Origin of the sequence: Pelotomaculum propionicicum (assembly GCF_048984525.1) — a bacterium.
GTDB classification, from domain to species: Bacteria; Bacillota; Desulfotomaculia; order Desulfotomaculales; family Pelotomaculaceae; genus Syntrophopropionicum; species Syntrophopropionicum propionicicum_A.
Window position 1 is genome coordinate 1 of sequence record NZ_JBMGJC010000008.1, and the last position, 222,747, is coordinate 222,747.

Below are 222,747 nucleotides of genomic sequence, written 5' to 3' on the forward strand. Positions count from 1 at the left end.
CTTCTTCCCGGAGGACCTCCAGAACCACCTGGGTTTTAAAGCCGGCTGAATAATGATTACGTTTGTTCATGCTCCCATTGTAACTTATTTTTCTAGTCCTGTGTCTCACTCCTTGGGAGCATTATAGACCCGAGGACTCTTGGCAACCTATTTTATCTGTGCTGTGACGAACTTAAGGATATAAGTTTCGCCCAGGCATTTCAACTGATATTAACAATGCTGAAAAAAACATTGCGAAAGTATCTTACGATAGCTGACAGTGCCTTGCAGGGGCTTATCGACGATTTTATATCCAGTCTACCGGCATTTTTAAAGGGGCGGCTTCAACTTTCGTCCTGCGAAAGTTGAGTATTTAATAATTCATCACGCATTTTATCTATATTAAATGATTCTTCCAAATAGGCTTTCATATTTGATGGTTTGTTCATATGCAAAAAAGTTTCATTATACGTTCTGTAAGAAAAGTCGCGGAGCGTATGAACATCATCCAAAATACATTTCCTAAATGTGATTTCCATTCCTCTAAAATCCTTCATTTTTTGCACCCCAATTAATAGCTGCCTTAGCTTAAACTTAAACTACTAATTTCTTATTATTACATTTTTTGTTCTATTTCGATAACACATTCAGTTTTTATTTTTCCTACCAGGAATTGCAAGGCTTCGATAACATGCGGCCTAATATCGCCGCCTATCAGTACATACATTATGTCATCGCCAAGCTCCAGCCGGCCTTCATTCAGCCAAACTCTAACATGGAAGATACCGTCCATTTTATAGGTCTCAGCGACCGCCGCATCAACTTTTTCTGCATTATAAGAAAATTCCAATCCTTTTACCAGCGAACCGTCATCAATCCCCTGGCGGACCTTGGGCGTTTGGCGCACAACGCCGTTATTGTTTTCCTGTGTTTTTAAGAAGATATATCATAGGAATCAGAGCAAATATAAACTCCATACTAAAGGCAACAACTAACCATAGCTGTAAGCTTGACGGCCATGGCCAAATGAGCTGTATTATAATTCTAGATAACCATACAAGAGTAAAGAATGCATAAAATATTCTTAATTCCTTTGAACCATCAAATAATTTCTTTTGCACTATTATTAACAGTAAACTAATTCCTGCTAACAAAAAGGAAAAGCAAAAATTTATGTAGTTTATTGATTGGATTATTTCGGTGGGAGCGTCTGGTATATATGAAAACCATTCAGAGGAATACGGTACAAAAAAGTGCCATACGGCAACTATACTACCGATAATACAAGCAATATAAAATGATATTTTTGTAATTCTTACCATTTCTATACCTCACTCACAAACAAGCAACCAAATACAGCGCAGTAAATAACAAAGAAATAAGCGTCGTCCGGGCAGAATACCAGATATGACAACGACTGAATATATATATCTATCCCGCTCACACAACCCCAGCATAATCCGACATATCCAAGGTAGCATAACGGCTTTTATACGTTCTCGGAAACAAGTCAGTGTGTAGTACAGGTTTAAGTCCTGTCATCTCCGTTGCATAGGTACCATTCACCCTCAGCTTCTCAAAACCTTCTCCATTGGCTTTCCTTTAGCCAATTCGTCCACCAGTTTGTCAAGCCACCTGATTTTCTGCATGAGCGGGTCTTTGATTTCCTCGACGCGATGCCCGCAAATCACGCCTGTAATTTTGTCGGCGTTCGGGTTTATCTGCGGGGCTTCGCTAAAAAAAGTTTCGTAATCGATATTCTTCACAATTTGCGCTTGCAAGCCAGAATCGTCATACCCCGTCAGCCAACAAATCACAGCATCAACCTCGGATTTGGTGCGCCCTTTGCGCTCCGCCTTTTGGACGAGTAGCGGGTAGACTCTTGAAAACGCCATCTTATACACGCGCTCGTTTGTCATAATGTGTCACTCCCTTTCGCTTGCTGCTTTACTCTCCACGTCACGATGTCGGTGATGAGTCCATAATCTATCGGCTTGCCAAGCGGCAGCTGAATTGCTCCTTTACTGGTCTTATATCCTGTGAGCCGCTCCGCGAACTCAGATGTGGCTTCACCGCCTGGGTACAGCCCGATGTGCTTCTTGAACGCCGCGAAATGAATAAGGTTCTCGCCTTGCCAGAACGTCGGCATCCGCCACGAGATTTTCTCTGTGGCTTCCGGCGCGGCTGTGCGGATGGTTTCGCGGATACTTTGCAACAGCGGCCTCAAATCTTCCGGTTGTGCGGCGATGTATTCGTCAATACTGTTTGGTTTTACACAAGAGTGGTCTTGTTCCGTGTTTTTGAACTCACGGCCGCATTTTGGACATTTCCACATTTCACCCACGCTCCTTAATCGTTGCTGTTACGCTGTCACCTGTTTATTTCCGATATTGGCACAGGCACATCACCTATTTGATACGCACCCATCGGTGACTTATCAATAGCAAAGCGACAAGTAATAATGCCAAAATGGTGAATACCGCGGCAAGTACATTGATAACCTTATTTGTCCTGCCTTTCAGAACCCTGGACAGCAAGGCATAAATGCCAATCCCGATTATCCCTCCGAGCGTGTTACCAAGCACGTCAGTGATGTCAGCTCTGCCGATTGCGAAAATAAATTGTATTATTTCAAAGGTCAAAGTTAAGCCAACAATTGTAAGAATCTTTTTCACAAAAGACCACGGGGCTTTAAGCATGCAAATATAGATTCCCAAAGGTATGAAAGCGAGAATGTTAACTCTGATCTCGCTGAAGCGAATAACGCCGTTGTAATCGAAAGACCCCAGAAGCGGGATAAGGTTGATGATTCGTCCTTCATCCATTACCGCGATAGAAAACTGCAGTTTGAAGAGAATCAACCAAGTTAATGCCAGTAAATAAATTGCAAATAACACGAGTGTAAGCGTGTTTCGTTTTTCCGATTTTATATCTGCCACATCACATACGTTCCTTTATGATTTGCTTGCCATGATATCTTGTTCCAATATTGAACATAATTCTGTACTGTTGACAACTATTAGAATATAACGGAGAATAATTGTCAAAATTGCGTCCCGCTGCAAGCTTCATAACTTCCAGCAACGCAAAGAATTATTGTAATTCTTATATTGGTTTTCGAGTGGTCACATATCCTTTACTTACCGGTTCTCAGTACAGGCATATCGGAGTTGTGCAAAACGCCCTTGGACAGCGCGAAGCAGCCTATCGCAGCCAGCAATTCCCATAAGGCCAGCACCCCCAGTCCGATCAGCACACCGGTCCCCTCAACCATACTGCCAAGGACAATGGCGGCAATCAGGCCGGGCAGCATAATGACGATCACCGCAATGGTGTAAATGAAAATCAGGAGTCCGGCGCTAATGTCCGCGCCTGTCCAGCGCAGGGAAAGATAGTTTATGCCCAACAATAAAAAAGAAAACAGGGTGTAAACAGCAATGGCCGCAGCAACCAGCCAAAAAGGCTCTTCCATGATCAGGCCTGCGATGCCGAAAACAGCCAGGCTTTCCACCAGTACCTTAAACACTATTTCCAGGTTGCTCCAAACGATTTTCTGAAAAGAGCTTTCGGGAATCAGGTAGAGATAATGTATATAAAGCTCTTTGAGACCGCGCCCTGTTCCAATCAAGAAGATCTGCATCCACATCAGGATTTGCAGCAGAACAAGGATCCCGCCGTCCCCGCCGCGCTGGAACAAAGAAAACAAGGCCGCTCCTAATACCAAGATTACGGACGACACTCCCCAAAGACCAAGCTGGTTGGCGCGAAAGGATTCCCGCAGGTGCTTATAAAAAATGGCGCTGGGTCCCAGACCGCCGATACCGGTTTTGACAACCTTCACTTTTTTCGCCGATGAGGCTTCCGGGTTGATCTGCCCTTCGGCCATGACGCGCTTTCTCTCAAACGCAGTTTCCGTAGCGACCAGCACGTCTTCATAATAATCGGGATTGCTTAAGGCAATATAGAGGAGAAGCAGCGCTCCGGACAGTACAAGCAACCCGAAAAACAAGAACCCGCTGCCCGTATCACCGGAAATCAGGGAAACGGCGCCTGCCGACGCCCAGCCGGCCACAGGCGTCCAAGCGGCAAGCGGCGAACGCAGCGTATTTTCCAGCGCCGGAAGAAGATTACCTGTTCCTGCAAGCTGCACGCCGGTATAAACAAGAAGCGGGAGAAAGGCCGCAACGGCCAGTATTCGGACAACCAGTTTCCGCCCGGGTTTTCCGTTGGTCAGGCTGTAGATCAGAAGTGACAGGATTTGAAGCACACCGACGGCCAGCATAAAGCCGAGCAGTACCAGGAGCACCGCGTCAAACCCTACCCCAAAAACCGTGCTGAAGGAATTGCTTTGAAACAGGATAAAAAAGCCCGCCAGGAAAGCCGTTTTCGCCATGCGCACGATGCCGTACATCAGGATCAAGCGGGAACTGACCGGTGAAACAAACAGTAAATTGACATCGTTCATGTCGAAAATAACGTCTCCTTTGGCCAGGCCCTTTTGGATGGCGATCACAACAAACAGCAGGATTAATAGGAACAGGATACCCTTGAGCCAGACGAGATCAAGGGAACCGGCCGCGTTTTGGCGTGTAAACAGGGAAAGGAGAAAAATCCCGCCAATCCCTACAATCACAAGCACCCATAACGCCAGCTTCGCCGGTTTCCGCCGAAGCTCCAGTAGAGTATTTTTGGCGCTTTTGACCAGCAGAAAAACCAGGCTGTTCATGGCATGTCCTCCTGGCTTTTTCCTTCCGTGATGGTGAAATACACGTCTTCAAGGCTTTGGCCGGGCGCGAGGTCCGTACGGCGGCAAACGCGAGCGATCCTGCCCTTGACCATGATGTAGGTTACATCCCAGTCTTCCTCCACACTTTCGATCATATGGGTGCTGACAAGCAGGGCGCAGCCGCTGTCCCGCAGTTTAGCAATGACCACTTTCAGTTCGCGGATCCCATGCGGGTCAAGGCCGACCAGCGGTTCATCCATAATGACAGCTTTGGGCTGGGGCAGGAGTGCACAACAGACACTGACCTTTTGCTGCATTCCCTTGGAGAGCTCTTTACCAAGCTTCATTTTTTTATCGTCCAGCTCAAAGCGGCGAAGCAACGCCTCCCCTTTTTCCTCCCAGGCTTCCAACCGGTACGCTTTAGCAATGAACTCCAGGTGCTCCGCCACTGTTAACATCGGGTACAGCACGGGAAACTCCGGCACGTACCCCAAAAGCCGCTTCGCCTCAACCGTATGATTCTCATGCCCGTCGATGGTAATGGCGCCTTGGAAACGCAGGAGGCCGCAAACTGACTTGATCAGTGTTGATTTGCCCGCGCCGTTGGGGCCTAGCAGTACGGCCAGCTCACCGCGGCCCACGGACAGGTTGATGTTGTCATTGGCCGCCAGCTTGCCGTATTTTTTGGTCATGTTCCGGACGTCAATCATATTAAAATCTCCTTACCGCGATAGAAATACTATTACCAAAATCTTTATTATTTAGGGGCTATGGTCGTCCATCCCCGCTTTATATTTTGCCCGGCCGGCAGCATCTTCACCCTCCCCCAAGGATATGATAATAATTAGGCTGATTATTAAACATCGTTAAACTGCGGGATGTCCACCGTATACCTCAAGCTGTGCTCTTTCCTGCTTTATCCACCTTTTTGGGCCTGTACGGGAGCCATAAATATTATATCACTAGTTTCTACTCATACCGGCTTATTTGTCGGCCAGTTAAACAGTTAAATAGAATATGTATCTTTGCGCTTTATGATGCTATGATTAAGGGGTGTTGAATCTAGAGGCGCGGAGATGTGCGACAATGATCCGTCAGAAAAATCAAGAATGCAACCCGGTGGCGGTAATAAAATACACGGGAGCCTTTATGGCCTGGGTGATCGGTTCCGGGTTCGCTACCGGGCAGGAAATACTGCAGTTTTTTTCGGGCTACGGGTATGCCAGTTATGGTGTGGTGATATTAAACCTGGCCGGTTTCCTGATCCTGGGCCGGATTATTATCACGACCGGTTATGATCATAAAGGCGCGGCAAATTTCAGCCACTTTGTGTACTTCTGCGGAAACAAGCTGGGAACACTGTACGCGTGGCTGATTCCGGTAACGCTGGTGTTGCTTATGTCGGTACTTACTTCCGGCGCCGGCGCCACCCTTTTTGAATATTACGGCATCAACCCCTATATCGGGTCGGCATTGCTGGCGGCGCTGGTTTTAGGCGTGTACCTGATCGGGTTTGAGAAAATGGTTAAAATTGTGTCGGTGACCAGTCCGGTGATCATCATTTTTACGTTGCTCGTGGGGACGATAACGGTAGTAAGGGATATTGGTAATATTTCAGAAATTACAAGGTATGAGCCGGTTTTGCAGAACATCCAGGCTTCTCCGAACTGGATTTTAAGCGCTGCATCGTATTTATCATTGAATTTTTTTTGCGGCAGCACCTATTATACGGCGTTGGGCGCCAAAGCGGCAGACAGGCAATCTGCCAGACTGGGGGCACTATTTGGCGCGCTGGCTCTGTTTGCAACAATTGCAATCATGAATACGGCCATTTTGCTGGACGCCGGGAATACGTCCGCCCTGGCGGTTCCCACATTGTACCTAGCAAGGAAAATATCGTCCGTGATTGGGGCCGCATTTTCGGTGATCCTGATCCTGGGTATTTTTTCTTCCTGTTCGACCATGATGTGGACTGTCTGCAGCAAATTTTTTGCCGGCGATCTCAAAAAAAACAGGATATTTGCAGTCATAGTGTCCGCCGGCACTTTTATGATCGGCCTATTTCCATTTACCAAACTAGTCGGCGTGTTTTATCCCCTGGTGGGGTATATAGGGTTATTATTCATTGGCTGTGTGCTCTACAAGGGGATTAAAGGGACAGAGGGACAGGTCCCTTGTCCCTAAATTCTGTCGATCACATTTTTCGATATCCCGATGGTCCTGGATAGCTGTATAATTGTTACACCCTTTCCGGCCATTCCGGAGTGCCTTGATACCCAGTCATCTAATCATCTGCAATCTGCAGCGTACCCTCACTCAATTTAACGTTTCGATCCAGTTTAAAGGAATTTTGCTTAATCCTAAATACACTCCCAAAATATTACCGGTTATATCAGATAATTTTTGCAGCTTGGTTCTCCTCTACAGGATAAACATAAAATAAGTAAATATTTCAAGCCTGACCCTTATCTAGACACTGCCGATCCCTGCCGTTCGGTATCTTTATGAACTATTCGAAGTAATTAGTAATCGTCAGGCATCCTTAAAAATACAGACTATGCCTCCACTTTTGAAGCACTTATTACAAGAAACGCACTTTGCCGGAGCAGTATCTTTTTCCCAGCGGTTGATTAAGTCGCTTTCACAAATCAATGGTCTGCAAAGAGAAATGTACTCAATAGGGGTATTATTTAAAATTTCTGTCATGACTTTGACGTCCCGATTACCGCCGACTAATATAACCGGTGTTTTAATTTCTTGTGCGATTTCTGCGGCATATTTTTTGTAGTAGGATTCTTGTTCAGGGGGAATCTTGCGGGCGAAGCCCTCGTTCGGGCGGGAGGAACCGCTGCCGCCGCTGATTTCAATCGCGTCTATTCCCAAGTCTGCCAGTTTGCGGCATACATACCTGCAATCTGAAAAAGTCATTCCCTGCTCAAAAAAATCCTCACTGTTGATTTTTATAAACACTGGATAGTCCGAACCAACCCTGTCCCTTATTGCTTTAAAAGTTTCCAGCACCATTCTGGAACGCTTTTCATAATCGCCGCCATATTGATCCGTTCTGCGGTTATAATAAGGCGTCAAAAATTTACTTAATAAATAGCCATGTGCCGCGTGCATCTGGACACCATCAAACCCGGCTTTCTTAGCCCTTTCCGCCGCATCAGCGAACGCTTTTTGCACAAAGATAATTTCCTCCTTTGTCATTTCCTGCGGCGTATTTTTATAAGCCAGGTCTTCCACCGCGCTTGGCCCCCACACTGCCTTGCCACTATCCGGGTGAACAGGAGTTTGCGAACCGTTGCAGGCAAGCTGCATGATAATATTGGCACTATACCGGTGAACCATCCCGGTCAAATTCTGATACTCATCGATAAATGTATCATCATAAATCCCTGTCTGTCCGGGATAAACATTCTCCAAATCACTTGCAAAAGTAAGCCCCGTGATAATTGTGCCTACTCCACCCTTTGCTAAATCTTCATAGATTTCGTACAGCTTTTTTGTCATATGACCATTTTTACCAGCAAATCTTTCAAAGGTTGCTGAGCGGATGAACCTGTTCTTCAGCCTCATACCCGCCAGTTCCGTTTTGTCAAATAAAGATTTCATTTAAATTTCGCTCCTTTTTTCATAAGGGGGTCAGGCTTGAATTATTCACTTATTCTTCCCATCTTCGAATAATTTCTTTAGCATAAACTGTAACCTTTGATTCCTTGACTTAATTCTTGATATCATTGATGGTGGCAAATTGAGTTTTGGGCTAATGCCGTACTTGTTATTTTACTACGCTTTTCACTTATCAAAACTATGGCTTTTCTAATATCAGATAATTTTTACAGCTTGGTTCTCCTCTACAAGATCAACATAAAATAAGTAAATATTTCAAGCCTGACCCTGATAATTTACTTCCGCACCCTAAATACTAACCCATTATTAATTTCTATTAGCTCCCGGCTCGTAATCCGCACTAAAGAATACTCTGAACCTCCACCGGTATAGACAAATTCCTTCTCCATCACCTTCGGGTCAATGATAAAAGTAGCCTTATACCCAAAGGAAGGAACCCCGCCACAAGGATACCCAGTCTTTTCTAATATTTCTTTTTCTGTGGCAGTTCTTGGCCTTTCGATCTTCAAAGCCTTACCGACTCTTGATGTACTTGCCCTATCTTCTCCTTTTACAATTGCCACAATCAAATCCCCTTCGTTATTAACCATACAGATGTTTTTAACAAGATCGTCTGGGTTTGCTCCGGCGGCATTTGCTGCTTCTTGAACAGAATGGCATATTTGGTCGAAGTGTAAATGTTCTGCATTCATGTTCTTACCCATCATATAACCTTTAAGCTTTTCCTCATACTCTTCCATAGTTTTCCCTCCTATTTTAAACGCCGAACATGACATGCCTTTAGCGTAACAAGTACGCAGTCACCAGGCTGTTTGCCGATTTTTGCACGAAGGTCCTTACGCAAACCTGTGAATGCCGGGACATAGAAGGATAGATTTTACAGAGGCTTATTTTTGAACAGCGTTAAACTGCGGGGTGTCCGCCATGTGGTGGACTTTGGCCCAGAACTCCGCGGGCACCGGCATCACCGACAGGCGCGGCAAACGAACCAGCTCCCAGTTCGCAAAAGCGGGGTCACTCTTGATCCGGGCCAGCGAAACCGGACGGTTCAGGCGATAACCAGCGGTTAAGTCTACCATGTAAAGGCCTTCCTGCCGCGGGTCGGGATAGGGACCGGAAGCGACAAGGGCCACGCCGGTAACAGATTTCTCCTTGCCGGTGTGGTAAATGAACGCCAGGTCCCCGGGCTGCATATTCTTGATGTTTTTAAGAGCGGCAAAATTCTTTACGCCGTCCCAGACGTCCCGGCCGGCTTGTTCCAGGTCAGAATAACTGTATTCTCCCGGCTCGGTTTTCATCAGCCAGTAAGTTATGCCGGGCACCTCGCTTTCCTTCTTATGTCAAGAGTGTGTCAGGGGGACGGGGTTGTTGACACACCCGGGTGTGTCAACAACCCCGTCCCCCTGACACACTAACCACTACTAAGGTCTAAGGAAGCTCTGCATAAAGCTTGATCTCTTTTACAATTCCCTTTTCCACTTCAAAAATCATATACTTATATTCTTCCCGTACGCTGAACTCATATGCGCAGTTATTGTCGTCGGTCCTGCCGTCCGGGAATATCTTGATACCTTTGTATGCCTCTTTCAGCTGGGCCAGGGTGGATCCGACGGTAATCCCCCCGGGCGTCTGCAGTTTTGAACTTGTTAGATCCACGCTCATGAGCCAGAACTCTTTCCCGTTATCTTTCGGTGAAAATAACTGTATAACAATGCCCACATATTTAAGCGTTTTTATATGCGAGCCTGAATATGTGTCAGCTGTGCTTCCCAGCACCTCATTGTTCTCCGAAACCAGTTTGCCAAGAAGAACGGTTAGGTCCGCTTCTTTATACCAGCTTTTCAAAGATATCGGCCGGTTGCCAGCCATCAAAGAATATTCGTCGGTCTCGTTTTGCGGTTTTTGCTGCCCGGCTGCGCTTGCTTCTTCCCCGCCATCAGCTTTCTTTATCGTAAAGCTGCCGATAACCGCATCGAAATCTTTTTCCAAGGCCCTGAATCCCTGTATGGTTTTTTCGGAGGCGTCCGGCGGGACCTGGACATCAGTGGCGTGGGCCCAGCCGAAATGATAACTGCCGGATTCCCCCAGGTACCTGAGACCATACATGTCCTCCAGCTCTTTTAAGTTATCCCGCGAGAATTCTTTTTTGTCATAAGTTTCGATCCTTCCGACCACGCCGAAGACCTGTTCCGGATGCTTTGCCTGCACCTCTTTATCAACAAAATAAATTAAGTTCCCTTCTTCCTTTATATCAACCTTCTGTGCAAAATCACCGGGCAGGTTTAAAGAAAAACCATACTTTTCATTTTCATAGACAAAATCTTGGTTGGGTTTGCTGTTGCACGCGCTTAGCAAAACCGCACACGCTATTACCGTTGTTAACAACATAATTAACCTTATAATACGGGGTTTTTTCTTGCCAAACCTCATAGCTACGCCAGCCTTTCTTTAATAAATTTTTTATTATTCCACAATGTATAAATATCTGCGTGCCAGGCCCTTTTCGTACAGTTCCTTGCCGCTTTTGCCTTCTCTCAATTTAGCCTCGTACAAATCTATATTCCCCTCGCGTTCAAAGTCATTCTTATACTTGGGCAGTGCTTTCACGGCATTTTCATAAAGCGAATGCTCATTTTCGCTGTAATCCACCGTTTTATACAGCATCCCGTTCTGTCGTAGAACACGGGCAATCCTGGTGTTGTCACGATGCAGGGAAATCTCGTTTTTTCTCGTCTCGTCGAATATATATTGCGAGCTGTATAAATACAACCGGTTGTTTTCAATGCTTTTTAATTGCCTAATCAGCCCGTCCAAATCATTGCTGAAATAAAGGCTGTCGATTGACAGTGTGATACTTGGCTTTAAATCATAAGAAGCCAGCATATCAATATCCCCGTTTATATATGAGATCACTTTGCCGCATTTTTTTACAATAGAGTGTTCTATCTGGTCAATACCAATGCCGTGGCAGCCATATTTACTGGCCAGGCAGTCAAGGATACTCCCCGGGCCGCAGCCGAGGTCCAAAACCGTATCGCTCTTTAAAACCGCTACTGAACTAAAAAGATAATCCAGTTGGGATTTGTCCATCATGTTGAAAAGGTACATTCGGTAGCCGTAAATTTCTTCGCAATAATCCAAATAGGCGGCACTGTCCGTGGAACGGTCCATCAGGCGGTTATAATCGTCCTTCGCCCTAATCTTGTTTATCTTAAAAGATTCATTTCTCCCCATTTTTGTCAGTTTAAATTCGTTTTCACCTTGGCTGGTCAGGAATCCGTCCATTGCCAGCCGCTCAATACTTTCTTCAATGACGAATCCCTGGCCCTGCATCCACTCCAATTGCCGCCTGATTGCATCGACTGTAACAGCCTGGTCCTGGTTTTCAAGATTATAAGCAATATATAGTAATATCTCCAAAATATCTTCCATTGGTACAGTCCTTTTTCTTTAAACTTAAAACACCCAATATGCAACTCTATAAGTACCGGGTTGTAGTCAAAGTCTCTATTTTTTAAATCCGCTTGGCTCCTTTTCAATGGTCCGTGACAAGAGTACGGTTATACAGACATACTTGTTCTCAGACCGTGTCAAGAGGACAGTTCTCCTGACACGATTTTATCTCCGGATATAAAACTCGAAATCGTGTCACGAAAACCGTCCCCTGGACACGCTCCCCTGTCACTTTATCTAACTGGATATACTCTCTTGATGTATTACCCGTGAGCCTGTCATGATTTCATCACCATAGATTATGCAAAATGATTTTGTCGATACTCCGATGTACCCGCCCCTCTGTCAATGTAGCCTTTCCCTATCTCAACCCTCCACCAGGCTCAGCCACATTTCCATGTGGTCGTTGAGCTGTGAGCGGGCTTCCTCGAGCTCGCCCTGCCGCTTCTGGCAGGCCAGGTAATCCTGGTAGACTTCAGGCAGAAAAAGCTCAGCCTCGAGGCGGGAAATTGTTGCTTCAAGTTCCGCGATAGACTGCTCCAGTTCTGCAATCCGGCGGCGGTGCATGCGTTTTTGCCGCTCCTCTTCCTTCTTCTGCAGGTAGTTTTTCTTTTCCGTGCTTTCCGCCCGGACCGGCTCAGCGTCGGCCGTCCTAACCGGCTGCTGTTCCCGTTCAGCTTTTTTTAGAAAATAATAATCGTAGTTCCCCAGGTAGCTGGAAATCCCGCCAGTCGAGAGTTCAAGCACCCTGGTCGCCACTTTGTTAATGAAGTAACGGTCGTGCGATACAAACAGGATTGTGCCCGGATAGCCGTCCAGGGCCTCCTCCAGCACCTCCTTGCCGGGCAGGTCCAGGTGGTTGGTGGGCTCGTCCAGGATTAAGAGATTAGCTTTTTGCAGCATCAACGCGGCCAGGGCCAGGCGGGATTTTTCGCCGCCGCTCAGGTCTGCCACACTTTTTTTTACCTCGTCGCCCCGGAATAAAAACCTGCCCAGCACTGTCCGGATATCCACCTCGTCCAGGTTGGGGTAGCGGTCCCAGAGCTCGTGCAATACCTGCTTGTCCCCGTTTAATCCCTGCTGTTCCTGGTCGTAATAGCCAATCTGGACATGATTGCCCGGCCTGATCCTTCCTGCCAGCGGTTTAAGCTGGCCTGCTATAGTTTTCAGGAGGGTGGACTTGCCGATCCCGTTGGGGCCGACCAAGGCCACCCGCTCGCCCCTGTTGATTTGGAAGTCCAGGCCTTGGGCCAGGGCCTGGCCCGCGTAACCGATGCCCAGGCCTTCGGCCTGCAGCACATCCACGCCGCTGGGACGTGTAACGTTGAAAGAAAGAGCCACCCGGCGCTCCCTGCCGGGGCGTTCCAGGCGTTCCATCTTTTCCAGCGCCTTGAGGCGGCTTTGCGCCCGTTTGGTGGTGTCCTTGGCGGCGATATTGCGCCGCACGAATTCCTCCTGGCGGGAAATTTCGGCCTGCTGCCGGTTGTAGTCTTTCAGCTGCTGCTCGAGCAGAACAGCTTTTTGTTGGATAAACGAGCTGTAGTTGCCGGTGTAACGGGAAAGGCCGGCGGGGGTTAATTCATATATGATCTTAACCAGGGCGTCAAGGAAATACCGGTCGTGAGATACCACCAGCACAGCCCCGCGGTATGTCTTCAGGTACTGTTCAAGCCAGGCCAGGTTGTCCATATCCAGATAGTTGGTGGGCTCGTCCAGGATTAACAGGTCCGGTTCCCCGAGCAGGCAGCGGGCCAGGGCCAGGCGGGTTTTCTGGCCTCCGCTGAGGGTGTCGACCGGTGTAGAGAGGTCGGTATCGGCAAATTTCAGCCCGCTCAGCACCATGCGGATGCTGGTCTCATAGTCGAAACCTCCCCGGCTCTTAAACAGGGCGTAAAGGTTGTCGTAGTCCTCCAGCAATTGGCGGCTTGCGCCCTCGTCCGCGGAGGCTTCGGACATCTGCCGTTCCATAGCCCTCAGTTTTTTTTCCATATCAATAAGCGGGGTAAACACCGCAAGCATCTCGTCCCAGATGCCGCGTCCGGATTCCAGGCCGCCGTCCTGGGCCAGGTAGGACAGAGAAAGGCCCCTGGACCTTGTTACTTCTCCCGCGTCAGGCGCCAAGCCGCCGGTTAATATTTTTAACAGGGTGGATTTGCCCGCCCCATTGACGCCGACAATACCAGCTTTTTCCCCGTCCTGGACGGTGAGGCTAATGCCGGTGAAAACCCTGTGAGAGCCGAAAGATTTTGATATTTGCGCCGCCTGCAGCAGGACCAAGGCTGACCTCCCCTTTCAACTATCAAGTTTACAATAGTTGCCTGGATTCGACAAGCGTGAGACAGAATCAGGAGGAGGTTCCAGCGATTCGCTGAGGCTTTTATTGAAAAAGACTTTTGTTACTCATAAGCCGCGTCTGATTAATCTTCCTTTCATTGGTTTAATGTTATGACGTCGCAAAGAACAGGCAGGTTCATTTAACAGTACAAAGAAAACAGCCTGTTTGAACGTCAACATAATATAAAGGCCAGCCGCTCCAATAACTTCGCGTAGATTATACTTACGAGAGTACTTAGGAGGAACTGGCCTATTATAGGGAACGTACCACATTAGCATTCTGAAAGCGTGTCAAGAGAACCGTCCCCTTGACACGTTATTTATTGATTGAATATGTTGTATTAATTTCAACGTTATTCTTTAACATTGCCCAAACCGGACAATAGGTCTGTTCGGATAATTGAATCGCCTTTTGCATATAAGTTCCATCAATATCACTGGATTGAACAATAAAATCAAGGTTTATTGTCTTAAAACCAAGGGGGTGTTCGTCCCTTCTTTCTCCCCTTGCGGTTACTTTGAGACCTGATACGTCTTTACACATTTTTCTTAATAAAGACACAACGGTTGACCCACTGCAGCTTGCCAGGCTGATTAATAACAAATGCAGCGGCATGTAGCCTTCTCCGTCTCCGAGGGGCGGTATATAATCTATAATTATAGACGGGTGGTCCGCTGCTTTACCCTCAAACTTAAGTTTTTGATTGATTAAAGTTGCACTTGCTTCAATATTACTCATAATACAAATCCTCCCCGTATTTATTGTGTAACGCATATCACTGAAGTTAATGCCGCACTACATCATTTTTTTCTACCCCCTTCATAATTTATAAAGCCTTTTATTTATCGTTCGATAGATAAAAAAGCAAAAAAAATATTATTTAACAGCGCTTTTTTCAGCTAAAATTGCTCCGTATTCAAAAATCATATAGATTTCAGATCTTATTTGTTCCTCTGGAATGTCCTCATTAATCAGCACCAGCTTATCGACCATATTTTCAAGCAGCCTTATAAATATACTAACCAGCAGCTCACAGGCATGAGACTGTCCCCAATGTTTTCCGAGCAAGCTCCTGCTGTACTCTATCCTAGATTCTTCCCACTGTTTCAGCTTAATTTGTATTTCAGTATTCCCCTCGGTCCGCATCCAGGCCTTCAGGGCTAATTTGTACACAGACTTTTCGTATTCTGATAAATTTTTTCTTTGTAAAACATATTGAGTGTATATTTCCTTAATGTGTTCCTGCTTTGGCAGCTCCGACCTGAGCCTGTCATTTATTCTAATAAATTCCACATAGGCAATTTCTTCATATAAGTCATTCTTATTTTTAAAATAGTAATATAGCATTGGCAATGAGCATTCAACCGCATTGGCTATTTCCCTGATCGAAGTCCCGTAATACCCTTTTTCACTAAACAGCTCGACGGCCTTAATCATTATTTTTTCTTTCAGCGTGTTTTCTCTCATTGAATACCCTCGTGCTTATCTATCGTTCGTTAGGTATATTTTAGGACTATCCTTTTTAATTGTCAAGTATTTTTTGCGCAGGATCACGGGGGTGAATTCCCTGGTCTTACATGTCTGATTTGCTTTTTTTTAAAAATATCCTTATAAACAGGCTGTATATAAAAAAAGCGATTGCCGCTCCGATCAGTCCGATCAAGGCAAACATAACGGAATAAAATAGAATCCCGTATAATTCCCCTCTCGCCCCACTCCAAACCAGCCAGAGCATAAGGAAGGTATACAGAAATGATATCGCGGGCGCCATGCGAAACGCCAGGTTGTTCCTGTAAAGCCCGTAAACCAGCGCTCCCAGAAATAAAACCAGAGGGGGGTTAACGGTAAAGCTCTTGACCTCACTGGTAATAATACTGTTGCCCCAGCTGTAGGTAACAGTTCCTTTCATCGGCTCAAACCCATTAGCAATTGCTATCGCCACCGGTACAAGCAGTATGACAATCAAAAGAATATTCTTACCCTTCATCAACCTTACCATTCTTGCCCCCAATGTTTCCTTGCTGTCTTTACCTGCAACCACATCTAAGCATTTTACAGGTAAAGCATCTAAAAATCGTACTCCATAATATAACGCATCTTCAGGGTGTCAACAACCCCATTCCCCTGACACCCCCTAGAAACTAAACTCGGGTTTCAGCATATCTTTCAATGCCGAATATTCAACCGGGAACTCCTGTATCCCGGCGGCATAGGGCCAATGTTCGTACTGCTGGAAGTAGACCACAACCCCATTATTGGAAAGGTAAAAACCATGGTCGTCCCTGATGGTATTGAAGGGTGCAATCGAATAATCAGGCAATATTCCTTCCTCCACCCTCTCAACTATCATATTCCTGACGGTATCGCTAATAAGAGCAACATAGTCCGCGTCAACCTTCATCAGGTCCTTGAGCTTGTATTCCCCGCCAGTTTTAAGGTCAAGGGTACGGGAACTTTGCACCGTCAGGCCATGCGCCCCCCCGGTGTACTGGTAATTCCTGAATACAACACTCAGCAGTCCGTTTTGATTGTATTTAAGACTGTAGTCGAAATAGGTCTCATACTTGTTTGGACTGCCATAACCTGACGCGTTGGCTTTTTCCTTTTCATCAGCATTTTTCAGTCCTTCATTCCTGGCCTCCATGGCTGATTCTTTTAAGATTGAGTTTATACTGTCCTGTACGGTTTTGTCAGTTAAACCTTCAACCTGCGGATACTGCAGGGTTATCTTGATTATATCGGTCTCGGAAGCCTCTTTTATTGTTTTTATGGAAATTGAGTTCTCTGTTACTCTTTCAAGTTGAACCATTCCGTTTTGCCTGTCCCAGCGGACTTCAAGCCCAAAGTTGGCGGAGAAGAAGTCTGCCCCCATGTATGTGCTGTCTTTGATGTTTGTGTAATCTCCTCCCATGTAACTAACATGATCATTTGCGGTTATTTTATTATTGTTCAAATCGATCACTATGTTTTCCCCGGGACCGGTAACGGAAATCGTGTTATCTTTACCCCACCACTGTATTTCATATCCAAGGGCTTCACCGACCGCCCGCAGCGGCAGGTAAACATTTCCCCTGTCGATATAGGCTGCGGCTTCAATTTTTGCACCGTCCAGCGCGATAGCAGGCTGGCTGTCAGCTGCCGCAAAACCGTAACCGGGTATTGACAGAATCAATGAAATAATGGTCCCTGCCAAAAACAACCTTCTCATCATGACATCGACACTCCTTCCTGGTATTAAGCGTTTTGACTCGCAGTCAAGGGGACGCACCTCACGATTCCCACAGATTTATATGTCTGAATTTTTTCACTAGACATTGTCAGCCTTAGGGTAGCGGAAATGGTATGTCAAAGGGGAAGACCAGGTCAGAAGGCCATTGTCTTCCCTGGTACGGGGACCGGCGTTGTGGATCAGGAGGGGGACCCCGTCCGCCCGCCTCTTGTCCGATACTACTCCTACGTGGTCATAGGGCGGCCCAAATACAACTATGTCACCGCCCTGCCACAGCTTCAGGTTCTCCGGATCCCATGGTTTGATCTCGGTAGTAAGTCTGTCGGCGTATTCTTTGAAAAACGCCTCCTGGTTCGGCACCCGCCGAAAGTCAATATTGGGCTCCGGTGCGCCGTTAACACGGGGATAATCACCGGTGTTCTCCAGAATATCCCGGTCCATCATGCCCTTCAGGTCATAACCGGCATTTTGCAGCGCCCGCCAGACCACATCGGTGCAGACACCCTCGTTATCAGGCGGATACCCACCGGCGTAATAAGCGTCCTTGTATAAAGGCTTCGCCTCCAGGTCCTTGCGCGCCCCCTGGACAATATCGTCCAGGTCGTAAATTCCGTCACCGTCCTTGTCGCTTTCCAGCACAACTTTTTCAACAACGCAGCGTTGTCCGGCAAACTCGTGCAAACTTAGAGGGGACCTGTTATAGCTATTGTCCCACCACTTATACAATACAAATAATGATGCCACTGCGGCAAAGATGACCAGTGTTTTTATTAAAGTGTTAAGCGTTTTATTATTAACCATATCGACCTCTGGGCGCCGGCAAAATTTTAATCAATGCAGGACTATACCTGTTATCGCTAGCTGGACAACCTGATATTTACTAATTTTCTGGAACGGCCTCTGCATATTCAAAACATAACTCATCTTCAAAAGCAGGTATCACAACCTCGCTTTTTTCCTGTGCTTCTACTGAAATGCCACATTCATTCAGATAATCAGCCAGGCCCCCTTTAAGCTCCAGCCTCCCCTTAAGGACGGAGGCTTCGCCGATGGCGGCGATATGGTAAGGAGGGGAAATGGGGTCGCCGTTAACGTTGATATGGCTGCCGGCCAACCGCACCTCGCTGACGGCCGTAATCCGCTGTCCGTTTACGGCTACGGCTTCCGCACCTGCGCAACACAATTCGTTAACTATTTTTAGAAGATGCTGGTCGGAGATATTTTGAGGAGCGTGGTCTGCAGGTGGTCCGGCCTGCCCGGGTTGAGTTTGCACAATAAACTCCACGCCAGGCCCGGAAACCTGTGATAATCCGGCAAACCGTTTTATTTTGGCAAGTTCTGTTCTGAGTGCGTCTTCGGCCTCTTTCTGACCTGTCCCTGCCTGATCCAGTTTGGTTGAAAGGTCGTTAATTTCCATCTGCATTGCATGCAAATCATTCACCAGACTTTCTTTCTCCAGGGCTAACTCCCTCTGTTTGTCAACGGAGGCAAAGCCATTACCTGCGCTGGTGGTCCGGAACTGGAAACCCAGCATCACCCCCAGCATAATGGTTACCAGGGTAAAAGAATAGAAAAAAGACCTGTTCAAATTAAGCCCCCGCTTATATCGTTATTTTTCTCATTCGATGTGTAATCCAATTTAATACTGCCGCTATAAGCCGGTATTGTAATCTTCTCCAGCTTTTTAACCGAAACCTCGATGCCGCAGAATTGCAAAAACTCTGCCACCCCGCCTCTCATATTCAAAGCGCCGGCCATGGTATCAGGGCTGCCGACGGCAGTTATGACAAAAGGAGGAACAAGCGCTGTATTATTTATACTAATGACAGGCCCGCTGCAGCTAATCCCGCTGGTGGCTGTAAGGCGCTGTTCGTTTACAGCGATAGCCTCGGCCCCCGCTGCCTTTAGTTCGTTAACCACCTTTAAAATGTCTTCATTATGTACAATATAGAAGTTGGGGTTTTGGGCCGTTCCGTGTAAAGCGCTGCTGTCCTGCAAGGTCACTTCCACACCGCTGCCGGTCACTCCGGATACCCCCGCAAAAACAATTGCGGGTTCAATGCCTTCTTTAATTTCAGGCGCGAGGGGTCCGGTCGGCAAATCGTCCAACTGCCCGCGCATCCTTGTCAATTGCGCCTGAAGGACATCACGTTCCTTTTTCATCTGCTCAATCCGGGCTGTTAATTCCTGAGCTCCCAGGGCCGGCTCGTTGTACTGTATGTCCCTGGCAATCCGGTATTGCACAGAGACAATAATTCCAAGAATGATACTGACCAGGGCAATCGACCAGTAATATTTTTTCAGCTTATTGAGTAATATCATACCCGACCCTTTCATTTTTCTGCCCATTGATAAACCTGGCGCAATCCAACTCTGGTTCCGGAACCGTCCACCTTAACAGTCTTAATCTCCGATGAACCGATTATTACATATTCTCTCTTTATATATGACGATGTGAGAAACCGGCAGGTTCATTAAAAACGACATAATGCAGCAATTCATGCAATGTTTCCCACGGCAAATATGCAGGTAATTTTCAGGTTTTGTCAGCCATGAAAAATTGGGGAGGAATGAGGTAGCGGCCCGGTAGGAGGCAAAGGGTTTATCCTTAAAAGATGGTGCTTTGGAACGGAAGATACCTGAGCAGGCTATTTAATAGGCGCTCTTTTTCTATTTTTTATAATGTGCCGGACTGCATCAAGCGGGTGATAAAAGATCATTCTCGGCCCCGCATATCTCATTATCTTTTTAACTTTATCCCGCATGTCAGGTTTATAACAATGCACAGGGCATCTTTCACAGGTGGGCTTATCACCCTTGAACCTGCACATATCGAGGCGTTTACCGGCGTAGTTAATTAGGATCCGGCAATCTTCACAAGGGACTGTATTGCACCTGTGCTTATCTCTGCAATAAAGGTTGATCATTTTTTTAAGGGTATTTTTTTCCCTCTCAACGTATGGTAAATTCATGGCTTTACCTCTTAATACGAAAAAAGTAACGCGAATGAAGGGGGGATCGGGGGAACGGATGTGTCAGGGTACGGGGTTGTTGACACATTTTATCTTGCTTTAACGATTAGAACTTATTCATATGATTTGCTTTTCTGAAAAGCGGTATTCCATATGGAAAAACAATTATGTGAAAATTTATTTAGAAATGTCCAGCCGGCCCGACCCCATTTTGCACAATACAGCCTTAATGGCAAAGTAATCCACCCCGGCCGGCAGAGATTCCTTGATTGGCTTTAATTTGTGGGCGCCGACTTCTTCAATTTTCCGCCGGATCAGGGCTTCATATTGGGATGGAATAAAATCGTCCCAGTCGACGTGGCACCCCTCCATACCGCACCGGACGAGGTGATCCTGAATAGTCACCACACTCAAATTCCTCTGCCGGGCGATTTCCTGAAGCGTACCGCCTGCCCGGTACAGGTCCAGGGTAACCAGATGACTCGGCGTCTCATTTACCGGTGCTTTCTCCCCGGCCGGCTTCCCCGTCCGGAGGATAATTCCGTTGGCGGCCGCGTATTCGCGGATCAGTTCCAGAAACGTTTCGCCGTACTGCTCAAACTTCCTTTGCCCCACTCCCTTGACGGCAAGCATGGCGAGTTGATCCGCAGGGAGTTGGCGTGACATATCCCGCAAGGTGCTGTCGGCGAAAACGATGTAAGGGGGTATGCCGTTCCTTTGCGCAATTTCCTTGCGCAGTCCGCGCAGTTGATCAAAAAGGGAGTCATCTCCGGTGGCAGCCGTCTCTTTTTGCCGTACCTTGATAAGGACTTTACCCTGTCCTTTCAGTACGGAATAGGCACGGGGACTCAACCCGGCCACGGGATACCGGCCTTCCGTCAGCAGGATGTACCCTTCAGCGACCAGGATATTGGCAAAGTCGCTGATTTGCTTTAAGGTGCGGTCCTTCATCAGACCGTAAGTGGACAGGTTGTTGAACCCGTATCGCAGCACTTTTTTGTTCCGGGAACCTTTTAATACCTCCGCCACCAGGGAGATGCCGAACTGCTCCCGCATGCGCAGGATACAGGAAAAGATCATCTGGGCGTCAACCGTTTTGTCTTCCAGTTCGTTGTAGTCATTGCAGTTGCCGCAGTTCCCACATTCTTCCGGGATATCCTCCTCCCCGAAATACTGCAATATATATTTTCTCAAGCAATGCGGGGTATGGCAATAGTCCACCATCGCCCGCAACTTCTTATACTCGTTGGATTTTCTTTCCGGGGAAACCAGCGTTTGTTCGATCAGGAACTTTTGGATCTGGATATCCTGCGCCCCAAAAAGCAGGATGCACTCCCCGTTCTCGTCGTCCCGCCCGGCGCGGCCTGCTTCCTGGTAGTAAGCCTCCATGTTTTTGGGAAGGTTGTAATGGATTATATAGCGGACGTTGGATTTATCGATGCCCATGCCGAAGGCGTTCGTCGCCACCATAATCCGGATGTCGTCATATAGGAACTGGTCCTGGGATCTGGCCCTCTCCTCGTCACTAAGCCCGGCGTGGTATTTTCCAGCCGCGTATCCCTTCTTTAACAGGAACTCAAAAATGGTGTCCACTTCTTTCCGGGTTGCCGCATAGATAATACCGGCTTGTTCCTTCCTGCCGGCCAGGTACGCCAGTAAAAACTCTTTTTTGTTTTCGCCCCGGAATACCGAAAAAGACAGGTTCTCCCGGTTGAAACCCGTCACGACATGTTTCGGATTCCTCAAACCGAGCATGTTGATGATATCCTGTTGCACCTCAGCCGTGGCAGTCGCTGTAAAAGCAGACACCACCGGCCGGTGCGGCATTTCCTTGATAAATGGCTCGATCGCCCGGTAACTGGGCCGGAAGTCATGGCCCCACTGTGAGACACAGTGAGCCTCGTCCACTGCCAGCAAAGCAACCGGCAGTGAGCGGATACAAGCCAGGAACCGGTCTGATTCCAGCCTTTCAGGCGCCACGTAGAGCAGTTTGAATTGTCCCCGGGCGGCCCGGCTGATCCTCTCCTCCACCTCGTCAAAGCTTAAGCTGCTGTTGATAAAAGTGCCCGGTATCCCAAGGCTGTCCAGGGCATCCACCTGGTCCTTCATCAGAGAAATTAAGGGGGAGAAAACCAGGGTCAGCCCGGGAAACAGCAGCGCCGGTATTTGATAACAGGCGGACTTGCCACCGCCCGTGGGCATAATCCCCAGAGTGTCGCTGCCCTGCAGAATACTGTCGATAATCTGCTCCTGCCCTTTTTTAAAGGAGGAGAAACCAAAATGTTCTTTTAATATTGCCCGTGCCCTTTGCAACATTTTTTCCGTGCTCCCTAAAATGAACAGCCGGTGCTCATACAACGTTTTTCATCCATATATTATTGTTCTCTGCAAATTCTTTGCTTCCTTCCCAAACACAGGAAATCCCCGCTGAAACAGTTTAAACAATCTTTAAAGCCCAAACAGGCCGGCAGGGTTTACAACCTCGCCGGGCAGAATCCTGCCCGCCTGCCATCAGGTGTTCCGCAGAAAGAAAGGATGTGATTTGCGGTAACTGTAAATAATAGAGCTGGAGATGTTAGATTTTTGCGTTAGGGTAAATACCGCCTTATTTTTCATCCACCCGAAGTGCAAAATATGATCTGGACAGCAAATCAAGCAAACCGGAGGGAATCAAATGGAAGAAGACAGTACTTTCAGACACCAGGAGAATAGTATTAGATCAAAAAAGATTGTGTATTATATACTCGGTGTCCTTGAAGTCCTTTTTGCCTTCAGGCTTATTTTTAAGCTCCTTGGGGCTAACCCCGGCAGCGCCTTCGTTTCATTCATCTACACTGTTTCAGGCGTCTTCGCAGCTCCCTTCAATGGTATTTTTAGATCTGCTGTAACCGAAGGGATCGAAACCAAGTCGGTTCTGGAGCCTACCACCATTATAGCCATGATTGTTTATGCGCTCATTGCATATGGAGTAGCAAGGCTGATTGAAATCTACCGAACTCCCAGGGATGAAGGAATACGATGAGTACAAGGGACATGGCCATTTATACCAAAGCCGGGGCTGAAAACAGCCCCGGCTTTTATAAGTTAGTTGCTTTTTAACATCCTGACCAGCGTCTGTGCAGCCTCGCCCCTGGTGACCACCTCTTTAGGACCAAAACGCCCGTCAACCGGTTCCATGAGGCCAAGCCCCGCTGCCAGCGCCACATGCCCCCTCAGGTGACCGGCTATATCACCGGCGTCGCTGAAATTCAAAAGGTAGATGTCGCTCAGCCTGGCTACTCTGTACAAATCCATAGTGTGGATGGTCAGGCGGGCGAGGACCTCGCGTGTGACCGGGAGGTCGGGATCCGGGTTTTCACCGGCCTGGATGATGCCCAGGCGTGCCGCCGTTTCGTAATACTGCTGATACCACGGCTCTTTTACCGCTGCGCCAGCCCCGTACCACGGCACAGGACTATGCGCGCTGCTTTTAACCAGCATCGTGATCAGTTCAGCCTGAGTAACAGCGTCATCGGGGCGGAAATTACCGCCGGGGGTGACAATTCCGGACTGGGCCAGCAGTTCCGCCGCTTCACGGGAGGGATGGCCGTCCAGGTCGTCAAACTTTTGATTTTTATAAGCAGGAGTGACAGCGTTTCCACTGTAATCAAGCAGTTGGCCGCTAAAGGCGTCCAGCATGGTAAAGTTCTGCCTGGCTGTATGATAGACCAGGTGGACTTCGCCCTCCTCACGTGCCTTGGTGTAAAGGGGCCCCAGCCACAGCCGCAGGTATGCCGTGTTTAACGGCGCTTCTTTAAGATATATGTCCGCAGCCTGCTCCCGGCTCATTACACCCTGCTGGGCGGGAAACTCAACGTTCCACCAGGTCATCCGGTAACCGGTGATTTCACCCGTGGCGCTGTCCACCATCACGTTGAACCCGTTATCCGGGAACTGCACTCCCTGGGCCAGGCGGACCCAGTTAAAGTTGTACGAGCTGGGCTGCGGTATCCCTCCCTTGTCAATTAAGGGATAGTACTCCGGTCTGGCGTTAATATATACTACCTCGCCCCACCTGGCGGGCTGGACTTTTTTGATATAATTCGAGGCGATTTTAAGGGCTTCTTCCTCGCTGAATTTTATTTCCGGTGATTTTGACGGTTCGTAATAAGTACGGTAGGAGCCGGTATTAAAAGAAATCAGCTCGCCGCTGGCGGCGTTCACCGCGATGTCCATCATCTTGCGCTCCGCGCCGCTGCCGGCTTCCCAGCTGAAATGCCAGGTTTTTATGTCGTTGAACATATAATCCTGCTCCAGCCTGCTGTTGACAAGGGCATATTCCCCGGGCACCTGCACAGCGCCCTTGGCAAACTCCAGGGCTTTGTCTCTGGGAAGCAGGCTCCTGGCCTCTTCAACTGCAATTTCCTCCATAGGTGAGAGGGGGATGGCCGCTTTGCTGTTGGCCATCTTCATATCACCGCCGCCGCCCGCGCCCATGTCATAATACGCGTAGAACTCTTCCTCCCTGCTGAGGACATTGCCGGTGAGGGCGTCTATTACCGCCCGGTCCTGCTGGCCCGGCAGCCTGTACACCAGCTTCAGGGGTACTTTTTTGCCGCCCGGAACGCGTTCCCGGAAGTAATATAATTGGGGGCCTGCTTCACTCCGGAAGATCTGTTCGGCCTGCTGCTGGCTGATCATGCCGGCAGTGGCGGGAAATCCCCTGGTGTCATCCCAGCGCAAATCAAACCTGATAACCTGGCCGGTGTCACCGCTGACTGAAATACTAATTCCATTCTCTGTGAAAGGAAAGCCGTTAATTATCCTGGCGTATTCATACTGGTACTCCAGCGGGCCACGCTTGACCAGGGGGAGCGGCTGGTATTCATAATCCCTGGCCGGCTGCAGCCTGGTTGACTTAAATCGTTCCGGCTGGAGCTTTGCCGCCAGCGCTGCCGCGGCGCTTTCAAGCTGCTCCCTGGTATATTTGGGCAAGCCCTGGTACTCCTGGCCGGGGACGGTAGGTATCCACTGCCCCATACTCCAGATATCTCCCGTTTCACTGTTTACCCGCACATACATCTCACCGCCCGGCTCGCCGGAACGGTACCAGCGCAGGTTCCAGAACGACCCGCTGTCACTCTGGTCAAACCCAGTTGAAAATTCGTTGAAACCTTCCGGCACGACAAATGTTTCCCTGGCGATCCCGATCGCCTGCTCCAGGCTGACTGCCGCTTGCTGCTCTCCTGTATTAGCCGGAGCAGGATTTTCCGAGGCGGCATTTTGAATCAATTTCAGCGCCGGCAAATCCATGGGAGATTCCGCAAGCGCCGCCGCGGGCTGCAAAGTGAAGACGCTCAAAACCAGCCAGGCCAGAAACGCTTTGGTCTTAATCCTCGGAAACAAACCCATTTCCACCTCTCCTTGTTCATTAAATTTTGATCAGCAAATCCGCTTTAAATATCAGACGGCTGCCGCCAAAAATTGGTTCACCAACTTTTAGGAAATTTGATACAAAATCTTCCGTGTCAAGCGTGTCAAGAGAACCGTCCCCTTGACACGCTATGTAAAAGTTCTTGACTTGCGTAGAAATTGCTGTGATAATGTTTTAAGATGATAAAGATCAAAGGGGAGTAGCCACCGGGTTATACCCGGAGCAGGAGCCGTCATCACGGTAGCGATACCCGGTTTCTGCAAACCCGAAACGGTTAGGCAAGACCTTCGTATTTTCGCTTTAGAAAGATGCGGGGGTCTTTTCATTTATATCAATTTGGACAAGGGGTTGTTTTTAGAATGGGAACCACTAGTATCCTGGTGCTCGCCGCGGGGCTGCTTACGATCCTGGCCGGCGCAAAAATATTCACTAACGGAATAGAGTGGATGGGCAAGAAGCTGAACCTCTCCGAGGGAGCCGTCGGCAGTGTCCTGGCCGCAGTTGGGACAGCGCTTCCGGAGACTATGGTCCCTCTCATCGCCATCCTCTTCGCTCCCGCCGGGACAGCGACTGAAGTGGGGATTGGAGCGATCCTGGGCGCACCCTTTATGCTGAGCACACTGGCTTTTGGCGTGGTGGGCGTCTCCAAGATGGTATTCTGCCGCGGCAGCAGCTGTATTGACGTTAAGCGGTCGATCGTGATGAGGGACCTGAAATATTTTATCTGCTTTTATTCCCTGGCCGCAGCGGCAGCCTTTATCCCCTACATGATGATCAAGATACCTATTGCCCTGGTTCTGGTTACAGGATACGGTTATTACGTAATCAAAACCCTGGGGGACGGGGACACCCTGTCCGAACTGGATATACCACCGCTGTACCTGTGGAAAAAAGGCGAAGAGCCGCCCCTGTCGGCAATAATCATACAGGTGATTATAAGCCTCGGTTTGATTGCCGGCGGCGCAAATTATTTTGTGGACGCGCTCGGCAACCTGGCCACCACTGTTATGATGCCGGCTTTGATCCTGTCCATCATCATCACGCCCATCGCCACCGAGCTGCCGGAGAAATTCAACAGTATCATCTGGGTTAAGGGGGGCAAGGACACCCTGGCCATGGGGAATATCACCGGGGCGATGGTTTTTCAGGGTTCCATCATCCCGACCATCGGCATATTGCTGACACCGTGGTCGATTTCGACCCTGGCCGCTATAAGCGCGGCCCTGGCTCTGCTTTCCAGCATAATAATCTACCTGATTACCAGTAAAAAAGAGCTCAGGGCCAGCCACATGATTTACCCTGTCGCAATATACGGCATATTCCTGCTGCTGATTTTCACCATGATGTAACAATAGAAAACCAAAACCAAAGGAGCCCGTAAATGAAGTGCACCCCAAATGTTAGACACAACTAACATTTGGAGGTGCACTTTTTAATATGATACTATATTTTGTTTAGCGCATCCTGGCACTGCTTTATGCAAGCGTCAATAGACGAATAAGCTTGATCCAGGGATTGCTTCGCCGGGTTCTGGGCGTCCGCGGCCATGGTCCTGATATCGCCGGCCGTAGTTTGGCAGTGTTGTATGCATGACTGTAGTTTTTCTTTTGATAACATTATGTATCACCTCCTTAAAAGCTATTATCTGCATAGATAAAATTTATATGTGTCAGGGGGACGGGGTTGTTTACACACCTTTTGGGTGTGTCAACAACCCCGTTCCCCTGACACCCCCTAAACGCAGCTTTGACTTTTTTCAGATTTAAAAGACCAGCCGGCCATGGCTGGTCTTTTGATCCTGCAGTTATTATATTTTATGCCACCGGTTTAAAACGGCGCAGCCTGAGGGCGTTGCTCACGACCGAGACAGAGCTGAAGGCCATGGCCGCGCCGGCCAGCACCGGATTGAGCAGGCCCAGGGCCGCCACCGGGATGCCCACCGTGTTGTAGAACAGCGCCCAGAACAGGTTCTGCTTGATGTTCCTGATCGTGGCCCGGGATAGGCTGATGGCCGCTGGGACCCCCCTCAAGTCACCCCTCATCAGAGTAATATCCGCGGCCTCGATGGCCACGTCGGTACCAGTGCCGATGGCAAATCCGATGTCGGCGGTAACCAGCGCCGGGGCATCGTTGATGCCGTCGCCCACCATCCCGACGACTTTGCCCTGGCGGCGCAGTTTCTCCACCTGGCCCGCTTTGTCCTCCGGCAGCACTTCCGCCAGCACATTATCATTATCAATACCCACCTGCCTGGCGATAGCGAAAGCGGTGCGCCTGTTGTCACCGGTAAGCATCCATACTTCAATACCCATTTTCCTGAGCCGGGCTATGGCCTCCTGCGAGCTCTCCTTAATTGTGTCCGCCACGCCGATTACAGCCGCCAAATTTCCGTCCAGGGCCATAAACATGGCGGTCTTGCCCTCTTCTTCCAGCCTTTCGATATCCCCGGCCAGCGCGCTGGTGTCGACATCGTTGTCTTTCATCATTTTCCTGGTGCCCAGCAATATCCTGCGCCCGTCAATATCCGCGTCCACCCCGTGTCCCGGTACAGCCGTGAACCGCTGCGGGTCATCCAGTCTGGCGCCTCTTTCCCTGGCGTAACTGACAATAGCCCGGGCCAGGGGGTGCTCGGAATTTTTCTCCGCCCGTCCGGCGATCTCCAGCAGCTCGTCCTCCCGTCCTTTATATTCGGGCGCGGGGACCAGGTCCGTGAAAGAAGGTTCCCCCCTGGTAATGGTCCCGGTTTTATCCAGCACGACGGCGGTAAGCTGGTGGGTTCTTTCCAGGTATTCGCCGCCCTTGATCAGGATACCGTATTCAGCGCCCCTGCCGGTGCCCACCATTATTGAAGTGGGTGTGGCCAGGCCGAGGGCGCAGGGGCAGGCAATAACCAGGACGGCGGTGAAATTCAACATGGCTCTGGTGAAATCACCGGGGGCTCCGTAGTAAAACCAAGATAAAAAGGTAAGCAGGGCAACGCCTATCACCGCCGGGACGAAATAAGCGGATATAATGTCGGCCATGCGCTGGATCGGCGCTTTCGACCCCTGGGCTTCCTCCACGATCCTGATGATCTGGGCCAGGGCGGTATCTTTCCCCACCCTGGTCGCCTCGAACTTGAATGTGCCAAGCTTGTTGATAGTGGCGCCGGTCACTTCGTCCCCGGCTTTCTTGTCTGCCGGCACGCTTTCCCCGGTGAGCATGGACTCGTCCACCGCGGAATATCCTTCCCTGACCACGCCGTCCACGGGGACCCTTTCTCCGGGGCGAACCACGACCAGGTCTCCAGTCTCCACTTCTTCCACCGGTATTTCAATTTCCTGTCCGTCCCTGATCACACGGGCGTTCTTCGGCTGCAGCCCGACCAGCTTTTTTATCGCCTCGGAGGTCCTGCCTTTGGCGATAGCTTCCAGTGTCCTGCCCAGCAGGATCAGGGTAATGATAATCGCGCTGGTCTCGTAATAGACCTCGTGGATCCCGATCATGTGGCCGAAAAAAGTGGCGGCGACGCTGTAAAGGTAGGCGGCCGAGGTACCCAGCACCACCAGCACCGACATATTGGCGCTCCGGCCCCGCAGCGCTATGTACGCGTCCCTGTAAAAGCCTGCTCCCGCCACAAACTGGATCGGGGTGGCCAGGGCGAACTGAAAGTAATTGCTCATAAAAAACTCAGGCACATAATGGTGCAGGTTAAAAACCATCACCAGCATATTAAACAGCAGGGGCGCGGATAAAATGCCCGAAAAAATCACCAGGGACCTCTGCCGCCTGATCTCCCGCTCCCTTTCTTCCCGCTCGGAATCGACTGCTCCGCGGTCATCCGCCGGGGCAGCACCGTATCCTAATTTTTCTACCGCTTTTGTAATTCCCGTCATACTGATCTCGGCAGGGATGAACTCCACCACCGCCTTTTCCGTGGCCAGGTTAACCGCTGCCCGGATCACACCCGGCAGTTTATTAAGCCCCTTTTCAACCCTGGCGGAGCAGGCGGCGCAGCTCATGCCGGAAATCTTCAGCTCAGCCCGTTCCACCACCGGTTGGTAGCCGGTTTCTGTGATCTTCCCCAGAATCATCTCAGGCGTAACCTTGGCGGGAGAGTATTCCACGGTGGCGGTCTCAACAGCCAGGTTGACGACGGCGGCATGGACACCGGGCATTTTGGCAAGAGCTCTTTCAACACGGCTGGAGCAGGCCGCGCAGGTCATACCCTTAATTTTAACCGTAATTTTCTTCAGTTCTTCCGGCCTGACCGCACTCAGTTCAACAGCTGCCAATGGCGCCAACTCCCCCTGTGCAAGGTTTAATTTAATTAGTTTTTATTTTGCCTTTTATTGCTATTATTCGACACTTCTTTATTATATAAACAAAGTGTTTCTTTTTTATTAACATGGTCTTACAAAATTATTAATATTATTTCTCATTTATATAAAGAAAACCTGCAGCTGTTTTGATGTACCGGTTGGTTCCTTCATGCTGCAGGTTTATTCATGAAATGCAATTTAACATACTTCTATATTATTACGTTCTATTTATTCTCCCTGTCCAAAACAAACAGGCACCCTTCCCCGCACTGGATCTCCCCGTCCTGGCATACCGTTTCTACCGGCAAGCTGTTTTCCTCCATCTGCATGATCCGTTTTTCGAGCTTGTCGATTTTTTTCTGCAGGCAGAGGATCATTTCCGCCACAGGGTCCGGCAGCAGGTCGTGGCGCAGGTCTATTTCATAATCCTTCCGCTCTTCGACCTTCCGGCCGTTCCTGGCCACCACTTTTCCGGGCACCCCCACCACCGTGCTGTCGGGCGGGACCGCTTTCAATACCACCGACCCCGCTCCGATTTTGGAGTTGTCCCCGACGGTAAATGACCCCAGCACCTTGGCGCCCACGCTGACCACCACATTATTCCCGATGGTCGGGTGTCTCTTTTCTTTCTCCTTGCCTGTACCGCCCAGGGTAACACCCTGGTAAACGGTGACGTTATCGCCTAATTCGGCGGTCTCACCGATAACAACACCGGAGCCGTGGTCGATAAACAGCCCTTCCCCGATTTTAGCGCCGGGGTGGATCTCAATGCCAGTCAGAAAGCGGGAGATGTGGGATATCAGCCGTGCCGTGACAAACCAGCGGCGCCTGTAGAAACGGTGGGCCAGCCTGTGCATAATAATGGCGTGGAATCCTGGATAGCAGAGAATTACTTCCAATACTGATTTGGCGGCGGGATCCCTTTCCATAACCACACGGATATTTTTACGCAGCCCGCTGAACATTATTTAACCTCCTCATATTTAACATTGAAGGCATATATATCATATTATAACCTATACGGTCTTTGACACTTCCCCCGGGTTAAAAGACTCAACAACCTTAATATAAATCCGTTAAAAAAGTTCAGCCCCCGTTGTCAGGGGCTGTTTGCAGGTCATCCTTATTGTATAAATCCGGCCGCGGGCGCCGGTTTTAAACAACATCCAGCATCCTCTCCAGGCATACAATTGACTGCTCCCTGATCTCGTCTGATACTGTTACCCTGGGCTCAAGGGTCACCAGCGCCTGGTAAACCTTGTCCAGGGTGGTTTTCTTCATATTCGGGCAAACCAGCCTTTCCGACGCCATATAAAATTTCTTATCGGGACATCGCTTGTTAAGGGGATGGAGTATGCCCTTTTCAGTGCCGACGATAAATTCGGTGGCTTCGCTCTCACAGGCGAAGTTGATCATCCCGGCGGTGCTGGATACCTTGTCGGCCAGGGCCACGACCTCGGGGCGGCATTCCGGGTGCACCATCACCAGGGCTTCCGGGTGTTCTTCTTTGGCTTTGAGGATATCTTCGGTGGTCAGCCGGTCGTGGGTATTGCAGCAGCCTTCCCACAGGATCATGTCCCGGCCGGTTTTGGAGGCAATGTAGTGGCCCAGGTTTTTGTCGGGGACAAAGAGGATCGGCCTGTCCTCCGGCAGTGAGGCTACGACATTGACGGCGTTGGCCGAGGTGCAGGCGATGTCACATTCTGCCTTTACATCGGCGGAGGTGTTTACGTAGCACACCACCGTGGCGCCGGGTATCTCCTGTTTTTTACGCGCCAGCCGCACCGCGTCGACCATGTCGGCCATGGGACAGCCGGCGTTTTCGTCAGGCAGGACAACGGTCTTGCCGGGAGACAGGATGGAGGCGCTCTCGGCCATGAAGTGGACGCCGCAGAAGACAATCACGTCGGCGTCGGTACTGGCGGCCTGCTGGGACAGGGCCAGTGAGTCGCCGATAAAATCAGCCACGTCCTGCACTTCCGGGCGCTGGTAAAAATGCGCCAGGATTACTGCGTTGCGCTCTTTTTTTAGTTTGGTTATTTTTTCCGATAGTTCCTGGATTGTTTTTTGGTCCATTATTCCTCAATCCTTTAGCGGTGACATGTCCCGCAGTTTTTCTACTATTGGTTTCATTACCTGGAGGAAGTAATCGACGTCTTCTTCGGTATTATCTTTGCCCAGGGTTATGCGCAGCGAGCCGTGGGCTTCCTCATGGGGCACTCCCATCGCCAGCAGCACGTGTGAAGGTTCGAGTGAGCCGGATGTGCAGGCTGAGCCGGTGGATGCGGCGATGCCTTTCATGTCAAGGCTCAAAAGCATTGATTCGCCTTCGATGTATTTAAAGAGGAAACTGGCATGGTTCGGCAGGCGCTTATCCGGGTGCCCGGTCAGCCTGACGTCTTCTATGCCGGTAAGCCCCCTGATCAGTTTATCCCGCAGGACCCTCAGCCTGGCACTTTCGGTCTCTCTGTTCTCCATGGCCAGCTCGATGGCCTTGGCCAGCCCCATGATGCCGGGGATGTTCTCGGTGCCGGCCCGGCGCAGCCGTTCCTGGGCGCCGCCGTGAAAGAGGGTCTGCCGCCAGTTTGTCCGCTTGCGGATATATAGCAAGCCGGTCCCTTTTGGCCCGTAGATCTTGTGCCCTGATAGGGAAAGCAGATTTACTCCCAGGTCGTCTACATTGACCGGTATTTTGCCGAAACTCTGCACCGCGTCCACGTGAAATATTATATTCCGCTCCCGGGCCAGCTTTCCGATTTCTGCTACCGGCATGATTGTGCCGACCTCGTTGTTGGCGTGCATGATGGTGATTAGAATTGTTTTATCGGTAATGGCGGCGGCCACGTCGTCGACGCTGACCATGCCGTACTGGTCCACCGGCAGGACCGTGATGTCAAAGCCTTCTTTGCCCAGGGCCTTCACCGTATTCAGCACGGCGTGGTGTTCCACGGCGCTGGTAATGATGTGGTTGCCTCTTTTTCTGTTGGTGTAAGCCGCCCCGTGTATGGCCATGTTGTCTGATTCAGTGCCGCCGCTGGTAAAAACGACCTCCCCGGCGCCGGCGCCGATGGCCTGGGCTGCCTTTTCCCTGGCTTCCGTCACCACTTTGCGGATTTGGAGCCCGTAGTGGTGGACGCTGGATGGATTGCCGAAATTGTCCCCGGTAAGGTACCTGTACATCTCTTCGGCCACCTCAGGGTGGACGGGCGTGGTCCCGCTGTGATCAAAATATATACTGCGCACTAAACAACCCCCTAAACCTACTCGCTGATTTTAAAAGAGATACGGTAAATTAGCGACCGTTTGACAGCCCAAAAGTATTATAACTCCGCTATGCGTTTCAATGCATGCCAGGAAACGGCTTCCTAAACATAGTAATCTAATCGGAATTATAAATATATCATATGAAAACGCTCGGAATTTGTCAACAGTTTTAAAATCATATCTCGAAATGTTTTAATCTGCAACACGTTTGTGGTGGGTGTATAAGCTGAGCCTGCCTTCCCGGGCAAAACCGACGACGGTTATCCCCAGCTGGTCTGCCAGCTTTACCGCGAGCTCGGTCGGGGCAGAGCGGGAGACAATTACAGGTATGCCCATTTTGGCGACCTTAATTAGTATCTCCGTTGAAATGCGTCCGCTGAAAACTAGGATTTTATCAGCGTAGGGAATACCGTCCAGAAAACACCTGCCGTAGATTTTGTCGACGGCGTTGTGGCGCCCGATATCCTCATAAAAAAAGACAACCCTGTCACGCGTGCAGAGAGCCGCGCTGTGGGCGCCGCCGGTTGTCTTAAACACCCCGGAAAGTTTTTCAAGCTGGTCTGTTAAGTAAAAAATATCCCGGGGGGCAACACGCATATCGGACTCCACCCGGCCCACCCCGCTGGAGTCGTTGGCAAAGGTGAAAGAAACACGGCCACGGCCGCTGCTGGAGGTGATAAAGCGCTTCAGAAACCTTTCCTGTGGCGCGGGGTCGCCGGCTGTTTCTACCCGTACCAGCCGGTCGTCTTCATTAATAAGTATGCTCTTCAAATTTTCCCGCTTGAGCAGCACTCCCTCCGAACACAGGAAACCCACCGCCAGTTCTTTGAGTTCGCCCGGCGAGCAGACGAGAGTCACAAATTCCTGGTCGTTCAGGTAGAGTGTCACGGGCGCTTCCCTGACCACAACGTCCTCACCTTCCGTAAAGCTCCCGTTTTTGTAGAATGAAACCGGCAGTTTAACAACTTTATCCTTTGCTCCGGACATATCTCTCCCCCGCCTTCATATTAAATACAATGTGATGCATATAATTCCTACTGTTTTAATATATTTTATAGTCTATAATATCCTGCTTGTTTTTGTCAAAGAAAAAAAATGGAGCGGGAGAATGCGACAGGAGAGAACCGTCCCCTGACACGCTTTATACAAAAGTGGCACAGGAGAGGCTTCCCCTGTACCACAGAAGTTCAGCTTATTTTTTAGCTTACATCGCAGCAAATCACAGTTGTTTTCATGAAGAAGGGGTTGTTGACAACTTTCCCCTGGCCAGCGCGGCAATAAGCAATACCAGCGGCAGGGCTATGCTCAGAATAAAGCAAAACTGCGACCAGGGATAGGACAAAAAATGCACATAATTGTTGTGGTCGTTTGCCATATAATAAGTGATAAAAACCAGAATTACCGTAAGTGGAACGATAATGTACCAATCCTTTTTAATGCCGGTAATTTGTTTAAAACTGTATTTGGCGCTGTAAAACATCGCCACCGACTGCACATACATGCTGAATACGAAGAACGTCACCATGATCAGCTCATACCTGGGCAGATATTTTGTAAACTGCGCGCACCTCACCTGCTGCATGCAGACCACGATATATTGTTTCATTATCTCCGCACCCATTACCCCGGTCTCAAAAAAAGGCCATATTACTACCATGAAGCACCCTAAAACCATGGCCCAAAAAGTATAGGAGACAGTTTTTTCCTTCTTGTTCAACATGGGATATATTATCGCCACGGCAAAAATAGCCATGGCAATGTCACTGAATATATAAATGCTGTTCGCAAGATTAGCCGCTATGCCCTTGTCTAACAACGGCTGCAAATTAATGAACCGAAAATCTTTTACAGTGCCTAATACCATTGTGACGTTAATCAGCATAGCCCCGAGAAAGCCAAAAAGTGAAAACCTGAGGACCACTTCAATCCCCAGAAAAACTCCATACATGCAGAGCAGGGTATAAAGCAGGCATATTATAAAAAAGGGTGTTTCAAGCAGGAAGTATTCTTTTACATGAAGAGTCATGGTGTTGGCAGAGGTACCGAAAGCAACGGCAAAAAATATTGTAAGCAGCAGTCCGATGATACGCCCGGTCCATTTACCCAGCAGTACTTCTGAATATTGGACTATAGTTTTGTCCGGAAACTTTGAGCCCAGGTAGGCCATTACAGTAATGACGACAGTCCCGGCAACAAAACCGAAAAGCATTGATGTCCATACGTCGGCGCCGATTTTTCTGACAATAACTCCCGATGTCACACCTATTGCCTTCCCGTAAAGCAGATTGGGGATCATAAAAAAATACTGCAGCCGGCTTGTTTTTGTTTTCATTAAATGCCTTTCCGGTTATATTTTTTTTCTGGGTTCCTGGTACAGCGTGCTGGTTTTTATATTAATATCAACCAGAACTGTAACAGGTATTTGAGGGAATATGCCCTGCCAGTTGTCCTTTATTTCACTATCCCATTCTTCGTCATTCTGGACATTTATAGCCCTGGAGAAATGCAAAACATCGCTGTTGTATTCTTTCTGAATCTTGTAAATGCTTGTTTCGATTTCACCTGCTATCTTCTCGCTGATTAAACCTTCGATATGATCTTTCATCTCTTCTATATCAAGCGTGGTGTGGCCGTCTTCTTCGACGATGTTCCCCGCGCCGGATACCGCTATGGTAATATAAGGTACGCCGCCTTCCACCTGGGAATATATTTTTGACTTAACACCGCGGGTTTCTACCGAGACACTCCTGTTTTCATGCTCGGGATCGGTTACCGTAACAACAGTATTTCTTGTTTCATTTCTAACCCAAGCCAATCCACGCGTTTCTTCGGGAGTGAGCCACCCTGTCATTTTATTTTTTTTAAACACCGCCGCTCCCGATAGTTCTATTATTTCGGTTTCACTTGAAGCCTTTCCATTTTCAGGGGTTATTATAACTTTTTTTAAGCTGACGCCGCTTATCAAAGGTTCCGAATATTCATTGTTATAATCATAACTAACCCTTAACAAGTCACTTTCGACAGTTTCGGCAATAAGCGACCGGTATCTTCCCATCTCAGACATAGATACACCGGGAATATCCTCCATGCCTGCCTTGGCATAAAGATAATCCCCGGCGTTGCCCCTGGCGACCACCAGGCCGGTCTTCATCCTGAGCTCGGGGTTGTGGGTGAAAAAATCAATAACCGGAGTAATGCCGTCCCGGGCCAGGGGTTCGCCGATAATAACCACATTATTATGAGCCCATACAATCCTCTTTGATGAAATTCTGACCAGTTTTCTAATTGCTTCAAATATAGACGGGCCGTCCGCGGATGCCACCCATACCGACTGTTTGGCGGCCTTTTCGGTTTTTGAGCCTTCAGCGCTTGGATTTGCAATTTGCACTGTTACCGTGAACTGCCCTGTATCATCGGCCCTGTCGACTCCCACAGCCATAACAAAGCCGATTTCGTTTATCTCCCTCATATCCCAGCAGCCGGCTGACAGCAGAATTATAAGCGCTAAAGCCACTGCAATTACGTTTTTCATAATATGCCTTTCGCTCTGAAATACAAATTACTTTTTAATAAGCGGGCCCGGTTTATTTAAACTCCGGCCTGTCTGTCTTTTGACCTCTTTTGGACTGCTGTATCCCGGCCTTTCCTTCATCGACCACCGGGGAGCCCTGATAAAAACATTCCTGAAGCCGCTTTTATCAAGAGGGACCGCCGGTGCAAGAAACGGAGCGCCAAAAGACCGCAGCGACAAAAGGTGCAACAGTATCGCCATAATACCTGCCAGGTATCCCAAAATGCCAAAAATAGCGGACAAAAAAATCAACGGAAATTTAATCAGGCGCAGGGAATTGTTCATATTATAGGCGGGGATGGCAAAAGAACAGATGGCCGCGATAGCAATGGCTATAACCAGGGCAGGGCCGACCAGGCCCGCGGCCACGGCGCCCTGGCCTATAATCAGCGCGCCTACAAAGCCGACAGTCTGGCCGATTGCCTTGGGCATCCGCAGACCGGCCTCTTTTATGATTTCCAGCATTATTTCCATTATAAAGGCTTCAATTACGGCGGGAAACGGCACACCGGTACGTCCCGCCGCTATATTTAGCGCCAGTGAGGTGGGAATCATCTCCTGGTGAAACGAGGTCAGCAGCACATACAATGAAGATAGTGAAATGCTTAAAAACAAGGAAAGGAACCTCAGCCAGCGCAGGAAAGTCCCGATATGGTATCTTTGATAATAGTCCCCGCTGGACTCGATAAAGTTCCAGAAAACGGTAGGGACCATCAGTACAAAAGGCGTGTTGTCCACCAGGATCGCTATGCGGCCTCCCAGGATTGCCGCGGAGGCTTTATCCGGCCTCTCTGTATTTTCAATTTGCGGGAAAACCGAATTTGGCGAGTCTTCAATAAACTCCTCAATGTATGCGCTTTCCAATATGCCGTCGACATTTATTCTGTTCAGCCTGGTCCTGACTTCCTTTAATATGGACTCGTTTACCAGGCTTTCAATATACACCAGGATAACAACTGTTTTTGTTCTCTCTCCGATTTTTAAATTTTCAAAGCGCAAGTTGTAGTCTTTAATCCGCCTGCGGATCAGGGCGGCATTGGTTTGTGCATTTTCCACAAACCCGTCCCTGGCGCCCCTGACTTCGGTCTCTGCTTCAGGCTCTTCAATTGAGCGGAATTCATTTTTTTTGGCAGAAAGGATTAGAGCTGAGCCGGAACCGTCAAGAAAAAGTACTGTGTCACCTTCCATTACAGCGTCGCATAGATCACGCCACTGGTTTGTTTCCCTGGCGAACGGCACAAAAACGCCGGATTGTATTAATTTCCTTATACGCCCGGTCCTTTTCGCGAAATATTTCTCTTCTGGCAAACACGGACAGTCCATTAAAGGCGCTAAAACGTCCTTTTCAATTACCTTTGTGTCAACCAACCCGCTGATATATACGATCAGGGCTTCGCAATTATCGTACTCCGGAATAATAAAATGGCGGTATTCCGTATCGAAGCTCTGTCCAATTTTTTTTTTAGATACTCCTCGTTTTTGCTTACGTTTTTACTTATCGTGCTGTCATACACATACCATCACCAAAGGTAGTTTTTGCAGCGATGTATTGTTCTATACGAGGGAAGAGCGTGTCAAGGGGACGGTTCTCTTGACACATCGGGGACATTCCTCGGCTTGCAGAGATGCCTTTGAGAGAGGTGTGTCCCCATTCCTCTGTACAAGGGGACGGTTCTTCTGACACGTTTTTGAATGAGCAAAGCGGGGTGCGAAAAGGAGGCGTTTTTTTGTCACTAGATTGCACAAAAAAATACGACAAGAGTACCTTACCCTTGTCGCGGAATTGTATACAAAAGCGGTACAGGAGTACCGCCATGCAAAATAACTCAAGCCTACTTTTTGGCTTCGATCGTAACAACGGCTGCTTTTGTTTCTCCATTCCTGATAAACTGGATTTCAACCTGGCTCCCGATGCTTGTCCCCTGCACCAGCTCGATCAATTGGTCGGAGTTGGTGACAGCGCTGCCGTTGAAGCCCACTATCACGTCACCGGCCATCAAACCTGCCTTGTCAGCCGGGGCGCCGCTTACCACCTGCGCTACCAAAGCACCGCTTGTATTGCTGAGCCCGTATGATTGTGCTGACTCTTTTGTCAGTGATTGAAGGTAAACACCGAGCCAGGGGTGAGCGACCCCTCCCTTGTTGATCAGTTCGTCAATTACAGATTTGACGGTGCTGCTGGGTATGGCGAAGCCAATCCCCTGGGCCTGGGAGTTGATGGCTGTATTAATCCCTACCACCTCACCCCTTAAATTCAGCAAGGGGCCGCCGCTGTTGCCGGGGTTGATGGACGCGTCGGTCTGGAGCAGGTTGCGGTACTGGCGGTCATCAATGGCCATCGGACGGCCTTTGGCGCTGATTACCCCCACTGTTACGGTGTGGTCCAGGCCGTACGGGTTGCCGATGGCCACCACCCAGTCTCCGACCCTGATGCTGTTGGAATCTCCCAGGGTAACGGTGGGCAGATCGCTGTCAGCATCAATTTTAAGCACTGCCAGGTCCAGGTCCTTGTCCGATCCCACCAGCCTGGCCGGATATGATTTTTCCGTGTTGGACAGCGTTACTTCAATTTGGCTGACTCCCTCAATTACATGCTCATTTGTTAATATATATCCATCAGTTGATATAATAAACCCCGAGCCCAGCCCGTGGCTCTCCTGTTGCTGTGACGGTATGTCGAACTGGCCGCCGAAAAACTGCCGGAAAAACGGGTCATTAAAAAATGGGTCAAGCCTGCTTTCACTGATCGTGGTGGTATTGATCCTGACCACGGCCGGGCCGGCCCTTGATACCATATCCGGGATGGTATCCGGCCCCAGGCCGGGCAGTTGTGTGCCCTGCAGGGCTGCGGCGCTGTTTTCGTCAGCCCAGGTGATACGCGGCAGCCCGCGCAGGCCGGCAGTAAAAGACAGCACGGCCACAACCAGCATGCCGGCCAGGAACGCGCCCCAAATTTTAACCGCTGGCATCCTGAAAAATTTAGACATGAAAAAACCCCCTTTAACGAGCACAAATGATAAATACATTTTACAACAACAATTTTAAGAAATTGTCAAGATTTTATTGCGAATTCCTTAAAGAAAGGGAACGTTTTTTGTTTACTTCAAAAGTGTTATCTAAAGATAGGTGGAAAATATAGATGTGAGGAGTGGCATAGAAGTCAGCATAGTGGTCACCACTGTGGTTGCCGGCACTAGGCTGCATAATCCAGGGGATAGGGGACCTTTTCCTGCGGCAATATCTTATAAAAAAAAACGTGTCAAGGGGACGGTTCTCCTGACACGATCGTGTCAGGAGAACCGTCCCCTTGACACGCTCCGTGTTAGCTGCTGATATGAAGGATATGGCGGGCAAATTCAAAATATATGAACAGGCCGGCTGAATCGATGATGGTCGTAATCACGGGGGATGCAAGCACGGCGGGGTCTATCCCCAGCCTCCGGCCTACAATTGGGATCCCGGCGCCCACCGTCGAGCTTACAGCCACTATGGTGACAACTGTAGCGGCGACTGTTATGCCCAGGTCTATAGAACCGCCGATTGTCAGCGCCCTTAAAAATGTGGCCACCGCCATGGTCAGTCCCAGCAGCAGCCCCAAACGGGACTCCCGCCAGACAATCCTGGCAAAATCCCGCACTGTTACCTCGCCTACAGCGAGGGCCCGGATCACCAGCGTTGACGCCTGCGAGCCGGCATTGCCCCCGGTGCCGATCAGCAGGGGTATGAAGAGGGCCAGCGATATCACTTCGCTCAGCACTCCCTCGTAATGCCTGAGGATGTTGCTGGTAAACGCCTGGGCTACAAAAAGGATCAGCAGCCACCAGATCCGCTTGCGGTACAGTGAGAAAAATCCGGCCTGCATATAAGGCTCGTCCAGCGGCTGGCTGCCGCCCAGGAGCTGGATGTCCTCAGTAGCCTCTTCCTCGACGACGTCAAGGACGTCGTCAACCGTGATGATACCGACCATCCGGCCGCTCCCGTCCACTACAGGCAGCGCCACCAGGTCGTACTGTGTTATGACCCGGGCCACTTCTTCCTGGTCCGTGTTGGCATTAACGGAGATAAGGCTGCTGTTCATAAACTCCGCCAGTTTTGTCTTTGGGTCCGCGAGGATCAGCTCGCGCAGGGACACAACGCCCACAAGCCTGCCGGCCGCGTCCAGCACAAAAACGTAAGACACAATTTCAGCTTCGTTGCCGATCTTGCGGACGTGGGCGAGGGCCTGCTCCGCAGTCCAGTTCTGCCGGGCGGCCACATATTCCACGATAGCCAGGCCGCCGGCGGTGTTTTCCGGATAGCTCATCAGCGAACGCACCTTGGTCTGGTACTCCTCCGGCAGCCACTGGGTCAGCCGTTCAGCCTGCCGCGGGTGTATCGCCGCAAAAAAGTCGACTATAATGTCACTGGACATGCCGTTCAAAACTTCCCTGGCAAAAGGTTCGCCCAGGTGGAATAAAAACCAGTACTGCTGCACCGGCTCCATGTATTCGAGCGCATCGGCAACCATGTTGGCGGGCAGCACGGACATCAGGCTCAGCTGTTCCGACTTCTCAAATTCCGGCAGGATGTTGGCCAGGTCAAACGGCTGCAGGTCTTCCAGCATGGTCGGGAGGTTTTCTCTCGATTCCTCGGTTCGCAGGGCTTCACGAATTGTATTTTCCAGATTTTCATTGATATTATTCATATCAAAGCTTCCCCTCCGGCAGCAGCGGACCGGGGCGGCAAGCCCTCTGCCACTTTAATATCGTTTACAGCCGGTATCGCCTTCATACTCTAAAACAACAAAAAAAACCCCCATTAAATAGAAGGTTTTTCCAGAATCTGCAGATAAACCTTCTCCACTCGTGAAAGTTTTGACACGTACACAGCTAGGGTCAAACCCAGCCACATTAAGTAAAACCTTAAGCCGGCAGTACCTGTTAACCCGTCGGCGTCTCTCGACATTTCCGGGCAGTGGCATGTGTCTGTGTAGAAGCCTCACCTAACGAAGAAATATATTCTTTTAGCATTCTAACTATATAGGAAATTATTCCGTCTGTCAATCAGTTACAGATGCTATAACCAGGCCGTTATTGCAGTATTAACAAGGGCTCCTGGTTTTCGGCCTCTCCTGGTATTCCAAAATATTTTCTAAAATGAAGTATGTGTTTTTGTAAATAAGCGTTCCGAATGCAGGTTTTTGTTTTTAACGCCGTAAAAAACAAAAACGAAGCGTCACCGCTCCGGGGGGCATACTTTGACAATAGTTTAAATCATAGAAAAGAATAAGTCTATTCTTTTTTCAGGAACTCCTTTATATTTATAGTGTTTGCCGGGTAAACCATAAAATCAGGAGGTTGGTCATGAAAAAGGTGAAAATCCCCAATATACCCTTCGGCCCGTTCCCTGCCGTGCTTGTCGGGGCGGATGTCAATGGCAGGCCGAATTACGCGACAGTTGGCGCGTGCGGAGTGGTAAGCCTCAAACCGGTGCTTTATATCTCGCTGAAAAACACCCACTATACAACTGCTGGAGTCAAAGAAAACGGGTTCTTCAGCGTCAACATCCCCCCGGTCAGCCTGCTTCAAAAGACCGATTACTGCGGGATCGTATCCGGGCACAGCGCCGACAAGTCAAATATTTTTACCCCGTTCTATGACGAGCTTGGAAAAGCGCCGCTGATCATCGAATGCTCGATGAATATCCTCTGTAAAGTTATTCAGACCTTACCCATGTTTGATTTTGATTTTTTCCTCGGCGAGATAGTTGCAATGTACATAAATGAAGAGTGCCTGACAGACGGCCGGCCCGACCCGCTGAAAATGAACCCGTTAATTCTGATGGGCGCCAGTTATTGCAGCCTGGGCCGGGTGGCAGGCTCTGTTTTTAAAGAAGGCAGGGCATATAAAAGTATATAATAGCATCAAAAGCCTGCTAAATTATGCAGCGAACTAAACCCGGGAGCTCAAGCAGAGGAGAATTCCAGATTCGGAAGGGCTATTAGTTTTGCTCTGCCAGCCGCAGCACAAAATCTTTCAATACACCCTCCAGGTAAACATCCGTCTCCATCCTGCAGTAAATAAGCCTCTCCGGCGGAATGCCTGCCGACTGCAGTAAATGTCTGGCGCGCGAGACGACGCCCTCCGCGGAAACGGCTCCTTCCGCATAGCGGCACCGGCCGGCCCCGCAGCCAACCACGGCCACCCCGGCGGCCCCGTTTTCAAAAGCTTTCAGCAACCATTCCAGGCGCAGGGCGCCAGCCGTTGGTATCTCCACCACCCGCAGCCGCGCAAGGTCGGGGTCATTATCGAGGCCAGCCAGGTCTGGCTTGTCAATACAGGAGCCCTGGCAGGCGAAAACAGCCACATCTTTAACCGGAGAAACAGTTTCAAGCGAACTCATCAACTTCTTTTCGTCCAGGCAGGCCAGACTAACGGCGCCGGCGGGGCAGACCGCAGCACAGACGCCGCAGGCCTGACAGCCCTCCACGGATATGCCGGCGTGTTCTCCCACCTCCGGGACGCCATAGGGGCACAGCCTGCGGCAGTTCAGGCAGGCCGCACATTTTTCGGTAATGACTGTCGCCCCCTGGCCGCACTTCAGGCAACGTCCCGCCTCCAAACGCGCCGAGGCCTCATCCAGGCCCAGCTCGTACGGCAGGAAACTTTTCTTCCGTTCCTGCGGCGGCAGGACGGGCATCTTCTGGCGCGCCCACCGTGGTATTTTCTCAGCCACCCGGCCAGGCACCGGCCCTATTACCTGCAAATCCTGTTCGCCGGGCGCCGAGCCGTCTCCATTCAGATAGCGCTCGACCAGCGCGGCGGCGCGGTGACCGGATGCTATGGCGCTGATAGCAGGCCCCGGCCCGTCAGCCACCTCGCCGCATATAAAAACTCCCCTGACGCGGGATGCGGCCGCACCAGGCGGCACACTCCCGGTATGGGCAACGGGCAGGTATTCTTCCAGCAGATAATTATCCCGCTCCTGGCCGATGGACAGGATTACCGTGTCAGCCGCCAGTGTGACCAGGCTGTCCGGTTCATAAACCGGGTTCAGTTTTCCTTCCCGGTCAAAAAGCGACAACACTCTGCGCACATTCACACCGGTAATTACGCCTTTTTCCAGCAGCAGTTCCACCGGGCCGCAGCCGGCGTGGATTATGACTCCCTCCGCCTCGCCGTCCTCAATCTCCCAGGCGTGGGCGGGCATCTCCTCTCGCGGCTCCAGGCAGACAACCCTGACCTCAGCCGAGCCCAGGCGCAGGGCTGTGCGGGCCGCGTCCAGGGCGACGTCTCCCCCGCCGATTACAATAACCCGGCCTCCCACCGCCGGCTTTTCAGAAGAGTTGGCCGCTTTTAAAAACGGCAGCGCCTTCAATACAGAAGGATGATCAAATCCGGGCAGCTTTAAACCCCGCCCGGCCCAAAGGCCCGTGCTCAGGACAACAGCGTCGCTGGTTTTCCTGATCCGGTCCAGGTTAAGGTCCCTGCCTACTTCCTGGCCGCAGCGTATCTCCACGCCCGCGGTTTTGATATCTTCAATATCCTTCCGCAGGGCTTCAGCCGGCAGGCGGTATGCCGGCAGGGAGGTCAGAAAGTGCCCGCCGGGCGCCGGCAGACGGTCATAAACAACCACCTGGTGTCCCTGGCGGGCCAGGTCATAAGCCGCGGTCAGACCGGACGGGCCGGCGCCGATTACCGCCACCTTCCTGCCGCTGGCCGGTACCGTGGATAAATGCAAAGGCATGTGTCCAACAGCCTCAACAGCAAAACGCTTCAGGTCCCTGATGGACAGGGGCTCGTCAACTTCACCCCGGCGGCAGGCGTCCTCGCACGGGTGCGTGCAGACCCAGGCGCACACGGAGGGGAAGGGGTTATTGGCGCGGATCAGCCGGTATGCTTCCCGGTAATCACGCCTGGCTATGGCAGCCAGGTATCCCTGGACGTCTGTATGGACCGGACAGGCGCCGGCGCAGGGCGGAAGCAGGTCGTTCAATATTGTGAAACCTCCGGTTTATGAGAATACGATCCTAATTAATAGTAATTTATGGTTTTTTTCGACGCTGATAACGGATTGCCCTTCAGGTATTTTTTTCAAATTATTATTATGCTTATTTATGGAAATATAATATATAATTAGCACTTCTTCCTGATCCAAGTAATGTTTTTGGTTATGATTAAATATTACGCTGGTTTTTACCGTAGTTCAAAGGATTATACCATTTTATATAGAATATTTGAATTGCTAAAAAGAAAAATCTAAAAATTGCCACGGAAGAGGGCAAGATGAAGCCCAACTTGATAAATTATCCAGCAATACTTATATTTACATAACCTGTTGGGATAATATATACTGGGTATCGCTAAATCTGATTAAGGAGAAAAAGAATTTTGATGAAATTTCCATCGTTGAAGATCGGGCGCCTGACGCCCCGCTACCCAATCATCCAGGGAGGCATGGCTATTCGTGTGTCCACGGCGCCGCTCGCCGCGGCCGTAGCCAATGCCGGCGGCATCGGCATAATTGCCGCTACCGGCATGTCGCTGGACGAGCTGAGGAATGAAATCCGGACCGCACGGCGCAACTCGAAGGGGATCATCGGCATCAACATCATGTTCGCCGTCAGGCAGTTCGCCTCCCTGGTGCACGCGGCGATAGAGGAAAAGATTGACCTGATCATTACCGGGGCAGGCTTTTCCAGGGACATTTTCAAGTGGGGCAAGGAGTCCGATACTCCGATCGTCTCCATCGTTTCTTCCGCCAAACTGGCCAGGATAGCTGAAAAACAGGGCGCTTCCGCCGTGGTGGCAGAAGGAGTGGAAGCCGGGGGTCACCTGGGGACCTGCCGTTCAATCGAAGAAATATTGCCGGAAATCGCTTCCTCTGTAAAAATACCGGTAATAGCCGCCGGCGGCATTGTTGACGGCAGCGGCATCGCCAGGGCGGTCAGGCTCGGCGCCAGCGGCGTCCAGATGGCGACCCGCTTTGTGCTGAGTGTGGAGTGCGCCGTGTCTGAGGCGTTTAAACAGATGTACCTGAAAGCCTCCGCTGACGACGTGGTGCTCATTACCAGCCCGGTCGGCATGCCGGGTCGGGCGCTGCGCAACCCATTTGTAAACAAAATCCTGGACAAGACAGTGCCGCATCCGGATGATTGCGACGGCTGCCTCAAAGAGTGCACACGGGAATACTGCATCATCAAGGCGCTGGAAAATTCCCGCACCGGCCTGGTCGACGAAGGTGTCGTATTTACCGGCAAGAACGTGTATAAGATTAAAGAAATCCTGCCGGTGCAAAAAATCTTTGATAAACTGGCTCAAGAAGTCGAGGATGAACCGGATTAGAAATATATAATCCCCTTCCTGCAAAGAAAGGGGATTTTCTTTACGGTCAAACTGAGAGCCTGCCAATTTCCATTTCCTTTATTGTTGGTTCTGCAAGGAGTAATACTTCAACATGAGAGATTTTTATAAAAGGCACTGGAACCTGATTGTCAACCTGGGTATTTTAATTGCCACCCTGGTTATCGCCGCTGTTGCTTTCAAACTTGTAATCCCATATTTTCTACCTTTTCTGCTTGGACTAATACTGGCGCTGGCCATGGAACCAGTGGTAAAATTTTTTCTGCGCTTAAAAATCTCGCGGCTGGCGGCCACCAGCATGGCCATGCTGGTGACCGTTGGGTCACTTGGCGTAGTGATGTGGTTCGCCATATCGACACTGGTCTGGGAGCTGGCAAGGTTTATTTCCAACCTGCCTCATTTTACCAGTTTTTTAAAAAGCCAGTCATTTCTTCTGGCACAGAAGCTTCATTCCATATCTGAAGGGTTTCCCCCTGAAATTGCCGTACACCTGGATAAAAACACTGAAAGGATCTCAGAAATATTATCTGAGAACCTTTCACTGCTGGCCGGAGGTACGCTGCACCTCATCGCCAACCTGCCAAACCAGCTGCTGATCGTGGTAATCATGCTGATCGCGGCCTTTTTTATCAGCAAAGACCTGTTAAAGATTAAGAAATGGCTTGCCGACTCGATACCTGAGGAATTTCACTGCAAGCTGAGGTTTATGGCTGATGACCTCTACAGGGCGTCCATCGGGTTTATCAAGGCCCAGATCATACTTTCAGTAATTTCCGCTATTATTATAATGATTGGGCTGACTGTTATCGGCGCCGAATATGTTGTGACCGTGTCTCTGCTCAGCGGCCTGTTCAGCCCGGTGCCGGTGATCGGGGTGGGCGCGGTTTTCATCCCCCTGATTGTTTTTAACCTGATTACAGGAAACACTTATATGACCGTGGGGCTGCTGATCCTTTTTGCCGTGGTGATAGTGGCCAAGCACTCCCTGGAGCCGAAAGTCCTCGGTGAAAATATCGGGATTGACCCCCTGGCCGTGCTGATCTCCCTCTATGCCGGGTACGAGCTGCTCGGTTTTTACGGATTAATCCTGGGGCCATTTGTCCTGATTACTTACAACGCCCTGCTCAAAGCAAAAGCCTTCGCCTGGCTCTTCCAGGAAGAAGGCAACATCTGCGACAATAATAACGGAGATATTCCCTAGCGTGTCAAGGGGACGGTTCTCTTGACACGATCGTGTCAGAAGAACCGTCCCCTTGACACGGTTTTACTTGAAGGCCAGGTTGATCACAAGGCGGCCTTCTTCGATGCTTACGCCCGAGAGCCTGAAGCTCTCCAGGTAAGCCCCGGCGTCAATAACCATCCCGCTTTCCGAAGAGACGTAACCCAGCACCTCCCGGCTGACTGGCACCCCCGCCAGGGTCAGGGCCACCGGCTGGTAGCGGATCTTTCCTCCATCCAGCATCTGAAAATGCCCTTCCACTATGAAATCAGGCCCCCCCGGCAGGGCAGCAGGCCCGGTCACCGTGAAACGGCCCGGATAACAGCGCACCGAAAACCCCGCCAGGTTAGCGTCTCCTATTTTTAAAATATTTTTGTTTATTTCCTCGTCGCTGTATACAAGCCTCAGGCCGCTGAAGGTGATCTCAGAGCTTACGGGCGACAGGTTGTACAGCGGCAGGGTGTGCAGGTTGGCTAAAAGGTAATGCAGGGAATTCAGGGAGTTGTACCACTGTGTTTCAGCCTGTGCCACCCTGGACGCGAGGTCCGCTGACCGCACCCTGAGGTCCCCGAGGAACTCCTCCCTGCCGGCCCTGGCAGCTTCCATCTCTTGCAGCCGGCCGTCAAGCTCCCGGCTTTTAATTGTCAGTTCCTCATGTGTCTGCCGGACCGCCTCGGCGTTCTCCCGCACCGCAATGGTAAAGCCGCGCACTTCGTCCAGCATTTTAGCCTGGCTGGCCAGGATGATGCCGACCATCTCTGCTCTTTCAATAAAATCATCAAAATCTGCCGCGCCCAGGACCACGTCCAGGTAGGTAAGGGCGCCGCAGCGGTACAGGTGGTTAATCCACCGGCCCAGCCTGGCCCTGCCCTCCTCCAGCGCAGCGCGGCTCTGTTCCAGCTGTATCTCCAGGGCCGCCAGCGTTTCCTCCTGGAGCGGGATCTCCCGCCGCAGCCGCTCCTGTTCCAGCCTGGCGGTCTCTATTTTCACATCCCAGTTAAGCAGTTCAATAACAAGCTGCTTTTCCTCTTCCCCCAGTCCGGCCTGCTGCTGCAGCGCATTCTCCCTGTCTTTGAGAGTGGCCGCGCCGGGCTCCATACCTTCTCCGCCCGCCCCGGCTAAAAAGATAAACCAAGAGGACACCAGGACAATAATAAAAGTTTTTATATATTTCCCCGCCGGGCCGCCCACTTTTACTTGCCAAACCCGGCCGGGTGGCCGCTGTGCCAGCGCCAGGCCGTTTCTATGATCATCTTAAGGTCCGCGAAGCGCGGCTGCCAGCCCAACTCATCCATGATCTTGCCGGATCCGGCCACCAGCGCCGCCGGGTCGCCCGGCCTCCTGGGCCCGTATTTAACCTTGATGGGTCTCCCCACCACCTCTTCCGCGGTCTTAATTACTTCCAGAACGCTGTACCCGTTTCCGTTGCCGAGGTTATAGACAGTCGAAGGCGAGCCTGCCGCCAGGGCGTCCAGGGCCAGGGCGTGGGCTGTGGCCAGGTCGCTCACATGAATGTAGTCCCTGACGCAGGTGCCGTCCGAAGTCGGGTAATCTGTACCGTAGATCTCCAGGTGCGGGATTAGACCCAGGGCTGACTTGAGCACCAGCGGTATCAGGTGGGTTTCAGGGTCGTGGTCTTCCCCGATCGCCCCCGAGGGGTCCGCCCCTGCCGCGTTAAAATAGCGCAGGGAAGCGAAGCGCAGGCCGTAAGCCCCGCCGTACCAGCGCATGGCCCCCTCCAGGGCCAGCTTTGTCGCGCCGTACGGGTTGGTCGGCACTGTTGGGTGCTTCTCCGGGATCGGCACCTCCAGCGGTTCCCCGTATACCGCCGCGGTCGAGGAAAAGACCAGGCGGCCCACGCCCGACTCCGCCATGGTGTCCAGCAGGGCCAGCCCTTTTACCACGTTGTTATGGTAGTAACCGGCCGGCTGCCGCACCGACTCGCCGACCAGGCTGCTGGCGGCGAAATGGACCACAGCCTCGACCTTGTGTTTTTCGAAAAGCTCCTTTAATAGCGCGGTGTCGCCGGTTTCCCCCTGTACAAGTTCAATTCCGCGCACCGCGGCCCTGTGGCCTTTGGATAAATTATCAAGCACCACCACCCGGTGGCCTCTTTTAACCAGCTCAAGGACGGTATGGCTGCCGATATAGCCGGCGCCGCCCGTTACCAGGATATTCATCTTATTCACCCTCCCGGGGTTATTTTATTCCAATTATAACATATTGCAACTTTGCAGCACTTTAAAAAAATAACGCCGGGTGTGCGGCGTCTGAGATCTAAAAATTATCCTGCTTAACGATTTTTCTTTTCGCGAGCTTTCTCATTTTTAACGTAAACCGCGCTGTGGGGTCGATACTCAGGCTCCACGTTTTGCATCGTCGGCTTTTCCACTGTAAAAGGTGGTGGATAATAAGAGCTGAGAGGCTCATGAATTTTACTTTGACCCGGTTTTGTTTTGACCGTCTTGCTATCCGGCATGGCGGCGCCTCCTTTGCAATCTATGGTTGCCCCGGCCGGCAGAGTTTATACGGACGGCAGCAAATTAATACCGTCGCCGGGTTCGCCGGCGCCGGTATGTATCCGGTAATGCCCTCTTTTCACTATCCGTCCCGTCTTATGGCTGAAACCAGTTCAGCAAGCGCTTTTTCCGCCTGGTCATAAGGAACCTGGCAGGTCCCGACCGCCCGGTGGCCGCCGCCGCCGTATTTCAGCATCAGGGAGCCCACATCGGTTTTGGAAGTCCTGTTGATAATGCTGTGCCCTACCGCGAAGACACAGTTCTGCTTGTTTTTGCCGTCCACGATCCAGATCGATATGTTTTGCTCCGGGTACAGGCAGTAAACCAGGAACCGGTTGCCGCTGTATATCACGTCGGCGCCGCGCAAGTCAGTGACGATGAGGTTTCCTTCCACCCGGGTATTGCTTTTGATCATATCTTCATACAGGCTGTTTTGTTCGAAATAGCGCCTGATCCTTTCCTGCACATCAGGCATGTCCAGTATTTCATCAATCGGCTTGCCTCCGCAATACTCGATCATTTGATCCATCAGCTGGTAGTTGCTGATGCGGTAGTCCCTGAACCTCCCCAGGCCGGTGCGGGGATCCATGATAAAGGAGAGCAGCACCCAGCCCTGCGGGTGCAGCACCTCGTCCCTGGTAAACCGGCCGCTGTCAGCCTTGTCGACAGCCTCTATCAGCTCATTCAGGTGGCCGAATTTTTCGTCGCCCCCATAGTAGTCGTAAATAACCCTGGCCGCACTGGGGGCCGAGCGGCTGTAACCCTTGTACCTGCCGTCCAGCTCCAACCTCTCGCTCTCGCTCGAGTGGTGGTCAAACCACAAGCCGCAGCCTTCCACAAACGGTATATTGGCCAGCACGTCATTTTCTGTTACTTCAATAATGCCATCCTGTATATCTTTAGGGTGGACAAACTTTCTGTCATCAATAATTCCGGCTTCTTTCAAAAGGACGGCGCTCGCCAGGCCGTCAAAATCAGAACGAGTTAAAAGTCTCAAAAAAATACCCCCCTATAACAAATAAATCACGTCACTACAATATATCGGCACACTTTTTGATATTTTTACCTTTTAAAAAATTTTTTTGTTTTTTATACCAAATAATATGTTAACCCCGCTGTAAAAAAAGATTAAGGCAGCTGCTTGCTGCCTTAATAGTTATCCTTTTATCCAGGTTTAAAATTCAACCGGCAGCGCGTAATTCAGCACTTTCCTGAACCTGGCCCGGACAAATTTTTCCATCCAGGGCCCGGCAAAGGACAGCCTGCCTGACAGCCAGGACGGGTAGTCGATATCCCCATGCGTGGCTATGGTGTACTGCCAAAAAGGCCGGCTGAGGAACCTGATCACCGTGTCCATTTCATGGTCTGTCATAGACAAAAAGATATTCCTGTGCCAGAGGGCGTTTTTTATTTCCTTACCCATCTTCTTTTCCCACAGGCGCTGGTACTCGGAAAGGTCCTCCATGGAAAAACTCTCCCGCGAAAGCGCCTTTGACGCTACCTGCGAGCAGAGTTCCGCGCCCAGGAGGCCCAGGAACAGACCTCCGCCTGATATTGGCTTGGTCTGGCAGGCGGCGTCGCCTACCAGCATTATTTTATCCCCGTATATTCTTGGCGGAATGCCGATAGGGACGGCGCCGCCCGTGTGGCGTACCACCTTCATCCCATTAAATATTCCGGGATAAGAATCGACCATCTTTTTAAAATAACAGGCGGGGTGGCTGTCGCTGCCGCTGACGCCGATACCCGCCCTGGCGTGCCCGGAGCCTACCGGGATGACCCAGCCGAACCAACCGGGGGCGGTATTTCTGCCTAAAAAAATGTGGACCATATCTTTATCATGGCATTTCATTTCTACTTCAACGGCATACATGCGGATCACTTCAGATGACCGGCTGGCGCCTATAAACCTAGCTGCCTGTGAGTTCGCGCCATCCGCCCCGATCAGCAGGCGGGCGGCTGCTGATATCTCTTTTTTACGAGATTTTAAAACCACGTGGACTTTTTCAGGTCCGCAGCCCCGCACGTCCAACCTGACCCCGGTAATGATCTCAGCGCCGCTACCCCGTGCTTTTTCCGCCAAACCGCGGTCAAAGGCGGCGCGGTCAATTACCAGGGCATACGATTTTTTGCCCCTGAAAGCAAGCTTTTCTCCGCCCGGGGAGTGGATAAAAGCGCCATGGACCTCATTTAGGACAATGTCCCGTGATATCCCGGCCGTTTTCAGAGTCCGCGGGCTTACCAGGCCGGCGCATTGCAAAGGTTCACCGATATCCCTGTGCTCTTCAGCTACCATTACTTTATAACCGCTCCCGGCGATAAGCCCGGCGGCCCTGCAGCCCGCGGGTCCGCCTCCTGCTATAAGAACATCGTAATTCATATATAAAAATTTCCTTTGTTTCCATTTCATACCATCAATATATAATTAGATTAAATTTTTAATTTCCCTTTTCTATCGAGAAAAAAATTCCCACAAAATCCCACCTATTGCGACTGGACTGAAAATGTATTAAAAACCAGTCCTGCTGATTTCTAATTACGCGCACAAACCTGGCCTGATGGCTGCCGCCGGAAGGCATATAAAAGCCGCCTGTTTTAAAAAACCGGCGGCACGTTTAATTATGGTATAAAAACAGAGTGCTTGATCATGGAGATTTTAATTTAAAACTGTCCCCTGATTTTGTCACTTCGACAAACTTTTCAACTATATCCGGGGCAAATTGTTTTCCCGCGAATTTTCTCAACTCATTTAACGCATCATCGTGGGACATCGCCTTCCTGTAGGGACGGTCGCTGGTCATCGCGTCGTAAGCGTCAGCGACGGCGAGAATACGGCATTCCAGCGGGATAGCCTCACCTTTCAGCCCCAGGGGATAACCGCTGCCGTCCCACCATTCATGGTGTTTTAAAATCCATTCGGCGATTGGAGAAAGGTCGGGAGATGACATGGCGATACGGTATCCTATTTCACAGTGCCTCTTCATCTCGCTGAACTCTTTGCTGGTAAGAGGTCCGGGTTTAAAAAGAATACTGTCCTGTATACCGACTTTCCCGATGTCGTGGAACTGCGACAGCAGCTTTAAGTCGTTGATCCTGCTTTCCGGCAGCGATATGGAACGGGCCAGGGCGGCGACCAAGTCCTGCAGCCTGTCTGCGTGACCTTCGGTGATAAAATCCCTTTCCTTCAAGGTTTTCATCAGTGTCTGGACAATGGCGCTCCTGCCGCTGCTATTGCTGTGGAGCTTCTCGCGGTACATATTATTGTCAGCCTGCTTAAAGAGGGCTTTGATGTCGGAGGTATCTTCCGTCACCGCATATCCTATGGACATGCTTAAAGGCATGTCGCCGTTTATTTTGTTGTGCTGTCTGATAGCATCCCTGATCCTCCCGCAGGCTTTCTCCACCTCTTTTTGGCCGGTGTCGCAAATAAGCACCGCGAACTCGTCGCCTCCGATCCTGGCTACTACCTCATTTTTATCAAAGCACTTTTTAATAACGCCCGCGGCCGCAAAAAGCAGGGCGTCCCCTTTGTCGTGACCAAGGGTGTCGTTGACAAGCTTTAGCCCGTCCACGTCACAGATAATCATGCCGGCAGTCTGGTTAAGCCATAGATGGCGCATCTCTTCCTGGAAGTGGTTTCTGTTGTAGAGTCCTGTCAGTGCGTCGTAAATCCCGTAGTACCTCAGCATGTCAGTGGTTTTCTTCCATTCGCTGATGTCCCGGATGGTCTCGATGGCGCCTGCCATAATGCCGCTGCTGTCATAAACGGGAGATGCCGCCCCCCACAGGTGAGCCCCTTTTCCCCGCAAGTAATATGGCGTGTAAGCTTCGCCGACAAGTGAATTTTCTTTCCTTATAATCCTGTCGTATTCTTTCTCAACAGACTGGTCAGGCTTGAGGACCAGGTCTATCAGCATCGGCCTGCTTACCCCGTAAAATAATACGGAATAGTCGTCCCTGCCGAGCATCTCCCGCCTGCTTTTACCTGTCATTTCCTCAATGGCGCGGTTCCATTCAATAACTCTGCCTTCTTCGTCAATAACAAAGGTGGCGTCAGGCAGAAACTCGATTATGTTGTGCAGCCTCTGGTGGGCGGCGCGGCGGTCTTCCTCAGCCTGCTTTTGCCCGGTCAGGTCGGCGAAAACCCCAAAGCAGCCGATTGCCCTCTTCCCTGACTTAATCAGGTTGGTGTGCAGGCAAACAGGGACCAGGCGGCCGTCGCTGGCACGCAGGTCAAACTCCCCCTTCCAGGGCTCGCCCCTGATTATGGTCCGGTATACCTCTTTTGCTTTTTCGGGGCTGTCATAGAGGACTGGCGCCCCGCCTGCGTTGTTTATTTCAGCGGATGTATACCCGGTGAGTTTGAAAAAGGAGTCGTTGTGGTATAAAACGAACATGCCGTTTAAGTCGGTCAGCAGGACCGGGTTGCTGGTGCTGTTGAGAGCTTTTCTGGTGAGCAGGAGATCCTCCTCTTTATGCTTTAGCTCGGTTATATCGGTTATGATTCCTGTCAGGACTTTGGCCCTTTTGTTTCTTACTTCAATAATGGAAGTGGCGCGGGTATAACGTATCTCACCATTTTTGCAAACCACGCGAAATTCGCTGGACGAGATGCTCCTCTTAACAGCCTGTTTAAGGGAAGCCATGGCATCTGGCAGGTCATCGGGGCAAACAAACTCAGACAGGTAATGCCCGACCACCTCGCTGACATCATATCCTGTGAGCTGTTTTACAGTGGGGCTTACAAACATAATCCTGCCCCTGCTGTTTATTTTATAAACAACGCCCTTGATGTTTTCAACCAGGGTGTTGAACTTTTTTTCCTGGTCCTGTCTGGATTGATAATAATAAATGTTGCTTTTTTCAACGGATTTCAGAAGGCTCACCCGTTTCTCTCAAAAATCGCTGCAATTGACGCTGTCACAGCATCCCTTTTTTTTAAGAATACAAATAAGACATTATTTATATTTTCGACCCAAAAATTACTAAACTTTAATTTTATTTGAAAATATACAGTATAATTCATGGAAATTTCCTATTTAAATAAGATACCGCCGGGCCAACAATCCGGCGGCTTAATTAACATTTTGAAAAGAATTAGTCTTCTCTTTTTATTTTTTTAAACCTGACATTAAAGGTTGTCCCTATAGGGCCTGTTTCCACTGTTATAGCTGCATCATGCCTGGCAGCAATGCTGTAACACACCGCCAACCCCAGCCCTGTACCGTTATCTTTAGTGGTAAAGAACGGTGTACCGATTTTTTCGAGCACATCGGGCTCAATTCCCTTACCGTGGTCCATTACCGCTAATACAACCTCGTTTCCTTCAGAAAACGTTTTTATTGTCAGTGTTCCGCCGGGGGACATCGCCTCAAGCCCGTTTCGGACGAGGTTCAGGATTAGCTGGCGGATCTCCTTTTCATCCAGGAGCAGGATCGGGATGTCATCCAGATCTATTTCAATATGCTTGTCTGTGACTATAGCGTCAGCCGAAATCAACGGCAGGATGACCTTGACGATATGGTTCAGATCATGCGTTTTAAACTCAACCGCCTTGTTTTTAGCCAGAGACAGGAATTCAGTGATGATTGAGTTGGCCCGGTCCAGTTCATCGATCATAAGGCTGAAATAATCCTTGTACTTGGTACAGTCATCTTTCTCCCCTAACATTTGCAGAAATCCGCGCACTGTGGTCATTGGGTTCCTTATCTCGTGGCCGATGCCGGCTGCCATCTCCCCCACCAGGTTTAATCTGTCCAGGCGGGCTATCTCCTTTCCCATACGCTTTTGTTCGGTAATATCTATACCTAATCCCAGTGCCAGCAAAGAACCGTCAACGTCATGGAAAGGATAGTAATAGGTGTGGTAGATCATGCCGGACAAAACAACTTCTTGTTCCATTGGCGTATTCTTTTCCAGTACGCTCATTATGGGACAGTCCGTACAGGGGACTTCCCGCCGGTGAAAAATTTTATAACAGGGTTTTCCCTTTATATCACCAAAACTTTCACGAACTTTTTTATTGGTAAAAACCAATGAATAATCCGGCGCAATAAGGGAGACTGCTGCAGGCAGTTTTTCCAGGAGTGAGAATAGCCTTAGCCGCTCGGTTTCAAGCGCCTCCTCCGCCTTTTTACGGTCCATTATCTCTTTTTGAAGTCCCTTATTAGCCATATCGAGGTCTTTGGTCCTTTCCCAGACCAGTTCTTCAAGAAAATCACGGTGTTTCTTCAGCTCGTTCTGCAGACGCTTGCGGTCGGTAATATCACGGGCGATACCCGCCGTTCCGATGACCTGCCCGTTTTCGTCGAGGATTGGAACTTTAATAGTTTCGATCCAGGTTTGCTGACCACTACTGTCTATTAAGGGCTCTTCAACCTGTTTCATCCTCCCCGATATAATAACCTGCCGGTCATCGGCCAGGTACCTCTCAGCCAGTTCTTTCGGCCAAATGTCGAAATCCGTTTTTCCCACTAGATCTTCTGGTTTTACGCCGCAAGCCATTCCAAAAGGCTGATTGACAGCAATAAAACGGCTTTCCCGGTCCTTGAGCCAGGCGAGGTCCGGAATGCTGTCCAGCAGCGCTTTTTCCTGCATCAGGGTTTCCTGCAGGGTTTTATTTACTCTCACCAGTTCAGATGTCCTTTCCTCGACCTGCTGGTCCAGTTCCGCGGTCTGTTTTTGCAGCGCTTCCTCAACCTGCTTTCGCTCTGTAATATCAATCAACGTACCGGCCATACGCAGCGGCCGGCCTTTTTCGTCCCTTTTTACCACTTTGCCTCTGCTTATAACCCATTTCCACTCGCCGGCTCCGGTTATCAGCCGGTATTCGGCGTTACAGCGAGTTGTCTTTCCTTCCAGGCGCTCGTTTAACATCCTTGTAACTAATGGGATATCATCGGGGTGGACAAACATTTTCCAGGAACGTGCGTTCGGTTCGATTGTCCCCGGTTCATACCCAAACACTTCAAAACAGCGCGGGCTGAAATATGTGTAGCCCGTTTCAATATCCCAATCCCAAAAACCGTCGTGGCTCTCCTCCAGGACCAGCCTCAAACGTTCTTCCCGCTCTTTCAAAACCTTGTCCGACGCCTCCAGCTGGCGTTTTTTCTCCAGCCCCAGCATAGCTAAGAATTGGGCCTGCTGAGAGAAAAACATCATTATGGATTCGACCCGTTCTTTTGGGATAATCGGCACCAGGCGGAGCGCCTCGATGTAGGCAGTTTCATCAAATCCGTACTCCCGCGCCTGGCGGCGGAAAAACTCCTCATCGGGCGGCTCATGCAGTAACTGACCCAGGAATATGGTAGCCAAATGCTGCCCCTCCACGATGATAGGGGTGCCATAATCCATAAGGCCGTTCAAACACCTATACCCGACAAAAGGCCCATCTTGCAATTGTTCAGAAATATATCTGTTGCTGATCAGGCATTTGTCTTCAGTCTGTTTACAGACACGGTGAAACTTGGTGCAGATATCCTGCCAGCCTATCCCGCTCAGGACGGTGCCGTCGACATCATGAATGCCGTGTGGTATACCTGTCGCTTCATAAAAAGAGTTCATCAATTTCTGAAGACGCTGAATATCTACAAGATCTGAAAACTTGTATTTCATTTTTATGTACCACCTCAATTAATAGTTAAGGATCTTGTATTTTCTTCAACTAATTATACAATTGATGACATAACTCCTTTGGGAATAATGTCGAATAATGTCTCTTATAAAAGATACTTATAAAAAGCCGGGGCGTTTGCCCCGGCGTTGTTTATATTATCCCTGAAAAGCAGATGGCTATAGCATTAATCCCTATTTACCAGCCCCGTTAATTATCAGCCACCGCTTCGGCCAGCCTGGTGATGCTGGCGGCCAGGGCTTCCAGCTTGTTCTCGATTCTCACCAGCAGGTATACCGCAACGGTTATGGGAAATCCCACGTTGCCCACTGCCTGGAGGATATTATCCAGTGTGAACACCTCCTTTAAGAAAATGAAAGGGCACGGCGTTACCCCTTCTCTGCAGCAGCCGGCCTTGAGAAGTTATGGATGACACCGTGCCCGGAGCGGGTGCGGTCACCCGCGCTTTATATGAACGCCCGAAGTGGTTTAAGCGGGCGGGTCGTAAAGATCGTTGGTAGTGCTGTCAACAACCTTGATGTCCTGCTTTGCTACCAGGTCGCCGCCGGGGCTGGTAAAGATATTCCGGGCAATAACCAGGTCCATAGCCGCTTCGATCTCAGCGGCGGTCAGGTCGCCGCGGGGGTTGTCCAGGGAAATGATGACATTCCTGCCGGCCTGGCTGGTGAAGACCATGCGCAGTGTTTTGGTGGTTGTGGCCAATACGCTTCCTCCTTTCTATTTGAATAATTGATATATATTAGACCTGCACCAGCTGGGCGCCATCGACACGGGAGATACCGTTCAATGTGTATCCCTGCAGGCCGGCGATCGCTGCGGCGACGTCGAAAAGATCCTGGTCAGCAGCGGCAGGCTTGACATTGTTCAGGTTTTTGCTGCGGTAGACCGGGTTGCCGCCTTCATCAACACCAACGTTGAGTTCCAGCCTGAGCACAGAGCTTGTGGGGACCTTGTTTACAGCCATTATTTCACCTCCTTACCAGGTGCAGGCTTGTTTTTTCACCTACACCGCTTAATGTTGTCTGAGGGGGCAAATAAAAACATTTGGGGCAGGTAAATGCTTAATATTTGCCCTGCCCCAAACACATGTTCTATTGTTATATTAGCAAAATGGTAATAGCCTGTCAATAGAAAAAACAATTTCCATGGTAAGTTATTAATGACATAAATCGACATAATGCAAGGCGGGATAAGTCCCGCCCTACAACAAAACACCTTGATATTCACGACTCACGACTCATGTCCAACGAATCAAATGCCAAGCGGATCAACGCCATGGATATTTATCTGCAACCTTTAATTTTACGGCTCCTTCAACGTTTTCTGCTCCTGCTCTTTGAAAGTCTGGATCAGCTTATCATTTTCCGGCGGCCTCTGGACGGGAGGGTTCTCCAGGGCAAAATACTTCACAGCCCCGGCATATATGGCCCAGGCCAGCTTGCCCTGGTAGGCCGGGTCAAGCAGCAGCTTTTCCTCGGCTTCATTTGAAATGTACCCCGCCTCCACCACCACCGCGGCCATTGACGTGTTCCTGGTAATGTAGTAATCCACCGCAGCCGGCTGGCTGCCGGTGTTTTTTAAAACCTGGGCGAGCTCCGACTGCATATGCCGGCCGGCTTTGCCGCCCTGGACCGCTCCCCGCTGGTAATATACCCGGGCGCCGCTGCGGTCTGCGGCGGGAGAGTTGTTTACATGGACGCTTATATAAAGGTCAGCCCTGTTATCGTTGGCGATGGCTACACGCCTTTCCAGGTCCTCCCTTTTTTTTGCCGTCAGCCCGGCTGTGACCGGGTTACTGAGGTCGCTGTCAGTTTCCCTGGTCATCAGGACCATGGCGCCGGCCTGGGCCAGGTTGTCCGCCAGGAGCCTGCTCACGGCAAGGGTAATTTCCTTCTCCAAGGCGCCGCTTTTACCGGCCACACCCGTATCAGCACCGCCGTGGCCGGGGTCCACCACGATCACCCTGCTGGCCAGCGCCTGGGACATAGCTGTGACAGCCTGCCTCTCAGCCCTGTCATTCTGCGCCCTGGTCAGGTAGAAAGAGAGGAAAACCAGGGCTACCAGAGCGGCCAGGTACCGTTTCCTGATTCTTATCGTTTTTATAATTACGGGAGACAAAACAATCACCCTTTCTGTTTATTTCATCTGCCCGGGCATTAGTGGATTGAAGGTTTGTCCTATTTACAGCCGAAAAGCCTGTTCCATATTATGTATGCCAGCGGCCGTGATAATATGAAAAATTTTATGTTACCTTAATACCGCCGGAGTTATGAAAGCCTCAACATACGCCGCCGCCAGGAATATCGGGATTAAAACCGCTGTGATCACCAGGCACAGCTCTTTCTTGTACCTTTCAAGCTGCTCAGCGGGCAGCAGCACCAGTTTAAGCCCGAGCGCCCCCGCCAGAAACAGCCCGGTCAGTTCAAAAACGCCGTGGGTCATAATCCCGGCTGCCAGCCATTTAACCCCGTACCCGTGCATTCTCAGCATATTTAGCACGGAGCCGATGATCAGGCCGTTCAGGATCAGCAGAATAGCCACCGAAACGCCCCTGGTGCGCCGGGCCAGTGCTATCGTGAGCAGGACCGCGGTTATGTTTTTGATAAATATTGAGGCCGCGGCGGCTGCCCCTGATCCTCCCATGGCCTGTGCCATCCCGTTTATGCCATTGATTGAGGGCTTCAGCAGCAATTCGTAGGCCGGAAGCGCCAGCACGGGTTCCAGCAGGCCTCCGGCCAGGACCGCGGCGGCAAAAACGGCCATTGATATTAGAAAAAGGCTGGCGCCGCTGTAAGGCCTTTTGCGTATGGACAATAATTTCGCGTCCAGAATCCTGTAAAGTAATATCACCGATACCGCACACCTTATCGTGGAATAATGTTCTTCCTGTGCTTTGCAGGCGGAATTATTATTACACTATATGGCCGCGATATACATTTTATGCCAGGGAAAAGGGGCAGACCTGAGCCTGGTCATTTCTTTGAACCAGCTGTATTCATTCCTGGATCACATATTTAAACCAGAGATAATAAAATGTGCGAGTACAATTATTTTATAAGACAAGTAGGTATTAATTGCAATTATGTATAATTATTACATCAGGGTTCTTTTAATCGAGGAGGTATTATGACCGGAGCAACACATATTTTAGCGGCTGCGGCTCTCTACCAAAGGGCCGCGCTTAAAACGCCTTACCTGTTGGTATTAGCTTTCCTGTCACACTTCTTGCTGGACGCGGTCCCTCATTTTGATCTGGCAGTACAGTGGAATTATATACCGGCGGCGGGTGCCGGGGCATATCTCCTGTTAATCGGGAAATGGCAGGGAGACTATAAAATTATAATCGCCGGTCTGCTCGGGGTGCTGCCTGATATATACCTGATATTACAACCCGGCTCCGGCTTTTCCGTATTCCATAACATATTTCACTTTAAAAAGCTTAACCCGGTCCCAATAACACTTTTTACCGTAGAGACGGCATTCCTGGTATTCTGCGTCATAATGGTACTCAGCAAAAAAACACCGGAGCAGAAAATAAAATCCTGATTACCCTGGTTCACAACCTGTGTCGGGTTAAAACCCGCCCTACAAGCCTGAGGAATGTCACCGATTTGCCAACTACCTGGTCCTGACGATCCTGTCCAGGTCCAATTTTCTTTTAACGCTGCTGTCTATACGGTTATACTGGACGAATATATTTTCACCAAGTGTCCCCCCGTTAGTGCGGAAAACATTGATCCCGGTCATGGTGGTCGGGTTTCCCTGATCATCGCCAATAGTATTATTTCTGATAATAATGTTGTCCACGAAGGCTTGAGGGCCATCCGCCACTACCCGTATACCGACCTGCCATTTCCCGCCGGTTCCCACATTCTTAATAGTGTTTTCTTCTATAACGGTGTCTTTATATACCGTTTCAATCGCATTTAACTCTATTCCCTTGGTACCGGTGTTCTTAACCGTGTTATTCCTGACGATACTGCCGCTGCAGATGTGGATGCCTTCTTTCGAATCACCCTCCAGATCACTTCTATATCCTGTCCGGTTAATGGTATTGCCCTCGATTATGGCGCCTGACCAGCATTCAATACCGTTTTCGCCAATATTGGCAAGGTTGTTTGCGCGGATGGTAAAGCTGTACAGCGGCGCGTCCGAGGAATCGATCAAAATACCGTTGCATCCTAACGCCTTCCCGCTGTCGTTAATAGCGCCGGTATTGTATATGCTGTTTTTCTCGATCAGGACATTGCGGTTGCCATTGCCGAAACACTGGATAGCCCTGTATCTCGTGTCAAACAGGCGGTTTTCAGAAACAGTGATGTCTTTGGCCCCGGCAATAAATACGCAGGCATGGCCATATACCCTGGAAATAGAGTTCCTGTGCACCTGGATCCTGCTGGCGCCGCCACCGAGGTACAAGCCGTTTCCCTCATACCCGGCATGCTCTATTCTGCTGGAGCCGATATCATATAAAACATTGTCCCGTATTATGACATTTTCAATGCCGGGATTTGAAAACAGGATCCCGATACTCCCTGTGTTGCAAATCCTGCAGCTTTCGATCACTATATTTTTATTGGCTGTTACAGCCAGTATCCCGTATCCGGTTAACCCTTTATTCCCGTCCAGGGTCAGGCCTCTCACGGTTAAATCGGATGCGTCTTTATCCAGTCTCAGTATATGAGTATTATTGATATTTTTAATCGCGGTGACATTTGTGCCGGAACCGATCAGGCTTACTTTGTCTCTCACTGTGATCTGGTTACTTGTAATATATGTCCCGGGCGAAAAAACAACTGTGCCGCCATCAGGGGCCAGGGAGTTAATTGCCTGCTGCAGGGCTGCCGTGTCGTCTGTTTCCCCGTCCCCTTTTGCTCCAAAATCCTTTACGTTGATTAACGACACACCGGCAGCACGGTTATTGTTATCACTGCCGGCCTTGTCGGCGTCGCCGTTATCCCTTACTATGCAGCCGGAAGATTTCATGGCGGACAGGGGAAGGGATATTAATATTACAAGCAATAATGCCAGCATAGACAGCCTGACCTTACTCACATTTAATCCCCCAAAGATTTATTCATAACATCGGCACTTAATCTCTTCACACTGTAAACCTTAAAAAAAGTTTTAACCAGGACCACAAATATATATCCGTGAGTTATTATATATGCGAATATCACGCCGTTCAGACCATATCTTACCGTGATGGTCGCGTTTAACACAAGCGCGACTGCGGCACCGGAAACAGCGGGAAAATACAATTCCTTCTCATGCCCTGTCGAATATAATACGCTTGAGCAAAAACATTCACATCCGAAGAATAAAGCCGCTCCAACCAATATTAATATGTAACCTGACCACTGCAAATAGCTGTTAAACATTAACCGCAGCAATAAAACAATCACAGGAAAGCTCAGGACGCAGAATAAAGAGTAGATCTTCGCAAATTTTTTTATTTTTTCTTTTATATATATATGGAAACTCTCAGCTGCTGAAATATATTGCGCGGCAATGGACGGATACCATGCCTCAACTACTGAATTGGGGATAAAAATAAACGCGTTATAAATCATCAGGGCCAGGCTGAAAACGGCAACGCCTTCTATACCGGACGGGCTCGCCTGCAAAAAATATATCTCCATCCGTTTCCAGACAAAAATATCTATGAAACTTATCAGGCCTATAGAGTATATGGCCGGGAAGTAATTTTTTATAAAGATGTCTTTTGATATTGATATTTTGCAGGTATAAAAAAAGATCAATAATACAAAAACCATGAAAGCAGCGCTTATAATTTCTATCAGCACCAGGTTTGGCCAGCTCAAAGCGCTGTTGTCCCTGGTAAACCAGATATATATCAGGCTGAAAAACAGTACAGCGGCGCCGGCAAACTCCGATATCATGATGATATAAAACATCATCACTTTTTTGACCAGCGCGGATACTATTTGATAACTGGCCAGCGCTGCAACCATTGCTATTAATAAAATGTACCCGTCCTGGTACTTCGTAAAAATCTTTATAACAATAAAGCCGGCGGCGGCGATTAAAAATGAGTGCAGTACAAGCGCCGGCAGGGGCACGTTGTCCTGGCTGCGCATGATTACCTGCGGCGCCCCCAGTACGGAAACCTGTACAATTATTCCCGCGGTCGCGATAACCAGGCTGTAGTAACCGTATTGGTCCACCGCCAGCAACAGCGGCAGCGCTAACCCCCAGATGCTTTTGGAGCCAACCCTGATGCCCGACGCCACGACATTGGAAAGCGCCGCGTTGTTTATAAAACTGCTGATGATTTGGTTCATGAAGTCCTGTTCTTATAGGCCCAGTATGACCCGTTGCTGTAGATGATTTCTACTTGGCCCGGGTTTTGGCTTATCCAGCCTGATATTTTATCAAAACCATAAGCATAGTCCATGTAATTGTGGGACTGGATGCTGTCGGCGATATAGGTGACACTTCCGGGGTTTACTTTCAAGTTGCCTTCACCGAACTGGGGCGCATAGAGCAATAAGGGCGCGTATAAGTCGCCCGGTTCATGGTACCAGACATATGAAGGGAATTGATAAGCAAACGATACACCGGGATCAACGATATGAGCCAGGAATTTTGACCCCGTCAGTTCTGATTCCAGGGTTTGTTCGTACGAATAAGTCCCGTACCTGGCCGGGAAGAACAGTACGGTTAATAATACGGCCAGGGCAATTACAGCCGGTGATCGCGAAACATGGCTGATAAAAAGGCAGACAATTATAACAGAGGCGTAAAGATATATCCTGTAGTGCATCTCCGTCCCGTATTTATACATCAGCAGAATTCCTATTCCCACCAGCCACAGCAGTGAGCAGTAATATAAATTAATTTTTTCTTTAGGTAATAGTTTGCGGTTTTTAATGAAATACCAGGTTGAAGTGAATACCATCATTAAAAAAGAGGCCGGGAAAATCATTTTGGCGTAATGGCATATCACTTTGGAAAGGTTGCTGGTCGAGGTGTTGCTGAAATCGCTACTTTTCCAGAAAGTATTGAAGTCGAACTGCAGAAGTTTGCCCACAAATTCATGGACACCGACATTAAACACATGGATCGATATGTAACTGTAATAGGACATAAACAAGACAAAGGAAGCCAGCGCTATGGTACGGAGACGCTTTCTGAATAGCGACACCAGAATAATGCTTAAAATGGCCGAAAATGCGGTGAGTGAATGGGTGATGATTAACGAAATTATTGTAATAAAGAAAATCAGGCTGTGCCGGACTGTGATTTTGCTTGAAAAGATAACTGATAATATAATCAGGTACATTAGCATGGCGATAGCCTGGGCACTGTAATAATACTGGCCGATCCACTGGGCGACCAGGATCAGCCACGCCGCCAGCAGCCACTGCCTCAGGCTGAAATTCAGATGTTTTGCTACCACGTAAGTCTCCAAAGTGAAGACTACCACCCAGAGCAGCGGTATGTATTTTAATAGAAAGTCCAGGCTTACCCCGCTGACCAGGATATTCACCGCGGAAAAGAGATGCAGGCCGGGCCAGTAATGATAGGTTATTAAAGGGAGTTCGCTCTGCATGTTGATGTGGTGGGACTGCAGGATCGTCTGCACTTCGCCGGCCGGGTAGTACGAAACATAGAACGGCGCGTTCTTTTGCAGCAGGACCGGTATGGAGAGCAGCATTACCCCCAGCAGCATAACGGCCAGCAGGGAAAGTGCGCCCGTATTGTAAGCCTCAAAGCGCCACAGGGCCACCAGCACCGCTATAACCAGGGCCAGGCCGATCCAATACAGAGGGTTCAGGCAGGTTAAAAAACTGATAAAATTGGCGTCGCGTATTACAGCCGCACTGCTTGAAAAGGTACCCAGCAAAAAGAAGGAAAAACTCAAGAGCAGGGATGTTGAAACCACCACAGCCATCCTTCTTGCCTTAAGTTTAAATGCAGATGTTTCGTCCATATTTACAACTCCATTCACATAATTTTTTGGTACACCTTTTCAAGGCATTTTGCCGCGTTCCCCCAGCTCATTTGACTCACAAAGTCCATGTCCGGCTCCGCTTCGGACTCTGCGGCTGTCACAATCTTGCTTTTTATCTCCTGCCAGCCTGCAGATGCAAGCAGCGTAATGTTTGGTATGGTTTCTGTAAAAGGGTTCCTTACACAAACGCATTTCAGCCCGAAGGAGTACGCCTCCAGCAGGGCGATGGGGACCCCCTCGAAAATTGACGGGAGCACATAAATATCGGCTTCGCTGAGCAGCCTGTACACTTCACTGCGCGGCTGCCAGCCCCAGAATTTTATTTTACCGCCGCCTTCACTTCCCCCGGCCTGGCTTTCCAGGCGTGCTCTTTCAGGCCCGTCACCCACAATCCAGAGTTCGTATTCAGGGTCTTCAAGTTTAATAAAAGCGTTTATTAGTTCTTTAACATTCTTCTCAGGCGACAGGCGGCCGGTAAAAATAATAACCCGGCTGTCCTGTTTATGGTCCCTTTTCGTTTCTCTTATCTTTTCTACCACCTGTCTGCCGATAAACCCGTTGCCTACAACGTCCAACCTGACATTTTCCGTTGAACAAAGTTTTTTGTGGTAAGTGTACGAATCTCCCGATAAAACTACCACACCGGCGCGGCAGTATTCGAGGACCTTCCAGGTCAGACGCATTACCGGCCGCATGAAGACAGGATATTTATTGTAATCAAGATATCCGTGAAATGTCACAACTATGTTTATCCCCAATAACAGCGTCAACAGCGCGGGCAGCAGCGCCATTTCCATGTAGTGCACGTGCACGGCCCCGGCCTTGAGCCCCCTGTTCCTGATAAGAAGGTAGCCAAGCGCCGTTATATGGAATGAAATAAGGTAAAAAAACGGCAAATTGACCAGGGGTATATACACTGTGTCGATACCGGGCGGCCTGTCAGACGACTTGCATGTTAAAAGCAAAATCGCAGGTTTTAAGCTTTCCGGCAGGCTGGAGTAGATTTCATATACATGTGTCCCGATACCGCCGGCCAAAACGCTGCTGTCCGGGCTGTTGCAGTGCGGCGATATAACAACTATTTCTTTTTTTCCCCGGACAGCATGACACAAGGCCTTATTAAACATAAAAATTACCCGTTTTTTCTTCCTGATATATTTATATACTCTGGTAATAACCCAATAATTGTTCGGCCACAGCTTTCCACGTGTACTGGCCGAGACAGGGTTTTTCGGCCAAAGGGGTTTCGGCCCTGCGCTGTATAGCCCGGGCCAGCTCCCGCGGGTTTAATTGAGCGGCATCCACCGCTGTCACTCCATCAAAACGCTTTGCCAGTTCGGCCAGGGCTGTCCTGTTATTGACCACCACAGGTTTGCCGGCGGCCAGACCTTCAATAACTGTCAGGCCGAAGGACTCCAAATCGGATAAATTGAGGACCAGGGCGCAGGTTTTCAACCAGCTGTAAAGTTCCATAAGAGGGACGAAGTTTTTAAAGGTCACCTTACGCACCAAGCCCAGCTGTCCGGTTATTCTTTGCAGCTGCGGCTTGTAAGGGCCGTCGCCGATAATAACCAGGTGATACTCTTCCGGCAGAAAATACATGGCTTTGATCGCCAGGTGAATATTTTTGTATTTTTCCAAGCGGCTTACCACGCATAAATTTTTTCCGGCATCATCATATGGCTTCGTTTTCTCTATCCCGGCTATATCCACGCCGCCCGGGATAATGCGGATCTTGCTTTTGGGCAGGGCAAAATGGCTTTTCAGCAGATCACTTTCAAATTCGGTATGGCATAAAATCACGTCGGCGCTGCGGTAATTTGCGCTGAAGAGGCGCCGCCCGCTTTTTAAAAGCAGTGAAGAATAGCGGGAGCTTCCTTTCCCATGGTAATGCGACATCAGGACCAGGGGGAATTTTTTGGCCGCCTTTTTCCTGGCATAAGCGCTCTGCAGCGGTATCAGCGTATGAAAATTATGCGCCTGCACAATATCATAATGGTGGCCGTGCCTTATTAAATAATCCGTTAAGCTATACGATATATAGAACGGGAACGATCTTGGGAAGCTGCGGATTGACACGCCGTTTAATGTCTTCGTTGCATCATCGCGCCCGGTCGTGATGATTTCCACTTCATGGCCTTTTGCCGCTAATTCTTCGCTTATTTTCTGGACGAGTTTCTCCACACCGCCTACGAACGGGAAGTAATTCGGAGTTACATAGGCTATACGCATCTTCTAGACAGCCAGCCCTTCGATAATTTGCATATATTTTCTAGCCACGTCATGCCAGGTCGCGCCGCTATTCACAAAATCTTTTAATTCCCCGTGCCGCCACCGCCGGTAGGCGCCAATAATTTTTTTCTGCAACGCTTCGGCGTCTCCCACAGGGAAAAAGCCCGCGCCTTCGTATCCTTTTAAACACTCCCTCATTACCGGAAGGTCGGAAGTGAGCACCGGCTTGCCCTGGGCGAGGGCTAAATGGACCACTCCGCTGCCGCAGGAGCGCAGGTAGGGCAGCACAATTACGTCTGCCGCCGAAAAATATTTGGGGACCAGGGGGTCCGGAACAAATTCCGGCCTGTACAGGATGCTGGAACTGTAACGGGATCCCTTAACCATGGCTGCGAGATCCCGGTCATCACCCCAGTCCTCGCCCGCGATTACCAGCTGTGAATTAAGCGCAATTTCCGGGGGCAGCATGTCGAACGCCTTCACCAGCAGGGAAATCCCTTTGTATTTCCGGATCATGCCAAAATGAAGAATAACGAATTTATTAAAATTAAGCTCCTGTCTGGCCCCGCTCCGGTCATGGTCTGTATAGCTGTCGTATACCCCGAAGGGGATTACGGTAACATTATCCGGCGGCAGGCCATAGGTTTTCTTCACTGATTCCCTGACGTCCCCGGAATGCACCGTAAATACTTTACAGAGGTTCATCAGGCAGCGCCCGCCAAGGCGTGAATACAGCCGCAGCGGCATATACTTTTCCTCATGCGGGTCCAGAACCTCGTGCATTTCCAGTATCAGCGGCGGCCTGCCGGCAGTCCGCAGCGCGAGCGCCAGCAGCAGCTGCATGTGGATTACCGACGATGTCCACCAGAGCATTATGACTGCGTCCGGCCTTTCACACTGCAAAAATCTGACCGCCCCCATCCACGTAGCGGGCGAGTTCCAGTCCAGGCCGTTATATACTTTAACCTTTGAGCTGTAGTCCACAACACAGTCATTCTTCCCGAGACGCTTTTTTCCGGGGTAGAGGAACCGGGGCGCCAGGTTTCGCAGGAGGATTACGGAGACGTCGTGGCCTAATTCCGCGAAGGCGTTGGCATGGAAAATCGTATGGGCGGATATGCCGCTGAAAAATACTTTGGAAGAACCGATAAGACATATCTTCATCTGATCACCGTAACCTTAATTTTTATATAAGCTGCCGCAGCCCCGGCGGTATGGCTGTCACCGGGAAATTGGCCTGCTTTCTGCCGGAATACTCCGCAGCTCTTTAAAAATTGTGGATAATATCCGGTAGCCGTCTTTTAAACTATGGAGCTTACCCTCGCCGTTAAGGCGTTCCGTCTCAAAACTCGGCACCTCGATTACCTTCAGGCCCGCCTTGTTGATTTTTATATTAATTTCAGTTTCCACTTCAAATCCATTGCCTTTAAAAAAGACTTTTTTGAAAGCTTTTTTCCAAAAGGCGTTATATCCGTAACACAGGTCGGTATATTTGGTCCTGTGAAAAATGTTTGTCAGCGTGGTGAATACCCAGTTGCCGAACACGCGGTGCTTCGGCATGTCGGAGGTCCCCCCGCCCGGCAGAAACCTGGAACCCTTGACGAAATCATAGCCCTCCAGCAGCGGCTGCACGAACCTGGGAATCTCCTCAGGAGCCATCGAGCCGTCAGCGTCAAGCATTACGATAATGTCTCCCCTGGCCCGCCTGATCCCGTAACGGAGGGCGTCCCCTTTTCCTTTTCCGGGCTGGAAGACCACGCGGGCGCGGGGACACAGCTTTTTGGCGGCTTCTACCGTTTTATCCCTTGACCTGCCGTCAACAATTAGTATTTCGTCTATGTCTTTGGGCAGGCGGGGCAAAACATAAGGGAGGTTTTTTTCTTCATTTAACGTGCAAAGCAGCGCCGTTATTTTTACCTTGCCTTTACTGATCAAAATACCGCCTCCTTTTTGCATTTAAACTGCGTTCACCCACAGGTGCAGTGAGCGGTACGGGGCGCTCTCCCCGTCCAGGTAAAGTAAAAACTCAACTTTCACGTTGTTTTGCGGCTCCACTGCGCTGAAAGTCACCCGGGACTCCCATTTTTCACCATGGCTTAAGTCAACAGGCGCCAGCTTCTTCTCAAGCCTGCCGTCTATGACGATTTCAGCGCTGTAGGAAACCGGCCGGTATTCGTTGTTGACTATCCCCAGGGTGACCTCGGTTTCCGCTCCGGCGGTTATTTTCGAGGGATAACCGCCTGCTTTGCCGCCCGGGCTTAAAATGTAAAACTCGGTAAACTGCTCCCCTGTCACCGGTGTGGCCGCAACGTGGTAAATACTCCCGGCTGTAAATAAAACAGCGCCGGCAAGAGCAGTGAAGAGCGCCCGGTCTACCCATCCCATTCCAGCAAACCCCGGCCATTTAAACGCGACAGGCATTTTAAAACGCAGGCCGGCAGGTATTTTTGATCTCCGGTAAAGGGCTGCCGCGGACATCACCGTTGTGAAGGCCAGGAGGGCCAGCAGCACGGGATAGGGGCTGATCCCCCAGGGGGTGTAATTGAGCAGGAACCCTAAAATGGGGACAACCACAATGCTGAGCCCAAACGCCAGGGCCAGGCGCTCAATGCCGTCCAGATCCTCTTTTTGGGGGAACATCGCGGCGACAAGCGCGTAGCCGGGCAGGAACAGGACGGAGAGCAAACCCAGGACAACCCTGACGGAGCTCCTGTCGTCCATCAATACCGCACCTGCCAGGGCTGCCGAAATCAGAAAAGCAAAAACGAGCTCGTTTTTAATCTCAAGTTTCAAAGTTACTGCACCTCTTTAAACCTGGTGTATTTGCAAATTTTTCTCCGCCGCTGTTTCAGGATGACGCAAAACTTTTGCCCTGGTCCAGGTGCGGGCCGTAAGAAATACCGCCGCGAAACAATCCTTTATATAGAACAAAAAAGATACCGCGTATTTGATATTTGGAATACTGTACAGCTTTAACCTGGCTTCCTGCCCAAAACCCGGCGACAGCCTGCGCAGGATATCTGCCGCGAAGGCAAATACTTCCCGGTTTCCTCTTTGGGCCGCGGAATAGGTCATGCGGTTTAAAATCTGCACACAGTAATGATAGACCCGGTCGCGCTGTCCGTATACCGGGCTGCCGGGACTGCTTGACCAGTTTATAAGGTCAACATGAGAAGTAATGCTGTATTTAGTAATCTGCGATACGTTGTTTTCGTGCAGCCGGTAGTATACCAGCGGACGCGGTACATAGCCGACCGTCCCTTTCATGCAGCCTGCCAAACACGCTCCCAAATCCGTGGCGATCCCGGCAGGGGGATAACCGCCGGCCGACCTGAGCACGCAAGTCCTGAATAATGCCGCGGAAGGCGCCCACACGCGTTTCTCCGCGAGACGGCCGGCTATAAAATCAAACCCACTTTCCTTTTCCGGTGCAATTTTTTGGACAATTTTTTTTGTTCCGGCATTTTCATTAAAGAATATCAAGCTGCAGTAAGACATAACGTCATCGTCGCCTTGAAATCTGGCCAGCAGCGATTTTATGGCGTCATTGTCCAGGATGTCGTCGTCCGACAGCAGCAGGAAATACTCACCTGCCGCTTTTTCCAGACAGAAATTAAAGTTGTTAATAAAACCCCTGTTTTTACTGTGTCTGAAATAACGGATGCGGTGGTCTTTAAACTGTTTAACGACATCGCCCGTATTATCAGTTGACGAGTTATCGGCCACAAGCACCTCGATGTCCTGGTATGTCTGCTCCAGCGCGCTTTCAACAGCCTGACGCAGCAAGGCCGCCCTGTTGTATGTGGGGATGGCAATCGTTACTTTGGGGCTGATCATATTCTCACTTCCCAAGGAGCAATTTTTAAATCACACTTATAATCCTGGAAACCATCACAATTGCGAAGATTACAAAAAACGGGACGATACTTATGTTGAGCACCTTGCAGGCCCAATCGATTTCAGGAAAATCAGCGGGCGAAAGGCTTTCCAGCGCCGCTGCCGCCAACTCCCTGGTGATAAGAAGAAAAATCAGGATTAAAGTTGCTGTCAGCCCCATACTGGAAACAAACGGTTTTACGCTTTCAGATATAGCTAATAATGGCGCTGTCATATCAATTGATGAAAACAAATTAACCACCGCTTTCCCATGAATATTTCAGCACTTAATGCTATTGAAAACATTAAAGAGGTTGTTGAGGTCAGCCAGGGGCGCTAAATTTTTATCCCTTTCGGAGATGATCGGGTTTTTGTCAGGCCAGGGTATATCTACGGAATCCCAGCGGATACCGCCGTCGAGTTCCGGACAGTAAACGGTTGTAACATTATAAACAACAACCGCGTACTCGCTGAACACATAAAAACCGTGGGCGCAGCCGGGCGGAATATAGACCGTGTTTCTGGCCCGGCCGTCCAGGACAAAACTTTCAAACTGACCGTAAGCAGGAGAATGCAGCCTTAAGTCCACTACCACGTCAAATATCTCGCCCGCTGCACAATATACGATTTTGGTATGTTCCCTGGGCGGATTCTGAAAATGCAGCCCCCTTAAAACTCTCCTGTTTGAACAGGAGTAGTACTCTTCCGCGTAAAAAGTCTCCAGCCCATGATTTGAAAAGGCATCGAGGTTGAAAGTCTTGACAAAGACACCCCTGTGGTCTCGCTGTATGTAAGGCGTGATCTCAAAACAGCCGGGTATGCATGTTTTTCTAAGGCGCATGCGTCTTACGCTCCATGTTTCTTTTTAATAAATCCTTTAATGCGAGCGACCATGAAACAGGCCTTTTCTTCAGTAATGCCGGGATACACGCCCAGCCAGAAAGCCCTGTTCATAAGGAGGTCGGTGTTCACCAGATCCCCTGCCACCCTGTATCCCCGCCCCGACTTTCTCATTTCATCGAAACAGGGCTGCCGGAGCAGGTTGCCGGCAAATAACATCCTGGTCTGGATCCCGCTTTCTTCCAGGCAGCGGACGATCTCGTCCCTGGTAAAGCCGGCGCTCTCCTTAACGATTAGCAAAAAGCCGAACCAGCTTGGGATGGAGTTAGCGGCGGCTTCCGGCAGAATAAAGCAGTCTGCCGTGTCGCCCAGGCCGGAGCGAAGGATGGACCAGTTGCGGCTTCTGCACTCTATGAAACCGGGGAGCTTATCCAACTGCGCGCACCCTACAGCCGCCTGCAGGTCCGTTATCTTGAGGTTGTACCCGAAATGCGAATAAATGTACTTGTGGTCATATCCTGCGGGCAGGTCCCCCCTTTGCTGGCAGAACCTTTTGCGGCAGGTGTTGTCATGACCGGAAGGACACCGGCAGTCACGGCCCCAGTCTCTAAACGAATCCACTATTTGCTTGAGCTCCGGGTGGTCCGTGTAGACAGCCCCGCCTTCACCCGTGGTAATATGGTGGGGCGGGTAAAAGCTGGACGTGCCGAGATGCCCGATACTTCCCGTGCGCCGCCACTCCCCTCTGAAAAAATAGCGGGAGCCCAGGGCGTCGCAGTTGTCCTCGACCAGCCACAGGCCGTGCCTGTCGCAGAAATCCTTCACCCTTTCCAGGTCAAAGGGATTGCCCAGGGTGTGGGCAAGCATGACCGCTTTTGTCCTCTCGCTTAAAGCGTCTTCCAGTTTGGAACAGTCAATGCCGCAGGACGGCAGGCATATATCCACAAAGACAGGGACGGCGCCGAACTGGACCACAGGTGCGACCGTGGTCGGGAAACCGGCCGCCACAGTGATCACTTCGTCTCCCCTGTTAATGGCCCGGCCGCCGAGCCTGGGTGAGGTCAGGGCCATAAAAGCTAGCAGGTTCGCGGAGGAGCCGGAATTGGTCAGGGAGCAGTACCTGGTCCCCAGGTATTCTCCCAGTTTTTTTTCAAACTGCCCGGCGTAAGTTCCGGCGGTAAGCCAGAAATCCAGGGCCGCGTCAACCAGATATGAAATTTCCTTTTCGTCATATACCCGCCCCGCGTAATGTATCCGGTCACCAGGCGCATAAGCTTTTTCTTCTCTTTTTTTTACTGCAAAATATTTAGCCGCTGCAGCGATAACTTCTCTTTTGAGTCCTTCTGTTTCATTGGCATGTCCCATTATTTTTCACCACTGAAATCACTTTCATAATCGTTAATTTGGCGGAAACATATTTCCCTGGGGTCTTCATTTTCTTCATAACCGCGCGCCCACTGCAGGGTCTGGTCTATCGCTTTCCCCAGGCCCCATTTTGGCCGCCAGCCCAGCCTGGCCCTGGCTTTGGAACTGTCCAGCTTCAGGTACCGTGCTTCATGAAACCCGGTATCGCATTTTACTTCATACGAGGCGCCGCGTCCCCACCCGGCGCATACCTGCCCTACTACCCACTCCACCGTCCTCATGTCATCTTCACCCGGCCCGAAATTCCACCCCTCGGCATACGCGGGGCCGTTTTCGTAAAGTTTCTCCGCCAGCGTCATATAGCCGCCCAGAGGTTCCAGCACGTGCTGCCACGGCCGGACAGCGCCGGGGTTCCTGATCATGATTGCTTCATTATGCAAAAACGCCCTCATGCAGTCTGGTATCAGCCTGTTTTTCGCCCAGTCGCCCCCGCCGATGACGTTCCCCGCCCTCGCGGAAGCTGCTCCGACACCGTGCAGCGCATAGTCCCGCGGGTTAAAAAATGAATTGCGGTAAGCACAGGTGATTAATTCGGAGCAGGCTTTACTGCTGGAGTACGGGTCATTGCCCCCCAGCGGGTCATCTTCCCGGTAGCCCCAGTGCCACTCCCTGTTTTCATAGCACTTGTCGCTGGTTACGTTAATAACCGCTCTGGCGCTGCCGGTCCTCCTTACCGCCTCGAATAGGTTGACCGTACCCATGACGTTAACTTCATAATTCACCCGGGGGTCACAATACGACTCTCCCACCAGGGACTGGGCCGCCAGGTGAAAAATAATTTCCGGCCTGGCCTGGGAAATTGCTTCTGTCAGGGATTCCGGGTCACGGACATCCCCAAACCTCGAGTCGACCAACTCGTCAGTGCGGCATTGCGCAAACAAGCTGGGTGTTGTCGGCGGATCCAAAGCGTAGCCTGTGACAGACGCTCCCGCATAATTCAGCCACAGGCACAGCCAGGAACCCTTGAACCCGGTATGGCCGGTGACAAACACCTTTTTAGATCGCCAGAAGTTTCTTGTTTTCATTTACCAGCTCCTGATTAATTGTTTTATCGGGCCATACTTTCCAGGGCGCTTTCCCTGTCTGCCACAATTTCTCCAGCAGGTTCCTGTCGCGGATGGTGTCCATGGGCTGCCAGAAACCTGTATGCTTATAAGCCATCAACTGGTTGTCAATCACAAGCCTTTCCAGGGGTTCCCTTTCCAAAATGGTCTGGTCTCCTTCTATATAATCAAATACACGCGGCTCCATAACAAAGAAACCGGAGTTGATCCAGGCCCCGTCTCCTTTCGGTTTTTCCCGAAAACCATTGACACGGTTGTCCTCAGACAGGCTTAAGACGCCAAATCGTCCAACAGGCTGCGTAGTCGTAACAGTAGCCAGCCTGCCGTGTGTTTTGTGATATGCAATAAGCTGTAGAATGTCAACATCCGCGACACCATCTCCATACGTTAGCAAAAACGTTTCGTTTCCTATGTAAGGTTTTATTCTTTTCACCCGGCCGCCGGTCATTGTATCAATACCTGTATTGACCAGGGTCACCCTCCAGGGTTCCGCGCCATTTTGGTGGACTGTTTTTTTATCAATTTTTGTAAAATCAAAAGTAACATCAGATTCGTGTAAAAAATAGTTCGCAAAATACTCTTTTATGCAATATCCCTTGTAGCCCAGGCAGATAATGAAGTCATTAAAACCGTAATAAGAGAAAATTTTCATGATATGCCAGAGAACCGGCTTTTCACCGATTTCTACCATGGGCTTTGGTTTCAGATGCGACTCTTCACTGATCCTGGTTCCGAAACCGCCCGCCAGTATGACTGTTTTCACCTGTAACCACCTCTACTCCAGACCTCAATCTTTATAGTAATTTGATTCTATATATGGTAATTATTTCCTCTTTAATTTATTATTTTCTTTATCCTAAATTCCGGATGGAATTGACAATTATTTTTAAGATTGTTCCACCAAAGGTCATCCCGGCTCTATTTGGCACTAAATTTGTTTATTTAAAAATTGGGAATATAAGGAGGATTTGTTACTGGATTACAGAATTATAGGCAAAAAGCCCCTGTGTAGTCGAGTGGGATTGCTTCAATGAGATTTTTGAGGAGGTGGTGGGTGGGTTCAAATGCATAAAAACCGGACCGCGGATGGTCCGGCTGCAGGCAGATCATTTTTAAAACAAAAAAAGGAGTGTTAAAATGAAGAAGAAACTGATTATGCTTGTCTTTACACTGATCTTTGTATTTTCTTTCTCCGCCGCTGCTTTTGCCACGGATTGCTGTGACGGGTGCTGCTGCCACTACACACTTACCCCCGGCTTTTGGAAGAACCACACTGATTTAACTGAAAGCCTTCTTCCTATCGCACTGGGTAACATTGATGTGACCAGTATAGACCAAGCCGTTCAGATCCTAAACTCGAACGGGGATTCCTCCAACGGCATTAACAAGCTCTGCCGCAACCTGCTGGCGGTAAAGCTGAATTTCGCATATTTCGGCGGCAGCCTGGACGCGGCAGATCAGGCCGACGCTTTCCTGATGGAATACGGTCCTGATGACTGGTCCTCTTTGACCAAGGAGCAGAAGAGTTACGTGCTGGGTCTGGCATCCGCGCTTGACGACTACAACAACTCCAACCCTCCGCCCGAATCATAAAATACAAAAAGCGTGTCATGGGTGACTATTCCTCTGACACGCTTTTATTTTCGGACCGTGTCAGAGAACCGTCCCCTTGACACGATCCTAAGTGATCCACCTGGTCAGGTACTGCAGGCCCCAGGCCACAGGCTCAAATATGGCCTGGCTTAACAGCGTGCCCAGCAGGTTGGAAATGGCCAGAAAAAAAACGATCTGCTTTAGTTCAATCTCGTCTCTGACCCCTCTAGCCACGTCGTCAGTCACTCTGGCCAGGACGGGGTCGACCATCATCACGCTGACAATAATTGAAGCGTTGCCTACTATGGAAGCCATCAGCACCGCGGTCGAGCGGAATTCCGGGTAGAGGGCACCGGCGTAAAGGCCGGACAACACGTTGGCGGTCCACAGGCTGTAGCTGGCCAGGTTCCAGTAAAGAAAGGCTTTCGGGATCCTCATTTTCAGGGAGATTAATTTCCTGAGCGTTTCCCTGGAGGACATGCGAAACCTGAGTATGCCGCTGCCCGGCTTGAACATCGATACCAAAAAAAGAAATATTACCTTGAAGACCGATCCGGTCTCGCCGAATGATTTTATCGCGTTGGAAAACGAAGTCACAAAACTGGGGATGGAAAACATGCCCACCACCGTGCCGAGGGTGGCGCCCAAAATAACAAAGCGGAGCTTTGAGTTCAGGTCTTTCAGAGTCTCCTGGTACAGCGGGGTTTCAATTACGTTTTCGGGGTTAACTGACAGGGACTGGTTATAGGCGCTTTCAATGGTGCGCTCCACCGTGGAGGCCAGGAGCGGGGCCTGCAGGGTGTTGGCGAAACTGGCCGCCAGGTAAACGACGCTGAAAAGCGAAATAGCGGTGGCCAGGTGCTTCGTCCTTACCCCGGAAAGACGGGAACTGCGGGTCAGGGTATTAATAAGGTTTATAAATGCTGTGAGCAGAAAAACAAAAAGTAAACGGTCCACACTTTCCTCCGGAAAACATTGTCCGTATTTACATTATAAACTATTACAACAAATATAATAACAAAAAAAGGAAGGTTTCCCTTCCTTTTGGTTTGTTAACGCTTGCTGAATTGCGGAGCGCGGCGGGCCTTCCGCAGACCGTATTTCCTGCGCTCTTTCATGCGCGGGTCCCTGGTCAAAAACCCCGCCCGCTTCAGAAGGGGACGAAGGTTGGGGTCAGCCTGGATCAGGGCGCGGGCGATGCCCAGCTTGATCGCGCCGGCCTGACCGCTGATACCGCCGCCCAGGACTTTGGCCTGGATGTCAAAGCGGGACGCGGCTCCCGTCAGTTCTATCGGCTGGCGGACTACCATTTCCAGTGTCCGGCGGCCAAAATATTCGCCAATCGGCTTGTTGTTTATTATTACATTACCCTCACCGGGTACCAGGAACACTCTCGCTACCGAGTTTTTCCTGCGTCCGGTGCCGTAAAACATAACCTGTGCCAATGCTTTATATTCCTCCTTCCCTACTGCAGCTGCCTGGCTTCGGGTTTCTGAGCCTGGTGCGGATGTTCGGAACCTTTATATACCTTGAGCTTTCTGGCCATATCTGCTCCCAGCCTGTTGTGAGGCAGCATGCCGGTAATCGCTTTTTCCACGGCCAGCTCCGGCTTCGTTTTCATCAGCGTTTCATAGTCCACGACTTTAAGGCCGCCGGGATACCCGGAATGCCTGTAGTATTTTTTGGTTTTCAGCTTGTTGCCGGTTAATTTTACTTTTTCCGCGTTGATAACGATCACGTGGTCGCCGGTGTCGACGTGCGGTGTAAAGTCCGGCTTGTGTTTTCCGCGCAGGATCTTGGCCGCCTCCACGGCAAGCCTGCCCAAAACCTTACCCTCGGCGTCAAGCACGTACCACTTGCGGTTTTTCATATCCTCAGGCTTGGCCATAAAGGTCTTCATTGTAAAGATATTCCCTCCTTAGAATAGACAAAAAAAGCTTGTAGAGCCACAACCAACATTATAATATAAAGCATTTCCAGTGTCAACAATAACTATTTCAGGTAACTATTTTAGGTTGAAAAAGCTCTTTTTCCCCCTGTATAACGCCAGGTGTGCAAGTTCCTCCTCTATTCTGAGCAGCTGGTTGTACTTGGCCACCCGGTCGGTGCGGCACGGGGCGCCTGTTTTAATCTGGCCGGCGTTGACCGCGACCACCAGGTCGGCGATGGTGGCGTCTTCCGTTTCGCCGCTGCGGTGGGAAATGACCGAAGTATATCCGGCCTGCCTGGCCATCTCTATGGCGTCCAGGGTTTCGGTGATGGTGCCGATCTGGTTCAGCTTGATTAGAATCGAGTTGGCCACGCCGGACTCAATGCCTTTGGACAGGCGGCTGGTGTTGGTGACAAAAAGATCGTCGCCCACGATCTGGATCCTGCCCCCCAGGGCTTGGGTCAGCTTGAGCCAGCCTTCCCAGTCGTCCTCGGCCAGGCCGTCCTCTATAGAAATAATGGGGTACTTGTCAGCCAGCATTGCGTAGTATTGCACCATCTCTTCCGCGCTGCGGCTGGTCCCTTCAGCTTCAAAAACATATTTGCCGTCCTTATAGAACTCAGTTGCCGCGGGGTCCAAGGCGATCATTATTTCCTCGCCCGGTTTGTAGCCTGACGCTGCGATGGCTTCCATAATCACTTCCAGCGCCTCTTCGTTGGAGCCGAGCATCGGCGCGAAGCCGCCCTCGTCGCCCACCGCTGCGCTGAGGCCTTTCTTTTTCAATACGCTTTTCAGCTTGTGGTAGACTTCGGCGCCCATCCGCAGGGCCCCGGCAAAATTCTGCGCGCCGACCGGCATAACCATGAATTCCTGGATATCGACGTTATTGTCGGCGTGCTTGCCGCCGTTCAGTATGTTCATCATCGGCACCGGCAGCACCTTGGCGTTGGAGCCGCCGAGGTACTGGTAGAGCGGCAGCCCGAGCGCTTCGGCCGCGGCTTTGGCGGCGGCCATGGACACAGCCAGGATGGCGTTGGCGCCGAGCTTGCCCTTGTTGGGCGTGCCGTCCAGCTCGATCATGGCCGAGTCGATGCCCAGTTGGTCAGTGGCGTCATATCCTTCAATTTCAGGGGCTATGATGGAATTTACGTTTTCAACGGCCGTCAGCACTCCTTTGCCGTTGTAGCGCGATTTGTCTTCATCACGCAGTTCCACCGCCTCGTAGGCCCCGGTCGAGGCCCCGGAGGGGACGGCCGCCCTGCCCATGGTGCCGTCTTCAAGGTAGAGATCGACTTCGATGGTGGGGTTTCCACGCGAATCAAGTATCTCCCTGGCGATGATCTCTTCAATAATAGTGGACATTAGGTATCACTCCTCAGATGTTATTAGTGTATCACCGGTCATCTCGGCCGGTTTGGGTATTCCCAGCAACTGCAGGATGGTGGGGGCTATGTCCCTCAGGCTGCCTTCCCGCAGCCTGACACCCTCTGCATCCCGCCTGACATATATAAAGGGGACCGGGTTGGTGGTGTGGGCGGTAACGGTGTTGCCCTCACTGTCTTCCATCTCATCGGCGTTGCCGTGATCAGCCGTGATCAGTACCGTGCCGTCCCTGTCCAGGACGGCTTGTACCACTTTCCCCACACAGCTGTCCACGACCTCCAGGGCTTTGAGCGTGGCTTGCATGTCCCCGGTGTGCCCCACCATGTCGGAGTTGGCGTAATTCATTATGATTACTTTGAACCTATCTGACTTTATCACTTCAAGAAACTTGTCCGTTACCTCGAGCGCGCTCATTTCAGGTTTATGGTCATAGGTGGCCACTTTCGGCGAGGGGATGAGGATCCTCTCTTCGAGCGGGTTTGGCTCTTCCACGCCGCCGTTGAAAAAAAATGTCACGTGCGCGTATTTTTCAGTCTCCGCCAGGCGCAGCTGGCTGATGCCGTTTTTGCTCAGCACCTCTCCGAGGGTGTTTTTCAGTGACTGCGGCTTAAAGGCTACCGGCGCATCGATGTTTTTATCGTAAAGGGTCATGCAGGTGAAATGCACGTCCGGGTATCCGTTTTTCCTGGTGAAGCTGTTAAAATCCCTGTCTGTGAAAGCCCTGCTGATTTGACGGGCCCGGTCGGGCCGGAAATTAAAGAAAATAACGGAGTCTCCGTGCTTTATGTTTCTCAGCGCGTAGCCTGACCTTTCTATAATTACGGTGGGCTGTATAAATTCATCGGTCTCATTTCTGTAATAGCCTCGGTCGACCGCCTCCAGCGCGGTCTCGGTATGTATGCCCTCCCCGCAGGTCATGGCGTTGAAGGCCAGTTCGGTGCGGTCCCAGCGGCGGTCCCTGTCCATGCCGTAATAGCGCCCCATTACGGTGGCCACTGTTCCAAAGCCGATTTCTTCTAATTTTTGCTCCAGGGACTCAAAATATTCTTTTGCGTTGGCCGGCGGGACGTCACGTCCGTCAAGAAAGGCGTGGATAAATACATTGCGCATGTTTTCCCGCGCCGCCAGGTCCAGCAGGGCAAACAGGTGGCTGATATGGCTGTGCACCCCGCCGTCAGATAAAAGGCCCATCAAATGAAGGGCGCTCCCATTATTTTTGGCTTGTTTAATAGCGTCAAGCAGGACTTTGTTATTAAAAAAGGTACCCTGCCTGATTTCCCTGGTTATCCTGGTCAGGTCCTGGTATACCACCCGGCCGGCCCCCATATTGAGGTGGCCCACCTCGGAATTTCCCATCTGGCCTTCCGGCAGTCCGACGTCCTCTCCTGAACAAACCAGGAGGGTGTGCGGGTATTCTGCCAGTAAGTTTTTGTACTTGGGCGTGTTCGCCCTGGCTATGGCGTTTCCCTCTACACGGGTGCTGATACCCCATCCGTCCATTATTACCAGGACCAGGGGCTTTACTGCTGCTGTCAAACTCCTACCTCCACACAAACCGTGTCAGGGGGACGGTTCTCTTGACACGATCGTGTCAGGGGGACGGTTCTCTTGACACGTTTTTGTTATTATCCTTTTGTTTCGGATGTCACTCTGATAATTTCCGCAAAGCTTTCCACTTCCAGGCTGGCCCCTCCTACCAGGGCACCGTCAATGTCGACTTTGGACATCAGCCCGGCTGTATTTTCAGGTTTAACGCTGCCTCCATAAAGGATGCGGACTTGCCCGGCAGCCTCGGCTCCAAACATCTCCTGTACGATGCTCCGGATATATGCTATCACTTCCTGGGCGTCTTCATCAGAGGCGGTCCTGCCGGTGCCGATGGCCCATACCGGTTCGTACGCTATCACCATGCCCGCGGCCTGCTCCGGCGCCAGACCTGCCATACCAGCAGTGGTCTGGGTGCGCACCACTTTCTTTGTGACACCCGACTCCCTCTCCTCCAGTGTTTCACCGACACACATAATCGGTGTCAGCGCGTGAGATAAAACAGCTATAACCTTTCGGTTCACCTTTTCGTCGGTATCACCGAAATACTGGCGGCGCTCGGAATGGCCGACTATCACATAACTGCATCCCGCGTCTTTAAGCATAACAGGTGAAACTTCCCCGGTGAAGGCTCCCTTGTCCTCCCAGAAAACATCCTGGGCGCCGAGTGAAATGCCCGAGCCGCACAGGCTCTCGGACATCAGCGCCAGGGCGGTAAAGGGCGGGCATAAAACCGCCTCGACATGATCAAGCCCCACCGCAGTTTTCCTGAACCCGTGGACAAAGGTCAAAGCTTCAGGCACGGTTTTAAACATTTTCCAGTTTCCCGCTATTATGGCTTTGCGTGTCAACACCAGCCACCTCCTCCAGGTCGGATTTTACAAAGAAAGTGTTATGAAAAAATCACGGGGACGCTCTTAACGATCTCCTTGGCAAAATCAAGATGCGGGATAGCCATCTCCTTGTACTGAGACAACGGGGTCAAACCTCGCTCTTGTTACTATTATCGCTGCAAGTTACCAGACAGAGGAATGGTCACACCTCTCTAATAGGCATTTCTTTGGGGTCAGAGGAATGTCTCCGGCTTGAAAAGCGTGTCAGAAGAACCGTCCCCTTGACACGGTTTTTATTTTTCCATCAGCACCGCCACACCGGGGAGCACCTTGCCCTCAAGAAATTCAAGGGAAGCGCCGCCGCCTGTTGAGATATGGGTAATCTTGTCTGCGACACCGGCCTTTTTGACTGCGGAGGCGGAATCTCCGCCGCCGATTATGGTAGTGGCCTTGCTTTCAGCCATGGCCCGCGCGATAGCCTCGGTGCCTTTGGCGAACGGAGCCATCTCAAATACTCCCATGGGGCCGTTCCATACTATGGTGCTGGCTGCTTTCATAGCCTCGGTAAACAACGCCACGGTCTCCTGCCCGATGTCAAGGGCCATCCAGTCGGCCGGGATCTGGCCGGCCGGCACCGTTTTTTGCTCGGCGTCCGGCGCGGCGCCCGGCGCCACAACCACGTCCAAAGGCAGGAGCAACTTTACTCCTTTATTTTTTGCCTCGGCAATCAACCCTTTGGCCAGGTCAATCTTATCTGTTTCCAGCAGCGATTTGCCGACGTCATACCCCTGTGCTTTCAGGAACGTGTTGGACATCCCGCCGCCAATTACCATCGTGTCCACTTTATCCAGCAGGTTTGAAACAACTGCAATTTTGTCGGAAACCTTGGCCCCGCCGATAATGGCTACAAAAGGCCGTTCCGGGTGGATTAAAAGCCGGCCCAGGATATCAAGTTCTTTCTCCATTAAAAAGCCTGCCACCGCGGGCAAAAACTCGGATACACCCTCAGTGGAGGCATGGGCGCGGTGGGCAGTGCCAAAGGCGTCATTCACATAAATATCGGCCAGGTCAGCCAGCTGCCGTGAAAATTTCTCGTCATTCTTTTCTTCTTCCGGGTGGAACCTGACGTTTTCAAGCAGGATCACATCTCCGCCCCGCATCCGTCCGATAGCCTCCCGTGGTTGGTCGCCTACGCATTCATCAACTTTAACGACTTCCCGCCCGAGAAGTTCGGACAACTTTTTGGCGACAGGGTCCATTTTATATTTTTCGTTTATTTGTCCTTTTGGCCGGCCGAGGTGGGAGACAAGAATTACTTTTGCGCCCTGCTCCACAAGGTAGTTTATAGTCGGAAGCGCTTCAACAATCCTGGTGTCGTCTGAAACATGGCCGTTTTTATCCAGGGGGACATTAAAGTCCACTCTTACCAGGACCCTTTTGCCGGCCACATCAATATCACGGACTGTCTTTTTAGCCATGGCCGCGATACCTCCCTTCCATACTCCCTGTAAAGCGCTGCCAAATACGCCAGTTCATCCCCGCCCCGCCTCAGTTGCGTTTCATCTCCTGATGGATAGGGAGGGCTGGTATTCTGAACTGTCTTATTTTGCAGCGCTTTCTCCTGGGGTGAAACCTATATTTCTTTTATGGTACTCCTGAATTTGCTGGTACTACTTGTCCTTCGATGCCATGTAAACAAGCAGGTCCAGCACCCGTTCCGAATAGCCCCACTCGTTGTCATACCAGGCGATAACCTTGGCCATATTTCCGCCGATGATCATGGTGGAAAGGGAATCAATTATCGCTGAATGGGGGTCGCCCTTGAAGTCGGCGGATACCAGGGGAAGCTCGGAATAATCCATGATTCCCTTTAAATACCCGTTGGCAGCTTCTTTAAGAGCGGCATTAATCTCATCAGCGGTCACCGTTTTTGACAAATCCACCACCAGGTCCACCACTGAAACGGTGGGGATGGGCACTCTCATGGAAAAACCGCTGATTTTGCCTTTTAACTCGGGAAGCACCAGCGCCACAGCTTTTGCCGCCCCGGTAGTGGTGGGAATAATGGACATGTTGGCCGCTCTGGCCCGCCTCATATCCCGGTGGGGCATATCAAGAAGCTGCTGGTCGTTGGTATAGGCGTGAACGGTAGTCATCAAGCCTTTTTCAATGCCAAAATTATCGTTCAGCACCTTGGCTACCGGGGCCAGGCAGTTGGTGGTGCAGGACGCGTTTGAAACCACGTGGTGCAATGCGGGATCATATTTTTCCTCGTTAACGCCCATCACCACGGTAAGGCAATCACCGCCCTTAGCCGGGCCGCTTAAAATTACTTTTTTAGCGCCCGCCTGGAAATGCTTGGCGGCGTCAGCCGGGTTGTTCAGCCTTCCGGTGGACTCGACCACGTAATCCACGCCGAGTTCTTTCCAGGGCAGCAGGGTCGGATCCGCTTCAGCAGTAATCCTGATCTCGTGCCCGTTTACTACGATGGCGTCCTTTGTAGAGCTGACATCCCGGTCAAAAATGCCGTAGATTGAGTCGTATTTGAGCATGTGCGCTACAGATTGAGCGTATGTATCGGTAACCGGGATCCTCCTGGATTTGTGATTAACCGCCATTACCTCGAGGTCGGGACGCTTCAGCGCACACCTCAACACGTCACGGCCAATCCTACCCAGTCCGTTAATCCCTATTTTACACCCCATTATGACTACGCTCCCTTCATTAGTATGCCTTATTAAACGCATTTTATAAAATTTAACTATTATTCTGTATTCTCCACCAGCCAAAAAGATCCTTCCCCTGATATAATTTTGGGAAATAAAAATAGATACAAGCTTCGAGCTTGTACCCTAAAAAACGCCACCGCTGCCGGCGCGCGGTGTTACTATTATTTCTATGCTAAAAATGATAACGAATGTACGGTACTTATAATTGTATGTCACATTTAGCAACGTTAATATCTTTTTCTTCTTCCGATGGCTGGAATATTTAATTCATCCCGGTACTTGGCCACGGTGCGCCGGGAAATTTTAATTCCTTTCTGCTTGATCATCTCAGAAATTTTCTGGTCGGTAAGGGGCAGCCTGCTGTCTTCCCCGGCGATAATCTCCTGGACCATTTTTTTGATGCATTCGGAAGATGTGGTTGATCCGGTGACATTGTTAAGCCCGGTGGAAAAAAATTGCTTCATCTCAAAAACACCCTGAGGGGTCTGTATATACTTGTTGGAGGTGGCCCTGCTGATCGTGGACTCGTGCAGACCGACTTTCTCCGCGACGTTCTTCAGGTTCAGGGGTTTCAAGTATTTAATGCCGTAGTCTAAAAAATCCCTCTGCATTTCCACTAAGCATTCCGCTACTTTGTACAGGGTCAGCCTTCTCTGTTCAATGCTTCTGATCAGCCAGACCGCTGCATTGAGCTTGCTCTCCACAAAACGGCGGGTCTGCGGGTCGAAGCTTTTTTCTTTTGAAAGCACTGAACGGTAAGTGGAATTAATCGTGATTCTTGGAGCTATCACGTCATTGACCAGAATTATATACTCGCCTTCCACTTTTTCCACAACTATGTCGGGAACTATATAGCGGTTATCGTTGGGGTTGGAAAAATTGCGCCCCGGTTTGGGGTCCAGCGTCTTTAAAATATCGGCCGCCTTCTGGACCTCCTGCACGGTAACGCCCAGTTCATGGGCAATCCGGCTTATTTTCCCCTTGGCCAGGTCTTCAAGATATTTTTCTATCAGTTCTTTTACAATCTCATTATTAATGCCCAGTGTATTGTACTGGATCAACAGGCACTCTTCTAAATTTCTGGCGCCGACACCCGGCGGGTCAAAAGTTTGGATCAGGCTTAAGACCATGGTGACTTCCGGTTCACTTACTTTCAGCCGGGCAGCCACTTCTTCCGGCGAGACCCGGATATAGCCCTTGTCATCAATGTTTCCGATCAGGTATTCGGCGATTAAACGCTCCGGGTTGGTGCAGGGGCTGAGGAAAAGCTGGGAGAGGAGGTGTTCGGAAAGTGTAGGCGCCTGGGAAACGAAATTTTCATAACTGTATTCGGGCTGGTCCCGGTTCCTTTCCTGGCGGCTGAAGCCCAGGTCGCTGCTGTCCTGAAAATAAAGCTCCCAGTCCAGGTCATATTCCTTTTTTTCCTCTCCGACCTCTTCAGATTTACCCTTGTCCACAAGCTCAAGGTTCTTCTCCGTGTCGTCATCGCGCAAATCAAGGAGAGGGTTCTCCTGGAGCTGCTGCTCAATATACATGGAAAGCTCAAGAGAAGATAGCTGCAGCACGGTTATGGCCTGGCGCAATTCCGGGGTCATGATTAATTTTTGCGTTTGTTCCATATTCAGCCCATAACCAATTCGCACTGCAAAATCACTCCTTAAGAAAAAGTGCGGATCCTGTTATATTTTATTCTTGAAAAATAGGCGTTTTCCTGCCTTGTATTTAATTATACCAGGATATTCAGGAGCCATTTGTTTCATTCCTGTTCAGAAAAAGCCAGCGCCTATTTTATAACCTGCCTTAAAGGCATGACCCGCTGGAGCAGTACCAGGCCTGCGGTGATCAAAAACGTTAAGGCGAAGGCTGTGACCAGGGCCGCAAGTTCCTGCCCGTCAGCAAACAGGTAGGGGTGAAGCCCGGCATAATAATCCATGATATCGTTGAGGAGCATCCACATTCCGGATATATAGACAATCGCCCGCTCAAACTGCAGTGCTTTTAAAAAGATAATACCCTCGGCGGCCATTCCCAGGTGGGAGACCCAGAGCATGATCTCGGTATACCCAAGGTTCCCGTACAAAGCACAGAAATGGGTGATGATCACCATGGCCCATATCCCGTACTTTATGACTGCCGTAAAAGCAACCACCTGAAACAGCCGTCCCAGCTGGCCGTTTCCCCGCATCAGCAGCGCCAGGGCAAAAAGTGTTGACGAGAGAGGGCTGTCCGATACAAATAGCCAGAGGTGAAAAGGGATGGACGCAAGCTGCTCGTGGTACCAGTAATACCCGTACAGAGATCCCAGCACGTTAATGACCATCAGTGGTATTGTAAATCGCGGCTGCCAGGGATCCCGCCAGAAATCCCGCCAGAGTTTAAGGATTAAGCTCATAAAACCATCCTTTTTTGCGTGTCAAGGGGACGGTTCTTTTGACACGCTTTTACTTCTCTATTATCCTTGCCGGCACTCCTGCCGCCAGCGCATGCGGCGGTATATCCCGGTTGACCAGTGAACCAGCCCCCACCACAGACCCGTCGCCAATTCGTACCCCGGGCAGTATAGTGACATTGGAACCGATAAGCACATTGGCCCCTATTTCCACCGGGCCTTTGCAATACTCGTCCACCCGGAACTCGTGCGTCAGGACGGTCGCGTTGTAGCCAATGATGCTGTTGTCTCCGATAGAGATCAGGTGCGGGAAAAAAATATCGAACATGGCCATCAGGCCGATGGAAACGTCACGGCCTACCTTCATGCCCAAAAAGCTGCGGCATAAAAAGTTCTTCATGCCAAAAAAGGGGAGGTAGCGGCACAGTGTGATTACCAGGAAATTAAAAGCCACCCTGGGGAGGCTTACAATTTTAAAAGAGTATCTCATCGAATTTTTGGGGCCTGGCGAGAGAAATTTTTTAATCCGCCTCATGGCTTGCCGCCTCTTATCTTTTCAGCAATTTCTTCAATCTTTCTCATGCGGTGGTTAACCCCGGATTTTCCAAGGGGCGACTGCATTAGTCGGCCCAGTTCCGCCAGACAGGCGTCGGGATATTTCAGCCTGAGCTCCGCGGCTTCCCTGAGGGGCTCCGGGATCTTTTCCAGGCCTACGGTGTTTTTGATTAAATCAATATTTTCTATCTGCCGGACGGCGGCATTTACCGTCTTGTTAAGGTTTGCCGTCTCACAGTTCACCAGGCGGTTGACATTGTTGCGCATATCTTTGTAAATTCTGGCGTTTTCAAAATTGAGCAGGGCTGAGTGGGCACCAATAATATTCAGAAAGCTGACTATGTGCTCGCTTTCTTTCAGGTAAACCACGTTATGGCTTTTGCGCTGGCTTGACTTGGCAGCCAGGTTGAATTTATTCATGAGGCCGCTGATAGTTTCAGCAAACACAATATTATCGGTTGTGATTTCCAGGTGATAGTTGCCCTCGGGCCGGTTAACCGAACCCCCGCCGAGAAAAACTCCCCGCAGGTAAGCGCGCCTGCAGCATTCGCGGCGCAAAAGGTCGCGGGGCGCCATATCCCTCAGCAGGCCCGCCCCGTCCAGCATGCCCAACTGGTGGAGAATATCGTTGATCCCCTGCTGAAAGGGGATGCGCACCAGGTAGACATAGTTCTTTTTCAAACGTTTCTTTCTCTGGACCAGGACCTCTGTTTGCAGGCCAAAAAGGCTTTTTACAAGCGACAATATTTTTCTTGCCACAGCCGCGTTCTCAGTGGTAATGTGCAGGGACAGCCGCTGGCCGCTGCTGATTTGCACGCTGCCATTCATCTTGATGAGGGCGGCCAGTTCGGCCAGGCGGCAGCAGGAACGCTGGCCCACCACGCGGGCTAACTCGTTTTTGGTTACTGCCGAAAAGGACAAACCGCTCCCCTCTTTCTTTTTGGCATATATTATACCACAAAAAAACGCCTCTTTATGAGGCGGTCTGAAATACGGGATGTTAATGGCACAACATCACACGTTTTGGACTGCGATGGGAGGGCTGTTATCTGGATGAGATTTCATGCAAAGCGTGTCAAGAGAACCGTCCCCTTGACACGTTTTTATAATGATGAGAGTTCGCGTTCAAATTCTTCCTTTCGCTTTTCCCTGGAATATTTTCTTTCCTCTTGCAGGGCTTTTTCAGAGTAAACAATATTCAATATAGCCCTGGCGAGCTTTTCGGGGTGATGCCGCACCACGTCCGTTTTGTGGATCAGGTCCTCGGCAACGGCTTCAATCCCCAGCTTCTGTATTTCGCTGATATCCGCCGTGACCGGTTCAGCTCCTTCCTGGCGGTAGCGGGCCCGCAGCCTGAACGGCACCTGTCCTGTATTCAGGACTACGTAATCCAAAAATTTGCCGGTGTGGCTGATGATCGCCTTCAGGTGGGAAGAAGCGGTAAATCCGCCGGTCTCACCGGTTTGGGTCATTACATTGCATACGTAAATTTTAACAGCCGATGCCTTTGTGAGCGCCTCCGGTATGCCTTTCACCAGAAGGTTGGGAATTATGCTGGTGTAGAGGCTGCCCGGTCCCAGCACTACCGCGTCCGCCTCCGCAATCGCCGCCAGAGCCCCGGACAGCGGCAGACATCGGGACGGCTTCAGATAAATCCTTTTTATCGTACCGGTGGTGCGCGATATTTTTGACTCTCCCTGCACCACCCTGCCGTCTGCCAGCTCGGCGCAAAGAGTAACGTCAGAAAGTGTCGCCGGCAGCACAAGGCCGCGAATAGCCAGGACCTTGCTCAGACCTCGCACGGCCTGGTCAAACCCGCCGGTCATATCGGTCAGGGCGGCCAGCAGCAGGTTGCCCATGCTGTGTCCCGCCAGTTCGCCGGTTGAAAACCGGTACTGCAGCAGCTCTTCCATAAGCGGTTCTTTATCGGCAAGGGCAACCAGGCAGTTCCTGATGTCCCCCGGCGGCAGAATGCCCAGCTCTCCCCTGAGGCGGCCGGAACTGCCCCCGTCATCGGCCACGGTGACAATGGCGGTGAGGTTGCTGGTATACTCCTTTAAGCCGCGCAGTAGCACCGATAACCCTGTGCCGCCGCCGATAACCACAATTTTAGGCCCGCGCCTGAGGCTCCGCCTGGCGTAAATCACCTCCGCCATCCTGCTTTCCTCATCGGGCGCCAGCACGCCCGCTATGGAGTGAAAAACTCTCAGTATGCCGAAGGCCATAATTGTGAGGCCTGAAATTACAATAATAATGCCGGCAGGCTTACTATACTCTGCACCGAAAAGGACGCCTTCAAGACGGTGGATGGAACGGGCAAAGTCTCCCAGCAGCCTGCCCTCCATCAGGAGGTCCACTCCAACCGAGGCCATTAACAGGCCGGCCAGAGCAAGAAACAACCACCGTTTAACCTTCATCCCGGGGTACAACCATTTCAGCAGGACCATTTTTTCAGCCCCTAAAACAATTTTTTAACAACCAGCTAACTAACTGGGAGACTGTATCCTTACAGCCTGTTTAAATCCCTGTGCCGGACTGTTACCCGGTATTTCTTATCGCCAAGGGCCTCACCCAGCCTGTTGGCCAGGGCTACAGACCTGTGCATGCCTCCCGTGCAGCCGATGGCGATCATTAAAGTTGTCTTGCCTTCATTAATGTATTCGGGAATTAGAAACTCCACAAAATCGATAAACTTATTCATAAACTTTTCTGTGACCGAAGATTTGAATACAAAGTCACGGACAACCTGGTCATTGCCCGTAAGGGAGCGCAGATCCGGCTGGTAATGCGGGTTGGGCAGGAACCGCACGTCAATAACAAGATCGGAGTCCAGCGGAATTCCATATTTAAAGCCAAAGGAGACAGCAGTTATATGCAGCCCGGCTTGACCGGTCTGATCGGCAAAAATAGCGGCTATTTCTTCTTTTAGCTGTTTGGGGACCAGGCCGGAAGTATCGATGATCTTGTTTGCCCGGCCCCTGAGGTCCTGCAAGAGGCTGCGCTCCTGGCGGATAACTTCCAGCACCTCCCCGTACGCGCTCAGCGGGTGGCGGCGCCTGGATTCTTTAAAACGGCGCACCAGGGTTTCGTCGGAGGCCTCCAGGAACAGAATTTCGTACCGGATGCCCCGGCTGTTGAGGTCGTTCAGCACTTCAAAGAGGGTGTTAAAAAATTCTCCCCCCCTGATATCAACACCTAATGCTATTTTATTAATTCTATTGGCAGCCTGTGCACAGAGCTCGGCAAATTTGGGAATCAGCGCGGGTGGCAGGTTATCGATGCAATAGAAGCCCAGGTCCTCCAGGCTGCGGAGGGCCTGGGTCTTGCCCGCCCCGGAAAGCCCGGTGACAATTACAAATTTTGGCGCGTTCATTGATAAACCTCCCAGTTTTTTCTTCGATACCAGTTGACGGAAGTCATAAGCGCGACAGGAGAACTGTCCCCCTGGTCCCATGGGTACTTGATCCCCGAGGCCGGGAAATCACCAGGAGGGCACCCTTGATTCCTCCCCGAGCGTGTCAGAAGAACCGTCCCCTTGACACGGTTTTAGTGCACGGCGTTGATGACCATTTCCGACGGGAACCGCAGCCTTTCCACCAGTGCCAGCCCGGATGCGAGTTCCCCCACGGTTTCAGGGTAGTGGGCGTCGCTGTTTATGGCCAGCCTGGCCCCCCAGCGGGCGGCGGAGCGCACGATTTCTTCTTTATTATAATTGTGGCCGGTGTTTACTTCAAGGGCGGTTTCCTTTCCGGCACAGGCCCGGGCGAGCTCATCGACGTCCACGGGCAGCATCAGGTCCGGGTGGCTGACGATGTCGACCGGGTAGCTGTGGACTGTTTCAACCAGGGCTTTGGTGTTGGTACTGCGCATCTTCTCACGGGCGCTCCGGTTAAACCTGGCCGCCAGGTTGGGAAGTGTGTATAGTAGAGCTTCACCAAGTTTTTCTGGTATGTAGTAAGGATGAAGGCCGGCGATCAGCAGGTCCAGCTGGTTGATGATTTCCTTCGGCAGGTCAAGGCGGCCGTCGCTGCTGATCACTGCCGCCTCGGCTCCCACCAGTGCCCTGATATCGGGCAGCAGGGTCGCCAGGCCGGCCACCTCTTCCCTGATCTGCAGGAATGTTTCCGGCCCCGCCACGCCGATGCCCAGGCCTCTCGGGCCGTGGTCGGTTATAGCCACCTCGGAAAGGCCCCGCTCGGCGGCTGCCTCTATGTTTTGAGCCGGGGTACCCCGGCCGTCGCTGTATTTAGTGTGGGTATGGTAGTCCGCAAAAAGCTTCACTCTTTCGCAAGCTCCCATTTGAGATAATTTATTACTTTGACCGGACCGGGATCGATGCCGTAGAGCGCCGCCAGGTATAAGCTGGCGTAGTCACCTGTGTAAATAAGGGAAAAAAGCCTGGCCAGGTCCCCGTCACCGGAAGCCCAGACCTCGGTGAACCCGTCCACCACGTCTTTTATTATTCCTTTGGTAATCTCGATGCGCTTTTGCACCCGGGGATGATCCCGCTCGTCCCTTAGGATGATCACGTGGATTTTATTTAAAATTTCCAGGGGATACTCGAAACCGACTATTTCATTGTGGTTTAACTCGGGAAATACATTCCAGTAAGCGGGCGCCTTGGCGTTCTCGTTAATCTGGCCTTTCCACCTCTGCGCCACTACTTCGGTGGTGCCGGTAGTGCCCCAGATCACGGGTATTTTTTTATAAAGTTTATGGGCGATCTGTTTGGAGACGTTATCCTCCCTGGGAGATTCCGGCCCGATCGTTTTATGCAGCTCTTTGATATAACTGATCATGCCGGTTATCTCCGCGTTTAAATCGGGCAGCATTCCCAGCCGCTGCAGGATGCCCAGGGTGGGGATGAACAGGTAACCGGTAGCCGCCCTGGGAGCGCAGCCTGACGGCACCTTCACCAGGGGAACACCATCTCTCGAAGCCATCTCGCCCAGTTTCCCGCCGGTGGTAATGGCCATAACGGAGGCTCCCCTGGACCGCGCTTCCTCATAGGCGCTCAGGGTCTCCTCGGTATTGCCGGAATAGCTTACCGCGAAAACCAGTGTGTCGGGGCCGACAAATTCTGGCAGCACGTAGTCCCTGTTAACTGTTACGGGCACGGAGATCCTGCCGGCGGTATAGACCCTCAGCAGGTCGCCGCCTATGGCTGAACCGCCAAGCCCGGTTACCACGATATTAGAAATGGCCTCGATATTCGGCAGTTCAACATCCTTTAAAATGCTGCAGACAGCCTGATTACACTGGGCCGACAGCCCCTCGAGGGCGGCTATCATGCCGGTGGAGTCAAGCCTGCACAGACCCTCAAAATTATTCAGATCAAATTGCTGTGTCAACGTCACTGCCTCCTTCCAAATCCTCAATTATTTTTAAAGCGGGCGGCCGGATTTCCAGGACGTCCTCGATGTATGCCCGCAGGACCTCGGCTACGCCCCAGGCCTGGGCTATAGTGCCTCTTGGGACGGCCGGCTCGTCGCCGTCAAATATTTCCGAGATATACCCGACCCCGTGGTCGCGCAGCTGGTCCCGGAAAGGTGAAATGAACCGGCGGGCCTGCTCGCGGCTGGCCGCGTTATAACCATTAGCCCTGCGGTAAGAGGTAATAAACGGCCCGATCAGCCAGCTCCAGGCTGTCCCCTGGTGATAAGCACCGTCTCTTTTTATTCGGTCGCCGATGTAGATCCCTTTGTATGCAGGGTCCCATGGCGACAGGCTGCGGATACCGTAGGTGACATAAAGTTCCGACCAGACTTTCTGCACCACCCGGCGCATCTGTTCCGTGGTTAGCATGCTGTACGGCAGGCTCACCGCCAGCAGCTGGTTGGGCCTGACACTGCAGTCCGTCCCGTCGGGAGAAACCACGTCATGGAGGAAGCCCCCGCTCTCATGCCAAAATTTGTCCTGAAAGCTCTTTTTAATTTTATCCGGCAGCTCCTTAAAGGCAAAATCTTTTCCCAGCAGTATGCAAAGTGTCTTAAAAACCATGACCGAGTTATACCAGAGGGCGTTTATCTCAACGGCCTTGCCGTGCCTGGGCGTTACCACCCAGTCGTCCACCTTAGCGTCCATCCAGGTCAGCTGGACATGCGGTGAACCGGCGCTCAGCAGGCTGTCCCCGTCCATGGCAATATTATATTCAGTACCTTCCATATACCAGCTAATAATGTCTTTTACCGCCGGGTAAAGGTGTTCCCGGGTAAAATCCAGGTCGGCGGTGTAAACAAGGTATTTATAGACCGCGTTGATGAACCAGAGAGACGCGTCTACTGTATTGAATACCGGGTCTGTCATGCCGTCGAAGAAAGCGTTGGGTATAAGCCCTTTCCGGCAGTGGTGAACAAATGTGAGCAGGATCTCCCTCGCCTCCTGGAAGCGACCGGTCACCAGGGTCAGCCCCGGCAGCGCAATCATAGCGTCCCGGCCCCAGTCGGCAAACCAGGGATAACCGGCAATAATAGTCTTTTTGCCTGTTGAACGGCGCTTGACAATAAACGCGTCAGCCGCGCGTGCCAGGCGGCGTACAAAATGGTCTGTGCTGTCCGCCATATCGACGACCTTGCTGATCCGCTCTTTTTCCTTTTGCAGCAGCTCTTCACCCTTGACGCTGCCGATATCGGCGGCGGTCGCGATCATAGAAAAAGTCTTGACTTCCCCCGCGGTGAAAGAAATTTCAAAATATCCCGGTATGTAAAGGTCCTCGTAAGGATTCTCACCCCTTTCCTTTTCGGCGGCATAAGCCATTCCGTTATACCATTTTCCTTCCTTCACATAAAAACCGGCATCGCAGGCAAGTTTCAACAAAGGCATTTCTTCCCTGCCTTTTATAGAGACAGCGCCGCCCGCTGCGGTCTGGTTGAACTTAATTTGTCCCTGGCTGGTGATATAATGGTGTCCCCGGCAGTTCACCATAGGGGTCAGCCTCAGCACGCCGGGCGAGGCCCCGTTCAGCACCCGGTACAATATCACGGTGGTGTTGGAACCGTGCACCATGAATAAGGTTTTTTCCAGGAAGATGTCGCCGAAACTGTAAGTAAAAGTAGGGATCGTGTCTATCCTTACCTGCTGGAGGTGAATAAAGCCCAGCTCGGCGAAACCGGAAGCGTGCTGGTTCGCGGCCAGGTTGTAGGTACATGGGCCGCTGGTGAAGCGCTCGTCCAGCTTGCTTAAAAGGGCTACGCGCCAGCCCGGGGGGTTGTGGGCCGCGATCAGCAGGCCGTGGTATTTGCGCGTATTGGCGTTAATAATGGTGCCGGAGGCGTAGCCCCCAATGCCGTTGGTTACCAGCCACTCTTTTTGAGCGCCCTGCTCAAAGGTGCGCCAGTCATTCTTACCAAAGTAATACATTAAAAGACTACCTCCTCCCACTAGAATGATCAGAGGCCTGTCAATTTATTCTGGTACGTTCTTTAACACAGGTCATTCCATACCTATTATATTCTAAACCAGGACAAACCTTTCCAGCGCTTCCACCACACCGTCGCCATATGGCGCGGCTGTCACGTAATCAGCATATTTCTTTATTTCATCCCTGGCGTTGGCCACCACCACGCCCAGGCCGGCGTAATCCAGCATGTCCAGGTCGTTGTACCCGTCCCCCACCGCCATGACTTCTTCCCGCTTGATGCCGAAATGCGCGGCCAGGAAAGCCAGGGCGTTCCCTTTAGTGGCTTCGATGTGGACGAATTCAAGAAAATGCGGCTTTGATTTGCTGACGGTAATCTTCCCTTTGTAGATGGGATCCAATTCGGCTTTCAGCTCGTCGACCAGGTATTCTTTCGCTATGGCCAAAACTTTGGTGGGATCGTGGTCCAGGTATTCCAGCAGGTCGCCCACCACTTCAGCTTCAACCCCGGCTATGGCGGCATACCGGCGTCCCTCCTCGTCGTCGCGCTCCATCAGCAGGCGATCGTCAAGGTAGCCGTTGAGGTGATAGCCGTACTGGTGGACCCTGGTGATTATTTCCCTGGCATATGCCAGGGGCAGAGGCTTGTCTACCAGCACCTCGCCCGAAAGGGAGTTTTTTACCAGGGCGCCCTGGTATGTGATCAGCGGTATGTCGATGCCGAGTTCCCCCGCAATCCGCGCCGCCGACCGGTACATGCGGCCGGTGGATACCGTGAAATAAACCCCCGCTGACCGCACGGCTGCGACCGCCTCCCTGACCCGGCCGGTAACCCGCAGGTCCTTCGAAAGCAGCGTGTCGTCCAGGTCCACCGCCACCAGCTTGTATTTCGTGTCAAGGGGACGGTTCTTTTGACACGTTTTCAGAGTACTACCAGGATTATCAGGCAGAAGGTGTTCTTGGTGCATGTTCTTCCTCCATAATATTTCTGCATTGCACCTTGTCGGTTCTCCTGTCTCATTTTACTCCAATAGCACCCAAGCGTGTCAAGGGGACGGTTCTCTTGACACGATCGTGTCAGGGGGACGGTTCTCTTGACACGTTTAGCGGTCAGTTGCAGCCAACCGTATGAGATACTCTTTTCTCCTGCTCTTCACTTAACCAATATTTCGCCAAGGAGTACCTTAACAATGATTTTCCATTGTTATTTCAGCCCAGCCGCTCTTCTCTGCACAACCCCCCTGTCAATTTCGAGCAGGCCGGCTATCTGCCGCAGCGACAGGTTCGACCTGCTGGTAAGCTCTTGAATCAGCTTGTTTCTCAAAGTCGAGTTTTGCCGTATTTTCAGCGTATCTCTGGTCAGGCCATAGTCATTCAAAAAACCTTCTATAAAGGCGTCTGCATTTATCAGGCTTATTTCAGCTTCCTCATCCGTATAATCGGCAAACACATCGTCTGAGGCCATTTTGTTGAATTCCAGGAACATCTTTGCAGCCTGGTTTTCATTCTCCGAAAACATTCCCAGCACCGTGCTTCTATCTAACCCCACCGGGTCCCGATAACCCTTGTCCAGGTAAGGGTTCAGGCTGCTCCAGCGGTACAGCGCGGCGTCTTTTACTATTCCGGCTTTAACCGGGTTGTTATGGATGTACCGCACGCATGCCAGCATGTAGCTGTTGTCTTCTATGTTTTCGCTCCTGTACCTGTCCTGCAGCAGGTGCCCGACGCGCTTGTATTTCTTATTGAAGTAATGCGCATAGCTGATGTTAATCCGCTGCATTATGCGGGCAATCTCATCAACACCTTCATTGATCAGCAGATGGACGTGGTTATTCATCAAGCAGTAAGCATAAATGTTCCACTTTTTCTCTTTGTTTTTTTCGCGGATGATATACAGGAGCTCTTCCCTGTCTTCGTCGTCAAGGAAGATATCCTTTTTCTCATTGCCCCTGATCATAACGTGGTAAATTTTGCTTTCGCTTAATTTCCTCATCTGCCGTGGCATAATATCACCCCCCGGAAAGATAAATATACATATTATACCATAAAAAGTTATAATGAGGTAAAATTGAAAAATAATGAGGTGGGTTTGAAATGTGTTAAAGAGGATTTCAGGCAGCCTACTCCATGATAATTAAAAACGTGTCAAGAGAACCGTCCCCTTGACACGTTTTACTTGTGGAAGAATTCGTATACTGCCTGGGCGGCCTTTTTGTCCATGCCCTTGACGGCGGCCAGCTGCTCCGGGGTGGCTTTTTCGATTTCCCGCAGGGAGCCAAAAGCCTTTAGCAGCGCGCGTCGTCGCACTTCGCCGACGCCCTCCACCTCGTCCAACAGTGACTTGAGCCCGGCTTTGCCCCTGAGGTTGCGGTGATAGGACAGGGCGAAGCGGTGAGCCTCGTCCCGCAGGCGCTGCAGCAGGTGCAGGGCAGGGGAGGACCTGTCAATTATAACCGGCGCCGACCGCCCCTCGGCAAAGATCTCCTCCTCTTCTTTGGCCAAACCAAAAGCCGGTATATGGGAGAACCCCAGCTCCCGCATCACGTGGCGGGCGGCCGCAAGCTGCCCTTTGCCCCCGTCAATGATAACAAGGTCGGGAAGTGTGAAAAACTTAGCTTCCCTGCTTGAAATCAGTCCGGAATTAAACAGCTCCCGCTCCTCGGCGGCTCTCTTGAAACGCCTGCGCAGGGCTTCCTGCATTGACGCAAAATCATCAGGCCCTTCGACCGTGCGAATTTTAAAGCGGCGGTACTGATCATTGGCGGGCTTGCCGTCGATAAAAACGACCATAGAAGCAACGCTGTCGGTCCCCTGGGTGTTGGAGATGTCGTAGCACTCCATGCGGTGGGGCGAGCCTGTCAGGCCCAGTTTCTCCGCCAGCCCCGCCAGTGCCTCAGCCGCGTCTTCCCGGCGGACCGCCTCCTCCGACCGGTGCTGCTCCAGGGTGAGCAGGGCGTTGGCCGCCACCATGTCCGCCAGCTTTTTCTTTTCGCCGCGCCGGGGCACCTTCAAAGTGACTTTTGATCCTTTTTTGCCTGAAAGCCACTGCTCTATCACAGCCTGCTCGTCCTTCACCTCAACGGCGAGAAGAACATCCCTCGGTACAAAGTCAACATCCGTGTAATACTGCTTCAGGAAGGAGGCGATTACCTCCGGCCGGCTTAAGCCCTCCACCCCCTGCAGCATAAAGTGCTCCCTGCCGATAAGCTTACCGCCGCGGACAAAAAACACCATCACGCAGGCCTCATCGAGAACATCGGCGCCAGCGACGGCAACCACGTCCTGGTCCTCAAAGCCGCCGGTGATAATTTTTTGCCGCTCAACCACCTCGCGCACAGCCTGCAGCTGGTCGCGCAGGCGGGCGGCGAGCTCAAAGTCCAGGACCCGCGCTGCCTCTTCCATTCTGGCAGCCAGCCGTTTGACCAGGTCTTCCTGCCTGCCTTCCAGGAACAGGCATATCTCGTTGATCATCGAACGGTAGCTGTCGCTGTCAACTTGCCCGGCGCATGGCCCCAGGCAGCGCTTGATATGGAAATTCAGGCACGGCTTCTGCCTTAACGCCGGCTCTTTTTGCTTGCAGGACCGGAAGGGGAAGATTTTTTTTAAGAGGCGCAGCGTTTCATTCACCGCTCCCACCCGGGTATAAGGCCCAAAATACCTGGACCCGTCTTTTACATGGCGCCGGGTGATCATGACCCTGGGGAAATCATCCGCCAGCGTCACCTTCAAGTAAGGATAGCTTTTGTCATCCTTGTACATGACGTTATAACGGGGGCGGTGCTCTTTGATCAGGTTCTGCTCAAGGATCAGGGCCTCCACTTCCGAGTCGGTCACAATAATATCAAAATCAGCCACTCTCTCCAGCAACACCTTTGTTTTAGGCGGCAGCTGGGCGCCCGGCTGAAAATATGAGCGGACCCTGCTCTTGAGCGAAAGGGCCTTGCCCACATAGATTATTTTTCCCTTGTCGTCCCGGTACAGGTAAACTCCCGGCCTGGCCGGCAGGAGCTTCAATTTTTCTTCCAGCTGCATTCAGCGCACCGCTTTCACGCAATACAATAATGTAAACAAATCTGGCACACGGGAACCGTCCCTTGCGCTAAATTCAAAAGCGTGTCAAAAGAACCGTCCCCTTGACACGATCGTGTCAAGAGAACCGTCCCCCTGACACGCTTTTCAGGGCTTTTTTCAAAAACATGCCGGTGTAAGATCCCGGCACCGAGGCCACTTCTTCCGGCGTGCCGGCGGCCAGCACCTGCCCGCCGCCGTCCCCGCCCTCCGGGCCCAGGTCAATGATATAGTCGGCAGTCTTGATCACATCCATATTGTGCTCGATAACCACAACGGTATCGCCCGCTTCAACCAGCCGGTGCAGCACTGTCAATAGCCTGTCGATGTCGGCGGTATGCAGCCCCGTGGTCGGTTCATCAAGGATATAGAATGTCTTGCCGTTGGACCTGCGGGACAGCTCCGTCGACAGCTTCACCCGCTGGGCCTCGCCCCCGGAAAGCGTGGGCGCCGGCTGCCCCAGGCGGATGTATCCCAGGCCCACGTCCTGCAGCGTCTTCAGCTTGCGGTATATCTTCGGAATATGGCGGAAGAAATCCACCGCCTGCTCCACGGTTGATTCAAGCACATCGGCAATATTCTTACCCTTGTACCTGACCTCAAGTGTTTCCCGGTTGTAGCGCAGGCCTTTGCAGACCTCGCAGGGCACATAGACGTCCGGCAGGAAATGCATCTCGATCTTGATAATGCCGTCCCCCCGGCATGCCTCGCAGCGCCCGCCCTTGACGTTGAAGCTGAAGCGCCCGGGTTTATAGCCGCGCATCTTGGACTCCGGCGTCTGCGCGTACAGGTCCCTGATGTCGTTGAACACACCGGTATAAGTGGCCGGGTTTGAGCGCGGCGTCCGTCCGATGGGAGACTGGTCGACATCGATCACCTTGTCCAGCTGCTCTATGCCGCGGACACCGCGATTTTCCCCGGGGTGAGTTTTGGCCCCGTGCAGTTCCTGGGCCAGCTTGCGGTACAGGATGTCGTTGACCAGGGTGCTCTTGCCCGAGCCCGACACGCCGGTAACACAGGTAAACACCCCCAGGGGAAAGGCCACGTCTATATTCTTTAAATTGTTTTCGGCGGCGCCCAGCACTTCCACCGCCTTGCCGTTTAACGGGCGGCGGCTGCCCGGCACCGGTATATACAACTTGCCGCTCAGGTACTGGCCGGTTATTGAATCCGGGTTTTGCGCGATATCTTTATAAGTGCCTGTGGCGACCACCCGGCCGCCGTGCTCGCCCGCGCCGGGCCCGATATCGATGATGTGGTCGGCCGCCAGCATGGTGTCCTCGTCGTGCTCGACCACGACCAGCGTGTTTCCCAGGTCGCGCAGACGCTCCAGTGTCTTGAGCAGGCGCTGGTTGTCACGCTGGTGCAGCCCGATGCTGGGCTCGTCCAGTATATAGAGCACGCCCATCAGGCCGGAGCCGATCTGGGTGGCCAGCCTGATCCGCTGAGCCTCGCCGCCCGCCAGGGTGCCCGCGCCCCGGTCCAGGGTCAGGTAGTCCAGGCCCACATTGATTAGAAAACCCAGGCGCTCGTTGATCTCCTTTAAAATCTGCCGCGCTATAATCTGCTCGCGGCTGGTCAGCTCAAGCCCGCTGAAGAAGTTTTTCGCTTCAAGCACTGAAAAGCGGGCGACTTCGGATACGGACAGTCCTCCCAGCTTCACCGCCAGGGCCTCGGGTTTGAGCCTGGCGCCCCCGCAGGCTGGACACGCCCGGCTGCTCATGTACTGCTCGATTTCCTCGCGCTGGTGCTCGGAGCCGGTCTCCCTGTAGCGCCTGGCCAGGTTGTTGATTACCCCTTCAAATGGGACATTCATTTCATGCCTGCGGCCGTAATAATCATTCTGGAGAATAAATTGAAAACGCCGGCCGCGGGTGCCGTACAATATCACATCCAGGTGTTCCGGGACCAGTTTGTCCAAAGGTGTATCCACGCTGAAGCCGTAATGCCCGGCCAGTCCCTCCAGGAATTGGTAGGAATAACTCCCCTTGTGCCAGCCTTCGATAGCGCCCTGCGCTATCGACTTGCGCCGGTCCGGGACCACCAGGCCGGGGTCGATTTCCCTCTTGAAACCCAGGCCGGTGCATTCCGGGCAGGCTCCGTATGGGCTGTTAAATGAAAACAAGCGCGGGGATATTTCGGTGATGCTGATCCCGCAGTCCACACAGGCGAAGTTTTCGCTGAAGATTATTTCTTCACCGCCGGCCAACGCCGCAGCGGCCACGCCTCCGCCCTGTTTCAGAGCTGTCTCCAGGGAGTCGGCTAGCCTTCTTTCGGCGCCCGGGCGTATAATTATGCGGTCCACCACTACTTCGATGGTGTGTTTTTTGTTTTTGTTCAGCTTAATATCCTCTGAGGCGTCCAGCACCTCGCCGTTTACCCTGACCCGGACGAAACCGCCGCGGCGGATATCTTCAAGGACCTTGACGTGCTCGCCTTTTTTCCCCTGCACCACGGGCGTGAGGATCTGGAGCCTGGTGCCTTCCGGCAGGGCCATTAAATGGTCAACCATCTGCTCCACCGCCTGGCGGGTAATCAGCCTGCCGCAGCGGGGGCAGTGCGGCCGCCCCGCCCTGGCGAAAAGCAGCCGGAGGTAGTCGTAGATCTCTGTCACTGTCCCCACCGTGGAGCGGGGATTATTGCTGGTTGTCCTCTGATCTATGGAAATGGCCGGTGAAAGGCCTTCAATGTAATCCACATCCGGTTTGTCCATCTGGCCCAGAAACTGGCGGGCATAAGCGGAAAGCGACTCGACATAGCGGCGCTGCCCCTCGGCGTAGATGGTGTCAAAAGCCAGGGAAGACTTGCCTGATCCGGACAGCCCTGTAATAACCACGAACTTATCCCGGGGGATCTCCACATCTATATTTTTCAGGTTATGGGCGCGGGCGCCCTTGACCAGAATTTTGTCAAGCATATATTAACTCCTTATTAAACCGTGTCAGGGGGTCGGTTCCGTCGACACGCCATTAAAAATTTTATCTAATTCGAGGAGTCCCTTAATTAAATGTATACGGCGGTATGAAGTCACACCTGAGCGGAAACTGGTCTGAAATATTTGTTCGGTCAGACACTCAGGCCGAGGAGTATCCTGATTAATGGACCGGGGAGCACCCCGATTGATACAGGGAAACGGCCTCTTGCTACAATCTTCAATGTATCACCAGTTACGTCCCCATGATTCCCACGTTTCATTTGCTTCGATAAATTTCAAAAACGTGTCAGAAGAACCGTCCCCTTGACACGGTTTTTAGGCGTCGGGGATGTCGGGGACGGCGGGGCCGATGCCCTTTTCACTGCGCAGCTGCAGGCGCAGCTCGATGATCACGTCCCTGAGCTGGGCCGCCCGCTCGAAAGCCAGCTGGCGCGCCGACTCGCGCATCTCTTTTTCCAGGGAGGCGATGGTTTTCTTCAGCTGGGACTTGGTCATCTTTTTGCCTGTTTGGGGCACTGCCTCATAAATGGCCTTCGGCTCGGCGGCGCGGGTAGCCTCTATCACGTCGCGCACCGATTTCCGGACGGTCTCCGGCGTAATGCCGTACCGGCGGTTGTATTCGACCTGCACGCCGCGCCTGCGGTTCGTCTCCGTAATCGCCCTGTTCATGGAGTCCGTGACCTTGTCGGCGTACATGATTACTTTTCCCTCAACGTTGCGGGCCGCCCTGCCGATGGTCTGGATCAGGGATCGCTCAGACCGGAGGTAGCCCTCCTTGTCTGCGTCCAGTATGGCCACCAGGCTCACTTCGGGCAGGTCCAGCCCCTCCCGCAGAAGGTTGATCCCCACCAGCACGTCGAAAACGCCCAGCCTGAGGTCCCTCAAGATCTCCATGCGTTCGATGGTCTTGATGTCCGAGTGCAGGTAGCGCACCTTGATCCCGATTTCGCGCAGGTAGTCTGTCAGGTCCTCGGCCATCTTCTTGGTCAGGGTGGTTACCAGGACCCTCTCCCCGCGCCGCACCCGCAGGCGAATTTCCTCCAGCAGGTCGTCTATTTGGCCCTGGGAGGGGCGTACGGAAATTTCAGGGTCAAGCAGCCCGGTGGGCCGGATAATCTGCTCGACCACCCGGGAGGTATGCTTCAGTTCGTAAGGACCCGGCGTGGCTGATAGATAAATCACCTGGTTCAGCCGCTCTATAAACTCCTGAAAGGTAAGAGGCCGGTTGTCAAATGCCGACGGCAGACGGAACCCGTATTCCACCAGCGCTTTCTTGCGGGAGCGGTCGCCCTCGTACATGGCGCCCACCTGGGGTACGGCCACGTGAGACTCGTCGATAAACATTATAAAATCTTTCGGGAAATAGTCCAGCAGGGTATAGGGGGGCTGCCCGGGCGCCCGGCCGGTTAAATGGCGCGAGTAGTTTTCAATGCCGCTGCAAAACCCCATCTCGCGCATCATCTCCAGGTCAAAGTTGGTCCGCTGCTCCAGGCGCTGCGCCTCCAGGAGTTTACCCTGCGCCCGCAGCTCCGCCAGGCGCTCTTCCAGCTCGGCCTCGATAGTCCCAATCGCGCGCTCCATTATTTCACTGGAAGTGGCGTAGTGGCTGGCCGGGAAAACAGAAACATGGCTGCGCTCGCCCAGGATCTCTCCCGTGAGCACGTCAAACTCCAGCATCCTTTCCACGTCATCGCCGTTAAAATCCACCCGGATCGCTTTTTCCGAAGCGGAAGCCGGAAAAATCTCAAGCACGTCGCCCCTTACCCTGAATTTGCCCCGGATAAAATTGATGTCGTTGCGTTCGTACTGGATGCTCACCAGCTTGCGCAGCACGCTCTCGCGGTCGTACGTTTCCCCCCGGCGCAGGGAGAGGACCAGGGTGCTGTACTGCTCCGGGTCGCCAAGCCCGTAGATGCAGGAAACACTGGCCACGATAATTACGTCCCTGCGCTCAAAAAGGGCGCAGGTGGCGGAGTGGCGCAGCTTATCGATCTCGTCGTTTACGGACGAGTCCTTTTCAATATAGGTGTCGGTATGCGGGATGTAAGCTTCCGGCTGGTAGTAATCATAATAGCTGACAAAATACTCAACCGAATTATTGGGGAAAAATTCCTTAAATTCACCGCAAAGCTGCGCGGCCAGGGTCTTGTTCGGAGCCAGCACCAGGGTTGGCCGCTGGAGCGCCTGGATCACATGAGCCATGGTAAACGTTTTGCCGGTGCCGGTGGCGCCCAGCAAAACCTGGCCCTGCCGGCCGTTCTTAATCCCTTCCGCGAGGGCCGTAATGGCTTCAGGCTGGTCCCCTTTGGGAATGTATTCGGATTCAATCTTGAATCTTCGCATTAATTCACCTTTCAGTCTGTTTAATACAATTAGTATACCATAAGGAGCCGCCTGCCGAAAGTATGTTCTGTTTTCATAAAAATTTGTTACGGCAGCAGGGTGTAAAAATAGCCTGCAGTCCTGCTTTTGGGACTGAGGTCCCGTAAAAAATTAGGATCTTCGTTTATTTCAGTATTGTCAAAAAAAATATAATATAGAGAAAATATGTAGAATTATACATTACTGAGCTGCTTAAGGTCTATTTAATTAAATAAAATGCGAGCGGGATACCATGAAAGACAAAATGCTTTTTATATTTAGTTTGATATTGTTGTTTTTGGGGCTGCGTTTCACACCGCCAGACTCCTGCAACAAGTACGCTTTCAATATTATTGCCTATGTCGTTCCGCTTCTGCTGCTTTACTATTTAACGGCTAAATATATTTTAAAAAGATACAGAGCCAGAAAGGTATTTATATCAAAAAGAAACCTTGATAAATATCTAAATAAAGATAAATATCACTGATTGTTTTAACTGCGGAGGGGGGTTGCAAATATAGTTAACGATACAACTACTTGCTTCGGAGGTGATATATACTGAATAGGGCTGAACTAATAAAGTGCTTGAGTGAAAAGACAAATCTCACGAAAAAAGACCTCGAAAAGGCTGTGGAAGCGTTCTGCGGCTCAGTGACAGAGGCACTTGCCGCAGGAGAAAAAGTCAGGCTGGTGGGTTTCGGCACTTTTGCCACAAAAAATCGCGCGGCTAGAAAAGTTTATAATCCAACTAATAAAGCTAAAACAAAGATTAAAGCCAGGAGAATTCCAATTTTTAAAGCGGGCAAAAACCTGAAAGACCTGGCAGGCAGATGACCCTCCCGAAATGAAATGAGCAAATACATAAGAGAGGACCCGGAGCAGGGTTCTCTCTTTTATTTATAAATCAACTGCCGCTGCCGCCCTGGCCGCTTCCGGTCCCCGCGCCGCCGCCCTGCCCGCCTGCTCCACCGGCGCCGTCAATTGTTTCAATTTTTTTAATTTCACCGTTTATCTGTACTTCCACTGTCTTGCCATCCTGGGTGGTTACCCTCAGTGTGGTTTTTTTGCCGGCGCTTCCGCCTCCACTGTTCTGGTTCTGGCCGCCTGACTGGCTGTTCTGGCTGTTCTGGCCGTTTTGCTGATCGCCCTGTTGGCCGTTTTGTTGGCCACCCTGCTGGCTGTTTTGCTGGCTGTTCTGCTGGCCGCCCTGCTGGCCGCCCTGCTGTCCCTGATTCTGCCCCTGGGCCTGGCCCCAGCGCTGCTCCAGCAGGTAGGACTCGCTCCTGGTAATCAAACGTACCGGCGTAGTTTTGGCAGGCACGTCGAAATCCCCGTTCCTGATCCGGCTGTCATTCTGCCAGTACCCGGTTGCAGCCAGGCCAACCGCCGCGTCATAGGCGTACTGCGCGATCAGTTCCGGCATAACGTCGACTTCCGCGTCATGGTCCCCCGCTGCCAGGGACCGCGATGACTTTTGATCCGCGCCGACCCCAACGGTTATAACCCTCTCGCTTAATCCACGGTTCTTCAAAAGGTCAGCGGCAGCGGCAGCCATGCGGCTGTCGGTGGCGACAACAGCGTCGATCCCGCCGCCCGTTGAGGCCAGGACCTGTTCCAGTGTGGATGCGGCCATCTGCGGGTCACCACGCGGATGGTCCTTGACCAGGACTACCTGCACCTGGGACTGGCCTTTCAGGTACTGCAGTATTGAAGATGCGATATCTGTCGAAACCCGGTCATTTTTATCACCCTGCAGTATAACAGTTTTCAATGCGGCAGCGCGCCCCTGGGCCGCGCTGATAAGGTAGCGCGCTTGCAGTTCTCCGGTTCTGGCATGGTCGGTGGTAATATAGCCGTCAACAGGTGAATCAATCGGGAGTGTTTCCAGCGCTATAACCTTTATATTAGCCTGGGCCAGCCTGCGGACTATCCTGGACCCCGCGGCGGGATCCACCAGCTGCAGGATTACTGCCTTGACATTCTGGCTCAAAAGCTGGTCGATGTCTTTTTCCTGCTGGGCAGAGTCGTTCTTAGCATCCAGCCAGGTGATACTAACCTTAAGCTGACCCTGGCCGCTCTGCTGACCACCCTGCTGGCCCTGCCCCTGGGCACCGTTTTGCCCGGTCTGAACAGGCACAACGTCAAGGCCGGCCTGCTGGCTCTGTCCGCCCTGCTGCCCGTTTTGCTGGCCCCCCTGCTGGCCCTGCCCTTGGCCGCCCTGCCTGGCCGACATGGTGTTTTTTATGATCTGGTTGCCGTCCCTTTCCATGTCGGCAAAACTCACAGCTATTTTGACTTCCTGGCCGCCGCCGTTATTGACCGGTTTTTTCTGAGGCTGCGCTTTTCTGGCGCACCCGTATAAAAAAGCAATGCTGATGATAATGATAAGGATAAGCATCAATTTATGGGCAGTGATTTTTATGCTCATGACTTTCAACCCCATTCATACTCAAGTCTGACTTTATTATGTCAGAAAAGTTGTCTAAATATTGAGGGGAAAGTCGAACGAAAAATCTGACAACTTTTGTTATATTATGTAAACACACCTTTTATTTTCCATCATTTCTATCTATAATGATGATGAGGTGATTAATAAATGAGCATGTTGTCAACAATTAAATCCTTAACGCTGTCTGAAATATCCAGGCTTAGAGAGATGGTGGAAGGACCTCCGACTCCCGACCTGGTGAAAGCGGTCGAGTGCGCCCGGCGCGACTGGCAGCTGGCTCTCAAAGAGGCAGACTATATAGACAGCGACCTGGATGAATATGTTATCTTCAAAATCAATTCGGCGGAGAGGCGCTACATGGCGCTGCTGGAGCAGGCCAGGAAAGAAGGCACGTGCGCCTGGCCGGAGCTGACACAGTTTTCCTGCGCAGACGAGTTTAGCGCCGATTCGGGCCACAGGGAAAACGAACCTGTCTGTACCGGGTAAAAACAAAGCCGGGGCAACCCCGGCTTATTTATTCATTGCGCTCATGTATTCCTCCCTGACCTTCTGAAAGTCCTCCCAGACCGGGCGTTTCTTGGACGGGTCTCTCAGCAGCGCGGCCGGGTGATAAGTGGGCATTATTTTTATGCCGCTCTTGCTTTCCAGCCACTGGCCGCGGGCCCTGGTAATCCTTGCCTCGGGATCGACCAGGTTCTGCAGCGCCGTCCCCCCCAGCAGGACGATCAGCGCCGGGGAAATCAATTCGATCTGCCGGTACAGCCAGGGCAGACACTGCCTGGCTTCTTCCGGGCGCGGCACCCTGTTGCCGGGCGGCCGGCATTTCACCACGTTGGCGATGTAGGTATGCTCAAACCTTTCCAGGCCGATTGCCCCCAGGATCTGGTCCAGGAGCTGCCCTGCCTTGCCGGCGAAAGGCCTCCCCAACCGGTCTTCCTCGGCTCCCGGCCCCTCACCGATCAGCATCAGCCTGGCGCATGGGTTACCCTCGCCGAACACCACCCCGGAACATTCCGCCCGCAAGCCGCAGCGACTGCAGGCCAGCGCCATCTCTTTCAGCTCGTCCAGGCTTTTTATGACGCTTAAATCATGATCTTCGCTGTAAGGCACCTTGTTCAAGGTTTAAACCCCCCTGCCGGTCTCGGCACGATTATATCCCCGTCAACTAAAATAGTCAACGCGAAGTTTTGCCCCATAGTTTCAATATCCACCGGCCCAGGGGGCCCACCGTCAGCAGTTCCACATACCTGCCCTCGTTGCTTTCCGGAACCGGCGCCAGGCCCCAGGCTTTTCCCGGTTCAGGCGGCTTGATCACAGTGTTTTTGGCCGCGCCGGCGGCACGGCTTATATAATCAACTCCCGGGGGCAGGAAGGAGGACTGCAGCAGGTTGTAAAACTCAGTCCTGTCGGTAAATTTGACCCCGTTTACCGCGGTAATGACGTCCCCGGGACGCAGGCCGGCCCGCCAGGCCGGCCCGTCCGGCAGCACGTCCAGGAGCCTCATCCCCTCCGCGGCGGGAACATAAATAGGTTCGCCCTTTAATTCGAACCATTTGCCTATATAAATGACCGCCTCGTGCCCAAGGGGGGAGAACAACGCCGCCAGCAGCGCCACCGCCCGGTTATGGCCGGCCAGCACGGCCAGCGCCAGCAGGACCAGGCTGTACAGGCCCAGGAAAAGAGAGGACAGCCTGCTTTTTTCAGCCGGGGTCCTGGCAATGGCTATGTCGCCGTACCCCAGACCGGCCACCAGCGGCAGCAAGGCAAAAATGAGGTCTTGCGGGTTTCCTTCCACCCCGGGCATGATCAGGGGCCACCAGCCGGGCATCTCGATACCGCCATCGGCCATTCCACCCGTTATTACAGCCAGCACCACGATGGGGATGGGCCAGAACCGCTGCAGGGTAAAGCCGCCGATGATTTTTCCCTCCGGCCCCTTGATATAGGCCGGTACCGCGCCCAGGTGGCCGCCGGCAAAAATAAGAAAACTCTCGACCATATGCAGGGCGGCCACCAGGGCCAGGATCTGAGAAGGGTTAATCTGCGGGACACCGAAGATTAAATTGGACAGGGCCAGGATACCCCCCGCGTAGGCGAAGCATAAAAAACGGATATTAATCATCATCAAAAGGATTGCCACAGGCCACAGGTAGTACAGTTCACCAGAAATGGTGAGACCGACGAATATCACCAGGTAACTGCCGAGCAGACCGCCGAGCAAGCCGTAACCAATCGCCGCCAGAAAATCTTTCCTGGTGCGCCCGGCCCTGGCCCCGAAGAAATTTTCCCTCAACTTTTCCATCCGGTTGTACTGTATGGCGATTATAACGCATACGACCAGGTAGAGAAAAAGGTAGGCAGGATCAATAAAGGTCTGCAGAAAGGCCTGTAAAGTTATAGGAATAAGCTGGAGAAAAGGGAACAAAACACTTCACCTCGGCATATATGTTAAGCATATTGAAAAAGCCGCAGGAGTTTGTCCCGCGGCAGTTCAATCGCTCTAGCCCGCTATCTTCTGCTTCATAATCTCGACTGCCCGGTCCATCTGTGGATCGTGGGGAGGTTCCTGCGCCTGCACAGTTACGTCCGGCTCGATCCCTTTCAGGTTGATATCGTTTTTATTAGGAGTCAGGTACCTGGCTGTCGTAATCTTGAGCCCCGCCCCGTTGTCCAACTGGAACAGGGTCTGGACGACGCCTTTACCAAACGTTTTTGTGCCTACCAGGGTCCCGGCGCCGGTGTCCTTTACCGCTCCCGCCAATATCTCGGCCGCACTGGCGCTGCCGCCGTTGATTAATACCACCAGGGGCAGTCCTACTGTCAGCCCCTCTGATGGAAATTCCTGGTCCCTGCCGGTGCGGTAATCAATATATACGATGGGGCCCTTGGGAATAAAATTCTTGGCCACGTTAACCGCGGAAGTAAGCTCACCCCCGGGGTTATCCCTGAGGTCCAGGATCAAACCCTTTATTTTGCTGCCCTGCAGGTTCGCCAGGACCGCTTTCAGCTCTTCGGGCGTGCGTTCAGTAAACTGGCTGATTATTACATAGCCGATATCCGAATTAACGATTACCCGCCCCTCTACTGTGGGTACACTTATCTCTTCCCTGGCTATGTTAGTAAATTGAAGCGTGCTTCCCTGCCTTTCGACGGTAAGGTTTATGGTCGAACCCACCGGTCCTCTCATCAGGTTAATCGCTGTTTCCAGATCGATTCCCCTGGCGTCGCTTTCATTAATCTTTACGATCACGTCCCCGGCCTCAATGCCCGCCCTTGCAGCAGGCGTCCCCTGGTAAGCCCGGACCACCGTCAAGTTCTGGTCCTTTACGCCAACGAGGATGCCCAGGCCGCCGAAAGACCCCTTTATTTGTTCCTGCAGCATGGCAAAGGTCTTCGGTTCCAGGTAGACGGAATAAGGATCGTTCAGTGAGTTCACGATCCCTTTTATGGCCCCGTCGATCATCTGGGCCGAGTTTACCGGCTGCAGGTACTGCGTCCTGACGATGGCAACTACCTTGACCAGGTTGCTGATATGTTTGTAATTTGTCGCCACCAGGGCGCCCATAATAACGAAAACGGCAATTATAAATATTGCCAGGAATTTGAGACGCCTGTCGGCGGCACTGCTTTCGAACTTGTTGTAACTCAAGCTGCTCACACCTACTTTGTTTTGATACGATATTATACTACATCAATCTGGTAAACATGTCCAATATAATAATTTACCAGTTTTTATTCAAAAAAAATACCGCCGGCAGTTCCCTGCCAACAGTATTCAGACATTGCCGCATTAATATGCGCGTGTTTAAAGTTTAGAAATAATTCATCGGGTCGACCGGTTCACCATCAACCCTTACCGAGAAATCGAGGTGAGGCCCGGTCGAAAGACCTGTACTGCCGACCTCGGCGATGGTATCGCCTTTATAGACCTCCTGCCCCTGGTAAACCAGCTGGGCGTTAAGGTGTGAATAAAGGGTCGTCAGACCGCCGCCGTGGTCGATCATGACGACATTGCCGTAGCCGCTCATGTAGCTTACGTCAATGACAGTGCCGTCCTGGGCCGCCACGACCGCGGCGCCGTAATCCGCCGGTATGTCTATCCCGTTGTGCATGCGGCCTGTCCCCAGGATGGGGTGCTCACGCCAGCCAAATACGGAGGAGATGTCATTATAGCCGGGCACCGGCCAGGCGAAACCGCCGGTGGAGGCGGGCCGGTCCTTGGCCCGCAGGCGGGCGATATCACGCAGGATCTGCTGCTCCTGTTCCTCCAGGCGGGAGGCTTCCGCCTCGATATCCCAGAGGTTGTACTCGGCTTCGCTGAGCAAGGCGTCCCTCTCGCCCCTTCTGAGGTCAAGCTCCCTGCGGGCGGCGTCCTGCTCATTGATCAGGGTGGTCAGGGCTTGCTGCTGCACCTCCAGGTCGGCCTTTTTGTTATTGAGCCGCTGGCGGTCCGCCTTGACCTGTTGTATAGTCTCAGAATCCTGGTGCACTACCCGTTTCAACAGTTCAAACCGGTTTATAAAATCGTTGAAGTCCCTGGCCTCAAAAAGAACCTCCAGGTAGCTGACATTGCCGACCTCGTAGATGCTGCGCACTCTTTTGTTCAATATCTCGGTGCTCTTGTCCAGCTGGATCCTGGCTTCTTCCAGTTCAGCCTCGGTCACGCGCAGGGTCTCCCTGGAGCTATCCATAGTATCCTGGAGATCTTTCAGCTGAACAGATTTTTCACTGATTAACCCGTTATAATAAGCGACCTCGCTGGCATAATCCCTGACCACGCCCCGGGCCTGGTCAGCCTCATTTCTCACCTCATTGAGCTGCTCCCGGGTCTCTTCCAGCTGCTTTTCCAAGTCATCTCCGTAAGCGGCGCCCAGAGTGCCCAGCAAAAGCAAAACCATCACCGTTATAACAACCACTTTCCACTTTATAAAACCGGGCTTCAAAAAACTCACCCCTTACTATCCGGAAATATCTTTAAATTGTTTTAACTCCCATAACAAGGTGCGGCGCGCTAGGACTTTAAAAACCTGCGCATACTGATCAGGCTGCCTGCCGCCCCGATTACCAGGCCCATTAACAGGAGCAGTTCCATCAGGGGTTTGATTAAAGCCCGGTCGGTGACCAGCTGCATGAAAGGAAGTGAAATTTGTATATTGTCAATTAGCGATATATATCCGAAATAAACAACCAGGACCGCCATAAGCGAGCCGGCCAGCCCCAGCATCATTCCCTCCAGTACGAAGGGAAACTGTACAAACCAGTTGGTCGCTCCCAGGAATTTCATGATGCCGATCTCTTTGCGCCGGGCATAAACAGAAAGTCGGATAGTAGTGGCGATCAGGAAAACTGCCGCCACTCCCAGAAGCACCATGGTGATTAACCCGGCCGTGCGGACCCACTTGGAAAGTGCCAGCATTTTCTCAACGACACCCTGTCCGTAGCGCACATCATCAACCTGGGCGTAAGACTCCAGCTCAGCGGCCAGCGGCGCTACCTGCTCAGCGGTGGCGGTTTTAATCCTTAAAGCGTCCGGCAGCGGGTTTTTCTCTTCCAGGCCGTCCAGAATATCCTTCTGTTCTCCGAAATTTTCCCTCATTTCTTCCAGAGCCTGCTGTTTTGATACAAATACAACCTGGGTCGCTTCAGGCTTATCCGCAAGTTTGTTTTCGAGATCCTGCACCTCGTCCGGCGTTATCTCATCTTTAAAAAACACACTGATTTCCACGCTTGACTCCAGGTTGGCCGCGATGTTGTTGGCATTCATCACCAGCAGGAGGGAACTGCCGAGGATCAGCAGAGAGACGGCGACAACACCTATTGACGCCACTGAGATCCAGCTGTTCCTGATCACTGACAGGACAGCCTCCCGGAAATAATACTGAATGGTCTTAAGCCTCATTGCGGTACGCACCTTCTTCCTCGTCCCGCACGATTCTCCCGCCTGCCAGCTCTATTACGCGTTTCTTCATATCATCAACAATATCCCAGGCATGAGTGGCCATGATAATAGTCGTGCCGCGCCGGTTAATATCCATGAAAAGCTTCATCAATCCCCATGATGTCTCCGGGTCCAGGTTGCCCGTGGGTTCGTCGGCAATGAGCAGGACCGGGTTGTTTACGATAGCCCGCGCCACGCATACCCGCTGCTGTTCGCCGCCTGACAGGTGGTCCGGGAAAATATCCGCTTTTTCCGTGAGTCCCACCATGCTCAGCACTGCAGGCACAGCCTTTTTAATTTCCTTATTTGAGGCGCCGATAACCTCCAGGGCGAAAGAAACATTTTCAGCCACTGTTTTCCTGGGCAGCAGTCGGAAATCCTGAAAAACCATGCCTATTTTGCGCCGCAGGTAAGGGACTTCCCGTGGTTTCATACGGACCACGTTTTTCCCGTTGAGGATGATCTGGCCGCGGGAAGGGACCTCTTCCCGGTACAGGAGTTTGGTCAGGGTTGACTTGCCGGCGCCGCTCGGCCCCACCAGGAACACGAACTCGCCTTTGTTGATCTTCATGGTGACATCTATGAGAGCCTTGGCTCCATTGAGATAAGTCTTGGTAACGTTTTGCAGCTGGATCAAACAGAGCACCTCATATCTCGTGTGTTCATAATGGTCCTTATCAGCTGATTAGTTAAGACATCAAATAACAAACCTAGTTAATCTTCGACAGAACAAGTTATAATCCTTCCTAAAAAGGGAGAAAAAGAAAAAGCCCCGCGTATTGAGATGTGGGACGTGAGAAGTGAGACATGAGACTGCAAGATAGACCTTAAGGGTCAAGAACCCAAAAGAAATGCAGGATATACTTATAAACCGAGACCAAGTGGACGATAAGTGTGTCAAAGGACGTCAGAAGCAAGAGTTGAGAGCACCGTGTTAAAAAAGACCCTTGAGGAACGCAGTAAATACCCACGTCTCACGTCTCACGTCCCACGACCAAAATTTACCTGTACTGCTTGAATCCTTCGCCCAGCACCTCGTGCACGTCTGCCAGGATTACAAAGGCGCGCGGGTCGGCCTCATAAACAATTTCCTTCAGGCGGCTTACCTCCGACCGGTTCACCACCGAAAGAATAATCTCCCTTTCTGTTCCGGTGTAGACACCTTTGGCCGGCCAGGCGGTGGCGCCCCGGTTCAACCCCCTGACAATAGCCGCCGCTATTTCTGAAGGCCGGTCGGATATTATTAAAAAAGCCTTGGTATAGCTGAACCCCTCCTGCACCAGGTCGATCATCCAGGCGGTCACAAAAATGGTTATCAGCGCGTACATTGCCAGCTCGGCGGATTCAAAAACAATTCCTGCCGCGATCACAATAGTGGCGTCCACCAGAAAAAGCATCTGGCCGATGTTGGCGCCGGTATAAGTGCGCAGCAAAGCGGCGGCGAGGTCGGTCCCCCCGGTGGTGCCGTTATACCGGAAAACCAATCCGAGACCAAGGCCCACCAGCACTCCACCAAAAAGGCTGGCCAGCAGGATATCCTGGGTGGGCACCGGCAGGAAAGGAGCAAGGGCGTCAACAGCAACGGAGAGGGCCACCGTGCCGAACAGAGAACGAAATCCGAAGCGCAGCCCCAGCCGGTAGATGCCCGCTGCAAACAGCGGCACGTTCAGGGACAGCATAGCCAGGCCTACCGGCACATTGATCAGGTAATACAAAATGGTGGCAATACCGCTGACCCCTCCGGCCGCTATCTTGTTTGGTATCAGAAACATGTCCAGCCCCAGGGCTGTTAACAGCACCCCCGCGCTCACACCGGCTATTTCCCGGAATAATTTTAACGCCATCTGCGACACTCCAACAAATCGGAATCAAGGCTGGCTCCCAACAATCCGGTGAACGATAAAATCGTGTCAAAAGAACCGTCCCCTTGACACGCTTATGATATCCAGAATGTGCCGGCGCTATGAAGACATAAAAAAAGTCATGGGACGCGGGTCGCAAGTCGTGGGAATCCAGGTATTTCTCAAGGGCGTTTTTGTCCCTTGTGATTATCCCTTTAATCTCACTTTTCACGACACGTCACATGACTCTTTAAAATTCTCACGTCTAAATAAAGCCAAAAAGTTTTAACACTATTAACTATGTTTTATTACTCTCACGCCTCACGTCCCAACCTGGCCCCGCGCCTTATCTTTCAGGTAGGAGGCGATAAAAGGGTCGATCTCACCGTCCATCACCGCGTTTATGTTCCCCGTCTCCCAGCCGGTGCGGTGGTCCTTGACCATGCTGTAGGGGTGGAATACATAGGAACGGATCTGGCTGCCCCAGGCGATATCCTGCTGGTCGCTGCGCAGCGCCGCAAGCTCGGCTTCTTTCTTGCGGATCTCCAGGTCAATAAGCCTGGCCTTCAGCATTTTCATTGCTGCCAGCCGGTTGGCCATCTGAGAGCGTTCATTCTGGCATGATACCACGATCCCGGTGGGGAGGTGGGTCATCCGGACGGCCGAGTCAGTCTTGTTGACGTGCTGCCCGCCGGCGCCGCCGGAGCGGAAAGTGTCTATTTTCAGGTCCTCCGGGTCGATCTGCACGTCTATGCCTTCTTCCACCTCCGGCAGGACGTCCACCGAAGCGAAAGAAGTGTGCCGCCGGCCGGCGGTGTCAAAAGGAGAGATGCGCACCAGGCGGTGCACTCCCTTTTCCGCCAGAAGGTACCCGTACGCATTGGCGCCGATAACTTCGATGGTGGCACTTTTAATGCCGGCTTCATCACCGGGCAGCATGTCTAAAATCTCAATCTTATAACGGTGCCGCTCCGCCCAGCGCCCGTACATCCGCAGGAGCATTTCCACCCAGTCCTGGGCTTCGGTGCCGCCGGCGCCGGCGTGCAGGGCGATGATGGCGTTGCCCCGGTCGTAAGGGCCGTTTAAAAGCACCGCCAATTCCATTTCTTCAACCAGCCTGGACACCGCATCCAGGCTTTCTTTCGCTTCGGCGGCCAGCGAATCGTCTTCTTCCTCCTGGCCCAGTTCTATTAAAACCTCAAGTTCCTCGTACTTATTCGCAAGCTCCTGGAATACTGAAACTTTATCACGCAGGTTTGCCACCCGCTGGACAGTTTTTTGCGCCAGCCCCTGGTTATCCCAAAAACCACAGTTGAGCATTTGCGCGTCCAGCCTGCCGATTTCTTCTTCTTTACCGGCTATGTCAAAGAGAAACCCTCAAATCTTCAATCCTTTTGCCAAGCGGTTCGAGCTCCCTTTTTAACTCAGTGAACATTCCTTCAACCATTCCTTTTTAAAATATTTATCATCACAAGATTTACATGATTAATAAGATTAACAGGATTAAAAAATAGGAATTATTAATTTAATTATTTTACCTTTAAAATTCCTTATATCTTGTTAATCTATAAAATCTAGTTAATCCTGTGATAATTCTTTTTAATAAAAACCTAATTTAATCCTGTTAATCATGTGAAAACAGTTTTTTTACACCGCTTCCGCCCGGCCGCAGCATTTCTTGTATTTTTTGCCGCTGTTGCACGGGCAGGGGTCATTGCGGCCAACTTTGCTTTCCTTGCGCGCCGGCTGTTTGGCGCTGTCATCAGTGTAACGGTTTTCCACCACCTGTCGCTTCTGCTGCTCAGGCTGGACCACGTTTACCCGGAAAATGTAGCGCACCACGTCGTCCTGGATGGTGTTGATCATATTCTGAAACATCTCGTACCCTTCAAATTTGTATTCAATCAAGGGGTCCTTTTGGCCGTAAGCGCGCAGGCTGATGCCCTCCCGCAGCTGGTCCATGGCGTCCAGGTGGTCCATCCACTTGTCGTCGACAATGCGCAGCATGACAGCCCGCTCCACCTGCCGCATGGTGTCGGCCCCCAGTTCCTGCTCTCTGGCCTCATAAGCTTCGTGGGCTTTTTCTGTCAGGAAACCAGCCAGTTCACCGCGGCCCATGTCCTCAAGGTCCGCGGGGGACAGCTTATGTCCCGGCAGGAACAGCTGCTCCGCTTGTTCCAGGAGGCTGTGGAAATCCCACTCTTCGGGATGGACTCCCTCCGGCGCGTAAGTGGCGACCGCCCGCTCCACGCATGCGTCAATCATCTCCAGGACGTCGTCTTTCAGGTTTTCACCGGTCAACACCTGGCGCCGCTGCCTGTAGATCAGTTCACGCTGCTGGTTCATTACGTCGTCGTACTGCAGCACGTGCTTGCGTATATCAAAGTTGCGGTTCTCCACCCGCTTCTGGGCGGTCTCGATGGACTTGGAGATCATCGAGTGCTCGATGGGCATGTCTTCTTCTATCCCCAGCCGTTCCATGATCCCCGCGATATTGTCAGAGCCGAACAGGCGCATCAGGTCGTCTTCCAGGGAGCTGTAAAACTGGCTGGAGCCGGGGTCGCCCTGGCGGCCGCAGCGGCCGCGCAGCTGGTTGTCGATGCGGCGGCTCTCGTGGCGCTCCGTGCCTATGATGTGCAGGCCGCCCAACTCAACTACCCTGGCATGTTCGTCTTCCGTCTGCAGGCGGTATTTTTTCAGCAGCGGCTCCAGCACCAGGCTTTCGTCCTCCGCCGTGGTCCCGTTGTTCTCACCGGCGGCTTCATGCTGCATAGCATCCCGCCGCATTTCCAGGCGGGCGAGAAACTCCGGGTTGCCGCCCAGGAGGATATCGGTGCCGCGGCCCGCCATGTTGGTGGCTATGGTCACCGCGCTGTAGCGCCCGGCCTGGGCCACAATTTCAGCTTCTTTGTCGTGGTACTTGGCGTTGAGCACCTGGTGGGACACGCCTTTTTTTCTGAGCAAACCGCTTAAGACTTCTGATTTTTCAATGGAAATGGTGCCTACCAGCACCGGCTGCCCCTTGGCATGCCGTGCCGCGATCTCGTTCACCACGGCACGAAACTTGGCCGGTTCGGTCTTGTAAATCACGTCCGGCGCGTCAACGCGGACCAGCGGCTTGTTGGTGGGTATGACCACCACGTCCAGGTTGTAGATCTTTTTAAATTCCTGCTCCTCGGTTTCGGCCGTGCCGGTCATACCGGCCAGCTTTCCGTACATTCTGAAATAATTCTGAAATGTAATCGTGGCGAGAGTCTGTGACTCTCTCTCGATTTTAACATTTTCCTTGGCCTCAATGGCCTGGTGCAGCCCTTCGCTGTAACGCCTGCCGAACATCAGCCGGCCGGTGAACTCATCCACGATGATCACCTGGCCGTCCTTAACCACGTAGTCGCGGTCCCTTTTCATCAGGGCATTTGCCTTGAGGGCCTGGTTCAGGTGGTGGGTGAGCTCGATATTCTTGTCGTCGTAAAGGTTATGCACGCCGATGGCCTTTTCCACCTTGGCCACACCTGATTCGGTGATGGCGACCGTATGTGCTTTTTCGTCGACTGTGTAGTCTGTTTCCGCATTCAGGCGGGGCACGATCCTGGCAAATGTATTGTAAAGTTCGTTTGACTTGTCAGCCTGGCCGGAGATAATTAACGGCGTCCTGGCCTCATCGATGAGGATGCTGTCCACCTCGTCAACTATGGCGTAATTCAGCTCCCGCTGCACGAGCTGGCTGGGGTGGTGGGCCATGTTGTCCCGCAGGTAGTCAAAACCAAATTCATTGTTGGTGCCGTATGTCACGTCAGAGTCATAGGCCCGCTTTTTCTCGTCCCAGTCCAGGCCGTGCACGATCAGTCCGACGCTTAAACCAAGGTAGCTGTATATCCGGCCCATCCACTCACTGTCCCGGCGCGCCAGGTAGTCGTTGACCGTGACCACATGGACCCCTCTGCCGGTAAGAGCGTTCAGGTAAACCGGCAGCGTGGCCACCAGCGTCTTGCCTTCACCTGTTTTCATCTCGGCGATGCGGCCCTGGTGCAGTATCATCCCGCCCATCAGCTGGACGTCAAAATGCCTCATGCCCAGGATACGCCGGGATGCTTCACGCACCACCGCAAATGCTTCCGGCAGGATATCGTCCAGTCCCTCGCCCTTGTCAAGGCGTCCTTTAAAAACCGCGGTCATGCCCCTGAGATCTTCCTCGGAGAGCGCTTTCATCTTTGGCTCCAGTTTGTTGATCTCATCAACCGTGCGCTGCAGTTTTTTTACTTCGCGGGCGTTGTCGTCAAGCCAGTTTTTGATAAACCCGAGCATTTTATTACACCTCAAATTTTTAACATATAAACATACATAACCATTGTATATTATACTTTATGTTCAACAATACCGTCAATTATGGCACTATTTACCAGCCCAATTGAAAATAACTTAATAACTTAGGTACCGGGTACGGGGATGACAAAAAAAACAGGCGCCTGCTCAAGAGCGGCGCCTGTTTGCCAGTTTGTTTAAAATTCCGGCTCGATCAGGCCGTAATTGCCATCCTTGCGCTTGTATACCACATTGACCTGTTCGGTCTCCGCATTGGAGAACACAAAGAAATTGTGTCCGAGCAGGTTCATCTGGAGGACGGCCTCATCAACCGGCATCGGCTTGATCGCAAAACGTTTTGTCCGCACCAGGCGCGGCCCGTCTTCCTCGGCAATCACTGCAGCAGGCGCCTTCACGTCGTTGACAAACCTGGCTCCCCTCTTCTGCAGCTTGCCTTTGTATTTCTCAATTTGTTTTTCAAGCTTATCCACTACCAGGTCGGTGGAAGCATACATATCTCCGGTGCTTTCTTCTCCCCTCAGGATCATCCCGTTGATGGGAATGGTCACTTCAATGCGGTGAAATCCCCTTACCACAGAAAGGGTAACCTGTGCTTCACCCAAGTTATCAATGTGTTTTTCGAGTTTCCCGAGACGCTTGTTTATATATTCCTTCAAGGCATCAGTCACTTCGATGTTTCTGCCGCGAACCTGTACTCCCATATGCATGGCCTCCTTTGAAAAAATTCTGTCTTGTGCCTATTATTCCCCTTTACAGCATAAAATCCTGCCCAAACTGTATAAGATTTAAATACCCCAGGCTCAGCTGGGGTATTTCAGCTTTATATTTTTATCACGTTGGCCGCCTGTGGCCCCCGGGCGCCTTCGACGATATCGAATTCAACCTTTTGACCCTCGGCTAGGGTCTTAAAGCCTTCTTCCTGAATCGCCGAGAAGTGGACAAATACGTCCCCACCATCATCCCTCTCGATAAAGCCGTAACCCTTCTCCTGGTTAAACCATTTAACCCTGCCAAACACAAACATACCTCCTAAAAACTTGATCTTACATTTATGTAATTTGTATTGAAATGTTAACATAAGGGGGATAAGATTGTCAAGCTTTCCACATTTTTGCCATAGCAAGCACTGTATAAATTAAATAGAAATTATAAGTTTTATTTATGGAGCGCGTTCGATAAAAGGTCTTTATGAAACCCACAAATGTCGAAAAATTCCTTTTGCATGTGCTGATGTGAAGAAAAACCTGTGGATAATGTGTATAACGTTGTTAATAACTTAATATATCGGCCTTTTCTATGTGGGTAAAATATTAACGCCTGAAATATAATGTCATTTTATGTAAAACACTGGCATGAATTTTGTAGAAAATTAGAAATACCGGCCGGCAGCGGCGGTAAGACCAAACACATGTCTTGCCCCGGCGGAGCGAATAACAAGAGCTGCTGACGACATAGTGCTGCCGGTTGTAAAAACATCATCGATGATCATGATGTTCCTGCCATGAATTGCATCAGCATTTGTCACTCTAAAGGCCCCTTTGAGGTTAATCTCCCTGGCGGTCCTGTTCAGGCCGGCCTGGGAGCTGGTCTCAAAATCCTTGACCAGAAGCCTGTCGTTTACAGGTATCTGAAGCCGGTACCCGACTTCGTCAGCCAGGAGGGCAGCCTGGTTAAAACCTCTCAACCGGAGCTTTTCATCTGAAAGCGGCACCGGCAGTACCAGGTCTGCCGAGGTAAATAAAGGTTCCGCGCGGGCAGTTTCCGCCATCAGGCCGGCCAGGCTGGAAGCAAGGCCCCGGCGGCCGAGGTATTTGAAACGGTGGATCGTTTCCTTCAATACGCCTTCATAAGGGCCGGCCGCCCGGGCTAGCTCGAAAGGCCATTCCTGCTTTCTGCAGGTAAAACAAAAATGGCCGGAAACCCTGGGGATTACCGAGCCCTTCCCGGTAAAGCGGCCGCACCGCCTGCAGTATAGTTCCTGGCTGTAGCAGGCGATGATAGAGCGGCACTTGCCGCATATATCGTTTCCCTGCCTTGGCCCGCCGCAGAAGGGGCAGTCCACACCGGGCGGGAAAATAAGGTTTAGCAGGTCTTTCCAGAGAGACAGCAATACGTAGACCCTCCAGGTGGTATCATCACGGTAATTTAAAATCAATCAGAACAACCGGCATTGGTCAACCAGCGGCACCGCGGCGGAAACAACCCTGTCCCCGCCGCTTTCTTTAGCCTTGTCCAGCGCTCTCTGCGCCGCGTTAAAAAGACCGGTCGGGTCGCCGGCGTCCCGGGGAAATTCCGCAGTGCCGATACTAACTGTAATCCTGGCCGACCTGCCTTCTCCCCGCAGGAAAATTTGCCCGCGAATTCTTTTCAATAATGTTTCCGCCAGGTCAACCAGCCGCGTACCCCCGGCCCCCGGCAGCAGCAGGGCCAGCTCATCGCCGCCGTAGCGCGACACCGCGTCATCCTTGCGCAAATTGCTGTTGACCAGGGTTGCCAGCTCCACCAGCACCATTTCTCCCGCCGCCCGGCCATAACGCTGGTTAAATATTCTAAAACGATCTATGTCGATTAAAACCAGCCCGACAGGATAATCTTCCTTCGGGGAACTTTCACAGCACTCGGAAACCATACCCCATAGAGCGTCGAAATTTAATAAACCTGTGAGCGTGTCCCTGGACAGGACCTGGCTGAGCCTGCTGTTCAGAAGGTAGTTTTCCAGGGCCACCGCCGCTTGCCCGGCCAGGACGGTCATAATATGCAGGTGCTTGTGATCAAAAACCAGAGGCCGCTTTTCACCCAGCACAATTACTCCCAGCGAATCACTGCCCGAAAAAAGCGGGACGATGATCAGCGAGCGCAGGGCCTGGCATAAACCAGGCTCTTTTTGAGCCAGAGGGTGAGTCCTGGTGTCATATATTATTTCAGGCTCCCTGTTTTCCAGGGCCAGCCCGAACACACCCTCTCCCTGGTAAACAGCGGTTGACATAAGCTGCCTGGCATAAGGCCCGGTTACGGCCACGGGAAGGTAGGGCGCTCCTTCTTCCGGACGGAGATAGGCCACACCGGTGCGAAACGGAACAGCCTTTTTAGCGTTTGTTAATATCTGTTCCATGACTTCCGTAGAGTTTGGATTGCCTTCAAGGGTTTTAGCGACTTTATAAAAAGCGGTCAGCTCCATGTTGGTTACCTGGAGAGACACGTAGAAGCGCAGTATCAGCTGGACGGCGAGGATGGAAAAAAAGAGGAGGACCGTCCCTGAAAGCCCGATGTGGCCGTACATCATGGCAATTAAAATACCCAGGGGAACGGCAAAGAAATAGGTCAGCATATCCCACTTGACGCTGTCAATCCAGGAAACGCGGCCTGACACGCCCTGCCTGTTCGGCACCAGGTACAGGTATACCAGGATATGGTTGACCGTGATATAGGATATCGTAAAAACAAGGAGCGGCAATATATTGGCCGGCAACACCAGCCCCTGCGCGCCGCCGCTTAACCGGAACAGCATGTCTGCCGCCGCCACTGCCAGCACATACTGGCCGGCATTGAAAAATGCCGTGCGGATCGGGTTGCCCCGGTTGGCGATACCTTGTCCGAAAAGGGCGGCCAGGCAGCTCACCCAGGCCGCGGCAGCCGGGCCGTAAATCAGGAAGGTTGACAGGACTAACACAAAAGCGCCCGAAAGCCTGCCGTAAGTAAAAGGGACAGCCAGGCACTCTGCGAGCACGCCCAGGAAGACAATCACCAGCAGCTCCCGCACGCTGTCGAGTTCCAGGGCAGGCAGCATAACGGCCAGCTGCCAGACAGCCAGTCCCACGACCACCCAGGTAAAGATAATATGAAGCGCTCCCTGTTTAGCCCGCAAGATACTCACACCCCAAATTAACAGGTAGGAACTACTTCGACAAAACTTGAGATTTACCTTCGTTTAAATGGGAGAGATGGCAGAACAAGGGCGCATTTAATAGATCCCTGCCTTTCAGGCCCCTTACATCAAATCGCAGGACCATAGAGGGCCCGGGGCCCGTAACGGGGCCGCAATTATTTATCGTACTGTCTTCTCCCGCGGTCAGTGTACGCAAAGGGTATATCCTTTCCAGGCAGTTAAGGATATCAGCAGTGCGGTCGCTTGAACCGTCGTCGACCAGAAATACTTCCAGGCGGTCACTGTCTTTAATTACCCTGAATAGTTTGCGGACGAACCCTTCCATCCATGTCTCCTGGTTTTTAACCAATATCCTTATATTTATCCTGCCGGGCTCCGGCAGCCGCTTTTTTTTAACCCGGCTGCATATTTTCCATAACAGGACAGCCGCGGCAGCCAGGAAGGCCAGCAATAGAAAAACCGGTTTCAAGCTTACACCCCCTCATGCAAATTATGCGTTACGCCATGCGGGGGTGATAACAGTAAAGTATAGCATTATAAAACAATAAGCCGGGGTTTGCCCGGCTCAGGTTGTAAATGTTTTGTTAAGATACGAGTCTGTTGTATATATGTGAAAGATAACCGTCCCTATTAGCTATATGCCTGCCGCCCTCCGCAAGGCCTCAGCCTTGTCAGTCGCCTCCCAGGGCAGGTCCAGGTCAATCCTCCCGAAGTGACCGTATGCCGCTACCTGCTTATATATGGGCCTGCGCAGGTTTAATTTCTCGATTATGGCGGCGGGACGCAGGTCGAAGTGCTCTCTTACCAGTTTAATCAGCATCTGTTCGTCAATTTTACCGGTGCCGAATGTGTCAACCATGATCGAAACCGGGTGCGCCACCCCGATGGCGTATGCCACCTGAAACTCGCACTTGTCAGCCAGCCCGGCTGCGACAATGTTTTTCGCAACGTGGCGGGCGGCATAGCTGGCCGACCGGTCAACCTTGGTCGGGTCCTTTCCCGAGAAGGCGCCCCCGCCGTGTCTGGACATACCGCCGTACGTATCAACGATGATCTTCCTGCCGGTAAGTCCGGTATCTCCCTGGGGTCCGCCGATGACAAAACGGCCGGTCGGGTTGACAAAAAACCGCGTATCTTTGTCTATAAATTCCGGTGGAACAACCGCCTTGATTACCTTGTTGATCACATCTTCCCGGATCACCGCCAGTTCCACCTCAGGGTGATGCTGGGTTGAAACTACAATGGTATCCATGCGCCGGGGCCGGCCGTTCTCATATTCAACGGTAACCTGGGTTTTACCGTCCGGTCTCAGATAAGGAACCAGACCGCTCTTCCGGGCCTCAGCCAGCCGCCTGGCCAGGCGGTGGGCGGTTGATATCGGCATAGGCATCAATTCGGGTGTCTCGTTTGTGGCATACCCGAACATCATGCCCTGGTCGCCTGCTCCAATTAAATCGAATTGATCGACGCCTCCTTCACAGTCCCGGGTTTCCAGCGAACGGTCCACACCCTGGGCAATATCGCAGGACTGCTCGTCAATAGCGGTGAGGACCGCGCAGGTATCGCAGTCAAACCCGTATTTCGCCCTTGTGTAGCCTATATCGCAGACCGTCTGCCGGACAACTTTGGGAATGTCAACATAACATTCTGTGGTAATCTCACCGGCTACCAGGACCAGGCCCGTTGTAACCATGGTTTCGCAGGCCACACGGGCAAAAGGATCTATTTCAAATATTGAGTCCAGCACCGCGTCAGAAATCTGATCGGCAACTTTGTCGGGATGCCCCTCTGTTACTGATTCAGATGTAAATAACTGCCTGCCCATAATGATACCTCCTTAATATGGAAAACATCCTAAACACAAATCAAACCTCCGGGTCAGAGGTTCAGATAACTGTATGGCAACCCTCTATTTGCTAATAAAGGAATGTATGGATAATATATTCTAACAAAACCACAGCGTTAATGTCAAATTTTACGAAATTACGCGTCAGTTTTAAATTAACACTTAAAAAATAATGCGCGGCTAGAACCGCACATTACTAAAGTCTAATCTATTTCAAATTACAGAGCCCTCGCGTTATTCTCAACTTCGACCAGGACCGTGTCCACGCCAATTTTTTTGATTTTCTCCCAGGGCACCACAACGTCCCTGCCGGCGTTCATGAGCCCGAAATACTTTTTGCCGCCGGAGAGCACCAGTGAAAGCACCTTCCCGGTTTCCAGGTCTATGTAAACATCGCTGACGGGCCCCAGTTTCGCCCCGTCAACCAGGTTTACGATATCTCTTAAGCCCAGGTCGGAAATCTTGAACAGCATTGCTCACACCTCCTCCCACCAGCGTATGTGGCCGGGGGCGGAAAGGTTACAATCCCAATTAAGCCCGCCGTCCAGCCAGCGCCTTTTTGAAAGCCCGCCAGAGTACATGAGCCTCTTCCAGCCTCATGGCGAAAAGTGCAGCCACAAAAACTCCCAGCCCGGCCATTCCAGAAAGGCCAATCTGGATTATGAGGCTTATTTTTCCATGCACCTGGCCCGCCAGCTCGCCGCTGACCACGTAGCACACCACAGCCATCAAGGATGCGGCTGTTATGACTGCCGGTATAAATTTCAACAGGCCCCCCTGGTACAGGCCGGGAACTTTTTTCCCCAGGTACCACATCAGCAAAACCATATAGGCCAGGTTGGAGAGGGAACTGGCCAGGGCCAGGCCGGCGTGCTGGAGAGGCCCGATCAGCAACAGGCTGAGGCCAAGGTTAATCAGGACCTGTACTATACTTAATTTGAGCGGGGTGCGGGTATCCTGCAGGGAGTAAAAACCGCGGACTAGAAGATAAGCGCTTGCATAACCCACCGTACCCACTGAATAGAATATAAGCGCGGCAGAGGTCATTGCCGCTGCTTTCTCGTCAAAAACTCCCCATCCGTAAACAAAGTTCACTATCGGGTGACTTAAAGTTATGAACAGCATGCTGGCCGGGATAATCCCAACGAATACAACCTTTAATGAGCTGAGCAGGGTTGCGGCAAAGCTTTCCATCTCAACCTCGGCAGCCAGCCGGGAAATGGTGGGGAAAACAGCCGTCGTCAGGGCGGTAACCAGCAGATCTACAGGTAACAGGTACAACCTGTAAGCGTACCCAAGCGACGAGACGCTTCCTACGACCAGCCAGGAAGCCAGCACAAAAGTCACAAACACATTGGCCTGGATAACCGACAGGCTGAATAAAGACGGCAGGGCGAGGACCCATATCTTTCTCAGGCCGGGATGGCGCAGGTCCAGCCGCAGATTTATCCTGAACCCCGTCTTGCAAAGAACGGGAAACTGCACCAGGGCCATGGCGGCCATGGCCAGAGTCGTGCCCAGGGCCAGGCCGTATACGCCGTATATTTTACCGAGGGTAAGAGCAAAAACAATGATAAAGACATTGTTGACTGAGGTGCTGAAGGCCGGGATGCCGAAAATATTATTGGCGTTTAGAAGCTGGGTGAATAGGGAGGCCAGGGCTGCGAAGACCATCCACGGCAGGATAATCCGCGAGAGTTCAATAGTCAGGTCCCTGGTCAGGCCTGAAAAGCCCGGCGCCACAAGCTTGACCAGTATGGGCGCCGCCGCAATCCCGATGACAGAGGCAAACAGGAAGAAAAAAAAGACCAGGACCATGACCGTGTTGAACAGCTTCCAGGCCTCACTTTTCTCGCCCCTGGAGACGTAATCAGTAAAAACAGGCACTATCACCGTGGCCAGCGCCCCGCTGATAATGGCGAAAAGCATGTTCGGCGCCTTCATGGCTATCTGGTAAGCGTCCGCCAGGTAGGTAGTTCCCAGCAGGCTCGCTATTACAGATTCCCGAACTTGTCCAAGCACCTTGGACATCAAGATAAAAAAGGCGATCAGAAGCGTCGCCTTGAAGATGAATTTACCAGTCGTCATTTTTCAACACCGTTTACTTTATTTCTACCCCAAGAAAATAAATCCTCCTCCTGGAATATTTTTCTTAAGCGTGTCAGGAGAACCGTCCCCTTGACACGATCGTGTCAAGGGGACGGTTCTCCTGACACGTTTTAGAGCCCTAGCAGTGTTTTCGTATCCTTCTGTATCTCCTTCAATTCTTCAGGGGTGCTCGCTTCCACATAAATTCTGAACAGCGGTTCGGTCCCGGAGGGACGGACAAGCACCCAGGCTCCTCCCTCGAGCAAAAACTTGACCCCGTCAACCGCATTCCTTCCTGCAACCCGCCGTTTTCCCAGAGACGATGGTTTCAGCTCCTTTAAAAGCCTCAAAACCCGTTCCTTTTCCGGTAGGGAGGTATGGACATCCAGCCGTTCGCTGTACAGGCTTCCATATTCCACGGCCACCTGTTCCATCAGCTCGTTCAGGCTTTTGCCATGTACCGCGACAATTTCAGCCGCCAGGAGCCCCGCCAGGATACCGTCTTTTTCCGGCACATGGCCCTGCACGGACAGCCCCCCGCTTTCTTCGCCTCCCAGAACGGCGCCTTTTTCGGTAAGGCACTGCGCAATATATTTAAAACCAACCGGCGTTTCAAATACCTGCTGACCGGCTCTGCCGGCTATCCTGTCCAGCTGGTGGGTGGTGGCGACAGTCCGCGCCACCGGACCCCGCATCCCCCTAACGTTGTAAAGGTGATACAACAAAACGGGCAGAAACTGGTTGGGGGTTATAAATTCACCGCTTCTGTCGATTATGCCGAAGCGGTCGGCGTCACCGTCCAGGGCCAAGCCCAGGTGAGCGCCCCTGTTTATGACCTTTTCCCGCAAAAGGCCAAGGGACCCGGCTGTGGGTTCAGGCAGTCCGCCGCCAAACAGGGGGTCGCTGTAATCGCGAATTGCGGTAACCAAAGCCCCCGCGTGCATTAACATGTTTTCCAGGTAACGCGCCCCGGCGCCGTGCATCGGGTCTACGACTACTTTTAACCCGGCTTCCCCAATAGCATTGATATCCACCAGTGTGTTCATATGGCGGGCATAATCCGGGTATGGGTTTACCTTTATTACCGCGGCTTTTTTGCTGCCTCCGTTATCTGTTTCCCTGCCGGCGGCATCCATCGTCTTCCTGATATTGTCCTCTATTTCACCGGTGATATGGGGCAGCGCCGGTCCCGCGTATTCCGGTATAAATTTTATGCCGTTGTATTCAGGCGGGTTGTGGCTGGCGGTCAGCATGATCCCGCCGCCCGCATGGTACAGTTTTACCGCATAAGCCACCACGGGAGTAGGGGCAGCGCCATCTGTGATGCGGACCGGGATACCCTGCCCGGACAGCACCCCGGCTATTTCCGCGGCGAAGCGGTCGGAAAAAAAACGGTTGTCGTAGCCAACCACAACACCTCTTGCCGCCAGGCCGTGGTCTAAGATATACATACCTATGGAACGGGCTACCAGGCGTACATTGGAAAAATTAAAATCCTCGGCCAGGATGCCGCGCCACCCGTCTGTCCCAAAAAATATTTTTTTCAATTTTTCCTGCCCCTTTGCAGCTGAATTTCTTCTAATCTTTTAAGGTACCGGATTAATCCCTTACAGCTTATAAAAACTTACGGGGAATGCAATTATTACTGCGGCATCCCGCCGGGAAGCTTATCGGTAATATCCAGGACGTTGTCCATTTCGTCACGTTTTTTGTCCACATAAAGGTTGCCCTCAGTGTCAAGGCTGGCGTAAAAAACTTCTTTTAAGGACTGAATGCCCTGCTTCTGAAGCTCTCCCAGCAGCCACTCCTCGTCCAGGCTGTTCTGTCTCAGGTTCTGCTGAATAATCACCCCGTCCACCACAAGCTCCGCCGGAACACCCCGGTAAGATGTCGGCAATTTGATATCCCGCGGCGTCAGCGGAGAGGCCTGGCTTTTCAAAAGCACGCTGAGCTGTCCGTTGGGCTCGGCGATGGCGTATTCCACGTCGGAAATGTTATAAGCATTCTTCTGGCGGAGCTGCGAGGTCAGGTCATCCACGCTGTAGCGCATCTTGCGCATATTTTTTTCCAATATTTTACCGTTGTGGACAATTACCGTGGGATCATCGTCCAGGATCTTATGAAGGGGGCGGTACTTAATTCCGGCCCACTTGGAGGCAATGTTCAGGACCATAAACAGAAAGAGGCCGAAGACATAATATCCGGCAGGCGCGTTAACCTGTGTAACAAGCCCGGCGGCAATGCTCCCCACAACAATACCGTTGACCCAGTCTGTGATGGTCAGTCCGCCAACCTGTGACTTTCCCACCAGCCTGGTCAGAAAAATCACCGCGGCAAAGGCGCCCACAGCTCTGATTAAAATTTCCAGGTAAGGATTCATATTTTGCCATTCCCCCCAGTATAATCTACAGGCATTAGTTTGCCAGCAGAAGTGGCATTTATGCACCTGTTTAAGAAACCCGGGCGGGAAAAGAGGGAGGGCGGAGCATGGAAAAGTATGAGGACAATGTTTTAAAAAAACTAGCCAGGCGCAGGAAAATGTTTGAGGATTATATTACCCTGGTAAAAAGGCCGGACGGGGTGAAGGGCATAATGAGACGTGAGATGTGGGACGTGAGACGTGAGAAGTTTAAAGAGCCGAAAAAAGCAACAGGGATGTTGGCCGTGAGGAGGAGTATAGGAAACGTAAAAGTGGGACATGAGGAGTAAAAATAAAACACCAGAAATTAAGTAACGTTTAAATGAGAAGTTGAAAAACATGAAAGTTAGAAACTTTAGACATTAAAATAAGATGAGGGAAGCTGGCGAAAAGAGACGTAAGATATAAGGCTGTGACAAATGAAACACAAGGCATGGGAAATGGGGAGCAGGACGTAAGGAATGCCCGGATACTCATGTCACACATCTCACGACCCACGACTAATTGAGGACAGGCTTATCTTTGCCAGGACGGCCCACCTCCTGTATTTCCGCCGCAGCGATCCCCGGCACGCCCCGTAGCTTTCTATTGTTTCCTGAAAGAGGCGGCGCGCTCTTTCTTTGTCATTGCCGCTTAAAAACTGCCGGCCGGCCTCGTAAAAAACCCTGGGTGAGCCGTATGACAAAAGCTTATCAAAAACATGCTCAATTTTCTCGTCCGGCTGTCCTTCCTCCAGGTAAATCCGGACAAGGTATACATAGGGTTCCCCCAGGCTGACCTTGGGGTTCGCTTTAATCGCTTTTTCAATCTCTTCCTTACCGATATTAATCCTGCCGCACTGGTAGTATGAGGCGCCCAGGTAAAAATGAAAAAGGGGGTGCCCTTCCATCTTGCCGCCCGCGTTTTCCAAAAAAGACAGGGCGCTTTCGTATTTTCCCTGCCGGAAATAAGCCTCGCCCAACTCCAGGTAAGACTCGGCGTTGGCCGGATTTATCGCGATTTCCCTCTTCAGCTGCCTGATCCTTTTTGTCCTGCGCCAGGGCTCAAAGACATCCGGCAGGATACCGACAAAGCGGCGTTCGGCAAAAAATATTGCCAGCAGCATTATTACCAGGACCAGAAGGGGGTTGCCGGTCAGGTAGGAAAGTAAAACAAATATGAGGAACTTGTTCATCTGGAAAATCCCCCGTTAAACATTTAAGGACGTTAAAACCTTTTTGCCGCCTTGTTATATCATACCACCTGCGACTTTTTATAAAACTCGACGGTTTCCCGCAGCCCTTCTCCCAGGCTGTAGCGTGGGCGCCAGCCGAGGGAGGCGCAGGTAATTTCGTTAGATAGGTAACTGTGGGTAATATCCCCCGGGCGGGGCGGCCGGTATACCGGCTCCAGCGGGGTGCCGGTAATTTTTTTCAGCTCCCGGAATAAATGGTTAACGGTTAACCCCGCGCCGGTGCTGACATTAAAGGCTCCTCCGCCCCCCCTGCGCAGCGACGCCATATTCGCCGCGGCCACATCTTTGACATAGATGAAATCCCGGGTCTGTTCACCGTCGCCGAAGATATGCGGGCTCTCACCTTTTAAAAGCCTGTCTATAAATATGGCCACCACCCCGCCTTCACCGGAAGCGTCCTGACGGGGCCCGTACACATTGGCGTAGCGCAGCGCCGTGTAATCAATTCCGTATAATTCCCGGTAAACCCTGAGATAGTGTTCGACGGTATATTTAGAAACACCGTATGGTGACTGTGGCTGTGCGGGGTGGCTTTCATCCAGCGGCAGGCGGGAGGGATTGCCGTACCTGGCCGCGGTGGACGCGTAAACGACCTTGCCGACGCCACAGCCAACGCAGGCGTTCAAAAGGTTGATCGCCCCGAGGATGTTAATTTCCGCATCGGCGCGCGGGTCCTTCAGCGACCGCTGCACATCCGCCTGGGCGGCCAGGTGTATTACCGCTTCCGGCTTCTCCCGGGCAAGGGCTTCTTCTAAATATTGGTCGCGTATATCGATCTTATAAAAATTCACCCTGGGATTTATATTTTCAAAACGTCCCGTGGACAGGTCATCCACAACTGAAACCCGGCAGCCTGACTGGACCAGGAGATCAACAATATGGGAGCCGATAAAGCCGGCCCCCCCGGTTACCAGGACTTTCATCAGCTGAGCTCCTTGCAGATGTTTTTAAGGTAGCTCCGGAACCCGTCCGACAAATCCGGCCGGGCCAGGGCAAACTCAACCGTTGCCTGGAGGTAGCCCAGCTTATCGCCGACGTCGTATCGCTTACCCTGAAAGGTCATCCCGTATACAGGCTGTTCCGCGCACAGCACCTTGAGGGCGTCGGTGAGCTGGATCTCGCCCCCGGCGCCGGGACCGGCTTCAGCCAGGATCGAAAAAATACGCGGTTCTATAATATACCTGCCCATTATCGCCAGCCTAGAGGGAGCTTTTTCCGGCGCGGGCTTTTCCACCAGGTCCCGGACCCTGTATAAACCCGGGCGCTCTACAACCGAGTCCAGGATACCGTACTTGGAGACGTCCTTCTCAGGCACCTCCATAACGGCGATAACAGAGGACTGCACTTCATTATACATATCAGTCAACTGTTTGAGGCAGGGTTTCTCACCAACCACGATATCGTCGCCCAGCAGCACCGCGAAAGGCTCGTCGCCGACGAACCTGCGGGCGCAGTGCACGGCATGGCCGAGGCCGAGCGGTTCCTTCTGCCTGACAAAGCAGACGTGGGCGAGCCGGCTGATGCTCTGGACCAGCTCAAGCAGGGGTGTTTTACCGGTTTCCTTCAGACGCACCTCCAGCTCAAGTGACTTGTCAAAATGGTCCTCTATAGCCTGTTTGTTTCTGCCTGTTATAATCAGTATCTCTTCAATGCCCGACTCAATAACTTCTTCGACTATGTACTGGATGGCGGGTTTATCAACAATTGGCAGCATCTCTTTGGGCTGCGCCTTGGTCGCGGGAAGAAAACGGACTCCCAGGCCGGCCGCCGGGATAACCGCTTTTTTAATTACTTTCATAAGAAAAATCCTCCTTTTTTGATTCGGTTCGACAAATCAGCCGATAGTAAAACAGCGGCCCGTTCATCAGGACCGCTGCTGTTTATTCGGTTGAGGCACAATTGGCGCCTGTCCGCCGGTGCCGGCCACACCTATCTTGTTTGCGGCCATCAGGATCACCGTTGAAAGGATCACCAGGAATATCACCGCCTGCTTGGGCGAGATCAGGGTCAGGACAATGGCGCTCAAGCCCAGGACAACATTAACCCCGTAAATGGACAGGACAGCCTGGCGGTGGCTTAACCCCATCTGGATCAGCCGGTGGTGAAGGTGCTCCTTGTCCGGCTGAAAAATAGGCCTGCGTCCGCAGTAACGCCTGACAATGGCGAATACCGTATCGAGCAGGGGAATGCCCAAAATGACCACGGGTATAATTACCGATATAAACGTGGCGCTTTTGGCCATACCCATGATAGACAGGGAAGCCAGGCTAAACCCCAGGTACATTGATCCGGAATCGCCGAGAAAAATTTTAGCCGGATAAAAATTATAGCGTAAAAACCCGACTATGGAGGCAACCAAGATCAGGGCCAGGGCAACAGCTTCACTCTGACCGGGGAAAACGCCCGAGGTTGTGGTCTCAATCCATACCACCCCGGCCAGGGTCAGGGCTGAAATAAAAGACGTGCCGCCGGCAAGCCCGTCCAGGCCGTCGATAAGGTTCACCGCGTTGGTTACAGATACTATCCACAGCACAGTTACAGGAATACTCAGGTAGCCTAAAAGTATCGGCATCTCGTTAGAAAACGGGTTAGTTAAAGAATTAACTTCCAGCCCGAACGGGATAACAGCCGCCGCCGCTATTATCTGACCCGCCAGTTTAAGCCTGGGCGACAGCCCCCTGGTGTCGTCAAAAAAGCCGAGAATGATAATCAGGGTGCCGCCCACCAGAAGCCCGCAGACCTGCAGGGTAATATCCATGGTCAGCAGAACGGCCGCGATAAAGCTGACATATATAGCCAGGCCGCCCAGCCTCGGCATAACCCTCTGATGGACTTTTCTCTGGTCGGGACGGTCCAGTGCGCCAACCTTAAAGGCATATTTCTTGACCAGCGGTGTAACCAGCAAGGCTAACCCCAGGGCAAGTACGATAGCCGTTACCGGTATCTGCACGAGCATCCCTCCAAGATCCTAGTTAAAGACACGGATCATAGCTATTTTATCGTATTTGGACAAGATGTGACAATATCAAAAATTAAGCTCAATAACACCATTTAATTAGCTAGCAAGCATTGGAAGCCGGTTCCCTTGGAATTGCTCCACTTATCACCTGATTCCGTATCCATCTGCGGCAGTATTTGAGAACACCTTGAAAACATGGCGGCCTGTTTTTCTTTTATTTCTGCAGGGCAAACATCATTTCAGCCTCGGCGGCCATCTCGTCACCCACGTAGGCGGCGGAATAGCTTTTCCCAAAAGTCCCGCGCAGTTTCCGCACCTCGACCTCGATCCTGAGCACGTCACCGGGAAATACCTGCCTCCGGAAACGGACCTTGTCCATACCGGCAAACAGAGCAATTTTACCGGCGAATTCCGGCATCTTCAAAACAGCGACCGCCCCAACCTGTGCCATGGCCTCGAGGATCAGCACCCCCGGCATAACCGGGTAACCGGGGAAATGGCCCTGGAAAAAGGGCTCGTTCACGCTTACGTTCTTGATGCCCACAGCCCTTTTGCCCTCTTCCACGGTCAGGATCCTGTCCACCAGCAGAAAGGGGTAGCGGTGGGGCAGTATTTCCTGGATCTGATTTATATCCAGCAACAAATCCACCTCCGGTATACAATAAAACCTGTTTGTACCATTATAAACGCAAACCTGCCATATACAAACCTGTTATTTTTAAACAAACATCCCTTCTGAGGCCGCAAGACAGCATCTTCAAGTTGATCTATGCGGAAAATTGATTTATATTGTAATATAGAGATTGCACAAGGAGCTAAAAGATGAAAATTATTGATGAAAAAGGAAAGTTTTTTGGGCTGATAAACGTTGTCGACCTGCTGGTACTGGCAGCTGTTTTGCTGGTTATCGGCGGCGCGGTTTATAAAATAAAGGGGCAGGACAGCGCCCAGAACACCCCTAAAACTGTGAAGGTAACGGTAATCACTCCCGCCATACGCCCGGAAATGCTAAGTAATGTCAAGGTGGGGGACAAGATAGTTTCGGGCTCCAGTTATACCAACGTGGCAGTGAAGGACTTCAAGATACAGCCTGCCTACATGATCAATCCGGACAGCAACGGCCAGCGGGTGGAGGCAATCGACCCGTATTTAAAAGACGTGATTTTTACCCTGGAAGGGCAGACGGTTATTTCCGGCGGCACAGTCAACCTAGGCGGACAGGATATCAGGAGCAACAAGGAGTACTACGTCAAAACTTTACTCTACGAGTTTAAGGGACAGGTTATGAACGTCGAAATCATAGAATAAAATGAGTGCGACAGCGGGGACGGTTCCCGGCTGTCGCATTTTTATATATCCAGCTGTATATCCAGCGGAAACGAATAAATCGGGTGAATTAATTGGAGGCACTTCGTCAAGACGTCGTGCCCCTTTTCGCTATCACTGGTTGTATCTGCAATATAAACTCCGCGCTACGTCGATAGTCTAAACCTGACATAAAAGGTGGCGCCTTTTGGTGTTGTCTGCACATCTATTCTGGCTTTATGCCTGGCGGCGATACTGTTGCACACAGCCAGGCCCAGGCCCGTCCCAGTGTCTTTGGTGGTAAAGAAGGGAGTGCCTATTTTCCCCAGCACCTCGTCCTCGATACCGGAGCCTTCGTCCTGGACCGCCATTACCGCCTCTTCCCTGTCCACCACAGTCCTTATAGTCAATTTGCCGCCGGCCGGCATTGCCTCCAGCCCGTTTCGCACCAGGTTTAAAATTAGCTGGCGGATCTCTTTCTCATCTAATAATAAAGCCGGGATATCTCCCAGGTCTTTTTCTATATTTTTGTCTGCAACCATGGCGTCCGCCTGGATTAAAGGGAAAAGGCCTTCTATAATTGCGTTAAGATTTTGTTCCTTCAAGTCCACCGCCTTGTTTTTGGCCAGGGACAGGAAGTCGGAAATAATTGAATTCGCCCTGTCCAGCTCGCTGAGCATAAGTTCAAGAAACTCCCTGTCCTGAGCATACCTCTCTTTTTCCTCCATCAACTGCAAGAAACCCCTCACGGTCGTCATCGGGTTCCTGATTTCATGGCCGATGCCCGCGGCCATTTCTCCTATGGTGTTCAACCTGTCCAGGCGGGCCATCTCCTTCTCCATCTGTTCCCGCCGGGCCATCTCTTCTTTAAGGGACAGCATGTTTTCCTTCAACTGCTGGCGTTGCTGCGCTTCAATTTCCACCAGGCCGCCGACAAACCAGCCCACCACATACATGGTGCAGATAAGAAATATATTTAACTCGAGAGCCAGTACCAGTGAGTCAATATTAATATCCGACTGGTTAAAAATTAAAACCATAGAACAAACCGTGGTCATCAGGTACCCCCCCTTCTTGCCCATCACTGTCGCGGCAAATAAGACGGGAAGCACAAAGACCGACTCTATTAAAAAACCGTTATTCCTTATAAAGAATAGTATTGTAACCAATAGAAACGGGATGGTTGCATATACATATTTAATTAGTATATTGTAATTGGAATCATCTTGAGTATGGCTCTCTCTAATATCAATATTACAAAGAAATATTAATTTATAAAATAAAACTGAAACCAGCCCTGCTAAGCTCATAAAAGCAAAAAGATACAAATTATTAAGAGGGTAAATGCTGACTTGTTTATACTCAATAAAGCCCAGCATCAATATGAATATACATAACGTCTGCATGGTCGACAGGTGTTCGTAGATCGAATTTTGTCTGTTCACGACACCGTATTCCATTTCCAAAACACTCACCCCCAACGAATTAATCGCTAAAAAAGAGGTGGAAGGACCACCTCTTTTTTTACCTCCTTAGCGATTGGGGAACTTCCGGCTGATAATGCCCCCCCATGCATGCGGACGCCGCGAATACGTTTGCTAGAAGTAGTAGTGTGGTTGTTGCGAAAACAATTAGTCGTACTGCCATTTTTCTCATAAATCTCGCACCTCCTTTAACTTTATTCTATCTACCAGGAACATCAGACGGTGCCCCGGCTTGCTGAGCATGAAACTGACCCACAGGACGGTTAATATCAAACACACCCGGATTTGGGCGGCGTAAACCCAGCCGCTCCAGCGCAGGAGGATGACTGTTGCCGCTATTATTGCAAACACCGCCAGGGAAAGTGCTTTTAGTTTCTTTCTCCGGTGCGGTGATATGATGGGGGCGGCCGGCGAGTCGACCGGGGCTAAAACGGCAATTGTAATCAGCCCGGTCAGCATAGCTATGGCTGAAAGGGCATCGATAAATGTTGTGCCAAGCCCCGCAAGGGATACAGCCAGCAGGGCCAGCGCCGGATATATGGTTATGGTGACCGCGGCGCATCGCCAGGGGGAGCTCGAGTGGGCGCCGCCGGCCGTGTACCTGAACATGAAAGCCGCCGCCAGGCAGGACAGGGCACCGGGCAGCACGCCGAGCAGCGCGGCCAGCATTAGGGCGCACAGAATGTTGCCCAGGGTGATAACCAGCATCTCGATCGCATAAGCCAGGACCGCTTCCTTCTCATCGGCGAGGCCGGCTCTTTCAGTTAAGAACCCGGCCAGATTTTTGCTGAAGGCGAGGTAGCTCATATTCTCAAGGCATCCTCCTGTGGTTTTTTATACCGGACGACTAACAAGGCAAATACATTTAGCAACAAAGCCTGCGGCAGGCCCGACAGTATCCATAAAACGTTGCTATTTTCCGCTATGGTTGAATTCGGATCAAGTCCTGTCGCAGCAAAAAAAATCTCCATTATCACATATTCAAGTAAGAGTAAGGTGGAAAAGTTAACAAGCACTGCTATGAAAATTTTCGTGATTGGTATATGAGAAATAGTCCTGTTTATTGCGAAAACAATTATGAATACTCCTACCGCCGTGTGAATACCGAAAGTAAAGGGAAGAGTCCTTATAGAGAACATAATAAGGGCAAATACCGTTCCCGCTGCTATGATGCGCTTCCAGCGCAGGGGAACGCCCAGCAAGGCCAAACTTAATGCAAATTGTCCCGACGATTCCGGTATACCCTGCAAAAGAAATAACAGTAATTTTTCCATTTATGCTCACCAACTTCTGTAAAGCATGCATTTCGACAATATAATTCTAAAGTCCTGTAAATTCAAGCCATTATTTTCTACTAATTTCCATTATAATTCGACAAAATATCTGAATCGTGTGAAATTTTGTCTAACAAGTAAAAAAATAACACCTATTAAATTAAGTGTTATTTCAAAATATCCTGATCAAACTTATAAAAAGTTGATTAATTCAAATTAACAGCCCCAGGGAGTACTTATCATTAATTCATGTTTTCCAAATACTATTTTCTTTTTCTGACCGCTCAACGGCCTCTGCGGCGGATTCAGCCCTGGCTTCCCAGGAGTGCTGTTCGGCCAGCTCAATTCTTTCTGCCCTTTTCTCAGGTGAATCCCCGGCCAATTCCGCCTCCAGCCCCCTGACGAACTCAGCCGGGTTCCCGGCGACCGCCACATGGGGGCTGAACGGCCTTACCTCCGGCAGGTCAGATGAAACAACCGGGCGGCCGGCGGCAAGGTACTCGTAAAGCTTCACCGGGTTCACTCCCGTGGTCAGCTCGTTGATCCTGAAGGGGATCACGGCAATGTCAAAACACCCCAGGTAAGCCGGCAGAGAGGCATACGCCCTGCGGCCGGTCAGGTGTACATTGGGCAGAGAATTAAGAAGCGAAACGTCGGTGTCCACGGGACCAACCAAAACAAACGACCAATCCGGGTGTAATCGGGCGGCGGCGGCCAGCATTTCCTGATCGAACCAGGCGCTGATCGCCCCGACATAACCGACAACCGGGCGGGTCAAGGCAGCCAGCTCCACCGGCGCCTCCAGGTCCGGCTTCATGGCCTTGTTGAAATGCGCCACATCGGCGCCGTTCGGCACCAGCTCGATAGCCGGGGCAAACTCTTTCTTGCGCCGGCAGAGTTCGCCGGCGCTGGCCAGCGACGCTTCAGCGCGGGCAAAGAGCTCTTTTTCCATGTGTAAAACTGTTTCTTTTTTGATCAGGCCCGGAAAAGCGGTATGCTCGTCCGCACAGTCGTAAACAAGGGTGACGCCTGCGGGCAGGCTGAGGTCGACTGTGTTGGGCAGGTAGGTCCAGCAGATGGTGGGCTTGAATTCCAGTTCCCGGCAGATCCTTTTCAGGCCACCGGCGATAATCCCCTGGTTCACACGGTTAATGGACCGGTACATATTGCCGAACGGCAGTATAACCGGCGGGCTGTAAACGCCGATATTCTCTCCGCCGCACCGCCAGAGGTCTTTCGGCGCGCCCCGCAGGGCGGGGTTTTTCAGGGGGGAAAGAAATGTAAGCGGGGGGTCGACATAAATTATCCGGTTTCCCCGGCGGGCAAATATGGACATGAACTGCTGCGCCCGCGCCCACATTCCCTCCCAGGCGGCAGCGGCCAGGCAGAGGATATTCTCTCCCTTAAACACCTTCCGCACCCGCCACCTTTCGATACAGGTCTACAGTCCGGCGGGCCATTTCACCGGCGGTGAATTTCCGCCGCACTATTTCCCCGCCTTTCGCAGCCATTTCCCTGGCTTCTAACGGGTGGTCCAGCATCCAGACGATGCTTTTGGCCAGGGCTGCAGCGTTGGCGGGAGGCGCCAGAAGGCCGGTCTCCCCGTGCCGGACCACCTCGGGCAGGCCGCCCACCTCGGTTGCCACTACCGGCACGCCAAGGACCATCGCCTCTATCGCTGTCAGCCCGAACCCTTCCCACAAAGAGGAAATCACCAGCAGGTCCAGTTCAGCCATCAATGTATATATATCTTCAATAAAACCTGTAAATACAACCTTATCATTTAACCCCATGCCGCCGGTTAACTTCTCTAAAACAGGGCGGTACGGGCCGTCCCCCACGATAAGAAAACGGGTTTGGGGCCGCTGCCGCAGAACTTCCCGCGCCGCTTCAATAAAATAACGGTGCCCTTTCACCGCGTGAAGCCGCGCGACAATGCCCACCAGGGCCCCGTCTCCGGGCGAAAACCTTTCTCTGACAGCCGGCCCGGCGGCATCAGAAGGCCTGATACCGTCCAGCAATATCCCGTTATGGATTACCGTGACAGTGTTTGCGGGAACACCGCCGGCCACCAGGCGGTCTTTAAGCCCCTGTGAAACAGCGATAAAGTGGTCGGTCAGGCACCTCGTCGAACGCTCAGCCAGGTTATTGGCACTGCGGTTTATTATTCCCTGGTAATCCCTTTCCAAAAGGCTGTGCACTGTGGTAATTACCTTCTTTTTCCCTGCCTGGCGGGCGGCCAGCCGCCCCAGAAGGTTCGCCCTTACACCGTGAGTATGGACTATATCATATCGCCCGCCCTGGATCTGGGCGGCCAGCTTTCTAACCACGCCAAAGTCAGCTTTGCTGCGCATGGGCACAGACAAGGCCTTGATCCCGGCCCTGGCGGCGACTTCCACAAAGGGAGCGCTAAAAAGGCAGCAGACCGTAATCTCCACTGCCTGGGGGTCAACCGCCCCGGCCAGGTTTAAAATATGTTTTTCAGCGCCGCCGAATTCCCCGCCGCCGATGATATGCAATACCTTTAAAGGTCCCACAAACGCGCCCTCCCGCTGTGCTTTTCTCATTTTATCAATTTACTATTCATTCCACAAGGAGATTCTGAGTTTTTGGCCGCCCGCCGGGCTGCCGGGCGAACATTCCCGTTGTTATCCCCTGTATACATAAAATGGCGTCCGGGCAGGCCGGGGTGAAGCAACTAGATCATAGATTTCCTGGCAGCTTTGATTTATAATAATATAGTCATTGATCAACTAAGGAGGAAATGTGCTATGTTCTCACTGGCATGGCAGGAAAGCCTGACCGGCCGTCTGGCGGCCGGCCTGTCCAGAACTTGCCGGCACAGCGTTTTCTGCAGATGGCTTACAGATACGGCCTGGCAGAGCCGCCAGAATGCTGTACGCGGCTCGCTCTTTGCCAGGATGATTTCTTATATTGCCTGCCTGTTATTGCGGCCGCTGCAGTTGGCGGGACAGGCTGTCAGGAGAGGCCTGCCGGGGAGTTTTTTGCTGAACCTAAAACCGCACCCCGCCTTTCAAAGCAGCATACTCCTCACCAGTTTAGCGGGGATCCGGGTCGAAACGGCCCTGGCGGCTGTTATTTGTTATCCTGCCGTGGACTTCGCCCTGCGGAATTCCAGATTTGCATTACTGGCAAGCAACTGGGACGAGCTATTGCTGATCCTGCTTGTCCTGGCCTGGCCGGTCCAAATGGCCCTGCGGGGCAAGATGACATACCGCCTGACTCCGATGGACATGCCTATAATGCTCTTCCTGGCAGCAGCAGTCTTCCTTTTCCTGGTCCGCTCGCCCCAGATGGGCGTCGCTGTCGAAGGGCTGCGGGTATACGTGGAGTATGTACTGTGGTTCTTTGCCGCCAGCAACCTGCTGCTGAACAAAAAGCAGGCGCGGGTACTGGTTAATTTGCTGGTTGCCCTGGGCACTCTGATAGCTCTCCACGGGGTGTACCAGTATATTATCGGGGTGGAGATCCCGTCCACTTGGCTGGATTCGGCGGAGGGAGGCGTCAGGACCAGGGTATTTTCCATCCTGAGCAGCCCCAACGTTTTGGGAAGCTTCCTGGTGCTTTTAATACCGCTTACAGTCAGCCAGCTGTTATCGGCCAACAACAGACTGCAAAGATATTACTACATCGCCTGCCTGGCGCCGATGGCCCTGAGCCTGTTTTTCACGTATTCCAGAGGGGCCTGGCTGGCCATGGCCGGCGCCTTCCTGATCTACGGCCTCATCTACAACTGGCGCATATTGCTGGCACTGGGAGCCGCAGCTTACACCGCGCCAAAGCTTATACCGGGCATATCCTCGCGCATCGGCTACATGCTCTCACCGGCCTACCTGCTGAGCAGCGCCAGGGCCGGACGGGTAGCCCGCTGGAATAAAGCCCTGGAGAAGCTGCAGAACAACCCGCTTTTTGGTGAAGGATTCGGGCGATACGGCGGGGCGGTGGCGGCCCGTTACATTCCCAGCAGCAACTATGTCGACAACTTTTACCTTAAGACGGCGGCCGAGTCGGGCATCATCGGCCTGGCCGCGTTTGTCTGGCTGCTGTTCAGCGGTGTGCGCTGTATACTGAACTCCTACAGAAGGCTGACCGATCCCTACTTGAAGGGACTTGCCGGGGGGCTGTTCGCCGGCCTTATGGGCGTGCTTCTGCATAACGGGGTGGAAAATATTTTCGAGGTCCCCACCATGTGTGTTTACTTCTGGCTTCTGCTCGGCATGGCCGCGGCGCTGCCCCACCTGGGAGGCCAGGAAACACCCCCGCTGGATTAGGGGTCAGGCTTCTATCACCGTACAAAATCATTTTTAAGCAAAATATTGTAGAAAGAGATTAAATATAAATCAATAATGAGTAAAACAACGCGTGGAGCTTTTCTGGTTGTCGCATCATCCTTTTGCTACAGCACCATGGCTATTCTGGCCAAAATAACATACGCCAACGGGGCCAATGTCCCTACAACCCTGGCCATCCGGTTCAGCCTGGCCTGCCTGGTTGTCTGGGCTATAATATTTGCCGCGGGTTACCCGGTAAAAATAAACTTTAATGAACTGAAACGGATTGTATTAATGAGCATCCTTGGGTACACATTCAGTTCCACTTTGTTTTTTTTATCACTGGAATTACTAACCGCGTCCCTGGCTTCGATCATCCTCTTCACCTACCCTGTAATGGTTGCCCTGGCCGAGTGCTTGTTCTGCCGCTTGAAACCAAGCGCGATTAAAAGTACGGCGCTTGTGCTCGCTACTGTTGGGTTAGTGATGGTGCTGGGGACAGCCATTAAAAATATCAATATTATCGGGGTCGTTTTTGGACTGGGAGCAGCGGCAGCTTACTCGGCATATCTTATATTGGGGAACAAGGCCGCGAAAGAAAGGCCTCCCGCTGTAACGATCGGCTATATGCTTCTTTTCGCCGCTGCTGGTTTTGACTTGTATGCCCTGTCCACCGGGACATTGAACTTTATGATAACGCCATCCGGATGGTGGAGTATTATAGGACTGGCTGTGTTTTCAACTGCCCTGCCCATAGTTTTTCTTTTTACCGGGATGCAGTGGATTGAAACCAGTCGTGCCGCTATTATAAGCACATTTGAGCCGGTTTTTACCGTGGCCATTGCTTCCGTCATTTTATCGGAGTCGCTGCGTCTGGCCCAGGTCGTGGGCGGCCTGGTAATACTGGCTGCCATAATAATACTTCAGACCGAAAAGTCTAAAGAGACATTAATTTTAAAGGAAAACAATTAACGGAGTATTATAGTCCGTTCTAAATGAATTTTGAGGGTTTTCGCATGACTTATATATTACTTTCACTGGCGGCGGGCATTGTCTTCGGCGCCTTTTGGCAAACTTCCCGCCAGACTTTAAAAAAAGCAAACCTTATCACCCTGGCGGGATTGTATTTTTTACTTGTTGTAATGGGCGCACAGCTGGGTTCAAACCGGGAATTGCTGTCCACCCTTGCATCCATGGGTAAAAAAGCGTTTATCATAGCCTTTCTGAGCATTGCCGGCAGTGTGATCGCATTACAGGTTTTCAGCGGGTTTATCCTTAAGAACCTTAAAACATTGGAGAGAAACAGTAAGGCCGGTGAATAGTATGATCTATTTCGTGGTCCTGTCAATTGGCGCGGGTTTAATCCTCGGGCGATGGGTCCTGCCCGTCGAACTGGTAAGCCACCTTGATGCCCTTACCACCGCGGCGCTATGCCTTTTGCTCGTCGGTATCGGCATTGACATAGGCAGTAAAAAAGAAGTCTGGCCGCGTTTGTGCCTGATGGGCTGGCGGGTTATGCTGGTACCGGTTTTGGTTGCTGTCGGGAGCATTTTGGGTTCTATCGCGGCGGGTGTGTTTATCGGCATGCCTCTCAAGGAGGCGTCCGCAATCGGAGCGGGCTTTGGCTGGTACAGCTTTTCAGGTGTTTTGCTTACCAAAATATACAGCCTGGAGACAGGTACGCTGGCTTTCCTGTCAAATGTTATGAGAGAGATTATATCATTTATTGTTATACCGGTCCTTGCGGCCAGGTTTGGCAGGCTGGCGGCTGTAGCCCCCGGAGGCGCTACCACCATGGATACTACTCTGCCCCTGATAGCAAAATCCACTGACACCGATACCGCTATTATAGCGATTATTAATGGAACTACTCTTTCAGCATTTGTACCGTTTTTGATCCCGTTATTGATTAACCTTTAATACCAGGGCGGCGCCGAAAGGCAATTAACAGGCTTATTTTTCTGTCAACAAATTTATACTTTCCAGGCAGGAAATTATTAAAAACGTGATAAAATAATATAATCAATCAACCCTGTTAATCTGAAAGAAGCATGGTTATGAAGGAAAAATATAAGATAAAAGAGCCGGGGAACGCCCTGACCCACTTTGTAACATTCATCGCCTCAATAGTGGGCCTGGTTTTCCTGGTCATATTATCAAGGAACAACGTCTCCAAGCTGGTCACCATGACCATATACGGCATAAGCGTTATTTTTTTATACGGGGCAAGCTCCTTATACCACTGGATTAAAACTTCGCCGCGCAAAGTTGAGATTTTAAGGAAGCTTGACCATGTTGCCATTTACCTGTTAATCGCTGGCTCGTATACTCCCGTATTCTTCTATGGCCTTACCGGAGCATGGAAATGGGCGATGCTGATCGCTGTCTGGACTCTGGCTTTAGCCGGAGTGCTCCTCAAAATATGGTTTATCAGGATCCCGCGCTATGTTTCCACCGTTTTCTATGTCACCATGGGCTGGATAGCGCTGGTGCCTTTCCTGCAGCTATTTAACAACCTTCCTGCCGGGGCGGTCTATTTAATGATCACCGGCGGGGTTGCCTACACCATCGGGGCTATTATTTATGCCACCCGGTGTTTTAATTTCTTTCCCAACCGCTTCGGCTTCCATGAAATATTTCACCTTTTTGTGATGGCTGGAAGCATCATCCACTTTGTCATGATTTTAGAATATATTGTCCCGCTTTAAGTTAACAAGTCTCCATGTTGCTTTTCGAGTGGTTGAGTTTGTCGACACTATGAGGGGGCGTCATTTAATGACGCCCCCTGATTATTGTTATGTTGAAGTCCGTTTTTTGGTAGTTTTGCTGCTGCCGCTTGTGCCGGTTTTATCAGACCCGGAGGATGTTCCCGTGTCATCATCCTCCACAGGCGTTATGATTACCGATGGGCCTGAACCGTCCGTGGAGTCTGAACCTTCCGTGCCGTCCGTTGTTCCCGGTTTGGGTTTGGAAGTAGCCGGCTTGATCGGGTTCTGGCCGGTCTTGGACCCGTCCTGCTGTTTTGTATCATCGGCCTGCTGTTCTTCCTCCGTTTCTACAGGAGGAGCATACTGGCCGCTGAGCGGTGTGTTCAGGACAATATCAGTGGTAATCTCCCCATTGAAGAGCTTCGCCAACATCTGCTTGGCTTCGGAAGGATCAACACCCCAGTAACTTCCGCCGCCAATATCTATATTTCTTCCCGGCAGGGTCTGGGCAACCATGTTGTAGTCTTCTATGCTCTTTAATGTTGAAGCCATTTTAACCATGTCGCTGGTGCCCACATTGGTTTTAACATACTTGTTGATCTCTGGTATCAGCTTCGGCAGCTTGGGTATGGTGCTGGGCTGGAGTATTTCTTTGGCCAGGGCCATCAAAAACACCTGCTGGTGCTTGGTGCGGTCTATGTCTCCCTGCACATAGCCGCGGTACCTGACGTACTGGAGCGCTTTATCTCCGTCCAGACGCTGCAGGCCTTTTCTCAGGTTAATTTCGTTGGCTAAATCGGTTTCATCCTCATGGTACATGTTTTGCTCAACATCAATAGTGACGCCGCCCAGCGTATCTACAATATCCTTGAAACCGCTGAAATTGGTCATAACGTAATACTTGAGCGATATCCCCAACAGATCGGAAACAACCCTCGTGGTCAGCTCCGGACCGCCATAAACACTGGCGCTGTTGATTTTATCCCAGCCGTGCCCGGGTATGTTAACCCTGGTATCACGCGGGATGGAAAGCAGGGCTATCTGCTTGGTCTTGGGATCTATGCTGGCCATAATAATGGAATCTGTCCGCGCCATGGTTTCCCCCTGCCGGGCGTCGATCCCCAGGAGGAGCACGTTGGTCCGTTTTCCTAATGGTGTGGGAATAGTTATGCCACCAATGCTATCCCCAGGATTTAGTATTTTATTGACCTGATAATAGCCCGCGGCTAGCAGGGCTGCCAACAGTAAAGAACAGATAATAAAAGGAACTTTTCTCCTAAGCCTTCGCTTCGGCTTGTTCACTTCATTCCACCTCATTTAGCATTCAGTCGATTACAATAATGCATTCAACTGATTAGTGTACTGAAGCCCCTCCCCGGTACATTACCACAATAGCGGACTTCGCGCCCACAGCGCGCCCGTCTTCCCGCGGTATTACCAGCAGGTGGTTGTTGGGTACCGTGCTGCCCGCGAAAATATCCGCGCCCGCGGTGAGATCGGGAATACCGTTGCCGACCGGGTCAATAATAACCGCCTGTCCGCGCCTGACGATTATTTCTGTTCCCGCATAGCCCTTTAATACCTGGCCCGTATCTAATTCAACCACTTTCCACTGGACATACTGGTCGACGTAGCTCTGGGTTACCAGAGGGTCGCCGCTGCCGCCCGGATCGCTTGCCGCGCCGGCAAAGGCTGTATAAACCATGAATAGTCCCGCCGCAATCAGCAGTACCAGTATAATCGTTTTAATTTTGTTCAGTCTCATTATGACTCCCCCTTGGCAAAAAAAGTTCGACATAAGCGCCATAAATCCTGCTAAACGATGCTGGGCGGGATTAACTGGCCTGAGCCCATATTGATAAATTGTATATCATGTTCAGCGACCTTGCAAGATGTAATAAAACCTGAACCCCTTGAAGACGCACCTGCACTCTTCTCTTGCAGGGCGGGATTTATCCCGCCAATACTCTCTATTAAAGTTTAGACGCTAAACGGACCTTAAAAGTTCGGCCGCCAGAGAGGCGTTTTTCAGCGCCTCGGTACGCAGGGGGGCTAGCTTTGCTATCAGGCCGCCGCTAATCCTGCCCCTGTTGTTGAGGACATTCTTTACCCCCGCTGAAAGTTCCTTATAGTCCAGTTTTTCCGCGTTGAAACCGTCTGGCAGACCTACTGACTGCAAAAAGCGGTTTACCTTGGGGTCGTAAGGAATGCCTACCACCGGCACCCCGAAAATCACGCTGAAAATAAGGAAGTGGAGCCTCATGCCGACGGCCAGATCCAGGTTGGCCGTTACTGACATTATATTCATATAATCGGCCTGTTCCTCAAGAAGTAAAGCGCTCCCACGCATCCGGGCGGCAACTTCCCGGCATGTTGTTACATCACCGGGACAGTGCATCGGGACGAACAGGACCTGCCAACCTTCCTCCAACAGGTCGTCAGCCACCTTTGCGATTACCTCTTTATATCCGTCCAGCCCTTTCCAGGGCCTTACTGATATCCCAGCCACGGGGCGGTTGTCCGCGCCCAGCCGGGTCAGTATTTCCCGCCCTTTTCTTTTGTCCACCAGGGACGGGTCCAGCCCGAGCACCGGGTCGGCGGTAACTTCGAGCAGGGGCCTGGTTACTCCCAGGGCGCTGAGTTCATCCCTGGAATCGGGATCCCTTACCGTAATGCCGTTAACACGGTTTGCCACCTGGCGCACCAGCGCTTTCCCGATGGCGGAACTGACAGGCCCAAATCCCTGCGCGTAAAAGAAAACGGGTTTGCCTAACAGCCTGGCCATTAAAACCACGCCGAGGTAATAGATTATACTCCTGGGGCCGTTGATATCCTGTAAAAGCCCGCCGGCGCCGCTTATTAAAAGGTCGCAGTCCCCCAGCGCTTTAAATACCTGGGAAGGATTATCCCTGGGAATGGAGCGGACGCCGAATTCCCGGGCGGTGTAAGCCGGATCCCTGGACAGCACAACTGCCTCCAGGTCCGGAACAACGTCCCGCAGGGCCATGAGCATGGCAAACAGTATTGCCTCGTCGCCGCTGTTGTGAAAACCATAATACCCCGAGATTACCACCTTAGGCATAATCATACTCCCAGAAATAACAATTTCACAGGATTTACAAGATTAAAAAGAGATTTACAGGATTTAATTTATTTTAAATTCTAAATATCGTATCTTTCTTGACAAATTTATCGAGATATTAACGAATTATAATTACTTTTATACTTTTTTTAACATGTTAATCTTGATAATCCTGTTAATCCTGTGCAATTCTTTTAAGTTTATATCTCTTGATTACTGTCCAGGCAAAGAGGGGCAGGACCAGCTGGCGCCGCCACCGCGAGGGCTGCCTTACAAGACGGGCCAGCCACTCCAGGCGCAGGCGGCGAACCCAGTGCGGGGCACGCTGGACCCTTCCGGCCAGGACATCAAAACTTCCTCCCACCCCTATGGCGGCACTCGCTCCTGTTTTTCCCAGGTGCCTGTCTATCCAAATCTCCTGCTTCGGCGCTCCCAGCGCCACAAAAAGCAGGTCCGGTTTGGTTTTCTTTATTTCCTGCGCTACCCGGCCCTCTTCATCCTCCTGAAAAAAGCCGTGATAGCTGCCGGCCACCTTCAGCCCCGGGTAGTCCCGGCAGAGCCTGTCCGCCGCCTCGGCGGCCACGCCGGGAGCCGCCCCGAGGAGATAGACGCTCCAACCGCATAAGGCGGCTTTTTCCACCAGCCTCAGCATCAGGTCGATCCCGGTCACCCGTTCGGGCACAGGGTAGCCGGCCACCCGGCAGGCCCAGACGATCCCTTCCCCGTCCGCAGTAACTATATCCGCGCGCCGGGCCAGGTCCAGCAGCTCTCTGTCAAATTGGGCCTGGTAAATGTATTCCGGGTTCAAAGTCATAACCCGGAACGGCCGGTAGTTCCTAATCAGGCCGGCCACACGCTCCACTGTCTCTTCCATAGTCAGGGCATCTATATCAGCACCAAGGAGATTTACTCTCATCCTGTAAAAAACCCCTTGTTTTTCTTGGTTTACGCTCTGGACTATTCTACCACAGTTCTCGATAATTCTCCACACCAGTGCAATAGTAAGCCCCACCACGCCTCATTAGGCTTTCACGGGCCCTGGCGATACAGCCGGCATCCCGTGTTTGCCGGAGCCCGGCCCGCCCCCCTGCCGGGCGCTCCTCCCGGCGGCCCTCCGGCGGGCGCCAGGTGGGCATAACGCCTGTATTCCGCGGCCCTCTGTATCTCAACCCGTTTCTTACTCAGAAAGAAAATAAAAGGCAGAGCAATGGCTACGATTACCGTACTGACCACAAAAGCGTCGGCTATGCCCGAGATCAGGGCCTCCCGCATTACCAGGGCGCCGAGTATGCCGGTCGCGCCCTGCGGGCTGTAGCCTGCCTGCATAAGCAGGCCCTGCAGCTGCTGTATGGCGCCGGTGGCCGCCGGTGAGCTCCAGTTTACCGAGTCAGCCAGCCAGGCGGCATGGTACTCCTGCCGGTGCAGCATTACGTAAGTCAGGTAGGCGATGCCGAACGAAGCGGAAATCTGCCTTACGGTATTGCCGAGAGCTGAAGCCCTCCCGATCAGGAAATGAGGGATGGTGTTCATTCCGGCCGTCGTAAGGGGCATCATGCATAACCCCAGGCCCAGGGACCTTTCGATCAGGATCATTTGCAAATCCCTGTAACTTATATCATAGGTGATAGTGTGCAGTTGATAAGTAGTGATGATAGTCACCGTTAACCCCACCACGCACAGGGGCAGGGCGCCTATCTTATCAAATAACTTGCCGCTTACGGGCGCAATGATACCCGAGGCCATGGCCGCCGGCATCATCATTAAGCCTGTCTGCAGCGGGGTCAGGCCTTGTACGTTCTGGACAAAGAGAGGCACCAGGAATATGGCGGAAAACAAGCCGATAGTGGCGATACTGATGCAGACCAGGCTGGCCGTGAAGGTTATATTTTTTAAAAGGCGGATATCCAGCATGGGGTGATCGGTAATCAATTCCCAGATAACGAAAGCGGTCAGGGTAAAACCGGCGAAGATGAGCAGGTTTACGATATATAATGAAGTCCAGCCCTTGTCCTGCCCTTCGCTGAGGGCCAGGAGCAGGGCGAAGCACCCGGCGGCGCTTAACACTATGCCGGGAAAGTCAGCTTTAAGCCCGGATTTTACAGGTGTTTCGTCCAGGATGGCCATGGACAGAAACACCGCGGCAATGCCGATGGGAATATTTATGGTGAAAATCCATTGCCAGCTGAAGTTATCCACCAGGTAGCCGCCCAGGGTCGGCCCGATGGAAGGGGCGAGCATAGCTGTAATGCCCCATATCCCCAGGGCTGTCCCTATCTTGTCCCGGGGCACGATGTAATAAATCATGGCCATGCTCACCGGCATCATCATCCCGCCGCCTACCGCCTGGAACACCCTGAACACTACCAGGGAATTATTGCTCCAGGCCAGGGCGCACAGGGCTGATCCCGCGGTGAAGGCGCCCAGTGAAATTATGTATATTTTTTTGCCGCCGAACCGGTCGCTTAAATAGCCGGTAACAGGTATTACCACGCCGGAAGCAAGCATATAACCTGTTAACACCCACTGGATCTCGTCGGCGGTGGAACCGAATATGGCCATCATTCTCGGCAGGGCGACGTTGACAATACTGCCGTCAAGGATGGCCATAAAAGCGCCTATGATAAGTGTCAGCAGGGCCGCCATGGGGATCTTTCCCCCTGCTCCCGGCGGGCTGCCGCCAGGTCTGTCCGGCCCGCGGGCTTCCCCGGCGCCGGGAGCCTGCCCGCCCGGAGAAGCGCCGCCCGGCCCCTGCCGCCCTTCTTCAGGCGGCCCGGTACTGGTTGGCTTTTGCAAAGCGATCCCCCTATTTTATATAAATGCGGACGATAGCGTTCATGCCGGGCAGCAGGCGCTGTCCCTGGTAATTCTTGATGCTGATTTTAACAGGAACGCGCTGTACGACCTTGGTAAAATTCCCGCTCGTGTTCTGCGAGGGCAGCAGTGAAAATGTCGAAACCGTGGCCTCCCCGATGGAAATAACCTGCCCGCTGAAATTAACCCCGGGGATGCTGTCTATGGTGAATTCCACATCCTGCCCCGGCTTGACCTTGTGCAATTCTGTTTCCTCGATATTAGCCGTTATGTAGAGGCTTTTCAGGTCAGCCACCATGGCTATCGGAGAGCCCGGTGCGCCGACTTCGCCGACGTTGCCGATTTTTTTGATCACAGTACCGGTGATGGGCGACTTAACCACGGAAAGGTCCAGGTTCAGGCCGGGTGTCAATTGGTAATCAACCTGGCGGGCTATAATCGCCCCTTCTTTTATATTGTCCCCTTCGGACACGTTCATTTCGGAGATCCTGCCGGAGATCTGCGGGCTTACCTTGACGATAGTCCCCTCCACCCTGGCGTCTTCCGTATCCACGTAGTGGCTGCTGTTATACCAATACACGGCGGTTACAACAGCCAGGGTAACGATCATCAGGGCCAGCACCAGGTAAAGAATTTTTTTGTTTTTCATGAATTATCTCTCCATTCGAAAGAGCCGGATCAATCCTGCACAGTGACTTCCATACCGTCCTGCAAAGTGTCAATGCCTGTTGCAGCTATTGTTTCGCCTTCTGACAAGCCTGATTTGATGATAACATACCTGCCGTCCGAATGACCGGCCTCTACGCCGCGCCTGGCCGCCCTGCCGTTGTCCACTACCCAGACAAAGCTTCCGTTTTCATCCTGTGCCAGAGCTTCTTCCGGTATGATGATGCCTTCTTCTTCACTGGTGTTTAAAGCCACCTCCGCAAACATGCCTGGCTTAAGAATATGCTGCGGGTTCTCTATAACAATTTTTACCGGGTAAGCCTTGGTGGCCGGACTGGCCGCCTGGGCAACATTGGTGACAGTGCCGGGAAAAGGCTCTTCCCGCACCGAGCTTACTCTAACCATTAATTTCTGGCCCACCTGGATAGCGTTTACCTGGTCCTCGCCGACGTTGGCCTGAACCATGACAGTATCCAGGTTGACTATGGAAATAACCGGCACGGTGGGGCTGACCATCTCGCCGGGGTTGATATTTTTGGCCGTTATAACCCCGCTGAAGGGAGCCCTTACCGCAGTGTTCGCAAAATCAGCCCGGGCCTTTTTCAGCTGGGCCTCGTACTGCCTGATTGTTTCGGGAATGGTCGCGTTTACCAGTATCTCCAGGGCTTTTTGAGCGCTCTCGTAGGATGCCCTGGCCTGCAGGTACTGTTTTTCCACCTGCTCAAACTGCTGGCTGGAGACAGAGCCGGAACTGAAGAGCTGCTTGTACCTTTCGTAATCTGCCTCGCAGGTCTTAAAAAGCGCCTCGGAGTTGGCCAGGTTGAATTCAGCACTGTTTTTCTGGGCAGGCAGATCTGAATTCCTGGCTTTTTCCAGCTGCGCCGCGTTTAATTCCACTAAAGCCTCCAGGTCTGCCGCGTCGAGGCTTAACAGCAGGTCTCCCCCGGCTACCTCCGACCCCACGTCCACCATGACAGTGGCTACCCTGCCGGCCGTTTTGGGCACCACGTTGGCGGAATTCAGCGCTTCCAGTTTGCCGCTTACAACTGTCCCGCCGCTCAGCCGGCCAACCTGGGCCGTTGTTTTATCTACAACACCGCCGCCGGTTTTTTTACCGCCTGTTTTTGCGCCGCACCCGGCCAGCGCAAAGGTAACCATAACCAGCAGGCCGACCGCAATCATTATAGACTTTTTCAATGCCGGTATCTCTCCTTACCCTTTTCAACTAGTTGTCTGGCTGTATGGAATTCAGAGTTTTCACCGAAAATTATGTAAGGATCCCCTTACCTGTTTTTTTCTTCCGATTTTAACGTGGTAAGGACTTTTTCGTATATTTCGAGCAGTTTTTCCAGGTCCTGATCGGGAAGCTGGCCAAAATATTTTATCGCTACCTGCCTTCTGCCCTCGATGCATCTGCTCAGGATTTCCTTTCCTTTGTCCGTGGCTTCAAGCCAGACCAGGCGCCGGTCCTTCTCATCACGGCTCCTGACGACCAGGCCGGCCTGCACCAGCCTGTCAACCAAAGCGGTTATGGCGCTCAAGGATACCGACAATTTGTCAGCCACCTCGGAAACAGTCAGCCTGCCCTTGGCGTTGATCTTCTGCAGGACAAAAAACTGGCTGCCTGTTATGCCGGATACCATGTGCGCGTCAAACTCGACGTGTATCCGGCGGCCAATTTCCATCAGGACGCCTTCCAGGCGGGTAAAGAATTCTTTTCTGCTTGGGCTGTACACCATTGTACCTCCTGCCAATGATTCTTATGCTTTTTAATGGTTCACTGGATTAAGTATATGTTTACATTTTAACGTTGTCAAGGATTGTCTGATGTTAATATTATTGCCCCAAATACCATCATAAACCTTAAAAATCGGTATAGATAAACCTTGACTCCTGCCCTGTGCCGAAAAGCACGGTCAAAATCACTACCAGGGTTATAAAGAGAGCTTTCAGGACATTAAAAATAATTGTTTGGCCCAAAAAAATCACCACGCGCACTATAAATTTAAGGTCTTGATAAGAGAAGCAAGAAACTGAAAGGCAGTGTTTAAATCAGCGGCAAAGAAAATCCAGCCGATACATACGAAATGAAAAGTAATAAACACCGACACTGCTTTTATCAACGGCCCCGGCAGCATCTCGATATATTTTATCAGGGGCGCGCCCTTTTTCCTGTATATCCTGTACAGGCCCATACCCGCCCCGTGGTAGAGGCCCCACACGACGAAGTTCCAGGCGGCACCGTGCCAGAGCCCGCACAGGGCCATGGCGATAATAAGGTTTTTTGTTGTAAAGAGGAGTGTCCCCCTGTTGCCGCCCAGCGGTATGTAAAGGTAGTCCTTGATCCAGCTGCTCAGGGACATATGCCAGTGGTTCCAGAAAGCTGATATATTCTGCTGGAGATAAGGCCGGTTGAAGTTTTCCGGCACCCGGATGCCCAGCAGCCTCGCGCTGCCGATAGCAATGTCGGAGTAACCGGCAAAATCGAAGTATATTTTTATCGCAAAAGCGTAAACAGCCACCCAGTAGTCGGCGCCGGCAGCGTTTAAAGGGTTGGTCAGCGGGCCTGTGAAGGTTGCCATGCTGTCGGCGATAATTACTTTTTTACCCAGCCCGATCAGTATACGATACAGCCCTTCGCTCACGTATTCGATCCTGAAGCCGGCCGGGCTGCGGAGCTGCTCCAGAAAAGGCTGGAACCTCTTGATTGGACCGGCCACCAGAGTAGGGAAGAAAAGCCCGAAAGCGGCATATTCGGCCAGGCTGCCCCTGGGGGTGGTCCCTTTATAGATTTCGGCCAGGTAGTGGACGAATTCAAATACAAAAAATGAAAGGCCGAGGGGGATGACGATATCCGGCACCTGATAGGGAGCGCCAAACCTCAGCAGTAAAATCAGGCCGTCAAAAGTTGCAGCCAGCAGGTCGAGGTATTTATAGTAAGCCAGCACACCCAGGCAGAGCGACAGCGACAATACAAAGACGGTTTTTACATTTAAAAACCCTTTTGGCGGCGCACCTGCTTCCACCGCTTTCAACCTGTCTATTAGTGCGCCGAGGCCGTATGTCGCCAGGATCAGCGCGGCTATCAGCAATGTGTGGGCGGGGAGATAATACGTATAGAAGACCAGTCCCGCCGCCAGCAGCGCCGCAGTGCGGCCCCTGGGGGGAACAGCCCAGTACAGGATAAAGAAACCAGCCAGGAAAGCGCCGTACACCCACGTATTAAAGATCATCTGACTCCTGCTCCTTCTATCAAAGGCCGCAGATCCCGGCTGAGCAGCCCGGCGGTAAGGGCGTTTCCCCCGTCAAGCATGTGCATGGAATCGTGGAATAAATCCGGGGATACAGCTTCCTGGTAATTTAGAAACATGATGCCGCTGCCGGCCGCCACCTTTTCGATAACGCCTGTATTGATCCTAAACGCGTCGTAATCAAGAAGACTGTACTGCTGCAGCAGGCCGTGGTTCACCGGGCTCATAAAAATTACGGCGGGTATGTCGTTCTCCGCCAGGTAGCGGCACAGTTCCCGGTAATACTTGAAGTTGACATTATCTTTTTCGCTAATATTAAAAACGTTTTTCAGGTGATCCCGGTCCTGGGCGCTCCAGGGAAAACTGTACCAGACCTTATACTTGTTTTCCGGCTTGTCCTTTTCAGAAAGAGGCTCCTCCGGTTGAGGCTCCCCGGGCGGCTGTGCCGCGGCGGGCGTTATACCGTTTAGGGCCAGGTCAAGGTAGACCTTTCCCCTGACCGTCGGCTGTCCGCCAAACAGGTACCTGTTCAATTCCTGCCTGAAGCGGTAGACCGCCCAATAGCGGCTTATTGTTTTTTGCATGTTATTCTCTATATCCTGGCTGCCGCCAGTACCCGCTGAAACTGTCTGAGACGCCTGCGCGGAGGCTATATTGGCGGGGACTTTCAGTTCTTTCTTCTCATCTTCTGATAAACCTGGCGACCATACTTTAAAATAGAGGAGGGGGGTCTTGGTCATTTCAGCGGAAAAGAAGGGGTAGGATATGTTGACGACGACCATCTGTGCCGCACCGGCCTCATGCAGCTTCTTAACGGTCATGTAGAGGTCGGCGGGCCGGCCTCCGGGCAGCCCGAAGTTAAACACCCTGGCTGACTTTAAATAGCTGCCGCGCAGCTCGTCCTGCAGGTGGGCGGTGATAGTCTGCTCCCTTTCCGCCACACCGGCCCCCTGGACGACCGAGTCACCGATCACGGCGATTTTATACCCGCCCTGGCCGGCCACGTATTCCACGTAGAGGTCGAGGACATCGCTCTTTACATGGGAGCCGTCCTCAAAGCGGAAGCTGCTGTCAAAGCCCATCTGGTGGAAAACATACCACAGGGCCAGGCTGTTGGAAATGAAAAAAAATAGAGCTAGGGAAACAATAAAAACAATGCTCCCCACAGTTTTCTGCCGCATATTCTATACCCCGAAAAAAAGTACTAAAGTTGTTTTCTTTCGACAAAACCCGAGAGATACCCTTCTGGAATTTATCTGGCAAAAAGAGTGGGGTACAAAAAAACTTACCCTTGTCTCACCTGATAAAGAAAAACACCCGGGTTATCGTGATGATAACCCGGGCGTATAACCAATATCGCATCTTTAAATCGAGGATATTTCTCCACCTTGCAGATCGGGTTTTGTGCGGCTGAAGCCGCACCTACAAATTCAGTCGTCGGTCGTCAGACGTATCCAATCGGGGACGTATCTCTAACCTGATCCCGATCGGGGACATTCCTCAGCATACAGAAATACATATGAGAGAGGTGTGACCATTCCTCTGTCATAGTATGTTTGTTAAGACACGAGTCTGCTGAAATACGTGTCACGAGAACCGTCCCCTTGACACGCTTTTTGAACGCCTGCCAGTTGTAGGGCGGGGTTTAGCCCGCCAATAATTTCCGCTATCCGCCTAGCTGCCGCTTACACCTAATATGAAAGCTTTTTTCGCTGCCGCGTCCCAGTAGACGTCGTAGCCCAGGGCTTCGGCAATCCAGCGCATAGGCAGCATGGCCCTGCCCGGGGCGATAATCTCAGGGGCGACATCCATCTGGACCCTGGTATTATTTAAATACATCAGGCTGCTTCCAATTTCGAGTTTAACAACCTTGTCACCTTTTCTTATCTCTATGCTCCGGTCAGCCGGGTTCCAGGCTATATTGTCATCAGCCACACCGGCGGCCCTGGCGAGATAACGTACAGGAAGGTATGTCCTGTCATCTCTAATATACGGGGCGGCGTCCATGGTATTTTTTACGCCGTTTACTTCATATTCATCCCGGCCTACAATGAAGACAGCGGCTGGAGGCGTAATATTTGCTACAGTCAACTCCCCGGACAGGCCGGCCGAGCCGCTGACTTTGACATTTAACCAGCCCTTTAAATCCTTCTCCATTTTCACTTCCATACCCTTTAGCTCCAGGTCGGCAGCTTCAGTTGACTGGCCGGAAAATTTAAAATCCGCCGTCCGGCCATAGTCTCTTATTGTGCCGTTGACTTCCAGCCCGTTGTCACTGTCCTCAGCCAGCTTTACCCATTCCACGCCGGAGGGCAGCCGCAGTGAAAGGACCTGCCCTTTGCCGAGGCGGCCGGCGTCAGCCTCGTGGATAATTACGGTGCCGATCTGCTGCCCCGTTATGCCGGCGTAAACATAAGGTGTATTCAGGCACTTTATGCTGTTGTATACACCACCAGCGCTGTTAAAACCGGAGCCGGACGGGGCGTCTATATCCAGAGACACATAATCGCCGCTGTCACCTGCCACATACACGCGCTCGGCATAAATGTAGAGGCAGCAATCAAGTGACGGGTCGGGATCTGAAACGACTTCCATCATCACTTCCATGTCGTTAAGCCGGGTAAACTGCAGCACCGGCGTGGCACCCTTATACAGCCCGTTATCATCGCCGGAACATGAGCGGGGAACCTTGATATAGTTGCCCGTGCCGTATTTAACGTAACTGGCGGTCACTTCAACAGTATTCCACTCCTCCGTGGTCTGATAAGCCGCTGCCGCCACCGACTCGCCGGAACCGATAGCCGCAGTCGTCCAGATATACCCTTCCGGCAGGGTCAGCACAGCATAGTCCCCCTCCTGCAGGGCGCCGGAGGTAAACTCACCTTTAATTGTGCCGAGCTCACTCACCCTGCCGCTCCGGACAGACAGGTCTGTCAAAGATTCATATGTGGCCGCGGCCATCGCCGGTCCGGCTGAAAACATAATTACGGTCAATAAAAGCAATACAGCCACTGCAGTCAAAAAAGCGCCCCTGTTTTTCATGTTGCAACCCCCCATCGGATAGCTTTAATATCATTAATAATACCATAAAATAATTACATAAATATTGGAATCACATTATTTTACTGTTAAAAAAGAGCGGTATCACGCACAAATGCGGATCCGCTCCTTTTATTCAATGTTTAATATTTTTTGTGCAGCATTATGTCTGCCCACACTCCATCAATCGCACCCACACCCTGATCCGCGTAACTTACCAGGCGCAGGACCTTGACACCAACAATATTGATGTCTAAATCATCAGGGTCGTCAGAGTCATCAAGAGCTTCGCTCTGGTAAAGCAGCTTGTCGTCACCGTAGATCTGCAGGTGGGCCTTGCCGCGGTAATTGCCTGAACCCAGGTCGCTGGCTCCGACCGTAACAGTAAGTTTCTTAAACAGCCCCTCAATTTGAAATTCAGCCACCACTGTACCCCTGGCGTCTTCAATATTCAACATGCCGATGCCGTCGAAATATTTTTCATCAGCTATGCTGAACGCCCCGGTGGGGCCGGTTTCATTCTCACCCCAGCTTTTGAAGAAGACCCTGCCCGGGGTCTGGTAGGTAGGTTTTAAATCGCTCAGGTTCACAATATCCTTGGTCAGGTCATTTTCAACAGGCGGATCCGAAGGTCCTTCATCTCCGTCATCCGTGCCCGCTTCTTTTGTAACTATGGTCACTGTCTGGGTTTCCTGGTCCCAGGCCACATCGGCGCCCAGCGCCTCGGAGATCACCCGCAGCGGAACCATCGTGCGCCCGTCCTGGATGAAAGGCTGGACATCGCTTATTACCTGCTGTCCGTTGACAATTAATTTGATGTCGTTTTCCGCATAAGCACTTATAGCAATAACTAAAACCAACGCCATGATAACCAGCGGAGCAAATAACCTGGCTTTCATATATCAACCTCCTAAGCAGTTCTACTTACTATAATCATAACAGAAATATTTGAAAAAAACAGTAAAAAGAAACAAATAGCCACTCCAAATAAACATATGGAATAGCTATTAACTAAATTAAAATCACATCGGCTTTTTAAATTTAATTTGGGCGCAGGACAACTATGGCTTCAAATAGTGTTTTCGGTTAAAATATCCTCACCGGTAAGCACCATAAGCTGGGACTTGGCAAGGTCATATTCATATACCAGCTGCCTTAGTTCGTCCAGGGCCTCGTTATAAGACTGCTCCGCCTCAAGCTCCTGCAGCGCGGTGGCCATGCCGACCTCATGCATAAGTTTGGTCACCCGCAGGGTTTCCTCAAGTGTCGCCGCCTTCTGTTCCAGGGTGGCGTTTGTTTCTTCCAGTGTCTGCAGCGACTGGTACAGTATTTTAACCTGTTCCTTCAACTGCTCTCTGGCATCGCTGGCCTGGATCTCCTTGATATCGGTGTTGAGCAGACCCAGATCGTAGTTGTCGGCGTACATCTCCACCCTTTCAGCCAGGGCCGCCGTCCGCTCCGCCGCCCAGACCGTGTAGTTCCGGGAGAGGGCGCTGGCAGTGACCGCCTCCAGGGAAATAAAATTTGCTTTCTCCAAAACAGCCTCGTCGACCAGCTCAGGCCGTGCTGAGCCGCTCATACCGATCATAACAGCCAGCTGTGTATAAGACTGGTCAAGGGTGTTCTGAGCAGCGGTAAGGCTGGCGACAGCACTCTGCATTGCTGTTTCAACGCCGAGCAGCTCCGCCTGGGTGATCATCCCGATCTGTTTCTTCAGCCTGGCCTGGGCCAGTTTTATTTGAGCCGCCCGCAGGTCTGTTTCCGCCAGGGTGACATCGCGTTTGCTGCTTAAAATATTGTAATATTGTTCCATGACGTCAACCGCCATCTGCTGCTTCATATTATCCAGGGCCTTTTTAGCGATGCGGGCGCTGTTCTCCGCAGAAAGATAACCGGACCATACGGACGATATCTCCGGCACATACACGTTGGCGGCGGGTATGTGATCGATGCTGTCTCTCAAATCGTCCAGCTTTTCGTCCGTCACATCGAGATTCAGCTCCTGCACCTTGATGTCGCTGTTATGCTTAAGCGCCATGTTTATGGCGTTTTCCAGGGTTAATGTACCGTTTTCCTCAGCGCTAAACGCCGGCGGTACAAAGGCAGCCAGCAGAAACAATAGCGCCAGGATTGCCGGAAAGAGGCGCTTGGACATAAAACCCGCTCCTTTCCCACTAGCGAAAGATTTAATAACGAGTATGGAAGCCCAGACACATGGCCTGGGCTTCCATAGATCTTAACTTTAAAGTCGATAACTAACTGCTTATTTGTAAGTCAGGGTTACGGTCTGGGTAGCGGCATCCCACGCTACGCTGGCGCCGAGAGCTTCGGCAACCCAGCGAATCGGCAGCATGGTGCGGCCAGGATCAACGATTTGCGGAGCGACGTCCATGGTAACAGGTACGCCGTTAACGAGCATCGTTGTGCTGCCCACAGTCAGCTTGAGGATACGCTCGCCCTTGATGATCAGCACGCTCTGGTCGAGCGGATTCCAGCTGATGTTGGCATCGGGCACGCCCAGGGCGTTGGCTACAAACCGTACGCCGAAGAAGGTGCGGTCGCCGCTGATGTACGGGGCTGCATCCATGGTCTTCTCAACGCCGTTGAGGAGGTAGGTGGCCTGACCAACTACGAATTTCGCCTCAACCACGGTGCCGCCGGGGGCCGGGTTCATGACATAGCCCACTACGACATCGGTGACGTCTTCGTAATTGTCACTGTCAATGGCCTCATCGAAATCATCGTAATCATCAGCATCAAGTCCGTTTTTGGTCATGAAAACTTCGAAAGTGATGTCGCCGACAGGGATGGTGCGGTCGACGTTAAAGTTGAGGCCGGTGATCTTGACTACGCCGGGCTCTTTGTTGCTCTGGTCTACTACCTGGAAGGCCAGGTAGCGGCCGTCAACATCGTCGTTGTCGACTTCGAGTTCTGTCGCTTCAATGTCGTAGTCGTCCTTGAAGCTGAAGCCAGCGGGCGCTTTAAGGATGATCCACTTGTCTTCGTCAATGGCTTCATCCTGGGTTTCAGTGATGGTGATATCGCCTACTGCTTGATCCTGCAGGCCGATAAACACTTCCGGTGTCTCAGCGGTTACGGTAAAGGGCTTGATGATCTTGGCGATAACCAGTTCGCCTTCCACACCTGCGCTGCCGCTGAACTTGACGACCAGGTCGCCTTCGGGAGCGTCAGCGTCGATATTCACTGTGAACTCTTCAAATTCAGCTTTGCCGTTTACAGACGGATCGGGAACTGTGTACTTGAGGATTTCCGGGTCGTCCCCGTCAATGGTTCCTTGTGCCAGTTCGGTGACATCGTCATCAATGTCTTCCCACTCGGCCCAGGTCGGCAGGGTCATCTTGACGGTCCTGCCATCGATCCAGGTGCCCGGGACGATGTCGTCGATGTAGAAGTCAGCAACTTCTTTGTCCGTTTTGCCGGCTACGAGGGTCGGCACATCGCCGTCAACATCGACCTTGAAGCCGAAGTCGCCGACAGTGGCGACAACGATGTCCTCTTCAGTGACTTCGTTGCCGTCAACGTTCATCTCGACGTCGCCTTCGTCAGCGTCGTCGGGAACCCTGATCTGCAGGCCTGAAATGGCTATGAAACCAGCCTGGCCAGCAGTTGCATCGCCGCGTACTTGAATGTACAGTTTTTCCGGATCATCTTGGTCAACTGACAGATCCGCATATTCCACTACTAAGCCGCCTGTAGCAGAAATATTCATATCTGCCTCATCAGGTATTACCCACTCGAAATCGTTGGGCAGTTCGAGTACAATATCGCTGTAACCAGCGTCCCCAACGACTTTAATAATGCCAGGTACGGTTTCCTTGATCTTGATGGTTTCGATTTCGTCTGTTGCGTCAATAGCAATAGCCTCTACGTCTGCAATGGTGGTGACGGTGTCGCCTTCAACCACACGCGCCACCCGGACAGACTCGGAAGTGACAGTGGTGCCGGCAGCGTCGATCGTAACCGAGATGTCGCCGGTCACGTCGCTGTCAATGTCCACGGTGCTGTCGACCGGGTTGCCATCTTCATCTTCACCATAGTAGAAATAAAGTGTTTCGTTAGCTACACCAGCATCTACATCGTAAACTGCCACGGTGATCGAGCTGTCAGACGCTGTTACAAATTCAACAGTGGCGCCAGCGCCTACAACATATTGATCTAAAGTAGCCTCTGTAGGTTGGGTGCTATACTCAACGCCGCTCGGGAGATCCACCGTGATGATATCACCATTTCTCATTTGTGAATCGTCTTCACGGATTTTCAGGGTGCCCATGGTCTGATCGTCTTCACCGGCTTGCACATAAGGCACAGTCAGCGCGGTGTTGTCCGTGGCTGAGGCAAAGGCCGGTGTTGCCAGCGGAACCAGCAGTACGAGCAGCATGGACAGTGTAACCATAATTGATACTGCTTTTCTCTTAAGTTTCAATTTCTTACCTCCTTTTAATATTCTTAAAGCCTTTTGGCTGTCGCCGGGCTCCGCCCTGCAACCGCCGCGTTAAAAAACCTTTTTATCAACCCCCCTTATATAATAGTAAAGATTTTTGCTGCTTCAAGACTTCGGATACTGCTGCTTCTCTGTTTGCAGCCGTCAAAACCGGCAACAAGTAAGACATATTCTACATGGATAGGCAAATTCCTGCCCGGCAGTCTACACCTTCCTTTGTTGCTACCTGATTAGTTAGACAACCAGTGTACTCCAAAAGTTCCATCGATATTAAAATTTTTATTAATTATCTTAATTAATTTTTAATCGCTTAAAAAACATAAAAAATCTATAATCGGATTTCTATATTCTTTTGACACCCTTGTCAAAAACTTCTGGCTCATTGCGCACGGTAATTACGTATGATATCATCTAATAAGCAAACCGGGGAAGGTGTTCCGGTTAACGCCACCTTCAAACCTGTCTGAACAATCCCGTATTAAAATATATAAAAATGTTGCAAAGGACCCCCTGAGCTGGAACTTTTAATGACCGGCCTGTGTCTAAAGAGTAAAACGGGGGGTTTTTCCGCATAATCAGGAGATGCTTCCCTTGTACAATACCAGGCTGCTGGTTAAAAGAGCACAAAAGAATGACCTTGCCGCTTTTGAGGAACTGCTGGGCCTTTACCAGAACAAGGTGTATACGCTCTGCGTCCGTTTGGCCGGAAACCACGCCGATGCTCAGGATATCGCCCAGGAAGCATTTATTAAAGCGTACAGGTCTTTGGGAAGCTTCCGCAATGAGGCTGACTTCGGCACCTGGCTGCACCGTATTGCTGTAAACGTCTGGTTAAATTTCAGACGCAAAAACAGCGGGCGCCAAACTTTGTTTTTAGATGAACCGTATCCGGACGAAAGCGGCAGTATGCATCGGGAGGTAGCATCTACGGACGGCGACCCGCTGCGGGAACTGGAAGAAAAAGAATTCCGCGGCCTGGTGCGGACAGCGCTGGATGACCTAACTGAAGAGCACAGGGCTGTCCTGGTCCTGAGAGAAGTTGAAGGATACAGTTACGAGGAAGTGTCGCGCATGCTGGACTGCTCGCTGGGCACGGTAAAATCGCGCCTGAGCCGGGCACGCGAGATGATGCGGCGCAGGATGGTTGAATTGGCGAAAGACTCCGGAGAAAGTTTTTCCGGTGACCGGGAGAGAAGGTGACGGCACATGGACTGCCGCGAAGCGCATTTATTAATGCAGCCCTACCTGGATGGGGCGCTTCAAAGTGATAAAGAGTCCTGCCTGACAGAGCACCTGGCGGGATGCAGCAAGTGCACCCGTGAACTGGCTCTGCAGGAGAAGCTTTCTTACGAGCTTCGCAGGCTGGGGCGTGAAGCGGCGCAGGCGCCGCCGGAGCTGTGCCAAACAGTGATGGGCAGGCTACATGCGGAGCGCCGTACTGTGTTTAACCGGTTGCCGCTGTCCTGGCGGAGAGCTGTCGCCGCTGCCGCCGCGTTTCTGCTCCTGGCAGGCGGTTCTGCCGGTGTCACCGCCGGGCTGAAATTGGCTGACAGGGGCGATATGCTTGGTTTCGGCACCCCGGCTGTTAATAGTGACAGCGGGACTATTGCGCCAGACAGCGGGGAGTTCGTCCCCGGTAAGGGGGATCCTGCTAACAGCACAGGCGCCTCCAACAGCAGCGGGGGAGACAGCAATCCCTTAATTGCTCACAACGATCAAAATAATACCGGTGACAGCGTTAACAGCAGCCCGCTGACATCCCTGACAGTACCCGCGACAGGAGGTCCCAAAGTTCTTTTGAGCAGCGGGATGGAGATTATCACCACGACCCTCAGGGTAACCTCTCAAGACCTGGCCGGCGACGGCGCCAGGGTAGTCGCGCAGGCAGCTGAATTGGGTGCGAAAGCCCAGACGTTCTCCGAGCAGGATATTGATAAAAAGGTCTTGATCCTGAGGATCACGGTGGAAGCTGACCAAGCGCACAACCTGATTTCCAGTATTGCCGGGCTGGGATCAAATAACGACAGACAGGACGAAAGCCGCGACGTCACCAGCCTCTACAACGAAACGCTGATCAAGTATTACGACCTGCAAGCCAGGATATGCGCGTCGAGCGATCCCGAGGAACAGCAAGTGATGCAAGCACAGGCGGTGTCCTACAAGCAGCAGCTGGACACCTGGGAGTCAGAGGCCGGCAAGCGGATCATCATACTAATCCTGGAGCACAGCTAAATACAAATGACGATAAAATGCCGGATTATCCGGCTTTTTTTTATGTACAAGAAATATATTTAAAAAAAGGAATAACCCGGTGTCAGTAGTATTTTTATAATAAAAAGCCGGGACGATTTTTTTCTAGGACAAAATTTTTGAAAGGAGGTTGAAGCGTACCGAACGGCGGCGCGCAATTTTAAATAAGCCTGCAAAGGAGTGTAATGTTTTTGAAACACCTTAAGTTATGTTTTATAGCCTCGGCATTGCTGATCAGCATGCTGATCAGTGTGCCGGCATGGGCTTTCACCACCGAGCTTTGGAAGTTTCCGGAGACATTGAGCCTGGAGGAAGCCGGCTTCAAGATGGAAGTCCCTTATGATATTAGCTATAAGCGAATTGAAGTGAAGGTAGAACCGCTGGCCTACGAAGAAATCACACCGGTAAACGACTATTTTGTGGTCAGCGCTGTCGAGTCCATGGTGGGCAATACCGGCACCATGTCGAAACCGGTGCGCCTGCTGTTTTCTTTCACCCATCTGGACTATTACAGGGCCAGCCGCCTGAACATGAACCTGCCCGTGGGGTCATTCCGGATCGGCTACTGGGACAATCTTGAAAAGAACTGGGTAGAGCTGCCTTCCAGGGTGTACTGGAACGGCAGCACCGGAGTGGTGGAAGCGGAAGAATATATTAAGAGCGGCCAGTACGCCCTGCTGTGGTCCTATAAACCTGGCGCTACACTGAGCGAGTCCAACAATAAAATCCGTATTATGCTTAATCTGATAACAATAAAGACGGACGTCGACCCTTATATCAAAGAAGGCAGGACGATGGTGCCGGTGCGGTTTGTCGCGGAAAACCTCGGCGCTCGCGTGGAGTGGGTCGAAGCCTATCAGCGTGTAGAGATATTTAAAGGTGTCGACTCCATCAATTTATGGGTCGGCAATCAAAAAGCCGAAGTTAACGGTAAATCCGTTCCGCTGGACATGGCGCCGGAGATAGTAAACGGGCGCACTTTCGTTCCCCTGCGCTTCATAGCCGAATCCCTTGGGGTTAAAGTGTACTGGGACGAGTCCATAAAAACGGTGAAGCTGTCGACCTTCCTGTAGGTGATCGGTCAGCGGAGTGGACACACTCATCTTTCTGAACCGTTCCTCCGGGGCCGGGGGATGCTCCACATCGAAATATCAAACTGAAACAGGGCGGGAGTTTTCCCACCCTGTTTCAGTTTCAAAGCGAAGTTGTTTGTTTTTTTAAATTAAACCCGTTCGGATAATACCTGGCAGACAATCCGGTTTTTAAATTTCGTTAAGCTCTATTTAATACCGCCTGTACGTTTGCTCTGATTTACCGAAGCTCTTCCAGTTTAGTCTCACAGGCGCTGAGCAGGCGTTCAAGGAGAACGGCAAACTCAGCTGCTGTAACCTGTTCCCAGGGAGCAAAACTGTCTCCTGCCCGGTCTGCAAAGATTCCGGCAGAAGTGGTTTCGGACACGGCCTTGACGGCCCATGGCGGGATGTCTGAAGCATCCCAATAGGGCAGCGCTGAATTTGTATTGTTTTCCACGCCCAGTTCATTTAACAAGGCGGCAAGAATAACCGCGGCTTCAGCGCGTGTTATGCCGGACGCAGGCTGGAAACTGCCGTCGGGATAACCTTTTAAAATGCCCCGCGCCTTTGCCTCAGCAACAGCGGGGCTGAACACCGCCGGTATATCCACCGCATCCGAAAACGGCAGTGCCCACTCACTTGACTTGGGCCAGCACAACAGTCTTGCCAGGACTGCGGCCGCTTCAACACGTGAGATCGGGTCATTTGTCAAATAGCCGCCGGCCCATTCTATTTCTGTCACCCCGGAAAGAGCGTATGCAACAGCGGATTCATATTCACCTAGTTCGATGATTTCTGATGACAGCTGTATACCTGTAACGCCTCCGTTTTTCCGGTTTACGGCCACAAGGGACAAATCGGACCTCTCTACATTTTCCCGGTTTATGATGTAGCTGAACTTCCCTGCCTCGTCAACATTCACCTGACGACTGGAATTCCCATTCCATACGTGAACCGCGGTATCCGCGCTGGTCCTGCCTGTTATTACCAGCCTGTCCTGAAGGGGAACGGCGGAAGCCAGCAAAAGCGGGGACTGGGCAGCAGAAGAGGCGTTTACTGATATCAGCACATTGCCCGTAGGCGGTGGCGCCACGGCATATTCTAATTTAATATATTCGCCCGGCAGCAAATCATCCGGTGTCACCTGGTAAGCGTTTTTGAAATAGCGGGTTGCATTGGTGACACGGTACTGCCTGCCTTCAGCAGCATTGATCACACCTTTGGTTTTATCGTATTCCAACAGCAGGTCCTGGTTAAATATCGTATCGGCAATATCCAGCTGCCAGACCACCTCCCCTTCCGGATTTGTGGTAATCCTGATCCGGTTGCCGGAGGCTATAGCGTCTATAGTACTCTTGACACCCCAGCGGTAAACGACAGCATCCTCGGGCAGGTAAAGGGAAAGATAGCGGCCGTTATCATCCAGCATGTAAATCTTACGGTTTTTTTTGGTAAAGTCTATAGCCTTGCCATAGAAAACACTGCTGTAAGCCACCAGGCCGATGACCTGGCCATTACCGGGCAGAAGCACAGCCGAAATGTGATCGCCTGGTTTTATGGCCTCCAAGCTGGATTCAACTTTATCTTTTTTAACATACGCACCCGGGAATATCCGGCAAACATAACCGTTGTCCAGGTAGATCTCGCCGCTTGCATCATCCGTCGCACTTACCGTGCCGAGGGCTATGGTCCTCTTTACGGCCAAATACTGTATTCCGCCGCTGGAAGGCGCCAGGTGCAGGCGCACGGGCATTCCCGGCAGGGCCTCTGCCATTTCATCCAGCACCCCGGTACCGAAGGGTGCGTCAGCGGTCTCGGCATTAGCGTAAGTGTCAGCGTAAGAGTATATCGCTCCGGGCAGGATCCGGTAAGCAGTACGTCCTCCAGCAAGATATACTGTTTTTTGCCCCTTTTCAATTTGTACGCTGGAAATAACGCCTTCAACCTCAGTATAGTCAGCGTGCACCTGCCTTAATTTTTGGTCCAAAGGGTTGATTACAGCGTTTATCTCAATGCCTGGCGGAACCTGATCCGGTAAAGACGGTGAATTATTTAACACAATATCCCCGTTGTCAGGCGCCAGGCTAAAACCTCCAGTCCGTATGGCAGGGTCGCTTTCCGTAAATACAATATCATCAGCCATTTTAAGAGCCCTCACTCCGGTAGCGCGCCAAACACGGGATGTGATATATGACCATTGCGGCGCCCTGTAAACCGCCGCACCGGTAAAAAGATGGCCGGCATCCGCCGGGGCTACTTCGTCATTGACCAGGTTAACCACCGAAGTATCCGCAATATTGAAGGAGGATCCGTCAGTCAGTTTGACTGAGCTGCCGTTAGAACTTTGAACCATACCTTCCGCCGGGACCTGGCCCCAGATCAGGGCAAAATCCTGGCGTAAAGAGCTGCTTCCCCGCACAGAATTACGGTTCACAGCAGAGCCGGTAACTGTTACAGTGTAATCGCCGGGTGTGGGCGACGGCAGGTATATTTGTTCAACGTTGTTTATCTTATCCTGGGTATTCGCGCCCAGGAAATGATTGCCGTAATATAACATGCCGTCGGGCGTCCGGACAGTCAGGTCAAGGTTGTTTATGAGAGTCCGCGCGCTGCCAGCCTCCGCGGGCGGGTCAGTCCAGGCCAGAGTCGCTTTAAAGGGAGCCGCCGGATCAGAAACATGGTAGGTATAAGTGATCTCTCCTCCCTGGGACACGCCGGCCCACTCGTCGGCAAGGGAGAAAGTATTTTCTTTCAGGGCGATAATTGTTCCCGCCAGGTCGATTATCCCGAAACCATCCTGCGAGGGACCGCCCGCGGCGGTCCTGGCGCCGTTGATCAGCGCGGCCTTGACCAGGGCGGCCGAAGGAGTATCCATATCCATGTATTTTTTAAAATATTCCCGCACCAGGGCAGCTGAACCGCCGGCAACAGCCGCGGCCATGCTCGTCCCCTGCAGGCGCGTGTAATCCTGGTATCCGGACAGGTTGCCTTCAACCAGCCGGGACCGGGCGGAAATAACCGCCGATGCGGGCGCGAGGAGATCCGGCTTGATCCGGCCGTCACCGGTCGGGCCGCGGGAAGAAAATTCCGCCGGTGCGGTGGTATCTCCCTCTCCGGGCACGAAAGCGGGGCGGGGGAGCGTGGAAGCGCCGACAGCCAGGGCATTCTTACTGTTTGCCTCGCCTGTGAGGGTGCTTGTTGATGGACCGCTGTTACCGGCGCCGAATATGGCCAGGAAATCAGGATGGCCGCGCATGAAATCGTCTGTCTGTGATGCCGGCTCCAGGTATGTGTCAGGCCCGCCGCCCCAGCCGTTTACGTGGACGCGGGCGCCCGCCGAGTAAGCTGGCAGGAACAGGTCGGCCAGGTTGGCCGGTGGGTCCGGATTGCCTTCACGGTCCAGTATGGCCTGAAAATAGATACTGGCGCCCGGCGCGATGCCGCGGAATTTCCCGTTGGAGGCGGCGCCGGTCCCGGCTATGGTGGCTGCCATGTGGGTGCCGTGGCCGCTCGGGTCATCGGGCACTTCCCGCCCGGCCCACGATTTTAAGAGGACTACCTTTGGCATTTTGCCGGGCGCGCTTTTGAGGTCGGGGTGTATGTCGTCCATCGAACCGGCATCCAGGCCGCTGTCGGCTACTGCAACTATCTGGCCTTCCCCGGTAAGCCCGCCGGGCACGACAAATTCCGGCGCGTTAACAGCCGCGGCGCCGGTTATGTCCCTGGCGCGGTCATTAAGGAAAGAGACCGGGTACCGGTAGGGCTGCCCGTCTGAAAATACCGGCACGCTGCACCATAAGATTATCAGCCAGGTTAATATAAATAAGGACTTTAATATATTAAGAAAGGACAAACCCCGGTAAAGCTTTGTAAAATGACGCATTAAAAACTCCTTGAAGAAACGTCAAACCTGTGTTTATGTATTAAGTTTAATAAAATTCGACAGACATTTGGAATTATCCTGTTAACAATAGTTAAATTACTTAATAACTTTTTTTGCCATAAAAAATTGAAGACCGGGCAGTCCCTGTCTTCAATGTGCTCATAACAAAATTTATTTGTATAAACCTAACCCGTGGTCTTATCTCTTAACTGCCTTACCCCTGCTGGCGGCGCTGATTATGCCCATGTTGTTGAGCGCGCGCCCGGTCCCCTTGGCGACGCAGGAAAGCGGGTCATCGGCCACATAAATGGGCAGCCCTGTTTCCCTGCTGAGGAGCCTGTCCATGCCGTCAAGAAGCGCGCCGCCGCCCGTCAGGATGATCCCCTTGTTCACAATGTCCGCGGCCAGTTCGGGAGATGTGCGCTCAAGCACTTCTTTTACGCCGCTGACAATCAGGTCCAGTACTTCTTTAATCGCGTCATGCACTTGGCGCCGTGAAACGACAACCCCCTTGGGCAGGCCTGACAGCATATCCCTGCCCCTGATCTCCATGCTTTTGTCATCAGCCCCTTTGAGGTCGGCGGTGCCGATTTCCATCTTTAGCTCCTCCCCGGTACGCTCGCCGATAGCCAGGCTGTATTCCCTGCGGATGTACTTGACAATAGCCTCGTCAATCTTGTCCCCTCCCACCCGCAGTGACTTGCTGCACACTATACCTCCCAGCGATAGTACAGCTATATCGGTTGTCCCTCCCCCGATATCAATGACCATTGTGCCGCTGGGCTGGGAAATATCCAGCCCGGCCCCGAGGGCTGCCGCCAACGGCTCTTCGATCAGGTAAGCCTCCTTGGCTCCGGCCTGGATGGCCGCCTGCCTAACCGCCCTTTCTTCAACCCCGGTTACCCCGGAAGGGATGCATACCATTATACGGGGACGGAAAAAGAACTTCCGGCCCCCGTCTGATTTGCTGATAAAGTACCTGAGCATCTTCTCCGTGACGTCGTAATCTGCAATCACCCCGTCACGCAGCGGGCGCAGGGCAATGATGTTCCCGGGTGTCCGGCCCAGCATCCGGCGGGCCTCCGAGCCAACGGCTATTACACGCCCGCTCTCCTTATCCATGGCCACAACCGAAGGCTCGTGCAGCACTATGCCTTTTCCCCTAACGAACACCAGCACATTGGCTGTGCCAAGATCCACACCGATATCACTTCCGGTAAACATTGCTTGTCCCCTTTCGGTATATCAAAAATGAGAGGCCTGTCGCTTCACCTTTTTAGATGAGATATTTGCGGCAAAAGTTCCCTTCAGCCAGACTAGAATAATATTCTACTTCTTTCGCCCAAATTCCTGTTGGGGTTGGCCTCTCAGGCCAAATCTTTATATTTTCTCCTGGTGGCCTCACCTCCCCGCAGGTGCCGCTCGGCTTTATTGTATTCAAGAATTGTTTTTATCTCCTGGGCAAGCTGTTTATTTAAAGAAGGCAGACGTTCTGTCATATCCTTGTGCACAGTGCTCTTGCTGACCTGAAACACCAGGGCCGCCTGCCTTACAGTGGCCTGTGTTTCAAGTATATAGGAACAGATATCCAGTACCCGCTTTTGAATATAATCCTGCATTTCCCTACCTCCCATATTAGTTGTCAGAAGTCGGACGTCAGACGTCGGAAAATAATATTAATTATCATAGGACTGTTTGTTCCGGTCTAAAGTAACTAACCGTTGGATATGGGACGCCAGACGCCGGAAAGAACTGCCTTTTATAATCTGCAAAAAAGCTCTGCCCGCAAGCCGCCCGATGTCGGAAAAGGGCTTTTGATTTCATTGGACTTACTTCCACTAGATATATATGCTGAGGCAGGTGAGAAATTCGCAAGACGGCAAAGAAACAACCTAGAATGTATTTCCTTAATCATCTTCAAAGGAAAATAAATACACCTCAAAGGCGTGAGACTAAACAGACATTAGTCTTAAGGAGGCAAGCAGCAAGTTTATAAGCACCATGTTATGCAAATAACGGTAATGTTCCCTTATTTAAAGCAAAGGTGAGAATGCAAAAAGAGGCTAAAAACCGTAAAAACAGGCCATAATTGGCTGAATCAGCATTACCTGGCTTTTGACACAATATCCATGAGTGGATACTATTAAAATTGATATACTGACTGGTCAGTACAAAACGAGGGGGTCATATGACAGTGATACCGTTTTCCTCCGCGTTCAGGGCGAGGACAGGTGAAAGCGGCCATATTCTGAAGACCGCGGCCGGGATGTTTGCGAAAAAGGGATATCACCGGACCACGGTTGACGAAATCGCCAGGGCTCTTGGCGTGGCCAAGGGAACAATCTATTATCACTTTAAAAGCAAAGAAGAATTGTACCTGGCTATCATTCAGGAAGGCATATACCTTCTTGAGGAACGAATGCGGAAGGATTTACCCGGCGCAAAAACCCCTGCTGAAAAGATCAAAATAATAATCGGGAGTATGCTGTCATTCATTGAAGATGAAAAAGACCTGGTTTTTTTATTTATTCAAGAACTCTGCGGCAGAGATATCCAGAGAGAGGTCCTGGCCAGAATGCTCTCCGGCAGCCTCGGAATAATCCGCGGCATTATCGAAGAAGGAATAATAGACAGGTCTTTTAAAAAAGTCGACCCCGAAATTACCACCAGCTCGATGTACGGCATGATCCTGATCTCCGCGCTGCATTACATCAGCTATGCCAAACCAATCCCCCATGATCAGGTTATAACTGCCATCGAAAAGGTGTTTTTTGAGGGAGTCCTCCAGCCGGACTACAGGGAGGGGCTTTAATATGGATATTCTCACTGCCATAAAAACAAAAAAAGTACTCACCTCAAGTTTATTTGTGATCATAATTGCCCTGGCGGCGCTTGTATTTTTTTCTCTGCATGAAAACCGGGCGGAGACAATCAGGGAACAGGAAAGTTTAACCGCGACAGGCACGGTGGAAGCGAAAAAAGTTACAGCTTCCTTTAAAGTCCCCGGCAGGATCGAAAACATGCTTGTTGACGAAGGCAGCAGGGTTGAGCCGGGCCAGGAACTGGCCAGGCTGGACACCCGGGAACTGAGCGCCAGGCTGAGCCAGGCCAGCGGCGCATTTGACGCGGCAAAGGCCCAAGCCCGCCAGGCCGGGGACTCTGTCCCGTTGACCAGCCAGCAAATTGAAGCGGCTATTGAGCAGGCCCGGGCGAAGGTGGCCCAGGCCGAAGTCGGGGTGAAAAACGCCCGTGACCTGTACGAAAGGATGGATAACCTGTACAGGGGAGCCGCTGTCTCTGAAAAATCATATAATGATGCCAAAAACAGCTGCGAACTGGCCGAGAATGTTTTAAAAGAGGCGCAGGCCGCTCTGGAACAAGCCCTATCGGCGCGCCTCAAAGTAGACCTGGCGCAGGCCCAGTACGAGGCGGCGGAGGGCCAGAGCAGCCAGGCCGGCGGTGCGGTGCAGGAAGCCCGGGCCTACCTGGACAACACCCGCTTACTGTCGCCCATATCCGGGTTCATTACGCAGAAGAACCTGGAGCAGGGCGAAATGGTCAACGCGGGCACACCGGTATTTGAAATATCCGACCTGCTGCACACATATGTGAAGGTGTTTATCAGTGAGAAAAAGATCGGCAGGGTCCAGTTGGGACAGGACGTTGATGTAACCGTGGACTCATTTCCCGGCAGGGTTTACCGTGGGAATGTAGTCTGGATTAACAACGCCGGTGAGTTTGCCGTGCGCAAAGCGGTAAATGAACAATATGACCACGATATAAGAAGCTTTGAGGTTAAAATAGACGTGCCGAACCCGGACTTCAGCCTGAAAACCGGGATGACCGCACATGTAAACATTATCGAATAGTAATTAAAGCGTGAATCTCCCAGCGGTACTACCCAACCTTGAAAATTAATGCTGCGTTAAACATATTGACTGGATTTACAGGATTTATTAATTTTTTTTAAAAAATATTTCACATGATTTACAAAATTCTTAAGATTAACAGGATTAAATGATTTAATAATAATTATTTAACTCCGAAATATCAATCCCAGGTTTTTACAAAAAACTATTTGAAATCCTGTTAATCTTGTTTTAATCCTGTTAATCCTGTGGAGTTGTTTTATTTTTTGGATGTCTGATAATACATAGGACAAAGAAGGGTTCTGATGATATATGGTCCCCTTGGTAAAAGTTACCGATCTAAAGCAGGTCATCAGCAGGAAAAATGTCTTGGACGGCCTTTCCTTTGAGGTGTCAGCCGGTGAATGTTTTGGCCTGTTCGGCGCCCGCGGGGCGGGCAAAACAACCCTGCTCCATATCCTGGCCGGCATCGACAGGTTTATATCGGGAAGCGTGGAGATAACCGGCTGCGACATCAGGAAAAGCGAAGCTTTCAAAAAGCAGCTGGGGCTGGTAACTCAGGAGCGCAGCCTCTTCAGGGACCTGAACGTATACGAGAACCTCGAGTTTATTTCTGTGCTCAAGGATGCGGGGAAGGGCGATATCCCGGACCTGATAAAAAGGTTTGAACTCGATAACATCCTGGGAGAGCCTGCCGGCACTCTGGACGCCGGTATTTACCAGCGGCTGTCAATGGCCTGCGCGCTATTGAACAAACCCCGGCTCCTTATTGCCGACGATTTGATAAATGATATCGACCCCTATTCCAGGCGCATTATCTTAAAGGAGCTGAACAGCTTCATATCCGCCGGCGGAGCATGCATATGGAGTTTCAGCCGCGTCGAGTTCTGTTCTTTGACAAGCAGGGTCGGCTGGCTGGAGAACGGACTGGTTGCCCTTTACTCACCGCGGGAGGCAGAGGAATTATGGGACAGCCGGATCCGGATCATCGAACTGCAGAGTGGTGAAAGCGATGCTTAAACAATGCCTGGCCATCGCGCGCCGCGAGTTTTTTTTCATGTGGCGGGACAGAGACCTGCGTTATATCCTGCTGATCGGCCCCCTTCTCGGGCTGCTGATTTTTCATTTCACGTACAGCCACCAGGTCCTAAAGGACATACCAACCGCGGTCGTAGACCTCGACCGCTCACGTGCCAGCCAGGAGCTGGTCAAAAACATCCTGGGCGCCGAAAATTTAAAAATAATCGCATATCCTGACAACTATAATCAGCTTGAGGATTTGATCAAGAATGGTGAAGTTGTTGCCGGCCTGGTTATACCGGAGAATTACGGGAAAGACACGTCCCTCTCCCGCCAGGCGCGGGTGCAGATGATAGTGGACGGCAGCAATATGGTGTACGCCACCAACGCCACCAGCGCGATGCTGTCCGTTACCCGCTCTCTCAGCGCCCAGGCAGGTGTTAAAGCCCTGGTAGCACGCGGCATACAGCCTGACCAGGCCGCGGCCGCGTATCAATCTGTCGGGTTCCGCGAGGAAGCCTGGTTTAACCCAACATTAAATTACGCTTATTTTGTCGTTCTGGCACTGGCTTTAAATGTCTGGCAGCAGTGCTGCACCCTTGCCGCCTGTATGAACATTATCGGGGAAACCGGCGCCGCCAGCTGGTACCTGATAAAATCCTCCGGCTTCTCCAGGCTGAGGCTGTTTATCAGCAAATCTGCCGCCCAGATCATAACATTTATGTTAATCGCCCTGCCGCTGTTTTTGCTGGCCTTTGCAGTATTCAAACTGCCCCTGCGCTGCGGCCTCCCCTTATTTTTCTTATTCAACCTGGCCTTTGCCACGGCGCTGCACAGCGTCGGCACGCTTGCCTCCAGCATAGCCAGCAGCACTGTAAACGCCACCAGGTTCGGTATGATCATAGCGCTGCCTTCATTCCTTGTTTCCGGCTACTCCTGGCCGCTGGACGCGATGCCGCGCTACCTGCAATTTATCGCAAAAATGCTGCCGCAAACATGGTACTTCCAGGGCATAAACCTGCTGTCCTTCAAAGACCCGGGCTGGGCTTTCATGTCCCGGTATTTCCTGGCATTCCTAATCATCGCCTCAGTATGCTACACAACATCAGCTCTTTTAGTCGCCAGAAGGACTTAAAAGAATAAAACAAATTGACAGGATTAAAAAAACGATTTACAGTATCTTGAAATAATTACACAGGATTAACAAGATTAAAAAATTATTATTTAAAGGTTTTTATTAATCCTCTGCCTTTGCTGCCCTTCATAACAAAAAATTTATTTTGAGTTTAAGCAAAGAACTATCTTTAATAAATCCTGTAAATCTTAATAATCTTGTAAATCATGTGAAATAGTTTATAAAAAAGAATTAATAAAATCCTGTAAATCCAGTCAATGTGTTTTACCTGGAGGCATAATGAGTCAAGCATGAAAGGTGAGCGGGTTGAAACAGATATTTTATATAACTTATTATGAAATGGTCCACATTTTCAAAGACAAAATACTCCTCCTGCTGATATTTTTTGTGCCGTTGTTTTACGCGTTCCTCTGCGGCGCCGTATATTCGCAGGGTATCCTGACCGGCATCCCCCTTGCTGTTGTCGACCTGGACAACTCCGGGCTCAGCCGGGAAGTCATTAAATCCTTTGAAAACAGCCCGCGATTTACTGTAGTGCGGGATATTACAACATATCCGCTTATGGAAGAGGGAATGAAGCAGAGCGTAATCCGGGCCGGGGTGGTGATCCCTGAAAACTTTGAAAAGGAGGTCGCACAGAGCCGGGGAGCGGAAATTCTGACTGTCTATGACGGCTCGAACCTTATCTGGGGCTACAACATCCGCAAATACACCCTGGAGGTAGTCAACCAGTTCAGCACCGGCCGCGCGGCAGCTTATATGGCCGGTTTGGGTTTGTCGGGAAAGGAAATTACCAACGTCCTTGACACGATATCCGCCAATACGGAAGTATGGTACAACCCCACGTTCAGCTACGCCAGTTACATGCTGTTTGGCCTGATCATGCTGGTAATCCACCAGATTTGCCTCCTCAGCACCAGCTTAACTGTGACCAGGGAAAAAGAAAAGAACTGCTGGATACAGTTCCTGTGTTCCCCGCTGCCCGCGTGGAAAATATTTCTCGGCAAGTCGCTGCCGTACTTTTTAACCGGCTTTTTAAACTACGGGCTGCTGATCTGGTTTATTAACCGCTTTATGTATTTAAAAGTAGAAGGCTCAGTACCTTTAATAATGTTTTTGGGCCTGCTTTATACTGTTATTATCACCTGCGCCGGGTTTTACATATCGTTTAAATCTCGAAACTCTCTTCAGGCTACCAGGTACATCATGCTGCTGTCCGTCCCCTTCCTTATGATTTCCGGCTATACCTGGCCCCCGACGCACATCCCAACCGTTATAAACAATTTTGCCTCCCTGCTCCCTTTCACCTGGATGGCTGAAGGCCTCAGGAACATTGCTGTTAAAAACCTCGGGGCCGGGCAACTGATCCCGGTGATCACAGCCCTCTCCCTGATGTCTGCGGCAGCGGTGTTACTTGCCGCAAGCTTTAGCAAAAGAAAAAAACCACCTTTTGAAAGGTTATAATAGAGACTTTTTGTTATATACCATATGACAAGTCCATGAATGCAGGTAAACTCTTATTAAACATAATGGATTAATCATGTGTAATTATTTTAAGAACTTATAAATTCTAATTTTTAGTATCTGTAATTTCAGCACCGCTGTAATAATGGCCTAAAATAACGCGGTAGCTGTAGCCGTGGTCGGCCATCCCCCTGGCCCCGTACTGGCAGAGCCCGACGCCATGCCCGTAACCGGTGGTGGTAAAGGTGACGGTATCGCCCTCGATATTCCAGGTAAATCTTGTGGAGCGCAGTCCGAGCAGGTCCCTCACCGCAACCGCCGGAAACTGGCGGTTCCCGATCAGCAGGACCTTGGGACGTCCCGTACCTGTTTTTTCAACCAGCTTAAACTCCCTGGCCGCTTTTTCTTTGCCCGCCGCGGGAACCGCGGCTAACGAGGTCCCCAGGGCCAGGTCCACCTGTTCAAAACTGAAAGAAGCTGTCTGGACCGGGTTCGGATCGGAATCATAAGGGCATAGGACGCTCTTCAGGTAAGGGACCTGGTATTTCCACACGTCCTCCGCGTTTTCGGTCCTGCCGCCGCAGGAGGCATGGTAAGCCGGGTCTATTAATTCGCCCTGGTAGGTGAGCACCTGCCCCCTGGTTTCATCTACGGCATTTTTCACTTTATAGTAATAATTATAATAGCGTACAGTACCCCAGCGTTTTTTCAGCTCTTCCCTCGACAGCCAGGCCTGGCCGTGGCGGTGGTCGTCGCACACATCCGCACCGGCGTGAAGCGGGTTTTCAACCCCTCCCGCGCTGATACGCTTGGCCACATAGGTCCTGGCGGCAACAGCCTGCGCCTTTAAAGCGTCAGCTGGAAATTCCGCCGGCATCTCGGCCCCCACGACACCCACCAGGTAATCCTCCAGCTGCATGTAAGCAACCCTGTTTTCCTGGTGCAGGTATACCCGGACAATGGTGACGCCTGGAAAGAACCTCGCCGGGATCTGCCTGCTCAATAAAAAAGGAAGCCCAATAACCAGTGCTATTATCAAAAGTACTGCGCCGCTAAACAATCTGCGCATCAAAAAGCACCTCTTCTGAGACGCGAGCTATGAGACGTGAGACATGGGGTTCATGTATTCCTTTTGGGTCTTTGACCCTTGAGATCTGTCATTCTGTCCCACGACCCACGTCCCAATTCAGCCGTCAGTTGTCAGGTTTTTTGCAATCCTTTGGGGTCTTGACCCTTGAACATATTACATTCCCACGTCTCACCTTACCTTGACCCAACAGGAATGCAGAATATACTCACGTCTCACGTCCCACAACCCACGACTCAAACATATATATACTAACTGACCAAGGTAAATATTACCTGGCTGACAAACTCGGGGTTAATACTCCGCGAAGATAACCGGCGTGGCCACATAAACATATGTGACATTCTGGGCCGGGTTGCTGCGCAGGGCCACGTTCAGGTTTATTTCTTTCCCCGCATACGTGACATCCCTTATAAACCGGGGGCTGAAGCCGGTCAGGCTCACAAGGTTGTCCTTGACTGTTTTTTCCTGGACGGAGGCGCCGGCAGCGGCCATCATTTTTTCCGCGGCGATAAGCAGCTCTTCCCCGCTGAGATCATTCTCAATAACACCGAAACAGGTCAGTCCCACTTGTCCTTCACCGTAGCGGTCAATGGCCTCGCTGATTTTACTTTTGTAGAACCCTGATTTTCTGTTTTCTATCCCCTCCAGGCTGACCATGGCGTGAGTGACATTTTTCCCCTGCTGGACCTGCATGTTCTGCCCCAGCACTGAAACTGCCTGGCCGCCTTTTAGGAACCCCTCTATCTTTGAACCCCTGGCGAACTGGTTTTGCCAGTTTTCCACTTTACGGTTGGATTCGCTCAGGTCAAGCAACTCGGCAATATTAACGGCCAGCTTTTCAGGATCATAGGTGTCAGTCGCGCTTTCTACCCTGACCCAGCCGGTAATGCTGGCGGATTTATACACACCCCCGGTGGATTTAATCAGTTTATGCAGGAAGGCCTCTTCACTGTAAGACCTGAATGTATCCCGCCCGGCGGGAGAGAAAGAAAAATAAGAAAATGAAACTGCAATCAATATTCCTGATATAACAAGCAGCGCGTTCTTCTTTGATACAAAATCACATCGAAGGTGTTTCCTGGGCATTATTTACTCCCGTTTACATATATTGATACTCCTATTCTTTCCATTTTATGTTCAACGAATACGGTTGCCCGAATCAGTGTCTGGGTAACATTTAACGACAACATACCTCTAAGAATGACAGCCATCCCGATCGGGGATATAAATTGAGTCGTGGGCCATGAGACGTTGGACGTGGGGTATTATTTGAGACTTGTGACGCGGGTCGCGGGTCGTGAGTATATCCATTGTCTAATAACCCGTGAGAATGTCATGCATTTTCACGTTTCACGTCTCACGTCTCAATTCTCACGTCTCAATTGGTGTGTCCCCATTCCGCTGTCATAGTATGTTTTCTTAAGACACGAGTCTGCTGAAATACGTGTCACAAGAACCTCCCTTGACACGCCATGCCGACATATGCGACAGGAGAACCTTCCACTTGTCGCGATGAAAAAGAAAAAACCGGAACTGGTTGTCCGGTTTATGTTTAAAACGAAAACACCTGTATACACATTTTATTTACCGCTGGCCGCCTTTATACGCATTATAGCACGCCGCAAGGCCATTTCCGCCCGTAATGTATCAATGTCGGGGGTCTTTGAGACAAGCCTGTCTTCAGCTCTCTTCTTAGCCGCCTCAGCCCGGGCTACATCTATCTCTTCTGTTCTCTCGGCAGCAGTGGCCAGAACGGTAACCTTGCTGTTCCGGACTTCCATGAACCCGCCACTAACCACAATCCTGAACTTTTTATTATCCTGCTCAATTCTCATGATACCCACGTTTAGGGATGTGATGAGCGGAGTGTGACTGGGGAGTATCCCCAATTCTCCATCGGCGCCGGGTGCCACCAGAAAATCCACATCCTCGCTGAAAACTTTCCTCTGAGGAGTTACGATTTCGAGTCGCTGTTTACTTTCCGACATATTGCGCACTCCCCTCTATTATCCGAGTAATTTCTTGCCTTTTTCCACTGCCTCTTCTATACCGCCCACCATGTAAAAAGCATCTTCCGGCATATCGTCATGCTTGCCGTCCAGAATTTCCTGGAAGCTGCGGACGGTTTCCTTCAGAGTGACAAATTTACCTGGCATATTGGTAAACGTTTCAGCCACATGGAAAGGCTGCGACAGGAATTTCTGCAGTTTCCGGGCGCGCGCCACTGTGAGTTTGTCTTCATCGGAGAGTTCTTCCATACCAAGAATGGCGATGATGTCCTGCAGTTCCTTATAACGCTGAAGCACTTTCTGAACGCCACGGGCTGCCATGTAGTGATCATTTCCTACAATCAGCGGGTCAAGAATCCTGGAAGTGGAATCAAGCGGGTCCACCGCCGGGTAAATACCCAGCTCAGAAATCTGCCGGGACAAAACGACGGTGCCGTCCAGGTGAGCAAACGTTGTCGCCGGGGCCGGGTCGGTCAGGTCGTCGGCAGGCACGTAAACGGCCTGCATAGAGGTAACCGAACCTTTATTGGTAGAAGTGATCCGCTCCTGCATCTGGCCCATTTCAGTGGCCAGGGTGGGCTGATAACCAACCGCGGAGGGCATGCGGCCCAGCAACGCGGAAACCTCGGAGCCAGCCTGGGTGAAACGGAAGATGTTATCAATGAACAATAATGTGTCGGCGCCCTCTTCATCACGGAAGTACTCAGCCAGGCACAGTCCAGTCAGGGCAACCCGCAAGCGGGCGCCTGGCGGCTCGTTCATCTGGCCGAACACCATTGTCATCTTTTCCAGAACGCCGGACTCGGTCATTTCACGTAAAAGGTCATTGCCTTCACGTGTACGCTCGCCCACACCCGCGAACACTGAGATGCCGCCGTGGTGCGTGGCGATGTTATTGATTAACTCCTGGATAACAACTGTCTTGCCCACTCCGGCGCCGCCGAACAGGCCGATCTTGCCGCCCTTGAGGAAAGGGACCAGCAGGTCAATAACCTTGATGCCGGTTTCCAGCTGCTCAGTCTTGGTTGATTGGTCCACCAACATTGGGGCAGGCCGGTGAATAGGATAGCGCTTATCGCTGGAAATGGGTCCTTTACCATCGATGGGCTCACCCAGGACATCAACAAGCCTGCCCAGGGTTGGCTTGCCTACCGGAGCGGAAATAGGAGCACCGGTGTCCACCGCTTCCATGCCTCTGACCAAACCGTCAGTCGCGGACATGGCAACACTGCGAATGGTATTATTGCCCAGGTGCTGGGCAACTTCCAGAGTCAGGTCGAACTTGCGGCCAAACATATCTTCCTTGTCGCTCGTTATCTTGATGGCGTTATAAATTTCAGGGACCTGGCCGGGTGGAAAACGGACATCCACCACGACGCCGATAACCTGTACTACTTGACCAACGTTCATTCGCTTCGCTTACCTCCTTCGCAACATTTTACTCCAGGGCTGCCGCTCCGCTGCAAATCTCAGAAATTTCCTTGGTGATCACAGCCTGACGGGCCCGGTTCATGACCAGCGTTAGTTTGTCGATCATTTCCGATGCATTCTTGGTCGCATTGTCCATGGCCGTCATCTGAGCGCTGTAGAAACCGGCTTTTGTCTCTAAAAGACCCTGGTAAATGGCGTTCTCAATATATTTCGGCAACAGTTCAGCCAGCACTGCTTCTGCGGAAGGCTCAAAAATATAGTCAACTTTCTTGGTCTCGTCTTCCCCTTCTTCAGCGGGTGGCTCAGCCGGCAGCAGCTTGACCATCATAGGCTTCTGCACCAGCACGTTTATGAACTGGCTGTAAATCAGGTAAACCACATCATATTCTTCCTTGGCATACTTATCAACAACGAAGGAGCCAATATCCCTGGCCGAAGCGTACTTGATATTATCACCCAGCCCGATGTACTCCTTGGCGATATTATAACCGCGGCGCTGGAAAAAATCGCGGCTTTTGCGACCTACGGCTATAAGACTGGCGTCCATTCCCGCGCTCTTTATTTCCTGGGCTGCCCGCCTGATAATATTGCCGTTGAAACCACCGCACAATCCCCGGTCAGCCGCCATCACAATGAAAGCCACTTTTTTCGGCTCGCGCACTTCCAACAGCGGGTGATTAACCCCTGCGGAAGCCATAGCTACACGGCCCAGAACTCCCTTAACCCGCTTGGAATAAGGTCGGGCTGATATAACAGCTTCCTGTGCTTTGCGCATCTTTGCCGCTGAAACAGCTTTCATAGCCTTGGTGATTTGTTGAGTGCTCTTAATACTCTTAATCCGACGCCGGAGATCTCTTAAATTTGCCATTTAAATATTTCACCACCTTTAAAGTGGATGTCTCATTCAGTAGTCGGTCGTCGGTAGTCAGTAGTCGGTTTTAGTTGGATTCGGAAAGCGAATTCCTTCCATCCCGACGTCTGACGTCTGACGTCCTACGTATTATTTAAAGTCCGCGAGCACTCTTAAAGCCCGCTTTGAATTCCTCGATAGCCGCGAGCAATTCCTTTTCAACTGATTTGAACTCTCCGGTTGACCGGATAGCTTCGCCGATACTTGGCTTGTTCGCCTTCATAAACTTCAAGAACTCTGCTTCAAAAGGCTGCACAACTTCCACCGGCATATCATCCAGGTAACCTTTGGCCGCTGCATAAATGCTCATGATCTGGTCTTCTACCGGCATGGGCACGTACTGGCCCTGCTTTAAAAGTTCCACCATGCGCTCACCGCGGGTCAGCTTGGCCTGGGTCGTTTTGTCCAGGTCGGAGCCGAACTGGGCAAAAGCCGCCAGTTCACGGTACTGGGCGAGGTCAAGGCGCAGGCTGCCGGCAATCGATTTCATGCCCTTCAACTGAGCGGCGCCACCAACCCGGGATACTGAGATACCCACGTTAACCGCGGGGCGTACGCCGGCGTAAAACAGGTCGGGCTCCAGGAATATCTGGCCGTCTGTAATAGAAATAACGTTTGTCGGGATATAGGCCGAAACGTCGCCAGCCTGGGTCTCGATAATGGGCAGGGCGGTCATGGAACCTGCGCCCAGGTCATCCGAGAGTTTGCAGGCACGCTCCAAAAGCCGGCTGTGCAGGTTGAACACGTCACCCGGGTAAGCTTCACGTCCGGGAGGACGGCGCAGCAGCAGGGAAAGTTCACGGTAAGCAGATGCCTGTTTGGACAGGTCATCGTAAATAATCAGCACGTGTTTGCCCTGAGACATAAATTCCTCGCCCATGGCGGCTCCCGCAAATGGTGCGATATAGAGCAGTGGAGCCGGGTCGGCGGCGGTTGAGGACACGATAATGGTATATTCCATCGCGCCGGTATCCTGCAGCCGCTGCAGCACGTTGGCCACAGTGGATTGTTTCTGTCCAACAGCAACATAAATGCAGATGACGTCCCCGCCTTTTTGGTTGATGATCGCATCAACCGCGATAGCTGTCTTGCCGGTCTGGCGGTCGCCGAGGATAAGTTCCCGCTGGCCGCGGCCGATGGGAATCATGGAGTCGATAGCCTTTAGCCCTGTCTGCAGGGGCTGGTGCACCCCCTTGCGGTAAATAACGCCGGGGGCGATTTTTTCAACCGGGAGGAATTTATCACTATTAATAGGTCCTTTGCCGTCCAGCGGCTGTCCCAGAGGGTTGACCACACGCCCGATCAGGGCATCTCCTACTGGTACGGACACGATCCGGCCGGTGCGCTTTACAGTGTCGCCTTCCTTGATGTGCTTGTATGGACCGAGAATAACGCAACCGATATTGTCCTCTTCCAGGTTAAGAGCCATCCCGAAAACGCCTCCCGGGAATTCAAGCAGCTCCATGGACATACAGTCAGTTAAACCGTAAACACGGGCGATGCCGTCACCGACCTGGATAACGGTACCGACATCGGTCATCTCGATCTGGGCCTGGTACTTATCTATCTGCTGCCGGATAATCGAGCTGATTTCTTCAGGTCGCAAATTCATCTACTGGTTTCACCCCTATCTAGTTAACTTATTGCCTTAAGGCGCTCTTTCAGGGAAGCCAATCTGGTCTTGACACTGCCGTCTATAATTTTATCCCCCATACGAACCACAACCCCGCCGATAATAGACGGGTCTACGGTGAAAGTGGTCTGCACTTTTTTGCCGGCCAGCGAACCCAGGATCTTGTTGAGCTCACCCTTTTCCTTATCGTTTAACTCCACCGCTGAAGCAATCTGAGCTGCTAATATGTTCCGGCCGGCATTGGCCAGAGCGATATACTCTGCCACAATGTCCGTGAAATAAGTCTCCCGCCGGCGGTCTACCAATAAGGCAAGAAAGTTACCTGTTACATCAGAGACTTTTCCTTCAAACAACTTGACTAATAATTCTTTTTTAGCAGCAGGGGTAATCTGTGGATGGTAAAGCAACTTTTGCAGGTCAGGGTTATCTTCAATAACCTTTTCGATCCCTTTAAGTTCGCCTTCTACCGTATCCACCATGTTTTTGTATTTCGGCAAAACTTGTTCTTCTGAGGCAATTTCGTACAATGCTGCTGCATAACGCCCCGCTACAGGACCTCTCATTGTAATTCCCCTGCCTCTTTAATAAAGTCCTCGATCATGCTGCGCTGGATATCTTCTGTCATTGACTTGTTGATAATCTTACCGGCAACCAGGACAGAAAGACTTGCCACTTGTTCGCGCAGCTCTGCAACCGCTCTTTGTTTCTCACGTTCGATTTCAGCAAGGGCTGATTCCTTCAGCCTGCCCGCCTCATTCTTAGCGTTTTCAATAATTTCCAAAGCCTGGTCTTCGCCGGCCTTGGTGGCCTTCTGGATAATATCTTGTGTTTGTTCCCTGGCACGCCGCATTTCAGCCTCATATCCGGCTTTGAGCTGTTCCGCTTCCTGCCTTTCCTGTTCGGCGGCAGCAATACTGTTGGCTATATGATCGGAACGGTCTCCCAGCACTTTGCATAAAGGCTTGTAAACAACGAGCTTCAAGAATATTAATAAAATAATGAAGTCAACAATCTGCGCAAGCAGCGTTGCGTTAAACTCTAACCCCACTAATGATTCCCTCCTTCCACCTCTTGTGGACAAAAGGAGGCTTAGCGTCAGCACAAGTTTAGTAAGTAGTTGGATTAAAGGAATTCGGCGAGTAGCCGAATTCCTTTAAAATTTGTATCCTGCTCCCTAGACAATCACTCAATATAGACAAAAATTGCATAAAAAAGTATTATATATTCCCACTACCTAAAAACTACACCCTCTACGCTACGCCTTTTTTGCCATAACGCGTAAATAAGTTTTAGTGACTGCCAACTTGGCCAAAGAGCATGAAAGCGATAACGACCGCGATGATGGGGAGAGCTTCGATCAGACCTACGGAGATGAACATAAGGGTCATAATGTTACCCCTTGCCTCCGGCTGACGAGCTATACCACTGACCGCAGCGCCAGTGACGAGACCGTCACCGATACCAGCGCCCAGAGCGGCCAGACCCACTGCTAAAGCTGCACCTAGAGCAGCACCTGCTCCTACTTCCATTCATTTCCCCTCCTTTCCAAAATAAAATTTAATTCAATGGCTATAAGACAACTTAAAACGCCTTAAAACGACCACCGCCAAAACAAGTTTAACGCTCTTTTTAGTGGTGATCGGCTACAGCCTGCCCAACATAAGCTATACTGAGCATGGTGAAGATGAAGGCCTGGATAAAGCCGACAAAGATACTGAACGCCAGCCACACTACAGAACCGATAAACCCACCGAAAACGTGCGTCCATCCTCCCAACAGGCCAAGCAGAACAGCAATCAAAACTTCTCCGCCGTAAATGTTGCCGTAAAGACGGAAGGTCAGCGTAATCGGCTTGGCAAAGTCTTCAATGATAACAATTGGCAGGAAAAATACGAATGGCTGGATGTAGTGCTTGAAGTAACTCAAACCCTTGTACCTGATCCCGAAGATGTAGATGATGAAGAAAGTGCATAGGGCAAGCCCCAGGGTTGTGTTATAGTCGGCCGTTGGTGAACTCAGGGTGGGTACAAGGCCGATCAGGTTGGAAAACAGAATAAAGATAAAATAAGTAACAACTATACTAAGCAAGGCCGCGCCTTTTTTGGGATCCATGTTATCATTCACCAGGCCCCTGATGAACTCCCAGAGCAATTCCAAAATGTTTTGTGCCCCTTTTGGCTTGCGCATGTTCATGCTGCGCGTGGCCGCTATTCCAAACAAAGCTACCAGCACCATTGTGATCCAGGTCATGATCAAGGTTTTCGGGTTAAAAGCCAGGTGGGTGTTGCCCAAGTACATATCCCAGGACCCGTTGGCTCCCCAGCCCCAAACATTCAGTTGCTGTTCTACCTCATGCAAGCTCAACATATTTCTTTTCTCACCCCTTTCTACTTTAAATTTTTATTTATTTGATAGAGTTGGCCTCTTCGGGCTTCCGGTTTGGAGTATTGGCAGCCATCGCGATTGCGCCCAGCGAAAAAATCAGGGGCACAACAAAAAAGCCCGCCCCAGCAGCATAAAGGTTGATCCATTGGGTCCGGGCGACATAAAAAAGCACAGCAAACATAATGGAAAGACGCAGGGCAAACCCGGCCTTCATGTTCGCGTTAGCTTTGGGCACCACCATGTATACTATGGCACGCATCCTCCTGCCAAGAAAATAAGCATTCCACATACCCACAGCTGTGCCTACCAAAAAACCCCATACCACGGGGTCATTGGGATGCCACAACAAAGCAAGGCATAGAAATGCCAAAATAATGGCAGCTATTTTTAATGTCTTAACCAACTGACCATCAAAATCCCAGTCGCGCACTTGCCCTTACTCCCTCTCAAAAAACCCCATAAGTGTTTTATAGACACCCACGACTCCCACGGCAAGTCCAACAAGCACACCTGCCAGCAGCAGCCACGGCCCGGACGCAAATTTAGCATCCAGGTATTTGCCCCCGTAATAGCCCAGCAATACTGTAATGGACAGCTCCGCGCCAATGGTGGTGGTCACCGCAAGCGCCTGCAGCGCACTATTCGGAGGCTTTCTCTTTTTTTCTTTATCTATCTTTTTTTCTTCGGGCATCCTAGCACAAACCTGCGCAAGACTTATTAATACTATGTAATGCTCCTTATAAATGCAGATTCTTTAGATAGATTCTACAAAAATATTATTATTCCTCCACCGGTCGGATAATTTTTATCTTTATTATAAAAATTTTTACCGCCTATCTTTTGCTCTCCGGATGAAACTGTTCAGGTTTTTTATTTGCACGCCCTGACCAGTACATTATCGCCTGGACGATCCTTTGAGACGCGAAGCCGTCACCATACGGGTTAACGGCGTTGGCCATCTCCTTATAGAATATATCGCTGTCCAAAAGCCTCCTGGTCTCGCCTGACACCTTTTCCCTGCCGGTGCCGACCAGGGAGACCGTGCCGGCCTCCACCGCCTCAGGCCGCTCGGTGGTATTGCGCAGCACGAGAACCGGCTTGCCCAGGGAAGGCGCCTCTTCCTGTATTCCGCCGGAATCGCTGAGCACCAGGTAGGCGCGGTTAATCAGGTTTACAAATGGCTGGTAATCCATGGGCTCAATCAGGTGCACCCTGTCCAGACCGCCGAGTTCCCCGTCAACCACGCTCCGTACAGCCGGGTTTTTATGGACGGGGAAAACCACTTCCACGTCGGGGTAGTCTTCCACCACTCCGCGCAGGGCCCTGTAAATTTCCCGCATCGGCTCACCCAGGTTTTCCCTGCGGTGAGTTGTAACCAGAAGCACCCTGCGGCTGTCGTAATTAATCGCGTCCAGCACATCGTCACCAAAGCGGTATTCCGGACGCACGGTTGCCAGCAGGGCATCGATGACAGTATTTCCAGTAACATATATTTTTTCGGGCGGGACACCTTCTTCAAGCAGGTTTTTCCTCGCGGTCGCCGTGGGGGCGAAGTTGATATCAGCCAGCACCCCGGTCAGGTGCCTGTTGATCTCCTCCGGAAAGGGCGAAAATTTGTCGTGGGTCCTGAGGCCTGCCTCTACATGACCTACCGGGATCTGCAGGTAGTAAGACGCCAGGGCGGCCACAAAAGTAGTGGTGGTATCGCCGTGCACCAGCACCAGATCCGGCTTTTCTTCCGACAATACCTGCTGCAGGCCGGACAGCGCACGCGCGGTAATGTCAAAAAGGTTTTGCCCCTGCTTCATGATGTTCAGGTCATAGGCGGGTTTTATTTCAAATAAAGAGAGCACCTGGTCCAGCATTTCCCTGTGCTGGGCGGTGACCGCCACTTTACAGTTGATTATTTGCGGGTATTTCTCAAGCTCTTTAACCAGAGGCGCCATTTTAATCGCTTCCGGCCTGGTCCCAAACACTGCTACTATTTTTAACAAAAGGACATCCCCTCGTCCGGCAATTCTATTTATATTATCAGTGAAGCTAGATATTGCCAACTTTTTTGTCCATTTTAAATTTCCAAATTTTCAGAAAGCCACTGCGTAATTAAAAACAGATAAAACGTTTTCACAGGATTTACAAGATTTTTGGGATTTACAGGATTAAATAAAAACTTTATAACAAATTTACTTTAACTTAATTCTTTAATCTTGTTAATCCAATTAATCCTGTTAATCTTGCGAAATTCTTTTTATCCTGTTAATCCTGTCAGATTGTTTTACTTCGGCACGTAATGTACCAGCTCTATGCCGGCTTCTTCAAAAAGCTCCAGGGCCATCGGGTCGGGGTATTCACCCTGGAACACGATCTTTTTAATACCCGCGTTGATTAAAATTTTGGCGCAGAGGACACAGGGCTGATGGGTGACATAATATATCGAGTCCTTGATCGCCGTGCCGTGCACCGCGGCCTGGATAATCGCGTTTTGCTCCGCGTGAAGGCCCCGGCAGAGCTCGTGCCGCTGGCCGGAAGGCACTCCCTTTTGCTCCCGCAGGCACCCTATCTCCAAGCAGTGCCTTAAACCTGCCGGCGCCCCGTTGTAACCGCTGGACAGGATCCTCTTGTCCCGGACAATTACAGAGCCGACCTGTCTCCTGATACAGGTCGAGCGCGACGCCACGACATTCGCTATACTCATAAAATACTGGTCCCACCCCGGCCGTTGGGTCGTGAGACGTGAGTCGTGGGACGTGAGATTTTGGGGCATTCCATCACCGTCAACTAAGAGATTGTCCACTTTCAAACCACATTTATCTTGATTGCTGGTCTTTTTTTTATCTATCATCATTTCACCTTATACAATTAGATTCTTGTTATTAAATATAAAAGTTCTCGTATTAAAAAGGCTTAAAAGGAATGCCTGAATCTCACGTCTCACGTCCCACATCTCACGTCTCAATACAGCGGGTATTTATCACAAATGGCGGCTACTTTTGCCCGTGCTTTTTCCAGTTTGGCCGCGTCGTCGCGGTTGGCGATGGCATAGTCCATTATTTCCGCAATTTGGACCATATCTTCCTCAACCAGCCCGCGGGTGGTAACCGCGGGGGTGCCGATACGGATGCCGCTGGCGATATTGGGCGGTTGGGGATCATATGGTATCGCGTTCTTATTTATAGTGACGCCAACCACATCAAAAAGTTCCTGGGCTTCTTTGCCCGTTATATTCTTGCTTCTTAAATCAACCAGGATCAAATGGTTGTCGGTACCGCCGGATACAAGGTCAAAGCCGCGCTCCAGCAGGGCTGAAGCCAGCGCCCTGGCATTGTTCACGATGTTTTGCGCGTACTCCTTGAAGCCGGGCTCCAGTGCCTCCTTCAGGGCAACCGCTTTCGCCGCTATAACGTGCATCAGAGGCCCCCCCTGGATGCCGGGGAAAACAGCCCTGTTGATTTTTACACCGTACTTTTCGCCATACCTGCTTAATACCAGGCCCCCCCGCGGTCCCCGCAGAGTCTTGTGGGTGGTTGTGGTTACCACATCTGCGTGCGGTACCGGGCTCATATGCAGTCCAGCCGCGACCAACCCGGCTATGTGGGCCATGTCGACCATTAGATACGCGCCCACTTCTTCGGCCACTTCCTTCATCTTGTAAAAATCTATTTCACGCGGGTAGGCGCTGGCCCCACCTATAATCAGTTTTGGCTTGCTTTCCATAGCCGCTGCAAAAAGCTGTTCATAATTAATCCGGCCGGTTTCCTTGTCCACGCCGTAAAAAGCGATATTAAAATATTTTCCTGATATATTGATCGGGCTGCCGTGGGTGAGGTGTCCCCCGTGGGCAAGGTCCATACCCAGGATCGTATCACCAGGCTGAAGCAGGGCAAAATAGACAGACGTATTGGCCTGGGCGCCCGAATGAGGCTGGACGTTGGCGTAATCGGCGCCGAACAATTCTTTAGCTCTCGCAATGGCCAGGTTTTCCGCAATATCGACAAACTCGCAGCCCCCGTAATAGCGGCGGCCCGGATAACCTTCGGCATACTTGTTGGTAAGAACCGAGCCCTGCGCCTCCAGCACCGCCCGACTGGCCACGTTCTCAGAGGCAATTAATTCCAGGGTCTGCTGCTGACGCCGTGTTTCAAGCTCTATGGCACTGAAAACCTCCGGGTCAACTTCAGAAAGAGACCTCATTAAACTCATAAAAAAATCCTCCCCGCGACCGGCAGTTCCATCTACCGGCTACAACTATTATATTTTTGCTCTATAAGACTGATTTTATCTACCCGGGGGGCATGGCGGCCTCCCTGAAACTCCGCTTCAAGCCATACTCTGACAATTTCCCTGGCCAGGCCGAACCCTATTACGCGCTCGCCCAGGGTAAGGACATTGGCGTTATTATGTTCCCTGGCCGCCCTGGCAGAAAACGTGTCGTGGCACTGGGACGCCCTGATGCCGGGCACCTTGTTCGCGGTTATAGCCACGCCGATACCCGTGCCGCAACAGATCACGCCCCGGTCAAAATCACCGTTTCGCACCGCTTCCGCCACTTTCAGGGCGATATCCGGGTAGTCAACCGGGTCCTCGGAAAATGTGCCAAAATCATTATATTCTATGCCATTTTCCCTAAAAAAGCAGGCTACCTGCTCCTTCAGCCTGAAACCGCCGTGATCGCCCGCTAAAGCAACCTTCATTTCTGGTAAAAACCCTCTTTCTCAGTGTCTGGTATATTGTAATACAGATATACTACCAAGGTTCTACAACAAATACAAATTTCCCTTTAAAAACCCGTAGATTGATCATTTTTTGCCTATGTATTGCTTAGTTTCATTTTGCTATAGATGGACTGTTTCAATACTCATATAATGTCCCCGATTGGAATGGCGGAATTAATCACCCGAGGAATACCCTAACACTCACGTCCCACGTCTCAAGTCTCACGACTCATTTAAGCTTGTCCAGTGCGCGGGAAACCATCTCTCCAAGTACGCGGGCACACTCGCGGTATGTTTCCAGCGACCCCCCTATCGGATCCGGCACATCGCTTCCGTACGCGACAAAATCAGCGAGTGTGCAGACCTTTTCCGCATGCCCCGGAAACATATTATTCACCTGTTCGCGGTGTCCCCTGGTCATAGTCAGTATCAGGTCCGCCCCACGCACTTTGTCCGCCGTCAGCATCGAGGCCCGGTGGTCGCTCATGTCGATACCCTTCCACCCCATGGCCTCCACCGCAAAGGGAGAGGCGGGTTCACCCGGCGAAACCGCCAGGCCGGCTGAATCTACCTTAATATCTCCGCCGTTGCCAAACCTGTCCTCCAGGAACCTGCCCGCCAGGGCTTCGGCCATGCAGCTGCGGCAGGTATTCCCGGTGCAGACAAAAAGTATCTTCATTCCTAAAACCCCCTCAACATCACAAGATTAACAGGATTATTAAGATTTACAGGATTTTTTTATAAAAACCTTCATTTTTAAAAATTATTCTCAGACGTACATATTTGCAAATTAGACAAAACAAGATATTAATTAAATATAAGACCTCAAAAATCTATTGTATAAAGAACAATAAATTAAACCGGGTGCTGATAAAGGTATTCTTGGTGTTGGATCGAACTTATAAATCTAATTCTATTTAGAATCCTGTTAATCTTGTTTTAATCCTGTTAATCCTGTGAAATTAGTATTTTAAAAAAAGAGTTTTACTCCTATGCCGACAAGTATCACTCCGCCTAAAAACTGGGCCCTTTCACCCACCAGCCTGCTCATATAACGTCCGAATAGCAGCCCGGCGGCAGTCATGACCCCCGCGACGAGACCGATTGTGGCGGCAGTCCGCAGGAGATCGACCTGCTGCGCGCCAAGGGTAAAGCCCACGCTCAGCGCGTCCATGCTTACACTTGCCCCCAGAAGTACCAGGCCCAGGGCGTTGAATTTAAATACTTTTATCTCTGTTTCCCGGCCGTTTCGCACGGTTTCCCAGATCATTTTAAAACCAAGGTAGACCAGCAGCGCAGACCCGATCACAGAAGCTGCCCGGCCGAGCAGATTGCCCGCCAGTTCTCCGGTATACCACCCTGCCAGAGGCATAAAGATATGAAACACCAGCACGGTGATGCTGATTAACAGCATTTGCCTGCGGTTAACCCCGGCTATCCCGATTCCCAGACACAGAGAAAAAGCGTCCGTACCAAGCGCCACCGCTAAAATTATCAATGTTAAAAAACTCATGGCTGCCTCCCGAAAAGGAATCCAGAAAAAATACTCGGGTTGTAATAAAAGTCTCCATGGTGTTGAATCCAGCCAGGCATTTGGGTCGTTGGACATAGGTCGTGAGTCGTCAGTATCCGGGAATTCATGAGGGCCGGATTTATCCGACCATTGTTCGGCTGAAGCCGAACCTACAATCTCATTACTCACGTCTCATAGTATATCTATTATCTAATAACCGGGTAAATTATACTTTTATAATGCGGCCCCCCGCGGCTTTCTTCAGACGGTTCATGACTGCCAGCCCCACACCTTTTTCCTCCAGGCCTTCCGCAAAAATAATATCCACGCCCATCTCGTTGAAACGGCGCAATGCGGAGTATAACCCCGCAGCCACTGTTTCCGGTTTGTCCCTGCGGCCGGCGACAACCACCTCCCCCACCGTGGAGTAATCGCTGCTGTCGGAGTAAGTCAGGATGCCTGCCCGCCTGCCGCCGCCCGCTTCCACACGGGCCATTTCCAGGATTTTCGAGGCCACCGCCGGCTGGCTTCCCGTCACCAGCAGGAGCGGGGCCCGGGGCGCGTAGTGAGTGTATTTCATACCCGGCGAACGCGGGCTTTCTCCGTCGCAATAGCCCGATATGGCGTCACGGTCGACCTCTACCCGGCCAAGACAGGCTCTCAATTCTTCCGGAGTAATCCCTCCCGGCCTTAAAATGATCGGCACCTGTGAGGTCAGGTCAAGGACAGTTGATTCGACCCCGACCCCGGCCGGCCCACCGTCCAAAATGGCATCAATGCGGCCGTCGAGATCCTGCACAACATGTTCAGCCCGCGTGGGGCTCGGTTTTCCCGACAGGTTGGCGCTGGGCGCAGCCACAGGAACTCCGGCCGCTTTTATTAAAGCCAGAGCGACCGGGTGGTCAGGCATGCGGACCGCTACAGTCGTAAGTCCGGCTGTAACCGCTTCAGGCACTCCAGTTCCAGCGGGCAGGATAATGGTAAGGGGGCCTGGCCAAAATGCGTCCATAAGGATTTCCGCCGCGGCGGAAATGCTCGCGGCCAGGGCGTTTAGCTGACTGCGGAAAGCGACATGCACAATAATCGGGTTGTCGGGCGGACGCCCCTTCGCTTCAAAAATCCTGGCCACCGCCAGGCCGTTCGTCGCGTCGGCGCCGAGTCCGTAAACAGTTTCTGTGGGAAAGGCCACCAAGCCTCCCCCGCGCAGGATCAGCCCGGCCTCGGCTATGGCGTCGGCCTCCGGGTGGGCCTGGTCAACTTTTATGTAACGTGTATTTATACGGTTACCTGACACGGCGCGCGACCTCGTATCTAAAACTGGTATCTAAAACTGGGTTTCGTTTAGCATTTTTCAATTATAATGCGTATTATCCCTATTTTCAACCGTGCGACAAGGGGGACGGTTCTCGCTGTCGCATTTCTCCTGCAACGTGTGACATGAGGCGTGGGTAGGAATCACGGGGATGTTGCTATTGATTCCTTTAAATCGGGGGCATTCCTCAGCCCCGATACACCCCGTTATTGTAGGGTCAAATTTATCCGACCAATGTGCGGCTAAAGCGACCTTAAGTTCCAGGTCTCATTTCTCACGTCTCAATCTGGCCGCAACCAGCCTGTCAAGACCGGCCAGGTCCTGCCGCACCTTCGTTTCCCAGACCTGCGGATCAAACAGCGCCTGGGCCTGCCGCCCCTGATCGAACCCAATTTCTATCAGCAGGAAGCCGCCTTTTTTCAAGAAGGCCGCGGCTTCAGGAACGAGCCGGCGGTAATGTTCCAGCCCGTCTTTTCCCCCGTCAAGAGCAAGGCGCGGCTCAAACATGCTGACCTCTCCGGGCAGCCCGGAGAGGTCATTTTCCGCGATATAAGGCAAATTGGCGGCAATCAGATCAACCCCACCCGCCGCCAGGCAGCCGTGCAGCGGCTGTATAAGGTCACCCGGGTGCAGGAGCACCCTGCCGCTCACACCGTGCCTGGTGCTGTTAAGCCTGGCCACCTCCAGGGCTTCCGTGGAGCGATCGGTCGCATAAACCAGGGCTTCCCTGTTGAAATAAGCCAGGCTCACGCCGATAGCCCCGCTGCCGGTCCCTACATCTATCACCAGCGGAAACGGCGGCATCACTTTTAGAGCGTTCTCCACCAGCAGCTCGGTTTCAGGCCTTGGAATCAAAACAGAGCTATTTACAAAAAAATTGAGGCCCATAAATTCCTTGTGCCCGGTGATGTAGGCCACCGGCTCACCGGAGAGCCTCCTGCTGGTAAAATTATTATATTGGACAGCCTCATCATCTCTCAGAGGCCGGTCCCAATCACGGTAAAGCTCCGCTCTTTCCAGGCCGGTGACATGCGAAAGGAGCACCTCGGCGTCCAGGGCAGCTGAGCCTATACCGCGGCTATTAAATTTTTCCCTTGCTGCCTTAAGCGCGGATTTAATTGTACCGGCCAAATCTTTTTCACCTCGCGCGCCCTTTGAGAAGCCCGGGCACACCCTCTTAATCCACCTGCCTCAAACGCTCGGCCTGGTCGGTAGTGATAAGGGTGTCGATAGTTTCGTCCAGGTCCCCTTCCAGCACCGCGTCCAGCTTGTGCAGCGTAAGGCCGATACGGTGGTCGGTAACCCTGTTTTGGGGGAAGTTATAGGTCCTGATCCGCTCGCTGCGGTCTCCCGAACCTACCATTGATTTTCTGGTGCTGGCCACTTTTTGCTGCTGTTCTTCCTGCACCTGGTCAAGCAGACGGGCCCTTAGAACTTTCATCGCCTTGTCCTTGTTTTTGTGCTGCGATTTCTCATCCTGCATGGAAACCACTATTCCAGAGGGGATGTGCGTTATCCGCACCGCGGACTGGGTCGTGTTCACTGATTGGCCGCCGTGGCCGGACGCGCAGAACACGTCTATCCTTAAATCATTGGGGTCGATTTCAAGGTCCACTTCCTCCGCTTCAGGCAAAACCGCTACCGTAGCAGCGGAAGTGTGAATACGCCCCCCCGACTCGGTGGAGGGGATGCGCTGGACCCGGTGGACGCCGCTTTCAAATTTTAAACGGCTGTACGCCCCCCTGCCCTGAATAAGAAAGACCAATTCTTTGAAGCCGCCGATATCCGTATAGTTGGCGTTTAACACTTCGGTCTTCCAGCCCTGCCGCTCGGCGTAACGGGAATACATCCGGAACAGGTCCGCCGCGAACAGCGCGGCCTCCTCACCGCCTGTGCCGGCGCGTATCTCCAGGATGACGTTTTTCTCGTCGTTGGGGTCCTTAGGAAGCAGCAGCACCTTGAGGCGCTGCTCCAAGACTTCTTTCTTTTCCACGAGATCATCCAGTTCAGCCTGGGCCATATCACGCATTTCAGCGTCGTCTTCTTCATCCAGAAGGGTTTTTGCTTCCTGGATTTCCCTGACTATCTTCTTGAAATCGCGATATGCGGCGACCAGGTCGGTCAGGTCGGCATGGGCCTTGACATACTGCTGCCAGCGGGCCAGGTCTGATATTATTTCGGGGTCGCCGATCATATTCCCCAGTTCTTCATATTTTTCCTCAAGGCTGTCCAGTTTTTGCAGCACTATTAATTACCCTCCTTCAGCACAGCCTTAAAAGCCGAAATCGCTACTTCCACCTGCCCGTCGTCAGGCGGGTTGGTGGTCAGTTTCTGAAGCCACATTCCCGGCGCTATCAATACTCGGCATAGCGGGGCAGTGGCGTACTTACCAGATAGTTTAACCAATTCATAAGAAATTCCCGCTACCACCGGCAGTAAAAGCACCCGGGAGAGGATCCTCCACCACAGCACCTGTTGTCCCAACAATGAAAAAATCAAAATGCTGATTACTATGACTATTAAAAGAAAACTGGTGCCGCACCTGGGATGCAGGGTTTTATAGCGCTGGACCCTCTCCACTACAAGCTCGTCTCCAGCCTCAAAGGCGTTTATGACTTTATGCTCCGCCCCGTGGTACTGGAAAACGCGCTTGATGTCCTCCAGCCTGCCGATGGCTACCACGTAGATCAGGAATACGGCAATCCGGAAAAATCCTTCAATAAAATTCTGCACCAGGCTGCCGGGGGCAATTTTTATCAAAAGGTGCGCTGCGGCGGTGGGAATCACTGCGAAAAGCAGGATCGCCAGGCCCAAAGACAAAATGATAGTAATTATAATCTCCTTTGCGGTCAGCTGTTCTTCTTCATCATCAGTGGCCTGGCTGGCGGAAAAGGACAACGCCTCAATCCCCATCACCAGGGACTCGATAAGCACGATCACCCCGCGCACAAAAGGCCATTTTAAAAAGGGCACCCTCTTTGTGATTGAGCCTACTTCTTTTTCATCAACCAGGATAGACTGATCGGGCTTGCGGACCGCAACAGCCCGTCTGTCCGGGCCGCGCATCATCACGCCTTCTATAACAGCCTGGCCTCCATACTGGTACGGGGAACCCATGATATCACCCCTTTAGTAGAAATAGCAGAGCGCCTGCTCTGCTACCTGTCTTACTTCGTCAAGCCGTATTTTTTACGGAATCGTTCAGCCCTGCCGCCTGTGTCGATTGTCCGCTGCGTGCCGGTGTAGAAAGGGTGGCACTTGGAACATATTTCAACCCGCAGTTCTTTTTTTGTTGAGCCGGTTTCAAAAGTCTCGCCGCAAACGCACGAAACCTTGGCGGTCCCGTATTTGGGATGTATGTTTTCTTTCACTTAACTCACCTCACTTGTAAAGAAAAACGGACTTCCTAATTATAGCACACGCGATTACAACCCGCAAGAATAAACTAATCCATTGTTAAAATGAATTATAGCAATGAATTATAGCAAGCTATTCTTATAAAAAATTTTCACAGGATTAACAGGATTAAAAAGATTAACAAGATTTAAATTTAAGAGTCCATGGTGTTGAAACCAGCTGCTCCATTGTGGCAGCGTCGAAACAAGGAATGGGGACACACCGGAGCCAAGCGGATTCAACGACATGGAGACTTTGTCTATAACCTGAAATAAATATACATTTATTTAACATTATTAATCCTGTAAATCCTGATAATCTTGTAAATCCTGTGTAAATTGTTTTAAATCCTTTCAATTTGTTTGTGTTTACTTACCGCACCGGCTTGCTGAAGTTTCCCACTGCAAGGCCTGGCACCTCCAGCATGGATTCGACCATCTCAGGTATGCCGATAATATTTCCGCTGCCTGCCGGCAGCTTTTTAAGCAGAAAGTCCGGATCTATATTGAGGTTGCGCAGCTGGATCAGGTTTATCCCTGTATCACGCACCAGGTTCAATATCGCCTCGACCTCTTCCTCCCGGTCGGTCAGTCCGGGAAAAACAAGCAGGTTCAAAGAAGTATATACGCCGCTTGATACCGCGCATTTTATCGACCGCCTCACATCTGACAGCCCGAATCCTGATGGACGGTGGTAGGCGTTGTAGGTATCCTCCCTGGCGCTGATCATACTGACCCGGATGGCATCAAGCCCGGCCCGGCAGATTTCGGCGACACTATCTGTGTAGCCGGCGTTGCTGTTCATATTGATAGTGCCGAGTCCGGCAGACGCCCTGATTTTTTCTATCGACCGGACTAATGTCCGGGCTGCCAGGGAAGGCTCCCCCTCACAGCCTTGCCCGAAGCTGATTATAGCTCCTTCACCGCTCTGCAGGTGGGGTGTTGCTGCTTCGGCCACTTCTTCCGGCGTTGGAGTGAAGTTTATCCGCGACTGCGGCGAAGGGCAGCACTCCGAGCTCTGCAGGGATATGCAGCCCAGACAGCCCGAGTTGCATAACTGAGAAACCGGGATACCGCCTTCCCAGCGGCCGTAAAAAATGTTCTGGGCCGTATAGCAGTGGTAATCAAGGCTGCAGTGGGCCAGCTGGCGCAGAATCCTGTTGTCGGGGCAACTTTCCAGTTTCTGTTTGACCAGGGCCGGCAGGTCATCCGTGTCATAAAATGCCGGATCCCAGCGCCGGGGGTTGTCCGTCGCCCTTGCGGCAGCATATAGTTCTCCGTCCCTGCAAGCCACAGCGGTGTACCCGAACAGAGGCAGGGGCTGATCGCCTTTATCCCTGCTGTAAGCCGGCAGCAGGACACGGGTAAAACCCTGCGGCAAAAGTGCGCCCACTGCCCAGACCGGCCCCTCCTGCCACGGATTGCTCCTCAGCAGAGTGAAGCGGCCGCTGGAGGTAATACCCACCGGTTTACCCCCCGGCACCAGCACCAGTGATGCTCCCGCCGGCAGTTTTTCAAGGTCGTCACCGGTCAATTCCACAAACCTGTCTCCGGTTCTCCCGGCGGCACGCAGGCTGTGGTGGTCGTACAGCTGCCCGTTGTTCCCGGCAAATACAAGGCGGTACAGCATCTCCACCCCCTCTGTCCAGATCCCGGAATATTATATATTATTTGATGGGCAAAGGTAAAGCAGGAGTGAGACGTGAGAGCTGTAGGTGCGGCTTCAGCCGCACATCTTTGGCGGGATAAATCCCGCCCTACAGCGAAATACCCGGATACCCACGACTCACGACCCACGTCCCACGACCAAAGAGAGGCCGCTGTGGCAGCGGCCCCTCATGTTTGGGTTGTTTATCCGTAATAGATTGTACTTTCAAGATATGGCAACGGGTCAAGGGGTACGCCGTTCTTCCGCACTTCCAGGTGCAGGTGCGGACCGGTTGAACGGCCGGTATTGCCCGACAGGGCAATGATAGCCCCCGCGTCAACATTCCTGCCTTCAGTTACCACCAGCCTTGAACAGTGCGCGTACAGCGTGCGGACACCGCCGCCATGATCAACGATTACAGCCAGCCCGTAGGTTCCCCTGGGGCCGGCGAAAATGACCCGGCCGCCGGATGTAACCCTTACGGGAGTACCTTCTTCCACCGCGATGTCAACGCCCTCGTGGGGCCTGCCGTCCCTTATCCCGAAACGGGAAGTTACAGCTCCAAGCAGAGGCCAGGACAGCGGCGGCAGGTCCGCCAGGCTGGCGGATACATACGTTAGCCCCGCGCCTCTTGCGCTGTACGGCACATTGATTTTCTGGCCGACAGCGATCCGGTCCAAATTAGACAGGCCGTTCCTTGAACCGATTACACTTAAGTCCACCATATACATACGGGCGATGTCAGACAGGGTTTCCCCCGGTTTAACACAGTGTACAACACAGTCAGAGGGCACTTTCAAAACCTGTCCCGCATGGATCCGGTCATGGTCCGGCAGGTTATTGGCAGCGGCCAGGCTTTCTACGGTCAACCCGTTTCTCCTGGCGATCTCCGACAGGGTTTCCCCCGCTTTCACCTGGTAGATAGCCTGCGGTGCTGACACGGTTATAACCGGCGGTGAAATATAAGGGGCGTCCTCCACGATCAATTCATCCAGCCGCGCAAAAGCGGGACTGGCCGTCCAAAGGACTGCCGCGGCAGTTACGGCCGCTGCCAGAGCCCTGACTTTATACAGTTTAATTTTAAAGATTTGCATAAAAAAATCACCTCTTCATAAAAGCAAATCAATTGATAGCATTACCAGAAGAGGCAATCTTTATACATGAATCTAAATTATATTATCTTACAGCGAAATTTCTTTACCTCCCGCATTGCGCCTGCCGGTTGCGGAAACTTCCGCACGCCGCAGGTGCTGGAAAGCCTGCAGGAGGTCGCGGTTGGTTTTTGTCCGCTTCATTTGCTCGACCAGCATCTCCATGGCTTCCCATGGAGCCGCGCCGACGGTGGCCTTGCGAAACTGCCAGATCATCTCCAGCTCGTCTCTGGAGAGCAGGAGTTCCTCTTTGCGTGTTCCCGAACGCAGCACATCAATGGCCGGAAAGAGCCTCCTCTCCGCCAGCCGGCGGTCGAGGATCAACTCCATGTTGCCAGTGCCTTTGAATTCCTCAAATATAACATCGTCCATCCTGCTCCCGGTGTCAATCAGGGCTGTTGCCAGAATAGTCAGGCTGCCGCCTTCCTCCAGGTTGCGCGCCGCTCCAAAAAACCTTTTGGGTTTGTGCAGGGCTGACGGGTCCACACCCCCGGACAGCGTTCTCCCGCTGGGAGGCACCACCAGGTTGTGCGCCCTGGCCAGCCGGGTAATGCTGTCCAGCAGTATTACAACGTCATATTTATGCTCGACCAGGCGCTTGGCCCGCTCTAAAACCATATCAGCCACTTTTACGTGGTTTTCAGGGGGCTCGTCAAAAGTTGAACTGACTACCTCGCCATCTACTGAACGCTCGATGTCAGTAACTTCCTCCGGCCGCTCGTCTATTAACAGGACCAGGAGATAAACTTCCGGGTGGTTTGTGGTTATACTGTTGGCGATCTCTTTGAGGAGAATAGTCTTGCCTGCTTTGGGCGGAGATACAATCAAACCGCGCTGGCCTTTGCCAATAGGAGCCAACAGGTCTATAATCCGGGTGGAGAACTTATCCTGCCTTGTTTCCAGAGTAATCCGTTCCTGCGGATAAAGTGGGGTAAACCCGTCAAAGTGCAGCCTTTCGGAAGCCAGTTCCGGGTCCTCGCCATTTATCTGCTCCACCCGCAGCAGGGCGAAATACCGTTCGCTGTCCTTGGGGCGCCGCACCTGCCCGGCTACAAGGTCGCCGGTGCGCATGTCAAAGCGCCTGATTTGTGACAGCGATACATAAATATCGTCGTTGCTGGGGAGGTACTGAAATGGCCTCAGGAATCCGTATCCGTCAGGCAGGATTTCCAGAACACCCTTGGCGTATAAAAACCCGGTTTTTTCGGTCTGGGTCTTCAGGATCTCAAATATAAGCTCTTTTTTCCGCAGCTTATAATAGCCGGGCAACTCAAGCTCCTTCGCTATTTTGTATAGCTCGACCATGGTTTTGCTTTCGAGGTCGGTATATTTCAAAGGCAACACCCCTAACTTAGGCGAATAATAATCAATTTTATAACCAAAGGAATAGGGTTTTATGCGCCCCGCCGCTGTTTACGCCTGATTATATAGATCAAGAGAGCGTACACAATAAACCATGCCAGCACCGCGTTTATAACGCTGCCAAGGAGGAAGGGGTATCCGTGCTCGACCAGCCCGGCCAAAAAATTACTCATTACCGTTCCGCCCGCGAACTGGATATCGGGTCCGGGCAGGTCACCAAGTATAGCTCTTCCGACAAACAGGTTTATAGTATAGAAAAACGGCACTGCCAGCTTGAAAAATATAACCGTGCATACCGCGGCCGCCGGGTTGCAGCGGGCAAGGCGGGCTACCAGATAGGAAAGGGGGATACTGATAATCGGTATGGGAAGAAAATCAAAGGCGAAGCCCAAAGCCACCCCCTGGGCTATTTTTTTGGGAGAGTCGGGCAAACTCATCATCCTTTTATAGTATGCCCTGACACAATCTATAACAGGGGACGCAATCCTTTTCCTAAAATATAATATACTTTCGGCAATCACAATAATACTCCTTTTTAAAATGGTCACAAACCTTAAACATTATACGACATTATATGTTTTTTACTGTCTCCCAGTCCGCTAAAAATTTTTTTATGCCAGCGTCTGTCAACGGGTGATCGATCATCTGCTTGATTATTTTATAGGGCACTGTCGCTATATGCGCGCCGGCCCTGGCTGATTCTGTAACGTGGACCGGGTGTCTGATGCTGGCGGCAATCACCTGGGCCTGGATCTGGTGCAAGTCGAATATTTCCATAATATTACGTATCAGTTCAATTCCGTCCTCGCTGATATCGTCAAGGCGCCCCACAAAAGGGCTGACAAAAGTCGCGCCTGCCCTCGCGGCCAAAAGCGCCTGGTTGGCGGAAAAAATCAGGGTTACATTGGTGCGTATATTTTTATCGGCTAAAATTTTGGTTGCTTTTAAACCTTCGGCTGTCATCGGGATTTTAATAACAATGTTTGGATGGATAGATGCCAGTTCTACGGCTTCGGAAATCATGCCGGGGGCATCCGTGCTTATTACTTCCGCGCTGATCGGCCCATCCACAATGGAGACGATCTCCCTTACCACCTGGGCGAAGTTGCGGCCTTCCCTGGCGATCAGGGACGGGTTGGTCGTAACGCCGCAGATGACTCCGAGGGAATATGCCTCCCGTATTTCATCCACATTAGCGGTATCGATAAAAAGCTTCACCTTTTTCTCAACCTCCCAATTCAGAAGTCGGTCGTCAGACGTCAGATGCCGGAATTCATGCATTCCATCGGGGACATACTTCTGACCCCAGAGAAATGCTTATTAGTGAAGTGTGTCCCCATTCCTCTGTCTGGTAACATTAAACGATACAGTGTTGCAGAAACGGAAGTGTGTCCCCATTCCGCTGTCAGGGTATGTTTTGTTAAGCCACGAGTTTGCTGAAATACGTGTCACGAGAACCGTCCCCTTGACACGATTTGAAGTGTGTCCCCATCCTGCAGCAGGGCGGGATTTATCCCGCCAAAGTTGTGCGGCTGAAGCCGCACCTACATCTCTCACGTCCCACGTCTCATATCTCACATCTCAAATCACGCTTTGTTCGAGCTGCCGAAAATCCGTATTTTCTCCCTGATTACTTCGACTGCAGCCTCCCTGGCCGGGGCAAGCATCTTGCGGGGATCTATCTCCCTGGGATTAGCGTCCAGGACCTTCCGCGCGGCCTCTGTAAAGGCCTCTCTTATATTGGTATCTATATTGACCTTGCGCACACCCAGCCGGATAGCCTCCCGGATAGCGTCATCAGGCACACCGGAAGAGCCGTGCAGCACGATGGGAATATTTACGAGCGATTTAATTTTTTCCAGACGGGGAAAATCAAGCTCGGGTATTCCCTTATACTGCCCGTGGGCGGTACCGATGGCTATGGCCAGCGAGTCCACCCCGGTTTCGCGCACAAAGGTCTCAGCCTCCCCGGGATCTGTAAAAAAGGCGTCCCGCTCGCTGACTGTGATATCATCTTCAGTCCCGCCTATTTTGCCCAGCTCGCCTTCCACTGACACACCTACCGCCCTAGCCACATCCAGCACCCGTTTGGTCAGCTTGATGTTCTCCGCCAGGGGCAGCTTGGAGCCGTCGATCATAACCGAGGAAAAACCAGCACGGATGCACTGCATGCACTGTTCGAAGCTGGTGCCGTGGTCAAGGTGAAGCGCTACCGGCACATGGGTGCGCTCCGCGGCCAAATTGGCCATGGCCACTATGTAATCAATTCCCGCGTACTTTATGGCGCCCTGGCTCGCCTGCATGATCACCGGGGCGTTCTCGGCCTCGGCCGCAGCAACAATGGCCTGGACTATCTCCATATTGTTGCAGTTGAACGCGCCCACAGCGTACCCGCCGCCTTCAGCTTTTTTCAACAACTCAACCACACTGGTGAGAGACATAAAAATACCTCCTCCATAGAAGCTAATGAAGAATTAAGCGGTGCATCACACCACAATTAAAAGCTCCATTATCCAAAGTATAGACGGAGAAGGTTGATTTTATGTTTTACTTCTTTTACGGCGAGTTTTTTTAGGCTTACTGGTATTGGCCAGGCTGTCAAGGCATTTAAAACCATGCCTTGCAAGCTCAATAGTCTCAACCTGCCTGATAACGTTTAAGTCATCCTCCGTCTCGGCATAAATAATGTTTATACTGTCGCAGTTCCTGCAGTGCAATTCCAGGCAGTCCGGAAAAAGCTCAACCTCTATTTTTAAATTGCCGCACTGGCAGTACAGCTCACCCTGTTCAGCAATTTCATGCAGACAATTTAATACCTCGTACATGATATCAGAATTGTGAAAATAACCTTCGCTGTTTATATCATCAGCCAGCGCCTCCAGTTCCTGCTCGTGGCTGGATATTATCTGCTTAACCTTTGGCTCCGGCCCGATGTAGCCAAGTTCAAGGCCGGTATCGCTGCAAGGCATGCTTATAACTTCCCCGGACCAGAGCGTCCTGCCGGTAAATTCCATTAAATGCCTGGTTTCGCAAACCATACAGGGTACCTGAAGCCTGTATTGCAAATAATTATTTGTACTAGTAATCAGTTTAACTGCTCCACAGGAGCAGTTTATATAGTATGATTTGCACTTGCAGATTATGAAGCGGGAAAAATCGTGGTACTCCATTTTCCCACACACGGGGCAGCGCATGGCCATAACGGCATTTGTAGTTATAAGCATGCTGTCCCCCCCTAAAACGCTCTGTATACACCAGACAAAGGATATAAGCTTATTTATTGCTTCGCCATACAGGGGAAAAGTCCTTCTTAAGCTGGCGCGGCTAATACCAAAAAATCGACTCACCGAAAACATTGCCGGATTTTGCTTTTAATATGCGTGATGAAACCAATTAATTATATCCGCAAGCTTAATAGGTTTTATCATCCGATATCTTTTTTCATTTCTTTTTTTAAGTCCTCTTCCGCGATCAGTCCTCTGACCAAATAACGCACCTCGTTCAAATCAAACGGTTTGTTTATATAACACTTTACCCCTCTTTTTTTTGCCTCGGCAATAATGTCCAGCTCACCGTAAGCAGTCATCATCACCACTGGAATGTCCGGGGCAATCCGGCGCAGCCCTTCCAGAGTCTCCAATCCGCTCATGCCGGGCATTTTAACATCCAGCAGAATAAGCGAGGGCAGCTTGGCACTGGCTTTTTTGACAGCTTCTGTGCCGCTTGAAGCTGTTTCAACATTGTAGCCTTCCTCGGCGAAGGCTTCGGACAAAAATCTCCGAACCCCGGCCTGATCATCGACGATCAGCAGGTTATGAGGCAACGCCAATTTTATCACACCCCCCGGAATACTCAGAAAAGTAAAAGTACTTATCTGAAGGCTCCATGAGTAAGCAAAGTAGAGATAACATTCTGCACCGATTTCTAAATTCCTCCAGGCAGCAGAAAAAAGGTGTAAAATCCTTATTTTAAAAATAACCGGGGATATTTGTGTTTATTGGAAATGCGGAGAATATTAATACGACTGCTATCACTGATAAAATGAGCAGCAAAAACAGGGCCAGGTAAGGAATAAAAAACACTAAGACAGAACGCCCTGTGGGAAGCCGGTAAACTTCTCTAATCCCAATCACCAATACAACACTGCTCCATATTCCCGCTGCCAGACCGGCCAGCAATAATAACACGGTTACAGCCAGGTTCCCCAAGCCATACCAGTACCCCAAAAATTGGAAAGGCGCCAATAGTGTATTGGGCAGGCCGGCCAGGCCCACTGCCGCAAAAACACCCCTCACAACGCCCCGCCCTCCCAGTAAATCAGCGGCCAGGTGCAGGACGGCGCTGTAACCGAACCATTTTACATAGCTGAAAACAAGTCCGATAAAAGCCCCGACAGGCAGCAGCGCTCCCGGAAGAACAGCGCTGGTGTCAAGGCTCTGGCTCAAAACCCTTGAAAAAGTAAGCAGCCCCATTAAAGTACCCAAAATGCTGAGTATGGTGACAATTACCAGCGCTGTCACCAGCGGCGGATTAGCCGCCGCTCTTTTCATAGTCTTCACAGGATCAAACAGTACACCGTAGACTATTTCCAAAAAACCCTGGGGCTCCCCGTCATTAACACCGAGTCCATCCATCTCCGGAGCTGCCGCGGCATTGCCAACTTCCAGCAGCTCATCACCCACAACGTTACCCTGTCCATTATCAAGGCCGGCATCTCCGCTCAAAATAAAAACCCCCTTCTTCTACAGTCACTGCAGCTGATAAGTGCGTTCGGCTTCTCCCAGGTAAGGAAGAAAGGGCCATGCGGACTGCCACAAAGCGTTCCCGCCTGCGGCGCCAAACAGTTCGCGAAAAATGTTTTTAGGCCCCAGTTCCACAACTGTAGGCTCCCCCGGTATTCCCGCCAGGGAACCGGCTAAAAGGACAGCGTCGTGGAAGTCGCCCAGTTGGTCTACCAGGCCCAGCTCTTTAGCCTGGCGGCCGGTATAAACCCTGCCGTCAGCCAGGGCTCTGACCGTGGGGACGTCCATATGCCTGCCCTGCGCCACGTATTCTACAAACTGGCTGTAGATATCGTCAATCATGGACTGGAAGATGGCCCGTTCCTCAGGTGTTGACGGCCTGCTTGACGATCCCATATCCTTGTACGGGCCGCTTTTAAATGTTTCCGTATCGACACCAATTTTTCCATAAAGGCCCTGCAGGTCGTAGCGCTCCATGATCACGCCGATACTGCCGGTCATTGTCCCCGGATTGGCCACGATGCGGTCAGTCCCTGCCGCAATCCAGTACGCTCCCGAGGCCGCCGTGTCCCCCATTGAAGCCACTACTTTTTTGCCGGATTTTCTGAGCCTTTCCACTTCAGCGCCGATTTCCTGGGCTGCCGCGGCAGTCCCGCCCGGGCTGTTGAGGCGGATTACAACGGCCTTAAGCCCGGGATCCCTTGCCGCTTCCCTCAATGCCGCGGCGACATCCTCAGACACAATTTGATCTCCAAAAGCTCCCCCTGGCTGGCCGTTGGCGATAACGCCTTCTATGTATATTATCCCCACTTCACCTTTACCCTGGCTGCTTCCGGCGGCATTGCCGCCCGGCTGCGAAATTGCGGCAAATACAATGGTAAGGGCTACTACACCGAGCAAAATTCCCGCAATGATTTTTTTCTTTATAGCAATCATCTCCCCCGCTAAATTCTTTTAACATTTAGATTTTACCCTGAAAATTTATTGAAATGCGTTTTATCGGCAAGCAAAAAAGCCTTGGTTTTACCCAAAGCTGTCAAAATAAGCTGCTAACTGTATTTTTGCTTTTTATATTTCATGGAAGCTCTTATAAATTCCCTGAACAGCGGGTGCGGCCGGTTTGGCCGGGACTTGAACTCCGGGTGAAACTGGGTGGCCACAAACCAGGGGTGGCCTGGCAACTCGACAATCTCCACCAGGTAGCCGTTGGGCAGGGTCCCGCTGAAAGACAGGCCGTGCTGTGCCAGCTCGCCGCGGTAGTCATTATTGAGCTCGTAACGGTGCCGGTGCCTCTCCTCGATAGAATCCTGCCCATAACATTCATGGGCCAGGGATCCCGGCAGAAGCTTGCAGGGATATCTCCCCAGGCGCATCGTGCCGCCTTTCATGTCAAGCTCTCTCTGCTCTGGCAGCAGGTCTATCACCGGGTAAGCAGTGGCCGGGTTAAACTCAGTGCTGTTGGCGTCCTGCCAACCGACCACATTGCGGGAGTATTCCACGACTGCCAGCTGCATTCCCAGGCAGAGCCCCAAATAAGGAACTTTGTTTTCCCGCGCGTACCTTATGGCTTCAATTTTGCCGTCAATGCCACGGTCCCCAAAACCGCCGGGCACAAGTATGCCGTCAACATTTTTTAATAGATCGCGGACGTTTGACCGGTTTACTTCCTCCGAGTTAATCCATTCTATGGTAATGGCGGAGCCATGGAAAAATCCCGCGTGACGCAGCGCCTCGGCCACGCTGAGGTAAGCGTCGTGCAGGGAGACGTACTTGCCGACCAACCCTATAGTTGTATTATGGCTGAGGTTTTTCAGCTTCAACACCATTTCGCGCCATTCGGTCAAATCAGGGGGGGCAGTGGTCATGCCGATCTTTTCCAGGACGATGTCGGCCAGCCCTTCTTCCTCCAGCGCCAGGGGCACTTCGTAAATAGACGGCGCGTCCAGGGCCTGGATCACCGCCTCTTTGTCGATATCACAGAACAACGCCAGCTTTTCTTCCATGTCCTTGGTAAGCGGCTGTTCCGTGCGGCAGACGATTATATCAGGCTGGATGCCTATACTCCTCAGCTCTTTGACACTGTGCTGGGTGGGCTTGGTTTTAAGTTCGTTGGCGGCGCGCAGGTATGGGACCAGGGTGACATGAATATAAATTACGTTTCCCTTGCCCAGGTCGCTTTTCAGCTGCCGGATGGCCTCGAGAAACGGCAGGGATTCGATGTCGCCCACCGTGCCGCCGATCTCGGTAATGATCACGTCGGCGCTGGACTCGGTAGCAACACGGCGCACCTGTTCTTTTATTTCGTTAGTGATATGTGGAATCACCTGGACAGTGCCTCCCAGGTAATCGCCCCTGCGCTCCTTATTTATCACCGCGCTGTAAATTCCACCTGTGGTGACGTTGCAGCTGCGTGAAATATTAATATCGATAAAGCGCTCGTAATGTCCCAGGTCGAGGTCTGTTTCCGCGCCGTCTTCAGTGACAAAAACTTCCCCGTGCTGGTAAGGGCTCATTGTACCCGGGTCAACATTGATGTAAGGGTCCAGCTTTTGAATGGCCACTGTCAGCCCGCGGCTTTTTAAAAGACGCCCGAGGGAAGCGGCGGTAATTCCTTTGCCCAGTGATGAAACCACACCGCCGGTAACAAATACGAATTTGGCCATAAATTAAATAAGCCTCCTGTTATATCTTGGTAAGACAATGGTATTAAACCACCTCTCCCATTCTATCTTTTTAACCGACATAGAGTCAATAGAACGCTCAAAAATTAAACCCGGGTTACCGCTGCGGGATACAGCAGCCTGTCCGGGCACACGCCTTGGGCCTTGGAACTAATAAACCTACTCCCCCACGAATGCGTTCACTTTCCAATACCAAGCTTTGTCGCTGCAAGATAGCCCAGCAGGATGCCGAAAATACCCATCACTCCGGCCAGGTTCGGCGGACCGGGGATCGGCAGCTTAAGCCTGGCAAAAAGCAGCCCGACAATAAATCCGGTAAGAGTAGTAAGGACAACTTCTCTCATGTTCAATCCTCCGGTTGGAGTTTTTAATAAACTATTTTCACAGGATTAACAAGATTATCAGGATTTACTCTTTATTTTGATAAGCATCTTCTAAACTTTCGTTTTATTTGTACAGAAGACCCAAAATTTATGATTAGCCCCGTATTTAAGCCAGTAGCTGTAAGATAATTAACGAGCTGAACTTCATGTTCTCTGGTTATCGCTTTAACTGTTTTTAATTCAACAATAATTGATTTTCGACTAATAAATCAGCATAATAATCTCCGACTACTTCTTGTTTATAATAAACTTTAATTGGAACTTGTTGTTCGACTTTAAGGTTTTTATCAGTCAAATCCATTTTTAAAGCATTCTCATACACTTTTTCCATAAAGCCTGCTCCTAACACATTATGCACATTAAAAGCACAGCTTATGACCTTTTCCGTTAAAAGATTTTCCTCCATCCTGATATACCCCTAATAAAATCTTGTTAATCTTAAAAATCCTGTTAATCCTGTGCTGATTAATTTGTTTTACATCCGTTCAGGCGCGTTGATTGAAAGCAGGCCGAGGCCGTTTTTCAGTGTTATCCTGGTGGCCTCCACCAGTACCAGCCGCGCCGCCGAAAGGGCCTGTTCAGGTATAATCACCCGGTGGCTGTTGTAAAAGCTGTGCAGCAGCCCGGCCAGCTCGTGCAGGTAGCGGGCGATCCGCTGGGGCGCCAGACCGGCGGCGGCTGAGGCCACCTCCCCGGGAAAATCGGCCAGCTTTCTGGCCAGGGCCAGCTCGTACTCTTCCTGCAAGAGGCTGTAATCAACGTTGCCCGGGTCCGGCATCCGGCCGCCCTGCTCGTCAAGCTGCCTCATGATGCTGCAGATGCGGGCGTGAGCGTACTGGATGTAATAAACCGGGTTTTCATTGGATTCCGACTTGGCCAGGTCGAGGTCAAAATCCAGGTGGCTGTCAGAGCCGCGCATGACAAAGAAGTAGCGGGCGGCGTCCCGGCCGACCTCCTCGATGAGGTCCTCAAGGGTCACAAACTGCCCTGAACGCTTGGACATGCGGACTATCTCGCCGCCCTTGTAAAGGCGGACCAGCTGCATGATTACCACTTCCAGGGCCGCCGGGTCGTACCCCAGGGCTTGCACCGCGGCTTTCATCCTGGGCACGTGTCCGTGGTGGTCCGCTCCCCAGATGTCGATTACCCATCCAAAACCCCTCTGAAATTTATTGCGGTGATAAGCTATATCGGCGGCAAAGTAGGTTGACAGACCGTTGGAACGGACCAGGACCTCGTCCTTTTCCACACCAAAATCCGTCGCCTTAAACCACAAAGCACCTTCACTATCATAAACCGAGCCTTTCTCTTTTAAAAACTCCAGGGTGTCCTGTACCGCCCCGGAGTCGTGCAGGGACTGTTCGGAAAACCATACGTCATAATTCACGCCAAAATCTTTTAAAACTTTTTTTATAGAGTTCAGCTTATCTTCCAGCGCGAAGGCCACCAGAGCCGAGCGGCGATCTATCGCCTCCGCCTCTATGTAGCTGTCACCGTATTTTTCTCTGAAAGAGACGCAGGTGGCAATGATGTCTTCTCCATGGTAGCCGTCTTCCGGCACAGGTATGTCCTGCCCGGCCAGCTGCAGGTAGCGGGCTTCCAGTGACAGCGCTAAATTTTCGATCTGGTTTCCCGCGTCGTTGATATAAAATTCCCGGGATACGTCATAGCCGGCGAATTTCAGGATGGCCGCTATGCTGTCGCCCAGCGCCGCCCCGCGGGCATTCCCCATGTGCAGGAGGCCGGTCGGGTTGGCGCTGACAAACTCTACCTGGACTTTTTCACCCCTGCCGATATCCACGCTGCCGTACCTGTCGCCCTGAGAAATGATCCGGGGCAGGGCAAGGTAAACCCAGCCGGGCTTAAGGTAAAAATTAATAAAGCCGGGCCCGGCAATTTCCACCCGTTCCACCCAGGTCCCGGCAGAAAAGTTATGCGCCAAAATTTCGGCCGCCCTGCGCGGCGCCATCCGGGCAGGCTTTGCCAGCAGCATCGCCAGGTTGGTGGCAAAGTCGCCGTGGTCCTTCTCCCGCGGTACTTCCACCGTGATCTCCGGCGGCTGTTCAATCTTTATCAGCCCGCAGTCACGGGAAGCCTGCAGGGAATTGGCCAGGGCTTTTTCCAGTTCAGCCCTGATTTCTTCAACAACACCGCTCATATGTATAATTAACCCCCCTGCCGGTGTGTCAGCAATTTCATCGTCTTCCACCCGACTCCAATTCATACTATAGATTAAACCTTGTCGCCCTGCCTGTCAAGGATACGCGCCAGTATGTCGGCGGAACCCGTGCCTTAATAAACATACTATGACAGAGGAATGGGGACACATCTCTGTTTCAGGCTTTTCTGCATGTTGAGATATGTCCCCGATCGTATGGCTTTGCTTTATGACGATACTTGTGGTAGTAAGTGTTACACAGGGGAACACTCCTTTGTTATAAGCATTTCTGCATGCTGAGGTATGTCCCCGATCGTATGGCTGTCCTTCTTAGAGGTATTGTTGTCGTTAAATGTTACCAGACAGAGGAATGGGGACACACCAAATGAGACGTGAGATATGAGACATGAGACGTGAGAATGAAAAAGAGACGTGAGAATGAATGACAGACCTTAAGGGTCTTAAGAGGCCCGATAGGAATGCATAAATCACACGTCCCACGTCCCACAACTCACGACTCAAAACATACTCACGACTCACGACCCACGTCACACGTCTCAATAAATGCCGGTTTCAGGTCTTACTTATACTCGTATCCCGCCGCGAAAGCGGCTTTGTTCACTTCCAGCAGTTTCGCGGGAACGCGGCTAGCGAGCGCCCTGTCCCATACTTCTTTCCCGAAGGGCAGGCGGCTGGCCATGACCCCTAACAGCACCACATTGGCGGCTTTGGGGTTGCCGCATTTTTCCGCGATGCCAAGGGCATCCACAGCGACGACGTTCGGCGTGGCTGAGCGGATATATTCGACTATGCCGGCCGGGTATTCCGCCGCTCCTACCAGCACCGGCACCGGTGGTATTTCTTGTTCGTTAATTATAATGGTTCCGCCCGGTTTTAAATATGGCAGCAGGCGCAGCCCCTCCAGTTTCTCAAATGCCAGCACCACATCGGCCCCTCCCTCGGGAATCAACGGAGAAAAAACCTTTTCCCCGAGGCGGACCTGTGTTACCACGCTGCCGCCCCGCTGGGCCATACCGTGTATTTCTGATACCTTTATGTCGTAGCCGGTTTCCAGGGCGGCCTGGGCCAGTACCCTGCTGGCCAGGATGGTCCCCTGGCCCCCCACGCCCACCATCAAGACATCTACGGGCTTAAGCATCGGCATTTCCCCCTTTCACCAGCGCCCCTTCTTTGCATACCTGGATGCACAAGCCGCATCCGGTGCAGGACACCGGGTCCACCAGGGCTTTTTTGTCCTTTACGGATATTGAGGGGCAGCCCAGGCGGATGCATACCCTGCAGCCGATGCATTTATCTTCTACCGCATGGACAGCAGGCTTTGAGACCTTTTTAAGAAGCACGCACGGCCAGCGGGAGATCACTACCGAGGGCTGCTCTGACGCAGTTTCTTCCCGCACGGCCGCAAGGGTCTCCTCAAGGTCGAGGGGATTTACCACCCGCACCCTCTTCACACCGAGCGCCCTTACCAGCGTTTCCAGGTCCACAGCAGGCGCCGCGGCGCCCATCAGGGTGCTGCCGGTGCCCGGGTGGTGCTGGTGACCGGTCATGGCGGTAGTGCTGTTGTCCAGGATGATTACAGTGCCGGACCCGTTATTATAAACCATGTTCAGCAGCCCGGTGATGCCGGAATGCAGGAAGGTCGAGTCGCCGATTACAGCCACTGTGCTCCCGGACATGGCGGGATTGGCCTTGCTCATTCCGTGCGCGGCGCCGATGCTGGCCCCCATGCAGACACAGCAGTCCATCGACTCCAGCGGCGGCAGGCCGCTAAGGGTATAGCATCCGATATCCCCGGTAACGGTCAGTTTTAGTTTTTTCAGAGCATAAAAGAGCCCGCGGTGGGGGCAGCCCGGGCACATTACGGGGGGTCTCCCCGGGGCTGCCGGCGCATCCGGCCCTGATATTATTTCCGGTCCGGTATTAACGGGAGATTTTAATAATCCCGCTTTGATAAACTTTTTGGTTAAGGTCAGTGTGTCGAGTTCACCGGTATTTGGAACGAATTCCTTGCCCGATACCTCAATCCCCATACTCCGTACCTGGTCCTCTATAAAAGGTTCCAGTTCCTCCACCACGACCAGCCTTTTCACTTCGCCGGCAAAGCGCCGTATGGTATCTTCCGGCAGCGGGTTGGTCATCCCGAGTTTCAGCACAGAGGCGTCCGGCAGCGCTTCCCTGACGTACTGGTAGCTGATCCCGCTGGTTATGACGCCAAGTGACTTATCCCGCCATTCGACAAAGTTTAAGGCGCTTTTTTCTGAATACTCCCTGAGCCTTGCCAGGCGGTCTTCCAGGGCAGCCCTGCGCAACCGGGCGAAGGCAGGCACCATCAGGTATTTTTTGGGGTCTTTATGATAAGGGCGAAGTTCCCGGGACCCCTGTCCGCCGATCTCAACCAGCCCCTGGGAATGCGCCACCCTGGTGGTGGTCCTGAGCATTACCGGGGTGTCGAACTGCTCGCTTATATCCAGGGCCAGGCCCACCATATCTTTGGCCTCCTGGCTGTCGCTCGGCTCCAGGAGAGGCATCTTGGCAAAGCGCGCGTAATGGCGGTTATCCTGTTCATTCTGCGAGCTGTGCATGCCGGGATCGTCCGCTGAGACCAGGACAAAGCCGCCGTTTACACCTGTATAAGCAAAAGTCAGCAGGGGGTCGGCGGCCACGTTGACACCCACGTGCTTCATTGTGACCAGCGTCCTGGCCCCGGCCATCGAGGCCCCTATGCCCACTTCCATGGCCACTTTTTCGTTAGGCGCCCACTCGGCGTAGACGCCGGGATAGCGGGCAAAGTTCTCCAGGATTTCCGTGCTGGGCGTGCCCGGGTAGGCGGCGGCCACAGTCACACCGGATTCAAAAGCGCCCCTGGCAATGGCCTCGTTGCCGGAAAGCAGCTCCTTCATATATCTCACCTCCGAAAAATAAATAAACCATATCACAAAATTTACATGATTTTCAGGATTTACATGATTAATATTTTTCATTTACAATTAAATGCTGTAATTTACAATAAATATTAAAAATTAATTTGAATCTTATTTAAATGAACTTTAATTAAAAATCTTGTTAATCTTGATAATCTTGTTAATCCTGTGAAAAATTAATTAAAAATCTAACCTTTCACACCCCAACAAAAACCCGGTGCGGTAAGTCCAGGGACATTCCGAACCGGTATACGTCAAATAGTTATTGCATTTAACAGTTTAACAAAAACATGCGCCCCGGACAAGTGCCATGCAGCCGGCCCATGATTTGTTTTAGAACCTGTTCAATATAAAAAATTAAAATACCTGCGCAAAAACCATGGCGATGACTCCGGCAAAAAAGGTAATTGCGATGGATATAATAATCGCCGTCTTAATAACTTCGCTCTCTATGCCGAGGGCGTCAATAGTGGCCGCGGCATTCTGCAGCTTGGCAGGGGAAATCACGCTGGCCAGCCCGCCGCCGATGGCAGTAGCGGCTGTTACCACCAGGGCGTTGACGTTCAGGATTTTGGAGGTCATAATATGGTACTTGGCAAACATGGCGATGGTAGAGGCCTCGCTGCCGCTCACAAAACCGCCGAAAAGGCCCAGGTAGCTGCTGATAAACGGGTAAGCGCCCCCAAAGGCCAGGGCCGAAGCATACGAGAGGACCCAGATCATATTAGTTTCATCACCCACCGGCTTCCAAACGCCCGCCTGCATGCCGGAGTTGTTCATGACGAAGGCTATCGCGAAAAATATAGCGGCTGAGAATGTCGGCCTGGGCGCGCGTTTCAGCCATTTGCCCAGGATGCTGCCCACCTGCTCACCGGAAGGCCTGAGCCATAAGGCCGCCACAATGGTGCTGATCAAAACCCAGGTGTACGCGTTCCAGATCATCCTGGTCAATATTTTTTGCCCGGGGATTACAGACACCGGCATGGCCAGTTTCGCAAACAGCAGTTCCTTTAACGGCGGGAAATAATTTATAAAAAACAGCACCGCGATCAGGACCAGCCAGGGCGATAAAGCCGTGGCCAGGCGCATATTTTTTTCGACTGACAGGTCTTCTTCCGATAAAATGCTCCTGTCGATAACCGGTTTACGCAAAAGTTTCAAGTACAGGAGCATTACCAGTATGGTAGTAAAGCCGGCAACCACTCCGGTCAAAACAACACCGTTTTTTAGAAACGGGATGTACCCCATGGCGACTGCCATGCCTCCGTTTGTAACACCGGCTAACAAACAGGGGATAAAACCTTCTTTCATGAGCTTGAACCGCCCCACGATCCAGAGCATGCCGAAGCCAATCAAAGTGGATATAATCGGCAAAAATTTGGCAAAGACCTGGGCCGACTCAATTAACGGGGTCCCGGTCAAATCTGAAAAGGCCACCAGCGGCGCCCCCAGCAGCGCGAATGTGCACAGGGCGTCAAAACCGAGCGCAGGCAGGGCTACCGCTACAAACGTGGAGTAACCCAGGGCCAGCATAATTGGCGGCAGTATGGAAACAGGGGTCGCTCCGATTGATACCAACAGTGTCCCCGCCCCCACGTTAATCAACATGATCTGCACCGCCTTGTCTGCGGGCGCCAGGGTCTTGACAAACACAACTATTCTTTTTATGGCGCCGGTTGCCTCCATAAAGGTAATCTGCAGGATTGATGTCAATACCATGAGTGATACCGGGAAGGAAGCAATTATGCCCGCGAGGCTTGACCGCAAACCGACTTCCAGTGAGGTGTTAAAGAAAAACATGGCGATAAGCACCGCCAATATCCACCCCGCTGTACCGCTGACATCGGCTGCCGCTTTTCTCCATGTCATCAATAATACTATAAAAACTATCGGAAGCAGTGTTAAGATAATTGATAAAGCCATTCTCCGTCCTCCCATACTACTGTTATTAATTCCTAAAGGTAACGATAGAGTCCAACTAATATAAATACTATATGGTTTGACAAATACCTTCTTTATTCGACTCGTTTTTCCCTATGGAAAAAGACAGAATTTTACCCTTGTTCACCCTGCGCCTGACAAAGCTGTTCATGCGTTTAAACGCTTCGGTAAGGTCATTGACGGAGGCTGAATAGGAACAGCGGACAAAACCCTCTCCCTGCTCACCGAAGGCGTTGCCCGGGACCACCGCCACCTTTTCTTCCTTGAGCAGCAGCTGGGCAAAATCTTCTGAGGACAGTCCGGTGGACCTGATATCGGGAAAGGCGTAAAATGCGCCGCGCGGTTCGCTGCAGGGCAGCCCCATCTCTTGAAAAGCCTGTTTCACCAGGTGACGGCGGCGGTTGTACTGAGCCACCATCTTATTCAGCCCGTTTTCCCCGTTCCTTAAAGCTTCCACCGCCGCGACCTGGGCGGTGATCGGAGCACAGAGCATGGTATACTGGTGGATCTTGGTCATGGCCGAGATAAAGTCCGGGTTCCCCGCGGCGTAGCCAATACGCCATCCGGTCATAGCGTAAGATTTCGAAAAGCCGTTAAGCAGGATGGTCCTCTCGCGCATACCAGGCAGGGAAGGCACACAGGTGTGCTCTCCCACGTAGGTCAGGCGCCCGTATATTTCATCTGAAATAAAGACCAGGTCATGCGCCCTTACCACCTCGGCTATTTCCATCAGGCGCTCCCTGTCTATTGTGGCGCCGGTGGGATTATTCGGGTTGCACAGGATCAGCGCCTTGGTCCTGGGCGTAATCGCTTTTTCCACCATCTCCGCGCTGATCCGGAATCCGTTTTCCACTGATGTCTTTAGAAAGACAGGCTTTGCCCCGGCCAGGGCAGTAACGGGAGCATAAGAGACATAGGAGGGCTCCGGTATCAGGACCTCGTCCCCCGGGCATAGTATGGTCCGGAAAGCCAGGTCCAGGCCTTCACTCACACCTACTGTGATCAAAATTTCATTGCGCGGGTTATAAGAAACCCCGTAGGACACGTCCAGGTTCCGGGCTATCGCCTCCCGCAATTCCAGGAGACCGTGGTTGGAAGTATACATGGTGTAGCCCTTTTCCAGCGAAAAAACACAGGCCTCTCTGATATGCCAGGGTGTCACAAAGTCCGGCTCGCCGACACCCAGGGAGATGACCCCCTTCATTTCAGCGACCAGGTCGAAAAAACGCCTGATCCCGGAAGGCTGAATTCCAAGCACCGCGGGGTTAATTCTATCTTTCCATTCTGTCGGGTTCGTCATGGGGTGATCATCAGCCTCCTGTCTTCCTCACCGTCTTCTTCCACTAGAGTCCCCTGCAGTTTGTAGGTTTTCAGGACAAAGTGCGTGGCTGTGCTCAACACATGCTCTATCGAGGCGAGCTTTTGTGTAACAAAAGCGGCCACTTCACGCATGGTCTGCCCCTCAATATAGACCACCAGGTCATACGCGCCGGACATCAGCCGGACGGTTTTCACCTCCGGGAAGCGGCAGATGCGCATGGCCACCGCGTCAAACCCCAGGTCACGCTGCGGCGTGATCTTTACCTCGATAATGGCCGAAACCTTTTCCTCTCCAACCTTATCCCAGTTAATCACCGTAAAATATCCCGCGATGATCTTTTTTTCTTCCAGGTCTTCTATAATGCGAACCACTTCGTCTTTTTCCATCTCAAGCATAGCCGCTATCTGGTTCGGGCTCAGCCTCGCGTCGTTTTCAATTATTTCCAGGATTTCCTTCGCTTTTTTACACCTGTCATCCGGCATCTTCATATCCCCCTTTCAAACATAACAAAACTCCGCGCCCCAAAAAAAGGGACGGGAGTTTATCTCGCGGTACCACCCTAATTGACTGAAAAGCAATACCTGCTTTTAAGCCCTCTCAAACCTGTAACGGGGTTAGCCGGCGGAATCTTACTCTCTAACCGGGCAGGATTAGATTTCGGCCCGCAGCTTAGGGGCGGCTCTGACGCTCTCCTCCGCCGGGCTCGCACCATACCCCGGCTCGCTATCGATTAAAAGCGGCATTCTTCCCCATCATTGCCTTGCCAAATAAATTGAAGCTATTATAGCATGGGGCATTATTGGAGTCAACAGCCAATATTTAGACGTGTGACGTGAGACATGGGACGTGAGAATACAGGATAGCCTTCGAGGGTCAAAACAATAGAAATGCTCAAGTTTTACTTGCCCCGTCTACGACCGGGAACAAATGTGCTTCTTCTTACATACTACGTTTCAACTCACTGCCTGCCGCCATGTTACTTCGGCTGCCAATAATTAAAATCGCCGCCGAAAGGCCCATCCCCACATACAGGGGATCAATAGCCCCGGGGAAGACAAAGGCCCACAACATAGCCAGGAGCGGCGCTATAACCACGGCCCACACTCCGGCTTCGGGCTTTATCCGCCCGGCGGCATATACTGCGCCTGCCAGGGGAGCGAAAACTGTTACCCCGCGCAGGGTCATGGATAAAAACGCCCATTTTAAAATCAGGGTTCCAGTGGTGAAAAGCATAAAAACAAGACAGCCGGCGCCGACCAGCAGCACCAGCGCGCGGGATATAAGAAGCATCTCCCTGTCACCGGCGCGTGACCTTATCTTCCCGTAAATATCTTTGGCCAGGACTGTGCTGGCCCCAAGTGTAAGGGCCGATCCGGTCAGAAAAAGCGATACCAGGAGCGTTCCGAGCGCTGCGCCGCCAATCCAGGGGTTGAGGTGTAGCAGCAGAAAAAGCGGCAGCGAGCTGGCCGGCTCGATATCGGGGTACAAAACACGCATCTGCATACCAATCATGGTGGAGACCAGGCCCGCCAGTGGTATTAAAACTCCTGCCAGCAGCAGTCCGCGCCTGGCCGAGGTAGTGTCCCTCGCCGCGAAAACAGGCTGCAGGTAGGTCTGTGTTGAAATTAATCCCACAATAACAGAAAAACCAGAAGCCAGTTCCTTCCCCACACCCTGGGGAAACAGAGAAAGCCAGGATCCATCCGGGAAGGAATACCTGAAACCGGAAACGCCTCCAGACATGTTATACACTATGTATCCGGCGATAAACAAGGCTGCATATATTAGTATAAGCTTTATAAAACCTACCAGGCTGGCCCCCCAAAGCCCTCCAAACATAATATATGTAATCAGCGCCAGGGTGAAAACCACCGCCGCGACCTGAGATGAAACAGGAAAAATGCTGGTCAGGATCGGCACCGCAGCCAACCCCTGGGCAGCCACCTGGATAAACATTCCCACAGAGGTATAAATGGCCACCCAGGGGCGCACCTGTTCACCATAGGTTCCGGCCAAAAACTGGGGTATCGTTTCCACCGAGCGGGCTCTCATCGGCTTTGCCAGGAAAAGGGCTAAAATAATACAGCCCAGGCCTCCGCCAAGGGTAAACCAAATCGCGCTTATACCGTGCTGGTATGCTGTTTGGGCGGTCCCGACAGTTGAAGTGCCGCCTATGAAAGCTCCGATCAGAAAACCGCCCACCAGGGATGATCCTATTTTCCCGCCGCCCATGGAAAAATCCGACGCTGTGCGTATAAAACGGGCAGAATAGATGCCGGCCAGGGTCATCAGGACCATGACCGACAGGATGCTTATGTAATGGGTGTGAATAGTCATAAGCCGATTATAGCACAGATTTTCAGCAGCGGGCCGGAGTATTAAAATGGATTTACATAGTTAATGTGCCGCCGGGGGTTTCAATCAGTTTAAGCACATTCTCCTCTCTGCCGTCAACAGCGTTGACATACACCAGGTAATTATCCTCACCCAGGCTGCCCTGAAATTCATAAGCGAGTTTTTCCTCCTCCGCCCCCACGGGTATCAGCACAAGGTTACCGCCCTGTGCCTGCAGGCGGGTGTTCAACACGTTCCGGGCCTGCTCCCGGGAAATCCCTGCCGCCGGCAGGTCACGCCGCCGGTGCGACATCAGGTAGCCGGATGTTTCCGCCCCCGTGATTTCCCCGTTGTCCAGGGCCACTGTCACCTTGATTAAATCGGGATATAATACCACGCCATCCTGCAGGGCCGCGAAATTAAAAGTTGCTGAATTTTCATGGATTAAGAAATACGTTGATTTCATTTCTTCGAAACCATGGTTTTTCAGATAGTCCAGTGCCTTCTGCCGGGCTGAATTTATATCCAGCGTCTTGCTTGCCACAGGCCGGGCATTGATCATCCAGACCAGCTTGCCGCCTTTCTTGGATATATCCATGACAAACCTGTCGCTGTCTCCGTCCCCGGCCGGAGACACCTCAACCCTGTAGGCCGGGATGCGGCCCTCCGCCGATCCGGTTACAGCGGCCTGGTAGTCTACGCCCTGCTGCCTGTCAATAAACGACAGCGCCTTGTTCTGAGCGTCAGCCGCGCTGATTTCCGCCAAATCACTCAAATTTTTGGGTTCAGTCCGCTCCAGGTGCTCCGAGAACGGGCCGTCATAAATTAAAGTCGGGTAACGCTGCATCCTTTGGTCGAGGGCCTGAAAATCGCTCCGCGCCAGGTTATCCGGGTTCTCCTGCAGGTTATTTCTGACCTGCCGGACCAGCTCTCCGAAGTAAAAGTTGTTTTGAGCCACCTTGTACTGCATCCCCTGCAGTTCCCGGTTCAATTCCATAGACTGCTGGTAGAGGCTGTTCAGGGTTTCCCAGTGTTTGGCGTCAATTGAACCCCCTTTGCCGACCTGTTTTGAAAGGCTGTCCGCGTAATCGCCCACCTGGGTAAGGAACTTGGCGGTGCGGCCGGCCAGCGCGTCGTTCAGCGGCAGCTGCCCGAGGTTGGACTGGGCAAAGGCGGCCTGCTGCCTGACATCCATCAGCAACGAAGTGTCAAGGCGGGGGTCGGCGGCCACCATGCTCTTGGATAGGAGCACTTCAATGTTCTGGACCTGGGCGGACATATCAAAAAAAGCCCTTTGATATTTATTGTTTAAAAAGTTTTCCAGGTTGCGGTTGGCCAGGCGCTGGTTATAGCCCCACGAGCCCGCTGCGGCCAGTGCCAGCAGCCCGATCACAACCGGAATGATCCACCTTCTCAAGAGAAAACCTCCTTTACCGTGCAAAAACATGGTTACCGATTTGAGTGATAATATTTCTGGACCAGATCCAGGAGCTCACCGGCTTGTACGGGTTCCAGAAAAAGAGAGCGCCGCCGGTGGGATCGTATCCGCTCAAGGCCATCTGGGCAGCCTGGATGCTTTCCTGGGTTAAGGGCCGGTATGCCTGCCCATTTGTGATTGACTCAAAAGCGTGCTCCTGAAATATTACACCGCTTATTGTCCGGGGGAAGGCAGCGCTCTTGGTCCGGTTCAGTATTACAGCTCCCACTGCTATTTTGCCCTGGAGCGACTCGTCCGCCGCTTCTCCTTCTATTACCCTGGCCAGCAATGTCGCGTCTCCGCTGTTCGTAGCAGCTCCCCTGGATACTACGGGAGCAGCCGCGGGCGAACTGAGCCCCAGTGCGTCCCTGGTTGCTTTCCCTACCACTCCGTCCGGTGCAAGTCCGTTACTGCGCTGAAAACCCTGCACCGCCCGGAATGTTTCATAACCGTAGACACCGTCTACCGGCCCGTTGTAATAACCCCACTGGCTGAGCCTCTGCTGCACTCGGGACACATCATTACCGCTGCTGCCCCAATACAAATTCCCCTGGGCGGCCGCTAGTCCGTGCAGTGAAATCATAGCTGCGAACAAAGCCAGCAGGCAGGCTGTACCAAAAACCAGTTTGTTCTTTGTTAATAATTTTTTCTTATTAATAGACTCTCACCTCCTGGGGTTTTTTTATATTTTTTCAATCAACACCTTTTTTTATGTAATATTGAAAAACAAAACCCCGAATGTAAATATCCGGGGTTGTCGTGGAACATGGGACATGGGTCGAAACAAAACCCCGGATCAAATCCCGGGGTTATAATCTGTTTTGCACATATAATTTACTTTTTATCATACACATCCAGCCGGTTTGGGCAAGCCGGCCAGCTTGCAGGCTCCCTTGGCCGGACCCGGCGGAAATAATTCATAAATGTATTTCAGGCTGCAGCCCGTATCCTTACAAAGCTTGCGGATCATGGGCGCGATTTGGTACTGCTTGTAATAATCGCGCAGGTAATAGATCACTTTCCAGTGGTCATCAGTAAGTTCTGTTATGCCCTCGGCCGATGCCAGTGCGCCTGCCAAATCCTCGCTCCAGTCTTCCGGATCTACTATAAATCCTTCCTCGTCAAGCTCTATTTCCCTGCCGTTAATTACGATGCCCGGCATTTGAAAACCTCCTCTATGGTCTGGCAATGGTAAAAAACATGGGATTACCCTGCCCTAAAAATCTCAAATAAAAAGATACCATGGCGGCAGCGGTTTAGTCAACGCATCTGATATATTATTAAATTTATTATTAAGTATAGTATCTTTCAATAAAAAACTTTTATCAATAACAGACTTCAAGTAAAAAAGCCGCCCTAATCGGGCGGTTCCTCCTTTTCTAGAAAAAGTCATCTGCAATGTTTTCCCACGGTTCTTTAGGACGCATTTCTCCTCCGCATTTTTCACAGGCAAACCTGGGAGGCACAGTAGGGTCACCTGGATCA

At 51.6% G+C, this 222,747-nt stretch carries 202 protein-coding genes, 3 pseudogenes, 1 riboswitch and 1 other annotated feature; of the genes and pseudogenes, 27 read left to right on the forward strand and 178 right to left on the reverse strand.

Annotated features, from left to right (window positions below; translation table 11 throughout):
* Positions 1-126: 126 nt before the first annotated feature.
* A pseudogene (locus tag ACOBQJ_RS09940) lies at positions 127-348 on the forward strand (IS4 family transposase); the annotation flags it as partial.
* On the opposite strand, the gene ACOBQJ_RS09945 reads toward ACOBQJ_RS09940, so the two are convergent.
* The 8 genes and pseudogenes from ACOBQJ_RS09945 to ACOBQJ_RS09980 all read right to left on the reverse strand — a co-directional run bounded on the left by ACOBQJ_RS09945 (position 324) and on the right by ACOBQJ_RS09980 (position 5,415).
* Positions 324-536: a hypothetical protein gene (locus ACOBQJ_RS09945; protein WP_421071607.1), complete on the reverse strand. Its 213-nt coding sequence runs from the start codon at positions 534-536 to the stop codon at positions 324-326. The pseudogene ACOBQJ_RS09940 and the gene ACOBQJ_RS09945 sit on opposite strands and share 25 nt — an antisense overlap.
* A gap of 59 nt (positions 537-595) precedes the next feature.
* A pseudogene (locus ACOBQJ_RS09950) lies at positions 596-898 on the reverse strand (molybdenum cofactor biosynthesis protein MoaE); the annotation flags it as partial.
* Positions 894-1,301: a hypothetical protein gene (locus tag ACOBQJ_RS09955; RefSeq protein WP_421071608.1), complete on the reverse strand. Its 408-nt coding sequence runs from the start codon at positions 1,299-1,301 to the stop codon at positions 894-896. The pseudogene ACOBQJ_RS09950 and the gene ACOBQJ_RS09955, both read right to left, overlap by 5 nt.
* A 246-nt stretch (positions 1,302-1,547) precedes the next feature.
* Complete coding sequence (locus ACOBQJ_RS09960) at positions 1,548-1,898, reverse strand: DUF2200 domain-containing protein (RefSeq protein WP_421071609.1); 351 nt, start codon at positions 1,896-1,898, stop codon at positions 1,548-1,550.
* Positions 1,895-2,314 carry an iron chaperone gene (locus ACOBQJ_RS09965; protein ID WP_421071802.1) on the reverse strand — a complete coding sequence of 140 codons (420 nt, stop codon included), beginning with the start codon at positions 2,312-2,314 and terminating at the stop codon, positions 1,895-1,897. Before ACOBQJ_RS09965 ends, ACOBQJ_RS09960 begins: the two co-directional genes overlap by 4 nt.
* A 73-nt stretch (positions 2,315-2,387) precedes the next feature.
* Positions 2,388-2,918, reverse strand: coding sequence for a VanZ family protein (locus tag ACOBQJ_RS09970; protein ID WP_421071610.1), 531 nt, complete (start codon positions 2,916-2,918; stop codon positions 2,388-2,390).
* Between the two features lie 197 nt (positions 2,919-3,115).
* Positions 3,116-4,705, reverse strand: coding sequence for a putative ABC exporter domain-containing protein (locus ACOBQJ_RS09975; RefSeq protein ID WP_421071611.1), 1,590 nt, complete (start codon positions 4,703-4,705; stop codon positions 3,116-3,118).
* On the reverse strand, positions 4,702-5,415 hold the full coding sequence (locus tag ACOBQJ_RS09980) for an ABC transporter ATP-binding protein (protein WP_421071612.1): 714 nt from the start codon (positions 5,413-5,415) through the stop codon (positions 4,702-4,704). The genes ACOBQJ_RS09975 and ACOBQJ_RS09980 overlap by 4 nt, the downstream gene beginning before the upstream one ends.
* Before the next feature lie 376 nt (positions 5,416-5,791).
* Between ACOBQJ_RS09980 and ACOBQJ_RS09985 the strand changes: the two genes are divergently transcribed.
* Positions 5,792-6,889, forward strand: a complete 1,098-nt coding sequence (locus ACOBQJ_RS09985) for a hypothetical protein (RefSeq protein WP_421071613.1) — start codon at positions 5,792-5,794, stop codon at positions 6,887-6,889.
* A gap of 348 nt (positions 6,890-7,237) precedes the next feature.
* On the opposite strand, the gene ACOBQJ_RS09990 is transcribed toward ACOBQJ_RS09985, so the two are convergent.
* From ACOBQJ_RS09990 to recQ, 15 genes are all read right to left on the reverse strand, one after another.
* Positions 7,238-8,320 carry an NADH:flavin oxidoreductase gene (locus tag ACOBQJ_RS09990; RefSeq protein WP_421071614.1) on the reverse strand — a complete coding sequence of 361 codons (1,083 nt, stop codon included), beginning with the start codon at positions 8,318-8,320 and terminating at the stop codon, positions 7,238-7,240.
* A gap of 293 nt (positions 8,321-8,613) precedes the next feature.
* On the reverse strand, positions 8,614-9,078 hold the full coding sequence (locus ACOBQJ_RS09995; RefSeq protein ID WP_421071615.1) for an aminoacyl-tRNA deacylase: 465 nt from the start codon (positions 9,076-9,078) through the stop codon (positions 8,614-8,616).
* 147 nt (positions 9,079-9,225) lie between these two features.
* Positions 9,226-9,660 carry an EVE domain-containing protein gene (locus ACOBQJ_RS10000; protein ID WP_421071616.1) on the reverse strand — a complete coding sequence of 145 codons (435 nt, stop codon included), beginning with the start codon at positions 9,658-9,660 and terminating at the stop codon, positions 9,226-9,228.
* Positions 9,661-9,766: 106 nt separating this feature from the next.
* Positions 9,767-10,726: a hypothetical protein gene (locus ACOBQJ_RS10005; RefSeq protein ID WP_421071617.1), complete on the reverse strand. Its 960-nt coding sequence runs from the start codon at positions 10,724-10,726 to the stop codon at positions 9,767-9,769.
* A gap of 75 nt (positions 10,727-10,801) precedes the next feature.
* Positions 10,802-11,770, reverse strand: a complete 969-nt coding sequence (locus tag ACOBQJ_RS10010; RefSeq protein ID WP_421071618.1) for a class I SAM-dependent methyltransferase — start codon at positions 11,768-11,770, stop codon at positions 10,802-10,804.
* 387 nt (positions 11,771-12,157) lie between these two features.
* Positions 12,158-14,068, reverse strand: coding sequence for an ATP-binding cassette domain-containing protein (locus tag ACOBQJ_RS10015; protein ID WP_421071619.1), 1,911 nt, complete (start codon positions 14,066-14,068; stop codon positions 12,158-12,160).
* A gap of 373 nt (positions 14,069-14,441) precedes the next feature.
* Entirely contained in the window at positions 14,442-14,864 is a 423-nt protein-coding gene (locus ACOBQJ_RS10020) for an OsmC family protein (RefSeq protein ID WP_421071620.1), read from the reverse strand.
* A 138-nt stretch (positions 14,865-15,002) separates the two neighbouring features.
* Positions 15,003-15,593, reverse strand: coding sequence for a TetR/AcrR family transcriptional regulator (locus tag ACOBQJ_RS10025; protein WP_421071621.1), 591 nt, complete (start codon positions 15,591-15,593; stop codon positions 15,003-15,005).
* A 106-nt stretch (positions 15,594-15,699) separates the two neighbouring features.
* Positions 15,700-16,167, reverse strand: a complete 468-nt coding sequence (locus ACOBQJ_RS10030; protein WP_421071622.1) for a hypothetical protein — start codon at positions 16,165-16,167, stop codon at positions 15,700-15,702.
* A 93-nt stretch (positions 16,168-16,260) separates the two neighbouring features.
* Positions 16,261-17,337: a PdaC/SigV domain-containing protein gene (locus ACOBQJ_RS10035; protein ID WP_421071623.1), complete on the reverse strand. Its 1,077-nt coding sequence runs from the start codon at positions 17,335-17,337 to the stop codon at positions 16,261-16,263.
* Between the two features lie 96 nt (positions 17,338-17,433).
* Entirely contained in the window at positions 17,434-18,156 is a 723-nt protein-coding gene (locus tag ACOBQJ_RS10040; protein ID WP_421071624.1) for a DUF1287 domain-containing protein, read from the reverse strand.
* Between the two features lie 79 nt (positions 18,157-18,235).
* Positions 18,236-18,943: a DUF881 domain-containing protein gene (locus ACOBQJ_RS10045; protein ID WP_421071625.1), complete on the reverse strand. Its 708-nt coding sequence runs from the start codon at positions 18,941-18,943 to the stop codon at positions 18,236-18,238.
* Positions 18,940-19,704 carry a DUF881 domain-containing protein gene (locus tag ACOBQJ_RS10050; RefSeq protein WP_421071626.1) on the reverse strand — a complete coding sequence of 255 codons (765 nt, stop codon included), beginning with the start codon at positions 19,702-19,704 and terminating at the stop codon, positions 18,940-18,942. The genes ACOBQJ_RS10045 and ACOBQJ_RS10050 overlap by 4 nt, the downstream gene beginning before the upstream one ends.
* Before the next feature lie 299 nt (positions 19,705-20,003).
* Complete coding sequence (locus ACOBQJ_RS10055) at positions 20,004-20,327, reverse strand: nitrous oxide-stimulated promoter family protein (protein WP_421071627.1); 324 nt, start codon at positions 20,325-20,327, stop codon at positions 20,004-20,006.
* A gap of 177 nt (positions 20,328-20,504) precedes the next feature.
* Complete coding sequence (gene recQ / locus ACOBQJ_RS10060) at positions 20,505-22,643, reverse strand: DNA helicase RecQ (RefSeq protein WP_421071628.1); 2,139 nt, start codon at positions 22,641-22,643, stop codon at positions 20,505-20,507.
* Positions 22,644-23,001: 358 nt separating this feature from the next.
* Between recQ and ACOBQJ_RS10065 the strand changes: the two genes are divergently transcribed.
* On the forward strand, positions 23,002-23,349 hold the full coding sequence (locus ACOBQJ_RS10065) for a YggT family protein (protein WP_421071629.1): 348 nt from the start codon (positions 23,002-23,004) through the stop codon (positions 23,347-23,349).
* A 62-nt stretch (positions 23,350-23,411) separates the two neighbouring features.
* Here ACOBQJ_RS10065 and ACOBQJ_RS10070 read toward each other — a convergent pair whose 3' ends face one another.
* A complete protein-coding gene (locus tag ACOBQJ_RS10070; RefSeq protein WP_421071630.1) occupies positions 23,412-25,718 on the reverse strand; it encodes an S-layer homology domain-containing protein in 2,307 nt (768 codons plus the stop codon).
* Positions 25,719-26,099: 381 nt separating this feature from the next.
* Between ACOBQJ_RS10070 and ACOBQJ_RS10075 the strand changes: the two genes are divergently transcribed.
* Positions 26,100-27,089, forward strand: a complete 990-nt coding sequence (locus tag ACOBQJ_RS10075) for a sodium:calcium antiporter (RefSeq protein ID WP_421071631.1) — start codon at positions 26,100-26,102, stop codon at positions 27,087-27,089.
* Between the two features lie 94 nt (positions 27,090-27,183).
* Here ACOBQJ_RS10075 and ACOBQJ_RS10080 read toward each other — a convergent pair whose 3' ends face one another.
* The 11 genes from ACOBQJ_RS10080 to mgtE form a co-directional block, all read right to left on the reverse strand.
* Positions 27,184-27,357 carry a hypothetical protein gene (locus ACOBQJ_RS10080; protein WP_421071632.1) on the reverse strand — a complete coding sequence of 58 codons (174 nt, stop codon included), beginning with the start codon at positions 27,355-27,357 and terminating at the stop codon, positions 27,184-27,186.
* Positions 27,358-27,554: 197 nt separating this feature from the next.
* Positions 27,555-30,014 (reverse strand): heavy metal translocating P-type ATPase, encoded by a 2,460-nt coding sequence (locus tag ACOBQJ_RS10085; protein ID WP_421071633.1) that lies wholly within the window; start codon positions 30,012-30,014, stop codon positions 27,555-27,557.
* A 251-nt stretch (positions 30,015-30,265) separates the two neighbouring features.
* Positions 30,266-31,006 (reverse strand): serine O-acetyltransferase, encoded by a 741-nt coding sequence (gene cysE, locus ACOBQJ_RS10090; protein WP_421071634.1) that lies wholly within the window; start codon positions 31,004-31,006, stop codon positions 30,266-30,268.
* A 190-nt stretch (positions 31,007-31,196) separates the two neighbouring features.
* On the reverse strand, positions 31,197-32,117 hold the full coding sequence (nadA, locus tag ACOBQJ_RS10095) for a quinolinate synthase NadA (protein WP_421071635.1): 921 nt from the start codon (positions 32,115-32,117) through the stop codon (positions 31,197-31,199).
* Between the two features lie 6 nt (positions 32,118-32,123).
* Positions 32,124-33,284, reverse strand: a complete 1,161-nt coding sequence (gene nifS / locus ACOBQJ_RS10100; protein WP_421071636.1) for a cysteine desulfurase NifS — start codon at positions 33,282-33,284, stop codon at positions 32,124-32,126.
* A gap of 213 nt (positions 33,285-33,497) precedes the next feature.
* Positions 33,498-34,292: a formate dehydrogenase accessory sulfurtransferase FdhD gene (gene fdhD, locus ACOBQJ_RS10105; RefSeq protein ID WP_421071637.1), complete on the reverse strand. Its 795-nt coding sequence runs from the start codon at positions 34,290-34,292 to the stop codon at positions 33,498-33,500.
* Positions 34,293-34,536: 244 nt separating this feature from the next.
* A complete protein-coding gene (locus ACOBQJ_RS10110) occupies positions 34,537-35,637 on the reverse strand; it encodes a GerAB/ArcD/ProY family transporter (protein ID WP_421071638.1) in 1,101 nt (366 codons plus the stop codon).
* Positions 35,638-35,652: 15 nt separating this feature from the next.
* Positions 35,653-36,837 (reverse strand): Ger(x)C family spore germination protein, encoded by a 1,185-nt coding sequence (locus ACOBQJ_RS10115; protein WP_421071639.1) that lies wholly within the window; start codon positions 36,835-36,837, stop codon positions 35,653-35,655.
* Between the two features lie 27 nt (positions 36,838-36,864).
* The gene (locus ACOBQJ_RS10120) at positions 36,865-38,331 is read right to left on the reverse strand and encodes a spore germination protein (RefSeq protein WP_421071803.1); all 1,467 of its coding nucleotides are present in this window, start codon (positions 38,329-38,331) and stop codon (positions 36,865-36,867) included.
* A gap of 377 nt (positions 38,332-38,708) precedes the next feature.
* The gene (locus ACOBQJ_RS10125; protein ID WP_421071640.1) at positions 38,709-39,863 is read right to left on the reverse strand and encodes a S1C family serine protease; all 1,155 of its coding nucleotides are present in this window, start codon (positions 39,861-39,863) and stop codon (positions 38,709-38,711) included.
* A gap of 335 nt (positions 39,864-40,198) precedes the next feature.
* Complete coding sequence (gene mgtE, locus ACOBQJ_RS10130) at positions 40,199-41,560, reverse strand: magnesium transporter (RefSeq protein ID WP_421071641.1); 1,362 nt, start codon at positions 41,558-41,560, stop codon at positions 40,199-40,201.
* Between the two features lie 146 nt (positions 41,561-41,706).
* Positions 41,707-41,872: riboswitch (M-box (ykoK) riboswitch) on the reverse strand.
* Positions 41,873-42,218: 346 nt separating this feature from the next.
* On the opposite strand from mgtE, the gene ACOBQJ_RS10135 reads away from it, so the two are divergent.
* Positions 42,219-42,773 (forward strand): flavin reductase family protein, encoded by a 555-nt coding sequence (locus ACOBQJ_RS10135; RefSeq protein ID WP_421071642.1) that lies wholly within the window; start codon positions 42,219-42,221, stop codon positions 42,771-42,773.
* Positions 42,774-42,855: 82 nt separating this feature from the next.
* Here the strand turns inward: ACOBQJ_RS10135 and ACOBQJ_RS10140 are convergent, their stop codons facing one another.
* On the reverse strand, positions 42,856-44,850 hold the full coding sequence (locus ACOBQJ_RS10140; protein WP_421071643.1) for an FAD-dependent oxidoreductase: 1,995 nt from the start codon (positions 44,848-44,850) through the stop codon (positions 42,856-42,858).
* Between the two features lie 398 nt (positions 44,851-45,248).
* On the opposite strand from ACOBQJ_RS10140, the gene ACOBQJ_RS10145 reads away from it, so the two are divergent.
* On the forward strand, positions 45,249-46,199 hold the full coding sequence (locus tag ACOBQJ_RS10145) for an NAD(P)H-dependent flavin oxidoreductase (RefSeq protein WP_421071804.1): 951 nt from the start codon (positions 45,249-45,251) through the stop codon (positions 46,197-46,199).
* Positions 46,200-46,311: 112 nt separating this feature from the next.
* Entirely contained in the window at positions 46,312-47,418 is a 1,107-nt protein-coding gene (ytvI, locus tag ACOBQJ_RS10150) for a sporulation integral membrane protein YtvI (protein WP_421071644.1), read from the forward strand.
* A gap of 63 nt (positions 47,419-47,481) precedes the next feature.
* On the opposite strand, the gene ACOBQJ_RS10155 is transcribed toward ytvI, so the two are convergent.
* From ACOBQJ_RS10155 to ACOBQJ_RS10210, 12 genes are all read right to left on the reverse strand, one after another.
* Complete coding sequence (locus ACOBQJ_RS10155; protein WP_421071645.1) at positions 47,482-48,579, reverse strand: coiled-coil domain-containing protein; 1,098 nt, start codon at positions 48,577-48,579, stop codon at positions 47,482-47,484.
* Positions 48,580-48,629: 50 nt separating this feature from the next.
* The gene (galE, locus tag ACOBQJ_RS10160) at positions 48,630-49,616 is read right to left on the reverse strand and encodes a UDP-glucose 4-epimerase GalE (protein ID WP_421071646.1); all 987 of its coding nucleotides are present in this window, start codon (positions 49,614-49,616) and stop codon (positions 48,630-48,632) included.
* A 113-nt stretch (positions 49,617-49,729) separates the two neighbouring features.
* Positions 49,730-49,915, reverse strand: coding sequence for a hypothetical protein (locus tag ACOBQJ_RS10165; RefSeq protein ID WP_421071647.1), 186 nt, complete (start codon positions 49,913-49,915; stop codon positions 49,730-49,732).
* A gap of 122 nt (positions 49,916-50,037) precedes the next feature.
* Positions 50,038-50,952: an exopolyphosphatase gene (locus ACOBQJ_RS10170; protein ID WP_421071648.1), complete on the reverse strand. Its 915-nt coding sequence runs from the start codon at positions 50,950-50,952 to the stop codon at positions 50,038-50,040.
* 177 nt (positions 50,953-51,129) lie between these two features.
* Entirely contained in the window at positions 51,130-52,335 is a 1,206-nt protein-coding gene (locus ACOBQJ_RS10175) for a geranylgeranyl reductase family protein (RefSeq protein ID WP_421071649.1), read from the reverse strand.
* A gap of 265 nt (positions 52,336-52,600) precedes the next feature.
* Complete coding sequence (locus ACOBQJ_RS10180; RefSeq protein WP_421071650.1) at positions 52,601-54,841, reverse strand: PAS domain S-box protein; 2,241 nt, start codon at positions 54,839-54,841, stop codon at positions 52,601-52,603.
* A 211-nt stretch (positions 54,842-55,052) separates the two neighbouring features.
* Entirely contained in the window at positions 55,053-57,569 is a 2,517-nt protein-coding gene (locus tag ACOBQJ_RS10185) for a PocR ligand-binding domain-containing protein (protein WP_421071651.1), read from the reverse strand.
* A gap of 208 nt (positions 57,570-57,777) precedes the next feature.
* On the reverse strand, positions 57,778-57,927 hold the full coding sequence (locus ACOBQJ_RS10190; protein WP_421071652.1) for a YvrJ family protein: 150 nt from the start codon (positions 57,925-57,927) through the stop codon (positions 57,778-57,780).
* A 129-nt stretch (positions 57,928-58,056) separates the two neighbouring features.
* Positions 58,057-58,290, reverse strand: coding sequence for a DUF2922 domain-containing protein (locus tag ACOBQJ_RS10195; protein ID WP_421071653.1), 234 nt, complete (start codon positions 58,288-58,290; stop codon positions 58,057-58,059).
* 37 nt (positions 58,291-58,327) lie between these two features.
* On the reverse strand, positions 58,328-58,552 hold the full coding sequence (locus tag ACOBQJ_RS10200) for a DUF1659 domain-containing protein (protein ID WP_421071654.1): 225 nt from the start codon (positions 58,550-58,552) through the stop codon (positions 58,328-58,330).
* 338 nt (positions 58,553-58,890) lie between these two features.
* Positions 58,891-59,706, reverse strand: coding sequence for an N-acetylmuramoyl-L-alanine amidase (locus tag ACOBQJ_RS10205; protein WP_421071655.1), 816 nt, complete (start codon positions 59,704-59,706; stop codon positions 58,891-58,893).
* 129 nt (positions 59,707-59,835) lie between these two features.
* Complete coding sequence (locus ACOBQJ_RS10210) at positions 59,836-60,438, reverse strand: stage II sporulation protein M (protein WP_421071656.1); 603 nt, start codon at positions 60,436-60,438, stop codon at positions 59,836-59,838.
* Between the two features lie 276 nt (positions 60,439-60,714).
* Between ACOBQJ_RS10210 and ACOBQJ_RS10215 the strand changes: the two genes are divergently transcribed.
* Positions 60,715-61,134, forward strand: coding sequence for a hypothetical protein (locus tag ACOBQJ_RS10215; protein WP_421071657.1), 420 nt, complete (start codon positions 60,715-60,717; stop codon positions 61,132-61,134).
* 72 nt (positions 61,135-61,206) lie between these two features.
* On the opposite strand, the gene ACOBQJ_RS10220 is transcribed toward ACOBQJ_RS10215, so the two are convergent.
* From ACOBQJ_RS10220 to ACOBQJ_RS10260, 9 genes are read right to left on the reverse strand one after another with little or no spacing between them, the layout of a single operon-like run.
* A complete protein-coding gene (locus ACOBQJ_RS10220; protein WP_421071658.1) occupies positions 61,207-62,643 on the reverse strand; it encodes a glycosyl hydrolase family 28-related protein in 1,437 nt (478 codons plus the stop codon).
* 2 nt (positions 62,644-62,645) lie between these two features.
* The gene (locus ACOBQJ_RS10225) at positions 62,646-63,893 is read right to left on the reverse strand and encodes a lipopolysaccharide biosynthesis protein (protein ID WP_421071659.1); all 1,248 of its coding nucleotides are present in this window, start codon (positions 63,891-63,893) and stop codon (positions 62,646-62,648) included.
* Positions 63,890-65,545 carry a hypothetical protein gene (locus ACOBQJ_RS10230; RefSeq protein ID WP_421071660.1) on the reverse strand — a complete coding sequence of 552 codons (1,656 nt, stop codon included), beginning with the start codon at positions 65,543-65,545 and terminating at the stop codon, positions 63,890-63,892. Before ACOBQJ_RS10230 ends, ACOBQJ_RS10225 begins: the two co-directional genes overlap by 4 nt.
* Positions 65,546-65,559: 14 nt before the next feature.
* Positions 65,560-66,693, reverse strand: coding sequence for a glycosyltransferase family 4 protein (locus ACOBQJ_RS10235; protein ID WP_421071661.1), 1,134 nt, complete (start codon positions 66,691-66,693; stop codon positions 65,560-65,562).
* A gap of 31 nt (positions 66,694-66,724) precedes the next feature.
* Positions 66,725-67,798, reverse strand: coding sequence for a glycosyltransferase family 4 protein (locus ACOBQJ_RS10240; RefSeq protein WP_421071662.1), 1,074 nt, complete (start codon positions 67,796-67,798; stop codon positions 66,725-66,727).
* Positions 67,799-67,801: 3 nt separating this feature from the next.
* Positions 67,802-68,962 (reverse strand): glycosyltransferase, encoded by a 1,161-nt coding sequence (locus tag ACOBQJ_RS10245; protein ID WP_421071663.1) that lies wholly within the window; start codon positions 68,960-68,962, stop codon positions 67,802-67,804.
* Between the two features lie 57 nt (positions 68,963-69,019).
* Complete coding sequence (locus tag ACOBQJ_RS10250) at positions 69,020-69,733, reverse strand: glycosyltransferase family 2 protein (protein ID WP_421071664.1); 714 nt, start codon at positions 69,731-69,733, stop codon at positions 69,020-69,022.
* A 21-nt stretch (positions 69,734-69,754) separates the two neighbouring features.
* Positions 69,755-70,591 carry a DUF1616 domain-containing protein gene (locus ACOBQJ_RS10255; protein WP_421071665.1) on the reverse strand — a complete coding sequence of 279 codons (837 nt, stop codon included), beginning with the start codon at positions 70,589-70,591 and terminating at the stop codon, positions 69,755-69,757.
* A gap of 15 nt (positions 70,592-70,606) precedes the next feature.
* Positions 70,607-71,635 carry a glycosyltransferase family 2 protein gene (locus ACOBQJ_RS10260; RefSeq protein ID WP_421071666.1) on the reverse strand — a complete coding sequence of 343 codons (1,029 nt, stop codon included), beginning with the start codon at positions 71,633-71,635 and terminating at the stop codon, positions 70,607-70,609.
* Between the two features lie 92 nt (positions 71,636-71,727).
* Between ACOBQJ_RS10260 and ACOBQJ_RS10265 the strand changes: the two genes are divergently transcribed.
* Positions 71,728-71,949, forward strand: coding sequence for a hypothetical protein (locus tag ACOBQJ_RS10265; RefSeq protein ID WP_421071667.1), 222 nt, complete (start codon positions 71,728-71,730; stop codon positions 71,947-71,949).
* A gap of 5 nt (positions 71,950-71,954) precedes the next feature.
* On the opposite strand, the gene rfbC is transcribed toward ACOBQJ_RS10265, so the two are convergent.
* Genes rfbC through rfbF form a run of 4 tightly spaced genes read right to left on the reverse strand, consistent with a single transcriptional unit; the run spans position 71,955 to position 75,766 of the window.
* A complete protein-coding gene (gene rfbC / locus ACOBQJ_RS10270; RefSeq protein WP_421071668.1) occupies positions 71,955-72,515 on the reverse strand; it encodes a dTDP-4-dehydrorhamnose 3,5-epimerase in 561 nt (186 codons plus the stop codon).
* Positions 72,516-72,520: 5 nt separating this feature from the next.
* On the reverse strand, positions 72,521-73,879 hold the full coding sequence (rfbH, locus tag ACOBQJ_RS10275; RefSeq protein WP_421071669.1) for a lipopolysaccharide biosynthesis protein RfbH: 1,359 nt from the start codon (positions 73,877-73,879) through the stop codon (positions 72,521-72,523).
* Positions 73,879-74,964 carry a CDP-glucose 4,6-dehydratase gene (rfbG, locus tag ACOBQJ_RS10280; RefSeq protein WP_421071670.1) on the reverse strand — a complete coding sequence of 362 codons (1,086 nt, stop codon included), beginning with the start codon at positions 74,962-74,964 and terminating at the stop codon, positions 73,879-73,881. Before rfbG ends, rfbH begins: the two co-directional genes overlap by 1 nt.
* On the reverse strand, positions 74,936-75,766 hold the full coding sequence (gene rfbF, locus ACOBQJ_RS10285) for a glucose-1-phosphate cytidylyltransferase (protein WP_421071671.1): 831 nt from the start codon (positions 75,764-75,766) through the stop codon (positions 74,936-74,938). Before rfbF ends, rfbG begins: the two co-directional genes overlap by 29 nt.
* Positions 75,767-76,140: 374 nt before the next feature.
* Here rfbF and ACOBQJ_RS10290 point away from each other — a divergent pair, with 374 nt between their 5' ends.
* A complete protein-coding gene (locus tag ACOBQJ_RS10290; protein ID WP_421071672.1) occupies positions 76,141-76,596 on the forward strand; it encodes a hypothetical protein in 456 nt (151 codons plus the stop codon).
* A gap of 87 nt (positions 76,597-76,683) precedes the next feature.
* Here the strand turns inward: ACOBQJ_RS10290 and ACOBQJ_RS10295 are convergent, their stop codons facing one another.
* The 22 genes from ACOBQJ_RS10295 to uvrB form a co-directional block, all read right to left on the reverse strand.
* Positions 76,684-77,553, reverse strand: coding sequence for a lipid II flippase family protein (locus ACOBQJ_RS10295; protein WP_421071673.1), 870 nt, complete (start codon positions 77,551-77,553; stop codon positions 76,684-76,686).
* 95 nt (positions 77,554-77,648) lie between these two features.
* On the reverse strand, positions 77,649-78,041 hold the full coding sequence (gene rpsI, locus ACOBQJ_RS10300) for a 30S ribosomal protein S9 (RefSeq protein WP_421071674.1): 393 nt from the start codon (positions 78,039-78,041) through the stop codon (positions 77,649-77,651).
* A 20-nt stretch (positions 78,042-78,061) separates the two neighbouring features.
* Positions 78,062-78,496, reverse strand: coding sequence for a 50S ribosomal protein L13 (rplM, locus tag ACOBQJ_RS10305; RefSeq protein WP_421071675.1), 435 nt, complete (start codon positions 78,494-78,496; stop codon positions 78,062-78,064).
* 105 nt (positions 78,497-78,601) lie between these two features.
* On the reverse strand, positions 78,602-79,888 hold the full coding sequence (eno, locus tag ACOBQJ_RS10310; RefSeq protein WP_421071676.1) for a phosphopyruvate hydratase: 1,287 nt from the start codon (positions 79,886-79,888) through the stop codon (positions 78,602-78,604).
* 6 nt (positions 79,889-79,894) lie between these two features.
* Entirely contained in the window at positions 79,895-81,445 is a 1,551-nt protein-coding gene (gpmI, locus tag ACOBQJ_RS10315) for a 2,3-bisphosphoglycerate-independent phosphoglycerate mutase (RefSeq protein ID WP_421071677.1), read from the reverse strand.
* Between the two features lie 89 nt (positions 81,446-81,534).
* Positions 81,535-82,308 (reverse strand): triose-phosphate isomerase, encoded by a 774-nt coding sequence (tpiA, locus tag ACOBQJ_RS10320; RefSeq protein ID WP_421071678.1) that lies wholly within the window; start codon positions 82,306-82,308, stop codon positions 81,535-81,537.
* A gap of 272 nt (positions 82,309-82,580) precedes the next feature.
* Positions 82,581-83,765, reverse strand: a complete 1,185-nt coding sequence (locus ACOBQJ_RS10325; RefSeq protein ID WP_421071679.1) for a phosphoglycerate kinase — start codon at positions 83,763-83,765, stop codon at positions 82,581-82,583.
* Between the two features lie 192 nt (positions 83,766-83,957).
* On the reverse strand, positions 83,958-84,992 hold the full coding sequence (gene gap, locus ACOBQJ_RS10330; RefSeq protein WP_421071680.1) for a type I glyceraldehyde-3-phosphate dehydrogenase: 1,035 nt from the start codon (positions 84,990-84,992) through the stop codon (positions 83,958-83,960).
* 251 nt (positions 84,993-85,243) lie between these two features.
* Positions 85,244-86,659: an RNA polymerase factor sigma-54 gene (rpoN, locus tag ACOBQJ_RS10335; protein ID WP_421071681.1), complete on the reverse strand. Its 1,416-nt coding sequence runs from the start codon at positions 86,657-86,659 to the stop codon at positions 85,244-85,246.
* A 140-nt stretch (positions 86,660-86,799) separates the two neighbouring features.
* The gene (locus tag ACOBQJ_RS10340; protein ID WP_421071682.1) at positions 86,800-87,408 is read right to left on the reverse strand and encodes a DUF1405 domain-containing protein; all 609 of its coding nucleotides are present in this window, start codon (positions 87,406-87,408) and stop codon (positions 86,800-86,802) included.
* A 49-nt stretch (positions 87,409-87,457) separates the two neighbouring features.
* Positions 87,458-87,940: an acyltransferase gene (locus ACOBQJ_RS10345; RefSeq protein WP_421071683.1), complete on the reverse strand. Its 483-nt coding sequence runs from the start codon at positions 87,938-87,940 to the stop codon at positions 87,458-87,460.
* Positions 87,937-88,881 carry a DNA-binding protein WhiA gene (gene whiA / locus ACOBQJ_RS10350; protein WP_421071684.1) on the reverse strand — a complete coding sequence of 315 codons (945 nt, stop codon included), beginning with the start codon at positions 88,879-88,881 and terminating at the stop codon, positions 87,937-87,939. Before whiA ends, ACOBQJ_RS10345 begins: the two co-directional genes overlap by 4 nt.
* Before the next feature lie 182 nt (positions 88,882-89,063).
* Positions 89,064-90,407 (reverse strand): gluconeogenesis factor YvcK family protein, encoded by a 1,344-nt coding sequence (locus ACOBQJ_RS10355; protein WP_421071685.1) that lies wholly within the window; start codon positions 90,405-90,407, stop codon positions 89,064-89,066.
* A gap of 59 nt (positions 90,408-90,466) precedes the next feature.
* Positions 90,467-91,333 (reverse strand): RNase adapter RapZ, encoded by an 867-nt coding sequence (gene rapZ / locus ACOBQJ_RS10360; RefSeq protein ID WP_421071686.1) that lies wholly within the window; start codon positions 91,331-91,333, stop codon positions 90,467-90,469.
* Between the two features lie 173 nt (positions 91,334-91,506).
* Positions 91,507-92,241, reverse strand: a complete 735-nt coding sequence (locus ACOBQJ_RS10365; protein ID WP_421071687.1) for a PHP domain-containing protein — start codon at positions 92,239-92,241, stop codon at positions 91,507-91,509.
* Positions 92,238-93,311, reverse strand: coding sequence for a bifunctional phosphoglucose/phosphomannose isomerase (locus ACOBQJ_RS10370; protein ID WP_421071688.1), 1,074 nt, complete (start codon positions 93,309-93,311; stop codon positions 92,238-92,240). The genes ACOBQJ_RS10365 and ACOBQJ_RS10370 overlap by 4 nt, the downstream gene beginning before the upstream one ends.
* Complete coding sequence (locus tag ACOBQJ_RS10375; protein WP_421071689.1) at positions 93,295-95,319, reverse strand: amylo-alpha-1,6-glucosidase; 2,025 nt, start codon at positions 95,317-95,319, stop codon at positions 93,295-93,297. Before ACOBQJ_RS10375 ends, ACOBQJ_RS10370 begins: the two co-directional genes overlap by 17 nt.
* A 93-nt stretch (positions 95,320-95,412) precedes the next feature.
* A complete protein-coding gene (locus ACOBQJ_RS10380) occupies positions 95,413-96,285 on the reverse strand; it encodes a Cof-type HAD-IIB family hydrolase (protein WP_421071690.1) in 873 nt (290 codons plus the stop codon).
* 236 nt (positions 96,286-96,521) lie between these two features.
* The gene (locus ACOBQJ_RS10385; protein ID WP_421071691.1) at positions 96,522-97,322 is read right to left on the reverse strand and encodes an REP-associated tyrosine transposase; all 801 of its coding nucleotides are present in this window, start codon (positions 97,320-97,322) and stop codon (positions 96,522-96,524) included.
* 167 nt (positions 97,323-97,489) lie between these two features.
* Positions 97,490-99,349 (reverse strand): excinuclease ABC subunit UvrC, encoded by a 1,860-nt coding sequence (gene uvrC, locus ACOBQJ_RS10390; RefSeq protein WP_421071692.1) that lies wholly within the window; start codon positions 99,347-99,349, stop codon positions 97,490-97,492.
* Positions 99,350-99,464: 115 nt separating this feature from the next.
* Positions 99,465-102,302 carry an excinuclease ABC subunit UvrA gene (gene uvrA / locus ACOBQJ_RS10395; RefSeq protein ID WP_421071693.1) on the reverse strand — a complete coding sequence of 946 codons (2,838 nt, stop codon included), beginning with the start codon at positions 102,300-102,302 and terminating at the stop codon, positions 99,465-99,467.
* A gap of 333 nt (positions 102,303-102,635) precedes the next feature.
* A complete protein-coding gene (gene uvrB, locus ACOBQJ_RS10400; RefSeq protein WP_421071694.1) occupies positions 102,636-104,663 on the reverse strand; it encodes an excinuclease ABC subunit UvrB in 2,028 nt (675 codons plus the stop codon).
* Between the two features lie 576 nt (positions 104,664-105,239).
* On the opposite strand from uvrB, the gene ACOBQJ_RS10405 reads away from it, so the two are divergent.
* Positions 105,240-105,515 (forward strand): HU family DNA-binding protein, encoded by a 276-nt coding sequence (locus ACOBQJ_RS10405; RefSeq protein WP_421071805.1) that lies wholly within the window; start codon positions 105,240-105,242, stop codon positions 105,513-105,515.
* A gap of 70 nt (positions 105,516-105,585) precedes the next feature.
* On the opposite strand, the gene ACOBQJ_RS10410 is transcribed toward ACOBQJ_RS10405, so the two are convergent.
* Positions 105,586-107,109: a substrate-binding domain-containing protein gene (locus ACOBQJ_RS10410; protein ID WP_421071695.1), complete on the reverse strand. Its 1,524-nt coding sequence runs from the start codon at positions 107,107-107,109 to the stop codon at positions 105,586-105,588.
* A gap of 168 nt (positions 107,110-107,277) precedes the next feature.
* Here ACOBQJ_RS10410 and ACOBQJ_RS10415 point away from each other — a divergent pair, with 168 nt between their 5' ends.
* On the forward strand, positions 107,278-107,616 hold the full coding sequence (locus ACOBQJ_RS10415; protein WP_421071696.1) for a DUF2508 family protein: 339 nt from the start codon (positions 107,278-107,280) through the stop codon (positions 107,614-107,616).
* Between the two features lie 24 nt (positions 107,617-107,640).
* On the opposite strand, the gene ACOBQJ_RS10420 is transcribed toward ACOBQJ_RS10415, so the two are convergent.
* From ACOBQJ_RS10420 to ACOBQJ_RS10510, 19 genes are all read right to left on the reverse strand, one after another.
* Positions 107,641-108,249 (reverse strand): uracil-DNA glycosylase, encoded by a 609-nt coding sequence (locus ACOBQJ_RS10420; RefSeq protein WP_421071697.1) that lies wholly within the window; start codon positions 108,247-108,249, stop codon positions 107,641-107,643.
* A gap of 55 nt (positions 108,250-108,304) precedes the next feature.
* Positions 108,305-109,555, reverse strand: a complete 1,251-nt coding sequence (locus ACOBQJ_RS10425) for a PDZ domain-containing protein (protein ID WP_421071698.1) — start codon at positions 109,553-109,555, stop codon at positions 108,305-108,307.
* Positions 109,556-109,630: 75 nt separating this feature from the next.
* Positions 109,631-110,779: a S41 family peptidase gene (locus ACOBQJ_RS10430; protein ID WP_421071699.1), complete on the reverse strand. Its 1,149-nt coding sequence runs from the start codon at positions 110,777-110,779 to the stop codon at positions 109,631-109,633.
* 163 nt (positions 110,780-110,942) lie between these two features.
* Positions 110,943-112,073 carry a murein hydrolase activator EnvC family protein gene (locus ACOBQJ_RS10435; protein WP_421071700.1) on the reverse strand — a complete coding sequence of 377 codons (1,131 nt, stop codon included), beginning with the start codon at positions 112,071-112,073 and terminating at the stop codon, positions 110,943-110,945.
* A gap of 68 nt (positions 112,074-112,141) precedes the next feature.
* Positions 112,142-113,041, reverse strand: coding sequence for a permease-like cell division protein FtsX (ftsX, locus tag ACOBQJ_RS10440; RefSeq protein WP_421071701.1), 900 nt, complete (start codon positions 113,039-113,041; stop codon positions 112,142-112,144).
* Positions 113,019-113,705, reverse strand: a complete 687-nt coding sequence (ftsE, locus tag ACOBQJ_RS10445) for a cell division ATP-binding protein FtsE (protein ID WP_421071702.1) — start codon at positions 113,703-113,705, stop codon at positions 113,019-113,021. The genes ftsX and ftsE overlap by 23 nt, the downstream gene beginning before the upstream one ends.
* A 364-nt stretch (positions 113,706-114,069) precedes the next feature.
* Entirely contained in the window at positions 114,070-114,912 is an 843-nt protein-coding gene (locus ACOBQJ_RS10450) for a YitT family protein (protein WP_421071703.1), read from the reverse strand.
* Positions 114,913-115,230: 318 nt separating this feature from the next.
* A protein-coding gene (prfB, locus tag ACOBQJ_RS10455; RefSeq protein WP_421071704.1) for a peptide chain release factor 2 occupies positions 115,231-116,344 on the reverse strand; the annotation gives its coding sequence in 2 pieces (ribosomal slippage) (positions 115,231-116,274 and positions 116,276-116,344; 1,113 coding nt in all).
* Between the two features lie 212 nt (positions 116,345-116,556).
* Positions 116,557-119,214, reverse strand: a complete 2,658-nt coding sequence (gene secA / locus ACOBQJ_RS10460; RefSeq protein WP_421071705.1) for a preprotein translocase subunit SecA — start codon at positions 119,212-119,214, stop codon at positions 116,557-116,559.
* Between the two features lie 194 nt (positions 119,215-119,408).
* On the reverse strand, positions 119,409-119,933 hold the full coding sequence (hpf, locus tag ACOBQJ_RS10465) for a ribosome hibernation-promoting factor, HPF/YfiA family (RefSeq protein WP_421071706.1): 525 nt from the start codon (positions 119,931-119,933) through the stop codon (positions 119,409-119,411).
* A 119-nt stretch (positions 119,934-120,052) separates the two neighbouring features.
* Complete coding sequence (locus ACOBQJ_RS10470) at positions 120,053-120,250, reverse strand: cold-shock protein (protein WP_421071707.1); 198 nt, start codon at positions 120,248-120,250, stop codon at positions 120,053-120,055.
* Positions 120,251-120,601: 351 nt separating this feature from the next.
* The gene (locus tag ACOBQJ_RS10475; RefSeq protein WP_421071708.1) at positions 120,602-121,387 is read right to left on the reverse strand and encodes a double zinc ribbon domain-containing protein; all 786 of its coding nucleotides are present in this window, start codon (positions 121,385-121,387) and stop codon (positions 120,602-120,604) included.
* Positions 121,388-123,097 carry a diguanylate cyclase gene (locus ACOBQJ_RS10480; protein WP_421071709.1) on the reverse strand — a complete coding sequence of 570 codons (1,710 nt, stop codon included), beginning with the start codon at positions 123,095-123,097 and terminating at the stop codon, positions 121,388-121,390.
* A gap of 31 nt (positions 123,098-123,128) precedes the next feature.
* Positions 123,129-123,587, reverse strand: a complete 459-nt coding sequence (locus ACOBQJ_RS10485) for a glycosyltransferase (RefSeq protein ID WP_421071710.1) — start codon at positions 123,585-123,587, stop codon at positions 123,129-123,131.
* 165 nt (positions 123,588-123,752) lie between these two features.
* Entirely contained in the window at positions 123,753-124,943 is a 1,191-nt protein-coding gene (gene metK, locus ACOBQJ_RS10490; RefSeq protein ID WP_421071711.1) for a methionine adenosyltransferase, read from the reverse strand.
* 239 nt (positions 124,944-125,182) lie between these two features.
* Entirely contained in the window at positions 125,183-125,437 is a 255-nt protein-coding gene (locus tag ACOBQJ_RS10495) for a YlmC/YmxH family sporulation protein (protein ID WP_421071712.1), read from the reverse strand.
* Between the two features lie 58 nt (positions 125,438-125,495).
* Complete coding sequence (gene murJ, locus ACOBQJ_RS10500; RefSeq protein WP_421071713.1) at positions 125,496-127,052, reverse strand: murein biosynthesis integral membrane protein MurJ; 1,557 nt, start codon at positions 127,050-127,052, stop codon at positions 125,496-125,498.
* 131 nt (positions 127,053-127,183) lie between these two features.
* On the reverse strand, positions 127,184-128,599 hold the full coding sequence (locus ACOBQJ_RS10505) for a phosphoglucomutase/phosphomannomutase family protein (RefSeq protein ID WP_421071714.1): 1,416 nt from the start codon (positions 128,597-128,599) through the stop codon (positions 127,184-127,186).
* A gap of 95 nt (positions 128,600-128,694) precedes the next feature.
* Positions 128,695-129,432, reverse strand: a complete 738-nt coding sequence (locus ACOBQJ_RS10510; RefSeq protein ID WP_421071715.1) for a YetF domain-containing protein — start codon at positions 129,430-129,432, stop codon at positions 128,695-128,697.
* A 107-nt stretch (positions 129,433-129,539) separates the two neighbouring features.
* On the opposite strand from ACOBQJ_RS10510, the gene ACOBQJ_RS10515 reads away from it, so the two are divergent.
* Positions 129,540-129,761 carry a hypothetical protein gene (locus ACOBQJ_RS10515; RefSeq protein ID WP_421071716.1) on the forward strand — a complete coding sequence of 74 codons (222 nt, stop codon included), beginning with the start codon at positions 129,540-129,542 and terminating at the stop codon, positions 129,759-129,761.
* Positions 129,762-129,958: 197 nt separating this feature from the next.
* Here ACOBQJ_RS10515 and ACOBQJ_RS10520 read toward each other — a convergent pair whose 3' ends face one another.
* The 5 genes from ACOBQJ_RS10520 to fabZ form a co-directional block, all read right to left on the reverse strand.
* On the reverse strand, positions 129,959-130,645 hold the full coding sequence (locus ACOBQJ_RS10520; RefSeq protein ID WP_421071717.1) for a tetratricopeptide repeat protein: 687 nt from the start codon (positions 130,643-130,645) through the stop codon (positions 129,959-129,961).
* Positions 130,646-130,704: 59 nt separating this feature from the next.
* On the reverse strand, positions 130,705-131,628 hold the full coding sequence (locus ACOBQJ_RS10525) for an SDR family oxidoreductase (RefSeq protein WP_421071718.1): 924 nt from the start codon (positions 131,626-131,628) through the stop codon (positions 130,705-130,707).
* Positions 131,628-132,503 carry a UTP--glucose-1-phosphate uridylyltransferase GalU gene (galU, locus tag ACOBQJ_RS10530; RefSeq protein WP_421071719.1) on the reverse strand — a complete coding sequence of 292 codons (876 nt, stop codon included), beginning with the start codon at positions 132,501-132,503 and terminating at the stop codon, positions 131,628-131,630. The genes ACOBQJ_RS10525 and galU overlap by 1 nt, the downstream gene beginning before the upstream one ends.
* 66 nt (positions 132,504-132,569) lie before the next feature.
* Positions 132,570-133,661 carry an MraY family glycosyltransferase gene (locus ACOBQJ_RS10535; protein ID WP_421071720.1) on the reverse strand — a complete coding sequence of 364 codons (1,092 nt, stop codon included), beginning with the start codon at positions 133,659-133,661 and terminating at the stop codon, positions 132,570-132,572.
* Positions 133,662-133,878: 217 nt separating this feature from the next.
* Positions 133,879-134,304, reverse strand: a complete 426-nt coding sequence (fabZ, locus tag ACOBQJ_RS10540) for a 3-hydroxyacyl-ACP dehydratase FabZ (RefSeq protein ID WP_421071721.1) — start codon at positions 134,302-134,304, stop codon at positions 133,879-133,881.
* Between the two features lie 182 nt (positions 134,305-134,486).
* On the opposite strand from fabZ, the gene ACOBQJ_RS10545 reads away from it, so the two are divergent.
* Positions 134,487-134,972, forward strand: a complete 486-nt coding sequence (locus ACOBQJ_RS10545) for a DUF4330 domain-containing protein (protein ID WP_421071722.1) — start codon at positions 134,487-134,489, stop codon at positions 134,970-134,972.
* Between the two features lie 164 nt (positions 134,973-135,136).
* On the opposite strand, the gene ACOBQJ_RS10550 is transcribed toward ACOBQJ_RS10545, so the two are convergent.
* The 6 genes from ACOBQJ_RS10550 to ACOBQJ_RS10575 all read right to left on the reverse strand — a co-directional run bounded on the left by ACOBQJ_RS10550 (position 135,137) and on the right by ACOBQJ_RS10575 (position 140,264).
* Positions 135,137-136,027, reverse strand: coding sequence for an ATP-binding protein (locus ACOBQJ_RS10550; RefSeq protein ID WP_421071723.1), 891 nt, complete (start codon positions 136,025-136,027; stop codon positions 135,137-135,139).
* A gap of 466 nt (positions 136,028-136,493) precedes the next feature.
* The gene (locus ACOBQJ_RS10555) at positions 136,494-136,625 is read right to left on the reverse strand and encodes a cyclic lactone autoinducer peptide (RefSeq protein ID WP_421071724.1); all 132 of its coding nucleotides are present in this window, start codon (positions 136,623-136,625) and stop codon (positions 136,494-136,496) included.
* Positions 136,622-137,260 carry an accessory gene regulator ArgB-like protein gene (locus ACOBQJ_RS10560; protein WP_421071725.1) on the reverse strand — a complete coding sequence of 213 codons (639 nt, stop codon included), beginning with the start codon at positions 137,258-137,260 and terminating at the stop codon, positions 136,622-136,624. Before ACOBQJ_RS10560 ends, ACOBQJ_RS10555 begins: the two co-directional genes overlap by 4 nt.
* Positions 137,257-137,727, reverse strand: coding sequence for a hypothetical protein (locus ACOBQJ_RS10565; RefSeq protein ID WP_421071726.1), 471 nt, complete (start codon positions 137,725-137,727; stop codon positions 137,257-137,259). Before ACOBQJ_RS10565 ends, ACOBQJ_RS10560 begins: the two co-directional genes overlap by 4 nt.
* 247 nt (positions 137,728-137,974) lie before the next feature.
* The gene (locus ACOBQJ_RS10570) at positions 137,975-139,138 is read right to left on the reverse strand and encodes a glycosyltransferase (RefSeq protein ID WP_421071727.1); all 1,164 of its coding nucleotides are present in this window, start codon (positions 139,136-139,138) and stop codon (positions 137,975-137,977) included.
* On the reverse strand, positions 139,131-140,264 hold the full coding sequence (locus ACOBQJ_RS10575) for a glycosyltransferase (RefSeq protein ID WP_421071728.1): 1,134 nt from the start codon (positions 140,262-140,264) through the stop codon (positions 139,131-139,133). The genes ACOBQJ_RS10570 and ACOBQJ_RS10575 overlap by 8 nt, the downstream gene beginning before the upstream one ends.
* A gap of 234 nt (positions 140,265-140,498) precedes the next feature.
* Between ACOBQJ_RS10575 and ACOBQJ_RS10580 the strand changes: the two genes are divergently transcribed.
* The 5 genes from ACOBQJ_RS10580 (at position 140,499) to trhA (ending at position 144,727) form a co-directional block, all read left to right on the forward strand.
* Complete coding sequence (locus tag ACOBQJ_RS10580; protein WP_421071729.1) at positions 140,499-142,019, forward strand: O-antigen ligase family protein; 1,521 nt, start codon at positions 140,499-140,501, stop codon at positions 142,017-142,019.
* A gap of 75 nt (positions 142,020-142,094) precedes the next feature.
* Positions 142,095-142,991, forward strand: coding sequence for a DMT family transporter (locus ACOBQJ_RS10585; protein ID WP_421071730.1), 897 nt, complete (start codon positions 142,095-142,097; stop codon positions 142,989-142,991).
* Positions 142,992-143,035: 44 nt separating this feature from the next.
* Complete coding sequence (locus tag ACOBQJ_RS10590; protein WP_421071731.1) at positions 143,036-143,341, forward strand: LysO family transporter; 306 nt, start codon at positions 143,036-143,038, stop codon at positions 143,339-143,341.
* A gap of 1 nt (position 143,342) precedes the next feature.
* The gene (locus tag ACOBQJ_RS10595) at positions 143,343-143,939 is read left to right on the forward strand and encodes a lysine exporter LysO family protein (RefSeq protein ID WP_421071732.1); all 597 of its coding nucleotides are present in this window, start codon (positions 143,343-143,345) and stop codon (positions 143,937-143,939) included.
* A gap of 137 nt (positions 143,940-144,076) precedes the next feature.
* The gene (gene trhA, locus ACOBQJ_RS10600) at positions 144,077-144,727 is read left to right on the forward strand and encodes a PAQR family membrane homeostasis protein TrhA (protein ID WP_421071733.1); all 651 of its coding nucleotides are present in this window, start codon (positions 144,077-144,079) and stop codon (positions 144,725-144,727) included.
* Positions 144,728-144,814: 87 nt separating this feature from the next.
* Here trhA and ACOBQJ_RS10605 read toward each other — a convergent pair whose 3' ends face one another.
* The 14 genes from ACOBQJ_RS10605 to ACOBQJ_RS10670 form a co-directional block, all read right to left on the reverse strand.
* Positions 144,815-146,029 (reverse strand): LCP family protein, encoded by a 1,215-nt coding sequence (locus ACOBQJ_RS10605; protein WP_421071734.1) that lies wholly within the window; start codon positions 146,027-146,029, stop codon positions 144,815-144,817.
* A 52-nt stretch (positions 146,030-146,081) separates the two neighbouring features.
* Entirely contained in the window at positions 146,082-146,492 is a 411-nt protein-coding gene (locus ACOBQJ_RS10610; protein ID WP_421071735.1) for a hypothetical protein, read from the reverse strand.
* Between the two features lie 222 nt (positions 146,493-146,714).
* Positions 146,715-147,809 carry a polysaccharide pyruvyl transferase CsaB gene (gene csaB / locus ACOBQJ_RS10615; protein WP_421071736.1) on the reverse strand — a complete coding sequence of 365 codons (1,095 nt, stop codon included), beginning with the start codon at positions 147,807-147,809 and terminating at the stop codon, positions 146,715-146,717.
* A 175-nt stretch (positions 147,810-147,984) separates the two neighbouring features.
* On the reverse strand, positions 147,985-148,725 hold the full coding sequence (locus ACOBQJ_RS10620) for a WecB/TagA/CpsF family glycosyltransferase (protein WP_421071737.1): 741 nt from the start codon (positions 148,723-148,725) through the stop codon (positions 147,985-147,987).
* 113 nt (positions 148,726-148,838) lie between these two features.
* Positions 148,839-150,452 (reverse strand): DHA2 family efflux MFS transporter permease subunit, encoded by a 1,614-nt coding sequence (locus ACOBQJ_RS10625; RefSeq protein ID WP_421071806.1) that lies wholly within the window; start codon positions 150,450-150,452, stop codon positions 148,839-148,841.
* Positions 150,453-150,612: 160 nt separating this feature from the next.
* The gene (locus tag ACOBQJ_RS10630) at positions 150,613-151,269 is read right to left on the reverse strand and encodes an HlyD family secretion protein (RefSeq protein ID WP_421071738.1); all 657 of its coding nucleotides are present in this window, start codon (positions 151,267-151,269) and stop codon (positions 150,613-150,615) included.
* 29 nt (positions 151,270-151,298) lie between these two features.
* Positions 151,299-152,483: an efflux RND transporter periplasmic adaptor subunit gene (locus ACOBQJ_RS10635; protein ID WP_421071739.1), complete on the reverse strand. Its 1,185-nt coding sequence runs from the start codon at positions 152,481-152,483 to the stop codon at positions 151,299-151,301.
* A gap of 86 nt (positions 152,484-152,569) precedes the next feature.
* The gene (locus ACOBQJ_RS10640) at positions 152,570-153,025 is read right to left on the reverse strand and encodes a MarR family winged helix-turn-helix transcriptional regulator (protein WP_421071740.1); all 456 of its coding nucleotides are present in this window, start codon (positions 153,023-153,025) and stop codon (positions 152,570-152,572) included.
* A 258-nt stretch (positions 153,026-153,283) separates the two neighbouring features.
* Positions 153,284-154,519: an MBOAT family O-acyltransferase gene (locus tag ACOBQJ_RS10645; protein ID WP_421071741.1), complete on the reverse strand. Its 1,236-nt coding sequence runs from the start codon at positions 154,517-154,519 to the stop codon at positions 153,284-153,286.
* Positions 154,516-155,718: a hypothetical protein gene (locus ACOBQJ_RS10650; RefSeq protein WP_421071742.1), complete on the reverse strand. Its 1,203-nt coding sequence runs from the start codon at positions 155,716-155,718 to the stop codon at positions 154,516-154,518. The genes ACOBQJ_RS10645 and ACOBQJ_RS10650 overlap by 4 nt, the downstream gene beginning before the upstream one ends.
* 493 nt (positions 155,719-156,211) lie before the next feature.
* Positions 156,212-157,579, reverse strand: a complete 1,368-nt coding sequence (locus tag ACOBQJ_RS10655) for a copper amine oxidase N-terminal domain-containing protein (protein WP_421071743.1) — start codon at positions 157,577-157,579, stop codon at positions 156,212-156,214.
* Positions 157,580-157,719: 140 nt separating this feature from the next.
* Positions 157,720-158,475, reverse strand: coding sequence for a stalk domain-containing protein (locus tag ACOBQJ_RS10660; RefSeq protein WP_421071744.1), 756 nt, complete (start codon positions 158,473-158,475; stop codon positions 157,720-157,722).
* Between the two features lie 170 nt (positions 158,476-158,645).
* Positions 158,646-159,731 (reverse strand): TolC family protein, encoded by a 1,086-nt coding sequence (locus ACOBQJ_RS10665; protein WP_421071745.1) that lies wholly within the window; start codon positions 159,729-159,731, stop codon positions 158,646-158,648.
* 108 nt (positions 159,732-159,839) lie between these two features.
* Positions 159,840-162,020, reverse strand: a complete 2,181-nt coding sequence (locus tag ACOBQJ_RS10670) for a copper amine oxidase N-terminal domain-containing protein (RefSeq protein WP_421071746.1) — start codon at positions 162,018-162,020, stop codon at positions 159,840-159,842.
* Positions 162,021-162,620: 600 nt separating this feature from the next.
* Between ACOBQJ_RS10670 and ACOBQJ_RS10675 the strand changes: the two genes are divergently transcribed.
* The 3 genes from ACOBQJ_RS10675 (at position 162,621) to ACOBQJ_RS10685 (ending at position 165,361) form a co-directional block, all read left to right on the forward strand.
* Positions 162,621-163,238, forward strand: coding sequence for a sigma-70 family RNA polymerase sigma factor (locus ACOBQJ_RS10675; RefSeq protein WP_421071747.1), 618 nt, complete (start codon positions 162,621-162,623; stop codon positions 163,236-163,238).
* A gap of 6 nt (positions 163,239-163,244) precedes the next feature.
* Positions 163,245-164,270, forward strand: coding sequence for a zf-HC2 domain-containing protein (locus ACOBQJ_RS10680; protein WP_421071748.1), 1,026 nt, complete (start codon positions 163,245-163,247; stop codon positions 164,268-164,270).
* A 209-nt stretch (positions 164,271-164,479) separates the two neighbouring features.
* Positions 164,480-165,361 (forward strand): copper amine oxidase N-terminal domain-containing protein, encoded by an 882-nt coding sequence (locus ACOBQJ_RS10685; RefSeq protein WP_421071749.1) that lies wholly within the window; start codon positions 164,480-164,482, stop codon positions 165,359-165,361.
* Between the two features lie 238 nt (positions 165,362-165,599).
* Here the strand turns inward: ACOBQJ_RS10685 and ACOBQJ_RS10690 are convergent, their stop codons facing one another.
* From ACOBQJ_RS10690 to spoIIID, 3 genes are all read right to left on the reverse strand, one after another.
* Positions 165,600-169,148 carry a S8 family serine peptidase gene (locus ACOBQJ_RS10690; RefSeq protein WP_421071750.1) on the reverse strand — a complete coding sequence of 1,183 codons (3,549 nt, stop codon included), beginning with the start codon at positions 169,146-169,148 and terminating at the stop codon, positions 165,600-165,602.
* A gap of 294 nt (positions 169,149-169,442) precedes the next feature.
* Positions 169,443-170,468, reverse strand: a complete 1,026-nt coding sequence (locus tag ACOBQJ_RS10695) for a rod shape-determining protein (protein WP_421071751.1) — start codon at positions 170,466-170,468, stop codon at positions 169,443-169,445.
* A gap of 143 nt (positions 170,469-170,611) precedes the next feature.
* Positions 170,612-170,863 (reverse strand): sporulation transcriptional regulator SpoIIID, encoded by a 252-nt coding sequence (gene spoIIID, locus ACOBQJ_RS10700; RefSeq protein ID WP_421071752.1) that lies wholly within the window; start codon positions 170,861-170,863, stop codon positions 170,612-170,614.
* 569 nt (positions 170,864-171,432) lie between these two features.
* Between spoIIID and ACOBQJ_RS10705 the strand changes: the two genes are divergently transcribed.
* The 5 genes from ACOBQJ_RS10705 (at position 171,433) to ACOBQJ_RS10725 (ending at position 176,732) form a co-directional block, all read left to right on the forward strand.
* Positions 171,433-172,056, forward strand: a complete 624-nt coding sequence (locus ACOBQJ_RS10705) for a TetR/AcrR family transcriptional regulator (RefSeq protein WP_421071753.1) — start codon at positions 171,433-171,435, stop codon at positions 172,054-172,056.
* Position 172,057: 1 nt separating this feature from the next.
* Positions 172,058-173,113: an HlyD family secretion protein gene (locus tag ACOBQJ_RS10710; RefSeq protein WP_421071754.1), complete on the forward strand. Its 1,056-nt coding sequence runs from the start codon at positions 172,058-172,060 to the stop codon at positions 173,111-173,113.
* 312 nt (positions 173,114-173,425) lie between these two features.
* The gene (locus ACOBQJ_RS10715; protein ID WP_421071755.1) at positions 173,426-174,133 is read left to right on the forward strand and encodes an ATP-binding cassette domain-containing protein; all 708 of its coding nucleotides are present in this window, start codon (positions 173,426-173,428) and stop codon (positions 174,131-174,133) included.
* Complete coding sequence (locus ACOBQJ_RS10720; RefSeq protein ID WP_421071756.1) at positions 174,126-175,268, forward strand: ABC transporter permease; 1,143 nt, start codon at positions 174,126-174,128, stop codon at positions 175,266-175,268. The genes ACOBQJ_RS10715 and ACOBQJ_RS10720 overlap by 8 nt, the downstream gene beginning before the upstream one ends.
* Before the next feature lie 339 nt (positions 175,269-175,607).
* Entirely contained in the window at positions 175,608-176,732 is a 1,125-nt protein-coding gene (locus tag ACOBQJ_RS10725; RefSeq protein WP_421071757.1) for an ABC transporter permease, read from the forward strand.
* A 106-nt stretch (positions 176,733-176,838) separates the two neighbouring features.
* Here the strand turns inward: ACOBQJ_RS10725 and spoIID are convergent, their stop codons facing one another.
* The 47 genes and pseudogenes from spoIID to ACOBQJ_RS10960 form a co-directional block, all read right to left on the reverse strand.
* A complete protein-coding gene (gene spoIID / locus ACOBQJ_RS10730) occupies positions 176,839-177,801 on the reverse strand; it encodes a stage II sporulation protein D (RefSeq protein ID WP_421071758.1) in 963 nt (320 codons plus the stop codon).
* Positions 177,802-178,113: 312 nt separating this feature from the next.
* A complete protein-coding gene (locus ACOBQJ_RS10735; RefSeq protein ID WP_421071759.1) occupies positions 178,114-178,908 on the reverse strand; it encodes a YwmB family TATA-box binding protein in 795 nt (264 codons plus the stop codon).
* Between the two features lie 494 nt (positions 178,909-179,402).
* Positions 179,403-179,810, reverse strand: a complete 408-nt coding sequence (locus ACOBQJ_RS10740; protein WP_421071760.1) for a F0F1 ATP synthase subunit epsilon — start codon at positions 179,808-179,810, stop codon at positions 179,403-179,405.
* A gap of 18 nt (positions 179,811-179,828) precedes the next feature.
* Entirely contained in the window at positions 179,829-181,241 is a 1,413-nt protein-coding gene (atpD, locus tag ACOBQJ_RS10745) for a F0F1 ATP synthase subunit beta (protein WP_421071761.1), read from the reverse strand.
* 28 nt (positions 181,242-181,269) lie between these two features.
* Positions 181,270-182,130 carry an ATP synthase F1 subunit gamma gene (atpG, locus tag ACOBQJ_RS10750; RefSeq protein ID WP_421071762.1) on the reverse strand — a complete coding sequence of 287 codons (861 nt, stop codon included), beginning with the start codon at positions 182,128-182,130 and terminating at the stop codon, positions 181,270-181,272.
* 136 nt (positions 182,131-182,266) lie between these two features.
* Positions 182,267-183,784, reverse strand: a complete 1,518-nt coding sequence (atpA, locus tag ACOBQJ_RS10755) for a F0F1 ATP synthase subunit alpha (RefSeq protein ID WP_421071763.1) — start codon at positions 183,782-183,784, stop codon at positions 182,267-182,269.
* 23 nt (positions 183,785-183,807) lie between these two features.
* Complete coding sequence (locus ACOBQJ_RS10760) at positions 183,808-184,368, reverse strand: F0F1 ATP synthase subunit delta (RefSeq protein ID WP_421071764.1); 561 nt, start codon at positions 184,366-184,368, stop codon at positions 183,808-183,810.
* The gene (gene atpF, locus ACOBQJ_RS10765; RefSeq protein ID WP_421071765.1) at positions 184,365-184,853 is read right to left on the reverse strand and encodes a F0F1 ATP synthase subunit B; all 489 of its coding nucleotides are present in this window, start codon (positions 184,851-184,853) and stop codon (positions 184,365-184,367) included. Before atpF ends, ACOBQJ_RS10760 begins: the two co-directional genes overlap by 4 nt.
* 241 nt (positions 184,854-185,094) lie before the next feature.
* Positions 185,095-185,334: a F0F1 ATP synthase subunit C gene (atpE, locus tag ACOBQJ_RS10770; protein WP_421071766.1), complete on the reverse strand. Its 240-nt coding sequence runs from the start codon at positions 185,332-185,334 to the stop codon at positions 185,095-185,097.
* A 100-nt stretch (positions 185,335-185,434) separates the two neighbouring features.
* A complete protein-coding gene (gene atpB / locus ACOBQJ_RS10775) occupies positions 185,435-186,172 on the reverse strand; it encodes a F0F1 ATP synthase subunit A (RefSeq protein ID WP_421071767.1) in 738 nt (245 codons plus the stop codon).
* 37 nt (positions 186,173-186,209) lie between these two features.
* Positions 186,210-186,620, reverse strand: a complete 411-nt coding sequence (locus ACOBQJ_RS10780; protein ID WP_421071768.1) for an ATP synthase subunit I — start codon at positions 186,618-186,620, stop codon at positions 186,210-186,212.
* A 6-nt stretch (positions 186,621-186,626) separates the two neighbouring features.
* Positions 186,627-186,881, reverse strand: coding sequence for an AtpZ/AtpI family protein (locus ACOBQJ_RS10785; protein WP_421071769.1), 255 nt, complete (start codon positions 186,879-186,881; stop codon positions 186,627-186,629).
* Positions 186,882-187,023: 142 nt separating this feature from the next.
* Positions 187,024-188,184, reverse strand: a complete 1,161-nt coding sequence (wecB, locus tag ACOBQJ_RS10790; RefSeq protein ID WP_421071770.1) for a non-hydrolyzing UDP-N-acetylglucosamine 2-epimerase — start codon at positions 188,182-188,184, stop codon at positions 187,024-187,026.
* A 281-nt stretch (positions 188,185-188,465) separates the two neighbouring features.
* Positions 188,466-188,954 carry a deoxycytidylate deaminase gene (locus tag ACOBQJ_RS10795; protein ID WP_421071807.1) on the reverse strand — a complete coding sequence of 163 codons (489 nt, stop codon included), beginning with the start codon at positions 188,952-188,954 and terminating at the stop codon, positions 188,466-188,468.
* Positions 188,955-189,142: 188 nt separating this feature from the next.
* Entirely contained in the window at positions 189,143-190,390 is a 1,248-nt protein-coding gene (gene glyA, locus ACOBQJ_RS10800; RefSeq protein ID WP_421071771.1) for a serine hydroxymethyltransferase, read from the reverse strand.
* A gap of 32 nt (positions 190,391-190,422) precedes the next feature.
* Positions 190,423-190,881 carry a ribose 5-phosphate isomerase B gene (rpiB, locus tag ACOBQJ_RS10805; RefSeq protein WP_421071772.1) on the reverse strand — a complete coding sequence of 153 codons (459 nt, stop codon included), beginning with the start codon at positions 190,879-190,881 and terminating at the stop codon, positions 190,423-190,425.
* Between the two features lie 250 nt (positions 190,882-191,131).
* On the reverse strand, positions 191,132-191,581 hold the full coding sequence (locus tag ACOBQJ_RS10810; protein WP_421071773.1) for a low molecular weight protein arginine phosphatase: 450 nt from the start codon (positions 191,579-191,581) through the stop codon (positions 191,132-191,134).
* A 291-nt stretch (positions 191,582-191,872) separates the two neighbouring features.
* Positions 191,873-192,415: a manganese efflux pump MntP family protein gene (locus ACOBQJ_RS10815; protein ID WP_421071774.1), complete on the reverse strand. Its 543-nt coding sequence runs from the start codon at positions 192,413-192,415 to the stop codon at positions 191,873-191,875.
* A 226-nt stretch (positions 192,416-192,641) separates the two neighbouring features.
* Positions 192,642-193,709 (reverse strand): L-threonylcarbamoyladenylate synthase, encoded by a 1,068-nt coding sequence (locus ACOBQJ_RS10820; RefSeq protein ID WP_421071775.1) that lies wholly within the window; start codon positions 193,707-193,709, stop codon positions 192,642-192,644.
* 285 nt (positions 193,710-193,994) lie between these two features.
* A complete protein-coding gene (gene prmC, locus ACOBQJ_RS10825; protein ID WP_421071776.1) occupies positions 193,995-194,858 on the reverse strand; it encodes a peptide chain release factor N(5)-glutamine methyltransferase in 864 nt (287 codons plus the stop codon).
* A gap of 46 nt (positions 194,859-194,904) precedes the next feature.
* Positions 194,905-195,972 carry a peptide chain release factor 1 gene (gene prfA, locus ACOBQJ_RS10830; protein WP_421071777.1) on the reverse strand — a complete coding sequence of 356 codons (1,068 nt, stop codon included), beginning with the start codon at positions 195,970-195,972 and terminating at the stop codon, positions 194,905-194,907.
* A gap of 2 nt (positions 195,973-195,974) precedes the next feature.
* Complete coding sequence (locus ACOBQJ_RS10835) at positions 195,975-196,844, reverse strand: DUF1385 domain-containing protein (RefSeq protein ID WP_421071778.1); 870 nt, start codon at positions 196,842-196,844, stop codon at positions 195,975-195,977.
* 50 nt (positions 196,845-196,894) lie between these two features.
* Complete coding sequence (gene rpmE, locus ACOBQJ_RS10840; RefSeq protein WP_421071779.1) at positions 196,895-197,098, reverse strand: 50S ribosomal protein L31; 204 nt, start codon at positions 197,096-197,098, stop codon at positions 196,895-196,897.
* Between the two features lie 397 nt (positions 197,099-197,495).
* Positions 197,496-198,752 carry a radical SAM protein gene (locus ACOBQJ_RS10845; RefSeq protein ID WP_421071780.1) on the reverse strand — a complete coding sequence of 419 codons (1,257 nt, stop codon included), beginning with the start codon at positions 198,750-198,752 and terminating at the stop codon, positions 197,496-197,498.
* Between the two features lie 221 nt (positions 198,753-198,973).
* Positions 198,974-199,864: a peptidoglycan DD-metalloendopeptidase family protein gene (locus ACOBQJ_RS10850; RefSeq protein ID WP_421071781.1), complete on the reverse strand. Its 891-nt coding sequence runs from the start codon at positions 199,862-199,864 to the stop codon at positions 198,974-198,976.
* An 87-nt stretch (positions 199,865-199,951) separates the two neighbouring features.
* Positions 199,952-201,256, reverse strand: a complete 1,305-nt coding sequence (gene rho, locus ACOBQJ_RS10855) for a transcription termination factor Rho (RefSeq protein ID WP_421071782.1) — start codon at positions 201,254-201,256, stop codon at positions 199,952-199,954.
* 59 nt (positions 201,257-201,315) lie between these two features.
* Complete coding sequence (locus ACOBQJ_RS10860; protein ID WP_421071783.1) at positions 201,316-201,804, reverse strand: DUF2062 domain-containing protein; 489 nt, start codon at positions 201,802-201,804, stop codon at positions 201,316-201,318.
* A 49-nt stretch (positions 201,805-201,853) separates the two neighbouring features.
* Complete coding sequence (gene fsa / locus ACOBQJ_RS10865; RefSeq protein ID WP_421071784.1) at positions 201,854-202,501, reverse strand: fructose-6-phosphate aldolase; 648 nt, start codon at positions 202,499-202,501, stop codon at positions 201,854-201,856.
* A gap of 368 nt (positions 202,502-202,869) precedes the next feature.
* The gene (locus ACOBQJ_RS10870) at positions 202,870-203,724 is read right to left on the reverse strand and encodes a class II fructose-1,6-bisphosphate aldolase (protein ID WP_421071785.1); all 855 of its coding nucleotides are present in this window, start codon (positions 203,722-203,724) and stop codon (positions 202,870-202,872) included.
* Positions 203,725-203,823: 99 nt separating this feature from the next.
* Complete coding sequence (locus ACOBQJ_RS10875) at positions 203,824-204,507, reverse strand: hypothetical protein (protein ID WP_421071786.1); 684 nt, start codon at positions 204,505-204,507, stop codon at positions 203,824-203,826.
* Positions 204,508-204,707: 200 nt separating this feature from the next.
* Positions 204,708-205,112, reverse strand: coding sequence for a response regulator (locus tag ACOBQJ_RS10880; protein ID WP_421071787.1), 405 nt, complete (start codon positions 205,110-205,112; stop codon positions 204,708-204,710).
* Positions 205,113-205,251: 139 nt separating this feature from the next.
* On the reverse strand, positions 205,252-206,007 hold the full coding sequence (locus ACOBQJ_RS10885) for a YIP1 family protein (protein ID WP_421071788.1): 756 nt from the start codon (positions 206,005-206,007) through the stop codon (positions 205,252-205,254).
* Positions 206,008-206,031: 24 nt separating this feature from the next.
* The gene (gene sppA, locus ACOBQJ_RS10890; protein ID WP_421071789.1) at positions 206,032-206,961 is read right to left on the reverse strand and encodes a signal peptide peptidase SppA; all 930 of its coding nucleotides are present in this window, start codon (positions 206,959-206,961) and stop codon (positions 206,032-206,034) included.
* Positions 206,962-207,074: 113 nt separating this feature from the next.
* Positions 207,075-208,688, reverse strand: coding sequence for a CTP synthase (locus ACOBQJ_RS10895; protein WP_421071790.1), 1,614 nt, complete (start codon positions 208,686-208,688; stop codon positions 207,075-207,077).
* Between the two features lie 197 nt (positions 208,689-208,885).
* The gene (locus ACOBQJ_RS10900) at positions 208,886-209,050 is read right to left on the reverse strand and encodes a XapX domain-containing protein (RefSeq protein ID WP_421071791.1); all 165 of its coding nucleotides are present in this window, start codon (positions 209,048-209,050) and stop codon (positions 208,886-208,888) included.
* Positions 209,051-209,121: 71 nt separating this feature from the next.
* Positions 209,122-209,495: pseudogene (locus tag ACOBQJ_RS10905) on the reverse strand (GxxExxY protein).
* Positions 209,496-209,564: 69 nt separating this feature from the next.
* Positions 209,565-211,247 (reverse strand): arginine--tRNA ligase, encoded by a 1,683-nt coding sequence (gene argS / locus ACOBQJ_RS10910; protein WP_421071808.1) that lies wholly within the window; start codon positions 211,245-211,247, stop codon positions 209,565-209,567.
* A gap of 580 nt (positions 211,248-211,827) precedes the next feature.
* Positions 211,828-212,406, reverse strand: coding sequence for an indolepyruvate oxidoreductase subunit beta (locus ACOBQJ_RS10915; protein ID WP_421071792.1), 579 nt, complete (start codon positions 212,404-212,406; stop codon positions 211,828-211,830).
* Positions 212,399-214,168, reverse strand: a complete 1,770-nt coding sequence (gene iorA / locus ACOBQJ_RS10920; RefSeq protein ID WP_421071793.1) for an indolepyruvate ferredoxin oxidoreductase subunit alpha — start codon at positions 214,166-214,168, stop codon at positions 212,399-212,401. The genes ACOBQJ_RS10915 and iorA overlap by 8 nt, the downstream gene beginning before the upstream one ends.
* A 378-nt stretch (positions 214,169-214,546) precedes the next feature.
* Positions 214,547-216,112 (reverse strand): L-lactate permease, encoded by a 1,566-nt coding sequence (locus ACOBQJ_RS10925; RefSeq protein ID WP_421071794.1) that lies wholly within the window; start codon positions 216,110-216,112, stop codon positions 214,547-214,549.
* A 67-nt stretch (positions 216,113-216,179) separates the two neighbouring features.
* Positions 216,180-217,430, reverse strand: coding sequence for an aminotransferase class I/II-fold pyridoxal phosphate-dependent enzyme (locus ACOBQJ_RS10930; RefSeq protein ID WP_421071795.1), 1,251 nt, complete (start codon positions 217,428-217,430; stop codon positions 216,180-216,182).
* A complete protein-coding gene (locus ACOBQJ_RS10935; protein WP_421071796.1) occupies positions 217,427-217,933 on the reverse strand; it encodes an Lrp/AsnC family transcriptional regulator in 507 nt (168 codons plus the stop codon). Before ACOBQJ_RS10935 ends, ACOBQJ_RS10930 begins: the two co-directional genes overlap by 4 nt.
* Positions 217,934-217,977: 44 nt before the next feature.
* Positions 217,978-218,216: a binding site (T-box leader), on the reverse strand.
* A gap of 174 nt (positions 218,217-218,390) precedes the next feature.
* Positions 218,391-219,788, reverse strand: a complete 1,398-nt coding sequence (locus ACOBQJ_RS10940; RefSeq protein WP_421071797.1) for a sodium:solute symporter family protein — start codon at positions 219,786-219,788, stop codon at positions 218,391-218,393.
* Between the two features lie 52 nt (positions 219,789-219,840).
* Positions 219,841-221,202, reverse strand: a complete 1,362-nt coding sequence (gene ypeB, locus ACOBQJ_RS10945; RefSeq protein ID WP_421071798.1) for a germination protein YpeB — start codon at positions 221,200-221,202, stop codon at positions 219,841-219,843.
* A gap of 13 nt (positions 221,203-221,215) precedes the next feature.
* On the reverse strand, positions 221,216-221,845 hold the full coding sequence (gene sleB, locus ACOBQJ_RS10950; RefSeq protein WP_421071799.1) for a spore cortex-lytic enzyme: 630 nt from the start codon (positions 221,843-221,845) through the stop codon (positions 221,216-221,218).
* A gap of 261 nt (positions 221,846-222,106) precedes the next feature.
* Positions 222,107-222,424, reverse strand: coding sequence for a TusE/DsrC/DsvC family sulfur relay protein (locus tag ACOBQJ_RS10955; protein ID WP_421071800.1), 318 nt, complete (start codon positions 222,422-222,424; stop codon positions 222,107-222,109).
* Between the two features lie 63 nt (positions 222,425-222,487).
* Positions 222,488-222,747: hypothetical protein (locus ACOBQJ_RS10960; protein WP_421071801.1), on the reverse strand; the 260-nt coding region annotated here is incomplete at its 5' end.

Bases quoted from the DNA above. Each gene is read 5' to 3' on its own strand.
- ACOBQJ_RS10925 (WP_421071794.1), bottom strand. From the start codon at position 216,112: ATGGCTTTATCAATTATCTTAACACTGCTTCCGATAGTTTTTATAGTA.
- metK (WP_421071711.1), bottom strand. From the start codon at position 124,943: ATGGGCAGGCAGTTATTTACATCTGAATCAGTAACAGAGGGGCATCCC.
- ACOBQJ_RS10930 (WP_421071795.1), bottom strand. From the start codon at position 217,430: ATGACGAACCCGACAGAATGGAAAGATAGAATTAACCCCGCGGTGCTT.
- ACOBQJ_RS10915 (WP_421071792.1), bottom strand. From the start codon at position 212,406: ATGCTTAAGCCCGTAGATGTCTTGATGGTGGGCGTGGGGGGCCAGGGG.
- trhA (WP_421071733.1), top strand. From the start codon at position 144,077: ATGAAGGAAAAATATAAGATAAAAGAGCCGGGGAACGCCCTGACCCAC.
- ACOBQJ_RS10740 (WP_421071760.1), bottom strand. From the start codon at position 179,810: ATGTCGGAAAGTAAACAGCGACTCGAAATCGTAACTCCTCAGAGGAAA.
- ACOBQJ_RS10005 (WP_421071617.1), bottom strand. From the start codon at position 10,726: ATGTTGTTAACAACGGTAATAGCGTGTGCGGTTTTGCTAAGCGCGTGC.
- ACOBQJ_RS10200 (WP_421071654.1), bottom strand. From the start codon at position 58,552: ATGGCTGTAAACAAGGTCCCCACAAGCTCTGTGCTCAGGCTGGAACTC.
- ACOBQJ_RS10695 (WP_421071751.1), bottom strand. From the start codon at position 170,468: ATGTTTACCGGAAGTGATATCGGTGTGGATCTTGGCACAGCCAATGTG.
- ACOBQJ_RS10875 (WP_421071786.1), bottom strand. From the start codon at position 204,507: ATGCTTATAACTACAAATGCCGTTATGGCCATGCGCTGCCCCGTGTGT.
- sppA (WP_421071789.1), bottom strand. From the start codon at position 206,961: ATGATTGCTATAAAGAAAAAAATCATTGCGGGAATTTTGCTCGGTGTA.
- ACOBQJ_RS09965 (WP_421071802.1), bottom strand. From the start codon at position 2,314: ATGTGGAAATGTCCAAAATGCGGCCGTGAGTTCAAAAACACGGAACAA.
- ACOBQJ_RS10720 (WP_421071756.1), top strand. From the start codon at position 174,126: ATGCTTAAACAATGCCTGGCCATCGCGCGCCGCGAGTTTTTTTTCATG.
- ACOBQJ_RS10225 (WP_421071659.1), bottom strand. From the start codon at position 63,893: ATGAACCAAATCATCAGCAGTTTTATAAACAACGCGGCGCTTTCCAAT.
- ACOBQJ_RS09985 (WP_421071613.1), top strand. From the start codon at position 5,792: ATGATCCGTCAGAAAAATCAAGAATGCAACCCGGTGGCGGTAATAAAA.
- ACOBQJ_RS10115 (WP_421071639.1), bottom strand. From the start codon at position 36,837: ATGAAAAACGTAATTGCAGTGGCTTTAGCGCTTATAATTCTGCTGTCA.
- iorA (WP_421071793.1), bottom strand. From the start codon at position 214,168: ATGAAGGAGCTGCTTTCCGGCAACGAGGCCATTGCCAGGGGCGCTTTT.
- ACOBQJ_RS10550 (WP_421071723.1), bottom strand. From the start codon at position 136,027: ATGACCACGGTTTGTTCTATGGTTTTAATTTTTAACCAGTCGGATATT.
- ACOBQJ_RS10870 (WP_421071785.1), bottom strand. From the start codon at position 203,724: ATGTCTCTCACCAGTGTGGTTGAGTTGTTGAAAAAAGCTGAAGGCGGC.
- ACOBQJ_RS10565 (WP_421071726.1), bottom strand. From the start codon at position 137,727: ATGGAAAAATTACTGTTATTTCTTTTGCAGGGTATACCGGAATCGTCG.
- murJ (WP_421071713.1), bottom strand. From the start codon at position 127,052: ATGACGACTGGTAAATTCATCTTCAAGGCGACGCTTCTGATCGCCTTT.
- ACOBQJ_RS10260 (WP_421071666.1), bottom strand. From the start codon at position 71,635: ATGATCAGCCCCAAAGTAACGATTGCCATCCCCACATACAACAGGGCG.
- mgtE (WP_421071641.1), bottom strand. From the start codon at position 41,560: ATGAATAATATCAATGAAAATCTGGAAAATACAATTCGTGAAGCCCTG.
- atpG (WP_421071762.1), bottom strand. From the start codon at position 182,130: ATGGCAAATTTAAGAGATCTCCGGCGTCGGATTAAGAGTATTAAGAGC.
- ACOBQJ_RS10065 (WP_421071629.1), top strand. From the start codon at position 23,002: ATGGAAGAAGACAGTACTTTCAGACACCAGGAGAATAGTATTAGATCA.
- nadA (WP_421071635.1), bottom strand. From the start codon at position 32,117: ATGGACCAAAAAACAATCCAGGAACTATCGGAAAAAATAACCAAACTA.
- ACOBQJ_RS10375 (WP_421071689.1), bottom strand. From the start codon at position 95,319: ATGTATTACTTTGGTAAGAATGACTGGCGCACCTTTGAGCAGGGCGCT.
- ACOBQJ_RS10185 (WP_421071651.1), bottom strand. From the start codon at position 57,569: ATGAAATACAAGTTTTCAGATCTTGTAGATATTCAGCGTCTTCAGAAA.
- ACOBQJ_RS10265 (WP_421071667.1), top strand. From the start codon at position 71,728: ATGTTGAGCACCTTGCAGGCCCAATCGATTTCAGGAAAATCAGCGGGC.
- uvrC (WP_421071692.1), bottom strand. From the start codon at position 99,349: ATGCAGCTGGAAGAAAAATTGAAGCTCCTGCCGGCCAGGCCGGGAGTT.
- csaB (WP_421071736.1), bottom strand. From the start codon at position 147,809: ATGCCTAAGGTGGTAATCTCGGGGTATTATGGTTTTCACAACAGCGGC.
- ACOBQJ_RS10645 (WP_421071741.1), bottom strand. From the start codon at position 154,519: ATGATCTTTAATACGTGGGTGTACGGCGCTTTCCTGGCTGGTTTCTTT.
- ACOBQJ_RS10935 (WP_421071796.1), bottom strand. From the start codon at position 217,933: ATGCCGGATGACAGGTGTAAAAAAGCGAAGGAAATCCTGGAAATAATT.
- ACOBQJ_RS09975 (WP_421071611.1), bottom strand. From the start codon at position 4,705: ATGAACAGCCTGGTTTTTCTGCTGGTCAAAAGCGCCAAAAATACTCTA.
- atpD (WP_421071761.1), bottom strand. From the start codon at position 181,241: ATGAACGTTGGTCAAGTAGTACAGGTTATCGGCGTCGTGGTGGATGTC.
- rapZ (WP_421071686.1), bottom strand. From the start codon at position 91,333: ATGAACGCGCCAAAATTTGTAATTGTCACCGGGCTTTCCGGGGCGGGC.
- ACOBQJ_RS10040 (WP_421071624.1), bottom strand. From the start codon at position 18,156: ATGGTTAATAATAAAACGCTTAACACTTTAATAAAAACACTGGTCATC.
- ACOBQJ_RS10145 (WP_421071804.1), top strand. From the start codon at position 45,249: ATGAAATTTCCATCGTTGAAGATCGGGCGCCTGACGCCCCGCTACCCA.
- ACOBQJ_RS09945 (WP_421071607.1), bottom strand. From the start codon at position 536: ATGAAGGATTTTAGAGGAATGGAAATCACATTTAGGAAATGTATTTTG.
- ACOBQJ_RS10345 (WP_421071683.1), bottom strand. From the start codon at position 87,940: ATGAGGCGGATTAAAAAATTTCTCTCGCCAGGCCCCAAAAATTCGATG.
- atpE (WP_421071766.1), bottom strand. From the start codon at position 185,334: ATGGAAGTAGGAGCAGGTGCTGCTCTAGGTGCAGCTTTAGCAGTGGGT.
- ACOBQJ_RS10515 (WP_421071716.1), top strand. From the start codon at position 129,540: ATGGAAAAGTATGAGGACAATGTTTTAAAAAAACTAGCCAGGCGCAGG.
- ACOBQJ_RS10735 (WP_421071759.1), bottom strand. From the start codon at position 178,908: ATGCCCAGGAAACACCTTCGATGTGATTTTGTATCAAAGAAGAACGCG.
- ACOBQJ_RS10675 (WP_421071747.1), top strand. From the start codon at position 162,621: ATGCTTCCCTTGTACAATACCAGGCTGCTGGTTAAAAGAGCACAAAAG.
- eno (WP_421071676.1), bottom strand. From the start codon at position 79,888: ATGTCCACTATTATTGAAGAGATCATCGCCAGGGAGATACTTGATTCG.
- ACOBQJ_RS10895 (WP_421071790.1), bottom strand. From the start codon at position 208,688: ATGGCCAAATTCGTATTTGTTACCGGCGGTGTGGTTTCATCACTGGGC.
- ACOBQJ_RS10495 (WP_421071712.1), bottom strand. From the start codon at position 125,437: ATGCTGTTCAAGATTTCCGACCTGGGCTTAAGAGATATCGTAAACCTG.
- ACOBQJ_RS10845 (WP_421071780.1), bottom strand. From the start codon at position 198,752: ATGCTGTACCGCCTTGTATTTGCCGGGAACAACGGGCAGCTGTACGAC.
- rfbG (WP_421071670.1), bottom strand. From the start codon at position 74,964: ATGAAAACAAGAAACTTCTGGCGATCTAAAAAGGTGTTTGTCACCGGC.
- ACOBQJ_RS10760 (WP_421071764.1), bottom strand. From the start codon at position 184,368: ATGAGAGGTCCTGTAGCGGGGCGTTATGCAGCAGCATTGTACGAAATT.
- ACOBQJ_RS10290 (WP_421071672.1), top strand. From the start codon at position 76,141: ATGAAGAAGAAACTGATTATGCTTGTCTTTACACTGATCTTTGTATTT.
- ACOBQJ_RS10580 (WP_421071729.1), top strand. From the start codon at position 140,499: ATGTTCTCACTGGCATGGCAGGAAAGCCTGACCGGCCGTCTGGCGGCC.
- ACOBQJ_RS10835 (WP_421071778.1), bottom strand. From the start codon at position 196,844: ATGGGTTCCCCGTACCAGTATGGAGGCCAGGCTGTTATAGAAGGCGTG.
- ACOBQJ_RS10010 (WP_421071618.1), bottom strand. From the start codon at position 11,770: ATGGAAGATATTTTGGAGATATTACTATATATTGCTTATAATCTTGAA.
- ACOBQJ_RS09995 (WP_421071615.1), bottom strand. From the start codon at position 9,078: ATGGAAGAGTATGAGGAAAAGCTTAAAGGTTATATGATGGGTAAGAAC.
- atpA (WP_421071763.1), bottom strand. From the start codon at position 183,784: ATGAATTTGCGACCTGAAGAAATCAGCTCGATTATCCGGCAGCAGATA.
- rfbC (WP_421071668.1), bottom strand. From the start codon at position 72,515: ATGCGCCTTAGAAAAACATGCATACCCGGCTGTTTTGAGATCACGCCT.
- ACOBQJ_RS10725 (WP_421071757.1), top strand. From the start codon at position 175,608: ATGGTCCACATTTTCAAAGACAAAATACTCCTCCTGCTGATATTTTTT.
- ACOBQJ_RS10815 (WP_421071774.1), bottom strand. From the start codon at position 192,415: ATGAGTTTTTTAACATTGATAATTTTAGCGGTGGCGCTTGGTACGGAC.
- galU (WP_421071719.1), bottom strand. From the start codon at position 132,503: ATGAAAGTAATTAAAAAAGCGGTTATCCCGGCGGCCGGCCTGGGAGTC.
- ACOBQJ_RS10245 (WP_421071663.1), bottom strand. From the start codon at position 68,962: ATGAAGATATGTCTTATCGGTTCTTCCAAAGTATTTTTCAGCGGCATA.
- ACOBQJ_RS10850 (WP_421071781.1), bottom strand. From the start codon at position 199,864: ATGCAAATCTTTAAAATTAAACTGTATAAAGTCAGGGCTCTGGCAGCG.
- rpiB (WP_421071772.1), bottom strand. From the start codon at position 190,881: ATGAAGGTTGCTTTAGCGGGCGATCACGGCGGTTTCAGGCTGAAGGAG.
- ACOBQJ_RS10355 (WP_421071685.1), bottom strand. From the start codon at position 90,407: ATGGTCCTGCTGAAATGGTTGTACCCCGGGATGAAGGTTAAACGGTGG.
- ACOBQJ_RS10125 (WP_421071640.1), bottom strand. From the start codon at position 39,863: ATGTCTAAATTTTTCAGGATGCCAGCGGTTAAAATTTGGGGCGCGTTC.
- ACOBQJ_RS10415 (WP_421071696.1), top strand. From the start codon at position 107,278: ATGAGCATGTTGTCAACAATTAAATCCTTAACGCTGTCTGAAATATCC.
- ACOBQJ_RS10230 (WP_421071660.1), bottom strand. From the start codon at position 65,545: ATGGACGAAACATCTGCATTTAAACTTAAGGCAAGAAGGATGGCTGTG.
- ACOBQJ_RS10175 (WP_421071649.1), bottom strand. From the start codon at position 52,335: ATGAATTACGATGTTCTTATAGCAGGAGGCGGACCCGCGGGCTGCAGG.
- gap (WP_421071680.1), bottom strand. From the start codon at position 84,992: ATGGGGTGTAAAATAGGGATTAACGGACTGGGTAGGATTGGCCGTGAC.
- ACOBQJ_RS10660 (WP_421071744.1), bottom strand. From the start codon at position 158,475: ATGAAAGCCAGGTTATTTGCTCCGCTGGTTATCATGGCGTTGGTTTTA.
- ACOBQJ_RS10520 (WP_421071717.1), bottom strand. From the start codon at position 130,645: ATGAACAAGTTCCTCATATTTGTTTTACTTTCCTACCTGACCGGCAAC.
- ACOBQJ_RS10070 (WP_421071630.1), bottom strand. From the start codon at position 25,718: ATGGGTTTGTTTCCGAGGATTAAGACCAAAGCGTTTCTGGCCTGGCTG.
- atpB (WP_421071767.1), bottom strand. From the start codon at position 186,172: ATGTTGAGCTTGCATGAGGTAGAACAGCAACTGAATGTTTGGGGCTGG.
- spoIIID (WP_421071752.1), bottom strand. From the start codon at position 170,863: ATGCAGGATTATATTCAAAAGCGGGTACTGGATATCTGTTCCTATATA.
- galE (WP_421071646.1), bottom strand. From the start codon at position 49,616: ATGAATATCCTGGTAACGGGCGGCGCCGGCTATATCGGCAGCCATACC.
- ACOBQJ_RS10940 (WP_421071797.1), bottom strand. From the start codon at position 219,788: ATGACTATTCACACCCATTACATAAGCATCCTGTCGGTCATGGTCCTG.
- ACOBQJ_RS10655 (WP_421071743.1), bottom strand. From the start codon at position 157,579: ATGAAAAACAGGGGCGCTTTTTTGACTGCAGTGGCTGTATTGCTTTTA.
- ACOBQJ_RS10080 (WP_421071632.1), bottom strand. From the start codon at position 27,357: ATGTTATCAAAAGAAAAACTACAGTCATGCATACAACACTGCCAAACT.
- ACOBQJ_RS10650 (WP_421071742.1), bottom strand. From the start codon at position 155,718: ATGCGGCAGAAAACTGTGGGGAGCATTGTTTTTATTGTTTCCCTAGCT.
- secA (WP_421071705.1), bottom strand. From the start codon at position 119,214: ATGCTCGGGTTTATCAAAAACTGGCTTGACGACAACGCCCGCGAAGTA.
- ACOBQJ_RS10710 (WP_421071754.1), top strand. From the start codon at position 172,058: ATGGATATTCTCACTGCCATAAAAACAAAAAAAGTACTCACCTCAAGT.
- ACOBQJ_RS09960 (WP_421071609.1), bottom strand. From the start codon at position 1,898: ATGACAAACGAGCGCGTGTATAAGATGGCGTTTTCAAGAGTCTACCCG.
- ACOBQJ_RS10900 (WP_421071791.1), bottom strand. From the start codon at position 209,050: ATGAGAGAAGTTGTCCTTACTACTCTTACCGGATTTATTGTCGGGCTG.
- ACOBQJ_RS10545 (WP_421071722.1), top strand. From the start codon at position 134,487: ATGAAAATTATTGATGAAAAAGGAAAGTTTTTTGGGCTGATAAACGTT.
- ACOBQJ_RS10665 (WP_421071745.1), bottom strand. From the start codon at position 159,731: ATGTCCAAGCGCCTCTTTCCGGCAATCCTGGCGCTATTGTTTCTGCTG.
- ACOBQJ_RS10410 (WP_421071695.1), bottom strand. From the start codon at position 107,109: ATGAGCATAAAAATCACTGCCCATAAATTGATGCTTATCCTTATCATT.
- sleB (WP_421071799.1), bottom strand. From the start codon at position 221,845: ATGATTTCACTGCACGGACTAGCGGCCGCCCAGGGGAATTTGTATTGG.
- ACOBQJ_RS10050 (WP_421071626.1), bottom strand. From the start codon at position 19,704: ATGGGCAGAAAAATGAAAGGGTCGGGTATGATATTACTCAATAAGCTG.
- ACOBQJ_RS10810 (WP_421071773.1), bottom strand. From the start codon at position 191,581: ATGAAGATACTTTTTGTCTGCACCGGGAATACCTGCCGCAGCTGCATG.
- ACOBQJ_RS09990 (WP_421071614.1), bottom strand. From the start codon at position 8,320: ATGAAATCTTTATTTGACAAAACGGAACTGGCGGGTATGAGGCTGAAG.
- ACOBQJ_RS10680 (WP_421071748.1), top strand. From the start codon at position 163,245: ATGGACTGCCGCGAAGCGCATTTATTAATGCAGCCCTACCTGGATGGG.
- ACOBQJ_RS10035 (WP_421071623.1), bottom strand. From the start codon at position 17,337: ATGATGAGAAGGTTGTTTTTGGCAGGGACCATTATTTCATTGATTCTG.
- ACOBQJ_RS10240 (WP_421071662.1), bottom strand. From the start codon at position 67,798: ATGCGTATAGCCTATGTAACTCCGAATTACTTCCCGTTCGTAGGCGGT.
- ACOBQJ_RS10630 (WP_421071738.1), bottom strand. From the start codon at position 151,269: ATGAAAAACAAAAAAATTCTTTACCTGGTGCTGGCCCTGATGATCGTT.
- ACOBQJ_RS10215 (WP_421071657.1), top strand. From the start codon at position 60,715: ATGACCGGAGCAACACATATTTTAGCGGCTGCGGCTCTCTACCAAAGG.
- hpf (WP_421071706.1), bottom strand. From the start codon at position 119,933: ATGGGAGTACAGGTTCGCGGCAGAAACATCGAAGTGACTGATGCCTTG.
- ACOBQJ_RS09955 (WP_421071608.1), bottom strand. From the start codon at position 1,301: ATGGTAAGAATTACAAAAATATCATTTTATATTGCTTGTATTATCGGT.
- ACOBQJ_RS10380 (WP_421071690.1), bottom strand. From the start codon at position 96,285: ATGCACCAAGAACACCTTCTGCCTGATAATCCTGGTAGTACTCTGAAA.
- ACOBQJ_RS10955 (WP_421071800.1), bottom strand. From the start codon at position 222,424: ATGCCGGGCATCGTAATTAACGGCAGGGAAATAGAGCTTGACGAGGAA.
- ACOBQJ_RS10510 (WP_421071715.1), bottom strand. From the start codon at position 129,432: ATGAATCCTTACCTGGAAATTTTAATCAGAGCTGTGGGCGCCTTTGCC.
- ACOBQJ_RS09980 (WP_421071612.1), bottom strand. From the start codon at position 5,415: ATGATTGACGTCCGGAACATGACCAAAAAATACGGCAAGCTGGCGGCC.
- ACOBQJ_RS10385 (WP_421071691.1), bottom strand. From the start codon at position 97,322: ATGCCACGGCAGATGAGGAAATTAAGCGAAAGCAAAATTTACCACGTT.
- ACOBQJ_RS10585 (WP_421071730.1), top strand. From the start codon at position 142,095: ATGAGTAAAACAACGCGTGGAGCTTTTCTGGTTGTCGCATCATCCTTT.
- spoIID (WP_421071758.1), bottom strand. From the start codon at position 177,801: ATGCGCAGATTGTTTAGCGGCGCAGTACTTTTGATAATAGCACTGGTT.
- glyA (WP_421071771.1), bottom strand. From the start codon at position 190,390: ATGAGTTTAATGAGGTCTCTTTCTGAAGTTGACCCGGAGGTTTTCAGT.
- ACOBQJ_RS10340 (WP_421071682.1), bottom strand. From the start codon at position 87,408: ATGAGCTTAATCCTTAAACTCTGGCGGGATTTCTGGCGGGATCCCTGG.
- uvrA (WP_421071693.1), bottom strand. From the start codon at position 102,302: ATGCTTGACAAAATTCTGGTCAAGGGCGCCCGCGCCCATAACCTGAAA.
- recQ (WP_421071628.1), bottom strand. From the start codon at position 22,643: ATGTTGCAAAGGGCACGGGCAATATTAAAAGAACATTTTGGTTTCTCC.
- ACOBQJ_RS10165 (WP_421071647.1), bottom strand. From the start codon at position 49,915: ATGCCGGATAGCAAGACGGTCAAAACAAAACCGGGTCAAAGTAAAATT.
- ACOBQJ_RS10525 (WP_421071718.1), bottom strand. From the start codon at position 131,628: ATGAAAGTCCTGGTAACCGGGGGGGCCGGCTTTATCGGCTCCCATATT.
- ACOBQJ_RS10075 (WP_421071631.1), top strand. From the start codon at position 26,100: ATGGGAACCACTAGTATCCTGGTGCTCGCCGCGGGGCTGCTTACGATC.
- ACOBQJ_RS10450 (WP_421071703.1), bottom strand. From the start codon at position 114,912: ATGGCGTTAAAATTATTCCGGGAAATAGCCGGTGTGAGCGCGGGGGTG.
- ACOBQJ_RS10025 (WP_421071621.1), bottom strand. From the start codon at position 15,593: ATGAGAGAAAACACGCTGAAAGAAAAAATAATGATTAAGGCCGTCGAG.
- ACOBQJ_RS10590 (WP_421071731.1), top strand. From the start codon at position 143,036: ATGACTTATATATTACTTTCACTGGCGGCGGGCATTGTCTTCGGCGCC.
- ACOBQJ_RS10610 (WP_421071735.1), bottom strand. From the start codon at position 146,492: ATGAGACTGAACAAAATTAAAACGATTATACTGGTACTGCTGATTGCG.
- ACOBQJ_RS10795 (WP_421071807.1), bottom strand. From the start codon at position 188,954: ATGCCCCAAAATCTCACGTCCCACGACTCACGTCTCACGACCCAACGG.
- ACOBQJ_RS10560 (WP_421071725.1), bottom strand. From the start codon at position 137,260: ATGAGCTACCTCGCCTTCAGCAAAAATCTGGCCGGGTTCTTAACTGAA.
- uvrB (WP_421071694.1), bottom strand. From the start codon at position 104,663: ATGCGAAGATTCAAGATTGAATCCGAATACATTCCCAAAGGGGACCAG.
- ACOBQJ_RS10135 (WP_421071642.1), top strand. From the start codon at position 42,219: ATGAAAAAGGTGAAAATCCCCAATATACCCTTCGGCCCGTTCCCTGCC.
- ACOBQJ_RS10555 (WP_421071724.1), bottom strand. From the start codon at position 136,625: ATGAGAAAAATGGCAGTACGACTAATTGTTTTCGCAACAACCACACTA.
- ACOBQJ_RS10020 (WP_421071620.1), bottom strand. From the start codon at position 14,864: ATGAGTAATATTGAAGCAAGTGCAACTTTAATCAATCAAAAACTTAAG.
- rplM (WP_421071675.1), bottom strand. From the start codon at position 78,496: ATGAAGACCTTTATGGCCAAGCCTGAGGATATGAAAAACCGCAAGTGG.
- ACOBQJ_RS10595 (WP_421071732.1), top strand. From the start codon at position 143,343: ATGATCTATTTCGTGGTCCTGTCAATTGGCGCGGGTTTAATCCTCGGG.
- ACOBQJ_RS10620 (WP_421071737.1), bottom strand. From the start codon at position 148,725: ATGAGAGTAAATCTCCTTGGTGCTGATATAGATGCCCTGACTATGGAA.
- ACOBQJ_RS10055 (WP_421071627.1), bottom strand. From the start codon at position 20,327: ATGAATTTACCATACGTTGAGAGGGAAAAAAATACCCTTAAAAAAATG.
- ACOBQJ_RS10235 (WP_421071661.1), bottom strand. From the start codon at position 66,693: ATGTTTAATAAGGCCTTGTGTCATGCTGTCCGGGGAAAAAAAGAAATA.
- ACOBQJ_RS10640 (WP_421071740.1), bottom strand. From the start codon at position 153,025: ATGGTGTACAGCCCAAGCAGAAAAGAATTCTTTACCCGCCTGGAAGGC.
- ACOBQJ_RS10110 (WP_421071638.1), bottom strand. From the start codon at position 35,637: ATGAAAACAAAAACAAGCCGGCTGCAGTATTTTTTTATGATCCCCAAT.
- ACOBQJ_RS10715 (WP_421071755.1), top strand. From the start codon at position 173,426: ATGGTCCCCTTGGTAAAAGTTACCGATCTAAAGCAGGTCATCAGCAGG.
- ACOBQJ_RS10625 (WP_421071806.1), bottom strand. From the start codon at position 150,452: ATGGCGGCCCTGCTGACACTTATCATAGGCGCTTTTATGGCCATCCTT.
- ACOBQJ_RS10325 (WP_421071679.1), bottom strand. From the start codon at position 83,765: ATGGCTAAAAAGACAGTCCGTGATATTGATGTGGCCGGCAAAAGGGTC.
- fdhD (WP_421071637.1), bottom strand. From the start codon at position 34,292: ATGTCCGGAGCAAAGGATAAAGTTGTTAAACTGCCGGTTTCATTCTAC.
- ACOBQJ_RS10535 (WP_421071720.1), bottom strand. From the start codon at position 133,661: ATGCTCGTGCAGATACCGGTAACGGCTATCGTACTTGCCCTGGGGTTA.
- argS (WP_421071808.1), bottom strand. From the start codon at position 211,247: ATGAGCGGTGTTGTTGAAGAAATCAGGGCTGAACTGGAAAAAGCCCTG.
- ACOBQJ_RS10705 (WP_421071753.1), top strand. From the start codon at position 171,433: ATGACAGTGATACCGTTTTCCTCCGCGTTCAGGGCGAGGACAGGTGAA.
- rfbH (WP_421071669.1), bottom strand. From the start codon at position 73,879: ATGGGACATGCCAATGAAACAGAAGGACTCAAAAGAGAAGTTATCGCT.
- cysE (WP_421071634.1), bottom strand. From the start codon at position 31,006: ATGTTCAGCGGGCTGCGTAAAAATATCCGTGTGGTTATGGAAAGGGAT.
- ACOBQJ_RS10785 (WP_421071769.1), bottom strand. From the start codon at position 186,881: ATGCCCGAAGAAAAAAAGATAGATAAAGAAAAAAAGAGAAAGCCTCCG.
- ytvI (WP_421071644.1), top strand. From the start codon at position 46,312: ATGAGAGATTTTTATAAAAGGCACTGGAACCTGATTGTCAACCTGGGT.